The organism is Endozoicomonas sp. GU-1 (assembly GCF_027366395.1).
Lineage (GTDB): Bacteria > Pseudomonadota > Gammaproteobacteria > Pseudomonadales > Endozoicomonadaceae > Endozoicomonas.
In genome coordinates this window covers 2,306,855-2,537,540 of record NZ_CP114771.1, presented here as the reverse complement: position 1 = coordinate 2,537,540, position 230,686 = coordinate 2,306,855, and the positions used below count along the sequence as shown (strand labels likewise).

Below are 230,686 nucleotides of genomic sequence, written 5' to 3'. Positions count from 1 at the left end.
CTGAGACAGTCGTCACTGCCATTAAGGTTGAAATAAGTGTGGTTGGTCAGGTTAACCACGGTGGGGGCGTCTGTTGTTGCCCGATACTCAATACCCAGCTCATTGTGGTTATTCAGGGTGTAGATCACGTTGACACTCAGGTTACCGGGATAACCCTCTTCACCATCTTCTGATTCATAGTCAAGGGACAGTGTGCATATGTCGTCACTGGTATGGGACTCTGCCCGCCACAGGGAATGATCAAACCCAACCTTGCCACCATGCAGGTGATTCGGTGCATTGTTACAGGCCAGCTGAAACGGTTCACCCTCAAGTTCAAATTCTCCCCTGGCGATACGGTTGGCATAACGGCCAACAATGGCACCAAAATAAGCACTGGACCGCTCGTAATCCGCCACCGAATCACAGCCCAGGGTGACTTCGCCCATATTGCCTGCTTTATCCGGCACACGAATGCTCTGGATAATACCGCCCATGGTCAGGACGGTGACTTCCATGCCCTGCTGGTTACAGAGCCGGAAGGCATACACCGGTTTACCGGAGCGAGTGGCTCCAAACACTTCCTGAAAAATCTTCATAAATATGCCATTGCCCTGGAAAACAAATCGCCAACTTTCATAGTCCAGCTTGCAGAGAAAGTGGATTGAGGTCTGAGGAGTGTTCACATGGAAAATTGTGAACATCCCTGGTAGGTAAAGAAAAATTCACGCAGTCAGCGTTATCACCAAAGATAGCTAGTTCTCGTCCAAAAACACAACCAATTGAAAACTGTAGATTTTATTCTGAAAAATTAAGTGGAGCCCTACTGCTATCTGGCGACTAAACTTCCCAAGACCAAGAAACATAAGGGATTGCCAAAAACAGAGGGCTCCAAATGCGCAAAAAACGCAATTTGCAGTGTAGTATGGAACTCCATTACGTACCTCATGAAATCTGCTCCCAGCTTTCCGGTATCTCGCAATGGCTTGATGCCCATCCACAGTTCAATGACTGGATTTATGAGGACTTAAGTTCTGGTGATAAACAGAACACTGGGCGGAACGGACTATCAGCAGAATCCGTTCTTCGTGCGGCACTTCTGAAACAGTATTTGAATTGTGATTATGACTACTTGTCGTTTGTTTTGATGGACTCCATGCTCTTTCGAGACTTTTGTCGCCTCGAACCAAACCAGCGCCCCAGTCGCTCCAGTTTGCATGGGCTCATCAGCCTTCTTACTGCATCTACATGGGAGCGGATTAATAACTGTCAGCTAATGACCGCTAAAGATCAGGGTATTGAAAAAGGGCGTACTGTGGCTATTGACAGCACAGTCACCGAATCGGATATCAAACCTCCCTGCGACAGTGATCTTTTAGCCAGTTCCGTTAAAGAAATTTGTCGTCTGCTGGAACGGGGACAAACACTGACAGCGACACCGCTTTATGAATATACCCATCACAACCGAGCCGTAAAAGATGCGGCCAGAAAATGCATCTACTCTGGTAAAGAAGAGCGGCAACAGCATTATAAAAAACTGCTGCAGTTGACCCGAAAATCCCGGAAGGTGCTTATCGAAGCCACTGTCAAGCTTGCAGACGCCCGTCAGCAGGGGCAGTGTCTCCTGGCTGATGATGCCGACAAGTGGCAGGCCGATGTGGATCACCTGTTACCCCTGGTGGATGTAATAGTCTCCCAGACAGAGCGCAGGGTCTTTAAGGGTGAAAAGGTGCCAGCCCAGGAGAAAGTGGTTAGCCTGTATGAACCCCATACGGATATCATCGTAAAAGACAGGCGACAAGTGCAGTACGGCCATAAACTGAACCTGGTTCAGGGAAAAAGTCGATTGATCCTGGACCTGGTTATTGAGGAAGGTAACCCAGCGGATTCGGACCGATTCATTCCGATGATGGAAAGACAAAAAGAAATTTATGGTCGTGTACCTCGCCAGACAAGCGGTGACGGTGGATACGCGTGTCGAGTAAATTTGGAAAAAGCCAAGGCTATGGGAATCAGCGATGTGGCTTTTAATAAGAAGCGCGGACTTGAAGTCGAAGAGATGACTAAAAGTCAGTATGTGTATAAAACGCTCTTTCGCTTCCGGGCAGGTATTGAAGCGGGAATTTCGTGGCTAAAGAGATGTTTTGGGCTATCACGTTGCCACTGCAAGGGTTCTGAGCGTTTTGACTCTCATTGTTGGTTATCGGTGGTCTGTTACAACCTGGTGATTCTGGCCAGGCACCCGGCACCATCCTGATAGCCACCTCCACGCTACATCAAAGTACCTTTCCAGCATGGTGGGAGGATGTTTTCTGCCTGCTTTTTGCGTTTTTCTCCAATATCCGTCCCAGATTAGAGAAAAAAAAGGAGGTTTTTTTCTGGATCGCTGGAATTTCAGGAAATATTAAAACGTACGTATAGTCCGATTATGATTGGCTGATGCGTTTTTGGACGAGAACTAGCTATAGTATCCAAGGCTTGTATATCAATTCACTGATGGACGTCATGCCCGTGAGTATTTTTAGCACATTTTGTAACCGCTGACCGTATGCCAGGGCTGCTGGGCAATGACTACAGGCAGGGGAGCTGCGATTATGGCCCGGCCTGTTGCACCACCGGATCGCATTGGTACGTCATGGCGTGAACAGCGTAATGTAGCCACTGATGATCTCCAGCCATTGCGACATCGGCCTCTATGCTCTATAACTATTAACTCTGGGGGCGATTCGGATTCGACGACGGTATTGAACCCTGAGGTGCATGCCGAGGGCGTAGTGGTTCTCGTTAATCAAAACACTACAAACCTATTAGTTGCCAATGATAGCAACTTTGAAGCTGCAGCAGCCGCTGCTTAATCGTACTTAACACTACGAAGCTTCCAGTCTAACCGGTTCGTCTGCTGGCTGGTATTCAGACTGTCATCGTAAGCGGGCTCGCCACGATCAGCAGGTCTCTGGCTGACGGGTTAAAACCTGTGAGAATCGCACTGAAGAACCCCGACCACTGGGTCGCTACGGTGTAAAAACTAAAGGTGGATCTAAGCATGTAGAGCCAAAGGCTGAGAGCTGGCGGACGCGGGTTCAAATCCCGCCGCCTCCACCACATATAAACCTCGTAGGTTATCGATCTGCGAGGTTTTTTTATGACTGGGTAGAAGGTGTTTTTGTCTAATCGTCCAGAAAGTGTCCAACCGGATTTTTTTGGAGTGAGTTGGATTGGCTCAACACACACAAATAGAAATAATTTATACACACAGGTGATTCATGAGAACCAACAAATGATGATGGTGGAGTCATCGGGCTGGATTGACTATTTCAATGGCATGAAGCTGCCAGACAGAAAGTGCTGGGTATTCGGTGCCAGAGCCGACCACAGCGACAACCCCTATGGCATTGGGGATATTGAGACCATTACTGAGACAATTGTCGAATTGCAGCATCATAAAATCTGCATGCCCTGTCGTGTAAATATTTGCCAATTTCGTACATTTTGTACGGGCCAACACTGGCACCAAAAACAACTAAGGATAATACAAGTGATTGTTCATCAATTATTGAATCATCTTGCTTGAGTTCCAGATACTTAAGGTATGCTTCGGGAGTCGTACGCTTGGCAAAATAATTCTCGGCCGGTGTACTGTAAATAGCATTGATCTGATTACAAATAGCGACGGTTGCCACTCCAGTACACACTGAGAAGATGCCTTTTTTAATCAATTCAGCTGATGATATTGGTGATAATGCAGGAGGCATTTGCAGATTGGCTGAAATTGCAGAGTTGTTGACAGGTCCCATGGTATAACCTCGATTGAAATGCCAAATTATTGATTTTGTTATATGAGTGATCAGGCAAAGTAGCTGCATGTCCTGTTGTATATGGATTTAGCTAGGGACGTACCAAGGTTATACAAATCAGTCAGGCCTCCGCTGGCAGAAAATATGACTATCGGGATTAACACATCCTGGACAGTAATGCCAAAATCGTTGAGTTTAATGTATTTAAGACGTTGACCATGAGGCAGGTTATCGAAAGCAAAAATTTCTGGCAGGCAATTCATACTTCCAGCGAATTTCATCACAGGCAAAGGAGGTAACAAATCCAGCTTGAACTAAGAGATTGGCTTTTAATCCAATCTTCCCCAACTGTGAAAATATTGAGAGAGGCTCCGGATTCCGTGATGGTATAGTTGCCACGGAATTGTTGGGAGAAGAGAGCGTTAGCATTTATGAACCTCTAATCGAATCTAGGACTAAAACTATATGAACCCAAGTTTAAACCAAATAATGCAAAAACAAAGGATCGATCCAACAACTTTTTTATCAAGAATTAAAAAAGAAACAGTAACCCCTACTTCTTCTTTTTCAGATTTAAATACTTTACTTAATGAAAAGTTACGTGATGGAAAATTACTGGCAAAAATGCTTGTTAATTCTTCGACCCATATGGATTCTGTCAGATTAGAGCAGGAGTTTGTTCAGCTTACCTCGGAAGATAAGATCGTGAAGTGCGCTGCAACTTCACTTTTGGCTCCTTGCCCAAAACAAAAACTATATCGAAACATTGGTTTTCTCATTGATGCAGACAAAGCGAAACTTCATGTCATTGCTGACAGTGATGTTGGTTCAATACCTGTTGATAGTCAGGGTCATTTTCTGGAATGGGATTGTACAAAAAAAGCCTACAAAAACATATCTATTCGGAGAGGTAAAATTATTAATCTTGGCTGTGTTGGTAGCTTTGCTTTGAGTTGTAATATTGAAAATAAAAAACTATTTCAAACCACCAGGCAACTAAAAGATTATATGGTAGAAAATGCTCATTTAATTGAAAACAGGTTTAATCATAATGAAGTTGTTTGCGAATACACTACTGAGTCAGTAATGGCTATATTAATTACCTTTAATCGACATGACAAACTTTATGATGAAAAAAGTCAAATACTTCACGATGGGTTAGAATTTAAAAAAAAATCGGAGCAGATATTAGGCTTGAAACTTCCAATAGTCATATTTGATTGCGAAAGAGGCACTATCTGTCAACAGGAGGCATAACGTTCGGTTCAAGTGCGGCGCAGGCGTGACCTGGAACCACTTGATACGCCCGGCATGGTCATGAACTGATGGGGTGAAAGTCCCGGAGTCCGTCAGGTTAAGCAGTCCATCAGGGCCAGAGGCTTTGAGACCTCACCCCAAAGGCCGGTCTCTTTATTAAGAGAGTGGAAGCATTCCTCTTTAGTCATGATGGAAAACTTTTCCTTGTAAAGCGGGGTGAACCATATATGATACCGGTTTTTGGAATTTGAGGTATTGAGAGACAGCGGCATCACTGGCAGTGGGCTGTCCCAGTTTATGAAAGTGGTGCAGGCACTTTAAAGCGCCTTACTTACTATTCATGCTCAAGAATATGAGAGATGTGGTTTGATAGTGGAGTGTTATTATGAACTGTCTTTATTAGGTTCTCGACTTCCTGAAAAGTCCTCCCCGAATAAATGGCATCAACTCTTAAACCAGATGGATCTCCTTTAAATAAAACATTGTTGGGATTATTTGGATCTTCTACAATATTACAGGCTTTACGAGGTGCCATAAGAAATACATGCCCATTTTCAAATAACCCTGTGAACAAAGGGTATACTTTATCACTGTATTTAAGGGTTGTGTTACTCAGATTCATAACTGCATAGAGATTTTTTATATTTACTTGCTTTGGCTCATAATTAAGCTCTGAGCGGTGGTCATATTCATAACGTGTATAAGAATGTTCAAATATGCCTGAGTTGTAAATTGATATAAAATTCTTATATTTATCAGGATTTGCTATTGCTTCCATATTCTTGAATTGAATTGGACGCTGTAAATCTTCGATAGCCCTTTGATCAATAGATTTGTTGGTATTATGGCATGTCTGCTTCAGTTGGAGTTTGTCAGGCTGAGCGAGTTCATTTGCTTTAGGTTGAATCGCCTCAACTGGCACATAGTTGAAACTGCCAGGTTGTCGCTGCTGGTTTTCTGTTGAGTTTGCTGATTGCGGTGGAGCTTTGGGCAATAATTTTGTTTGATTATTTGAAATATTGGTTAGCATAAGATCTTCCTTAAATAATTTTACTTACCTAATATCTTGGATCCTAAGTTTACAAAAAAGTTTCATTTACGAAAATTTCCTGGCTGCTACACAGTTAATAGTCCAATTCCCTGTTCCCTCTTAACCATTCCTTCACAAACTGTTTTATTTCAGCCAGCTGATTTGACTCACTTATCTGACCGCATTCCAGTTGTCCGAAATCGCAGGTAACCCCATTGCCTTATATATGCAGTTACTCCCTTTTTCCTGATTAAAGCAGTCAAGAGCCAGTGGATTTCTCACCTTTACAGGGAAGGCCTGCCTCTGATCACTTCTGCCAACTACAAGATAATAGCCACCTGTCGGCTGGTCATGGAACAAGGCAATGACCATGCTTTTGATGTGCTCGGCCCTGGCTCTTTCAAAGCTGGTGGGTGGTCGTTTTGTGTTTGTCCCGGCTCCTTCAACGATCTGTTTCAGTGTGGATATAACCTCTGAGCCAAAAAGAGTCTCCAGAAATGTGTGTCTTTGCTGAGCCGTGAATAGTTCCAGCCGCTTGCAGTCTCTGTAATCAAATAAGGGCCTGCCAATGAAATCGTCGTACATCGCCTTTGCCATAAGCTCGAACTCCTGATCAGCAGGAGATGCTTTGCGCTCCTGGTCATACCCCCAGCCGAATGGATATTGCTTCAGCTTAAAGAGTCGTAATATATCATCAGCGTATTTCCGGACACATTGGCGCTGGCTCTCTGAGTGTCTGGAGGCTCCTTTGTCAAACTCAGCCAAAAATTCCCCGCGAGTCCATTTTGCCGGATCCCCCTTGACATCCCAGCTTTTTGGAAAGACCACTGATTGTTTCAGCAGGTGCAGCATTGTTCCATCAATATTGCCGCCGTTGCCAGGCACTTTTTTATTGTCTGCTATTTCAGAGAGTTTTCTTGCCGAGGGTGGAGCAATCTTTTCGGCAATCTGGCGGTAGCCTACGGTTTGTGAAAACTTGTGGACACATTCGCTGGGTTTCATGGCCTGCTGTTTGACCCGGTTAAGATCACTGACAATGGCTTTTGATTTTTCTGCACAGCGCTCTTCCAGAAATTGATCCAGCTCTTTTCTTTCAGGCTCGCTTTGACAGTTTTCTACAAACTTCAGCACCGCATCTGCAATAGCCATATCCCCCTTAAGCTTGCGGATGTCGGCGATTGATGGGTAGGTTTTGGTGACAGCGACAGGCTTTGCTGTTTCCCTGGCAACAGCTGGTTTGCTGGTGACAGGTTTTGCTGCAGGCTGTGGCGTAGATGGTTTCGACCTCACTGGTGCTGGCTTTGTCTCTTCTTTGTTCTTTTTGGACTGTTCAAGGAATTTCCGCCCCTCTTCAAGTGTTCTGTCTACCTCCTCCATTTCTTTATCTATGGCTTCGCGGCGCTTTCTTTCCACTTCTGACTCTTTTTGGCCATCATTGTTTGAGTCTGGCTCATTGACACCAGAATCAGGGCCCGGGTCTCTGCTCTCTGGAGCAGAAGGGATAGAAACTCCAGAGTCTCTTACCAGTGCGTTTACTTCATTGCTCATGAAGTTAAAAGCGGAAAGTGTCTGTAACCTGCGAAGAAGGGATTTATCAGTATCCGATTCAACTTTCTCCAGAGCATCTTTAAACGTGGGGTTACTGAAGGCTTCCGATATGCAGGCAGTTCTGACATCGTCCATCAGCATGCCCAATTTCTCGGTCATTTGTTCGATCGCATGCTTGATGATTTCGCCCTTTGCTTTCATTCCTGCTGGCATTTGTCTGTCGAGCTGATACACGCGTCGTACGAACTCAGTAAAATGATGTGCTGCTTTTTCCTTATCGGGAGAGACAAAGTCGTGAGCCCTGAAAGTAAATAGTTCTTTTATTTCCAGAATGGCTTTTTGTCCCTTCCCCTCTCTGATTTTTCTCAAATTCTGGGAAAGTTTAATTTCAAAGGTCTGATAATCCTGATCAGGTAATTCAGGAATAAAAGGGAGTGCTATATCTTCATCGAACAGTTCATCCAGCTCTGAGTCTGAAATTTCAATCTCATCGGCTTGCTTCCGGGAAGGTGGCGCTTTAGGCCTTTCCAGTTCTTTAGGCCTTTCCGGTTCTTTAGGCCTTGCCGGTTCTTTAGGCCTTTCCAGTCCTTTAGGCCTTTCCAGTCCTTTAGGCCTTTCCGGCTCTTTAGGCCCTTCCGGCTCTTTAGGCTCTTCCGGCTCTTTCCTCTTCTTTTTGGGGGCTGGTTTTTCCATCTCTGGCATCATCATGCCGAACAGTTTTTCATGTTCCAGGCAGGAAGCCTTGCCAGTGAGAAAAGTGTGTACTTGGCTGACAACCCCGAGGTCGTAATTGTCGAGGCTTTTCCAGGTGGGATTAGATGTTTGACCTGGATCTTTATCTCCCCGGTGGCAAGTCTGTTGCTCTGTATGGGCAGAGTCACTGCCACGGCGGGCAGCAGAAGAATGTGTGTCCAGTTTGTATAGAAAGAGCTGGTTATTAGTATCCACTTGATAATCCCTGACTTAAATAACTTGAGTTAATTAAAGTTGGAGTTTTGTAAGTCCAAAAAATTCAATTTCAGCTCAGGGAATTCATCATTAATTTATAAATTACTGAATAAAAAAGTTATTTTATACTCCTTTGAATGCGTTTAAATGACGGTTTATTTGGGATAATAGTACCTATTAGCTCTCCGCAGGGGGCAATTCTCAAAACTACCTATATAATAAACCGCTAGATTCAACCCTCTATCGAAGCAATAAATGATTTAAATAATGAAAATCCCGGTTGCTTCCGGCCAGCTTTGCCATTATGTTTTAACTGTTTTTTTATACAGTCTGGGTTTTCTGGTAAGCGCAGATGCACCGATTAGCCTGTCAGATTCATTACAACCAGCAAAGCATGGAGACTTCAGGGACTTGTTACACATCCGACAAGGTTTTGATTAATAACTTGCACAATAGCATGGCTCTGTTTGCCGAGGTTGCAGGGGAGCAAAAGATTCAGTGGCACAGTAATATTATCCCGGCCGATTTTATTGAGAGTGCTGTCAATCAATTGCAGGCGATTTATGTTGATGCAACCCCTATAATTCGTTACAACAGGGCAATTCTTAATCCACCTTATTTCAAGATCGGCAGTAAAAGCCGTCATCGAAAGTTACTCCAGCAGGTAGGCATTGAGACCGGCAACCTCTATTCCGCCTTTGTTGCACTTGCCATCAAACTTCTTGAGCCTGGTGGTGAACTGGTGGCCATCACCCCGCGCAGTTTCTGCAATGGCCCGTACTTTAAAGGATTCAGGGATATCCTGTTAGAGGATACTGCACTGAAGAAAATCCGGGTATTCAACAGCCGTACGAAAGCGTTTAAAGGCGACAAAGTCCTGCAGGAAAATGTGATTTTCCACCTGGTAAAGGGAGATCCACAGGGGGATGTGGAAATTTCATCCAGCAGTTGTGCTGAAGACCCAGAACCGATTATTCGAATCACCCCTTTCCATGAAGTGGTTAATTCAGATAATCCAGACCGTTTTATCCATATTGTGACCTCAGAGCAGGAAGCCGATATCGCCGTTAAGGTGGGCGGTTTGCCGTGCTCATTGTCTGATTTGGGTCTTGATGTCAGCACCGGAAAAGTGGTTGATTTCAGGACCAGGGATAACCTCAGAATGGAGCCCGAAGCGCAGACTGTGCCACTGATTTATCCCATGCATTTAAAAAATGGTTCTATCGTATGGCCAATAAGCAATGTAAAAAAACCGAATGCCCTGCTTAACAACAGTGAAACCGCCAAACTGATGGTTCCCAACGGCACTTATATATTGACCAAACGACTGACAGCAAAAGAAGAAAAACGCCGGATTGTTGCCTCTCTCTATGAACCGTCTGTTGCTGACGTAGACGTTGTAGGATTTGAGAATAAAACCAACTATTTTCATGCCTTGGGCAAACCGTTGCCGCAGGATCTTGCCAGAGGCTTATGGCTGTTTTTGAATAGCACTATTGTTGATCAATATTTTCGGCAGTTTAACGGGCACACCCAGGTCAACGCCACGGACCTGAGAAACTTGCGTTACCCGACAACAGAGCAGTTGCAAGCTTTAGGGCATGGAGCAAAAGGAAGCTCGCTGCCATCTCAGGAGGAGATCAATCGTCGGGTGTCGGTTATTTTTCAGCCAGTAATCCCTTCCTTCATGATCAAGCCTGGTATTCTGGCCTCTTTATAAAATACCAAATATTTGCTCCAACGTGAGCTGTAGCAGCGCCATCTTTGAATGCTGTACCAATAGATGCCGTACTGAACCATTTTTCCATATTAGGGATGGGATACCGTTTCTGAAATTAGTACCATTGTCTTCTAATCGTCTGCTGCGCTCAGCACAAGTGATATCAAAGGAGACGTTGCTATGGATCGTATCCATCTGGCACAGGTGCCACGAAACAACCAGGGCAAGATCAGTTACTCGTCTATCCCGTCCATGGCAGTGCGGGTGATGGTGGCTGAAGAGGAACTGTCGGTTCTGCAACGGCGGGTGAAGCGGCACCATGATGTTCGGGACCGGTTGCACATTTGTGAAGAGGAACTGGCTGGGCTGGAGGCGCATATTGCTGATTTGGAAGAGAAATTGGTTGAGTGGCGGGCGTTGCTGGCGGAGGCATAAAAGCCGTTGCTTTTACAGCCTGATGACTACAGCCGCCTGAGTCTCTTCACTGAACATGGCCAACTCATCATCAGTAATAAGTGTGTGATGATTACCATCAGTGTGGCTCTGCTTCTGCGAAGGTCATCAACAAAGCAGCTTATCGCTATTGATTTTAAAGCCTGCTGAACCGTGAACTCGCGTATTGCCATCTTTTGAAGTGGTAGTATGCTCAGGCAAGTCCAATGTTATATCGTGTTCAGGTGTTTGATGAGTGAGCAGGAACCTGCATTCTGGCAGGTAAAATCGTTAACCGAGATGACGCCCGAAGAGTGGGAGTCGCTCTGTGATGGCTGTGGTCGCTGCTGCCTCAATAAGATTATTGATGCGGATACGGATGAGATTCACACAACGGCGGTAGCCTGTCGGCTGCTGGATCTGGAGACCTGCCGCTGCAGGCATTATAAACACCGTCGCAAGTATGTGGATGACTGCATCAAGTTTACCCCGAAAACCCTGCATGAGCATTTGCCGTGGCTGCCGGACAGCTGCGCTTATCATCTGCTCTACCATGGTTATGACCTGCCGCAATGGCATCCTCTGAAAACCGGAAGCTCGGACTCTGTCCATGAATCCGGCTTCTCCATCAAGGGCAGGGACATCGCTTCAGAAGAAGATGTTCCGGACCCTTCGGACTGGTTTGATTATATTATCCGGGTGAAGTGAGGCGGTTTCTGAACAACTTTCAGATTACGGCCTCAGTGATTGGATGGTGTGTGTGGCACCCGCGCGGACGAAGTCAGCGTCACAGCCAGCGGTGACCAGGCTGAACCCTTTTTTTCGCATACGATCAGCGAACTGTGGCCCCATGCAATGGATGGCTGCTGGCACATTATGCTTTTTGCTGCGGGCAAGGATATGTTCGATGGCCTCCATAACGGGAGCCTCATAGTGGTCTGGTTGGGGCTGACAGCCCAGGGCGTAGGACAGGTCAAAGGGACCAATATAGATAGCTCCCAGTCCTTCGGTGCTGAGGATATCATCCAGGTTATCCAGAGCCTGACGGGTCTCTATCATGACCATGGGCAAAATGGTCTCTTCTGCTTTTTCCGGGTAATCACTGCCGGCATAGATCATCGCCCTGCTGGGGCCAAAGCTGCGGTTGCCTTTGGCGGGGTAACGGCAGGTGGCGACAAATTCCCGGGTCTGCTCTGCGGTTTCAATCATTGGGCAGATAATGCCATAAGCACCGGCATCCAGCATCTTCATAATGATGCCCGGATCAAGCCAGGGAACCCTGACCAGCGGAGTCACCGGGGTGGTGGATATGGCCTGCAGCATGGCCAGGGCCGATTCAAAGCCAATCATGCCGTGCTGCATATCGATGGTCATTGAGTCAAAACCCTGGTGGGCAATCAGCTCGGCCGTCATTGGGCTTGGATGGATAAGCCAGCAGTTGATGGCTGTCTGGTTCTGCTGGAAAAGGCTCAGTACCTGATTCGTTCTCATTGTTAGTCATTGTTATCTATTTGCTGTGGTCAAGACAGTATAGCCAACGGACGAACGGGTTAAGCGGCGGCTTTTCTGTATGATAATTGATCCCAAGGCTTGTCAGCGGAGTGGAAAACCTTACACTAGCCGTTTGTCTGTCCGGAGACAGGGTCGTCCTGACGGGCGCTATTTCCGGACCATCTCCGGGTTAAATTGAATATTGGCACAAAGAGTCTGTGATCGAATGACAGCCCATGGCACGCTTTACGGCCTGGTTCTGGCTGGTGGTCGTTCCTCCCGGATGGGGCAGGACAAGTCACGGCTGAACTGGTGTGGCAAACCGCTTTACCAACATATAGCTGCTCTGCTGGCCGGGGCCGGGATTGATCAGGTTCTGATCAGTGGGTCCGGTTTTGCCCCGGATGATTCTGTTATTGCCGATGTGGTTCCCGGAAGAGGCCCGCTCAGCGGCATTCATGCGGCTTTACAGCGACTGCAGGATGGCGACCGGCTGCTGGTGATTCCTGTGGATATGCCACTGGTTCCTGCCGATGCGATCCGGACACTTGGCGATCAACAGCAGGTGTGCTGTTTTGCGGGTTTTAATCTGCCGATGATATTGCCGGTCACTGCAACATTGCGGCAAGCCGTTGAGCGTGCCATAACCAGTGACAATCCGAAGGACTATGCCCTGTGGCGCCTGCATCAGCTTTCAGGTGGACAGACCCTGGCGCTGCCGTCATCCATGGCAGACCTTTTTGTCAACGTCAATACGCCAGAAGACTGGCATAATCTGGTTAATAAGGCGGTTGTTCAGACGTAATCTGTCGTCCACATTGCAGACCTGGTCATGAGCACCCCTGAATACGATTGAAAATAGACTGGAGCGAGAATAGCCATGGCTCATAATCAGTTTGATGAGTTTATTCCTGTAAATATTGCCGTGTTGACGGTGTCCGACACCCGTACCGAAGAAAACGACACATCCGGTCACTTACTGGTTGATAGCCTGACCGCCGCGGGTCACAAACTTGTTGACAAGGCCATTGTAAAAGACGACATCTACAAGATTCGCGAAGTCGTATCCCGCTGGATTGCCAGTGATGCAGGGTCTCCAGATTGCGTGCAGGCCGTGCTGGTTACAGGCGGTACCGGTTTCTCTGGCAGAGACAGCACACCAGAAGCACTGTTGCCTGTTTTTGACAAGCAGATTGATGGTTATGGTGAGCTGTTTCGCCAGCTTTCCTATGATCAGATCAAAACCTCTACCATCCAGTCCCGTACCGTGGCGGGCATGGCCAACGGCACTGTTATTTTTGTTATGCCCGGCTCCAATAATGCCTGTAAGACAGCCTGGGAAGGCATTATCAGGGATCAGCTGAACAGCCAGCATCGCCCATGTAACTTTGTTGAACAATTAAAAAAGGCAGGGTAATCATGTCGTCTGCCAATAGTGCCCTCAGCCATATTGATAGTGATGGTAAGGCCAGCATGGTTGATGTTGGTGAAAAAGACATCACACGTCGTGAAGCCAGGGCCGAAGGTTATATCTACATGGCACCTGAGACACTGGCACTGGTAAAAGACAATGGCCTTAAAAAAGGGGACGTACTTGCCGTGGCCAGAATTGCCGGCATTCAGGCGGCTAAACAGTGCAGCCAGCTGGTGCCGCTTTGCCACCCGTTGATGCTGAACTTTATCGGTGTTGAGTTTCAGCTTGAAGACGCGGCTTCAGAGAATGGCGAAGCCTGCATTCGAATTGAAACCTGTTGTCGTTTGAATGGCAAAACCGGCGTTGAGATTGAAGCGCTGACAGCGGCATCGGTCGCTGCCCTGACGATCTATGATATGTGCAAGGCAGTGGACAAAGAGATGCATATTGAAGGCATTCGTGTGCTGGAAAAGAGTGGTGGTCGCAGTGGTCACTATATTCATGGTTCAGCGACAGGTGGTGCAGCATGATTACAGTACGTTTCTTTGCCAGTTTTCGGGAAAAGCTGAACTGCGAACAGTTGACGCTGGAAGAAGGTGAGTATGCTCCCTTGCTGTCCGCATTAAAAAGTCAGTTGGCGGACCAAGGTGAAGACTGGCGTGAAGTCATGATGAGTGAGCGTACTCTGGTTGCCATCAATCAGACCATGACTCGTCAGGATGTCACATTGCAGTCTGGTGATGAGGTCGCCTTTTTTCCTCCGGTGACCGGCGGGTGATTTTTATTTGAACCACAAAGACACGAAGACACAAAGGGGTTATTTTGTTCTCGTTCCCACAGTCTGAGACTGTCGCGAAAGCCCCTAGAAACTTTGTGTCTTTGTGCCTTTGTGGTGAAAAGTGGTGCAAAAAGACAAACAGGATCAGAACCTTGATTGCCATTCAAACAGAAGACTTTAACCCCGGCCTGGAATATAAACGTCTGGAAGGGAATAAGTCGTCAGGAGCGATTGTCACTTTTACCGGTACGGTTCGCGATATGAACCTTGGGGATAAGGTGGGAGGCCTGTTTCTGGAACATTATCCGGGGATGACGGAAAAAGCCCTGCAGGAAATTATCGATGAGGCCATGGCACGTTGGGAGCTTCAAACTGTCCGGGTTATCCATCGCATGGGTCAGATGTACCCCGGGGACCGAATTGTTTTTGTGGGGGTCGCCAGCGCCCATCGCAAAGAAGCGTTTGCAGCCTGTGAGTTTATTATGGATTACCTGAAAACCCGTGCGCCGTTCTGGAAGAAAGAGACGACACCGGAAGGGGATCGCTGGGTGGACGAGCGTGAGTCTGATCAGGCAGCAGCGGATCGCTGGCTTTAACCTTCGAACTCATAAAGAACATCTGCTTCATGTTAAGAACAGTATTTTTAGCATTCTTGCTCTCTTGCCCGGGGGCATCGGTCTACGCAGAAGAACTGAAAGTCGCCGTTGCAGCAAACTTCAAACCATCGCTGGACGTTTTGGCAAAGGCATTTGAGGCAAACACCGGGCACCGGTTGTTGATCTCCTCGGCCTCGACCGGTGTGCTGTATAACCAGATTACCCACGGTGCGCCTTTCGATATCTTTCTGTCAGCAGATAGCCTCAGACCTGAGCTGCTGGAAAAAAAAGGACTGACGCTGAAGGGCAGCCGATCCCCCTATGCCCTGGGCGAACTGGTGCTATGGAGCCCCGGATTTTCCGCTAAAGAAGGGAAAACCATGACCCTGGAGGATCTGGCGGTTTATCAGGGACGCCTGGCCATCGCCAATCCGGCAACGGCCCCTTATGGTCTGGCGGCACAGCAGGTGCTGGAAAAGCTGGGTTTCTGGTCATCGTTCCGCTCCCGTCTGGTTCAGGGTGCCAGTGTCCAGCAGGCCTGGCAGTTTGTGGCCAGCGGTAATATTCCCGCAGGGCTGGTGGCGAAAGCGCAGCTGGTAGACAACGATGGTCACATTTTTTCGATTCCTGCAACGTTGTATGATCCGATTCAGCAGGATCTGGTTATCTTAAAGCGCACCAGGCAACCTGAGGCGGCCAGGGCATTTGTAGCGTTTATTTTGTCACCGTCTGCCCAGCGCACCATTGCCAGACAGGGTTACTTTCCTGTATCGACGACAATGGCCGATAAAACAACGTCCGAAAATCGAAGGGAAGCGCTCTGAATGCTGCTCACCGCTGTCTGGGTAACGCTGAAGCTGGCCACCATTACCACCGTGATTCTGATGCTGCTGGCGATTCCCATGGCCTGGGGGCTGGCTAATATGCAGAGTCGGCTAAGACCTCTGTTGGAAGCCCTGGTGGGGCTGCCAATGGTGTTACCGCCCACCGTCCTTGGCTTTTATATACTGTTGCTTTGCTCGCCAAACTACGCTCCCGGGCAGCTCTGGCTGTCCCTGACCGGCACCACCCTGGCGTTCAGTTTTACCGGGCTGGTGATCGCTTCTGTTATCTGCTCCATGCCCTTTGTCGTGCAACCTTTGCAACGGGCGTTTGAACAGCTGGATAAAGGCCTGCTTGAGGCGGCAGCCATGATGGGGGCCGGGCGCATGGACCGTTTCTTTAATGTGGTACTGCCCTGTACCCGCCGGGCGATGATTCTGGCGGCCTGCATGGGGTTTGCCCATACCGTTGGGGAGTTTGGTGTGGTGCTGATGATTGGCGGCAATATTCCCGGAGAGACGCAGGTGTTGTCCATTGCCCTGTTCGATGCCGTGGAATCTCAGCAGTTTACCGAAGCGCACCAGATTGCCGCGGGACTGATGGTGTTTGCCATGATTCTGCTGATTACCCTATACAGCCTTGATCGTCAGCCCGTGGCTCAATTACCCCTCAAATCACACCCTGGTCGTTATTAATGCTAAGAATTGATATTCAGCTGCCCCGGGACCGCTTTGTTCTTAGTGTTGATGAGTCACTGGATACCGATAACACCTGGGCCATGATGGGGCGTTCCGGGTGTGGTAAAACCTCATTGTTGAGAACCATCGCGGGTTTGGAAAGTCATGCCAGGGGGCGGCTTCAGTTTAATGATGAAATCTGGCAGGACTCGGAGCAGGGAATATGGGTTCCGCCGGAGCAACGGGGTATTGGCTATATATTTCAGGAAGCCCGGCTGTTTCCCCATCTGGACGTTATGGAAAACCTCCGGTTTGCCTTGCAGCGGGCCAGAGCCAATGTTGCCATGCCGTCATTGTCTGAGGTGGTTGAGCAGCTCGATATTGTGCATCTACTGGGGCGTAGGGTTGATAAACTGTCTGGCGGTGAGAAACAGCGTGTGGCCATTGCCCGCACCTTATTAAGTGCACCCCGTCTTCTATTAATGGATGAGCCGCTGGCGTCACTGGACTGGTCATCAAAAACAAGCATTCTGCCCTGTTTAAGAAATATCCATCAGCACTTTGGCATACCGGTTGTTATGGTGAGTCATGCCCGTGAAGAGGTGGCACGGCTGGCTGATAAACTGCTGCTTATTGACCAGGGGCAGGTGGTATCCCGGGGCGAGTGTCGTCAATTACTCAGTCGGCCAGGTTCTTTATTAACCCGCGATGACTGTGCACTGTCGATTCTGGAAGTGCAGGTGGGTAGCCACGATCACCAATATGGTTTCACTGAGCTGTTATTGGGTGACCAGAAATTGCTGGTCAATCAGGTTTCAGCGCTGCCGGGAACCGGCCTGAGAGTGATATTGCCGGCTCAGGAAGTCAGTATTGTGGTGGACGATATCCACTGCACAAGTGTTCAGAATCGAGTGGCAACAACGATTCAGGCTATTCAGGAACTGGATTCCAAAAATGTCATGCTGTTTATGGCGGCGGAAGGGCAGACATTGCTGGCACTGGTCACCAGAAGAGCGCTGGGGTTATTGAATTTGTCAGTGGGGCAACGTGTTTTTGCCCATTTTAAAGGGTCCTGTCTGGATGTTGTCTAATACTCAACGAAGGAGAGGTTTTGAATGGAAGTGTGTGCTAACTTTTGACAAAGGTTTCAAGTAGAAAAAGTAAAACGCTCCCATTTTGTTTTTCTTCTGTCGTTAGTATTGGATCAAATGAAACCGGATTTTGATTCCATTAGTCCGATCCTCATTGGATGGGAACTTCTGTGCGTCATTGTATCGTTTTGGAACTTTTTTCTACCAATGGGCTGTGCAGTGCTACTGGTTTGATTTCTTCAAGAGGGCTGGATTAACCCAAAAAAAAGAGCACCTGATGGTGCTCTTTTTCTGTTTTCCAGAAAAAGGAAAAGCTTATACTTTCTCTACGTTGGCAGCCTGAAGACCTTTCTGGCCCTGCTCAACGTCAAAGGTCACAGCCTGACCTTCAGCGAGAGTTTTGAAACCGTCACCAATGATGGCACGGAAGTGAACGAAAACGTCTGGACCGCCGTTATCTTGAGCGATAAAGCCAAAGCCTTTCTCTTCACTGAACCACTTTACCGTTCCGGTCGATTTAGACATGCAATGTCTCCTGAATATTTCTATAAAAATGCGTTATACACGCGTTAAGCCAATGTGTAGTCACATCTTCATATATCTATTTAAGAGTAAAGCAATCAAAGCAGCATAACTTAAACTAAGAAGTGGTGTGACGATCAGGAAGTACTCAAAAAGTAAAACGATTTTTCGTTCTTCTCAATAATGGCCAATAGGAACTCTAATAGCTGTCCGAAGGGATGTCAAAGATTTTATCAAGTTTGTGAAAAACAAATTTTCGGAGGAATTTTAACCACAAATCGGGGGTGGAAGACCCGCTTGGGTAAGAAATTAATGCTTTGATTTATATAGTGTTTGTTACTTTTTGTTGACTGTTTTTCGCACTCTTGATTGGCAGTAACAGTTCATGGGTAATTGGAATAAAGTGACTGGACGATTGAATCAGGGAAGATGCTGTCAGCGCCTCAACACTGTAGACCTCAGTTTGCCGACCAAAATCCTGCTGCACCTTTTGCAATAGCAGGTCAAAGTCACCATCACCGGAAGCGAGGGCAATGGTATCGACCTCGGGTGCCCAGCTCATAACATCCAGCGTTATCCCGACATCCCAGTCCCCCTTTGAGGTGCCATCGCTTCTTTGAATATAGGGTTTCAGCTTTACTTCAAAGCCAATGGCTCGAAGAATATCCTGGAATTGCCGCTGTTTTGGATCTCCGCGATCAATCGCGTAGGCGATGGCCTTGGTGATCTTTCTGTCTTTGCTGACAAGTGCCCAGAATGCGTTGTAATCAAAGTGACTGTTATAGCACTGTCGGGTGGTGTAATAGATGTTCTGCACATCAACAAACAGCGCAACACGCTTTTCAGTCATAGGTTTTGGTCTCCCCGCGTTTGTTTGCCGCCTGTCTTATGATGATGGTGGCTGATGCTTTCTGGGCAAGATAAAGCAGCCCGCCAATGGAAAGAATCGATGCTATCACCACGACGATAACGGACAGATTACCTTGCGTCGGGTTGTTCAGTAAAGAGATCAGGTCTCTTGCCTGCATGCCTGCCCAAAGGGCAAACAGCGTTCTGGGTAACATGCCAATAAAGCCAGCGATCAGGAATGCAGGAAGGCGGATACCAATCGCGGGTAACACCAGGTTCATTAATGAAAAGGGCAGCACCGGGGAAATCCGGGTCAGAATGACCAGCGGCCACTGATGATGTTTCAGCTCCTCAAGCATCAGATGTATTCGGGAGTTTGGCGGGAGTGTTCGCATCAGCTTCCCATGATCCAGTGATTTCCCGACCAGATAACCGAGGACAGACGCTGTCGGGTAGGAAATCAGGATATAGAAAAGCGCTGTCCACCCCAGAAAATAGCCACTGATCAGGGCAATCAGCGTAGACGGTGTCAGGGCCAGCGCCATGGTCAGGGCGCTGGCTGTAAAGAGCCAGGCCCACTGGCTGATGGATAGCGTGTCAAGCATGTCCTGCCAGGTGATCGCCTGTGTGGTGACCAGGGTGCTGCCAAAGAGGGAGGTAATACTGAGCAGGCCCATCAGTGAGAGTATCTGACGATTCTTTCTGAAAAAAGAGCCTCGCAAGAAAGCGCTACGAAACAATAAGCAATTCACTGGAAAAGACTGGCCGCTGCCTGTAAAACCCACAAGCATAATGGCTACGACAGAGAAGAGGCAATAATGCGTGGATAATTTCAGCGAGAGCCTGATCGTTTGTTGAGTTTTCGCTGCAGTGTCCTGCGGTGCATGCCCAGGCTTCGGGCGGCGGCAGAGATATTGCCATTGTGCTCCAGAAGGACTTTTTGCAGATACTCCCATTCCAGCTGGTAAACCGGCATTCTTGTTTCCGGGATGACAGGGCCGGGTTCATGAGGCCGCTGGCTGATATTGAGTGCCGAGAGTATCTGTAAGGTATCGACCGGCTTGCAGAGATAGTCTTTAGCCCCAAGCTTGATGGCGCTGACTGCGGTGGCAATGCTGGCATACCCGGTTAGTACGATAATCTCAATATCTGGATTGACGTTGCGTAACAGTGAAATAAGCCGGAGGCCACTCTCACTGCCGATTTTCAGATCAACAACCGCACTGGCCGGGCGGTGTTGTTGTTGCAGGGTGGTCGCCTTACTAATGGTGTCTGCCGTAATGGGGTTGAACCCCCTTTTTCTGAGAGAGGTGGCAAGGGTGTGTAACAGGATCTGGTCATCATCGGCAATCAAGATAGTCGATAACTCCAGAGCTTTTCCGGGGTTCATCGTCGCTTTACGGTTCCTGTTCTGGTTGGCTGAGGATGGGGAGTTGGACTTCAATCAAACTTCCCCCGCAGGTCAGGGGGCGCATCTGTATCAGACCTCCCAGCCGTTCAATACTGGCCTGGCTGAGTAGCAAACCAATCCCGAGGCCATCTTCTTTTAAGCTATAAGGTGTTCTTGACAGGGTGGTTAGGTTCCCTTCTATAGGGGCTGAGTTTTTTCCGGGTCTGCCTTCCGGGAAGCCCGCGCCTTTATCCAGAATCTGCAGGATCAGGTTTTGGCGGTTCTGCATCACGTGCAGTGACACCTGGCCCGGGCTGGCATCTTCTGCATTATCAAGTAATGACGTGATTGCCTGATACAGTGTCAGATCACAGGGAATAGAGACTGAAGCAGGCCATTGAGTGGCGTTGTAATGAAGCTCGGATTCAGGTCTGATCAGCTGCCATTTTTGGATGACCTTAGTCAGAAAATCCTGGCTATCGATACTCTCAATACCTTTATATTGGCTTTCCGATACCAACTGTTGCAGCCTTTTCTTGCATTCATCGATCTGATCCCGGAGAAATATCAAGCGCTCAGCCAGTGCGCTGCCCTGGTATTCCTCCTGCAGATCCCTGAGAACAATGGCCATTGTGGTGAGTGGCGTTCCCAGTTCATGGGCTGCACCCGCTGCCTGAAGGGCAATGGCAAGAATGCTTTCATCTCTCAGTTGACGTTCTCTGCTGATGGCAATATCCCTTTGTTGTTTTCTCAGGGCTGAGGCCATCAGTTCGACAAAGTAATTGATCAGAAAGGCACTCAGCACAAACGTTAGCCACATGCCAAGCAAATGAATGTCGATCATCAGCTGCTGTTCTGGCAAGTGAAGCATCGAATCGGGGCCGGATGGAACATACCATTTCATCAGCAGGGTATAGAGCAGGGTTGCAGTGAATGTCACGCCCCAGCTGTATTTGCCCGGCAGCAGTGCAGCGCCGATACAGACAGTGATCAAATAGGTCGATACCAGTGGGTTGGTATAACCACCACTAAAGAATAACAGCGTACTCTGGGAGAGAAGGTCCAGCAGCAGTTGAACAAAGAACTCCTGATCGCTGACATGGCTTTTGATCGCATGTAACCGAATGATAGTACCAATAATCATCAACAAGGCGATGAAACAGGCCAGAACAAGGCCGGTGATCTGGATGTCAAAATGGCGGCTGGCCAGGAAAAAGGCCATAACCTCAACTGCAATCAGGGTTCCACGGAGCCAGCACAGGCGCTTGAGGTTCTCTGCACCAATCGAGAGGTTGGGTATTGTGTTCGTCGTCATTAAGTAGCTAACCAAATGAAATCATATTGAATACCCTTAGACTCGAAAATTGGTTTTTTTATCCCTTTTCCACGTCATCCTCTGCATCTGCGCTCTCAATGGAAACCGAAATACTCTTTAGCTTTAATGAATGAATGGTCTTCCGATCAGAAAGCAGCTCATCTGTCTGGGTACAAAGAGTTTCTGCCTCTGCTTTCCGAGCAACGATTTTGTCTCGCAATGCATTTTCGCCCTGAGAGTTGCGATAACCCATTTCCATTAACAGGTCACCGAGTGACGTCATGATGAGCGAATGCATGTTGATCATTGGGAAATACGAGTCTTTTCCCGAAAGGATTTCTTCCTGCACCGCTTTCTTATGCCATTCCATCTCCTTATGGATAAACTGCTGACTGATTTCTTCCTGTTTAATTTTCAGTTCTTCCATAGTACTGGTATTTTCAAGCTGCATCAGTTCATCATACACAATGGCTTGCCTGACCAGGCCCGCACAATCAGTCATGTATTGTTCGGAGAATGCCAATCGACTGATTGCTTTATTAATGGCAACAGAGAGATTGGGGTGCTCTAGCGGGTAGGCATTCAACGTCTCGATGGCCGATTGACAAAACCTTATAGACTCTTGGTAAGGAGCCATAAAAAACTCCGCTTCCCGTAACGATTTGACCACCCCCTCATTTTTAATACTTGTTGGTTGGCCAGCGTTAACGGCCCGATCAATCATTGCCTGATACTTCGTTTCGATAAGCTCAGTCCCTTGCAGCATGGGTAGTTTGGTATCAGCAGGCCTGATGAGAAGCAGGTGATTATCGTTCGTCGGTGAATAAACGGAAGAGACATAAGCTGCCTGGGAAACCTGGCCAGTTTCGATGATGGGGTACTGCAATAAATCATGGCCGACTAAATGTTTGCATTCAGGATGTTTGTATTCAGGGAGCTGCTCGTTTGAGATTAAATGGTCGAAGCAATAAGATCTTACTCTGTAACCGTCAATACGATTGATATTGAAAACGGGATTGCTTTCTCCACTATATGCTCCATTTACATCATCCCCGGGCACAAGGAAAAATCCAAGTTTTGCTAATTCGGCTATACGTTCATCAGATAATTCAGGATGCCTGGGCGTATTGGAATGATAAAACGATTGACGCCTGTTCTGCTCACCAACCTCTCCGAGCGTTTGGTATTTATTGTCACTAACCAAAACAGCAACCCTCCTGTTCGCCAGTATTTTCAGGGGGATTGCTTCACAGCGGCTAAAAATCTCAGCGGGCATAAATCGGAGATCCGGATTGAGGCGGATCATTTCTGTGTGTACCACATTGAGCGTACACACAAAATTATAATATCCAGATAAATCCCTTTCATCATAAGGCTCATACACAAACCGATTGGCAAAGTAGGCTGTTTTGACTGGCACCGGAATCGATTTAATAAGACGACTTCGGTCATGCCGTATCTCCCTATGCCCTTCACCCTCCGTAAAATTGTGATGAGGTCTGCTACAGGTATAGGGCACGCCAAAAGTGGTGCCATTGGCAAACAGGTTGATATTCATTTTCTTCCCCATCTGTTGCTATTCATGTGGAGACTTGACAGGAGTTTTCCCGGGAGGCTGTTCTGTTTTCCGTCGTCTTGGACACTGGCTATCGTTAAATAGTTCTTGTCCAAAAACGCAATCCGCTCCTTTATCCAGAATCTGTAGGGTCAGGGATTTTCAACGTCATCCTCTGCATCTGTGCTCTCAATGGAAACCCAAATACTCTTTAGCTTTAATGAATGAAGGGTCTTCCGATCAGAAAGCAGCTCATCTGTCTGGGTACAAAAAGTTTCTGCCTCTGCTTTGTGAGCAACGATTTTGTCTCGCAATGCGTCTTCTCCCGGTGAGTTGCGATAACCTATTTCCATTAACAGGTCACCGAGTGACGTCACGATGAGCGAATGCATGTTGATCATTGGGAAATACGAGTCTTTTCCCGAAAGGATTTCTTCTTGCACCGCTGTCTTATGCCATTCCACCTCCTTATGGATAAACTGCTGACTGATTTCTTTCTATTTAATTTTCAGTTCTTCCATCGTACTGGTATTTTCAAGCTGCATCAGTTCATCATACACAATGGCTTGCCTGACCAGGCCCGCACAATCAGTCATGTATTGTTCGGAGAATGCCAATCGACTGATTGCTTTATTGATGGCAACAGAGAGATCGGGGTACTCTTGCGGGTAGGCATTCAACGTCTCGATGACCGATTGACAAAACCTTATAGACTCCTGGTAAGGAGCCACAAAAAACTTCGCTTCCCGTAACGATTTGTTCAACACCTCCTCATTTTTAATACTTGTTGGTTGGCCAGCGTTAACGGCCCGATCAATCATTGCCTGATACTTCGTTTCGATAAGCTCAGTCCCTTGCAGCATGGGTAGTTTGGTATCAGCAGGCCTGATGAGAAACAGGTGATTTTTGTTCGTCGGTGAATAAACGGAAGAGACATACGCTGCCTGGGAAATCTGGCCAGTTTCGATGATGGGATACTGCAATAAATCATGGCCGACTAAATGTTTGTATTCAGGGAGCTGCTCGTCTGAGATTAACAGGTCGAAGCAATGAAGTGATTCACCGAAAGTGCCGCTAAAATTGATATTGAAAACAGGCTGGCTTTCTTTCCTCAAAAATTTAAATGTACTCATTCTTTCCCCCTCCCAGGGCATAAGGAAAAATCCAGGTTTTGCCAATTCAGCTATACGTTCATCACATAATTCAGGATGCCTGGGCGTATTGGCATGATAATAAAACGATTGACGCCTGTTCTGCTCACCAACCTCTCCGAGCGTTTGGTATTTATTGTCACTAACCACGACAGCAACCTTTCTGTCCGCCAGTATTTTCAGGGGGATTGTTTCACAGCGGCTAAAAATCTCAGCGGGCATAAATCGGAGATCCGGATTGAGGTGGATCATTTCTGTGTCGACCATTTTGAGCATACGCTCAAAATCAAAATCTCCAATTGAATTCCTTGCCTCGCCACAAGGCATGGGCATAAACGGATTGGCAAAGTAGGCTGTTTTGTCTGGCACCGGAATCGATTTAATAAGACGACTTCGGTCATGCAGTTTCGCCCTACACCCTTGACCCTCCGTAAACCTGTCAGGAGGGACGCTGTAGGGCACGCCAAAAGTGGTGCCATTGGCAAACAGGTTGATATTCATTTCCATCCCCATCTGTTACTATTTTGTTGAAACTTGACAGGAGTTTTCCCGGGAGGCTGTCCTGTTTTCCGTCTTCCTGGACGGCTATCGTCAAATAGTTCTTGTTAAAAACGCGACTCGTAGTCTAGCCCGGATATTTCATAAACGTGCTCCCGATTTCGCTAATACTCGTACACCGCGTTCTGTTTCATGGGGTTAAGCCTGCAAAAAAAAACCTGCTGTGCAGCCAAGGCACAGCAGGTTTTTTTGCAGGAGGAATCTTGCCGATCACGCTGTCAGGAAAATAAGGACACCTGGCAGAATGAAGAAGGCAATGAACAGATAGGCAAACGCATACATTCTGTTTCTGGCTGCCAGATCAGACAGTTTGTCAGCCATATACAGCGGGATCTCTCTCAGCCACTTGATGCCGTAAATAACCACAACCGCACAGAGGTTAAAGAAGAAATGCACCATGGCGATGGTCAGTGCCGGCAGGGCCGCGGGACCGGTAATTGCCGTGGCAGCCAGCAGGGCGGTAATGGTTGTACCGATATTGGCACCCAGGGTGAAAGGGTACATCTGTCGTACAGTAAACAGACCATTGGCCACCATGGGAACCATCAGGCTGGTGGTGGTTGAGGAAGACTGAACCATCACGGTCATGGTCATACCGGACAGAATGCCACTGATCGGACCCCGGCCAATGGACTTGTGCAGGGCATCTTTGGCTTTACCCACCATGACTTTTTTGAGCAGCTTGCCCAGACGAACCACCGAGAAAAAGATCAGGACAATACCGATACCAATCATGGCGATACCTGCCAGTGTGTTGTCCGGCAGTACCGATACAAAACCTTTGACAATGTCTTCAGCCGGAGAGGTTAACGGGTCAATAAAGTTCAGGCCTTTCATTGACATATTCTGACCGCCAACCAGCATGCTGGCTACCGATGCAGAAAGCTTGCTCAAAAAGCCTGTGAACAGCTCCAGAGGCAAAAGAATGAGAACCGCCAGCCAGTTAAAGAAGTCATGAACGGTAGAGGCGGCAAACGCCTGCTTGAACTCTTTATGGCAGCGAATATGACCAAGACTTACGATGGTATTGGTAATGGTTGTGCCGATGTTGGCACCCATAATCATCGGGATGGCCATGTGAACCGGCAGGCCGCCAGCGACCAGGCCGACAATAACAGAGGTAACTGTGCTGGAAGATTGTACGAGCGCTGTCGCCAGTGTGCCTGCCAGCAGACCCATAACGGCATTGTTGGCAAAGCTGAACAGCTGTGCTGCCGCTTCACTGCCACCCACCGCCATTTTAAAGCCGGAGCCGATGACACTAACAGCTACCAGCAGAGCGTAAATCCATAGAACAACGCGCAGCCAGATACGACCGTAATGTCGCGTGGTCATGGTTTCGAAATCAGCGCCCTGTGAAGAAGCAGATGTCATTTCAGACATAGAGAGTGCACCCCGGTGCTTATAAAGTTGATGCTAAAAGTATCGAGTCTTTATTACAGTTTTATGACAACTTCTTCACAAACAATCAGCAGATTTTCTTTTTCGGGGGCTCGTAACAGTTTGAAGCGCTCTCTTGATCGACCTGTTTCTGCAAAAAGTCGATCATATACTTTCTATCTTCTTTCGGTTTTTCCCTGGCTCTGGCGATCTCTTTATCCAACAGTTCTTGCGGTTTTTCCGGTTGGGAATTGAAGGTGGTGAGCTGGTGTTTTAACAGCCATCCTGCGATATAGGGATCACTGAATTCCAGTGCTCTCTCCAGGATACGTGGCGCAAATGGTCGCAATTCCTCAAGGGATGCGCCTCCCACCTCTAATAACCAGTCAATTGGCTGGTGGGTGTAGATGGGCTCCACCACTTCTTCCCGGGAAAGATAGCCATCAAAATAACTGAGCAATGCTGAGGTGGCTTTACCGGAGTTCTGCTTGGCCTGGTGATTATCCATCAGCCATTGGGCTACCCGGGTATTATAATGGCTCATGGCCTGCTCAAATTGATGCTGGGCTTGCAGAGTGGCTCCCTTATCAATCAGCCATCGGGCGTTGGCAAGATACCCGCGGTAAAGGGAGGTATTCAGAGCCTGGTTGAGCGCAGCGGAGGCTTCGGGTGTCAGGCTTGCCCCATTGGCCAGCAGCCAGTCTGCCTGAATGGCCATATCGATATGAGTGTCAGCAATCACCTCCAGCAATGTTGTATTGATATCGTTGCTGAACGAGCCGATGCCCGGGGATCGCCTGTTGGTTGATGGGGCGGTTGCTGTGGTGGTCCGGTGTTCTGTTATGTTGCCGGGCTGATTATCTGACCGGGATTTCAGCTGGCGCAACGTTGTCATCGCTGTTTTGATGTTTGCCCCGTTTTCCAGGCACCATTGTGCAGTTCTCGTGTACCCCTGCAACATAGCGTGGGGCAACAGCTTATCCAGTCTTTCGGATTCTGTCAGTTTCCTGAGTTCTTTCCCCACCAGTGGTGTCAGCTTCAGATACTTCCCGAACCGCTCTGAATGCTCGGCTTTCTGCTGTTGGAGTTGCTGCAATTCACGACACTTTTTCAGCTGTGCGAACGCTGCATCCGGCAGATCACTGGTTTCCCTGAGCCTGCAGACTTCCCTGACTTTGAGGTTTATTGTAACAGTGAAGGCGGGATCCACCGGACCATCATCAAGTTCAGTCCAGAGTGTTTCTTTCATTGCCCAGTTAACCAGAGTTTCATCATGCTTCCATTGCTCACCGGTCCGGCTGATTTCAAACAATAACTGATCGTCCACCCACGGGTTGAGGATCCAGTCCTCAAGGGCCAGAAAATCCCTGTGAACCTCTGCTCTGAGGAGCGGGTCAGGTATATACCGATCATTGTAAGGTATGACCCGTCCATAAATGGGTCTAACGATAAATTCACTCTGTCGAACCCCGGCCTCTGGTGGATTATGGAGAGTTGCGGTTTGTGCCGGTGCTGGCAAATCCGTTTTGCGGGCTGACGGAGGAGGCAGTCGGGGCTGAGCGGGATGGTGGGTCAACGTGCGTGGACTATTCACGACGGGGGCAGGTAATCTCTGGCCTGGCGGTGTTTGCCTGACGTAACAGGCAGAAGCATGGCTTGGCTGTAAGCTAAACCCAAGGTACCCGGACATCCGGTTGGCTGGTACATGGCTCCCGATATTGCCAGCCCCCCTGCTGGAACTTGTGTTGACCTCTTCGGTCTGCCGCTGAGGATGACCACTGCTGTGATGTGGGCGAATACAGCCCTTGGCGGCCTGTCTGTAGTATTCTCTGGAGAAGGGAACCTTGAAATGGGCGTTATCCACGTTTCCACCAGTTCTTTTACGGAAGCATATAAAGTTGACCCGATATTTGAGAATAAGTTCCACATTGGTGGTCATCGAGTGAAGGACAAACGTTAGTTTAAATTACAAGGGAAATGGGAATAGCCTTGCGGATAAATGCGAAGGCTATTCTATTTGGTTTTATTTCAGCAGGTCATCAAACAGCTGCACGTTCACCAGCTCACCCGCTGGTTTATCACCGTCTTCTTCCGCCAGTACGATATAGCAGTCAGAATGACTCATGGTACTGAGAACTCCAGACCCCTGATGACCGGTTGACATAACCTGCAGTTCACCGGATTCCCGGTAAACCAGTTTTGCCCTCTGGAAATCCCTGCGTCCCTGGCGCTTCCTGAGCGGGCTTGCCGTCGCCAGTGTCAGCTCCACTTTTGGTTCCGGTTGCTGGTGCATCATATGGCGTAATGCTGGCGCGGCCAGCTGCTGGAAGGTGACGGTAGCCGATACCGGGTTACCGGGCAGGCCAAAGAAGACACTGTTCGGGAGCTGCCCAAAGGCAAACGGCTTGCCCGGTTTGATGGCCAGTTTCCAGAAGCCGGTTTCCCCCAGCTCATCAAGAATATCTTTGGTGTAATCTGCATCGCCCACAGAGACGCCTCCGGAGCTGATCACTGCATCAGCTTCCCGATCAGCTTGCAGAAAGGCTTCTCTTAACGCCGCTTTGTCATCAGGAATTCTGCCAAGGTCGATGATGTCGACGGTCATTTTTTTCAGCATGGCTTTGATAACAAAACGATTACTGTCGTAAATATCACCCTGTCTCAGTGGCTCACCGGGCAGCTTTAATTCATCACCTGTGGAAAACACTGCAACTTTGACTTTCCGGTAGACCGTGACATTGGCAATACCCAGCGAGGCCAGCAGCCCGATATCCTGAGGGCGAACTCTCCGACCCGGTGTGAACACCCGGGTGCCTTCCGGAATATCTTCCCCCGCTGTTCGGATATTGTTACCGGGCTGGTCCGGTTTCCAAAGAAATCGAATGCCTTGTGCTGTGGTTTCAGTCTGCTCCTGCATGACCACCACATCGGCACCTGATGGAAGGCTTGCCCCGGTCATAATGCGGATACAATGTCCGGCGGGAATCTCCCCGGAAAAAGGGTGGCCGGCCAGGGACTGGCCTGCCAGGGGTAAAGTATCACGGTTGTGCAAATCCTTCAGCACCAGGGCATAACCATCCATGGCCGAGTTGTCATGGGAAGGCACATTGATAGGCGATACAATAGGCTCTGCGAGTACCCTGCCAAGGCTGTCTTCCAGAGCAATGGTCTCGGTTCCGGATACTGGCGTTACACTGCTGATCAGTGTTGCCAGTGCTGTTTCCAGACTTATTAATCCATCAGTGGCACAGCAGTCGCTCATGATTGCCCTCGTTCATTGACCATAGCGGGTGGAAAAAATTAACTCTCTGTGATGCCAGGTGGTGATGCAAGCTATTTTTCATGACAATAGTTTTCAATAAAGCTGGCAATATGTTTGGGGCTGTTGATATCCAGTTCTGCCAGATGACCAGGAAGGTTGATGCCGGGATTGCCATCCCAGGCGATGGCGATGATATGGGGGTCCTCAGTAAACAGGAAGGGCTTGTCATAATCACTGCGATGAAGCTCGATTTTAGCGATGGGAGCCTCACGAAAACCTTCCACCAGGATTAAATCCAGCTGATCCTGATTGAGAAGTTGCAGTTGCTCCTGCAGCTGTCGTTCATATCCATTCGGGTACTCGGTATAGCAAAGGGAGCGACCAGGCATGCTCAACACCAGTTGACTGGCACCGGCATGGCGTAAACGATAACTGTCTTTTCCCGGTGGATCAGGTTCTATCCTGTGATGCGAGGCTTTGACCACACCGGTTCGAAGTCCCTGGCCAGCTAACAGTGGCAGTAGTTTCTCGATAAGCGTGGTTTTACCGGTACCACTAAAGGCGGCGATACCAATAACCGGGATGGTGGCACTGATCTTTGGGGGTATCATCATAGAAGACATCTTTCGTTTTTTGTAACCTGCTCGCATAAGGGGCAGCCCGGATATTTCATCAATCAAAAGGGGGCCATGGGCAGCAGGGTTGCCTGATAATCCAATAAAACAATAGTACCTGATAGCATGGTTTTTCGAGAAATAAGCAGGTAGGATTCACTGGGCTGTTGATAAAACGATCTCCCGGGAAATTTTATTAACAGTCGAATGGGGTTGTTTAACGTGGTGATTAAACTGAATTAACAAGCGAGCGCCGAGCTTCGGTACCTAATGGGTATGATCCTATGGACTGGAAGCCGCAGCCAGAGTGTGTATCACTGGCTGCCAGGGCTGTAGAAGAAACTTTGCAGCCTCCCGCGATTGGAAAGGTGTTCTATGCATTCTAATTTACCAGAGCTGCAGGACCGTCAGGGACGGAAATTCCCTTACTTGCGACTGTCAGTCACAGACCTGTGCAACTTTCGTTGCAATTACTGTTTGCCAGACGGCTGCCTTGACCATCATCACAGTGAAGCACTGACCATTGACGAAATACGTCGTCTGGTAACGGCTTTTGCTGCGGTCGGTGTGGAAAAAATTCGCCTGACCGGGGGGGAGCCTACCTTACGTCAGGACTTTTCAGACATTGTCAGAACCATCAAGCAGATCCCCGGCATAAAGAAGCTGGCCATGACCACCAACGGCTACAAAATGGATCAGCGGGTTATGGACTGGCTGGATGCGGGTATTGATGCCATCAATGTCAGTGTCGACAGTCTTGACCCCCGGGCCTTTGAGCTGATTACCGGTCACAACCGGCTGCGGGAAATTCTGGCCGGTATTCAACAGGCATTTGACCATGGTCTGCCATCCATCAAGGTGAATGCGGTGGCGATGAAAGGCATTAATGATGATGAACTTGATGCCTTTCTTGACTGGATCCGGGATTATCCCGTCTCTATTCGTTTTATCGAGCTGATGCAAACCGGGAACAATCAGGATTTTTTCCAGAAGCATCACTTCCCCGGAAAACAGATTCAGGAACTGCTCCTGGCGCGCGGCTGGGTGAGAAAAATGCGTCTGGCCGATGCCGGGCCTGCCCAGGAGTATTGCCACAGTGATTATGAAGGGACAGTTGGCTTGATTATGCCTTACAGCAAGGACTTCTGTAACGACTGTAATCGACTGAGGGTGACCAGTCTGGGGCAGCTCCAGCTTTGTCTGTTTGCTGAGTCCGGCATTGATCTGAGAGACCTTCTGCACAGCGATGATCAGCAGGAAGTGCTGGTGGCTCGAATTCGTGATTCCCTGCTGCTTAAAGACGACAGTCATTTCCTTGAGCAGGGCTGGACGGGTGGTACCGATAACCTTTCCCAGATGGGGGGGTAGTACACGGTTTCAATGAGTTTGACGGTGTGTCGTTATCATAAGCCTCTGCACTCCGTTCATCCTGAGCGGAGATTGTACACGTCAAACTCATCGAAACGATGACCAGTACACTACCAAATCAATTTATTGAATAAGGTCGAACATAACGTGTAGAGGGAACTTATTTTAATGAAACCCGACTAACTTGTGCCACGCAACAACTTAGTGATGGGTGCTTTAACATGAATCCAATAACGAGTTCTTCCGATCAGCTTCCGGTACATCCACAAACAAGTTCTCTCAATTCCGGGTCAGGTGATGACAGCAGAGTAGCGGATCTGCAAGCATCTCTCAGCCGCATGAGTATTCCTGATGATCCGCCAGGTGCAGGCAGCACACCAAACCCGGTTAACATCGCTGACAGATCGGCCAGTATTCCTGCCAGGCCGACAACCTACGACTATGTGTGCGCTACTGATGGTAAAACTTACAAGGTGCTACCTAAGCAATTTACCCATCGTGATGGTTCTTGCGGCCTTAGATTAAAGCTGGAAAATGGCGAAAGGTTTATGCAGTGCTCAATACGATTTTCCAGTTATTCTCAGCTGGTACGCAGCTATACCGATCCTGATTTTAATGAAGATCAACATATAAAAAAATTGGTGCTGATCAAGGACCTTGAAGGAAACAAAGGATGCCTGGATTTTCTGATAAAGAACGATATTGTAAAAGTAGTGGGCAAGGTGGATTCCGAGGGTGCTGACTGCACGATAGTTCAGTTAACTGCAGATAGAAAGTTAAGTAAAAAAAGTATTGGGTTGGGTTCGGCTGATGCTATATCAGCCCGAATTGATGCCTTTTCCGCAAGAGTTCTGGTTCCCCCATCGAAATCATTTCAGAAATTTCTTGCAAAAGGAATGAGAACCAAGGAAGCAATGCCCCCACCACAGTTGATAGTGCTCAGGAAATACGTTGCTGAAGGTGATCCGAAAATACTTGAACGCTCTTCTTTTAGACACATTGCTACCTTTATTGATCATGGTCAACAAACGGAAAGACTGCCCGTTGGCTGTAGTGATTTCGGCTACACGTTAGAAGAACTGAAACAGTTTCGTCTGGAAAAGAAAAGTTCAGTTGATGTTGCTAATGATGTGCTATCAAGGTAGTGGTTTTTCGACCTTGAATTATCTTCTTTTCATCTTCCGGGAGTGACGGGATATTCTTCAGTTGGCCTGACAGGGTATGGCCGCTTTTCTGTCTTCTAACTGCAACAATGATTTTTCTGAATCGATACTCAGAATTAGAATAAAGAGGCTGTAATGACTTACGGAACTATTGCTGATCGATACGCTTATGAATCACCCTGGTTAAGGAGCCGGGCGAAGGAAGCATGCCCTGATAATGACCAAAAGTCGTGCATGGGGGCTCGTTCTGCTGAATCCGTCGAGCCTGATAGTTATTTATCCCGGGCTAAGGATCTTATTTGTTCTGTCCCCGGAACCTGCTATTCAATTTTATCAAGATCTGCGGTTATCCTGACGCCTTTTCATTGGATGATTGAAAACCGGCTGGGGGTTGCCAAGGTTGTTGGTATTGCCCTGGTGCGATCACAAGTGTTTCCATGGCTTGGTAAGACTTTTCCTGACAAGTTTCCGTGTCTGGCGAAATTTCCGGGCTTACAGGAAAGTCGTGAGATTGTTAAGGAAGCCTGTGAGGCAAACAATACCCATGGCTTTTGGTTTGAGCCGCTCCCGATTAAACATGATTCGGGCATATTGCAGGGGGTGATTTGTTATCCTCCCGACTGGGACCCGAATAATAGTCAATGCATTCTTTATCACAATCCAAATGGTATGGTTCTTTCACAGCTGCTGGGTAGAGGTTGTCTTCATCCGGGGTCAGCACCCGGAAGAATACAGTCAGAAAAAAAATGCCCGGTCATTCTTTATGACTATAGGGGGACGGGGTTAAACCAGAGCGATGGGTTGTCGGGTTATCTGCCTTTCTCAACCTATGAAACCGTTGTTCAGGATGGTGCTGCTGCCCTGGGCTATGCGTTGGAAAATTTTGAGTATGTCTACGTCGCAGGCACTTCTCTGGGCGGAGGTGTGGCAACCGTCTCGCTTGCCAGACACCTTGAAGCCAGCGGAGGGCAGGATGATTCAAGGGTCGAGTTACTGTCCCATGACTCGTTCACCACAGCGCCAAGAGTTGTCATGCCGGACCGGCCCCGACTCGCCAATTTTCTGGGCTGGCTGGTAGGTGGGAATCTGGATGCTGAAGCCTCTATGCGTAAACTGATTGACCGTAAGGTTTACATCGTATCACTGAACCATCGTGATGATCCGGTTATCCCGAAAGGGGCTCGTATGTCAGAATTTATTAAGTCGCTTCATCATGGTGAGCTGGATCCCGGGCAGGTATTTGCCAAGGAATTTTCCGGCAATAGCCACGCAGTACTGACTTATGAAATGGTAAAGTACCTTTGAGTGAATCAATGTTACTATGTCTGCACCATATAATAAGTAACCCGATTGGGTTGGAGTCTTATGAATCGAATTCCCCTGACTATTTTCTTGCCTGAAGCCAGCAGAATCGCAGCAGGCTGTATGGGGTTGGGTGGAGGCTGGGATAATAACCCGGTTTCAAAAGATCATATGATGCAGGCGCACCAGTTTCTCGATAGTGCCCTGGAGAGCGGCATCAACTGCTTTGACCACGCCGATATCTATACCTTTGGTAAGGCTGAGCAGGTATTTGGTGGCGTACTGGGTGATCGGCCGGAGCTGAGGGAGAAGATATTCCTGCAAGGCAAGTGCGGCATTCGCTTCGCCGAAGGGAACACTCCCAATCGCTACGATTTCTCCCGGGACTGGATTCTGCACAGTGTGGAACAGAGTCTTGCCCGTTTAAACACCGACTATCTGGACCTTCTGCTGCTGCACAGACCGGATCCGCTGATGCAGCCAGAGGAGGTTGCCGGGGCGTTTCATCAGCTGCAGCAAGATGGCAAGGTCAAGCATTTTGGTGTGTCCAATATGAGTGGCCACCAGATCAAATACCTTCAGTCATTCCTTGATCAACCTATTGTGGTCAACCAGTTGCAGATGAGCCTGACCCATCTGGACTGGCTGGATGAAGGTGTGCTGGTCAATCACCCGGAAGGGCAGGCGGTCAGCTTTACCCCGGGCACGGTTGAATATTGTCGCAGCCACAATATTCAGCTGCAGGCCTGGGGCTGCCTGAGCAACGGTGTGTTCACCGGGAAAGATACTCATGGTGAGCCTGAGGCTATTCAGCAAACGGCTGGGCTGGTCAAAACGTTTGCAGAGCAGCTGGGTGTTTCCAGAGAGGCTATTGTGCTGGCCTGGCTGATGCGCCACCCCGCAGGTATCCAGCCGGTGATTGGCACAACAAATGCCGAGCGTATCAGGGCTTGTAGCGAGGCTGAGACTATTCAGTTAAGTCGTGAGCAGTGGTATCAGTTGTATGTGAGTGCCCGGGGCCGGGCGCTGCCGTAGCCTGACGATTGGAGAAATATCCCTGGATGTGATAATCCCCTAGTTCATTCAGGGATAAAAACAGTATTCACTGTCTAAAAAACACGCTAGACTAACATACCTTTTTCTATCCCCATGTGCAGTCCTTCTTATGGACACAGGGGTTTGTTGGGAAGTCCTGGCACTTCGTTTCCTGCATTTAATCCGGCTAACTGTCCGCTCTTTTGAAAGTCTATGACAATCAAGAGCTCAGCCACTGGAAGATCAATAGATCTTATTATCCTCTGCCAATGCAGGCCAAGCTTGTTCATCAAGCCTCTCCAAACGCAGTCGTGGACCTCACAGGCGATTCGGTAACGTCTTTCTGTATGCGATCAGAGGGGCGTTCCGGATAGCGGCACCAGGAAGTCCATGGCTGCAAATTTTCCGAATGCTACTGGAACAGCATCGGAAAAGTGCACTGCCATCCTATTTCTGTTTGCTTCAAACGTCGCCAGCACCAAGCATGAGCCGGTTTACCGGACGATCAAATGTCGTCTGATCCTGACAGCTTTTGACAGCAAAATGGCGGCATTTTTATGGCAAAGAATGAATTTACGGAGTATCAAATGACTGATACCAACAACGCAATGACTTTTGCGGACCTGCCCCTGTCGGAAGCGGTAATCAAGGCTGTTCAGGATGTCGGCTATGAGAGCCCGTCACCCATCCAGGCACAAAGTATTCCTCACCTGCTGGAAGGTCGTGACCTTCTGGGTCTGGCGCAGACCGGTACCGGTAAAACCGCCGCATTTGCATTGCCATTGCTGTCAGCCATTGATTTGAAGCAGCGCGATCCGCAGGTTCTGGTCTTAACGCCGACCCGTGAGCTGGCTATACAGGTGGCAGAAGCTTTTCAACGCTACGCCCGTCACATGAAAGGATTCCATGTGTTGCCTGTTTACGGTGGTCAGGATATGCGCGGCCAGTTGCGCAGCCTACAGCGTGGAGCCCATGTGATTGTGGGCACGCCGGGCCGGGTCATGGACCACCTGCGCCGTGAAAGCCTGAAGCTGGATAGCCTGAAAACCGTGGTTCTGGATGAAGCGGATGAAATGCTGCGCATGGGCTTCGTGGATGACATTGAATGGATCATGGAGCAAACACCCGCTGACCGTCAGGTGGCCCTGTTTTCTGCCACCATGCCTTACCAGATTCGCAAAATTGCAGATACTCACTTAAAAGAGCCTGCTACGGTGGAGATCAAAGCCAAAACGGCGACGGTTGACACCATTACCCAGAAGGTCTGCATGGTCAGCGGTTTCCACAAGCTGGATGCCCTGACTCGTATTCTGGAAGTGGAATCCTTTGATGCCATGATCATTTTCGTGCGCACCAAAACCGCCACGGTTGAGCTGGCGGAAAAACTGGAAGCCCGTGGTTTTGCTGCGGCGGCGCTGAATGGCGATATGAGTCAGGCACTGCGTGAGAAAGTGGTGGATCGCTTCAAGAAAAAATCCCTGGATATTCTGATTGCTACCGACGTAGCGGCCAGGGGCCTGGATGTTGAGCGTATGAGCCACGTAGTGAACTACGATATCCCGTACGATACAGAAGCCTACGTTCACCGTATTGGCCGTACCGGACGTGCTGGCCGTCAGGGCACTGCGATCCTGTTTGCTACCCATCGTGAGCGCAGGATGCTTCGTGCCATCGAAAGTGCTACACGACAGCGTATTGATACCATGCGTTTACCTTCCATGAGTGACGTGCGTGATATTCGTATCCGTCAGTTCAAGGAAGATGTCGTCAAAGCAATGGACATGGGCGAAGAGCTGGATGTATTCCGTGAGATTGTTGCCGAGCTTGAGCAGGAAAATGCCCTGAGCTATGAAGATATGGCAGCAGCGCTCTGCTTTATGGCCCAGAAAGAACGCCCGTTCCCGGATGCCAAAGAACCAGAGCAGCCCCGTCGTGAAGGCCGTGATCGTGGTGATCGTGGCGAAAGACGTCGTGATGGCGAAAGACGTGGTGAGCGTGGCCGTGAACGCAACAATGATGGCATGGTCCGTTACCGTGTCGAACTGGGTCGTGACCAGGGCATCAACCCCGGTGACCTGGTGGGCGCCATTGCCAATGAAGGCAAAATTTCCGGACAGAGTATTGGCCATATCCGACTGTTTGATAACTGCTCGTCAGTCTATCTGCCAGAAGGAATGGACAAGAGCGTTATTGAAGCCCTGAAAGGTGCCAGGATTCGCAACCGGCCAATGGAGTTGAAACTGTGGACCGGTGACGAGCCTCAAACAGAGCGCCGTGGCCGACGTGATGGTGGTCGTGGTCGCCATGAAGGTGGTCTTCGTGAAGGCGGTGCCCGTCGTGAAGGTGGCCGTGGCGGCGATCGCCGCCCACGTCGTGATAATAACGGCAATCGTTAATAGCATTCCGGGCTCCTGATAGCCCGGACTCCTAGCCCGGATATTTCATAAACGTGCTCCCGCTCTCGCTTGTCCTTTGCCGCTCTAAGGGAGTTTTGTTCAGTCGACCGTACTCCCCGGTACGGCGCTCCCTCACAAAATCCCTTAGAGCGACAAAGTCCTCGGCTTTGGCATCCTGCGTCACCCTATCTCCCACATCCATGTGGTCGTGCGCGAGATTCGGAGCAGTTTATGAAATATCCGGGCTAGGGTGGACATTAAGCTTACCCCTCCATTTTCAATGGCTTTTGAATGGAACCACGAAGGATACAAAGAGCACGAAGGAAAAGAAAATCTCTTCTTTGTGCTCTTCGTGATCTTCGTGGTTCGATCTTTGACTTACCCAAGCGGGGAGTAGGCGCTTAATGTCTACCCTAAGAGCCCGGACTTTCTGAAACCGGGAATTTATCAGTTTTCTATCCGCTGTTTCACCTGAATGGCGTCTTTATCCCAGGATGTCTTAAAAGCATCCCGGCTGATCTCAACTTCCCAACCGTGGTATGGGTCTCGAATAAGAACAGATGCGTCTGTAACCGCATCAACAATAATGTCATGCATTCCCCCTGCCAAACTACTTACTGTGACTATTGCAGACCCATCCCGATTAACTGCACTGGCCAGATCTTCAAGATTTGCATGCCGGGTTTTAAAGGGGGACAGGCCTGCCGTAGATAATGCTTGAAATATCAGCTTGTCACCGCCAAGGTTGGTTGACTCTAAGTCACTAACCGAAACAGTGCCGTGATGCTGATGTATCAGCATTGCTGCAACAGCGTAACTACAGCCTCTGGTTGCCTGTTGTTGAATGATGGGTCTGCCATTACAGGTGTATTTGACTTCAATCGGTTTAAACTTCCCAGACTCCTGTATATGTTCTTTTCTTATCGGTTGATGCACTGTCAAGATTTCATGGTCAAGGTATGTGAGCACATAACCATGCGCTCCAGAAAACGATATATTTTTGAGAACAGGGTCATACCGGAAAGCATACTGGACAACAATTTCCAAAAGAGAGGCCGGTCTATTCCACATGAAATGATTTTTATCAAACATCTCCTCTCTCAGGCGTTTCGCTGCCAGATATTTTTTAAAACCTCTATCCTCAAGTAACTTATAGGAGGCAATAATATCTTCAACCGTCTTTTGGGTTTGTTCATGGGTTGTATCGTCGCCCAAACAAACGGTGTCAACAGTGGCTACTGGTGGGTATTGTCTCTGATAAACGGAAGAGGGGATACCAGCCAATTTTAACAGTGTGGCCATAAGTTCCGGCGTTGGTTTATAAAAGGGGTTACTACTCTTGCCAGAAGGAGAATTAAGCGGCGTACGCCGACCGGGTGATGTCAGTTCTGGCATTTGTGAGGCAGGCTTGCCTGACAGCCCACTGGCCTTAATTTGAATAATGGGAAGCCTGGCTCTGTGTAGCCTTGTTTTTTCATGAAATGGTTTTCGGCCATTGGAGGACAATGACGGACCTTGTTTCAGGGGAGAAGATATTGGTGGAACCTGTTTGACCAGATGGCCACTGGAATCGGCTGTTTGCTTACATGGAGAAATGACTTCGTCTTTCAGAGCGGTGTCTGTTTTCGGAGCAGTATTGCTGGATGAGGGCTCATTCAACGGGATCATAAACCAGTATCTTCAAAAAGTGCTTTATTACCAGTACACGGTTTCGATGCAATTGACAGGTTCCTTCATAGGCCTCAAGGCTCCACTCACGCTGAGTGGAGTCGAAAGACGCTCAGGGTAAACAGAGATTGTACACATCAAACTCATCGATATGATGTGATGATTTTGATTGAGTAATCGCCAAATAGTTTCCAGGAAAGCTGAAAAAAATTATTTTTCTTCAGGCTGGCGGTAATACATGGAATAAAACCGAAAAGAAGTGACAGGCCGACCCACCTAATACAAAGAGATGCCAGATTGCGTGATTGAAAGGCAGCTTTTTCCATAAATAAAAGATCACGCCAACGGTATAAAGCAAGCCACCGGCAACCAGCCAGTATAAGCCATTGGTTGATAAGTTCTCTGCCAGCTCATTGGAGGCCGCCAGAACCAGCCAGCCCATCAGAATGTACGTGGTTAACGACAGTTTTTTGTACCTGGCCCCAAACACCGCCTTGAAGATAATGCCCAATGCGGCCAGGGTCCAGATGACAGCAAAAAGAATCCAGCCAGTCACACTTCTCATGCTAACCAGAAGAAAAGGCGTGTAGGTTCCGGCAATCAGCAGATAGATGGAGCAGTGATCCAGTATCTTGAAGACGCGCTTGGTTTTTGGATGTTGAAAACTGTGGTAAAGCGTAGAGGCCAGAAACAGCAGAATCAGGGTGCTGCCGTAGATGCTGAAACTGACCACCCGCCAGACATCAGCCTGATGGGCGGCATAGGTGACCAGTAGCGTCAGACCGGCGACACTGAGCAGAGCCCCCAGACCGTGAGTAATACTGTTGGCAATCTCTTCAGCCAGGCTGTAGCCACGGTTGATCAATTGGTTTCCTGCGGTAGATTTCGGAGCCATAAAGCGGTTTTTAATGGGAGCCAGTGCTGCTGATCATACTGAATCTTATGCCCTGATGCATGGGAATTATCAGGTCATCCTGAATGTAGTCCAGCCAGGTTCGGGTGGAAAATTAGAATGGCGGCAATGCCTGATGATCGACTACTTTAACACTATCAGTTTCTGCTTTGCTGGCTGATTAAAGGGTATTTTTGCCAAGGTCATCTGCCCCCGGCAGTCACCCTATACAGGCTATCGCTGATGGCTGTCCCGCAGGAGTCTCCTGAACTCAGACTTACCACCCATGCTTAAGTCCGACAGCCTGCAAGTTTATCTTTATTCCCGTTGCTGGAGTATGACATGAAAAGGTTGATCCACTCTTGTATTGTTTTGGTTGCAGGTGCTGCCCTGTTCGGGTGCAGCTCCCACAAGCTGACCAGTGTTGAGCCCCGGTTGGTTGAGAACAAAACCTGGGTATTGACGACAATGAACGGTCAGCCGGCATCGGGCCCGAGAGTCACCATGGAGCTTCGCCCTGCCACGGCCCTGGATGGACGCATTGGTGGCCAGGCACCCTGTAACCGCTACTTTGGCAACTACCAGGTTGCCAGCCATAAAATTCACTTTACCTCAATGGGGAGCAACCGAATGGCCTGCCCGCCACCATTAATGACCAGTGAAGCTGAGTATCTGGCAATGTTCCCAAAACTGGACAATATCACCATAAAAGAACATGGACTGGTATTGAACAGCGCAAGCGGTGACCAGGAACTGACCTACGTGACCGAATCAGCCAATGTCAGCGGTCAGATTACTGCCAGTGAAGGCACTTTTGCCCCGGGCTCTGAAATTATTGTGGTTCTGCAAGATAGCGCCATGCCCGATGACCCGGCTGGCATCATTGGCATTGAGCGAATCCGGGTCGGCAGGGCGGTGGATGTAGTCGATTATGTGGTCCACTATGCACCTGAACTGGTGAATCCGGGCAGCAACTATGAGCTGTTGGCGGAGGTGATCCAGAATGGTCAGGTGATGTTTGCCACTGCGGTGAAGCCCTCTGTTCAGCTTAAGACTGCTCCGGCAAATCACTGAATTGTTCGTGGGTAAAGTGCGCCCTGTTAAGGTGCGCACTTCACGGCATCAAGCCATTTCCGGAACTTCTGACTCCTTCTCTGCCTTGATATGGTGCGGAGTCGGATTACCCATTTCGTCAACACAGACAAACACAATACGATCAACGACGATAATCACCTGCCGGGTGACCTTATTGCGTACCACACAACAGATGGTCAGTGAGGTCTTACCGGTACTGACCACTTCAATACCGAACTCCAGAATATCACCGCAGGCGGCGGAGCTGACAAAGTCGATTTCTGACATATATTTGGTCACCAGCAATTTGCCCGGGCCCATTTTGCAGGCAGCATAGATAGCGGCTTCCTCATCAATCCAGGCCAGCAGTGTGCCACCAAACAGTCGGTATGCGGGGTTGAGGTCGCCGGGTTTTACCGCGCGGCGTGAAAAATACTTCATTCTGATGCTCCTTGCCTGGTTATTATGACAACAGATTTATTGTGAATCATTTATATGACATTAATAAGGCAATTCTCACGCCATAACGGACACTATTTTTGCTGCTGATAACAGCAGAGCCTTCACGGCAATGATATAATGCCCGCCCGCTTTTATTGCCGGACAGGCTCATGGTTAGAATAGGTCGCATGAACCACCTGAAGGTGGTCAATCTTCTGGATTTTGGTGCATTTCTTGAGGGGGGGGATGCTGGACGACATCCTGCTCCCCAAACGCTTTGTGCCACAAGGGTGCCAGGTAGGGGATGAACTGGATGTCTTTATCTATCTGGACTCTGATGATGTCCCCATTGCGACGACGCTCCGCCCCAAGGCTCAGGTAGGGCAATTCGCCTGCCTGAAAGTCACCGATACCAACCGTATTGGTGCTTTCCTTGACTGGAATATGCCAAAAGAGCTGCTGGTGCCTTTTAGTGAGCAGAAAGAGCGCATGGTCAAAGACCAGTTCTATGTCGTGTATATCTATCAGGAACAGCAGAGCTATCGGATTGTTGCGTCGTCAAAAATAAGCAAATTTCTGACGACCATCTCGTCCAAAACCCCCCATCGGTACAGTAATGGCCAAACGGTTTCTCTGATGGTTTGTGACCGTACGGATATTGGCTATACGGCAATTGTCGACAATAAATACCTGGGGGTTATTTTTGACCAGGATATCGACCAGCCAATCCGGATGGGTATGAAGTTTGACGGGTTTATCAAACGGGTCCGGCCCGATCAGAAACTGGATCTATGCCTGAAAAAGCCCGGCTTTGATCAGCAGGAAATGAGCGACCTGGGTACGGTGATTGTTGCCAGGCTAAAGGCTGAGAAGGGCTTTTTGCCGTTTAATGACCGTACTGACCCTGCGATTATCAAACGAGAATTTTCGGTCAGCAAACGGGTGTTCAAAATGGCGATTGGTGGGCTATACAAAGAACGCCTGATTAGCATTGATGAAGATGGCATTCGTCTTTTATAAGCTGTACCGGAAAAAATTGGTCGGTGGCTAATGACGGGCACTTCCAGTAAACTGCTCCGGTTTTGCATTTCCCTTTTGCTCTCGTTCCGAGAGGTCAACATTTTCCAGCTTAACAGGTGATCAAATGGGCAAATTTTATACCCAGACCAATCTTCAAATTGACGATAAACAGGCCTACCGGGTTTTCGACGGTAAAAAACAAGCCCGTCTCGGAACAGAAAAGAACCCTGCAGTTCTTACTGTGCAGACCGAAGAGCGCCGGGCTGAGCTGGAACAAGAGTTCCTGGAGAATGGCTGGTTTTGCCAGATTCACGTGGATGAAGAAGCCGCAGAGGATACCTCTGCCCTGCAACTGTTGAAGGATACGCCCAAAACTACAGTACTGGAAAAAGTGCCGGGGCGAAATGATCCTTGCCCTTGTGGTAGCGGGAAAAAATATAAAAAATGCTGCGCTTGATAGCCAGGGTCTATTAAGAGTTTACTGCGAGCAGGCAAAAAAACTCTATAGGCCCCGGGTCAAACTCCCTCCAGATTGCTGGCAAAAACATCTGATAAGTAGAAAAAATTCTAATTCAGTCCATTATTAGTACTGACAGGTTATTTGTAGAGCCATGTTGTCGATCTATTTTATATAAGTTTCCCACTTTCAAAAGCCACTTTTAGTGGCTTTTGTTTTATCAAACAGGTGGACCGAATATGAAAAGTCAGACGTTGGGTAGCAGCCTTCTGGTCGCCGGTACTTCCATTGGTGCAGGCATGCTGGCATTACCGCTGGTGTCCGCACTGACCGGTCTGGGCTGGGGCGTATTCCTGATGTTTTTGATGTGGGGGTTATCAACCTACGGCGGTCTGTTGATTGCCGAGGCCTGCCGGGCCTGCCCGGAAGCAGAGAATCTGCATGGCGTTATGGGGCGTTTGATGGGGCCGGTTGGCCAGGGTATTGCCGTGGTCGCCATGCTGTTTCTCTATTATTCCCTGTGCGCAGCTTACATTTCTGGTGGTGCCAACGTGCTGGGCAGCCTGCTGGCCAAAGAGGGCATTCATCTGCCTTTTCGCATCACGGCAACGGTGGTGGTGTTGCTGGTTGCCATTCTGGTGGTGACCGGTACCCGGGTGGTTGATGTGGTCAATCGGGTGATGTTCGCACTGATGCTGGCCCTGCTGCTGTATATCGTGGTGTCCCTGTTGCCCGAGGTCAGTTTGCGTAATCTTGGGCTGGAGAACAGCACCCCTGGCATTTTATTCGCGGCGCTGCCGGTGTTATACACCTCATTTGGCTATCACTGTGCGGTACCCACCGTGGTTCAGTATGTGCAGGGAAAACCCCGGCGGTTTCGCTATGCCCTGATCGGTGGCAGCGCCCTTCCGTTCAGCATTTATGTGATCTGGATGGCGGTGGTGATTGGTGTGGTTTCCTCTGCGGTGGTGGTGACCATGGCACACCGTCCGGACGGTGTCACCTCGCTGATGGATGCCATCGGCCGCCATTCCGGTGCGTCCGGTTTTGATTATATGATCAGTGCCTTTGCTGCCTTTGCCCTGGGTACGTCCTTCCTGGGGGTGGCTCTTGGGTTATTTGACTATCTGGCCGAAGTGTTTGGTCGCTCCCATGGTATTTTGGGGCGTATCGAAACCATTACGCTCACGCTATTGATTCCGTTGCTGGCGGCTATTTTTATGCCGGGGAGTTTTGTCACTGCCCTGGGTTACGCCGCTGTGGCTCTGGTGATTCTGGCGGTATTTATTCCCGTGGCCCTGGTCTGGAAGGTTCGCAAGCTCCATATGGAAGAACCTTATCAAGTGGCTGGCGGTATTCCGGCGCTGGCCATTGCCATCATTGTTGGACTTTTGGTGATTGTTGCCCAGTTTGGGGTGATCAGTGGTGTGTTGCCTTCTATTGGCTAAAAGGCTTTCTGAGAATAGACTGCCACTATTTCAGTGGCCCCGGACATCCCTCCTGCCGTGGTCAAATGGATCAAAAAACAACTCGGAATCGTTCAGGAAGAGCAAAGAATGTCGGATGGATGTTGGTCGGTTTACATAATTCTTGCCAGTGATAGCAGCCTTTATACCGGCATCACCACGGATATTGAACGGCGCTGGCGTCAACATTGCGGTACGGTCGGGGGAGCCAGGTATTTCAGGGGGCGGAAGCCACAGCAGCTGGTCTACCTGGAAGGTAATCATGACCGTTCTTCGGCCAGCCGACGGGAAGCGGCCATCAAAAAGCTGACTCGCCCACAAAAGCTGAGTTTGCTCGCCTCACCGGAAAATTGCTGTGAACTCTGGGCCGGGAAATTGCTTAATACCCATCGCTGACCCCTGATACATCATTTCGATGAGTTTGCAGGGTTCCCTCTATCAATGACGCCCAAACTCCGTTCGTCCTGAGCGGAGTCGAAGGGCGTAGACACCATGCCCTGAATAAAGACTGTGCCAATCACCCTTCGTCCATACATCCTGAGCTGAGCCAAAGGGCGCTCAGGGTGAGCGGAGACTGTACACCTCAAACGCATCGAAATGGTGTGCTGGCCCGAAAGCTTTGTAACACAAAAAGAAGCATAAATTATCATTTCTGGTTCAAGGTTGAACGTTTAGATAGTATGATCCTCAGAAATAGATGAAGCAAAAAGGATTTTTGTAAGACACCTGCCTCATAAAAAGCAGGCCAGGGAAATAACTGTTTCATCGCCTTCCGATAACAACAAAAAATAAGTATGAGGTGTTCATGGAAGCCAGTTTTTGGGATGGCAAACGCGCCCCAGGTATTGCAGACCAAATTGATCTTGAAAAGTTCAAAAACCTGGGCGAAGTCATTGAACATGCAGTCCATCGATACGGCGACCGGCCAGCCTATACCAGCATGGGCAAAACGGTGACCTACAACGAAATCGATCAGCTAAGCACCCGGTTTGCTGCCTATCTCCAGAACCATACGACACTGAAGCCCGGTGACAGTATCGCGATTCAGCTGCCAAACCTTATTCAGTACCCCATCGTCGCTTATGGCGCAATCAAGGCCGGTCTGGTTATTGTCAATACCAACCCGCTCTACACCGCCCGGGAGATGAAACATCAGTTTACCGACTCAGGAGCCAAGGCGCTGGTCTGCCTCAATGTGGTTGGCCACCTGGTGGAGGAAATCATTCAGGATACGCCCATCAAGCACCTGATTGTCACTGAGCTGGCCGACCTGCTGCCCTGGCCGAAGCGGTCACTGATTAATCTGGCGGTAAAGCATGTCAAGAAGATGGTTCCCTCATTCAAGCTGCCACAGGCGCTGAGTTTCCATCAGGCCATGAAACTTGGGGAAAAATCCCGGTACAGTAAACCGCTAGCGGCCAACCCTGATGATGTGGCGGTGTTGCAGTATACCGGTGGCACCACCGGCGTGGCCAAAGGCGCTATGCTGACTCAGCGTAGCCTGGTCAGTAATGTACTGCAGACTGCCGGTACGTTGTCTCAGACCGATGATCATGGTGTGCCCCTGTCCAAGCCCGAAGGCAATACCGCAGTGGCCCCCCTGCCTCTTTATCATATCTACGCGTTCACCGTGCATCTGATGGCGTTCTTCCATCAGGGTGGACACAGCATTTTGATCGCCAACCCACGGGATATGGATACGTTCGTCAAGTCCCTGAAGCCCCACAAGGTGAATATCTTCATCGGCCTGAACACACTGTTTGTTGGCTTGATGAATCACCCGGAATTTAAAAACCTGGACTTTTCCGAACTGCAGTCAACCATGTCCGGTGGTACTGCCTTGCAGGCGGCGGTTGCCAACCGCTGGCAAACTATCACGGGATGTTCGATTTCCGAGGGGTATGGCCTCTCTGAAACCTCGCCCGTGGTATCCCTGAACCCCGCAGGCAGTTACTCCAAACTGGGCACTGTCGGCTTGCCAATGTCCGGTACGGCACTGAAGACCATTGACGATCAGGGCAATGAGCTGCCATTGGGAGAGCGTGGGGAACTCTGTGTCAAAGGCCCGCAGGTGATGAAAGGCTATTGGCAGCGCCCGGAAGCCACGGCCGAAGTGATTGACAGCGAAGGCTGGTTTAAAACCGGAGACGTGGCCATTATCGATGAACAGGGTTATGTGCAAATCGTCGACCGGGTTAAGGATATGGTGCTGGTCTCAGGCTTTAACGTATACCCCAACGAAGTGGAAGATGTGGTTTCCAAGCATGAGAAAGTGCAGAACTGTGCCGTTATTGGTGTGCCCGATAAGAAAACCGGCGAGGCCGTCAAACTCTTTATTATTCCACAGGACAAAAGCTTAACGGCGGAAGAGGTCAAGGAGTACTGCCGACTGAACCTGACCGCGTATAAAGTACCAAAGCAGGTTGAATTCAGGGATGTTCTGCCAATGACGCCAGTGGGTAAAATTCTGCGGAAAGATCTTCGCGCCGAAGAAATGAAGAAGTACGAAACGGTTGCCTGATTTTAGGCATCAGCAAAGCCCCGGTAAGTGTTCCGGGGCTTTGTAATTAAACTGACTTTTAATATGCTTGAAACTTATTGCTTCAATCCATTGGTTCAGTTTCAGCCAGGGTTCCGGTTTTTTGGCGTATTTTTGAATATGAATTAAACTCAGTAACTAGGCTTTCATGAAATAAGCAAGCGGCCACTTTTTATTTTTTCCTGAAATGTGAGTAAATGATTGATCAGTATTCTGGCTTTAATTAATCTTTCCTGTTTCATGCTGCTGATTTCTACCTTAACTGTTATGACTCCCCAAACCATGTGATGAGGAACCTGATTCTTCGTATTATCCCTTAAGACTTATGGCTCCGTCGTAATGTAATTGGCCGTTACGCATAACGATGTCGGAAAACACATTTTTGCGAGGTAATGGGAAAATATGCTCATTTTTTTACCAACAATGCACGGGCTTTTGTCTATTTACAGGCAGAATTGTCAATGTTAAGTTTTTTACCAATTTTAAACCCTGCGTTTAATGGATCCTTTGATTTACCAGATTGGTTCAAACCATGAATATTTTTGATGAAGCTCTCGGTGTTCTGAAGTCTAAAGTTCAGGTGCGCAAGCTCTTTCACGATATGCACGCTGAAGACCTTCAGCGCGTCATCGGTCGCATTGAAGCCATTTACGAAGAAAAAGTGATGGCTCAAATGGAGGTGGAAGAGGAGCAGGCCCGCAAAAAAGAAGCGCTGGATGCGGTGGTTAAAAAGATTAAAGAGCTTGGTCTCTCCCTGGGTGATATCAAAGACCTGTCAGAAGAGAAAAGCAGCGGTGGCCGTAAAGGAAAAACACGCCAGCGTTATTTGTTTCGCTACGAAGCCATTGATGGTTCATCAGTGGATTGGGAAGGGGCAACAACCGGGCGTATTCCTGCGGATTTCTCAGACTATCTTGAGCGAACCGGTAAAGATCGCAAGGCCTGTATCGTTTCTGAAATCTGATGGTTGAAACCCTTGCTTAAAAAAGAGCTTCTTACCTTAGACAAAAAGCATCTTCTATTTAAGCGGCTCTGTGTTTGAACCACAAAGGCACAGAGGCACAAAGGAAAAGAAAAGCTTTTCTTCGTGTCTTTGTGCCTTTGTGGTTCCAATGCAAGACCAGCAATACCAATCAACCAACCGCCAGCACTCCTCGTCAGGCCCTGAAGAGGGGCAGGTTGGTTTCACTCCTGCCTATTTGATTTGACTGAGCCTTTTATCAATCATCTCCTTCAGAACATTTTCCTGGGTAAAACCACCCACCACCTCATCGGGAAACACCAGGGCCGGAGTACCGGTAATGCCCAGCCTCTGGGCCAGCATGATATTACGGTCCAGTTGTTTGTTAATGTCTTTATCATCTACCACGGCGGTTTTCAGTGCCTCCACATCCAGCCCCTGTTTTCTGATAATGCTGGCAATGGAAGCCGAGTCATGCCGGGCACGGTGAGACATCAATGCTTTATGCAGCGCCAGATAGGCATCATTACCTTCAGCCCTGGCGGCTAATAAGAGCGCCGCCGCCTCTCTTGAACTTGGCCCGAGGATGGGCATGTCTTTGTAGATAATTTTCAGGTCAGGGTAATTGTTGACCAGCACTTCCAGAACCGGGTCCTGTCGTTTGCAAAATCCACAGTTCACATCACCAAAGTAGGCAATGGTCAGTTTGGGGGTTGAGGAACCGGCAAAGGGATCATCACTGTGAAACAGCTCGGCCATATTGCCGGTAAGCACCGAGTTTTGCGCCTGTGATTTGGCTAACTGTTCCCGCTTTTTCAACTCATTGACAACATCGAGAAAAATTTCAGGGTTTTCCATCAGGGCTTCACGCACCAGCTCTTTGACCTGTTGTTGCTGTTCCCGGTCCAGCGGTGCGGCCTGACTGCTGATTGGCAGGATAAGTGCGGTAGCGGCAATGGCCAGCAGCTTTTTCATGATTAACGTCCAATGTAATGTTCAGGAGTGTTTTTCACCATCATACCGGTTTGACGGGCGGTAATGGAATGCAGTCGCCATTGGTTAAGGCAATAATCTTGTAAATATTGCTATTTTTATTCTGCTTATTTATTAATCGCTGCCTCTGCTGATTAAAAAAGCTGGGACTCCGGAAAAACTTGATCCAGGTCAAAGTACATCGGGTACAACCTGCGTATGGTTTTTATAGGGATAGCTTATAGAGACCACTTGAGAGCGTAGCGTCAAGACCGCTGGAGTACCCGGAAGAACAGATTATCGGTATCAGCCAATGAGATTGGAGAAGCCAAATATACTTCATTTCAGGTGTTGTATTGGCTCAGGCATTTGCCAGAAAAACCCATTAAGCGGCTAAATGATCGCAGCCGGGGCCGATAACAACAGTTCCTTAAAAACACACGTAAAGGACTGAAACAATGAAACTAATTGCTGTTGCTGTAGCGGGAATGTTATTGGCCGGTGCTGTTCAGGCTGCTGATAAAGCGGAAGATCTTCAGAAACAGGGTATGGTCTGTTACTCAATGGGCCAGGTCAATGCCGAAAGACAATCCGGTGGACGTGGCATGGCGCCGGACCTTACTGTCAATATTGCTCCGACTTTTTATATCACCAGTGACCGTGACTATAAAGCCTGCCGTAAGATGGCGGCGGAAAAGGGCGCTCATGTGATTGTTGATCCGAATGCTTGATTTTTTGGTTGAACTGCAAAGGCTTGAGGTGCTGAGTGAAAATGATTTCTTGGTATTTCAGGTCTGCGTTTAGGTTCTGACCTTGTTCCCACGGGGCTCCGTGGGAATGCCTGTCCAAGCTCCCTGCCAACTGTCTTCTACAAGAATATCTGCTAGCTTTCGTATGCATTTCCATGCAGAGCATGGGAACGATTGAAACAGACACTTAAGTGTGTTGTTTCGTAGTTGATTCTGATTTTGTTGAGGAGTTTTTCATCGGTGGGAGCTTCTTGGTAAGGGCATTTAGCGGGTATGCATTCCCACACCGGAGCGTGGGAAAGAGATCATGAATTGACCATTTTTGCCTTAACTACCCTGCTGTTGACCACCCTGCTGTTGAGCAGCCGCATCTTGGCAGCCATCAATAAAGTTACCACAATTTGAACCATTAACGCCCTCAATTGCCCACTGCATAACACCACCGACTGTGTTCGGTGTTAAAGTAACGTTGTCATTATTTCCATCACCAGTGAAATCACCAGCATTTACAGTGATAACACCATCTGCTACACCAGTTACCTGGCCAGCAACAACAGGGATCCCTGCGTTTCCTGCATCACAGTTATCCAGTCGACCGCTATTTGTCTGAGAACAAATTGCAATAGCTGTTCGATAGGCAGCAGCTTCTGCAATAGCAGAAGTGGCAGTCGCACCTCTTGTGTAATTCTGATACTGCGGAATAGCCACAGCCGCCAAAATACCAATGATCGCCACAACGATCATCAATTCAATCAGCGTAAAACCCTGTTGTTTTTTCATTTTTCTGTCCCCCGGGAACATCATTTATAGTTTTTTTAGCATGCATCTTCTTACAAGACATGCGTCTTTTAACCACCCTACCCTGGGTACATGGTCCTTTATCATTGTGTATTCCGCTAAAAGCTTATGGTTATCATCTTTATAACTCCGCAGAACACGAAAAAAGTAACATGGTTTGATATGTGTCACAACATTAAAACCAGAGATTTGCTAAACGCGGCTTTTGTGGATCTCTCTCCTTGCGAGCCGACACTTGCTCCAATCCCCCTAACTCCGCTCAGGGTGAACGGAGATTGTACCCATCAAACACATTGAAATAATGCACGGTTACACGGTTTCAATGTATTTGATGGGTTCTCTCGATCAATGACGCCCAGACTCCGTTCGTCCCAAGCCCACCGACAGCATGATCAGTTTCAGGTATTTCATAAATTATGAACAGCCCGATTTATGGAAGAAGGCTGTCAGGAAGCAGTTGCCGTCAGGCGATGCGCCCACTTGGTTTTTGCTGCCAGCTGCATATCCACCACTTCGTCACTTTCATCGACGATTTCGCGGCCAAGCAGTGTTTCAATCATATCTTCCAGTGTCACGATACCACGGATATCGCCATATTCGGTGACCACCATGGCGATATGGCTGCGTTTCCAGGAACGTTGCCATCAGTTTTGGCAGTGGCTCCTTTTCCAGCACGGCAATAATCGGACGTTTCAGGCTTTCCAGTCTGGTACTGCCGCCTTCCCGAAGATGGGAAAGCAGAATGTCATTTCTCATGACAAAGCCGTTGATATCATCCGGGTCTTCACCGTACACAGGAATACGCGAGAAGCTGGAACCGGTGAACTCCTTCATATAAGCGTCAGTGGTCGTAGATTCCGGTAATGAAAACAGCACTGAGCGAGGCGTCATGATTTCCACAATCTGGAGATCACGAAACTTCAGCATGTTTTTCATCAGCTCAGACTCGACACCCTGCAGTGCACCCACCTGAAAGCCAAGGTCGGCCATCGCCTGAATTTCATCACGCAGATAAGGGTTGGTTTTGTCCTTTGGGCTCAGCTTGCTGGTCAGTAACTCGGTGATCCAGATAATGGGCAGTAGCAGCTTAACCATAAAGCGCACACCAACGGCCATAACCGGAACCAGGGATTGCCACCAGGACGCACCAATGGTTTTTGGAATAATTTCAGACAACACCAGAATCAGTAAGGTCAGCACGGCGGAAAAAACACCAACAGCGGCATCACCAAAGACTTTCGCCGCCTGGGCACCCGCACTTGCCGCACCAATGGTATGAGCAATGGTATTCAGGGTAAGGATAGCGGCCAGAGGGCGGTCAATATGATCGTGCAGCTCACGGACAATCTTTGCCCATTTGCTGTTTTTCTGCTCAAGGCTAACCACATAGGCCGGGGAGATACTGAGTAGGACGGCTTCAAAAACCGAACAAACGAAGGACACCGCAATAGCGATGACAACATACGCAACAAGCGTAACCACGCATGGCTCCAAAGGTAATCAAGGGAATGCTATTCTAGCCTGAGAATTTAATCTTTGGCGATAGAAATTTCCGAATATTACAACGTGTAAAGATACGGAACATTCTTGCGAAATTTTGGTCAGTATGAATTGTGTGGATCATTTGGCCAACTTCCGACTGGGGAAGACTTGCGGATATGAATGTTTTCGAAAGAATTTCCGGTTTATTCCTGGGTGGCATCTTTCCCTCCAGTCCTCCGGCTGTTGGCAATCCATCATCAAGTGACGAGTTATTTGATGAATACACGCCATTTCTTCAGATGTCACCGGAAGATGATACTTCTTCCAGTGGCCCGGGCCGTGAAAGACGACCAATTCATAGCTTTGCTATTGCCGCAACGGAAAAAAAGCGAGCGGATACCACCAACCCGGTGAAGTTTGACTGTGTCATCATGCCGCCTGATGATGACGTAGATGCACTGTTGGACAGGCTGTCTACCTTCGAGTATCAACGTGCACAAAATGGCGAGGCCGGTGCTGAGATTCACCTGATACAAAGTTTTGAAGATTTATCCAGGGACAACCTGCGCCAGCGTATTCATCTGGAAGGTGGTGGCAAATGCCAGCGTTCCCCCGGCAAGTTATTTGACAACAGTCGCCCGATCCGGCTGGTGGTTGATTTACAGAGGATGCACCCCAGCGATACCGTGGCACTCAATGACCTGCTTGACCCGGAGAGCCCTGCGTTAAATAAAATCCGATTAGGCAGTCATGTGGAGATACTGGTCCTGGTGCAAAAAAAACAGCTTCATACCGGTAATACCTTTTCATTGGGCGCCGATACCTGTCGGCGCATAAACCGGGTAGACAATACCTGGGATTATCAGAAAAAGCTGGCATCCCTCACCAGCGTTCCTGAAGCACACCGTTCTATTCTTGATATCTCTCCCTGCGCCCCGGATGACAATAACCCGGCCCATGAACATGAAAAGTTCTCCATTAATTTGTGTCACGGCACGGTTCCCTGGCGGCAAACACTGCTCGGGAGCTACGGTGTTAAGGCCGATCATGGATTCGGCTGGGAGGCGGGAGCCATTGAGAGAGAGGCACCAAAAAAACTGTGGATAACCGATGCCCCCGAAGGGGATCCGGCATTTACCCAGGCGCTGCGGAATATAAAAATCACCCGGGAAATCGAAGCACAGGGAGAAAAACTGTCACTGCCTGAAGAGATGTTCTTTCGGGTCAGACAATCCGGGGGGGAAGACAGGTCCCGGCTCCTTGGCAGTATCAGGCTGGTAGCCAATATCCCTGACGGTCCGCTCATCACCATCAATTCCGCTAATGTTAAAAGCTGGCTGAGCACAGTGGGGATTAACGACAAAGGAGAGAGTTGCGAGCACCATCCTCTGGAAGAAGCCATTCAGGCAGGAGGGTCAATAGTGGTGACCTCGTCATTGCAGGAGGCGCAGTGGACACAATTACTCCATCGGCTCACAACGCTGATGGAAGCAAAAGAAACGAAAGTTCCGCTGACATTGCTCGAAACCAGACAACCAGAGTCTTTTTTTCCTGCCAGGCCTGACAGTTCGCCACCATTGGCGGGTGACGCATTTGAGCCAATGATCCGGATCCAGCGCAGTGAGGATCACGAAGCACTGGTGAATGATCTGTTCAACAGACACCCGGAGGCTGAGATTGTCCGTGTCAATCCTGAAACGACCCTGACACAGCTGGTTAATAACCCACACATAGCCTCTGAAGCCAGATACCGATACGGATTCCGCTGGTCCGGCTTGATGAAGGCTTTGCAGTCAAATAAACCGGTTATCTTGTGTGGCCTGGAGCAAAACCCCAGGTTGCAGCTTGAACTGGAAACCCTGCTTTTGAAACCGGGCCACTTCTTTGTCAACGGCAGTAAAGAGCCGATACCGGTGGATTCCAGAATTTACCTGGTATGGCCTGAAGGTGTCAGAACGGAATCGCCGGTATGGCACAGTGCAATTGCCCGGGAAGTGGCCGTGACGCCGCCGGTTCCTGAACACTCCCAAACCTGGAACGAGCTGAAAGAGGGGCTGGAAAAACTGCACAGTGCTTTAAGGACGCTGCCGGAAAGGTTTGCCACGATTAATTGGCCAGCGTTGTCGGATGCCCTGGTGCAATCGGTACTCAATGAAGCCAATGCCATCGTCACGGAGGAAGGCGGCACCGAAGTCCTTCCTGTCCACTACCGCAAAGCCGTTGCAACATTGGTGACACATGTCGCCAGAAAAGAAAAACAAGTCAGAGCGTTCGCAAAGTCAATTACCCGACAAATATGGCCCGACCCGAATGGCTATTGGGTGGATATTGATAAACTGACCGCTGTTCTTGGGGATGGTCACCTGATCAACAGTGCCTATATTACCAGCAACGGATGGGAGCTGGTTGATCTGTTCGGCGAGGGATTTTTTTCACACCCCGAGCCAATGGCGCTTGATTATAACCAGCCTGGCCACAGGAAAACACTGATCGCGCTGCTATGTCGCCACGCCCCCAGAGTGTATCAGCGAACGCTGAAAAAAAGACTTGGGTGTGATGATGAACTCTTGAATACACTGCCTGAGGCGACTTGCCGCTCATCCGTCATTACCCGGATTCTGAACAATGCCCTGTACGCCGGCTGGGATTTTCGGAAGCAACAGAGTATTCCGGTTCAGACGCGACTGGACAACCTCTCCACCCGGATTCTGAGAATTCAGCAAAATGCCTCCGCAAACCAGCAGCGGCATTTGATCCGCAGCCTGCTGGAACGGCAATTTATTAATATCAGTGATGATGATCCGTCGGTGCTGGAGCAAATACTCTCAAAACGCATATCCCAGCACAACAGGGGTCTCAGGAGACTGGCCCGACTCAAACGACGAATCCGGGGCAATAAATTGATCACCCTTGAGGGCACCACCGGTACGGGCAAAAGCTATCTCGCCCATCAGGCGGCAAAATTGTCAGGCCCTACGTTTACCCTGACCATTGGCCCCAGCGCAGAAGAGAGCCATCTCCTCAAACGGTGGGTCTGGCAACCTCAGGGTGATGACCGTGAGATGACAGAGCAGGCGGGAATTATCCTGAAATGGGCCAGAACAGAGCCCGAACCCGGTGAGATGGTGACCCTGGTGGTGGATGAAGCGAATCTTGCCGCCAATCTTCTGGATAACGTGCTGGCCGGTATCTGGTCGGCCAATCCCCATATCTTCTGTGGTTCCGAAAGAGTTGGCATTTCACCTCAACACCGGGTTGTGTTCACCTGTAATCCCGGTGCCTACTCCGGCCGCAGTCAGCAAACGGTCCTGCAGGATCGGGGTATTAGGGTTTACTATCCCGCTTTAAGCCCGGAGTTCCTGAAAGAGCAGGTGGTCTTGTCGGCACTGAACAGGCTATTTTATGGGGCCTCTTTCAAAGGGCTTGATGACACTGCGGCCCGACAGACTGCCGACACGGTGATGGAGCTGCAAAAGCAACTGAAACTGCTGCTGCCGGACCGGGTCTTCAGCCCCCGGGATCTCACCGATGTCTGTGGCTGGATGGCCTGTCAGCTCCATTACAGCGGCAAGCGTGTCACGCAAACCCAGCTCGATGATATGGTCTGGAACGGGTTTGACAGTGTCATCGCTCACTCACTGAATAATCAGACTCAGGCGTCTTACCAGATTTTAAAGCTGTGGTTTGAGCACCGCTATGAGGCCCACAAACTGCCAGCCACCGTGACAGGATATAACCTGCGTCTTGATCAGCTTTACGACACATTCTGTTGCTACGTTAACCAGGCAAAACCTGAATTTGATACATCATCACAGTCCGTTAAATCATTAATGCAGACGCTGGCCCAGGATCTTGATCGTCTCCGTCTTGAGCATGAAAGTGGCGTTCGCCATTCAGGGCGCAGGGCGACACTGGTTGAAGGCCCGGCCGGCAGAGGCAAGGACGCAACCTTGAAGTTGCTGCTGGATATGTGGGATGCCAGTGATGAAACGGGCAGGCCCACCGAAGTCCGTTACTTCAATGCCGGAGACTGTGACTGGGCTGAGCTGAAACAAGCCATCAGGGAAGCTCAGCAGGATGGGACGGTTCTGGTGGTTTCAGAGTTGAACATGATCAGCAGTGCCGACCTTGAAGGGGAACTCAATGATGTACTGACCGAGCCTTGCGCGCCCGGCTTCCACCTTTTTGCCACCACCAACCCACCGGAATACAGCGGGCGCAGCGCATTTTCACCGGCACTTAACGATCGTTTCCGGATTATCAGAATCGATGATTACAATGAGCAGGAGCTGTGCAGGATTGCCCGGCAATTACTACCCCCGGAAAACCCGGATCAAACTGCTGAGCGTATTGCCGCCCTGCATTGTTACGTTTACCAACGGTTAAAAAAATCCGGGCAGGCGCTGTTCCCGGTTTGCCGTGATCTGCAAAAGCTCGCGGCAGCAGTCACGCCACAATCGGATTTAACGGCATTATTTTGTCAGCATTACTTCCTCTATATGGCAGCCGGAAAAATCGCCAAAGAGGAGGTTGCTGGTTTCCTTCGGGATTCAATGCCAGAGCAACCAGCAACGGTAGATGGTCATCGTTACGATCACGGGTTATGCCGCTGGCTTTTTCAAACCATTCCCGACCTGGACAGACCATTATTTATCCAGCGCTCAACATCCGGTGGTTTTGGTGTCACGCAGACACGGGAACTCGTTATTGATGAGAAGCTGTCGGATAGCGATGCCAGGGCAGAAATTATCAAGCGGACTGCCCAGTGGTTATGGCGGCAAGAGACCGACCTGCCAGATGATCTGGGAGTCGGCGGTGATAAGCAAAGCAAGGCGCTCTATGTTATGCAGCAGCGACAGTGGTTTCGTGCACGCATAAAAGACAGCGACGTTCTCCCTTCGGAGGTATTTAAGCTCAGCGGCTGGAAGGCGGGTCCTGCCGAGTTGCAGGTTTCAGCCGGGCACATGGATGCTCTGATGTACCTGGGTGGGTTCCGACACATCTTTTCAGAAAGAGAGATCTGGGAACGCTTATTGGGCGGTGATCTGCAAGTGGACATCGACAGGCCCGTTTCAGTCTGGGAGGCTTATCTGAAGCCTGCCTGTCTGCCGGTTGCGGTGGTTTGCTGTCTTCCCGCTCTTGCCATTGCACGGTGTTTGCCTTACTTGCGGCGAACAGCTGGCAAGAAGCTTGACGGTAATGTGACGTCTCTTTTTGGAGAGCAGCCCCAGCAAAGTGTGGGTTGGAGAAACAGTGGGAATGGCTACCAATCCATAGAAACCAGAACGGTCATTGGATGTTGTGGATCTCAATCCGAGCCTGTCAGGAGGGAAAGAACATTCTACGGTGAGGACATCAGGAAATATCGGCTAGATGTCATTCGTTATCAAGTGACCGGTGAAGGCGATATTTACACGAAGGATTGGACACCCGGAAAGAGCGATTTAATCAGGGTCTTTCCTGAGGCAATGGCTGCAAATACGACTGCTCAACTGTATCCGTGGGAATCTTATGGGTGTCACACGATCAAGGTCGGACCAGGCCATAAATTGTTTCCTCTGCCCGGCAGGCAACCCAGGGAGGAGATAACTGAGCTTCGAACGGAGCCGGTGCGGGCTCACCAGGTATTCCTGGATAACTATACTGGCCAGCACTGGATTCGTTTTTCAGGTTTAATCATCAACTGCACTATTCATGTCCACTATAAACTGAGCAAAAAATGCGTTGGCGCAGGCCTGCTTGAAAAAGCCAATGTCAGAAAAGTGCATGATACTCAACCAGTAGAGACTCAGAAAAAAAACAAATGCTGTTGCCTTCCGGCAGAACTGTTCAAATCCCATGATCGTAATCAGCGTGATCTGATCTCTCCGCAGGGCAACCATTGTCCGGAACCGGTCAGGCATCGCGTTGATGTCCTGTTCAATAGGGTGCGGGCCGCTGCACAAGCCCCCATAATGCTGACTGATAAGCAGAAGTTGGTACTGGATATTATCAACGCAACGGATGATCAGGGGCGCATTGCCGCAGCAGCGAAATATTGTCGTCAGTTTGACAATCAAAGTCACCTTAAGATCAAAGATGATTTGGCACAGGTTCTGCTTTCTGAGGCTGTTGGCGCTTGCAGGCACCGTGCACCTGTTTTCAAATTTATTCTGCAATATTTTGGTATCACCTGCCGTGTTGTTAAAAGTGAGATCCATGTCTGGGCAGAAGTCTGGAATGGCCTTGATTGGGAAACCTATGATTTGGGCGGTGCTTATTCGGAAGAGGATATTCATGGCCACAACCCTTATTTTCCAAAAATTGATGTGCATGATTTCGCAGAGCGGGAGACTGACCAGTACTCCCTTACTGCTTTAGCCCCCGGGGTAGTAGAGCATTTCAAAAAAGCCAATCTGGAAGGCTTTAGTCAGGGATGTGAGCGCCTGTCAACCTGCAAACAATATGACAGCTCCTTCGTTGAAGAACAAAGGCAGGTTGAAGAGTCATTATTGGCTGGTTTGAATCAAATGGCTGAGTCGGGTGCAGATGATTGCAGGCAGGTTTTGGAACAGATTGAATATGCTCAACATCAACTTGATGCACCGTCTCGCTACAATCCTACGCAGAAAATGTGGGGGTTCCTCGAATCGGTACTGACTAAGCACTTGAAGCACTGCATTGCAAAAAAAGAGACCAGTATCGGATGGTGTTCGGTTTTGGCGGCTTTTATAGTCCAAAAAAAGTGGTTTAAACCCAGAGTAGACTATTCATTTAATCTCTTTCTAAATCTCAAACAGTGGCGCTGGATCGAAGCAAATGTTCCATCGTTGGGAGTGCTTGCCAACCAGAATATTGAAAACTGGTATGATCTCTGGAAGAACAATGAACTCCCTTTCTCTTTCTCGAGGAGTTATACCCAAGAGCTCAATGAGATGCTGACGGAGATAGATGAAGACACCCTGCCCACCGGGTGCTCGGAAACCTTTGAAACGTTGTTGGGCGCTTCTGCCAAAATGGAGCAGTGGACTGATCAGCCAGAAGATGGAATACCTGATATCAGTCGTCTTCTCCATGGGATCCCTGCCTACAGAAAAGTGACCTCAAGCCAGTCCCAGGTGGGTAAGCCTCTCTTCCTGATGACCAATGGCTTTATCGATACCCGCAACCAGCGGGAAGAGACTCAAACCCGTTTTGCCCACTATCTTTACAAGCGTGCCCAATCTTTGAAGGCACCCATGAGCATTGGTCTGGCCGGAAGAGAGAATCTCAGTTTCAGACCGTTCCATGTGGTTAAACCAACCAGCACGGTTGACGTTAAAAATCTGCTACTCAACTATGATAAGTTCTTTGTCCCAGGTAAGTACTACCGTGATCAATACATCTCTAAGTTTGTCGCCAAACAGAAAGACAATGCTGAAATGTTGGAAAACACCAGAATCAAAAAAATGATGGATAGCGAGGATCTGGTGGTTATCAGATCAGAAGATGTGCAGAAGATTTATGATGAATATATCGAAAGCCTGGGGGTACAAAGCTGAAGTGGGTGGGGGCTGTTCAGATTCTTACAGTAGACAATAAGCATCTATCCATTTAAGGAACTGTCCCGAAATAACTTCCACATGTCCGATGTGACCCTGTCAAGAAAAACCTTGCCACAGAGAAACGGAGGAAAAGATTTTTTTCTTTTCTCCGTGACTCCGTGTCTCTGTGGCAAAAAGAGGAAATTATTCCGCGACAAATCCTTTGTGCAATGCTTGCCAGCCAAAGACCAGCTTTAGTCCTGCGTCCCTTCAATTGCTGGTATTTACCTTTACTTTGTGAAATCGATTTCGTTTTTTGGCCTATAAGTGTGGTTTTTCATACTTTAAATGGGCTTTTCTTGTACTTCTTTTGCTTTTGATTGATAGAAACTCTAATACTACGAAAGTGCATAGATAATTATTTTGTGTGTGGGTAATTCAGTTCAACGTTGTTGGAGTAATTGAGAATGGGAAGGGCGCTTCCCTCGTCTGAATGCACACATTATAAAGAGAGTTTCTATGTGGAATAAACTGAACAAGTCGATGATGTTCTGCCAAATGATGTTTGGCTTATCCTTCTATGGTGTGATGGTCACTTTGACCCGATTCTTCCTTGAAGACCTGCAATACAGCGAAGCAGACACCATGATGATTGTTGGTGCCTTCTCTTCCATTGGTCCTCTTTTTGCCATTGCCGGTGGTTTCATTGCTGACAAATTTCTGGGGGCCAAACGCTCACTGACGCTGGCTTACATGGCATTCGCAGCAGGTTACGCACTGCTGGCATTTGGTGCTTCCATCACCAATGCTCCAATGGCTCTGCTGGGGATTGCTCTGGCCAGTTATGCCCGAGGTTTGATGTCTCCTTCTTACCCAAGCCTTTATAAGCGTACTTTCCAATCTCAGGAAGACTTTGAAAACTGCTACCCGATTAACTATTCGGTTAACAATGTAGGTGCCCTGCTGGGTCAATATCTGTACCCAATGCTGGTGCTGGTTATTGGCTTTAAAGGTGGTTTTGCGCTCTCTTCTATCATGGCGGCTCTGGCGGTTGCCATGCTGGTTATTTTCCACAAGCCACTGGTGGAGATTGGTGAAGATATCGACAAGCAGCCATTGAGCACTATGAACACGGTTATCTTCCTGGCGCTGTCTGTTGCCATGTTGGGTATGGTGTTCTTCATGTTCTCCGACATGGAAACCGGGAAGTACGTTGTCTACGCCATTGGTGGTACCGCACTGTTGTATTTCATCTCCCTGATGTTCAAAGCCAGTCGGTCGGATGCTCTGAAAATGGGTACCATCCTGATCATGGCATTTCTGGCGACTGCATTCTTTGTCTACTACGGCCAGATGATGACTTCCATGACCATGGTGACTATCAATACCATGCGTGGTGAGCTGCTTGGCTTTATCCCTCTGGCTCCAGAGGCATCCATGGCGATGAACCCTCTGTGGTGTATTGTTGCAGGTCCCGTCATTACCGCGAGTTTCACGGCTCTTGAGAAGCGTGGTATTAACCTGTCTACTGCCAGCAAAGTATCCATCTCTTTTGTACTGGTGACTATTGCGTTTGGTATTCTGACCATGGCGGTTAAAGGCATTGATACCGATGTTATCATCAGCCCGGATGTATTCCTGGTGATCCACGGTTTCCTGGCCTTTGGTGAAGTGATTGTAGGTTCTCTGGTGGTTGCCTTTATTCTTTCGGTAACACCCAGGAAGATTGAGGGTTTCTCCGTGTCCCTGTTCTACATTGCCATGGCTCTGTCTGGCATCATCGGTGCGGTGATCTCCGGCAGTATTGCCATGGAAAAAGGACAGGAAATCACCCAGCAGTTTGTTCAGGGTGTTTACGGTGACTACTTTGCCATGCTGACAGCCGCCGCGGTGGTGATGGTGCTTGTTGCCCAGGTGTTTTCTTTGGTTATTCGCAAGATGCTGGACAGTGCAGATCGGCCTGAAGAAGAGTTGACTTCTGCGTCCCGGACACCGCTCAGGCAATAACTGGTTATCCCCTGCACTCATCATGGAGCAGCACAAATTTCCAGTTTGGTACCATCGAACCACATTTCGAGACGTATCAGCTTATTTGTGCACATCTCCTGATCTCACACCTGACGCAGTCAAGCTGCGTCTTTTCTGTAACGCTCACCACAGTGGTTCTCTCTTTAAGGAATCTTCCTGACCATCAAACCCTGCCACTTGCTCTGTTGAAGATAAAACCTGAGCCAACTATCAGCGGCAAGAAACACCTTTTATTCTTCCTTTTTTATGAGTGAAATAAGCAATAGTTTGGAATTTATAGAACTTTTTGTGTCCAAGAAGGTCTAAAAAGAATGAGTATCTTATCAGGCATACGTTTTAACCTTATTCAACGCATTTCTCCTGTATCCTTACACGCCGACGTTGTGAAGGAGTGTTATGTTTGCCTGGACGATATAACCGGCTCCCGGAGAGTTTCTGTCAATATTTGCAATCATTATTATCATACATCGTGTATTAAGAAATGGCTGAAGACCAGTAAAGAACCAACTTGCCCATTCTGTCGTCGTAATATTTGTATTATTGCCGATACGGGGTTACCTCTCCACTATGCAGCTGCTCAAGGCCAGCAGAAAGCCATTGGTGCTCTGATTGACAGAGGTGCGTACGTCAACTCTCGAACCAAAGACGGGAGGACACCCCTCCACTATGCAGTCGATCAAGGCCAGCAGGTAGCCATTGGGGTTCTGATTGACAGAGGTGCAAATGTCAACTCTCGAACCAAAGACGGCAGGACGCCCCTTCACTGTGCAGTTGAGAAAGGCCAGCAGGTAGCCATTGGGGTTCTGATTGCCAGAGGTGCGAACGTCGACTCTCGAACCAAAGACGGGAGGACGCCCCTCCACTGTGCAGCCGAGACAGGCCAGCTGGAAGCCATTGATGCCCTGATTGCCGCAGGTGCGGACGTCAACGCTCGAACCAAAGACGGGAGAACACCCCTCCACTGTGCAGCCGAGAAAGGCCAGCAGGAAGCCATTGATGCCCTTATTGCCGCAGGTGCCAACGTCAACGCTCGAACCGTGAAAGGAGATACGGCCCTGAAAAGTGCGAGCGACTGTAAAGAGATAAATATCCCAATGATCAAGAGTTTTGCTGATGCTGGATTTGATGTTGATGCACCATGTAATCATTCAGGTTCAACCATGCTTGCTTATGCCGCTGAGGCGTGTGATTGGGAGTTTGTCGACGAATTGATCGGCAAAGGTGCTGATATTAATGCCCCCAGGAATATAAATACTCAATATACGCCCCTCCACCATGCAGCCGCTCAAGGCCAGCAGGAAGCCATTGATGCTCTGATTGCCAGAGGTGCGGACGTTAACGCTCGAACCGTGAATGGAGATACGGCCCTGCAAATGGCCAGCGACAATAACAAGATAAATATCCCAATGATCAAGAGTTTTGCTAATGCTGGGTTTGATGTTAATGCACCATGCAATTATTTAGGTTCAACCATGCTGGCGTATGCCGCTGAGGCTTGTGATTGGGGGTTTGTCGACGAATTGATGGCCAAAGGCGCTGATATTAATGGCCCCAAGCATATAAAGACTAACTATACGCCCCTCCACTATGCAGCCGAGAAAGGCCTGCTGGAAGCCATTGATACTCTGATTGCCAAAGGTGCGGATGTTAACGCTCAAACCAAAAGTGGGATTACGGCCCTCCACTATGCAGCCGCTCAAGGCCAGCCAAAAGCCATTGATGCCCTTATTGCCGCAGGTGCCAAGGTCAACGCTCGAACCAAAAACGGGTTTACGCCCCTCCACTTTGCAGCCGCTCAAGGCCAGCAGGAAGCCATTGATGCTCTGATTGCCAACGGTGCCAACGTCAACGCTCGAAGCGAGAAAGGAGATACGGCCCTGAAAAGTGCCAGCGACAATGAAAAGATAAATATCCCAATGATCAAGAGTTTTGCTCATGCTGGATTTGATGTTAATGCACCATGTAATAGTTCAGGTTCAACAATGCTGGCGTGTGCCGCTGCGGCTTGTGATTGGGTGTTCGTTGACAAATTGTTGGACAAAGGTGCTGATATTAATGGCCCCAAGAATATAAATACTCAATATACGCCCCTCCACTTTGCAGCCGAGAAAGGCCAGCCGGATGCCATTTATGAACTGATTGCCAGAAAAGCGGACGTCGATGCTCGAACCAAAAACGGGTTTACGCCCCTCCACTGTGCAGCCGCTCAAGGCCATCAGGAGGCCATTGATGCTCTGATTGACAAAGGTGCAGACGTCAGTGCTCGAACCAAAGACGGGGTTACGCCCCTAAAAAGGGCCTGCGACAATAAAAAGATAAATGTCCCAATGATCAAGAGTTTTGTTAATGCTGGATTTGATGTTAATGCACCATGTAATAATTTAGGTTCAACAGTGCTTGCGTGTGCCGCTGCGGCTTTTGATTGGGAGCTCGTCGACCAATTGGTGGCCAAAGGTACTGATATTAATGCCGGGAATATAAATAATTATACGCCCCTCCACTATGCAGCCGAGAAAGGCCAGCAAAAAGCCATTTATGCTCTGATTGCCAAAGGTGCGTACGTTGACGCTCGAACCAAAAAAGGGGCTACGCCCCTCCACTATGCAGCCGGGAAAGGCCAGTTGGATGCCATTTATGCCCTGATTGCCGAAGGAGCAGACGTCAGAGCTCGAACCAAAGACGGGTTTACGCCCCTCAAATATGCAACCCAGCAAGGTCAGCAGGCAGCCGTTGATGCCCTGATTGCCTACGCTGCAAAGCTCAAGAAGAGAACCACCGGTGCTCATGTCCGAAAAAAAACAGTAAGACAATGCTAAAAATCACCGCAAAAACAGCAGTAACGCAACCATTTAAGTAGTTGGCCAAATGGAATCGTATATTTCTGGCTAAGTGGGCAGTTGCTATGCAAGGCGCAACGTAGGGAGCATAGCCGTAGCTATGTGACCGGAGTTGCAACGCCGCAGAGTGACTGACAACTTAGTCAGAAATATATGATTTCATTTGGTTAACTACTTAATGGAAGCCCCTGATAACAGAGGCATTTTGAGGGGGGGGATCAGGAAGTCATATCGTCAAAGAACTTCTTTACGCCATCAAAGAAGGACTGCTTTTTAGGCGACTGGTGACCTGCACCTTCTTTTTTGAAGGTGTCATCCAGCTCCTTGAGCAACTCTTTCTGACGCTCCGTCAGTTTCACCGGAGTCTCAACCACAACCCGGCACATCAGATCTCCGGCACTGCCACCACGGACCGGGACAACACCCTTGCCACGCAGACGGAACAGTTTACCCGTCTGGGTTTCCGCTGGAATCTTCAGCTTCACCCGGCCTTCCAGGGTGGGGACTTCCAGTTCACCGCCCAGTGCTGCATCGACAAATGTGATGGGTACTTCGCAGTAGAGGTGTTTGCCGTCACGCTGGAAGATCGGATGATCAGCAACACTGACCTGAACGTACAGGTCTCCGGCTGGTCCACCATTGACACCCGCTTCGCCTTCACCGGCCAGACGGATACGGTCGCCGGTATCAACACCGGGAGGAATCTTGACGGAGAGGGTCTTGTATTCCTGAACGCGGCCTTCACCGTGGCAGACGTTACAGGGATCCTTGATCATCTTGCCCGTGCCGCGACAGTCAGGGCAGGTTTGCTGCACAGAGAAAAAGCCCTGCTGCATACGCACCTGACCAATACCACCACAGGTGGTACAGCTGACAGGCTGAGTGCCTTTTTTTGCGCCGGAGCCATCACACCCGGTACAGCTCACCAGTGTTGGAATACGGATTTTCTTAGTGACGCCGCGAACGGCTTCTTCAAGGCTGAGCTCCAGTTGATAGCGGAGATCAGCACCACGCTGGACGGAACTGCGGCTGCGACCACCGCCAGCACCGAAAATGTCACCAAAGACATCGCCAAAAATATCGCCGAAATTACCACCGGCAAAACCGCCGGCACCGCCCATGCCACCCATGTTCGGGTCGACACCGGCATGGCCGTACTGATCGTAGGCCGCTTTTTTCTGGCTGTCGGAAAGAATTTCAAAGGCTTCGTTGATTTCCTTGAAGCTATCTTCCGCTGCTTTATCACCCGGGTTACGGTCGGGGTGATATTTCATGGCCATACGACGATAGGCCTTTTTTATGTCCTTGTCTGAAGCGCTCCTTTCTACACCCAGCACTTCGTAGTAGTCGCGTTTTGACATCAGAAAAACCCTGAGCTACCTGCATTCACCAGTCGAGCATGAAAACACAGAGCTAACTGGATTCATGGTCAAGTCTGACAAAGCCATCATTTTGATATATACGACAACGCGGGAATGAATCCCGCGTTGTGACCTTATCATCAGTCATTGATGATCGAGTTGGTCTTACTTCTTGTCATCCTTTACTTCTTCAAACTCAGCGTCAACGGCGTCGTCAGCTGCATCCGCCTTTTGGCCAGCACCGGCATCAGCCTGGGCTTCGCCCTGCTGCTGAGCTTCAGCGTACATCTTCTGGGCCAGACCGGCAGAGGCTTCAGACAGCGCCTTGGTCTTGGCTTCGATCTCTTCCTTATCGTCACCTTTGACCGCGGCTTCAACGTCTTCGATCGCCTTGGTGATGGCCACCTTCTCTTCTTCAGTGGCCTTGTCACCGGCTTCTTCCAGCGTCTTGCGGGTTGCGTGCGCCAGACTGTCAGCCTGGTTACGGGCCGCCGCCAGCTCTTCGAACTTCTTGTCGTCTGCTGCGTTGGCTTCAGCATCCTTGACCATTTGATCGATCTCTTCGTCCGACAGACCGGAAGATGCCTTGATCACAATAGACTGTTCTTTGCCAGTTGCCTTGTCTTTTGCAGAAACATTCAGAATACCGTTGGCATCCAGGTCGAAACTGACTTCGATTTGTGGCATGCCACGAGGTGCGGGCGGAATGTCTGCCAGGTCGAAACGGCCCAGGGATTTGTTGTGAGTCGCCTGCTTGCGCTCACCTTGCAGCACGTGAATGGTGACTGCGCCCTGGTTGTCGTCGGCCGTAGAGAACACCTGGGACTTTTTGGTTGGGATGGTGGTGTTCTTTTCGATCAGTGGCGTCATTACGCCGCCCATGGTTTCGATACCCAGGGTCAGCGGAGTAACGTCCAGCAGCAGAACGTCTTTAACGTCACCGGCCAGAACCGCAGCCTGGATGGAAGCACCCATGGCTACCGCTTCGTCAGGGTTAACGTCCTTGCGCGGCTCTTTACCAAAGAACTCGGCCACTTTCTGCTGAACCAGTGGCATACGGGTCTGACCACCCACCAGGATAACTTCGTCGATGTCAGACAGATCCAGGTCAGAGTCCTTGACCGCGATGCGGCATGGCTCCAGAGAACGGGCAACCAGGTCTTCTACCAGGGATTCCAGCTTGGCACGGCTGACTTTAACGTTCAGGTGCTTGGGACCGGTGGCGTCGGCAGTGATGTACGGCAGGTTGACGTCTGTCTGCTGAGTAGAAGACAGTTCAATCTTGGCTTTCTCAGCGGCTTCTTTCAGACGCTGCATGGCCAGTGGGTCGCCTTTCAGGTCGATGCCCTGGTCTTTCTTGAATTCGTCGGCAAGGTATTCGATCAGGCGCAGGTCGAAGTCTTCACCACCCAGGAAGGTGTCACCGTTGGTGGCCAGTACTTCAAACTGGTGCTCGCCGTCTACGTCAGCGATCTCGATGATGGATACGTCGAAAGTACCGCCACCCAGGTCATAAACGGCGATGGTCTGGTCGCCTTTTTCTTGTCCATGCCGTAAGCCAGCGCCGCAGCGGTTGGCTCGTTGATGATCCGCTTGACCTCCAGACCCGCGATACGGCCTGCGTCTTTGGTAGCCTGACGCTGGGAATCGTTGAAGTAGGCAGGAACGGTAATAACCGCTTCAGTCACTGGTTCGCCCAGATAGTCTTCAGCGGTTTTCTTCATCTTCTTCAGGATTTCGGCAGAAATCTGTGGTGGTGCTTTCTTGTCGCCCTTAACTTCAACCCATGCATCGCCGTTTTCTGCTTCGACAATTTTGTACGGCACCATCTTGATGTCTTTCTGAACAACGTCGTCTTTGAAGCGACGGCCGATCAGACGCTTGATGGCAAACAGGGTATTGTCTGGGTTGGTAACCGCCTGGCGCTTGGCTGGCTGGCCTACCAGAATCTCGCCGTCGTCGGTGTAGGCGATGATGGAAGGCGTAGTACGTGCGCCTTCGGCGTTTTCGATGACTTTGGATTTATCGCCGTCCAGGATAGCCACACAGGAGTTGGTGGTACCCAGGTCAATACCAATAATTCTGCCTTTACTCATTTTGAGTCTCTCCATTGCCCGTAATCAGGGCGGAAAACTTTGAAATCTTTGTTCGCTGCCCAATGCTTTCAACCGATGTTGAGTCTGGTGAAACAGCGTTTAGGTGGTGATTACCACGATCTTGGTTTGCTATATGGGAGCGGTCTTTGCTTTTTCAAGGGGCTCTTGCAAGATTCTCGATCAGCCTCCCGGAGCCCCTCTTTGGTTAAGCCGCTTTGGAAACCACCACCATGGCCGGGCGGATAACTCGACCGTGCAATGTGTAGCCTTTTTGGAAGACATTCATCACGGTGTTGGGTTCCATATCCGGGTTGGGCACCATGGAGATGGCCTGATGGAAGTTCGGGTCGAACGGCTGGCCTTCAGGGTTGACCTGCTCAACACTGAATTTTGCCAGGGCATCCAGCAGCTGTTTGTGGGTTAGGCGCATGCCTTCGAGCATGGTCTCGTGCTGACCTTCACCCTGTTCTGCGCTTTCAATCCCTTTTTCCAGACTCTCGACCACAGGGATCAGTTCGTTGACGAACTTCTCCAGGGCAAATTTGTGCGCTTTTTCGACGTCCTGCTCGGCGCGGCGCTTGGTGTTCATGGCTTCGGCATGAGCGCGCAGCGCCTGGTCTTTAGCCTGGGCAAGCTGCTCTTCGAGCTCTTCAATGCGTTTGGCGCTATCGTCGTTGGCCTGCTCTTCGGCCTGATCTTCTGAATCAGCTGCTTCTTCCAGAATCGGGTCAACGGCTGCTTCAGCGTCAGCAGAAATTTCAGTTTCGTTGGCTTCAGGTTGCTCGGCCTGATCTTCTGCTTTGGTGTTTTCTACAGTCATTCCAACGTTTCTCCGGATGTCAATCCAGCCTGAAGTGCTGGCTGGAACGTGTCTTCGTGTTATGGGCCGTAGTGCTTCCGTAGGGCCCCGGCAAAAGTAAATATTAAGTGATAGCCTAATATGGGGTTCATGGCAGCTTATTCAAGGGGAAATTTGCTTTACCAATTCGGGTTTTAAGTTTACTGTATAAATAAACAGTAACCCGATATGCAATTGGGATCGTGAGAGCTGCCATGCTGAACCAAATTTCCATCAGCAACTATGCCATCGTTGACCACCTTAACCTGGACATCAATCCCGGGATGACCGCCATCACCGGGGAAACCGGTGCTGGTAAATCCATTATGCTGGATGCCCTCGGGCTGGCCCTGGGAGGCCGGGCGGGCAGCGACTGTGTGCGCGACGGTGCTGATCGGGCCGATATCCGCGCCTGCTTTGATCTTCAGCGCATACCTGCCGCAATAGAGTGGTTGCAGGAGCGAGATTATGACAGTGAGCATGCTGGCGGTTCCGAGTCCTCGGCGAGCGAATGTATTCTGCGCCGGGTGGTGACCCGTGAAGGTCGCTCTCGGGGCTATATCAATGGTATCCCGGTCACACTTGCCGAGTTGAAGGGGCTGGGGGAGCTGTTAATCGATATTCACAGTCAGCATGCCCACCAATCATTGTTGAAAAAGAGCAATCACGCTGAGCTGCTGGATGAGTTTTCCGGCTCGCTGGCTCTGTCCCGGGAAGTAGCGGATATGGCCGCAGATTACCGCCAGACCAGTGCACAATTGCACACTTTATTGTCCGATCAGCAGGACCGGGAAGAGCGGGTGCAATTGCTGAGTTATCAGTTGCATGAGTTGGAGCAGTTAAACCTTCAGCCCGGGGAGGTTGAGCAGTTAGAGCAGGAGCATCGCCAGCAATCCCAGGCCGGTGCAACCTTATCAGCCTGCCATCAGATCACCCGGGTTTGTACCAGTGATGATGGTGATAATTTGCTGCAGCAGCTCTCTTTCTGCCTGCACCGCCTCAGTGAACTGCAGGTTGAGCATGCCGCCATCAATAACTCTCTGGAGATGCTGTCATCCGCGCAGATTCAGGTGGAAGAAGCGGTTGGCGAGCTGAATCATTTTATTGATCACTTTGATGCCGATCCGCAAAGGGCCCGGGAAATCGAAGACCGGCTCAGTGCTATTTTTGATCTGGCCCGCAAACACCGTATCCAGCCAGAAGCGTTGCTGGAAAAACAACAGCAGATCAGCGAAGAGCTGGAAAAAGTTCAGTGTCATGATGAACAGGTCGCCGACCTGGAACTGTCTCTGGAACAGCTGCAGAAAAAACACAATCAGTTAGCCGAAAAACTGTCTGCCAGACGCAGGGCCGCTGCACGAAAACTGGAAAAACAGGTGTCTGAGCGCATTGCCTTGCTGGGTATGCCCAAGGGTAAGTTCTGTGTCGAACTGACAGACATTCCTGATCGCACGGTTGCCTCTCAGGGTTTTGAATTCATCGAGTTTCTGGTGACCACCAACCCGGGGCAACCTCCGCGCGCCCTGGCCAAAGTGGCTTCCGGTGGAGAGCTTTCCCGTATCAGTCTGGCCATTCAGGTAATTATTGCGCAAACCGCGTCAACGCCAACGCTGGTGTTTGATGAGGTGGATGTCGGTATTGGCGGCGGCACAGCAGAAATTGTGGGCAGTATGTTAAGAGAAGTGGGCAAAAAAGGGCAGGTGCTGTGTGTTACCCATCAGCCTCAGGTGGCATCCCAGGCCCATCAGCATCTGCACGTCAGTAAGAAAGTCAGTCGTAAGGCTTCCAGCACCCGTATTCTTGAGCTGGATGGTGAACATCGCGTACACGAAATTGCCCGAATGCTGGGGGGCGTTGAGCTGACTGCACCCACATTGAGTCATGCCCAGGAGATGCTGTTTCAGGCTCAGGTGCAAGCCGTATAAATGCTTCCGATAAAGTTGCTTTAAATGAATTAAAGCAACCTCACCGGTCTGGACGTGGCGGAGTTAATGAAAATTTTTACCTGGTTTGTCACCTTTTTTGTCTGCTTCATTATCTGATTCTGATTCTGGTTCTGGTTCTGGTTCTGTCTCTGCATCAGCCTTTGTCTTTGCTTCAGGGTCGAGCTGAACCTCAATATCAATTTCAAAATCACCTTCCACGGGCTCAAGGGCTACGATTGGAAAGGTTGAGTGTCTGAGTTTTTCATATTCGAACCACTCGCAGCAGTAACTATAAGTACCATCCTCCATCGGGTATTCATAGGTAACGCATAGTACCGGGCCACCGGCTCTCAGGCGGACGAGTTGACCGATTTTTGCTCTTATTTCCATATCTTTGAATCCTTATGCAAGTTTGATAGTTTTTTTAATAGACATTGTTTAATCATATTAGTTCCATCGTTTATTCTTGAATGAGTATTAGTGATAGTTTTTACCCTTATCGCCATCTTCTGTTTCTATTTCCGCTTCTGTTTCTACTTCTACTTCTACTTCTACTTCTTCCACTGCGGTGCCGGGCTGACCCTTAATACTGGCTTCAAACTCACCTTCCACCGGTTCAAGGGCTACGATTGGAAAGGTGTAATCTCTCAGTCTGTCATCTTCAAACCACTGGCAGGTATAGCTATAAGATCCATCAGCCATAGGGTATTCGCACGTAACACACAGTACGGGACCACCGGCTCGTAAGCGGACAAGTTGACCGATTTTGGCTCTTATTTCCATTTGTTTGATTCCTTTTGTTTGAAAGTCTCTTTATAGACATTTTTTTATTATGTTAGTTCCATCGTTTTGCTCTTGACGGAGTTTTTGATTGGATAGTTACGTTTAACTATCAGGTTTGGCACAAAAATTAAGGGATCGATTACGAAACGGATGTTGATCTATCCGTTCTGATTAATTTCACTAACCAATTGAAGAAAATAAAAAATAATGATCCCCCTCGACAGAAGCAGAGGGGGCAAGTGATCTCACAGGTTAGAGGTTAACTCTTGTTTTTTTCTTTTTAATGCTGCTTATTTTTTCTTCTTTGGACGTACATAGATCACCAGATTGTGATCCACAATTTCAAAGCCGTGCTTTTCAGCAATGGCGTACTGACGTTTCTCGATTTCTTCGTCAATAAACTCGATAACGTCTCCGCTCTCCATGCAAACCATATGATCATGGTGCCCCCCGCGGGCCAGCTCAAACACGGAATGACCGCCATCAAAGTTATGGCGAACCACTAAACCGGCACTCTCAAACTGGGTCAGTACCCGGTAGACGGTGGCCAAACCCACATCCTCTTCAGCTTCAAGCAGAGCCTTGTAGACATCTTCCGCCGACATATGCTTCTCTTCGGCACCTTCAAGGATCTGCAGAATCTTCACACGAGGCAGGGTGACTTTTAGTCCTGCTTTGCGTAACTCTTGATTTTCCAACACGTTTCCCTAACCCTTTGCAAGATAATCCTGCTATTATCACATTTTCGTGCAGCTTTTTCATTTTGCTCTGCGAGCAGGCTGCTAGTCATTTTTGAGCAAGATAGTGGAAGTCTGAAACCGATGCCAAAAACCACGATCGCCCTGGCCGCCGCACTTTTCTCAGCCACCCTTCTGACAGGGTGCGCCAGCTCCACGGACAGTGGTTCGAAGCTTATCAGTTTCCCCGGTGCCTATAAAATTGATATTCAGCAGGGAAATGTCATTACCCGGGAGATGGTTGACCAGCTCCGTCCTGGCATGACCCGAGCCCAGGTTCAGTATGTCATGGGTACGCCATTGATCGAGGATACGTTTAACAGCAATCGCTGGGATTACATCTACAGCTTGCAGCCCGGTGGTAAGAGCCGTGAGCAGAAGACGGTTACGCTGTTTTTCGTAAACGATCAACTCCATTCCATTCAAGGTGACCTGGTACCCGGTAGTAATCAGCAGTAATCACTGCTGATACCACTCCTGAAGAACATCATCCTCAGTTATTACTGTAAAGAATTCTTCTGTTTCGCCTGTTCAGCCCTGCGTTTGCGAACCTCTTTCGGGTCGGCAATCAAGGGGCGGTAAATCTCAACCCGTTCGCCTTCTTTTAGTAGCTGTTCTGCGGGCTTTAACACGGCCTTGCCAAAGATGCCCAGTTTCGCCTCGGCCAGATTAATCTCCGGAAAGTAATCAACAATGCCTGATTCCCTGGCCGCTTCCAGAACTGTAGTTCCCTCTTTGACCTTCAGTGCGATAATCTTCTGCTCATGGGCTCTTGCATAGGCCACTTCTACGTGGATAGTGGGTTCATCCATTAACATCTTAGCCATAAATCTGCTTCGCTCTTTTGCCAAAGGCATCGACCATGGCATTCATCATGTGGCCAATCAGACCACCCAGTGTTGCCTGAGTCAGCTTATTGCTCATCTCAAACTCCAGCTCAAGGGAAACCTTGCAGCCATCCTCAGCCAGGGGCTGAAATGTCCAGATACCGGATAAGTGTTTAAATGGCCCTTCCAGCAGTTGCATCTCAATAGACCTCCCGGGAATCATTTGGTTCCTTGTGGAAAAGCTATGATGCAATCCGGCCTTGCCAACTTCCAGGGTGGCTTCCAACTGTGCGCCTTCCTGACGGTCAATACGACCACCGGCACACCCCGGCAGAAATTCTGCATACGACTCAATATCGCTGACCAGATCATACATCTGTTCAGCGGAATACATGACCAGTGCGGAACGGGAAATCCTTGGCATACAAAGCGCCTTTCATAAAAAAAGGCCGGATAGAATAACCTATTCCGGCCCTCGGATTAATAGACAGTGTCAGGGGCTGTTGAGATCTAGAACAGCGCGGTAATCAACACCGTCAATACACACAGCGGCACGATCACACGGATCATGGCACGCCACAGGTTAAATACTCCCACGCTCAGGCCCAGCTCATGCATCAAGGTTGAACGCTTCATTATCCAGCCAGCGAAGATGGAGATCAGCAGACCGCCCACAGGCAGCAGGATATTACTGGTGAAGTAATCCAACAGGTCGAAGAAGTTCTTCCCAAACAGCGTGAAGGTCAGGTCACCACTCATGGAGAACACGGTGCCCAGGCCAACAAACCAGATGGCAGCACAGAGAATCACCGTGGCGACGGTACGGCTCAGCGGTGTGCGCTCGATCAGCCAGGCCAGTGCCGGTTCAACCAGAGAGATAGCCGAACTCAGCGCAGCAATACCCACCAGAACAAAGAACAGGAAGCCAAACAGCTCACCCATCGGCATGTGCACAAAGGCGGCCGTCAGGGAGACAAACAGCAGGCCAGGGCCGGCAGAGGGCTCCAGACCGTAGGCAAATACGATCGGGAAGACAATCAGGCCGGAGATAATTGCCATCAGGGTATCCAGAGCGGCAACGTTAATGGCGGTTCTTGGAATGGAGTTATTGGCAGGCATATAAGCGCCGTAAGCCATCAGGCAGCACATACCCAGACTCAGGGTAAAGAACGCCTGACCCAAAGCAGCAACAAACGCTTCACCGGTCACCTTGGAGAAATCCACGGAGAACATAAAGTCAAAGCCGCGCATAAACTGTCCGGTTTCCAGCATGCTGTAGCCCAGCATGATCAGCAGCAAGGCGAACAGGGCTGGCATCATCACCTGCAGGCCTTTCTCAAGACCTTTATGGATACCTCGGGCGGTAATCACCAGGGTGATCACCATAAAGACGGTGTGCCAGAAGATCTGACGTGGTGCCGATGACACCAGCCCACCAAAAGCATCACCCACCTGATCGGTGTTCATGCCGCTGAAGGCACCGGTCACAATGTCCCAGGCATAAGAAAGGGACCAGCCAGCAATAACACTGTAGAAAGAGAGAATCAGGAAGCCCGCCAGCATACCCATCCAGCCGATAATGCCCCACAGTTTGCTGGCCCCCAAGTCACTGGTCAGCTTGCGAATGGCATTCAGGGGGCTCAGGCGGGTATGACGGCCAATGGCCGTTTCTGCCATCAATAGAGGCACACCCATAACGGCAATGCACAGCAGATAAAGCATAACGAAGGCACCGCCGCCATATTGCCCGGCGATGTATGGAAATTTCCAGATATTACCCAGGCCGATGGCAGAGCCAGCGGCGGCCAGCAGGAAGGTCCAGCGATTAGCCCAGGTTTTTTTCGATGTCGTTGGATTTTGTCCGGACATGAGTTCCTCAATGAGTCGAATTATTTTACTCAGAGGCTGTTTGAAAGGCAGGTAAGGTCTAACAACACAGAATAATTCTTATGGATAAGATACAGCTGCGACCATCTTTATCGATAAGGCCAGTTGTCGAAAACCAGAACAGCAACGCTGCATTTCAGACGGCTTCTTGCTTCTTGAACAATTGCCACGCGAGATTTTCACGGGAACAACACAATCCCGGTAAACCTCCAAACCGAACAATCAGCGATAAAGACTACCTCAGATGAAACAGCATGCTGATGGAAGAGCGGAGAAGATCACACAGGTCGGTCGCTATTGTACCGGTCAGACACTTCATCTCAACCGTTTTTTCCGTCTAATTGGTTAAAATAGAGTTTTTTAAATATTAAGGTTATTAAATGCAGAAATATTCACTATGCTAAACCTTCGTTGATCCGGTGCTATTGTCGAAACCCGTCCGGATCCCGCAGAATTAGTGACTTTACATTTAGCTGCTCCTATAATCCGCGCCATGGCAAAAAGTTCAAAGAAAGGCAAACAGGGCGACTCATCCATCGTCGTCAACAAGAAAGCCCGTCACGATTTTCATATCGACGAGACTTTCGAAGCAGGCATTTCCCTCGCCGGTTGGGAAGTGAAAAGCCTCCGGCAGGGCAAAGTCCAGCTGGTGGACAGTTACGTCCTGCTCAAAGATGGCGAAGCCTGGTTGATTGGTGCCCAGATCACACCGCTGATCACCGCATCCACCCATGTTGTGGCAGACCCTCTGCGTGACCGTAAACTGCTGCTGCACCGCAGAGAACTGGCTAACCTGTTCTCGGTAACCCAGCAAAAAGGCCACGCCTGCATCGCCACCAAACTCTACTGGAAAGGCCATCTGATCAAATGCCAGATTGCCCTTGCCCGGGGTAAAAAAGAGTTTGACAAGCGTGCAGCCACCAAAGAGCGTGAGTGGAATATTGAAAAGCAGCGGGTTATGCACCGCGGCTGATCACCACCGGCACACGGTTTCACTGTGTGCCGCTTACTCCTTTTCCTTAATGCAATTCACCTGGCTATTGAATTCGGGACTTGTTCTTGAGCAGTGCCTGTGCAGTGAATAAAAACAGCTGGCGATCGGTTTCCCGGCTCAGTACTTCATACAGAAGGCGCTTATAGTCTTTCTTAGAAAAATTTAACGACAATGGTATTTTTTGCAGTATAAAAATACTTATGTACTAAACACAGTTGCATTTGCTATCCACTTTTGGCATAAATACGACAGAGTTTTGTTACTGGGGGCGATCAGGATTCGACGACGGTTACGAAACCCAAGGTGCATGTCGAGGGCGTAGCGGCTCTCGTAAATCAAAACGCTACAAACGTATAGTTGCTAACGATAATAGCTTCAACGGAGCAATGGCTGCCTAATAACAGCTTTCTCCCGATCACTCTGTCTTGTCTGTTGGGTGGAAATTGATCGTTACCGAAAATAGAATCGCCACATCGGTCTTCCTGGAGCCGGTGGGTTAAATCCACAGGATCGCGCAGTGTCACCCTGACCGTTGGGTCGTTCTGCGTTAACTTAATAACGGAAACTAAGCATGTAGAGCCGAAGGCGTAGAGCTGGCGGACGCGGGTTCAAGTCCCGCCGCCTCCACCAAACACCAAAACTGACTCAGGCCGACACAGGCAGAGTCAGGCAGACTAAAGGGCGTAAATTCAAAAGTTTACGCCCTTTTTCTGTTTGGGAATTTTTGTTTTTGGTGAAGAACTCGCATTACACGAATAGCTTTACCATCCACCCAGTATGAAACAATCATGGATACTTCCGGAATCATCAGCAATCTGCCACGGATGCCTTCACGCTGCCCCCCCCATAAGCGGTTGTTCTAATAAGTTTTCGACTTTCGTTTCTATGATCAGATCAGTCTTTTCTGCGGCTTCAGGATTAAAATCATAAAGAAACTCAAAGATCTTTTCCCGATCATTCAGAGACTCTTCTTCCCATAAAATCATCACTGGCTGCCTCTGTTGCGAATTTTCGCTTTGCGCTTAGCCATCTCGTCTTTGGCTTTATCGTGTTCAGCAAAATTCGTTGCTCCAGAGTCCAGTTTCTCAAATGCCTGGTTGACTTGTTGGGTTAGCCATTGATCGTGGGAGGATAACTTACGCTGTTGTTCAGCCAGTTGCTCAGTAAACTCCCGGCATGCATCACTGATAGTGCGCCCCTGACTTTCAGCCATTTTTTGAGCCAGGCGTTTTGTTTCCTCATCGACTCGAAATTGTATTCTTGTTTCCATCATGGTTTCCTTATTGCTGTGAGTACAAATGTTAGCACGGTATAGAGAGGCTCACAAAAAACGAGTTAGGTGATTTGGCTATATCAGCATGGAACACGGTAAATCCAATTAGCCCCTCAAATGCCCCTCGTTTGGAAATTCAAAAATTACATGCAGAAAAAATAAGGGCTTATTTAGTCGATGTATTCCTGATAGGGGTTGAAAGGAAGGGGAACTCTCTGTAAAACTCGCTGGTCTTCGACTTATGACTATATTGCTGGACAGGCGAAAAGCCTATGACCAGACGTCGGCATAAATGAAACAATGCTATGCAAAGAAACCCAACCACGGGCAGTGTTTGAGGCACCGGCAACCGGCCATCAATTTGTTCTGCCTTCGGGATCAAACACCCATAACTAAATCATGGTACTGACTACTGATGAATAACAGTAACTCCCCCGCCAAACCAACCATGGATTATGCCCAATTGCTGGAAGCCCTGAATCAGGCCAGCACCTTTGATCTGTTCCGGCTGAATGCCATGATTGATCGTGAGCTAGAGTCGTCAGAGCGTATTGGCCGGATCAAGGCGGCGCTGACCGTTGGACAGAAGCTGAGCTACTTTGACCGAAACAGCAACTCACTGCGTGACTGCGAGGTGTTGCAGCTTAGGCAAAAGCGGGCACTGGTACTGGATTTTACCGATGGCAAACGCTGGACGGTGCCCTACTATATGCTCAATCTTGAAGGTGCCGATGCCCGCGTTAATCATGAAGCTCAACAAGGCCTGAGTCGCCATGCCATTGCTGTGGGAGATCTGCTGGGTTTTAAAGATAAACATGGGGAAGAACATTTTGGTCATGTCCTTCGTCTGAATACTAAATCAGTCACCCTGCAGGTGGCTGAAAGACAATGGCGGGTCGCTTATTCTCTGCTCTACCGTGTTCTGGATGGGCAGGGTGATCAGGAAGGGGAGCTGTTGATTGACGGTGAGAGGGCAGATCAAAGCGGTGATACTGTCCAGGGTTCATTGCTTGAGCTCAAATAAAATGAAAATATGGTTTGCAAATGCATTCAGAATAATCTACCGGGTTTGTCCAGCCAGCTGATGAATTAACCGCGCTGCCAGCCGGGCCGTGTGAGCATTAATATCATGTTTCGGGCAGGTTTCAGCGATATCAAAGAGTTTCAGCTTGCTGCAATGTTTGATGATATCCAGCAAAGGTTCAACAACTTCCGGTGGAATGCCTCTGGCAGCGGGGGCGCTGACGCCAGGGGCCAGGGCGGCGGGGAAGGCATCAATGTCGATGGTCAGGTAAATATGATCCACCCGGTCGATAAATTGTTGGAGATCTTGCTGTAACGATGGCAGGTTCAGCAGTGTCATTTCTTTATCGAGTCGATAAGTGACACCCAGTTGATCAGCTCGATTGAAAAGCGCCTGAGTATTGCTGCTTGCACTGATGCCAAAACAAAAATAGTTAAACGGGATGCTGTGCTCCCGGCGTATTCAGAAGCCTGCCAGAATGGCGTTCCTGAGCTGGGACCCACTTCGGGTAAACGGAGGTCAAAGTGGGCATCAAAATTGATAATGCCGACATTGATCCGGTCTTTACCCTTCTCCTGTTTTTCCAGATGCATCATCAGTCCCTGGTAAGAAGCCCAGCCAATTTCATGGCCTCCTCCCAAGCCAATCACTAATTGACCATTGTCTAATAGTTGGCACATCTGCCCGGCATAGTCCTGTTGTGCCTGTTCAAGGTGGGTACCATGGCAGCGAATGTTGCCTGCATCCCAAACCGGGGCAGTGCGATTCCAGGGAAGGTTGGTCAGTGCCTGTCGGATATGGTCGGGCCCTTTGGCGGCCCCGGGTCGGCCCTGATTTCTCCGGACGCCTTCATCAGACTCAAACCCCAGTAAAGCAGCTCCTGGTTCGCCCCCCGGTGCATAAGGGCGAACTTTCTGGTGCCAGCGCTGTGCAGCCTGAGGATCAGTTTCCTGATCAATACGGCCAGACCAGGAGAATGATGGGTTTCTGGAGATGGTTGATTGCACAATTTGGCCACTTTTTATGATCAGGGAAGGGGAGATGCCCGTGAGTCCGGCCGCCAGAGAGGCAGGATGGCTGACAGGCCAGAGTAACAAGTCGGCATCCAGTCCTGCTCTGATTCGACCAGTTTTGTCCTGCAGACCCAGTGCCTGTGCCGCATGGCGGGTACAACCGGCCAGTGCCTCGGAAGGCGTCATACGAAACAGGGTGCAGGCCATATTCATCATCAGTCGTATGGAGGCGAAGGGGGAGGTGCCGGGGTTCAGGTCGGTAGCAATGGCGATAGGAACGCCAGCCTCTCTCAATGCTTCAATAGGTGGCAGCTTGGTTTCCCGAAGAAAGTAGAAGGCTCCCGGCAACAGAGTGGCTACCGTGTTGCTGTTTTTTAACGCTTCAATACCGGACTGGCTGAGGTATTCCAAGTGATCCACGGAAAGCGCCTGATATTTTACCGCCAGTTGGGTGCCGCCGCTGTCAGAGAGTTGCTCGCCATGGAGTTTGATGTTCATCCCATGGGCTTTGGCTGCCTTAAATACCCGTTCGGTCTGTGCCGGTGAGAAGGCAATGTTTTCACAGAACACATCCACGGCATCGGCCAACTGTTCTCTGGCCATTGCAGGCATCATCTCGGTGCATACGTGCTCAATGTAATCGTCAGCCTGGTTTTTGTATTCCGGCGGCAAAGCGTGGGCACCCAGAAAAGTACGAACGACAGTGACAGGGTACTCGCTGGCCAGCAGACTTGCGGCCCGAAGCATTTTTCTTTCGGTTTCCGTATCCAGGCCGTAGCCGGATTTGATTTCCAGTGTAGTCACCCCTTCAGCCAGTAATGCCTCAAGTCGAGGGCGGGATTCGTCAACCAGTTCTTCAACCGTGGCTGCCCGGGTGGCTTTGACGGTGGAGAGAATGCCGCCTCCCTGTTTGGCGATGGTTTCATAGCTGACGCCTTCAAGCCGCTGTTCAAACTCTCTGGAGCGGTCCCCGGCATAGACCAGGTGGGTGTGGCAGTCGATCAGGCCGGGTGTTAACCATTGTCCTTGTCCATCGATGGTCTCTTTGGCCTTGCTGCCTGGTGGTAAGTCGGATTCGGCCCCTGCCCATACAGTCTTTCCGCCCTGCACCAGAACGGCTCCCTGACGGATGCTGTTATAGGGGCAGGTTGACGTGTGAGCCGGATCCATGGTGGCCAGGTGAATATTCCGGATGAGGAGGTCACAGGAGGTCAATGATGCGTCAGCGTGACTATTGTTCATGGTGTCCGGCCGCTATTGGTTGACTGAGTGATGAACGATTGCTTCAAGAATAATCGGTATTTTTAGCAGAATCGCACAAATTGGATTATTATTGGATTGTATATACAACTATATACAATAAAACTATATGAGCAAGCTGCGGTTGCCCGGGATCCCCGGAATGTCTGAAAAGCTCCAAGTGGCACAAATAAATTATGAATCAGAGCCTGTTACCCCGTTATCAGCAGATTAAGCACTATATTCTTGACAAGATTGAGTGCGGGGAGTGGACAGAATCCCGCAAGGTGCCTTCTGAGAACGAGCTCTGCCAGCAATTTTCGGTGAGCCGGATGACCGCCAGGAAGGCGCTGCAGGAGCTGACGGCATCGGGCGTACTGATGCGCCAGCAAGGGTTGGGTACGTTTGTGGCTCCTATCGAGCCACAATCGTCAATACTGACAGTAAAAAATATTGCCGACGAGATCAGGGGGCGAGGGCATGGTTACAGCAACCGGGTATTGCTTCTGTCTGAAGAAAAGGCGACCGAGGCTATTGCGGTTTCCCTTGAGTTACCGGAGTCAGCGACCGTTTTTCATTCCATTATTATTCACTACGAAAATGGCCTGCCACTGCAGTGGGAAGAACGGCATATTAATCCGCGGTTTGCTCCGGATTACCTGAAACAGGATTTTTCAAGGGAAACGCCCAATGTTTATCTGACCGGGGTTGCAGCGCTTACAGAAGCGACACATGTCGTAGAAGCGGTTTTGCCTTCGAAAGAAGTGGCCGAAGCTCTGGCTATGGAAGCCGGTGCTCCCTGTTTGAGAATCACCAGAAGAAGCTGGTGTCGGCACGGTGTCGTCAGTCTGGCCAGGCTGATGCACCCCGGTGACCGATACCGCCTGGGAGATCACTTACAGTTTTCCTGATGACCTGCCGACAAGTCGGATCACAGGAGTAACACCGACAGCCTTCCGGGGCAATAACAACGATTGTGCAGGTGACAGTTCCACAATAAAGCAGCGTAACGTAGAGGACGGTGAATATGGCAAGTGAACAGGAGAAGATGCTTATAGCCGGTGGTAAAGAACCCGTTGGTAAAACCGGCAGTAAAGGCCATCAGCGATTTGATCCGGACCGAATCATTCGGGCTCCCAGAGGCTCTGAGCTGAATACCTGCAGCTGGCAGGTAGAAGCCCCCCTGCGTATGTTGATGAATAATCTGGATCCGGAGGTGGCAGAGCATCCTGAACAGCTGGTGGTTTACGGTGGTATTGGCCGAGCCGCCCGGGATTGGGCTTGCTACGACCAGATAGTGGCCACTCTGAAACGTTTGCAAATCGATGAAACATTGCTGGTCCAGTCCGGAAAGCCGGTCGGGGTATTCAAGACCCACCCCGGTGCTCCCCGGGTGTTGATTGCCAACTCTAACATTGTGCCTTACTGGGCAAACTGGGAGTACTTCCATGAGTTGGATAAACAAGGTCTGATGATGTATGGCCAGATGACCGCAGGCTCCTGGATCTACATTGGTTCCCAGGGCATTGTGCAGGGTACCTACGAAACCTTTGTGGCCATGGCCAAAACCCACTTCCAGGGCGATGCTTCGGGCAAGTGGATTCTCACCGGTGGTCTTGGCGGCATGGGGGGCGCGCAGCCTCTGGCGGCGACCATGGCCGGTTTTTCCATGCTGGCCTGTGAAGTGGATGAGTCCCGAATCGACTTTCGCCTGAAAACCCGTTACCTGGATAAAAAAGCAGCGACGCTGGATGAAGCGCTGGCGATGATTGAACAGGCCAAATCGGCAGGCAAGGCAATTTCAGTGGGCTTGCTGGCAAATGCGGCGGATATATTCCCCGAGCTGGTTGAACGCAATATTACGCCGGATGTGGTGACGGATCAGACATCAGCCCATGACCCATTGAACGGTTATTTGCCCAAAGGGTGGACATTGTCTCAGGCCTGCGAACGTCGTCAGGCGGATGAAGCGGCGGTTACCCGTGCTGCACGAGAATCTATGGCTGTGCAGGTGCAGGCCATGCTGGAGTTGCAGAAGCGGGGGGCGGCAACTGTCGATTACGGTAACAACATAAGACAGATGGCGAAAGAGGTCGGGGTTGAAAACGCGTTTGACTTCCCCGGTTTTGTGCCTGCTTATATTCGTCCACTCTTTTGCCAGGGTATTGGTCCTTTCCGCTGGGCAGCCCTGTCCGGTGACCCTGAAGATATCTACAAGACTGACCAGAAAGTCAAAGAGCTGATTCCCGACGATGCACACCTGCATAACTGGCTGGATATGGCCAGAGAGCGGATTGCGTTCCAGGGGCTGCCAGCCCGCATCTGCTGGGTTGGTTTGCAAGACCGGGCCCGCCTTGGGCAGGCCTTTAACGATATGGTGGCCAGTGGTGAGCTGAGTGCGCCAGTAGTGATTGGTCGTGATCATCTGGATTCCGGCTCGGTTGCCAGCCCTAACCGGGAAACCGAAGGGATGCAGGATGGCAGTGACGCCGTCTCTGACTGGCCGCTGCTGAATGCGCTGCTGAACACTGCCTCGGGGGCAACCTGGGTGAGTCTCCATCATGGTGGTGGTGTGGGGATTGGTTACAGCCAGCACTCCGGTGTGGTGATTGTCGCGGATGGTACCGATGAAGCCCGGGAAAAACTGGGCAGAGTGCTGTGGAATGACCCGGGAACCGGGGTCATGCGCCATGCCGATGCAGGGTATGACATTGCCCGTGAGTGTGCACGGGACAATAGTCTGGACCTGCCCATGCAGTCGGGAGGGCAAAGGTATGAATGAGTTAGTGATTTCCCCCGGAAAATTATCGCTGAGTGACCTGCACAGGGTTAGTCGTCACGAGGTTCAGATCAAGCTGGCCCCGGACTGTTATGAAGCTATCCATCAAAGTGTGGCCTGCGTGAATCATGCGCTGGCAGAAAATCGGGTTGTGTATGGTATCAATACCGGTTTTGGTCTGCTGGCCAATACCCGGATTCCGGATCAGGAGCTGGAGGATTTGCAAAGGAGCATTGTGCTTTCTCATTCGACAGGTGTTGGACAATTTATGGATGAAAGCACTGTCCGCCTGATGATGGTATTAAAAATCAACAGCCTTGCCCGGGGATTGTCGGGAGTGAGGCTGGAATTGATTGAAGCACTGATTCAACTGATTAACCTGGAGGTTTACCCCGTGTTCCCGAGAAGGGGTCCGTAGGGGCCAGTGGTGATCTTGCGCCGCTGGCTCATATGAGCTGTTTATTGCTGGGTGAGGGGCATGCCCTGGTGGATGGTCAGCAGTTGACGGCCATGGAAGCCCTGACCCATGCCGGTATGGAGCCCATGAAGCTGGCACCGAAGGAAGGGCTGGCACTGCTGAATGGTACTCAGGCCAGTACGGCCTTTGCCTTGCAGGGACTGTTTGGTGCGGAAGATTTAATGGCATCAGCCATCATCGCCGGGAGCCTCTCCATTGAAGCCGCCATGGCCAGCCGTCGTCCTTTTGATTCTCGCATTCACGAGGCGCGGGGGTTGCAAGGGCAAATTGATATTGCTCATGCCTACCGTACCATGCTGGATCACAGTGACATTGAGCAGGCACACATAGATTGTGACAAGGTTCAGGATCCCTACTCACTGAGATGCCAGCCCCAGGTGATGGGAGCCTGCCTGGAACAGATGCGTTATGCCGCGGGTCTGCTGGCAGTGGAAGCCAATGGTGTTACCGATAATCCCCTGGTCTTTGCTGAGCAGAATGAAATACTTTCCGGTGGCAACTTTCACGCCGAGCCAACCGGCATGGCTGCCGAAGCACTGGCTCTGGCCATTGCAGAAATCGGTGCCATCAGTGAACGCCGCATTGCGTTGCTGGTGGATCAACACCTGAGCGGATTGCCGCCATTTCTGGTGAAGAACAGTGGCGTCAATTCCGGGTTTATGATTGCCCATAACACGGCGGCTGCCCTGGCCAGTGAAAATCGTTGCCTCTGTCATCCTTCGGTTGCCGATAGTCTGCCCACTTCTGCCAATCAGGAAGACCATGTCTCCATGGCAACTTATGGTGCCCGCCGTTTACGGGAGATGAACAGTAATACTGCGTCTATTGTGGGTATCGAATTGCTGGCGGCGGCACAGGGAGTGGATATGAGGAAACCCTACAAAACCTCGGAAACGCTGCAACGGGTGATGAAAACAGTGAGAAAGGATATACCGTTCTATGATCAGGACCGGTATTTCTTTCCTGATATCCAGAAGGCATCGGAGCTGGTGGCCGGTGGTGAGTTGAGCGTTTATATGCCAGCAGAGCTGTTGCCAAGCCACTCTTAGTTTGTGCAGGCGGCTAAATGCTCAACATCTGGTTAGCTCATTCTCGAGCCGGCTCCCTTCGGGGATCGACCTGTGCACGAAACCAATGTGCGCTATCCATATCTATTTTAGAGTTTTTGTTCTGGAACTTGTCAAAACACATGAATAGTTAATTAATCCTTACCTGTCTCGCAACAAGCTTTGTTGATAACAGCCCCTTGAAGAGAAAAGTTTCTTCACTTACGCCATGCTCATACTCAACTTCATAAAGCAGCGTAAATGGTAGCCCGTCATTGCTGCCCAGCCAGTCGCTAAAACTGGAAAACCAGCCAACGTATTGATGATTTTTATAATTGCCCAGCTCTTTCGCTAATAGCGGCTTGTAGGTTTCCCGGTGCTGGCCGGTGGTGGTAATCCAGTGATCTTTGGTTCGGATAATCAAAGCTGACTTATCGGTTGAGAGACTGTTGATATCCAGGTTTGAGAAATAGCTGTCAACTTTCTGCTGATAAAAGAACTGCAGACTGATAAAGCCAGTGATAAAGGCTGACAGAGCAATGATGAATGCAATACCAATCCGTGCCAGCCATGAGCCTAATTGGTTATTTACCAGGGTTTTATTTTGCATAGCCATGCCTGCCTTTTTGAACCGTTCTTGAATAAGTAGCGTCATTACTTTGGCTATCGGACGAGTGGCAAAAAAAAGTAGCTGATCTGTCAAAAGAAGCGTGGCTGGGATTTCTGCACGATAAGCGGTATGGAAGGTTTCACTCTATAAAAAGCCGGGTTTAGTGGTTTTATTATTCTAATCAACGGGATATGTCGTATTTATGGTGAATTTGCCCTGTTGGCAAAACGACCAGCAGGGTTTTGCTGCCACCGGGTTTGTGAGTGGTCAGCCCTGCACCATTACTGAACTTAACTATCCTGTTTAAAGGGCTGCAGGACGGTGCCGACAGATTGAGCAATGGACTTCAGCGCGCTGTCAAAAAAACTCATTGGTCGAGGAAAAAATTATGAAAACAAGGATGTCGGAAATCCGTAAGATGTCGGGTTTTACCCTGATTGAATTGATGATCGTTGTGGCGATCATTGGTATTTTGGCATCGGTAGCGATTCCACAGTATCAAGCGTACACCAGGAACTCAACGGCTCAGGCAGCACTGAGCGAAGTGAAAGCATTTCAGACAGCTGTAGCGATTTGCGCTCAGACAGCGACCATTCAATCCTGTAAACCCGGTGCTCCTGGTAGCGGTGTACCCTCAGTGGACGGTACCAGAGTGTCCGTTGGTGCATATATAGACAATACTTATGCAGAGCTGATAGTGACGCCAGCGAGTTCATTTGGTGCTCAAACTCTGATCTTCCAATCGGATGCCACCGGTGGTAACTGGAAGATGTCTTGCCAGAATGGTGGAGATACAACAGCAAATAATCTTTGTGGTACAGATGCCGTCACGAAATCCAAGCAATGGAGCGGTAAATCTGATGGCACTTTTGGAGGTTAACGCTTGCCTCGTTGCTTCATTCCCGCGCTCTGCGTGGGAATGCCAACCGAAAACACCAGCAGTTTCCGCTATCAAGCAAGCCTCAAGGCTTGACTGCAATTCACCACAAACTCTATAAAAACAACGGCTGAACATTCGGCCAGCTCTGGTATGCATTCCCACGCAAAGCATGGGGACGAGACTCTTGGGGGTAGACTGTGCTTTTACCCGGTTTTCTGACTACCAGGCTCAACCAGAAACTCAATCAACTCTCTAACTTGCTTCCTGTTCACATAGTCCTGTAAATCTTCCATCCGTTTACTGCCAACCGTTGGGCACTGATCTGAAATCTGCCGGGATAACAATCCTCGTAAATCCGTTATACACCCAGCCAACTCGCGGGCATTGCTTTTCCCGATGCCTGGAATACTCAGCGCACGGATCTGTTGCTCCAGGCTTTTTGGTCGTCGAATGGATTCAAAGTATTGTTGGACTTCCTTTGGATGCATCCCTGCCGATTGCAGTGAATGGGGTGTCAGCTGCAGAATATCCACCAGTGTCTGGATGGTTCCCGTTTGACCCCATTGATGAATGGCTGGCTTGCTGATCGCGGCAAGATCAAGCCCCTGCTTACCGGTTAACCATATCAGGCGAGCAACAAACTGTTGTTCACAACCCGGTGCCATAGAGAGGCAGGTAAAGGGCGTATAACGGCTTGTATCCGGGAGTTTCGGGCTTATCCTGTTTGCCGGACGAAACAACACCTTACCAAAGACCGGTATGGCACTCCCCTTGAGCTTGACACTGATTTGATCCCCTACGGCAATCGCTTTCTTTTCCAGATTCTGAACAGTGCCCAGTGAAAGGGTTGAGAGGGTTCTGTTTTTGAACAGTACGGGCTTAATATGAACCACGGGTGTGATATTGCCGGTTCGCCCAATGGTAAATTCAATCGCATCCACTTTTGATGTGGTGGTTGCAGGTGGAAACTTCCATGCCATGGCCCAGGCTGGTGTATCACCTGTCCAGCCCAGCTGCTTTTTGAAAGTTTTGCTGTTGGCCTTAATCACAATTCCATCCATTAAAAATACGGGTTTGTTGATGGTTGCGTAGTGCTCAAGGCGCTGTTTGATTTCAGGGTAGGATGTTGTTTTGTGGGTATGCTCCAGGGTCAGAGGAAAGCCCATGTTCGCTAAAGCGGTTATTGACTGTAAACCGCTATTAAAAGGGCTGTTAACCCATTGCCATGGGAAAAAATCAAAAGCTTTTACGGCTTCCGTTTCTGGATCAGACCGATTGAGCTGACCAGCAACCAGGTGCCGGGCACTGGCATATTGCTTAAGAATTGATGGAGCAATTATATCAAGCCGTGCAAATAGCTCTCCATGAAGAATAAGTTGGTTTTTTTCATCATTACCCAGTGTTTTTGGGATCAATGGCATCTGCCGGATATGATGGAGGATATCGACTCCAGCTTCGCCATTTCCCCGGGTGGAAGCCTGGATTAACCGTCTGTTTTTATAGACCAGCTCCACCGCCACGCCATCAATCTTCGGCTGTACCAAAACACCACTGTCAGCTATTCGCTGTAAAAAGCGTTTTACTTCGTCGGCAGACTGCGCTTTCTTTAAGCTGCCCATGGGAGCCTGATGGTGAATTGTGTATTTATTGTGAGGCGTTCGGGTAAGGGATTTCTCTGTTGCGATGGAAGGGAAGCACGCTTGCCAGTATTTCAGCCTGGCAAGCAAGTCGTCGTATTCACCATCGCTGATAATCGGGGCGTTCTGGTTGAAGTACAGTTCATCATGGTAAGCCACTTCATCCGATAGCCTGCTGATCTGCTCAGTGGCTTCTCCTTGATCCCACTGAGGGCAGTCATCTGCCCAGGCTGGTAGAAGAAAGATTATCCACAGGAGCGATATTGTTTTTTTCATGCTTCGATTAAAACATGAAAAGGCCGGTGGCACCCCTCTTTTAGCTTTTCAGCAGCCCCAACGCTGGTTAACTGTGATAACCGTTTGGATTCGCCGACTGCCAGCGCCAGCTATCAGACACCATATCTTCCAACCCTTTTTCCGCTTTCCAGCCCAGTTCGCTCAGGGCTTTGTCTGGGTTGGCATAACAGGCGGCAATATCACCGTAGCGTCTTGGGGCGATCTGGTAAGGGACTGGCTGTTGTGATGCCTGTTCAAAAGCGGCGACCATTTCCAGCACGCTGTAACCTGTACCAACCCCCAGGTTCCAGGCATGGATTCCCTCAGTTTTCTGCAGTTTCTCAATAGCACGCACATGGCCAATAGCGAGGTCAACCACATGGATATAGTCCCTGACTCCGGTTCCGTCGTGGGTGGGGTAGTCGTTACCGTAGACACTGAGCTTGTCCAGCTTGCCAATGGCAACCTGAGAGATATAAGGCATCAGGTTGTTGGGAATATCATTCGGGTCTTCACCGATTCTACCGGAAGGGTGAGCACCAACCGGGTTAAAGTAACGCAGCAGGGCAATTCGCCAGCTATTGTCTGATACCTGAAGGTCCTGAAGGATTTCTTCTATCATCAACTTCGAACGACCATAAGGGTTGGTGGCCGAGGTCGGGAAGTTCTCGCTGATGGGGAGGCTGGCAGGGTCGCCATACACCGTGGCAGAAGAGCTGAACACCAGGGTTTTTACCTTGGCCTGTTTCATGGCTTCCAGTAACACCAGTGTCCCATGCACATTGTTATCGAAGTAAGCAAGGGGCATGGAGACGGATTCGCCAACGGCTTTCAGACCGGCAAAATGAATAACAGAGGATATCTCATGGTTGCTGAACAGTGAGTGCAACAGCTCATGGTCGCGAATATCCCCTTTGACAAACTCCAGTGTCTTACCAGTGATCTCCTGAACCCGCTTCAGAGATTCCTCACTGCTGTTACTGAGGTTATCCAGCACAATGATATCATAACCATCGTTGAGCAGTTCGACGCAAGTATGGCTGCCAATATAGCCAGCGCCCCCGGTTACCAGAATTTTTTTGTTCATAGTGTTGTTGCTCAAGGCTGCCTCCGTGTGTTTTAAAGCTGCTCGACGATCCGCATGGACAGATCCACAGACTGGCAGTCTTTGGTTAGTGTGCCAATAGAGATAAAGTCGACTCCGGTTTCGGCAATGGGCATCAGCATCTGATCATTAATACCGCCGGACGCTTCCAGTTTTGGGGCTTTTCCGGGAAGTTCCCGGTTCAACCGGACGGTTTCGACTAACTGGGCCAGCGGGAAGTTATCGAGCATGATGATATCGGCTCCAGCCTCTCGGGCAATATTGAATTCTTCCATGCTTTCCACTTCGATCTCTACCGGTTTGCCGGGGGCGATTTCGTGAGCTTTGCTGATCGCTTGGGTAATGCCACCACAGGCGGCAATATGATTTTCCTTAATTAAAAAGGCATCAAAAAGTCCGATTCGGTGGTTGTGGCAGCCTCCGGCAGCGACGGCATATTTCTGGGCAACCCGCAGGCCCGGCAGGGTCTTGCGGGTATCCAGCAATTTGACGCTGGTATTACTGACCAGGCTAGCATAGCGCTGGCAGCGGGTTGCGGTGCCGGAGAGGGTTTGCAGGAAATTCATCGCGGCCCTTTCGCCGGTCAGAAGGCTTTGGGCAGGACCTTTCAGAACTACCAGCACCTGGTTCGGCTCAACCCGTTCACCTTCTTCAATATGCCATTCCAGCTGGACATTGGGATCGATCTGACGGAAGACCTCGTCAAACCAGGGGCGTCCACAGATGATGGCAGGGTCTCGACAGATAATTCTGGCGACAGATTGTTGGGTTTTTGGAATCAGGGCAGCGGTAATGTCTCCGGAGCCTATATCTTCAGCCAATGCCTGACGAACATTGGCTTCTACGGCACCGTGAAGCTGGTCTCGCAGAACCGGGCTCAGGTTTTCAGGCAGTGTATAGGATACTTTCATGGTCATTCCGGGGGTTACTGGTGTTCTTTGGCGAGGATTATATACATAAAGGAGAAGCCGTTGCAGGCTGGCCTGTTTTGACGCCTGTAGCATTTAACTGGTCTATCAGTTGGTGATGGCTATTGACGTTGACTCCCAGGGAATTGGCCTGTTGGATCAGAAAACCGTTGATAAAGGCAAGTTCCGTGGCTCTTCCCTTACGTGCGTCCTGGCAGGTTGATGACAGATTGCTGGCAGTGATCTGGCAGACACCGTACACGCTGTCTTTGAGTGCGGTGGCCGGGATCCCCAGCGCAGCCAGAACGGCACTGGTCTCGGTAATTAATTGGTCCAGCCAGACCTGCTTTTCACCATTATCCAGCAGCTCGCCATTACGGCAGTCGAACAATGCCGTGAGGCCGTTGATACAACTGTTAATGGCCAGCTTTTCCCATAACTTCTGCTCAATGAAATCGCAGTGGTTGACCTTTAATCTGAAATTGTCGCAAAGGTCATGAAAGCCCTGTTCGGATCGTTGCTGATTGCTGAGGGGGCCAATCCAGGTCTGACCCTGGCCAGCGTGATGTACCTCAAAGGGGGCTGACAGATAAGCACCATCGGTACTGGAGCCTGCCCAAATCGCTTGTGTTGGTAGAGCGTCCCTGATGGTCCGCTGGCTCCCCATGCCATTTTGCAGCAACAGTATTTGGCAGTTATCCGCCAGATGAGGCTTTACGCTGTTCAGTGCGGACAGTGAATCCTGTGCCTTGGTGCAGACAATCAGCCGGTTGATGGTGCTGTCGATGGTTTCGGGCGAAACGATATCGACAGCAAATCGAGAGGTCTGGTCTGGCGTTGATAACTTAAGTGAAATGCGTCTCTTGTTGAATTGCTGATAACTGCTTTCTCTCAGGATCAGTCGGGGGCTTTCCCGCTTATGGCAAAGGCTGGCGGCCCAAAGGCAACCGATGCTGCCTGCGCCCAGAATATACCAGGGATCATTGTCCATTAATCTCTAAAGTCCATCAGCGAATGAAGATACGCCGAGTCTACCATTTGCTGCCTATACTCAAACAGCTGGTGTTTTACAGCTTTTCTAAACAAGAGTGGGAGATAGACAATGAGTCATACCTATAAAATGACTGAACTGGTAGGCAGCTCAACGGTCAGTAGTGATGATGCTATTCAAAATGCCATCGCCGCCGCTGGCATGACCCTGGAGCATATGGGCTGGTTTGAAGTGGTGGAGCAACGAGGCCATATCGAGGATGGCAAAATTGCCCATTGGCAGGTGACGGTAAAGATAGGCTTCAGGCTTAAGGATAAAGATCAGTAGTCGCCGTTAAAAGGCCCTGATCCTGCATATTCACCTGAACCTTGTCACTGGTGTATTGATTTTTCTCCATGGTCTTTCCAATACAATCATGGATACAATAGTTGTTAATTGTTTCTTTCGATTTCTCAAGGAGATCATTCGCTATGCCTTCATTTGACATTGTCTCTGAAGTGGATATGCATGAGCTGGCCAACGCTGTTGACCAGGCAAACCGTGAACTGACTACCCGCTTTGACTTTCGGGGCGTTGCTGCCAGCTTTGAGAAAAGTGGCGAAAAACAGATCGTTATGACCACCGATGCCGACTTTCAGCTGGTTCAAATGGTAGAAATGTTGAAAACCAAGATGGTCAAACGGGGTATTGATGTTAAATGCCTTGAAGTAAAAGACCACTACGGTTCTGGCAAACAGGTCAAGCAGGAAGTGGTGGTTCGGCAGGGGCTGGAAAAGGATATTGCCAAAAAGATCGTGAAAATGATCAAGGATGCCAAGCTGAAGGTTCAGGCCGCCATCCAGGGTGATCAGGTTCGGGTGACCGGCAAGAAAAGGGACGATTTGCAGACTGTGATTGCCTTTTTGCGGGAAGCCGATCTGGATATGCCGTTGCAGTACAATAATTTCAGAGATTAATTGACTGTTTGTGACACAGAAAACCGTTTTCATTGGATGGTGGAAACGGTTTTTTATGTCTCAGCTAAGCTGATATCTTCTTTTTTAAAATAAAACTTTTATTACAAGAAGCATGGCGCTGTAAAATTTCACATTTGCGATGGAGCATATTGCATGGGGCTGGCAGCAGATTCTTCGAAGAATTGGGGTGACGCCTGGAAAAGCTTTTTTAATCGTCGGGTGATTGCACTTCTTTTTCTTGGTTTTTCAGCAGGCCTGCCCATTCTGTTGATTTTCAGTAGTCTTTCCCTCTGGCTTCGTGAGGCTGGGGTAGAACGCAGTGCCGTCACTTTTTTCAGCTGGGCCGCGTTAGGCTATTCCTTCAAGTTTGTCTGGGCACCGCTGGTTGACCGCATTCCGCTGCCGGTTCTGCACGATTTGCTTGGGCGTCGTCGGTCATGGTTATTGTTATCCCAGGCCGCAGTTATTGCCGCGCTGTTGTTTATGGCAGCCCATAACCCTGCTGATGGTCTGTTCTGGATAGCCTGTGGTGCGGTAATGCTTGGCTTTTCCTCGGCCACACAGGATATCGTTATTGATGCCTATCGAATAGAAGCGGCGGATGATGACCTGCAGGCTATGATGTCCTCTGCTTACATTGCCGGGTATCGAGTGGGTATGCTGGTGGCCGGGGCTGGTACCCTGGCACTGGCCAGCTGGTTTACCATGACAGACGAAGGCAATTACGACTATCTGGCCTGGGCCTGGGCCTATCGCTGTATGGCCGTGTTTATGCTGATTGGGGTGGTTACCACGCTGATGGTTGCTGAGCCGGATGTTGATCGTACTTCCGAGTCGGTACACAGTACCGTTGATTATCTTCGCTTTCTGTTGCTTTTTGCCCTGGCGGCGACCGTATTTGTCATCTCTTTTACTCAGCTGGCTGATGCCTTTGGTGCTCTGAAAACCTTTTTGGTGGAGACCGGGCTGTCTACGCCCATCGCCGGTTTTCTGGCCGGTGCCGGTCGATTTGCAGGCAGTGTGGCTGCTGCTGGAGTTACTGCCTGGTTGCTGGTAAAAGTTCATCTGGCACCCAGAGCAATGGTGAAGGAAACTTATGTCGCTCCCTTTGCCGATTTCTTTGAGCGTTATGGCAAAGTAGCTATCTATATATTGTTATTGGTAGGCACCTACCGTATTGCTGATATTGTTATGGGCACCATATCCAATGTGTTCTACAACGATATGGGCTACACCAAAGAGCAAATCGCCACCATTACCAAAACCTTTGGCCTGGTCATGACCATTGCCGGTGGCTTTTTGGGCGGAGTGTTAGCCATTCGCTTCGGAGTGTTGCGAATTCTCTGGGTAGGTGCATTGCTGGCGGCATTGTCGAATGTGCTGTTTGCGTTTCTGGCCAATCTTGAGCCATCCAGCCTCTATTTAAGTCTGGTGATTGCGGCAGATAATCTCAGTGGTGGCATGTCGTCCGCCGCGTTTATTGCCTTTTTATCCAGCCTGACCAACCGCGCCTTTACGGCCATGCAGTACGCTATTTTCAGTTCGCTGATGACGTTGCTGCCCAAGCTGTTGGCCGGTTATTCAGGCACCTTTGTGGATTCCCTGGATTATCCGGTCTTCTTTATTGGCTCAGCGCTGCTGGGGCTGCCGGTTTTATGGTTAGTGTCGTATGTAGGGCGATTGATGGAACGTCATGAGGCGGGTAACTAAAGCTGCTGAGGGTCGTATCCTGAAGAGAATAGTTATTCCTGTGACAGAATTGAGAGTGTTTTGCAAAAGGCTATTCAGCCTTTTGCAACATCCTGTTAATGGGGTTCAGCCGGTGTGTCGTTTGATGAGTCCAGAAGTTCGGCAATCAGTCTCTGCCGCCAAAATTCCCGGGTTCCGTCGTTGGGCAGTTTGTTCAGTGTATCCTGACAGATATGAATCATCGCCTTGAGAATATTTTCTTCCGGGTAATTCAGGTTTTCCAGCTGGCGAATAATTTCGACGGCCAGGGCAATATCTTCCGACGCTCCATCCATGTATTTACTCTCCATGCCATTGATGCGCTTTCAGGTTGATTTTTCCGGATGAAATTGTCACTCCCTCCTGCTCCAAACGTTGTTTTTGCAGGCTGTATCGACTCGACCCATCAGGGAATGAAATCTGACCTTTGCCGTTAATCACCCGGTGCCAGGGAAGGTCGGTCCCGGCGGGCAGCTGTTTCAGGATATTGCCCACAACGCGCGCATAACCGGGGGCTCCTGCCATATCTGCCAGTTGGCCATAGGTTACCACACAGCCTTTCGGAATCCTGCTGATCAGATACCATATTTCCGAAGGGGTAAAGGGGGCGGTCAATGTTGGTTCTCCACGATACTTTCTATGATGATCGCCATGATACTCTTCATCATAAGTTCGACCAAAAATAATAGATGTCAGGATATTTGAAAAGTTTGGAATGGGAAAGGAAATTGTGGAGCCTGTCGTATTTATGAATTTTACAGGTGGATAACCTGTTCGGGAGAATTCCTTTTATGTTGCTCCAAAGGAGCCTTCGCTGTTTATCAAAGCTGCTGGGAATATTCTGTCTGTTTTCTATCAGTATGACATGGGCTGATACCGTCTGGATGAACAATGGCGATGTGTTGTCTGGCGACATTGTCAAGCTGGATTCTGGCAAGCTGAGTTTACAAACAAAGTATGCAGGTACTATTGAACTGGATTGGCGCTATGTCAGGGCCCTGGACTCGGATAAAACATTCTGGGTCAGCCTGATTGGTGAAGAGAAGGCCAGATTGCGGCGGTTTGAAGGCCAGCAGACAGGCGTTACGGTTATTGATGAGAGTGGTCGAAAACGTTCTTTTTCAGCAGTATGGCCGGTTGCCGCTATCCATATTGAAAAGCCGGTGATTGCCGATACCTGGGCGCTGGGAGGTAAGCTTGTTGCCACGCTGGACAGCAAATCTGGCAACGATGATGAGTTTTTGACTGGTGTTGAAGGCAAGCTCAATATTGATGACCAGTGGAATAAAAATGCTTTTTACTGGGATATTGAAGTGGAGGATGATGACGGCATTAAAAGCTCTGAGTGGCAGGTTGGCTACTCATACAGCCGTTACCTGGATGAACACTGGTTTGTGCAGGGAGCCGCAGAACAGGAATATGATTCGGAAGAGGATCTGAGAACCCGTACATCCGTGGGTGGTGCCTTGGGCTATCGTTTCTGGGAAACCGCTGAAAGGGCGCTGAAAACCAGTGGGGGTATCAGTCAGCTCTGGGAGGATTATATTGCCAATGAATCGCAGCGGGATTATGCCTTGACCTGGATCTTTAACTACCGAACACGACTCATGAATAACTGGGAATATTTTGCCAACAGCAGAACATTCTTCCGGCTAAAACAGTCTACGACACTGGTTAATGTCAATCAGGGGTTAAACATTGGGCTTACTGATCGCATTACCTGGAATCTGACGCATATTGTTGATTACGACAGTGACCCGGTTGATAAGGCCCGGAATGTCGACAGCCGAATCAAAATGGGGATTGGTTACCAATGGTGAGGTCCGGGGCGCTGCAGATGGGTGCAAACTGGCAGTCGTCTTCTTGTGGGCATAAAAAACCGGGTTCTTATCAGGCAGCGCCGGAACGGGTACTGCCTTGAGGGTGGGAAAGCCGGTTTCTGTTGCTCTGGCTGCTCAGCAAGTTGCCTCTCTTCACGCTGTTCCTGTAAAGCCCGCATAGTGGTTTCCAGCCAGTTGGCTGCACGATAGAGCAGCGAGTGTCTGGTTAAATTGTCAGAGTGTTGATGTTCAAGGGGAAAAATCAGGGTTTTTCTGACTTTCATTGCTACCGGGTACTTTTTCAGAATTACTTCTGTTAATAGCGGCAGCAGGGCGTTTTGATTGATGACAGATTACGGTTTTTTTACCCTCTCGCCTTTGGCAATGTACAGGTTACAAGCGGGCTCCCGGAAGTAAAGAGGTGCTGCCCCATACAGTAAGCAGACACTCCAGAACCTCGGGCTGGTAAAAGACAGGATCGTCAACCGGGTATAGTACGGGCTAATGGGGTCATAAACCAGAGACTGAGACGCTTTCAACCACTTCTTCACTGGGAGGCGTCATTTCAGCGTAGGCTTTTCTATCCCGTTGTGATGTCGGGCAGGGTTGATTTCCGTGTGAACAGAAAACACAGCAATCACCTTCCTGTGGGGTAATCAGTTTCTGGCAGTTTCTGCATTCGTAAAGGTAAACACAGGCATCCTGAGGCATGGTTTCAACCGCATGGTGCAGACAGTCCGGGCAGGTGATGATGGACGTAGATACAAGAGTTTTTGCGCTTAAGGTATAGTTTTTACTGGACATACTCTTTCTCCTGGCACTTCCTGTGCCGTTCGTTGCATTTTTCTCTTTGGGCATAGGATAGAGTTATCGGCCTCCGTGTTGGTTTATTGACAATGAATACTTAAATCAAGGCACTGTCGTTTTTTGACGCACAAATTCGTAACAAACGCACGTCTTTTCAAACTACCCTATCTGACTTTTTATAAAAAGAGCAGCATGAATCAGGCCAGTTATGATGCAAGTATAAAAGGGGAATATGACCGTTTACTGACAGCCTTAAAAAAACCGGACATTTCTGTCCGGTTTTTATGGGATCAATTAAACGAACTTAGTCGTTTTCAGCCTGAATCGCCGTCAGGGCAATGGTGTAAACGATATCGTCAACCAGTGCACCACGGGAAAGGTCATTAACTGGCTTGTTAAGACCCTGAAGCATTGGACCGACACTGATAACGTCCGCACTGCGTTGTACCGCTTTGTAGGTAGTGTTACCTGTGTTGAGATCCGGGAAGATAAACACGGTCGCACGACCCGCGACGTTACTGCCGGGAGCCTTGCTCTGGGCTACCGACTCAACGGAGGCGGCATCGTATTGCAGAGGGCCATCGATAATCAGGTCTGGACGTTTGGCTTTAACGATTTCAGTGGCCTCGCGCACCTTCTCGACATCGGCACCGATGCCAGAGGTTCCGGTGCTGTAGCTGATCATCGCAATACGTGGCTCAATACCGAACGCCGTGGCTGAGTCGGCGCTCTGAATGGCGATATTGGCCAGCTGTTCTGCATCCGGGTTTGGATTAACGGCACAGTCGCCGTATACCAGAACCTGGTCAGGCAGCAGCATGAAGAAGACGGAGGAAACCAGGCCGCCAGCATCTTTTTTCGTCTTGACCAGCTGGAACGCCGGACGGATGGTGTTGGCGGTGGTGTGTACTGCACCGGAAACCAGACCATCTACCTCGTTAAGCGCCAGCATCATGGTACCGAGTACTACGGTATCTTCCAGCTGAGCTTCCGCCATCGGGGCGGTAAGGCCTTTGTTCTTGCGCAGCTCAACCATCGGGTCAACATAACGGGCGCGGATGCTCTCAGGTTCCATGATGATCAGGCCATCCGGCAGTGTGATGCCGTTGTCTTTAGCGACCTGTTTAATAACGCTGCGCTGCCCGAGAAGGATACACTGGGCGATACCTCGCTCCTGACAGATAACGGCAGCCTGAATGGTGCGTGGCTCATCGCCTTCTGGCAGAACAATACGCTTATTGGCACCCTGGGCTCTCTGAACCAGCTGGTAACGGAAGGCCGGAGGGGAGAGTCTGCGCTCTGCCAGGGCAGAGCATTGTTGCTTCAGCCACTCGGTGTTCAGTTTGGCAGCGATGGTATCCATAACCAGTTCAACACGAGCAGCGTCGTCAACCGGCAATTCATTATGGCGACGATCCAACAGGGTTGCCGTGGTGTAAGAGTCTTCCCCGGTGAGCATGACAGGAAGACCAGTACCGATGGCCTTGCTGCACAGCTCCATGATGGGTTTGGATGGTGTGATACCACTGGTCAGCAGAAGACCCGCCAGGGGAACACCGTTCAGGGCCGCCATACAGGTGGCCAGATGATGTCATCACGGTCGCCCGGAGTAATCACCAGATTACCTGGCTTCAGGTGATGAATCATATTGGTGGGCGTTCTGGCGCTCAGGGTGTAAGAAGTCACCCGACGGGTATCCATCTCACCGGCATTGATGATGTCTGCTTTCAGGTGCTCGGCAATATCCATGGTTCTTGGGGAAGCCAGGTTATTGTCAAACGGAATATAGCCCAGCGGCTGGAATGGCTTGCGGGCAAATTCTGGCAGGCTCTGGAAATGACCGTCTTTATTCAGGCTGGCAACCACGTCCGGCGTCAGTTTATTCAGGGCGTAGCCGACAACATTCGGGTTCTTGATGCCACCAAAGCTGTCGGCGGCGATTTCCAGTTTGTCGGCCAGGTCAGCCAGAGAGTCATTACCGGGCTCAGACACCAGAATGATGTCAGCATTAATGGTTTTGGCAATGTTGCTGTTCAGGCGATTGGCGTAGGGCATTTCCCGGGTCGGAACCAGACCTTCTACCACCATTACGTCACAGTCCCGAGAAGCCTGTTCAAACAGGGCTACGATCTCTTCCATCAGGACATCGCCCTTGTTGTCACCCAGCAGGTCTTCAGCACGATGTGAAGTAATGGGGGTAGGCGGCTCATGGTCCATGATGCGCTGAACCAGTTTGGTGGAACGCTCTGGTCCAGTGTCGCCTACATGCAACTGGGCAATCGGCTTGAAGAACTTGACTCTGAGACCGAGATTATCGAGTGCTCGAACCAGGCCCAGGGTAACGGAGGTCAGGCCAACACCATAACGTGTTGGTGCCAGGAAAAATGTACGCATATCCGGACGAATCCTTCTCATGAAATACTGATATAAAAACAGGAGGTGAAACCTCCTGTTGCTTACATCATTTAGATAACCAGTTTAGCCAGCAATCAGCGCTTCGGTATCACGGGCAATCATCAGTTCTTCGTTGGTCGCGACAACCATGGCTACGGTTGAGCCGGGCTTGGTGATAACACCGCTCTTGCCACGGAAGGTCTCTTCGTTGGCTTGCTCATCAACGTCAAAGCCGAAGATGGACAGACGCTCCATGACATTCTTACGGATCGTGCTGGAGTTCTCACCGATACCACCAGTGAAGACCAGTGCATCAATGCGGCCCAGTTCAGCAGCAAAACCGGCCAGTTTTTTGGCCAGAACGTGGCAGAAGATGTCCAGAGTGAGCTGGGCACGTTCATGACCTTCTGCTGCGGCATTTTCAAGAACACGGCAATCGTTGTCCAATCCGGACAGACCCAGCATGCCGGATTTTTTGTTCAGGAGGTCGATGATCTCGTCCAGGGAGTAGCCGCACTGCTTGTTCAGGAAGCTGAAGACGTTCGGGTCAATATCACCGGAACGAGTACCCATTACCAGCCCTTCCAGCGGCGTCAGGCCCATGGTGGTATCAACGGATTCGCCGTTTTTGATCGCACAGGCACTGGCACCATTACCCAGGTGCGCAACCAGGATAGCACTGTTGTCCAGATCCAGACCCAGCATGTCGGCAGCGGTTTTGCTGACATAACGGTAGCTGGTGCCGTGCATGCCATAACGACGCAGACCGTGCTCTTCGTACAGGTTGTAAGGAACCGCGTACAGGTAGCTTTCTGCCGGCATGGTCTGGTGGAATGCTGTGTCAAATACTACGGACTGTGGCAGCTCCGGGAAGTATTTGATGCAGGCACGGATACCCAGCAGGTGAGCAGAGTTGTGCAGAGGTGCCAGGTGGCTGCAGTCTTCGATGCCCTGAATTACTTCATCAGTGATCAGGGTGGATTGGGTGAACTTCTCTCCACCGTGAACAATACGGTGACCGATGGCTTCGATGTGTTCCATCAGGTTGTTCTCACGGAGAACGCCCACCAGTGCTTCGATAGCACCTTCGTGGCCAGCAGCGCCAAGATCCAGGGTTTGCTTCTCGCCGTTCAGTTTCCAGGTGATGGAGGCTTCGTTGCCCACGAGGCATTCAGCAATGCCGCTGATGCTTTCCTCTTCGGTTTTCGGGTTGATGACTGCGAACTTCAGGGAAGAACTGCCACAGTTGATAACCAGAACGCTGTCTTTGCTCATAGAATCTATTACCAGTGAAAATGACCGCACAGTTTCCGAAAATGCCCGTTTAATGCTTTTAATGTAAGCGAATTGTCACGAATATCATCAAACACCGCGGCCGGAACCAATCACAAGGAGGCTGTCCGGAAATAATGTCCATAACGGAGATGGCAGAACATTGAGGAGGAAACATCGTTTTCGTGCGGTGAATAGTGGTGCTATTTACCGAAAAAACGAATGTTTGAACCCAAGTGCTGTCACAGCAGCAGGACGGTCTATTCCAGGGCAACCTCCCGGATGATCATGGCTTGTATAAAGTGGAGAAGCGGTATGAAAATATTATAACCATTGACCTGTGTCGGTGGACTGCGTATTGATGCGTATATCGTAACAAGGCTGTGGTTAATTATTCTCCAATGTGTCAGAGGTTTTGTTCCAGTGCCGGAAGAACCAGCTGGTCGATCATTTCCGGAACATTGGCAGCCAGCTGCAACAGCTCATTCTGGTAAAGCCAGCCGTAGGATCCTGCAACAATCAGGGCCAGTAATGGAATCCACAGGCCAAAAACTTGGGCAATTTTTCCGGCGGAATAGGGGGTTGGCCCAAACCGGTTGGTCTTTGCAGTACCCGAAGAAAAGATCAGCCATAACAGAAACAGAAGGTTGATGCCCGGGATCACTAACAGCAGGCTCTTCCAGCCACTGCGGTCAAAATCATGAAGCCTTCTGGCTGCCATGGCCAGCATAAGGAGGCAGGCAATAGTGATCAGGCCCAGTGTCAGGTGCAGTGACTCCAGAGGTGGGTAGAAGGGTGTCAGGTGAGGGGTTAAAAGTCCCGGAACCCAGCAGGCGCAGACGACCAGCAGGGCAATTACCCAGAGGGAGGCGATAAATCGTACTCTTCCCATTCTGGGGAGCAGTTGAAACTTCCCGGATGGTTCGGCCGGTTGTTTCTGCTCCTGCTGCTGGATGGTTTCCGGCGGCGTTTGGGGCAGTTCTTCATTACTGGTCATAGAGAGAATCCGGCAATGGGCCCCAGCCTTCATCATGGCTCTTTCATAAGGACGGATGTCACTGGCGGTCAGATTCTTGCGAATAATAACCGGCTTTCCGGAGAACAGATGTTTCAGTTCTGTCTTGTCGGCATTCAGGATCTCTTTCAGGTTTTTTCGAACCTTTCTTTCCTTAAAACCCGGCAGTATTTCTCCTTCGAAAACCAGTTTATAGAATGAGTCATCCATGGCGACCTGTCCTGAAATATGTCCTGAGACAGGTTATCGGCGGGCATAGTGGAGACTGAGGCTTTTTTGTGGTTTACCCCGGAGAGCATAAAAATCGTAAATGATGAAGTGAGCTTCACTTTTTAAGATAAATAATTTTTTATCATAAAAGCATCACTTGATCTCTATCAAAATAAGGCGTCAAGACCAGGCGTATAAAGTGAACCTTTATGTTTACTGTGTATTCCATTGGAATTGATATGGCTAATTCTTCTGAAAAGGGGAAAGTTGGCATTGGCGCTTATATTTCGTTATTTATTGCCATTGTCTTTTTCTCAGGTTTTATGAAAACCACTGAGTGGTGAGGAGTTCTCGATTTCACCACCCTGAATGGTTCATTTGGGAAAATAATGGGGAATACTTTCCGGGGAGCTGGTGGCAGCGGTGCAGCAGATGGTTTTATCTTTGCCCTTACACTTGTACCGACCTGTATGTTTGCCTTGGGCATGGTAGGTATTTTTGAACACTTTGGTGCCCTGGAAGCGGCCCGCAAGCTGCTGACACCCATTCTTCGTCGTTTGATGGGTATTCCTGGTGTTTCTGGTCTTACGTTAATTGCCAGTTTGCAAAACACCGACAATGACCATTAACTGGAAAACACTGTTTGCTGACCACATTGAGCAGTTGAATACCCGCTATGCCTGTGCATTGGCAGCTCTTGGAATGGATGCTGTTATTATTCACTCCGGTGTAGAAAAAAACCGTTATCTTGACAATAAGGTCTACCCATTTTGGGCACATACGCACTTCCGTCAGTGGGTTTCCGGTCATCAAAATGCTCATTGCCTTCTGGTTATCAGGCCGGGTAATAAGCCGGTTTTGGGTTGGTATCAGCCCCGGGACTACTGGCATGCACCTGCGCAGATTCCTGATGAATATTGGGTGGATTTTTTTGATATTGAAATCATTCGTACCCCGGATCAACTGCAAAATCTGGTGCCGGAAAAGAGTCTTAAGGTAGCGGCGCTGGCGGAAGACGAAACCCTGATGAACAGCTGGGGCATTTCGACAGTTAACCCGGATAAACTGATGCATGCCATCAACTGGCACCGCGCTTACAAGACAACTTATGAACAGCAATTAATCCGCGAAGCTAATGAAGTTGCGGCAAAAGCTCATATTGCCGCGGAAAAGGTGTTTCGTAATGGCGATACAGAGCTGCAGATTTTATTGAAATACCTGCAGGCTGCCGATCATCGTGAATGTGAACTGCCCTTTACGGCAACTGTTGTGTTAAACGAGCGAGCTGCAACTCTTCATTGCAGTGGTTATCAGAGGGTAGCCGATAAAGAGCCTCGCTCCTTTCTGATTGATGCAGGCACTACACATCGCCATTATGTGGCGGATATCACCCGTACCTACGCTGCCAAACCCGGTATCTTTGCTGATCTCGTTGCTCGGATGGATAAGGAACTGCTGGATATTATTTCCACGCTTAAGCCCGGTGTTCACTACACCGATCTTCATATCGATATGCATCGTCGTATTGCCGGCATGTTAAGCGACTTTGGTATCGTTAAAGGCTCTCCTGAAGAAATTTTTGAGAAAAAGTATACCCATACCTTCTTCCCTCATGGACTGGGTCATTTCATTGGTATCAATTGCCATGATGTTGCCGACTGGCAGCTGGATATAAAGGGTACTGATGCAGGCAAGCACCCTGAGCACCCATTTTTACGCCTGCAGCGGGTGCTGGAGCCAGGTATGACGTTTACCGTAGAACCGGGGCTCTATTTTATTGAAACCCTGCTGGAAGAACAGGAAGGCAACGGGGACTTTAACTGGGAATTGATCGATCAACTGCGACCCTACGGTGGCATTCGTATAGAAGACAATATCCTGATTACTGAGCATGGGAATGAAAACCTGACCCGCCCGGCATTTGCCAAATTCGTGTGTTTATTGAAATAGCCATTGTCGGCATGACCTTAAAGCAATCTTTATTGTCTCGTCTGATGTGTCAGCACCTGAATATTACCCTTGGACGTACTTATGGTATTTATCGTGATTTTGTCATTACCCGGGTTTGTGGCATTCAAAGAAGTAGCCTTAGGGAAATAGCGGGTGATATTCTGGCCTACCTTTCATTTCAATTGCCTCTTTATATTGCTCGACTTTAGACTTTGCATAACACGAAAGACTGGCCAGGTTTCAATAAAATAACAAGCCGACATCAGCGAACAATTTTTTCAGGTTCGCTTTTATTGCCGGTTTTTCTCTAAATGGCTGTATTTATGCAGCCTCTGCTTTATCTATCTTCAACTGGCCGGACAGTTCATCGAAATTGCACTCATATTTTTGATGATATCTATCCCAGCCCTTACGAATGGGGAACCTTGGAATAATTCGTGACAGGGCAATTCTCATCATGCCTGCGGTTGTTGTATCCGGAGATCTCCAGGGTATCCGGGAAATCTTCAGGCATGACTGATTTTTGCAGACGGTCAACAACTGTAATAATGCATAACCTGCCATTTTCAAATGCATCCAGCGCAGAAGTGTTCTCAATTTTTGCTGCCACAGATGACAGCAGCCAAATGCATGTTTGAGCTGGTGAAACATAGGCTCAACTGGCCACCGCTTTGCATAACCACGAAGTACATCAAGCCCTTCGTGTTCTGTATTGGTTGAGATGAAAATTCTTTTTTCAGTCAGCCCCTTATCATTCTCAAAACAGCTCCAGACAACCCGAATTTCTCGCCCTTTGAGGAATTTTGCCCGACAAATCAGAGTACGATATCGCACGGTGCGAAACTTGCTATACATCCATACTATGGCTTTGTGCTCAGGGAGTTTTTCTACCTTCTCAGCTGTCATCCTGGTGCCGTATTTTCTGGGACGTCCCGGTTTTTTGACTGCGGGTAATGTCGGTAATGCATAAAGGGCCCGGTTTGATGGTATTTGACCAATGACTTCAATACCCATTTCCAGTGTTGGCTGCATCAGCGTCCGATTCATGTGCCAGCAGTCCGCCACCAGCCGTAATGCGCGGTCCCGTACTTCCTTGCGTACAACCTTGAGCATGGCAACAGCGATTTTGAGTTTGCTGGCGTTACCTGAAGCAGGGGCCGGAAATGAAATAATAGGGATGCCGGTGAAAACCTCGTCTGCTACCCGTTCGAATATAACGGCCAGTGACACCCAGCATTGCCCCCAAATGTACTGAGGTCGATTAGTCTTCTTGCTGTGTTGATGGTGGGTACGACAAGCAGGGGCATTGTCAGAAAACCGTTCTATCACCCAGTCATCAAGAGCAAGAGTAATCGGTTCATCTGGCGGTGCCTTTGAACAGACCAGTCGGATCAAGCGACACGCCAGGTGCTTCCATCGCCATTTACCCTGTGAGATCCAGTGGTGGTAACTGCTCCATACACAATGAAAATCAATGGATAAAAGTGCCTGTGTAACGAAACCATCGGTTGAAAGCATACAGCCGAAAAGTAGCTCGCAGAACGTTGGTACCGCAACTGGTGATAGCGCTCTGGCAAGAAAGGTTGTATATAAAGCGAGCTCCTGAAGGATTACTCGGTGATCTGATGTGAGCATGGCAACCATCTCGGATTTCATCGTTGGGGATGGTTGCTATTAGCAGTTTATTCACTTTTTGCTGAACTATTGTGCTTTGGGAACTCTAAAGTCGAGTATATTGGTGTTCTTATTATTCTTGGCATGGGATTAGGAGAGATCATTACCGCCTCTATCAGCCAGACGGTCGCCCTGGTTATTCTGGGTGCACCTTATGGACAGTGGCTAGGTTTTGTACGGAAAAAGCTGATAACAGAATCCGTACAAGACATTCCACAGTTTTGACCAGAAAACCGCTTTTTGACCTGTCCTGATAGCCTCAAAGCGAGGGAGCGAGGATGAGCTAAAAGGGCTTAACCACCACCAGAATGACAATACCCACAAGGAAGACCACAGGAATTTCATTGAAAACTCTGAAAAATGTGTGGCTGTGGGTACTGGTGCCGTTGGCCAGTTGTTTCATATAGCGGGCGCACATGTGGTGATAGCCCACGGTCAGAGCTACCAGGGTCAGTTTTGCATGCATCCAGGGGGCGCTCAGGTAGCTGGGGATGTAGTGTAACAGCCACAAGCCAAGCGTCAGGGTGACAATCATGGAGGGGGTGGCGATGCCGCGCATCAGCTTTCTTTCCATGATGACAAAGCGATCTCTACTGACCTGGTCTTCACTCATGGTGTGATAGACGAACAGCCTCGGCAGGTAAAAGAGAGCTGCAAACCAGCAGGTCATGGCGATAATGTGGAAAGCTGTTACCCAAAGCATGGTTAAACCCGATTGTTATTGAATTTGTAAGCATTCTTACAGGTTAGAAAAGTAAATCAAGTTGCATGCTTTAAATTTCTTGATTCAACGCTTTGGGGACTTTGGACTTATAGCCGTTACTGCTTTTTCCTCACTGCTTGCTTTCATATAATCAGCGTACAGGTATGGCCAGTTTTTTGACCACCATGGAGGGTTTGGGATATCTCGAAGAGCTGCCCGCAAACCGTGATAACATGAGATGACGAAGTCATTTGTTGCCAGTAAGTCTTTATTCCGAATTCTATCGCCCAGAAATGTTTCTGATTCTGTTTTGAGTTTGACCAGTTTTTTTCTGATATCTTTCCTGCTGCTCATTAATTCTGGTCTGCTGATCAGCAACTCGGAGATTTTGTCGCAGAGAAGCCTGAGATCTTCCCGGAGCCCCTGAGGTCTGCCGATGATGTTTTGCAGTAATGCGCGTTCGGTTTTTTGTTCTTCCAGGACACAGCGGCCTCGGGCCAGTTTGGCTTCTTCTCTGTATTTATCCTGACGGGTGGTAAGCCAGGAGTGAGAGGTCCTGTTGTTCAGGCTTTCTTCCATAAAGTGGTCGCATATCAGTGCTGCCAGCTGTGTTATCGCCTGTTTCTGAGGTTTAACTTTTTGTAACGGGTTGATCAATTGAATGTCGTCAGATTCCCAGACACAACAGGCGAAAAAAAAGCGCCTGCACTCTTCCCTGGAAAACCCTTTTGGGCGCACTCTGCCCCCCGTTAAAATCCTGGTTTCGCACTCGTTCATTAACTGTGTCAGCTCAGAGGTGATTGTTTGATAGGTATTTGGATGCTCAAGTAACTGAAGGGTAAGCTCCGGGCTGCTCAACAGTTTAAAGCATGGGGAATCGGGTACTTCCGGACTGTCTTCTTCACGTTGCTCATCAAATGATGGCCACCAACCTGAATCACGTTGAATTGGCGAATCTGCTTCTTCTGGTAAAGAGTCATGGATGGTTTTTATTTCATGAAAGATTTGATGGATTGATTCTAAAATGACCTTTTGTTTTTCGTCGATGTCTGGCATTTTCTTAGGTATGTTGAGCAGTTCTTCAAAGTCCTGAACGCTTTTTTCTTCTGCTTGTCCGTGTAAAAGCGCAAGCTTGTCTTGTGAGAGGCTGGTTGCATCAGGTAACTGCATTAATTTTGCCAGCTGTTTTTTTATTTTGTCGAAATTAGTGTAAAGCTGCCGGGGAAACGGCGGTTCTCTGCTCAGGCTCATACCATGACATGAAATCAGTAACGGTTATCTGGCCAGTAGCCAACGCTTTAACTTTAGCCCTGATCTGTGCTTCAGCTGAAATGCCCTGTACATCAATAGAGAGTGCTGAATAAAGGTCCGGTGGACTTCTTTTTCTGCCTGAGGCGAACGTTGATGTCGCTATGGAAATATCGGGCGCTTTTAGGGTTCGCCTGAAAGAGTGGCGGATGCCCTTGACTGCACGCCCCATGAAACCCGGCCTGGCAGAAGGCTCAGCGGTATTATCCTGACTTGGCGTTTCTGGCAGAGCGCTAATGTTTGAGGTTGCTCCCAACTGGTTGACTTCCATCGGTTACACCTTTTTATTGATCTTCTCGTTTTCTAATCGTTTATAAAATAGCTACAGGGGCTCACTTGCCCCCGATAGACGTGAATCTATCAAATATTCTTGCTGGCTGAATGTCTCAAGCCTCATCATTAATTCAACTACTGTGCGTTACTGAGAAAACGCTCAATTGATTGCAGGGTGATAACACCAACAGCGTTGCATATTTCTAAATTTTTCCGCCCGTTATTTTCCATGACCAGCAATACATCGAGACCTTTATCCAGCATGGTTTCACGAGCTTCATATAAGGTAGACTGCAAATCAATGGGCAGTGTCTGTATAACAGCGTTGTCTCTTATCTGACTGATCCCTTGCTTTTGACATTCAAGCAAGTCTTTAGTTCTGATAATTTGCCCGGGTTGTCGATCGCCCAGGACGACCCAATGACTGTTTGTGCTGCTTATCTTCCTGAGTTCATTTGGTTCAGACTCTGACGATAATGTCACCAACTGTCTATCCATCAAACCCGCAACCCCTGTTCGATTCAACAACTGAGCCATCGGGGAAAGCTGAATACTCTGTCCACGTGCCAGGAACTGCATGGCAAAAATACTCTGTTGGCCACAGATCTGGCTGGAGGTCAGACAGGCGATCACGATAGCCAGCATGGCTGGCAGAATAATCTGGGAACTATGGGTCAGCTCCAGCACGGTAATCAGGGCCGTCAACGGAGCCTGAAAGATCGCCGCCATCATGGCGATCATCCCGGTGATGACATGAAAGGTGATATTGGTAGAAACCCCCGGTAACTGATCAGCCAACATAGCACAGCAGGCACCGGCTGCGGCTCCAATCATCAACGATGGTCCGATCATTCCGCCGGGAACGCCCAGACCGATGACCAGCGGTGTAATCACCAGCTTGGCCGCCAGCAGGATAAAGAGAAACTGCAGATTTACCTCGTCGCCGTTCAGCAGGGCTTCAATGGAGTCATAGCCAATGCCCATGGTTGCAGGGACCAGAACGGCAACTATGCCCATTAGAAGCCCAGCGATTAACAGTGGCAATACGACCTTATTCTGGCGCTTTTGCATGGCAAAGATATTAATTTGAATAAACGCTGCGGCAAGAAGACCAATAATGACCGCAGTGATCGCCGTCACCACCAGGTCTTCGGGTACGGCAGAAGGAATGATCGGGATCTGAAAAGCCGGGTTAGGGCCGTAAACCGTCTGGGTCAGAACGGAAGCCACCACAGCGGATGCCATGACCGGAATAAAGCTTTCCAGTGAATACTCTTTCATAACCACCTCCATGGCGAAGATCACCCCGGCCATGGGCGTATTAAACAGTGCGGCAATGGCTGCGGCAGTACCACAACCCGCCAGTACTCCCAGAGTGTTGGCAGGCAGTTTCAGCATCTGGCCCAGAAAGCTGCCTGCCCCTGCGCCCAAATGTACCGCAGGCCCTTCACGCCCCACCGAGAAGCCACTGACCAGGGCAATCAGTGCCGCCAAAAACTGGGTGATGGTGCCGGTAATGGGTAACCAGCCCCTGTTCAGGGTCAAGCGCTCGATCACATGGGCAATGCCAAAGCTTCTTTGCCCGGGGGGACAGCGCTTGATTAACAGAATCAGGGCAATGGCTCCCCCGACAGGTGACAGGAAACGAACCAGGGGAGGGATAGCTTCATAACCACTTTCCACCGATGCCAGCGTTGCAAATACCTGTTCAGGTATCAGGGCACGCTGAGAAACAACGCCAAAGTAAAACAGCAAATCCTCAAAGGCGATAAGAAAGCCTCCGGCCAGCAATCCGGTCATCAGTGCCATCAGGGTCAGTTGTGGCAGCGCTTCTGATTGCGCCAGACGCAGCCTTAAATTCTGTATCGAGGGGTTGTTGAGCATAGACGCCGCCTGGGTAAAGTTGTTCCGTTGCTGAGCGGTTATCGGGTGGTTTCGTTTCCTGGCATGGGGGGTGAAGATATGACTTTTCAGAGTTATGGGCTTCAGTAATCGCTTATGCCGGAATTAAACAACGTCGGTTGACGTATGTAGTTTGCAGTTTATCGGATTGTCATTGCGCCTCTCTACCTGTTAAAACAGTGTTTTTACTTTTCAGGTATGATTGAACGGTTTTTGCACATTATTTCGATGATTTGATGTGTACAATCTCCGTTCACCCTGAGCGGAGTCGAAGGGTGATTGGCACAGTCTTTATTCAGGGTATGGTGTTTACGCACTTCTTCCGTGCATCCTGAGCCGAGTCGGGGGGCTCAGGACGAACCAGGAGTCATTGTCAATTACATTGAAACCATGTACTAGTGCGCAGCATAGCTGCTTCAGGAGAGATCGAACGATGTCATCAGGAACGCTGTCAGGCATTGTCATTTTGCTGTTTTTTACCTTGCTGGGTGATGTATTAAGCGACGCATTCAGTCTTGCGGTTCCGGGCTCTGTGATGGGGTTGATACTTCTGGTTATTTATCTTCAGTTGTCTGGCGGTGTCAGTGAGTCACTGGATAAGGTGAGCCAGTTCTGTATCCGTTACCTGGCCGTGCTGTTTATCCCGGGTTGTGTTGGTATTTTCTTCCTGAGTGACCTGCTCTTGCAGCAATGGCTGCCGATCGCTCTGGCAATGTTGGTGGCGACTCCTGTTTCCCTGGTGTTAACGGCTGTTCTTCTGCAATGGCTGCTGAAACGCTTTGCCAGTGGCAGCGGAGAGAATCATCATGGATGAGGTGATCAGTTTCGCTTATGGACTATTACAGCGGCAAATGAACAACCCGGCTGCCATTTTGTTGATCAATCTGGGCGCTTACCTGCTGGCGGAAAAGTTGTTTAATCGTATGGGGCGCAAAGGGTGGTTTCACCCGCTGTTTACCACCAGTCTGCTGGTTTTTCTGGTGATTCGCTGTTCTCCACTTGAGCCCGATGTGTATACCAGGCACAGCGAGTTGCTGAAGATGTTGCTGGCACCCTTTACGGTAGCACTGGCGGTTCCTCTGTCACGACAGCTGCACACTCTTCGCCAGTTAGCGGGTCCTCTTCTGTGTACATTACTGATCGGTGGATTGCTGGCGGCGCTTATGGGGATGGGGATGGCTCTGGCAGCCGGCGGCTCAAGAGACGTGGTGTTATCCATTTCTACCAAAGCCGTAACCACAGCGGTTGCCTTGGTGATGGGCGAACAGTATGGCGCTATTATTCCCCTGGTGGCGGCGGTAGTCATTATTTCCGGCGTTTATGGATCGCTGGTGGGGCCAGCACTGTGTCGCAAGTTTGGCGTGACTGATCCAAGGGCCATTGGCTTTGCCATGGGCGTAAACGCTCATGCAGGTGGCACGGCCCGGGCTTTTGAACTGGATCTGACCATGGGAGTCTATTCCAGCCTGGGAATGTGTCTGTGTGCTGTCTACATGCCGCTTCTTGTGCCATGGCTGATCCGCCTATTATTGTAATTAGCCTGAGAAAACCCGATGTTCGATAAAGAAGACCTGATCAAAATCGCCAACCAGACCATGCCTTTCGGGAAGTATCAGGGAAGAAGGCTGATCGACCTGCCAGAGCCCTATCTTCTCTGGTTTGCTGGCAAAGGGTTTCCGGAGGGTGAGCTGGGTAAACTGCTGGCATTGACTCTGGAGATTCAGGTCAATGGGTTGAATGATCTGATTACGCCATTGAAACACTAAGTCGTCTCCTTCAGAAATGGAGCGACGATATCCCGGAGAGTTCTGGTAAGATCGCCGGTAAGTAGTTAACCAAATGAAATCATATTTTCTGACTAAGTGGTCAGTCACTCTGCGGCGTTGCAACTCCGGTCACATAGCTACGGCTATGCTCCCTACGTTGCGCCTTGCATAGTAACTGCCCACTTAGCCAGAAATATACGATTCCATTTGGCCAACTACTTACAAACAATAATCCAGACGTAACGGAAGCAGCAGATGATTAAAGTGGGGATTGTCGGTGGAACGGGCTATACCGGAGCGGAGCTGTTGCGGTTGCTATCGGTTCATCCAAATGTTGAGTTGCGTATGATCACCTCCCGTTCTGAAGCGGGAAAGCCGGTCAGTGAACTTTTTTCCGGGCTACGGGGAAAGCTTGATCTGAACTTTTCGCTTCCGGATAACCAGCAGCTGACCTCATGTGACCTGGTGTTCTTTGCCACACCCAATGGTATTGCTATGGAGTCTGTGCCGGAATTACTGTCTGGCGGTGTTCGGGTGATTGATCTGGCGGCTGACTTTCGTTTGCGCGATACAGCGCTGTGGCAGCAGTGGTATGGTCTTGAGCATGCCTGTCCGGAGGTGTTGGCAGAAGCGGTCTATGGCCTGCCAGAGATGAACCGTGCCGATATTGCCAGCGCCCGGCTGGTGGCCAATCCCGGCTGCTACCCAACGGCAACGCAGCTGGGGTTATTACCCCTGGTGAGAGCAGGGCTGGTCAGTGGCAATATCATTGTCGATGCCAAATCGGGAGTCAGCGGCGCTGGCCGTGGTGCCAATGTGGGCACTCTGCTCTGCGAAGCCTCCGAGTCTTTCAAGGCCTATGGTGTTGCCGGTCATCGTCATTTGCCGGAAATTCGCCAGGGTCTTGAGCGCATGCCAGAAACGGGGGTATCACCATTTACCGGCGACCTGGTATTTGTTCCCCATTTGACCCCAATGATCCGCGGTATCCACTCCACGCTGTATTGCACCGTCAAAGATCATAGTATTGACCTTCAAGGGTTGTATGAGAGTACCTTTGCCGATGAGCCCTTTGTTGATGTTATGCCTGTGGGCAGCCACCCGGAAACCCGGTCAGTTCGTGGATGTAACCAGTGTCGTATAGCCATCCATCGTCCACAGGGCGGTGACACGGTGGTGATATTGTCTGCTATTGATAACCTGGTCAAAGGGGCAGCAGGCCAGGCCGTTCAGAATATGAACATAATGTTTGGACTGGATGAAATAACCGGCCTGGACTTCCCTGCTGCTATGCCTTGATAAGAGACGGTATCATTGTAGTCATAAAAAAGCGCTGCCCCTCTCTGGTTTAGTAATCAGAGGGGGGCGTTGGGTTTTGTCTGATTTCAAGTTAATGGTAAATTTTTTATTTTCTTTAACAGAAATTTTATTCTCTTATTTTTTTGTCTATTTTTGATGGCCTAAAGAAAAAATAATATACAGAGGTTTTAGCTATGGACACGAAAGGTCATCAAGCAAATCCTGTTAATAACCAGCAGGTAACCTATCCACAATCACAAGCGCCTCTTTCCTCATCCGACGCATGTCGATTACCCGCTGGTTCTGGTCATCGAGAAACAGTGAATTACTTTGGATACTCCTTAAATTCACAAGATCCCAATAGACAACATTTGGCACATGCTCCCAATGACCGTCCCAATACCAACCCGGGTCAGGTGAGAAACGTTGATTATCTGGCGCAAGGCGTTGTATCAACAGCCACTGTTCACCCGCAACTATACCCGGATCTTCCTCCATACCCGGATCTTCCTCCATACTCGGATCCTCCGCCTCCATATCCGGGAACCGATGACCAACAGTCCGGGGTTGGCTCTCAACCATCAATAACCACCTCGTTTCCCTCGCCCATAGAAAAGTTTCAACGAGCATTTACACCTGAGCAGCAATATGCGATCCAGCAGGTGCTGGGTGGTTCAATCAACGGATCAACCTGGCTGGCCTATCGACTGGCCGCCCTGAAAAATTATGAACTGCATTTTATAATTGATAACAGCATGTCAATGGATACCCAGGATGGCATGGTACATCCTGAGGTCGGAGTAAAAATGTCCAGGTTTGAAGAGGCGGTCTATCGGTTGAGTCATGTTGCCGATTTATTAGCCCATATTCCGGTGATGGGAATAAAAATTCAAAGTTTCACTCAGGAATTCCCACCAATTGATACCGGTGGCACGCCAGCCCAGGTTGCGATGCAGATGAAGAGTTGTCTGGACACTATTTTCATGGCTGAGAGACTCCCTTCAACCCCGCTCTATCCAGCTATGTTAAAAAGCATAGAAGAGTCTGAACGTTCGCCGAAATCTCCCCCCCCGTATTATCTATGTATTTAATGATGGTGAGCCCAATAACGGAGGCTCTAAAGAGCATATTTTTGAATTACTGAAACACCGAAAGGCTGAGAGGAGTCCGGTGTGCCTGGTTGCCTGTACTGATCTAGAGTCATCAGTCAAGTGGATGAACGAGGCAGATGAGCAGCCAAACGTTCATGTTGTTGACGATTTCCAATCAGAAATGAGAGAAGTGCAGGAGCACCAGGGAGCAGCTTTTCCCTTTACAGAAGGCTTCTACCTTATGTCCACTTTGCTTGGTCCTATTGACCCACTGTTTGATAAAGCGGATGAAAATCACATCTTTGATCATGCGGATTATCAGGAGATCTGTGGCTATAGCGTATCGCCAGCGGAGTATAACTTATATCGAAATGAAGCTTACCGACTGCAAAATGAGCCTTATCGACAGCAAAACAGGCAGGCTGGAAATGTACCTTATCGACAGCAAAACTGGCAGGCTGGGAATGAGTCTTATCGACAGCAAAACAGACAGGCTGGAAATGCACCTTATCGACAGCAAAACTGGCAGGCTGGAAATGAGCCTTATCGACAGCAAAACAGGCAGGCTGGAAATGCACCTTATCGACAGCAAAACTGGCAGGCTGGAAATGCACCTTATCGACAGCAGAACTTGCAGGCTGGAAATGAGCCTTATCGACAACAATACCGGCAGGCCGAAAATGAAGCTTACCGATTACGAGACAGGCATAATGAAAATAATGACAGTTCTGATTACTGTTTAATTTCATAGCGTTACTGGCTGTCTGCAGGAATATGTATTCTCTGTCGCTTAACGGCTTGACCAATTCAAACAGCAGATGGAAGTAGCGCAGCAGCCAGGCAATAGCGACTTGCCATCAACTGCCCCTGAATAAAAGCCAGATAGTTACTGTTGACCCATATCCAGGAGGCTATCCGAGAATAGACTGCCCTACTGCGGTGCTTACCTGTTTCTCAACCTTTACCAAAAATTACTTGTAATGGCATCATAGAGTACCTTCCCAAACCATTGGTACCCCTCAGCTTCACTTGTCACCACGCCCTGGATCATGCGCTTTAACGGCACGACTTTATCTTCATGGCCGTGATCTTTTGCCCATCTCAGCTCATTAACCAGAGTGCTCCGGGCTTTATCCGTAAGCGTTGACCTGGCACCCGCAATGATGCGTTGTAACCGCTCTGCAGTTTTGTAATCTCTGATTTCTATTGCCTGTATCAGATGTTCATTCAGTGTCTCCCGGGCTCCGTCCGTCAACGTTGATTCAGCGCCCGCAATGATGCGTTGTAACCGCTCTGCAGTTTTGTAATCTCTGTTTTTTATTGCCAGTATCAGATAACTGCTCAGTGTGTCCCGGGTTTCGTCCGTCAGCGTTGTCCTGGTGCCCTTAATGAGCCGCTGTAACTGCTCTGCGGTATTGTAATCCCCGTGTTCTATTGCCCGTTTCAGATATCTACTCAGTGCGTCCCTGGTTTCATCCGTCGGCGTTGTCCCGGTGCCCGCAAAGATGCCCATTAATCGCTTTGCAGCCTTGTAATTCCTATACTCTATTGCCCATTTAAGTTCTTTGCTCAATGCGCTCCGGGCTTCGTCCGTCGGCGTTGTTTCGGTAGCCACAATGATGCGCTGTAACCGCTCTGCAGTTTTGTAATCCCTGTGCTCTATTGCCCGTTTCAGATCTTTACCCAATGCGCTCCGGGCTTCGTCCGTAAGCGTTGTTCCGGTGCGCTCAATGATGCATTTTAACCGTTCTGCGGTATCGTACTTCTGGTGCTCTATTGCCCGTTTCAGACCTTCACTCAGCGCGCACCGGGCTTCTTCCGTCAGCGTTACCCCGGTGTCTTCAATGGTGGTTAGTAACTGCTCTGCGGTATCGTAATGCCCGTGCTCTATTGCCATTTTCAGATCATTACTCAGCTTGTTCCGGTGCTCTTCCGTCGTCATTGCCCCGGAGCCCTGAACGGTCTGTTGTTTTTGCAGTTCCCGGGAAGGCAGGGTATTAGTCTGTATTTCCTGGTTTGTTGTTCCCTCTGCCGCTGCTACGATAACCCATGATTTCATTAAATCTGACAGGCCACCATTGAAAAATGGGTAGGATTTTCTTTTTTCTATTTGATGAGTATTTAAAAGCGTCGGCTTTTTACAATTTGTGTCATCGGGATTCGTTGTGTCAATGTGATTCGCACAGCTGGTATCGGCAGTTACATGCCTGAAAGATACTTTGCCATATATAGGGCAATCCTTACCGGCTTCAGCAGATTTGGTTTTTCGGGAATTATTAACTTAGTCAATTAAGATTGGTAAATTCATTATTGATTTTTCTCTTGATCATTTTTTTCGTTAGATAGCAGCCAACTAATTTCGTTCCATCTTTTTACGGATAATTATCTTCCCGGAAACAAACTAACAAAGATCAGCTCTTTAGTTGCACATTAACCCCTGCATAAAAAATCTGAAGCCCACCTGCTCTTGACTTGCTTTCTGGTTATGGCAAACCTTGTTCCCTACCTGTTGAAAAACACAAACTCACCCACTGATACTGATAATAATCATGAAGAGTACAAAAAATAATGACCATATAATCAAGTCAACAATTTTATTAGTTGGAATCGCGATTATGATGACACTGATCTTGCACTTCTGGCACTGAACACAGGAAAAATCTAAAAATTGTTTAACCAAAAATTCCACTAAATCTGACCACCACCACTTTGCCGAATTTGGCCGAACTTGCTGCCTGGTGTTCTAAGGCGGTTCATTTTCCGATGAAATATCTTCTATTGAGAAATCACCATATGATAACCCTCCTGAGGAATCATCATCACTTTTTGACAAATAACGAAGGTTAACGATGACCTAGGTTTTTGTTTTTGTTCCTGATGATGGATAGACCCCCATAAGCCTGGCAAAAACCTCTTCTGCCTGTTTAATTTCTTCTTTTTTAAAGCCCTGGGTCATAGAGGGATTAAGATCGTAAAACCAGCGTCTCAGGCTGGTTCTCAGAGATGTCAGATTCTTCCAGTGATTGCCTCGACTAAATATACTATTGATGGTAAATTCAATATCTTTTTTTGAGGTTGGCTCTTGCAGGCAGGCATTAATAGTGTCTTTAACCGCATCTAATCTTGCTTTAGTGCTTTTAGGGTGATTTTTAGAAGATTTTTTTTGGCAGGTTACCTTTCTTTTCTTAATTGGCCGGGAGTTCACTTCTTCTTCTGAGTGTGATTTACCCTGGCTTCTGACTGGAAATGTTGTTGCCGCTAAGGGATCTTTCCGGAATCTGCGAGTTACTGTTTGAACTGAACTTTGGCATTTCAGGAGGCCTGTTTCAGAGTTTGCTGCACGGGGAGCTGCTTTTACTTTATCAGGGATAGCATTTCGTGCTGCGTTAATACCACTGATATCATCGTATTTTTCTAAATAAATTAATTCTTTCAGAGTTTCTTGGGTATTTTCTTTATTATCATAGGTGACGCCAATCGTATCGGTGATTTCACGAAAAAGCCTTTCGTGAGTGTGGCTGAACAATCGCATTACACTGCAAAAGCTTGTTACTACATTTTCAGCATCCTCATGGTATGGTTTATCCAGAAATTTGCTACTTCTACTGTCGTCAGTTGAATGAAAATCGCTTGAGCAAAATTTTGAAAACTCAATTACGGTTCTCTCTTGAGGTGATATATATCTGGGCTTTGACTGCTCTACATCTTGTTGTGGCTCTGAACCTTCTTTAAGCATGAATGTACAGGGTTTTGCTGGTTTTATCCGGCCATTTGTCATGGCTTGTCCGTGGAGCTTTTTTGCAGCTTGTCCGTGGAACATTTTTGCAAGAGGTCGTTGGGTGTTGGCATCGGGGGTAATTGGTGTGGTGGAAATATCCATAATAACTGCCTTTAGCAAAGTTTATTTTAATAATGATATAAATTAGTTATTTTTTTTGATGAAAAGTTCCATAACTGGTGAAATTTAATTTTGTTTGTAGGTATTTAAGAGAGTTTTTTAGAGCAAGATGGTGTAAGTGGTTAGCTAAAAGGAATCATATACTTCTGACTTAATGGGCAGTCACTCTCGGCAGCTACGCCATACTGGGCAACTGCTCCATAAAATTATTGATAATGGCGAACCCTGATTGAATAGAATGATGGAACCAAACTATATTTTTCTTGTCTGAACTCTATTGGTCGAATCATTTTAGAGGATTGAAGGTGTTTTCCAGGGTCAAGTGCTTAGCCATAACCTCATTAACTGTATGTATTTACTTGCTTTCCTGTGTTTCCAGCGCTCATGGGAATCAAGAGGTTCATACATTAAGCAGAAACGATGTTATCAATAATCTCCATCGAGTTGTTGACAGAAGCCTGCTGGAAGAGTTTGAAAACAATGGCCTTGCATCGGTTGCCAGTGGCATTGTTGGTACAATGATCGGCGTCAGTTGGGCTGGCCTTGCATCGGCAATCACAAAAAACAGTGCCAACCCGTTTTTTATTGATTTTACGGTCAGGGCATTCCTGACCGGGGCTGCGCTTGGGACACTTTCCGTGGTATCCCGAACGTATTTAAAGACCCCTTTCGATTACCTTCACCTGCCACTTGGCTGGGGGTTTTACAAATTAGCACAATTGCAGGACTGGGTTCTGCGTGAAGAGACATCCCGCGAGCTGGAACAGAAATACTCCGAATTTCTCGATCCGGTAGCCAAACGTTTAAAGGCCGTTGCTGAGCAGGTTTTTGATATCCCTGCCGATTACTGGACAATCTCAACCATGAATAGTGGTGTCCCCAATGCTTTTGCAACCAGTGGCTATAATATTGCGGTTTATCATTCGTCTTTTCCTCTGGTGAAAAATCAGGCTGGCATGGCCTGTTTTCTGGGACATGAAATGGGCCATATATTGGCAAGGCACATGGGGCAGGGTTTAAGTGATGTCTTTTTTCTGAATCAGCTGGCCCTGGCCAGTATTCCCTTTGCCAACTCAATTTTGCAGAATCGTGAAACTCAGGCTGACGAAATAGGCATCTACCTGACAGCCTTGGCTGGATATGACCCTTCAGAATGCTCCAGAGTCTGGGGCAGGGCTATCGCTTATAGTGGAAGTCTGCGAGAAGTGGTCAATATATTCCTTTCAGCACACCCGACCAGCAAGACCCGAATGAATGCCTTGAAACACCATGGCGATGTTTTACAGGCCTATTACTTGAACACGCCAGAGGTGCTTGGGCTGGGGCTCGAATATGAACTTTAATGGCTGTTTGCTCAGTCTCCCGGGAGTAACTCAGTTGCCGTTGCCGAAAGTGACCGATCATCTGGTTAAAACTTATACCTGATTATGCTGGCTTTATAGCATTCAGGGTTGCAAAACAGGTTTCTCTGGCTGAGGCAATAAAGCTGGCAATATAGGGTTGCTCCTTTTGTTCCGCTCTGATCGCTGCATACAGTGTTGACCACAACCCCTCTTTACCAAGTCGAACTGCTGCAACGTGCCCTTTATCAAGATATTCCGCCAGTGCCCAGCATGGCAGTGCAGAAACACCTCTCTGGCTGGCAACCAGCTGCAGCATCATCAATGTCAACTCAGCAGTACGGATATCAGCAGGCTCAATATCTGCCGGGTCGAGAAAATCGTAGAAGACCGCCAGACGACCTTGTTCAACAGGGTAGGTGATCAGTACTTCCTGTTGCAGGTCAAGAGGTGTGACAAATTCTTGTTCTGTTAATGGGTGTGTCCTGGCAATGGCCAGTAGCATCTCATAACGAAAAAGGGAGATGTACTCGATGCCATCAATGGGCACTGGGTCAGACGTGACCACAAGATCAAGTTCACCCCGGGAAAGAGCCGGTAAGGGGGCAAAATTAAAGGCGGTGGAGAAATCCATTTCTACTTCTGCCCAGTGTTGCCGGTACTCTGTGATGGTTGGCATTAGCCACTGGTAACAACTGTGACACTCAATGGCAATATGCAACCGTCCGGCTTTGCCGCCCGCCAATCTCATCAGGCGTTGTTCTGTAGCCTTGAATCTTGGCAGTACTTCTTCAGCCAGCTCCAGAAGATTTAACCCGGCAGTGGTAAATCGGGGTGGCCGGGATTTACGGATAAATACTTCCATCCCAATACGATGCTCCAGCTCTTTCAACTGATGGGACAAAGCGGATTGGGTGAGATGTAAACGGCTGGCGGCTTCTACCAGGCTGCCGCTTTGGTGAATGGCTTTCAGTGTTTTAAGGTAACGTAACTCAAGACCCAGGTTTTGCATTGTCATTATTTGCCTTTCTTCTGTCGTCAGTTCACAAGAGTATCATTATTAGTTTTTTTCATTTTTATTATTAGAAAAATGAGTTTGATTCAATTCTAACTCTCCAACAGAATCGTGACTACTCTTTGATCAATCCTGAAAACAATAAGTCTGACGATCAGCCCGGAGTTATTTCATGATCACTACCCATAACCTTGGATTTCCCCGAATAGGTGCTAACCGTGAGCTGAAGAAGGCTCAGGAAAGTTACTGGCGCGGTGACCTGTCCAGGGCAGAGCTTTTGGAAGAAGGCCGTCGCCTGCGTAAACGACACTGGCAGTTGCAGAAAGAATCAGGTCTTCATCTGATTCCGACGGGTGATTTTGCCTGGTATGACCAGGTGCTGAGCCACTCTTTGATGCTGGGTGCGGTACCGGAGCGATTTTCGGAAGCGGACCCTGGTGATATTGATACCCTTTTTCGTATGGCCCGAGGTCGAGCACCTACCGGAGAACCTGCAGCAGCCTGTGAAATGACGAAATGGTTTGATACTAACTACCATTACATAGTGCCGGAGTTGCACAAAGGCCAGAAGTTCCAACTGTCTAACACCGCTATTCTGGATGAAACCGCTGAGGTTATTGAACAGGGCCTCAGGGCAAAACCGGTATTGATTGGCCCGCTGTCCTGGCTGTGGCTTGGTAAAGTCAAGGGTGAGTCTTTTGACCGATTGGAGCTGCTTGACAGTGTTGTCGAGGTGTATGGCAAAGTTCTGGCCAGACTGGCTGAAATGAATGTGGAGTGGGTACAGATTGATGAACCCATTCTGGCTCTGGATCTTCCCCTTAAATGGCATCAGGCGTTTGAATCGGTATATAACCGGTTGCAGAGTTGCCATGTAAAAATTCTGTTGGCCAGCTACTTTGGCGGTCTCAATGGTACTACGACCACGGTCGTTAATCTGCCGGTGGATGGTCTGCATATTGATCTGGTAAGGGATCCGGATCAGTTACCGGCACTGCTTGATCGCCTGCCTGCCTACAAGGTTTTATCAGCGGGTGTTGTTAATGGTCGGAATATATGGCGCTCAGACTTGCAGCAGATAGTGCGGCAATTGAAGGAGGCAGAAGAGCGGCTGGGTGATCGGCTGTGGGTAGCGCCAAGCTGCTCATTACTGCATGTTCCGGTTGATCTGGAGCAGGAAACAGAGCTTGATGACGAGTTGAAATCCTGGTTTGCCTTCGCCAGGCAGAAGTGTGAAGAGGTATCCGTGATTGGTCGGGTTTTATCCGGAGGGCATCAGGCACAGGACCCGGTGGTGTTGAAATTAATTTCCGAGGCCGAAAAAGCGGTATCTGCCAGGCAACACTCCCAACGGGTTCATAATACAGCGGTAGAACAACGGTTGACGTCATTAAATGATGACAGGGAGATTGATCATCGTCGCTCACCTTATGCGGTAAGGGCAACGCTACAGCACAAAAAACTGAACCAGCCTGAATTTCCTACAACCACCATTGGCTCTTTTCCCCAGACACGGGAGATACGACAGAAGCGCTTACAGTTTCGCAAAGGGGAGCTGGATGAGCAGTCTTATATCGAAGCGATGCAAGCGGAAATACGCAAGACCATTAAGAGGCAAGAGTCGCTTGGTTTGGATGTTCTGGTCCATGGCGAAGCAGAACGTAATGATATGGTTGAGTACTTTGGCCAGCAGCTGGAAGGGTTTGCCTTCACTGCCAATGGCTGGGTACAGAGTTATGGCAGTCGCTGTGTAAAACCCCCCATTATTATTGGTGACATCAGCCGCCCTGAGCCGATGACCATTGCATGGAGCCGCTATGCCCAGGAGCAGACCAGCCAGCCGGTTAAAGGCATGTTAACCGGGCCGGTAACTATTCTTTGCTGGTCATTTCCGAGAGATGATGTAAGCAGGGAAGCGTCCTGTCTGCAGTTGGCGTTGGCCTTAAGAGATGAAGTTGTTGATCTGGAGAATGCGGGTATTGGCATTATTCAGATTGATGAGCCAGCCATTCGGGAAGGTTTGCCGTTGAGAAAAGCAGACTGGCCTGCTTACCTGGAGTGGGCGGTGAAGAGCTTTCGCATTGCTGCCAGTGGCGTCAAGGATGAAACCCAAATCCATACCCATATGTGTTACAGCGAGTTTAATGACATTATTGAATATATTGCCGCCATGGATGCGGATGTTATCACTATAGAAACTTCCCGCTCCGATATGGAACTGCTGGATGCTTTTGAAGCGTTTGAATACCCGAATGAGATTGGACCCGGAGTTTATGATATTCATTCGCCAAATGTGCCCAGTATTCAGTGGATTCAACAGCTGATGACTAAAGCGGCACAAAAAATACCCAAACAGCGTTTATGGGTAAATCCGGACTGTGGCTTAAAGACCAGAGACTGGCCGGAGGTAGAAGACGCTTTAAGAAATATGGTTGCAGCTGCGAAAATATTAAGATCCGGTTAAGTGAGGTTGCCACTACCTGAAAAAAAGCTGGCTGAAGAAAAAAAAGTTGGGTTATGAGTAGTAAATCTGAAAAAGTGCCCAGCTTTTTACACTGGCTTAAGTAATATAGGGAAAGTACCGTATTTTTTTATTTTATAGTCTCAGGCTTTTATAAATTTTTTGCTCTGTCTTTTTTGTTCTGGGCTGATTATTTTTCAGGGATTTTTTTAACTGGGATTTTTCTTTATCTGATTTTTTTATTTTATCAATCATCAGCTGTCGTTCGGCCTGTAAAGAGTTGAGTTTTTGTTCAAGGTCAGCCACCTTTTTTTGTTCATCATGGAAAGCAAATTTCACCAGGCTTTCAGATAGTTGATCTTTTTTCTGGAGTAGTGCAAATTCTTTTTTAAGTATTTCCAGATCCTGCTCAAGTTTTAATGATTTACTTGATAATTGCAGGTTTTTGTCTAGTGCTTCATCTAGAAGATTTTGAGTTTGTATTTGTTGTTGCTTCAGGCGTGTATGGTTCCTCTGCAGGTTGGCAAACTTTTGTTGTTCCTCTTGACGAGAAATTTTTATCAGGCTTTCTAACAGTTGTTCTTTGTGTTGAAGTTGTGAGTTCTCTGTTCGTAGAATCTCAAGTTCCTTTTCAAAATTAAATACTTTGCTCGATAGTTGCAGGTTTTCGTTTATGACTTCATTTGAGAAGTTTTTAGTTTGCATGTCTTGATATTCCAGGTCTGCCTGGCTCATCTTCAGATTGACAATGTGATTTTTTAAAGACGTTATCAGTGAGGTATTTTGGGGAGCTACCTGAAATAGCTCTGATGTTGATGCTAATGGTAAAGTTTCAGTCATATCATACAGTGCAGCCTCTATCCCTTCAGGTTGTGGGTGTTGAAAGCCAAAGGGGGTTGCTGAAGCTGGAACAACACCCTGGGGATCACTCGGAATATCTCTGCTCCCTTCAGAGCTGTGTTGTTGAAAGCCAAAGAGTGTTCTCTCTTGTTCTGAAGCTGGAACACTCCAGGCCGCATCCGGTACAGCCCCTCTCCCTCCCGGACTGTATTGCTGGAAGACAAAAAAGTTGGTAGCTTCATCTTCTGAAAACGGTTCTTCCCCAGTATGTGATTGTAAAGTGCAGGATGATCCTGAAGAAGAGTGGTCATCCTGCATTTGTTGAGAGGGTGTCCATGGGAAAATTTCCTGAGGAGCAACGGCTTGCATTATAGATACGTCACCTGTTGGATGCGGTTCTTCACTGGTGCCGGTTTGTGGTTTGTATATGCTGATATCAGGATGAGATGGTGGTGATAGAATCCAGGTATGGGATTGCTCCTGTTCGTTTTGCTCCTTTGGACTTGGAATAGCGGAGCAGGGTGGAGTAACAAGAGAGTGGGTATCTTTAGTCGCCTTCGGACTGCGCCATGAACATTCATCAACGGTTTTGTACGGCTCTTTTTCATGGCATACCAAATCCTGCTCAAGAAACTGTAAATCAGGGACTGAAAACCAGGGTTGCTCAGAATGCTCGAGTGTTTTTCCTGTTTCCCCTGGTTTTTGCAACGTTTTCTGTATCAATATGGAGTTAACCTGGCTATTACTGTTTGCAGGCTCTTTAATGGCATGTAATGAGTCAAAAGTAGCTGTCTTTATATAAGGTGAATCAGGTTCTGTTATACTATCGGGCCCTTCTAAGGGGTTTGTTGCTGAAACTTCTGCTGTTTTAAGATTTATTGATTTATCTGTTTTTTTACTGTTTGTTAGGCTTGCTTTTGTATCTGTGTCTAAATCTATTTCTGAATCTGTTTCTGTTTCTGAATATGTTTCTGTTTCTGAATCAGTTTCTATTTCTGTTTCTGGATCAGTTTCTGTTTCTGAATTAATTTCTATTTCTGAATTATTTTCTATTTTTGGAATCATTTTGGGCTCTGTGGTTTTTTCTTTTCTTGTGGCTGCTTCTTTGTTTGTGTCTGTTTTGGCAGTTTTTTTCATTTTTGTATTAAAGTATATTATTTTATCTATATTGTCTTCTGATCTTAAGCTGGATTCTGGTTTTGATCTTAATTCTGGTCTTAATCTTGGTTTTGGTCTCGGTTTTAATCTTGGTCTTAATTCCTTGTTTATCATTGAACATAAGTTTTGATTTACTTGGGTTTTTGATGTTTTTAATTCTGGGTTGTTGGTAATAAATGACAGAAATTTCTTGAGCGTGCCACGTTCACTGTTTTTTTTATGGTGAGTCCCTGGAATGGATTGGTAAAGTTCATCAATTAGCTCTCGAATTTCTTTTCGACGAGCGGCTTCATTAAAATTTTTTATAAATTTCTTTATTTTTGGTTTAGTGTTGGCTGGATAAGATATTATAGTTCTGTTTTGACGATTAGGATGGGTATAGTTGGGATTACTTTCCTTTTTTACAATCCCGATGCAGGTTAGTAGTAAATTTTTTTTTGTTGGTTTACTGCTTATAGTTGTTATATCTCTAAGAGCGTGATTGATGTCAGCATATAACTTGGTCAGTCTTTTTCTTCTTTTGCATTCAGCAATGGCATTAGCTATTCTACCTGTCTTATTGTTATTCATTTGATCATTTTGGATGCACTCTTTATCCTCTTTGTCCCTGTTATGGCATTTAAGCGATGAATATTTATTGTCCGGTTTTACTATTTTTTGTTCATGTGCCTTCAATCTTTTGACTGAGGTTTCGTTTGAGGTATTTAATGGTTCCTTGTTACATTGTTCATTTCTTTTGTTTTCTGAATAATCAGAGTTTGCTCTTTTGCGATTTATGCTGGCTGTATTATCTGAAGTTTTAATAGATGCCAGTATTGGAGAGTCAGCTGCGCTATCATTGTCAGTTGTTGAGTATGAGATTTCCTGGTGTGGCATACCAACAGATTGATGATCGAATGACCTGAAAAATGAGATTTCAGCCTGTGCGCCCGGTAAATATCTGGTTGGGTCAATACTAATGACTGAAGGCTTTGATGGTCCCGCTTCCTGAAGGGGTTTTGTTAACAGTTTAATCAAGGGGGAGGTCTGTTGATAGTTTTTAGAGAGAATGCCGTCCATTTTACTACCCTTAATGGTTTTAATTGTTTGATGAAATAAGAATATCCGGTGGCGAGTCAGCCAGTATTTAGCATGTCTGTCTTGATGATCTCTTTACCTATAAATGGTTAGTCATGTTTTTTTGAAACAATCAGGAATTAAAGTAGTCTGGAATTGTATAAAAGTGTAAATCTTAATTATTTTTATTATGTCCGTTATCAATGGCACGGGTGAATTGTGCAATAACTTGCTATTAAATACCGAGATAGCCGTGCTTACCGGTAGTGATTTTGGTTTAATGGCAGTCATAACGTTGTGAAGAAACAGGTATTGGGGATGAAGTGGTTAAAAGTTCTGGTCGTGAGCCTGAGTATTTTTCTGGCAGGGTGTCAGACGGTGTCAACAACCAACTCAGGGACTATTGGTGTTCAGCGTGAGCAGAAAATGTTCTCTTTGCTCTCTGAAAGCCAGGTGAATGCCATGTCTGCCAGGGCTTATCAGGAAGCTCTGAATCAAGCTCGGGAAAAAGAAGTGCTGAACCGCATGCCAGCAGATGTTAAACGCCTGCGCAGGATTGCTGACCGGCTGGTGTCCCATGTTGGTGTGTTCAGGCAGGATGCCCGAAGCTGGCAGTGGGAAGTTAATCTGATGACGGATAAACAGCTGAATGCCTACTGCATGCCCGGGGGCAAGATTATGTTTTACACCGGCATTATTGACACTCTGAAGCTGACGGATGATGAAATTGCCGCCATTATGGGACACGAAATGGCTCATGCACTCAGGGAACATGGGCGGGAGTCTATGTCTCAGGCCTATGCCGTGCAGTTGGGGCAGGATACCCTGGGGATTCTGCTGGGGGTCAGCCCTGAGTTAATGAGTGTTGGCAGTACCGTGGTAAATTATGCGCTTACCTTGCCTAATAGTCGTACCAATGAGGCCGAGGCTGACCTTATCGGTTTAGAGCTGATGGCCAGGGCTGGATATAACCCGGAGGCTGCTGTCAGCCTGTGGAAAAAGATGTCAGCGCAAAGTGGTGGCAGTGTGCCGGAATTTATGAGCACACATCCGTCCCACGATGCCCGTATAAACGGGCTGAATGCCAATATCAGGAAAGTGGATCATCTCTACAGGCAGGCGATTAGCAAAAGCAATTAATCCATAGTTCAAATTATAAGTTAGAACGGGGATATTTAAGTGTGAATACCTTCTCATTCAACGATTGTAATCGGATACCACCAGCAGCCCCGTTAGTCTCTGAACGAGAGGGTAAAGAAACTGAAAAATGCGTTATCTGCCTTGATGGTCTGGATAAAAGTCCCATTGCAGCAATGTTTCCCTGCACCCATATCCACCACAAGTCGTGCATTGCTAAGTGGCTAAGCGGTCCAGGTCATGCCGATATTGGTTGCCCAATGTGTAAACGTAAAATTACTCATTGTTTGTACCCTGAGAAGACGCCACTCCACGTGGCAGCCGCCGGAGGTCGCTCTGATATTGTCAATGGCTTGCTTGAACACGGTGCCAATGCCAATGCCAGCACCAAGGACGGGATAACTGCCCTCCACTGCGCCGCTGGCAAAGGTGATGAGGCGACTATCAGGCATCTTGTCAAACAGGGTGCCGACGTCAATGCGCTCACAACAGCGGATTACCCTGAGACTCCGCTTCAGCTTGCGGTATTTAATGGTCATGAAGCGGCCATAACAGCTCTTATTGACTACGGTGCTGACATTAATGGCCACGCCCCGGATATAAGACGCCCACTTCACTTTGCAGCTGCAAATGGTTTCCTCAATATCATTGATGTTCTGCTTAACAAAGGTGCTGATATCAACATCGGCAGCAGGACCCCTCTGCATTTTGCGGTGGAACATGGAAAACATGATGCCATCCGGCTGTTGCTTGGCAGGGGTGCCAATATCAATGCCCAATCCTCACGGTTGTCAAAACAGTTTGGGTTTGAAATGGTAAGACACCTGCTTATGAAAGTGGAAATGAGGGAGAGAACCGACAAATCGACGGCAAGTAACGGTGAAAGGGAAGGCCGCCAGAAACTGTACGGAAAAACACCGCTTCACATTGCTATTGACACCGGCCAGGCAGAGATCGTTGATCTCCTGCTGAGCGCTGGTGCAGCCACCGATGTACTTATTGGCAGTGGTGAGACGCTATGGAGCTGGATAAACAATGTAAACAAACTGACTGTACCCATAATCAGGTCGTTAACCTTTGCCATATGTAACTCTGAGGCACCCTGTGACGATATGCGTGCAGGATTACTTGGCGCATTAATTAAAATCAATGACTGGAAGTTATTCGACCAATTGTTCGCCAATACCCCGAATGCTGACATTAACAAACTTCATTACCCGGGTTCCGGTCAATCAGCCTTTTACGAGGTGGTTAAAGAGGGGCAAAAAGACAAAATCCAGGCCATGATAACCCGGCGTGCCGATGTTAATGCCCGTGACCACCGTGGATGGACGCCCCTGCACTGTGCAGTCTACAGTCGCCATCCGCAAGACGCCACTGAGCTACTGATTGGTTCTGACGTTAATGCCACAAACAACGAGGGACAAACGCCTCTGCATCTTGCGGCTAAATCAGGTAAGTCAGAGGTTATTGATCAACTGATTGACCGTGGTGCTTCTGTCAATGCTACCACTGGCAGAAGGGGCTGTGTTACAGGGCGGGCGGAGGAGTATAAGGGGTATCAGTCAACCGGGGCAGCACTGAGGCTGAAGTGTTTTAAACAGGAGGTTTGCCTGAGAGGCTTACTATTAAATGGCCAACCGGTCAGATCGGATGCGATGGTTAGAATAGACAACACCGGCATCATGACCCCCCTTCATTATGCAGTCCAGGGAGGTCATGTAAAAGCAGTTCAGCACCTGCTGGTCAGAGGTGCTTCCATCAACGAAATAACCCAGAACGGAATGACACCACTGAAACTTGCAGAATCTGAGCTGATGAAAGCTAAAAAGATTAAAGTGTTAGGCCCCGCCTCATTCCTTGGGGGACAACAGGAACCAGGCTTTAACGCCGCAGAAGCAGTTAAATCCTACTCAGACATCATCAGCCTTCTAAAGGCTCAGTCATCACTAACCTCCGTACCTTCGGTAGCTATCTGAGGACCTTCAATGTTGTCATTCAATCGGGGTGTAGGATAACGCAGCCCAATGGTAAAACGAGGGCGTATAATTTCTGACATTGGTGTAGCCTGCCGCCTTCAGCACCATCACCATGTGTGCGGACCGGATACCGGCAGTACAGTAGACGACAATCGGGCTATTTTTTTGAATATCCTGATCCGATAACATTCTGCTAATGTCGTCAAAGGACTTCAAGGTGCCACTGGCTGTGAACAGCTGTTGAAATGGTAAGCTCACTGCTCCGGGAAGATGCCCTTTGCGCTGTTCACCCAAGTCCATTTTGCCGTGGAACTCTTCCGGTGATCGCGAGTCAATAACGCGAAACTGAGAGTAGTCCCGGTAAAGGGCTTTGGTATGAATGGTGGCTGAAGAATCCCGTTGGGTTATCGTGTAATCACTTTTGGTATTGAAGAAAGTTGGGATGATGGTGGTTTTCAGCCCTTTTTCTTTCCAGTGAGAGTACCCGCCATTAAGAATGCGGACATTCTTTAACCCTGCCACGTGCAAACTCCAGGCAATTCGGCCATCTTCACCCCACCCCCGTTGAGCATCGGCATAAACGACAATATTATCTGTTGGGGTCAGGCCCAGCTTCTGTATCTGGTATTCCAGCTCCTTATTGTCAAGAACTGTTGCCCAGTTCTCGCTACCGGCTGCCCCATTCATATCAGAAAGAGATTGCCACTGAACTGAGCGGGCTCCCGGGATATGTCCCTTGAGATACTCAGAGTATGCCCGGGCATCGATCAGCAGGTAATGGTCGGGATTGCTGGCAACCGTTTCTGCACTGATAAAATAATCCTCCGGTACTGCATAGGCGAACCTGAAGGGCAGAATCAGTAGCAGGAAGAAGAAAATACATCTTTTGAGGTATTGGGATAATACTGGTTTCTTATTCATTGCCAACAGGCCTCGATTCACGGGAATAGACAGACTTCAGGAAAAAGTCATCGACCTGATCAAGGGCAAAGTGACTGGTCAGCCTGGCCACCCCCTCACGCCCAAACCAGCGGGAGATAAAGAAACAGAGTGTAGCCGCGATCATGGCGCTGCTCCAGGATAGCAGTGCCCCCTGCCACCAGCCAAAAATGGCGGCGTTGGCAAAGGTAAGAATAAAAGCAGGCAGCGGCGCTGCTACTGCCTGGATAACCATCAGTAGTCCTGAAACCAGAGGGGCCCATAGTCCGAAACTGAGAATGTAGGTGCGTACCATGTCGATATCCAGCGATGAAAGAATCCGGATCATCTCAAATAGCCACTCACGGGCTGGCGGGGTAGCCAGAATAGCAGCAGTTATCAGCAGAACGATCAGTGGTTTGGTAATAGATTGAATAGTCATTAATCAGGTGTAAATGCAGTTCTTTCAGGAACCCTTCCATGCCTGGTTGAAGTTTCCCAACTGCCAAAAGATGTGAGCGTTGAAATTGGGTCGTTGGCCACTGTGAAATCAGCAGCTGTGGGTTTTTTGCAGTTTGAACATAAAGTATTCGGTTTTTATATTTAAACTCCGACGTTTACTTCAAACATTGATTCCAAGGAGTTAATCGGTCCTCAAAGCGCGAGAGAGGGTACTCGTGCATGAGCCCTGTGTCAAACCGGGGCCGAGTGATCGGCGGTGAACTTTATTCTTCAGCAGTTGTCAGAATGTCGGTCATATTCAGGATTTTGCCCAACTTTCACTCGTTCTGTGAAGATAAGAGGAAAGGTATGTCAAACCCATCTTCGCAACCGGCAATCTCTGGTGCAGTGAACTCTGGCTGGAATTTCCCTCCCTCTGATGATCCGTCGGCAAGTTCCGCCGCCACCCACTTGCCGGATACCCATAAAGCTACGGCGTTTTGTCGGCGAAATACGACGTTGGCTTCTCATGAAGAGCAGCACCTGAAGATTCATGGCTATTCCACCGAGGAAATCGCCAGGTCGGAAAAAGCCCTGGTCCAGCGCAATATCACCCCAAGCCACAGTGAGATCATTGGTCATCTTCAGTCAGACAACGGTGATACACTGGGCACCATTAAACAGTGCATTGAAAACGGGTTGAGTTCAACAGCAGGGGTTCAGGGCAAACTGCGATTGTTGATCGAACTGCAAAGCTACACCAAATCATGTGTAAAAACCGCCGCTGAGAATCTCAATCATCAATACTCTTCCTTCTGGCCAGATCGCCAGAGCATCGTAACTATGGTCAATAAATGGCCCAGCACATTGCAACGACAGGGCGCTGTTATTTGCCAAAGCTGGCCAGAGCTTATGGTTGACAACGCTGTACAAGTGGATTTCAGCTCCAGCATAAGTATCTGTTCCAATGTACTTAACTTTCAGTTAGAGCCACTGGATTGCCTGTCATTTTTACGACTTGTCAAGGATATCTGGTTTGATGCCCTGGGTTGTGGAAATATCTGTGCCATCGACAGAGTCAGTCACCTGCTGGTTACGTTTGCCTGGGAAATGTCTTTCAATCTCTATTATTTGCACGGTAGCTCTCCCAAGCACGACCGTCACGAGCGATTTGAGCAAGTGGTTCAGCAAATGCTGGAACAAGGTATTCACTGCATTGATGATATTGACGCGTTTGCATTTATGCTGGTAACCAAGCCCCACATCTGGCGCAATCATCAAAGTGATGTTCTGCAACTGATGGTCTGCAGGGCGTTCAAAGGCCGGGACCAGCAACTGTCTCCACTCTGTGCCCAGTGGCGGGAGGATGCAAAGAGCCACGAACAAATCGCTAAAACAGTAGAGACAGAGATCATCCCTGACACAGCCTCCGCCATGCATTACCTTAACGACATACACGGTTATCTGATGCAATACAGGGCCCCTAACTGCAGCGACAGCAGCCAAATACATAACGCGACATACTTTGATCCTGTCACCCTGCAATTAATGTCACCAATCCTGGCCCCTGACCTGACAACCACACCCGCTCTTGAGGTGACAGGTGCGACTCTATCGGCCTATTTCAATTTCTGCCTGGACCATCAGGCGTTGTCATCAAATAAAACATTTGAGGATTTCCTGACGAACAAAGTCGTACCGGATATCAGCAAGCCGGGATATTTTGGACTTCTGGAAAGTACGGACAACGCCGAAAGCATGGCATCGAGACCAGGCACCAGCGCAGAGTTGAGTACCATCCGTAGTCACGGTGAAATGCCCAAACGCAGGAAGAAGTTGGCCAAATCACCCGTGATGGCAAGAAGCTTCATTAGGGATTGATGATCCTGTCGGGTTTATTGGTGCTAGGAGGCTGTCCGAGAATAGACTGCCCTACTGCGGTGGCAGCAAATTGGTCTAAAAAGTCGGAAATTTTTAGTAAATAGAACCACTATTCACTAAAAATTTCCGACTTTTTATCCTCAATTTTCTGCCATCCTCGCTACGGGCGCTATTCTCGGACAGGCTCCTAGCACTTGCAGGAAATATTCATTTCTTCGGAATTTTGCAGAAACCTTCTGCCGGCACATCCAGGGCAGCGTTGAATTTGCTGGACATGTTCTGAAACGCGATCAGGCCAGTCAGTTCAATAACAGCGTCATTATTGAAATGCTCTTTTAGCTGCTTCATCAGCTCAGGGGTTACCTGTCGGTCGCTGTAGGTAACAGCCTCGGTATATTCCAGGGCAATACGCTCCTGAGCATTGAAAAGGTCAGAGTCTTGCCAGTTATCCAGTGCTTCGACTTTATCCATGCTGCCTGCACACTTTGCCAGGGTCATGGCATTGATGTCAACACAGAAGGCACACCAGTTGACCTGAGATACTCTGACGGTAACCAGCGAGCGCAGCTCCGGTGACAGGGGTGACTTTTTTCGATCCAGCACGCCGTAGAGTGTGGCTACAGCGGCAAATAACCGGGGGAACTCTTGCCCATAACAAGCCCGGCTTAAGGACTTTTCCATAGCGACGCTTCTGGCTCCAGAAAAAAGGCATTAGCCACCAAGGATAAGAGCGAAGGGGTTTATCCGGTACATACATGGCTGATTCCTAACTTGCAGTTCCATAGTAGGTCAGCCGATGGTGGCAGGAAAGTTGGATGTCTACAATCCTGTTGTTGGTTTTTTCTATTCGACTATATGTAATAACATATGGTGACAGTCAGGTATTTTCTTTAAAATATCCTGCTTTATGATTCCAATGAAGAAGAGGTCGTCTCATGGACGTAATGGAGCAAATAAAAGAACAGGTTGAATCCCATACTATTCTGCTGTACATGAAGGGCTCTCCCAAGTTGCCCCAGTGTGGTTTCTCTGCCAAGGCGGTTCAGGCGTTAATGGCCTGTGGCGAACAGTTCGCTTTTGTGGATGTTCTGGCTAACCCGGAGATTCGTGCCAATCTTCCCAAGTATGCTAACTGGCCGACCTTCCCACAACTGTGGATTAAGGGTGAGCTGATTGGTGGCAGTGACATCATTATTGATATGTTTAACAGTGGTGACTTGCAGCAGTTGATTGCTGAAGCGACTGGTTCTGCTGAAGGTGCAGAAGACTGATTTTCAATCGTTTTTATCCTTCCCTTCCGGTGTGATAAAACCGGAAGGTTATCTTCTTCCGGGTCAGTTCACTACCTGACTCATTGAGTTCCTGTCAGTTTCTCCTTTCTGCTGTAATTACTCCAAAGGCTCCTCTTTCGGGGCAAAGTCATAAGGTAAGGAGTGAAAACCAGGTAAGCCTGACTGTTCAGCCATCGGAGTATCCTGAGGCTCTTGCCAGTTTGTGGCAGCATTTACCGGTGGTGCTGAGTTGCATAGCTTTTTAGGCGAAGGTTCAGCATTTGTATCGCCTGGGCTGAACTTTGTTGCATCTGTTGTTACAAAGGCTATGGGTAAAGTTGCTGCGGATATTATCTGCTGCCCTGAAGTACCGGGATAAGAGTGGAGCCTTACTGGTTTTGGAGGGGCATTTTTTTTCTTGAACGATAGCTTTGATTTGGCTTTTAACATGACCCTTTCATTTAAAGGTTCAGGTTTGTGCCCGGGGCGTTGATCTTTATCGATATTAGTGTGATCTGGGATTGATATGCCAGCAAATGCTTCCAGTATTTCCTGATCACACTCTGAATCGCTTTCTGATTCACTTTGCGGCGTTTTTGTTGTCTGTTCAGATTTCCTGGCAAGGGGAGCAAATGCAGAGTCTTCTCCAGACAGGACGTAGTTTGATGGCGGATGTGGGGTAACCTTCAGCCCTCCGCTGGTATGTCCGATATCTGGTTTTCTTGTGGGATTTGGTTTTTTGACACCATCATCGGGTGCTACATCCCAGAAAAGCACCGTACTTGCAGGAACGCCAGTATTTTGCATAGACACACGCCAGAAGAAGTTGTTTCTACACATACTTCGATATTTTAATTCCCAATTAGTTCATTTTCTTTATGCGAAAAATGAAAGCTGTCTGATCCCTGTCTTCGTTCGGGGTTAGCTACCTCAATAAACTGAGCTTTGGGAGTGTTGGGAAGGAACAGAGTGGGTTCCGGGTGAACCAGTCTTTAGTAAAGGGGGGCACAGGCTCCGGGTTGTATTTTTCTTCTTGCTCCTTTATCAATATGCGGCTTGTGATAAAAAAGTAGTCATTTGTTTCTACTGCGGTAGGCGAAAACCGTGGTCATGTGTATCATTGTATGCGCAGTTTTTGTGATGCGTGATTCAATGTGAGATGACATATTACTTGCACTCTCGTATTAATACGCACAACTTTGTAAATGATAGCTTTTTATATGACAGCTTTTTAAATGACAGTTTCATAAAGCGTAGGAGAAATACTTATGGGCGTTTTAGTAGGCAAAAAGGCTCCTGACTTCACAGTCCCTGCTGTACTGGGTGACGGCTCTATTGTTGATGCTTTTACCCTGTCCGAAGCCATTCGTGGCAAGTACGGTCTGCTGTTTTTCTACCCTCTGGACTTCACTTTCGTATGCCCTTCTGAACTGATTGCCCTGGATCACCGTATGAGTGCTTTCCAGGAGCGAGGTGTTGAAGTGATCGGTGTATCTATTGATTCTCACTTTACGCACAATGCGTGGCGTAACACGCCTGTGGACCAGGGTGGTATTGGTCAGGTGAAATATACTCTGGCTGCTGATATGACACACGACATCTGTAAGTCTTATGACGTTGAATCAGAAGGTGGTGTGGCATTCCGTGGTGCTTTCCTGATCGACAAGGAAGGTCTGGTTCGCTCCCAGATCGTCAATGACCTGCCGCTGGGCCGTAATATGGATGAACTGATTCGTCTGGTTGACGCCTTGCAGTTCCACGAACAGCACGGTGAAGTTTGCCCGGCTGGCTGGAACAAGGGCGACAAGGGCATGACAGCGTCCCCAGACGGCGTGGCCCAATACCTCTCAGAGAGTGCGGATGGTCTCTAGGAGCCTGTCGGACTTAAGACTGTCCTACTGCGGTTACGATAAATTGGTCTAAAAATTCCTGCTTCTTCGTCAAATAGCCCCGCTATTCTCCTCAGAAGCAGAAATTTTTATCCTCAATTTCTCGCAATCCTCGCTACGGACGCTTAAGTCCGACAGCCTCCTAGCCCCTTATAACGGTTGGAAAATGCCATATATACAGTCTTTTTAAAAAGTTTTTTGCAGTGGAATACTTGACTCACGGCAAAATAACCTTATCATTCGCTGCCGTTGGTTGGTGACGAGATGTCGCTGCCAAAAATAGTTCCCTGATAGCTCAGTTGGTAGAGCAAATGACTGTTAATCATTGGGTCGCTGGTTCGAGTCCAGCTCGGGGAGCCACTTAATTCTGTATATTAGCCTGTGGCTGGTGTAAGAATGGGTCGTTAGCTCAGTCGGTAGAGCAGTTGGCTTTTAACCAATTGGTCGTAGGTTCGAATCCTACACGACCCACCATACAGCATTGAGATTTGTAAAAAGTCCCTTGTTGAAGAAACTGTTGTCAGTACAGTAAAACTGTCGATTAGTTCCCTGATAGCTCAGTTGGTAGAGCAAATGACTGTTAATCATTGGGTCGCTGGTTCGAGTCCAGCTCGGGGAGCCACTTATTCTGTCTGTCAGCCTGTGGCTGGTGTAAGAATGGGTCGTTAGCTCAGTCGGTAGAGCAGTTGGCTTTTAACCAATTGGTCGTAGGTTCGAATCCTACACGACCCACCATACAGCATTGAGATTTGTAAAAAGTCTCTTGTTGAAGAAACTGTTGTCAGTACAGTAAAACTGTCGATTAGTTCCCTGATAGCTCAGTTGGTAGAGCAAATGACTGTTAATCATTGGGTCGCTGGTTCGAGTCCAGCTCGGGGAGCCACTTTTCTTAGCTATGAAGCGCTGTTGTTGGTGTTTTCAAATCCTGTCATCTTTTCTTGAGACAGTTCCCGGTTTGTTTTCAAGCCCCTTCCTCTTCTGAATGTTCCCCCATAGACATGGTATTTATTCTCCGGCCGTACCATCGGGACCTCAAGGCAGGCATAGAGCAGGCCATACTTTATTACGCAGCTTTCGGTTTTAATCAGCGCATTAAAGAGCGGAGTAAATCACCCCGCATAGTGGTCAACCGTCGATTATATCAGTTTTATAACAGGCAACCTGGTGACGCTGATTCAATCCGGACGTGGAGCAATCAACAAGGTCTGGTTTTTTCTGTGAGCACTGTTCGTCCGCGTAGAGGCAGCGAGTCCTGAAGACGCAGCCTGATGGTGGATCAATCGGTGAAGGTAAATCGCCTTTCAATACTACCCGCTTCTTTCTCACAGCAGGGTCCGGAGCCGGAACTGCGGAAATCAAAGCCTGTGTATAAGGATGTTTTGGCGAGTTATAGAGATCATCTTTATCGGCAATCTCCATAACATTACCCAAATACAAAACCATTACCCGATGACTGATGTGACGGACAATGGAAAGATCATGACTGATAAACAGCAGTGACAGACCAAACTTCTGTTGCAACTCTCCCAGCAGATTAATGATCTGCGCCTGAATAGAGACATCCAGTGCGGACACAGGCTCATCACAGACGATCACCCTGGGTTGAAGAATCATTGCCCGGGCAATACCGATTCGCTGACACTGTCCACCTGAGAACTCATGGGGGTAACGGTTGATCATGTGTGGCAACAGGCCAACAATATCCATCATCTCACGAACACGGTCCCTGACCGCCTCACCGGCAAGCTCTGGATGATGGGTGATCAGTGGTTCAGCAATAATCTCGCCGATGGTCATGCGTGGATCAAGGCTGGCCAGCGGATCCTGAAAAATGATCTGCATCTGTTTGCGCAAAGGGCGCATCTCTTTTACGGAATGCCCGGTGATGCTCTGCCCCATCCAGACAACCTGTCCATCAGTATTGTGCAGTAATTGCAGAACTGCTCTGCCGAGCGTGGATTTCCCGCAGCCAGACTCACCAACGACAGAAAGGGTTTCACCTTCATGAAGTTGGAAACTGACACCATCGACGGCTTTCAAAGTCTTTTTTTTCGTGAAGAATGTGCCTGTATCGACGGGGAAGTGCACCTTAAGGTTTTCTACTGTAAGGATTGGCGCTTGCTCAGTAACAGTCATAAAACACCTTCCACGACATTAACAGGATTATTTTTAACAGGGCTGCTGGCGTGAAAAGCTGAACTCAGTTGATGACAAGAGGCCGTTCGACCAGCATCAAACTCAGTGGTTTGAGGGCGCTCCTGTTGACAGAGATTGGTCGCATATTGGCATCGGGGCTGAAATGCACAACCTTGTGGCAGTGCCTGAAGATTGGGAGGCTGTCCGGGAATTGCGTAGAGATCTTCATTATGATCACCATCAATTCTAGGCATGGATTGCAAAAGACCCCGGGTGTATGGGTGTTTTGCATCACTGAAGAGCGCTTGTACGGATCCGGTTTCAACCACACGACCACCATACATCACCATCACATGATCGCACATACTGGCAATGACACCCAGGTCATGGGTAATCATCACAATGGACATACCCAGCTTGTCTTTCAGGTCATGGAGGAGGTCCAGAATCTGAGCCTGAATGGTAACATCGAGCGCAGTGGTTGGCTCATCAGCAATTAACAGGTCCGGCTCACAGAGCAGTGCAATAGCGATCATAACTCGCTGACGCATGCCACCAGAGAACTCATGGGGGTACATATGAACCCGCTTGCGGGCCTCTGGTATGCCTACCAGTTCCAGCATTTCAATGGATCGCTCCAGGGCTTTCTTTTGGCTCATACCCTGATGTTCAATCAGAACTTCAGTCATCTGTCGTGAGACTTTCAGATAGGGGTTCAGGGATGTCATTGGGTCCTGAAAAATCATGGACAGAGAAACGCCGCGCACCTTATTCAGTTCTTTAACGGGCAGTCCAAGAATGTTTTGGCCTTTAAAGATAGCTTCACCCGTGGTTTTGCCATTCTTTGCCAATAAACCCATCAAGGCCATAAATATCTGGGTTTTTCCGGAACCGGATTCGCCCACGACACCCAGGCTTTCACCTTTCTTCAGGGTGAAACTGATCTCATTGGCGGCGGCTACTTCACCATCCGGCGTATCGAAGCGGGTATTGAGGTTTTTGACCTCAAGAATGATGCTGTTCTCGTTCATAGTTATCGATCCTTTGGGTCCAGTGCGTCGCGCAGACCATCACCAATGAAGTTGAAACAGAAAAGTGTGATGGCCAGGAAAGTGGCCGGGAATGCCAGCATCCAGGGCGCGGATTCCATGACTTTTGCCCCCTCGGAAATCAAAACGCCCCAGCTGGTCAAAGGCTCCTGAACCCCGAGGCCCAGGAATGAGAGAAAACTTTCCGTCAGAATGACCTGGGGAATTGTCAGTGTCATATAGACGATCACCGGCCCAAGAATATTGGGAATGATATGGCGGAAGATAATTTTTGTCGTTGACACGCCACTGGCATGGGCTGCTTCAACAAACTCTTTCTTTTTAACCGCCAGGGTCTGGCCTCGCACAATACGGGCCATGGTAAGCCATTCAACAGCACCTAATGCGACAAAAATCAGATAAATGTTGCGACCAAAGATCACCATCAGAATAATCACAAAGAACATGAAAGGCAGGGAGTAAAGAATGTCCACAAAACGCATCATGATGTTATCGATACGTCCACCCATATAGCCAGCTACAGCGCCATAAACGACACCGATGACCAATGACACGGTTGTGGCTACCAGCCCAACCATGAGCGAAACTCTTGCTCCATAGAGCGTGCGGACAAACAGATCTCGACCATTCTCATCGGTACCAAACCAGAAGCCTTCAGCAGCGTTGGGAGGCACTTGAATAAAGTCCCAATAGACCTCATCAAAAGGGTGAGATGACAGCCAGGGAGCAAAAAATAGCCATCAATGTAATGATGGATAGAATGATCATTGAAACCACAGCAGCCTTGTTTCGCATCAGGCGAATACGGGCATCCTGCCAGAGAGAGCGGCCAGCAACTTCAGTTAAATCGTCTGAATCTGAAAAGTTGTCGTTAAACGTGGCCAGTTTATCGTTCACATTCATGATGTTGCTCATCCGCTAACCCTCAGTTTTGGATCCAGAAAGCTGTACACCACATCCACAATCAGGTTCATGATGAGAATCAGGGTTGCGTAGAAAATCACCACACCCATTACCAATGGATAGTCACGGTTCAGTGCGGCATTGACAAAGTAACGGCCAACGCCGGGAATATCATAAATAGACTCAATCACTACCGAGCCGGTAGTCACAGCGGCAACCGCTGGCCCCAAATAGGAAACCACAGGCAACAAAGCACCTTTGATGGCATGGCGAATGACCACCAGGCGTTCACGAATTCCTTTAGCTCTTGCCGTTCTGATGTAGTTAGAGTGCAGAACCTCAATCATTGAACCCCGGGTCAGTCGGGCAATATAAGCGATCTGTGGCAGAGCCAGAGAGATTACTGGTAAAACCAGGTTTCTGGCAGCGCCACCGCCCCAGCCTGCAACCGGTAACCAGGCCAGGTAGACACCAAATACCAGGGAAAGAATTGGGGCCGCAACAAAGTTAGGAACCGCTATGCCGGTCATCGCCACGCCCATAATGGCGTAATCGGTTTTCTGGTTCTGATAAAGTGCTGCAAGTGTTCCTAAACCAATGCCAATAAACGTCGCCAGCAATATAGCAAGTCCGCCAATCTGGAAGCTGGCTGGTAAGCCGGACAAAATCAGCTCAGTAACGGAAAAGTCTCTGAATTTATAAGAAGGACCAAAATCAAACTGAAGCAGCTTGCCAAGGTAAATGAAATACTGTTCATGGACTGGTTTGTCCAGATCGTAGGCTTTGAGAATGTTGGCTTCAATTTCCGGGGGTAACTGTCGTTCTTGATCGAACGGCCCGCCGGGGGCAATACGCATCATAAAAAATGCGATGGTAATGATGATGAGCAGCGTCGGAATCGCCGTCAGCAACCGCTTGAGAATATAGGAGAACATGGAACAATTCGCTCTTTCCTCTGGAGTTCCCTCTTCGTTTTGTTATTCATGGCCATCCGTGGCGCACGACAACTTTTGAGCGCACTCCTGCTGTACAACAGCAGGAGGCTGTCCAGTTACTTAATAGAAAGGTATCGGGCCCGATGGATATCGGAGGCATTATCAATCCAGCCATCAACCTTCGGACTTACCAGGTTTTTGGATACATAGTGGTAAATAGGTATATTTGGCAGTTCGTTCAGCGCAATAACTTCAGCCTGTCGCATATAGTCATTACGCTTGACAGGGTCAGCTTCCAGCTCCGCTTTTCTCATCAGATCGTTGTAGGTGCTGTCATTAAAGTTAGCGTAGTTCTGAGAAGTGTTACGGCTTTCCATCAGATTCAGGAAGTTCTGGGGATCGTTGTAGTCAGCGATCCAGCCAGCGCGGGCAGCCTGAAAATCCCGGGTTTTCAGGTTGTCGTAGTGAACCTTGACTTCAGTGTTGAACAGTTCGGTTTTCACACCCAGTGCTTTTTTCCACATGGCAGCAACAGCAATCGCAACCTTCTTATGGTTCTCTGACGTGTTGTAACTCAGCCGGATGGTAGGTGCATTCGACTTATCATAACCCGCTTGTTTCATCAGCTTTTGCGCTTCGGCGACACGCTCGGCCTGATTCATTCCTTTCCAGCTGACTTCAGGAGATGAGCCGTAGTCGCCAGTACCGGGTGGTACAAAGCTATATGCCGCCACTTCACCCGTTCTCAACACTTTTTCAGTGAGAATTTTGCGATCAATGGTCATCGCCAGCGCTCTCCGGACACGCAGGTCTTTCAGCACATCATCATCAAGGTTAAGAGGGTAGTAATAAACGCCGAGGTACGGTGCGATACGCACGTAGTCCGGCATGTTTTTCTCCAGCCATTTCAGGTCTGAAGAAGCAAAGTCTGTTTGAATATCAACCTCGCCAGCCCGAACTCGCTTCAGCACAGCTGAACGGTCTTCCTGTGGGTAGTAAACCAGTTCATCCAGCGATACATTTCGCAGCGTCGTAGAACTGCGGGTTTTTTTCCAGGCGAATCTGAGCGTTAGGTGTCCACTCACTCAGAGTGAATGCGCCATTACTGACCATGTTGCTATCTTTTGCCCAGTTTTTACCCAGCTCTTCGATTTTGTGACTCGGAACAGGGTAGGCGGTGTAATGGGCCAGCTGTGCAATAAAGTAAGGGGCCGGGCCGGAAAGTGTAATTTCGAGTGTACTATCATCAATGGCTTTTACTGCAAGCGCTTCAGGACCTGCCTTGCCGGTGTTGTAATCTTCAGCACCTTTGATGGTATAAAGAAGGGAGGCATAACCAGCAGCAGTTTCAGGCTTCAGGATACGTTCCAGTGCCATTTTGAAATCCTGTGCGGTCACTGGCTTGCCATCAGACCAGGTGTGGTCTCTGAGTGTGAATGTATATACAAGACCATCGTTGGACACTGTCCAGCTTTTGGCAGCTCCGGGAATGATAGTGCCATCGGCTGCTTCTGTGGTCAGGCCAAGAAACATATTGCCAACCTGTTTGATAAGACACCGCCAGCTGACCCTCTGGATGGTACCTCGCCATATTACGCGGAAACTTATGATAATCCAGTAGGTAGGGCATACTACCTTGAGGCCAGTTACAAGTTCTGAATTGTAACTGATTGCATTCCCACGCTCCGCGTGGGAATGCATATCTAAACCCGAATTGGATGCTCCGACATGGAAAGGACGCCAACACTATCGCTCATACCTTTCAGAGGAAATTGTTCAGCTTTCCTCTGAAAGATAAACAACAAAAACATCATGGGAAATGGCAGTCCATGTACAAAAACAAAACAACCCATAAGGTGAAGAGCCTGTGCAGCACGCTGGTACTCAGCACTGCGTTGTCCGCTTCAATAGTCATTCCAACCGCATTTGCCCAGGACCCTTTGAGCAGTGCACTCACAACACAGCAGAAAACCGATAAAGCATCCCAGCGCTCCCAGGCGAAGGTGAATACCCTTTCTGACCAGACCCAGGAACTGCTGGCTGATTACAAAAGCACCATTCGTCAGGTTGAGGCGTTAACCGTTTATAACCGCCAGCTGCAAAAAGTCGTCAATGCCCAGCAAGCAGAAATTGAATCCATGCTGGCCCAGATCGAAACACTGGATCAGACCAATATCGAAATCACACCACTGATGTTGAAAATGGTGGATGGTCTGGAAGACTTTATTGCCCTGGATGTGCCCTTCCAGCTGGAAGAACGGACTGACCGTGTCGCCCGACTCCGTGAAACCATGGATAGCCCGAACGTCACTACCTCGGAAAAATACCGCAAAATTCTTGAAGCCTATCAGATTGAAAACGACTTCGGTCGTACCATCGAGGCCTATGAAGCCAGCCTCGGTGAAGGTGACGATACCCGCACCTACAACTTTCTCCGTATAGGTCGCCTGGCGCTGCTTTACCAATCTCTGGACGGCGAAGAAACCGGTCAGTGGAACAGCGACACCCGCAGTTGGGAAGTACTTCCGGATAACTACCGTGCCGGTGTTAACCAGGGCCTGAAGATTGCCCGCAAACAGGCACCCCATAACCTGATCAAACTGCCGGTACGCGCTGCGGAGGATGCATAATGAAGTACATTACCGCTATTACAAAAGCCGTGGTAAAACCACTGGTGGTATCCCTGGGGCTTGGCCTGACATTCTCGGCCGGTGCCAGCGAAGGTGCTGCTGCGCTGCAGGATCTTTTGAATAAAATCAAGGCAGACAGCGTTACCGAAAGCCGTGACAACAAAGCCCGTGAAGCACGCTTCTTAAGTGATAAAAACTCACAACAGCGTTTGCTGGCAGAAGCTAAAGCGGAGCTTAAGGCCCAGGAAACCCTGAGTGATCAGTTGCTCAAACAGTCGGACGACAATGAAAAAGTTCTTAAGGAAACTCAGAATACGCTGGATATTCGCTCTGGAGAGCTGAAAGAACTGTTCGGTGTTGTGCGTCAGTTTGCCGGTGATAACAAAGGTATCTTTGAAGCCTCCATGATCACCGCACAATATCCTGAAAGAACCGCTTTTATGGCGGAAATGGCCGAAAGTAAAAAACTGCCAACAACCGCCAAACTGGAGCAGTTCTGGCACGAAGTACTCCGTGAAATGGTGGAATCCGGTCGTGTGGTTAACATGCCGGCCACGGTTGTTTACGGAGAAGGCGATGAGGCTCAGAAAGACATCATTCGTGTCGGTAGCTTTAATGCCATCGCCGATGGTAAATACCTGACTTACTCTCCAGCCGTTGGCAAGTTCCAGGAGCTGTCCCGCCAGCCACAGTCTGGCATTCTCTCTGCCGTTTCTGAACTGGAAGCCTCTGCCACCGGTTATACGCCGTTCTATCTAGATCCATCTCGTGGCCAGATTCTCTCACTGCTGGTGCAAAGCCCAAGTATTGGGGAGCGAATTGATCAGGGGGGAGTTGTCGGCTATGTCATCCTTGGTCTGGGTGCCTTTGGTCTGCTGCTGGCGGCTGCCTGCTTTATTAACCTGACACGAATTGGTCAGGGTGTTCGCAAACAGCAGAAAACCGATCAGGTCATCAAAGGTAATCCTCTGGGTGACATCATGCAGGCTTATCAGGATAACCGTGATGCCGACCTTGAAACCCTCGAGTTGAAACTTGATGAAATCATCATGCGTGCAGCGCCTTCCATTGAACGCGGTGTGGGTGGTATTAAACTGATCGCTTCAGTAGCACCACTGTTGGGCCTGCTGGGAACAGTGGTTGGTATGATCGCTACCTTCCAGGCCATTACCCTGTTTGGTACGGGTGATCCGAAGCTGATGGCTAACGGTATTTCCGAAGCACTGGTTACCACTATGCTGGGCCTGGTTGTCGCCATTCCGACCCTGTTTACCCACAGCCTGGTGAATAGCAAGAGTCGTCGTCTGATTCAGGTACTTGAAGAGCAGAGCGCCGGTTTTATTGCCCGTCATCAGGAGCAGGACCTGAATACTGGCGCACGTAATGCTCGTACTACGGTGTCCGTCAACGCTGCTGAACCGGCGTAAGGAGTAATCCATGCTCTGGTTACTGGAAGAAATTGACTCCATTCGCCGCTTTTTAGGCATGGGCGGCGATGTACTGATGATGCTCTTTGTGCTGACCCTGATGCTCTGGGTGCTGGTAATTGAGCGTTATCTGTTCTTTTTTCTCGAAAGCCCGAAGCTGGTTAAGGGAACCATTGAGAAGTGGCAGAACCGGTCAGACAAGTTGTCCTGGCAGGCCCGGCATATTCGTACCGCCATGATCTCCAAGGTCTCCCTGAGTGCAAAGCAGGGGCTGCCCATGATCAAAACCCTGATCGCCCTTTGTCCATTATTAGGACTGCTGGGAACAGTAGTGGGCATGGTTCAGGTATTTGATGTACTGGCCGTCACCGGTACCGGCAGCCCAAGGGCCATGGCCTCGGGTATTTCCAAGGCCACGATTCCTACCATGGCAGGAATGGTGGCCGCACTGTCCGGTCTTTATTTCAGCGCATTGCTTGAGAAGCGTGCCGTCCGGGTGAGCCATAAAGTCGCCGATTCCATGCAGCATTGATTGAATTGCCATTGCACTGCCCCCGGCAGTGCAACGGGTGAGAGGAAAGAATAATGAGAAGACGCTATAGCAACGGCGCACAGGAAGATGCGGGGATTGATATGACACCGATGCTGGACATCGTGTTTATCATGCTCATCTTTTTCATTGTAACAACGTCGTTTATTAAAGAAGCCGGTATTGATGTTAACCGGCCTACGGCCAATTCCGCCCAGGTGGTGAAAAAAGGCAATATCATGATCGCCGTGAGCGACACCGGTGCGGTGTGGATTGACAAACGCCGGGTAGAAGTGGGTGCGGTTCGTGCCAACGTTGAACGCCTGAAGGCAGAAAACCCGGAAGGTGCGGTGGTAATCCAGGCGGATAAGAAATCCGAATCTGGCATTGTCGTAGAAGTCATGGACCAGGTGAGACTGGCGGGTGTTTACAGCATCTCCGTGTCTGCACGGGAACCATAAAGCTGTTGGATCGGTGTAGTGAGAGGTGCGTATGCGTTATTTAGCAGCACTCGGTCTGGGTTTTGTGGTGGTACTGGGGTTGTTTGCGGTGATGAATGCCCTGGTCAACAACAACCGCCATGAACTGGTCGAGGCCGATGATAACCGGATCAGCGAGTTTATTCGCTTGCAGCGTCCGGAAACCATCAAAGAGAAAAAGCGGGAAATCCCAAAGCCCCAGCCTAAACGGCCACCGCCACCGCCAGAGATGAAAATCTCCCAGCAGGTGGATAAGCCGGTGATCGAGCAGGTGAAGATGGACGTGCCCCAGGTGGATGTGGATCTGGACCTGGCCGTAGGCGACGGTGCTGGCCTGTATGCCTCAGGTGGTGTTTCTGCTGGTGGTGGTCCGGTTCCTCTGAATAAGTTCAGCCCCATGTATCCCCGTAAAGCACTGCAAAGTGGTGTGGGCGGTTCAGTGGTCTTTCAGTACACGGTTAATGCCGATGGCCGGGTATCGGACGTAAAAATTGTCAAAGAAAAGCCCCGTGGTAAAGGATTCGGCAAGGCGATTAAAAAGGCTGCTCTGAAATGGAAGTTTAAACCGGCAATGGAAGACGGTGTTGCGGTGGCACGTACACAGCAGCAGGAATATGAGTTCGTCTTGGAATAACGAGTGGAGTAAACCATGGACAGTATAAGGTTAAGTCTAAAAAAGACGGCTATGGTTTCTGTGCTGCTGGCGGGCATAAGTGCTCCGCTGGCCATGGCCGCTCCCAAAAAAGCGCCAGAGCTGCGGCAGATTACCTATAAGTACATTCTCAAAGCCCAGGAACAAATGGCTGAAGATGATTATGCCTCGGCTCGTCAAAGCCTTGAGCATGTGCTTGGCAAAGTAAAAAACAGCAAATTCGATAAGGCAGCGGTTAACCAGATGCTGGGCGTCGTATTTGCCAACCAGGAGCAATACGACAAAGCCATCGGTTATTTTCGATCAGCCCTGGCTGATGATGCACTGCATTTACCCGCAGCTCAGCAGGTTCGCTATAACCTTGCACAGCTGTTGATGATGAAAGGTCAGTACCGGGAAGGGATCGACCAGCTGAAAGTCTGGATGGCTAATCTGGATGAGAAAGTTGCGATACCGGCCAGTGCCTGGATTATGCTGGCCAACGGCTATTCCAGAATGCAGGAATGGAAAAATGTGGTAGATCCGGCGAAGAAGGCAATTGCGGCGTCGGAAGCACCTCCGGAATCCTGGTATACCCTGTTGCTGGCCGCCCATTATGAGTTGAAAGAGATTCCCAAAGCCATTGATGTTCTGGAAATACTGGTCACTCTGGCACCGCAGAAAAAACAGTACTGGCTGCAGCTTTCAGGCATGAATATGTCCATCAAGCGGGATGCAGCGGCACTGGCAGCACTGCGAGCAGCCTATCGCAATGGCCTGTTTGATAAGGAAAGTGACTACACACAGCTGGCAAACTTCCTGACTTATCAACAAGTGCCTTATCAGGCTGGCGTTGTTTATTCACAGGGAATGGAAGCTGGGCTGGTCGACAGTAATTTTGAAAACCTGAAGAAGCTTGCCAATTTCTGGTCCCATGCCCGGGAGAATAGCAAGGCTATTGATGCTTTTAATCGAGCGCTGGAACTTGAGCAAGATCCTGATCTGCAGGTTAAATTGGCCAGAATGTTGGCTCGTTCCGAGCGTTATCAGGAGTTACTGACGCTGGTTGCCAATCCTTTTGACGGGATTAGCGAGAAGCAGCAGGGAGAGGTGCTTTTTCTAACAGGAATGGCCCACTATCAGCTGGGAGATAGTCGAAAATCACTGGGTTATATGGAGAAAGCGGCGTCTATTCAGAGCAGTAGAGGGCAGGCCAACTCCTGGATTGGCTTTTTGCAACAGGACCTGAATAACCAGTAATCGGCAAATAAATTCCTCCCTCCCTAACTGCCATCGTGGTTAAATCCACGGGGAGGGAGGGATTTTTTTTATGTGAAGGAAATTATAAAGCTGTATTTGGCAGTTAAAAACAAGAGGGGATACATGTCTATTTTCTGGAACCTGGGATGGTTCTTTAAGCAACACTGGCTGCGTTACAGCTGTTGTGTACTTTTTCTGATTCTGGTGTCTCTGGCAGAGTTATTGCCGCCCTGGATTATTGGTGATCTCGTCGATGAGGTGCAGCAGGGCAGTATTACTTTTGCCAGTGTTTTGCAGTCATCGCTGCTTATTGCCTTTATTGGTCTTGCCATATACGCCCTGCGAAATGGCTGGCGGATTATGCTGTTTGGTGGAGCGATTGAGCTAGGCAGAGTCATGCGTCTGCGTTTATTTCATCACCTTACCCGGATGTCGCCGGAGTTCTATCAACGACACAATACCGGTGACTTGATGGCTCACGGGACCAATGACGTAAGAGCCATTGAAATGACAGCGGCAGAGGGCGTGCTTACTCTGGTGGACTCCATGATTGCCGGTTCTGCGGTGATTATTGCCATGGTTCTGGTGTGCGGCTGGGAGATGACCGTGGCTGCGCTGCTGCCTTTCCCGGTCATGGCCTGGCTGATGTTCAGGTATGCGGGCTTACTGCATGCCCGATTCAAGCTGGCCCAGGAGGCGTTTTCCGATCTCAATAACCGGGTTCAGGAAGCGGTTTCCGGAGTGCGGGCGATCAGGGCCCATGATTTGAACCGTTCACAGATGCAGAAGTTCGCAGCTCAATCAGAAACTACCGTCGCTGCCAATATGCAAGTGGCCCGGATTGATGCGATGTTTGATCCGACGATTTCCATTTGTGTGGGTGTTTCTATCCTGGGAAGTCTGGGTTTCGGTGCATGGCGCATTGACAGTGGCCTGATGACGCTCGGCGAACTGACGACATTTACCATATATCTGGGTTTACTGGTCTGGCCAATGTTTGCCTTTGGCTGGCTGTTCAATATTGTGGAAAGGGGGAATGCCTCGCTCAACCGCCTTCAGTCATTGATGGGTGAAAAGCCCGGTGTGGTTGATAGTGAATTCGAGACTGTTAAAAGCCTGGATGGACTTTGACATTAAAAGCTTTACTTACCCGGGTGCCGATAAAGCGGCTTTGGGGCAGTTGGCACTGACTCTGACGAAAGGGCAGTTTGTGGGTATTTGTGGCAGAACTGGCAGTGGGAAGTCCACCTTGCTGAGGCTGCTGTTACGACAGTACGACGATGCTGCCGTAAGTATTCAGTTAAATGGTGTTGATCATCAACAGTTCTCGCTGGATCAGCTCAGAAGCCGCTTCGCCCTGGTGGCTCAGGAGCCGTTTTTGTTTTCTGCGACCATTGCACAAAACATTGCGTTTGGAAAACCGTTGGCCAGCCGTGCAGAGATTGAACAGGTTGCCAGGCTGGCCTGTGTCCATGACGACATCGTGCAGTTTCAAGATGGTTATGAAACCATGCTAGGTGAGAAAGGAGTCAACCTGTCCGGTGGCCAGAAGCAAAGGCTGACCATTGCCCGGGCATTACTGCTGGATGCGGATGTTCTGCTGTTTGATGATGCTTTTTGCTCTCTGGATATGCAGACTGAGGCGAGAATTCTCGACAACTTAATAACATCAGGTCAACAGAAAACCATTGTTCTGATTACCCAACGACTGACTAACTTGAACAAGGCGGACCAGATTGTGGTGCTTGATCAAGGCAGGATCAGCGAATCAGGGGCACACAGGGAGTTGATCGCCGGGAATGGCTGGTACGCCAGAATATTTAAACGTCAGTCTCTGGAAATAAAAACATCAGGGTGACTTTTGCCGGACCTTGGGAACTGGGTGGGAACGTGTTGGAAAGGAATAAGAACAATAAGCAGCAGTTTATACGGCTGTTGAATTATGGAAGACCCTACCGGCGGCAGCTGGTGCTCAGTCTTTTGCTTATGTTGCTGGGTACCGGTGCCACGCTCTATGCGCCGGTTTTAATGAAAACGTTTATTGATGACCATGTGGTTCCCCGTGACTGGGATCAGAATGCCCTGATCCTGTTAGCGGTTGGTTTTATGGGAATGTACCTGATGGCCGCCGTGATGAGCTGGTTTGAAGCCATGCTGTTTCAAAAGGTGGCGCTGTCGGTAGTACACGATATTCGTCGTCAAGTGTTTAATCACCTGTTCCGGCTACCGATGGCTTTTTTTGACCGGGAGCCGGTGGGCAAGCTGGTGTCAAGGGTGACTAACGATACAGAAACTGTTCGGGATCTGTTCGTTCAGGCACTGCCCGATACCATCAAAGGTGTTGTCACCATTATTGGCGTCATCATCGCCATGTTTTTGCTGGATGTTCGGCTGGCACTGTTCTGTCTGGGTATTCTGCCCATTATTGTTGGCTGTATTTATCTTTATCAGAAATACAGCCATCCGGTGTTTCATGCATCCCGCACTGTGCTCAGTGATATCAATACCCGGATTAATGAATCCATACAGGGGATGTCGGTTATTCAGGTATTGCGTCAGCAGAAGCGGGTCAGTCAGCAGTTTGAAGATACGTGTGAAGAGTATCAGCGGATTCAGAATCGTCTGGTGATCATTAATGGCGTGCTCCTGAGGCCAATGGTCCATTTTGCTGCCATGTTGGCGCTTGCATTAATGGTCGGTGGCTTTACTGGTCAGGCATTGAGCGGGCCGGTAGAGATCGGGTTGCTTTATGCGTTTATCAACTATCTCGATCGTATGTTTGAGCCATTGACCCATATCACCATGCAGATGCAGGTTTGGCAGCAGTCAGTGGTTTCTGCTGAGCGGGTTTTCCAGTTGATGGATGAACCGGTTGAGGATAGACCGGAGCGTAAGAATGGTGTGGTTATTCAGCGTGGTCGTATAGAGTTTCGTGATGTTGAGCTGTCTTATGATGGGGTTAACAAGGCGTTGGATGGTATCAGTTTTACCGTTGAGCCCGGGCAATTTGTCGCACTGGTTGGCCATACTGGCAGTGGTAAAAGTTCCATTGTTAACCTGTTAATGCGGTTTTATGAATACCAGAAAGGTTCAGTGCTGATAGATGACCAGCCCCTGGCCTTATTCTCCGAACAGGCCTTGAGAGACAGCCTTGGCCTGGTGTTTCAGGAGCCTTTTGTTTTTCAGGGCAGTATTGCTGAGAACATCCACTTGGGAAAGGCTGACATCTCTGATCAGGGAGTAAAAGAAGCTGCTAACCGGGTTCAGGCATCTGGTTTTATAGAGCAGCTTCATGATGGCTATGAAGAGAAAATGGGGGAGCGTGGGCAGTCACTGTCAAGTGGTGAGAAACAGTTGTTGTCGTTTGCCAGAACGCTGGCTCAGGACCCAGCGATTCTGATCATGGATGAAGCCACTGCCAATATCGATAGTGAAACCGAGCTGGCTATCAAACAGTCGTTGTTTACCCTGAGGCAGGGCAGAACGACGTTAGCGATTGCCCACAGATTGAACACTATTGAAGACGCAGATCTGATTCTGGTGATGGAGCGAGGCAAAATAGTTCAGCGTGGAACTCATCAGTCACTGCTGAAAGAGCCGGGGTTGTATCGGGATATGTTTAAGGCACAGCAGGATGTTGTAGTGCAGGAGTCTGACAGGTTGTCGCTGGTTAGTTAAAGTCTATCAGGCCTTTTGCAACCGTATTTTTGCAAACAGACAGATATCGTCGTTTAAAATGAACCGAAATTATACACTGATTGTTTAAACCATATGGATCAGGAAACGAAGAGTTAAGCCTATGAAGTTGAAACTCCTGACAGTTGCTGTTGTCGGTACCGCGTTAATAACAGGCTGTGCAGTTAGCTCCCATCATTCTCTTGAGAAGCACGAGAAAGTAGCTCAGGCCCCTGAGATTTCTGGTATTGAGTATGACAATATGGATTCGTCCGTGCGTCCGCAGGATGATTTCTATCGTTATGTGAATGGTCAATGGCTTGATAAAACAGAGATACCGGAAGACAAATCACGCTATGGTGCCTTCAGCAAACTTTATGACGAGTCTCAGGAAGCCCTTCGGAAAGTATTGGAAGCAGCGGCAGAAAACAGACAATCGGCGGCTGATGAGGATGCACGGAAGCTGGGGGATTTTTATGCCAGCTATATGGATGAGGAGCGTATCAATAAGCTTGGGGTAACGCCTTTAGCAGCTGAGTTCTCCCGAATCGCTGGTATAAAGACACATCAGGATTTGCCCGGGCTACTGGCTGACCTGGGGACCAGGGGCATCACCACCCCATTAGGCTGGTACGTCAATAATGATGCACGACAATCTGAAGTGAATGCACTCTATGTGAGTCAATCCGGGTTGGGGCTTCCTGATCGGGACTACTACCTGGAAGAGGGGGAGCGATATAAGGCTATCCGGCAACAATACCAGGATTACATGACCGAGCTTTTGGTCTTGGCGGGTCAACCAGAGCCGGAACAAGTGGCAACGGGGATTATGGCGCTGGAAACAAGGCTGGCTGAAGTTCAGTGGTCTCGCGTGGAGCGACGTGATCCGATCAAAGCCTACAACAAAATGACAGTAGCTGATGCCAATCAATTAATGGGGGATTTTGATTTTTCCCGGTATCTCCGGCAGGCCGGTGTTGATGTTGACCAGGTCATTGTGCGTCAGCCGGGCTACTTTGAAAAACTGTCGTCCATTATCAGTGGTACTGATATCGCGACATGGAAAAACTACCTGACATTCCATACGTTAAACAGTTATGCGTCGTCCTTAAGTGAACCCTTTGCCCAGGTACGTTTTGATTTTTACGGCAGAACGTTAAGAGGCATTGAGGAGCCTGCACCACGCTGGAAGCGGGGTGTTGACGCAGCGGATGATGTACTTGGCGAACTGTTGGGTAAGGAGTACGTGAAAACGTACTTTCCACCGGAAGCAAAAGCCAGAATGTCAGTGTTGGTTGATAACGTTATTGAGGGATTTGAAGCTTCCATTGACGATCTTCCCTGGATGAGTACGCCAACCAAATTTGCCGCCAGGATCAAACTGAGTAAATTTACGCCAAAGATTGGTTATCCCGATCAATGGCGTGATTACTCAACGCTGGACATTAAGCCGGATGACCTGGTTGGCAACCTTGTGCGCTCCAGTCAGTGGCAGTACGCAACGATGGCCGGGAAGGCGGGTAAACCGGTGGATCGCAGTGAGTGGTTTATGACACCACAGACCGTGAACGCCTATTACAATCCGGTGAACAACGAAATTGTTTTTCCAGCCGCCATACTGCAACCACCGTTTTTTAATCTGGCCGCCGATGATGCGGTGAATTACGGATCCATTGGTGCGGTTATTGGTCACGAGCTGGGTCATGGGTTTGATGACCAGGGCGCAAAGTATGATGGTGATGGCAACCTGAGAAACTGGTGGGGTGAGGAAGACCTTGAGCAGTTTAAGGCCCGTGGTGCCAGGCTGGTGGATCAATACAACGCCTTTAAACCGTTCGATGATATCAGCATTAATGGCCAGTTGACCCTGGGTGAGAACATTGGCGATCTTGGTGGTTTGAGTGTTGCCTTGAAAGCCTATCAGTTGTCGCTTAATGGCGAAGAGTCACCAGTGATTGATGGTTTTACCGGAGAGCAGCGTTTCTTTTTGGGCTGGTCGCAGATCTGGCGAATTAAATCCCGTGAGGAGGCTTTGCGCCAGCAGTTAGTGGTGGGTCCCCATTCCCCGGGTGAATATCGGGCGAGAGTGTTATCCAACCTTGATGAATTCTATAAAGCCTTTGAGGTGGAAGAAGGTGATGGTATGTACCGCAAACCAGAAGACCGGGTAAAGATCTGGTAATATCAGTCGTGCTTTCGCCTCCTGTCAGGTACAGGAGGCCATTTAAAAAGGAGTTTGCTCAATGGCTGAAATTATTATCAGATCCGTAGAAATGAACGATGCGGATCATCTCAGAAAACTCTACGAGGGAGAGCGGGCTTATTCCGGTACACTGCAGCTCCCACGACCATCTCAGCAGCTCTGGGAAAACCGCCTGGAGAAGAGCAATCGGGAAAGTGTCCACCAATACGTGGCAGAAATAGATTCAAAAGTGGTTGGTCATCTGTTTCTGGATAACCCTCCCAACCCGCGACGACGCCACGTAGGTTATCTCGGAATGGCCGTTCGTGATGACAGTCAAGGGCAGGGTGTTGGCAGTGCCTTGATGGCAGCCATGGTGGATCTGGCAGATAACTGGCTGAACTTGCGAAGAATGGAGTTGACGGTGTTTGTGGATAATGAACCTGCAATTAAGCTCTATAAAAAATTTGGTTTTCAGATAGAAGGCGAGTCACCGGATTATGCTTTTCGAAACGGTGAGTATGTTGGTGTTTACCATATGGGCAGGATTAACAAACGGTAATTGAGCTTGTATGACTTTTGCCAGAAATCAAAGAGCAGATGACTCGCCTGGTTAGAGAATTGTTAATCGAATGAAGGAACTGAACGTGTAGCTGGTTGATCTCAGTATGGGGAGACAACAGAAAGACTATCACCTTTATATGTAGATTTTTTGAGATAAAAACAAGAACTAAAGTAATATGAACCTGACCCGCTTCTCCATTCACAACCCGGCCGTGATTGCTATTGCGGTTGCGCTCACTTTCCTGTTTGGCCTGTTGAGTATACGTCAGCTGCCCATTCAGTTGTTTCCTGATATTGACCGTCCTCACTTATCGGTAGAGGTGTTCTGGAGGGCAGCGGCGCCGGAGGAGATAGAGTCCGAAATCACCGACCCACTGGAACAGGCGCTTAAAGGTCTGCCAGGGTTGAAGATGATGGAAAGTGATTCCGGCAGTGGACGTGTTGACATTGATATGGAATTTGCCCTGGGCACGGACATGCAGGAAACCTTGCTTGAGGTGATCAATCGCCTGAATCGGGTTTCTGGCCTGCCAGACAATATCCGTGGACCGTTTGTCAATAATAGTGGCTCCAATGACAGCCTGACCTGGTTTTTTCTTCAGCAGTTACCGGGCAATGATCGTTCCATTAAAAGCTATCAGGGGCTGATTGATTCCCGGGTGAAACCGGTGCTGGAAAGTATTCCCGGAGTTGCAGGGGTCGCTGTCCGTGGCGAAGGTGAGCAGCAGCTGGATATTGTTTTTGACCCATGGCGTGCTGCAGAGCTTGGGGTCACTATTCCTGAACTGGCAGCTCGTGTAGCCACCGGTTTTGATGTCTCCGGCGGTACCCTGAATATCGGGCGTCGCGAATATAAACTGCGGCTGGCGGGTAAATATGAGATTGACCAGCTGGGTGACATGGTGGTGTCCTGGCGTGACGGTTTGCCAGTGTACCTTCGTGATCTGGCAGATATTTCCATAAGCCGGGGTAAGGAGCGAACGCTCCGCATTCAGAATGGCAATCCGGCCATTGGTATGCAGATTTTCAAAGAGTCTGGTGCCAATGCCCTGGATGCATTACTGGGCATCAAGTCAGCAGTTAAAAAACTGAATGACGATGTGTTGGAGCCTGAAGGGGTGAAGATGGTTCAGTCCTTTGATGCTTCGGTATTTATTCAGCGCGCCCTGGATATGGTCAGTACCAACCTGCTCTTTGGGATTTTGCTGGCCATCGCCGTTCTCTGGTGTTTTTTGCGGCGCTGGCGGGCAACCTTGATCATTGCCATGTCGATCCCTGTTTGCCTGATGATTACTCTGGGTATTCTGTTTTTCACTGGCCGTACCTTAAATGTTATCTCCCTGGCCGGGTTGGCATTTTCTGTTGGTATGGTACTGGATGCGGCCATTGTGATGCTGGAAAGCATCGTGCGACAGAGAGAGAACAGTAATATTGAACCAGTTAAAGCGGTGGAAGTGGCGTCGTCCAGGGTATGGGGCGCACTGCTGGCATCAACGCTGACGACGATCGCCATCTTTCTTCCCGTTATGCTTCTGAATGATGTGGAGGGGCAGCTGTTTGCTGACCTTGCCCTGACTATTGCGGTTTCTGTGGCTGTTTCACTGTTGATTGCCATGACGGTGCTGCCCACCGCTGCCGCACGGTGGTTACACAACAGGAATTTAAAGACCACTACCGCCATATCTGGCAGGGAATAAGTGACTGGATTGTTCGCCTGACCTCAACCAGCCGTCGCCGCTGGCTGATTATTGTTGTGCTGATGGGGCTGCCAATCGTATTAACCCGTGTTGCTATGCCCCGAATGGATTATCTGCCGGAAGTTAAACGGGATGCTGTCGACGTCTGGTTTAATTTTTCTCCGGGAACCAGTGTCTCATCGGTTAAGGAGGAGGTAGTTCCACTCCTGATTGAACGGCTTAAACCGTATATGGAAGGTACTGCTGAGCCAGCATTGAAAAATTACTATTTTATTCTGTGGCCCGGTGGCGCAACCATGGGGATTCGAGCGAAAGACCAGAGCCAGGTGAAAGTGCTGGAAAGGTTGGTCAGACAGGACATTGTCAATGATATTCCCGATGCAACGGCTTTTGCCCGCCAGGGCAACTTGTTTGGCAATTATGGCAATGGTAATGGCGTTAACCTGGACCTTCAGTCAGATAACCTTCCCGGGCTTTATACCGTAGCAAAGCGGGTGATTGGGCTAATACAGGAGGAGTTGCCCGGTGCTGATGTACGGCCTTTTCCCGGGCTGGATTTTACTGCACCGGAACTAAGACTTTTGCCGGATGATCGTCGCCTTTCTGAAGTGGGTTGGTACCGGGGCAGTCTGCCAGTGATCATACAGAGTCTGGGAGAAGGCATTCATTTGGGAGAATATTTTGATGGCCAGGAGAGCTTGGACATTATTATGCGCGGCAATGAAATCCGCTCCCCCCAGGTGTTGGAAATGACGCCGTTGATGACCCCTGCCGGGTTTGTTGTTCCTCTTGGTGAGCTGTTGTCGGTCGAGTCCAGACTGGGGCCGGAAAGTATTCGCCGGGTCGATCAGCGACGGACGCTGACCCTGTCAATTTCACCAACCGATGATATGACCTTGGAAGACACACTGGATTTTGTCGAGCAGACCATTGTCCCGAAAGCTTCTCAATTGATTAAAGACGGGATTAAAGACGGAGGCCAGATAAAAATTTCCGGTAATGCTGATAGCCTCAAGCAAGCGATTAACAACTTACTGAATATTTTTATCTTTGCACTGTTGATTTTAATGATCCTGCTTTGGGGGTTATTCAGGTCCTTCAGAGACACGCTGCTGGTCATCCTGACGCTGCCACTGGCCACGGTGGGTGGTTTGCTGGCGATGGTTTTATTGAATGGTATTACTGCTCAACCTATGGATCTTTTGACCATGGTCGGCTTTATTATTCTGCTGGGGCTGGTGGTGAATAATGCCATTCTATTGGTTCATCAGGCTCGAAGTGGTGAACGTTCAGGAATGAACAGAAAACAGGCGGTCCAGCAGGCACTGGTTACCCGGATGCGCCCGATATTTATGACCACATTGACCAGTATCTTTGGCATGTTGCCGCTGTTATTAAGTCCTGCAACGGGCAGTGAAATATATCGTGGGTTGGCAGCCGTGATTATTGGCGGCATGACTATCAGTACGGTCTTTACATTAGTGCTGCTTCCGAGCCTGTTACGGGTCGGGGAAAAAGAGGTGGCTGATACCGAAATGGAGCCAAGCGCATGAAACTATTACGTCTGAACGGTATGTTGATCCTGCTGATGCTGGTTGCTCCCGTTAGCTTCAGTTCTACCGCCGTGACCACGGCTGTGGTGGAAACTCATTATTCAGCCCCTGTTCATTGGTTGAACGGCTCTGTGATCAGCCGGGAGAGTGCCAGGATCAGTGCAGAAGTGAGTGGTCGTATTGTCTGGCTGGCAGATTTTGGACAACCATTGCAAGCAGGTGATCTGCTGGCCAGAGTGGATGATGCAGCGCTAACACTGGAAGTGGACAGTCAAGAGCTGGAAATGCTCAGGGCCCGTGAGAAGTTTGAGTATTTGAATAAAGAGCTTGAGCGTCTTCAGGCATTGCATAAGAAGAAAAGTATTTCAAAAAGTGTGTTGGATACAGCGGAACATGATTATCGTATTGCCAAACTGGATTGGCAGCTGGCTGCTGTGAATCATAAGAAGGCGCTTGATCAGTTGCAAAGAACCAAGATACGAGCGCCGTTCGCCGGAGTGATTAATGATCGAATGTCGGCCTCTGGTGAATTTGTCTCTATTGGTGACCCCCTTGTTCAACTGATTAATACCGGACAGATTGAGGTGAAGGTTCAGGTGCCCATTGAGCTGTCAGGCTATCTGGATGAGCAAAACTTACTGGATATCCGCGACGGTGAAAAAACTTACCAGTCACAGTTGATTAACCGGGCGGGGCGGCAGATTCAAAATCCAGGTTAATGGAGGTGCGGCTGAGCCCGATTGACGTTAACTGGGCTCCCGGCGCTCCGGTGAAGGTTGCCATACCACTGAAAAAACCGCTGAAAGCATTGAGGGTTCCCAGGGATGCGGTGGTCATGGACGGTGATGGGCATAAGGTTGTTAAGGTCATCCGGGAAAGCGAGGTTTATCAAGCGCAGCCTGTGGCTATTGAAGTGCTGTCTGGCAGTGAGCTGTATGTAAAGATACGTGGGGATGTGTATCCCGGTGATCGGGTGGTCGTACGAGGTGCCGTTGGTTTAAAGGCTGATGATGTGGTGACGCTGGTTGATGGCGAGTTAAAGAACGCTGGATGATTTCAGGATTTCTACCGTGCAGTGGACTGCTCCACAATTATGGCAGATCACTTTATTATGGGGCGGATTGCGGGAATTACTGAGTGATACTTTCGTCCTCTGGGCTTTACAAGCTCTATGGGGATGGGTAATATCGTCGCCTCTCTGGTTCGCAGTCAGTTGTGAACAAGGAGTTTTTATTCTGTCTATCAGCCTGTGGCTGGTGCAGACATGGGTCGTTAGCTCAGTCGGTAGAGCAGTTGGCTTTTAACCAATTGGTCGTAGGTTCGAATCCTACACGACCCACCATTTTCCAGTTTTTATAGCCGTTGGTGAACTTTTTGCCAGCGGCTTTTTTGTTAGTGAAGTTTAAGCTGTGGTCGGGTTGTCCTGCTGATCAGGTCCTTCAGAATCAATGTTCCGGTTCTCAGCTTGCCAAAGAGTGTCATCTGGTGCATTCGGTACAGGCTGATGTAAAACCATTTGGCCAGTGTTCCCTCAATCATCATATCGCCAGTAATGGCACCCATCAGATTGCCCACGGCACTGAAACGGCTCAGGGAGATCAGGGAGCCGTAATCCTGGTAATTGAATTCCAGCGCTGTGGAACCATTGACTTGGGCTATCAGGCTTTTGGCTAGCAGGGATGCCTGTTGATGGGCCGCTTGAGCACGGGGAGGAATGGTAATATGTTCATTTTTACTATCGGCCAGGGTGCAGCTTGCGCAGTCGCCCATGGCGTAGATTTGATCGTCCAGCGTCGTTTGTAAGGTGGAACGAACAACCAGCTGATTGATCCGGTTGGTTTCCAAGCCGTCTATATTGGACAGAAACTCAGGTGCTTTGATCCCCGCTGCCCAGATTCTCAGGTCGGATTCAATAAACTCACCATCACGGGTGGTTACCCCGTCAGCCTTGATTTCGCTCACCATCTGCCGGGTCATCACCCGAATCCCCATTTTGCTTAACTGCTTTTGAACACTGTTGCTGATTCGAACCGGCAGTGCTGGCAGGATTCTTTCTCCGCCCTCAATGATGGTCACTTCCAGGTCTTCCGGCTTGATGGCATCCAGTCCATAGTGGGCCAGTTCAATGGCGGCAAAATGGAGTTCTGCGGCCAGCTCCACGCCAGTGGCACCGGCGCCAATAATGGCAATGCGAAGCCTGGTGCTTTCGTTATTGCTTGCCTGGGCGTGAAGATAGTGGTTAATCAGGGTGGTGTGGATTTTCTCTGCCTGTTGACGGTTATCCAGGAACAGGCAGTGATCTCTGGCACCGGGTGTATTGAAGTCGTTGGCGGTGCTGCCTACGGCAATAACCAGCTGGTCGTAGGCCAGGGTGCGGGCAGGCACCACCTCGTGACCATTGGCATCCTTAACAGGGCTGAGTCCGATGGACTTTTCAGCGCGGTTCAGGCTTGCCATCTTGCCGGGAATAAATTTGAAGTGGTTCCATTTGGCCTGTGCCAGATAGCTTAATTCATCCTCAAAGGCATTAAGGGAGCCAGCGGCCACTTCGTGCAGGAGCGGTTTCCAGAAATGGGTATTGTTGGCATCAATCAGGATGATTTCAGCGCGCTGTTTTTTGCCGAGTTCCTGCCCAGGCCGGTGGCCAGTTCAAGTCCCCCGGCTCCACCACCAACGATCACGATTCTATGGAGTTTGTTCTTCACATTGATTCCAGTTTTTTCTATTAATTATGTATGGCTGTTGTAGGGGCTGTTATTGTTTTACCGGAGAGCCGAATTTACTGTTCATGGCTATTTTTTTGCCTGCGTTCTGGTTGCAGGTCATCCTCTCAGTCAGGTAAAACCAGGTAGCCGATAATCCGGCTTAAAACACCAAGCACAACAATAACAACGGTTAGCCAGGCCATCAGGCGCAGAGGCTTGAATGGCGAGCGCTCGACTTCATTAACCCCTTCTTTTAAATACTGATCAACCCGCTGCTGGTCTTCAGGGTACAGCCGTTTGGGTTGTTGGGCGGAACTGGCAATGGGCTTTTTATCGGCAACAGGCGCTGAAGTATCTTGGCTCATGGTCATAACTCCCTTTCTTCAGCCCAAACATAGTACATTCTGAGATCGGCGGAAAGGTGATGGGATGGTTTTTGACCGATTTATCAATTTGCCCGGCGGCATCGGGTATTTTGCCTTCCGGGCAATGGCTGGTATTAATATAAGGACAGGGCACTTTCGAAATCACTTTTGGTCAGAGGCAAAGGCATGGCATTTAACAGGGAATTGTTAATACTGGCTTTCCGGCAATGGCGTTATCAGTGGCGACAGAGTTTCAGGGAGCTGAAGCGCTATGGCAGAAACCCACGGTTTGTTTTTCCATGGTTATGGTTGAAGCTCAGTTATCTGCTGGACAGTCCGTACGCGGTCAGTCGTCGTTACCAGCGCCGTATCAAGGCAGAGAACATTTATGTCTACGGTGAAACACCCTTGACCAGCCTGGAGTTAATTGCGGAAAGATCAGGCGTGAGCTCGGACGATCATGTGTTTGAGCTTGGTGCCGGGAGTGGTTTTACCAGTATCTGGTTGCAGGGGGTTAAGGGGTGTCAGGTTACCGCTATTGAGCAGATTCCACTGTTCTGCTGGCGTTTGCAGCGTACCAGTCAGCGTATGCGGTTGCATGGCATTGATGTTCGCTGTGAAGACTATCTGACGTCGCCACTGGATAGCGCATCAATTATCTACCTGTATGGCTCAAATCTTGATGATCATGTCATTACCGGGCTGGCAGAGCGCCTGTCTGAGTTGCCTGCTGGCATCAGGATTATCACCGTCAGCTATGCGCTGCAGCCATTTTTGCACCAGCAGGCGTTTAAGGTGACTGATCAGTTCACGGTGCCTTTTGAGTGGGGAGAGGCGGAGGTGTTTCTGCAGGAAAGGATGTCGGCAACTGAAGTGCTGTCGATTATGGCACCGGGGAGTCATGAGTCAGAAAGCTATTCTTGTATCGTTCCCAAGAGCGGGATGGTAGAGAATGAAGAATGATGCTTTTGTACGTGATAAGCCGTGGCTGAAAAGCGCTTTTTTAGAGCATGCGCTGGACGGAAGAAAGCCTGCGAACAATCCGTTTGCCATAACGCACAATCAGATCGGGTATCTTCCGTTCCGGAAACCGCTCAAAACTGCTGTGAATAAACGACCAAGCGGCGTTTGCCTGTTTGACGGGTACCATGGCGTGGGGATGATCACCTAACTCATTATTAAAAGCCGTCATTCGCTGATGGAACCGGTTGGCCTGTGCTTTCAGTTGCATTTGGCTGGTATTGGTGATCTCGGTATTTTGTTCTGAAACCAGCAGGTTCAGGTAGTCTCTGGTCATGTATTGCATCAATAGCGCTTGCTCCAGAAAGCGCAGATTGGCCTTGTCTCCAGCCAGGATATTGGTGACTTTTTGCCTCAGCAGCAACAGCTGGCGATCCATTTTGGCCAGTACCCGCAGTAATGAGGTTCCAGAGGGGGGGGGCAGAACTGGCTGGAATGGTGCTCAGCCAGGTAATGTGTTTGTTGACCACCGGCCAAAGGGATACGACGGTGACCAGCAGTTTATTGGCTTCAGGATCATCAAGGCTTTCTGGCAGGGTATTGATGGTGATGTTGACTGATTGCTGTGCCAGCTGCAGCGCGTTTCTGGCATCCTGATCGAGAAAATCCAGCTGCAGGCGGTGAATGCTGATCAGTATGTCGTTGAGCATTATTTGCTGCTGGATAATGGTGGCAGGAGATAGGGCAGGAGGTTCTTTTTCGCTCGCTTTTACACCGAATGCCAGCAGGATTGTGGACAAGGTGATGACCGTCGTTGCACGAAAAGTTGCACGAAAAGCTGCACGAAAAGCTGCACGAAAAAACATAGTGGCTTCCGGGTTGTTTTTCATCAGGTGTTTATCGGCAAGCGGGATGCTCGCTGTAGGAAGCAGACCTGAATACCCTCTGCGAATAAAAGCGTGTGCAGTGTGATGCAGGCACCCATCCCTGGGCGTCAGATCAATCCCTTGTGTTTATTTGTAGCAAATTTGTTCTGGTATGGATACTGCTTAATTCTGCTTCAGCTGTGCTTTCAGTTTGTCAGGAACCCCGGTGATGATCAGTTGATCGTTGGTTTCATCGTAGCGAATCTGCCCGCCCAGCAGCTCGGCATCAAAAGAGAGGCTGAGTCCCTTGCTTCGCCCGGTATAGCGTACCAGCTGGGTCAACTTGCGGCGTTCAGGGGACATGGGGGTGCTCATGTCATAATCCCGGGTGTTGACAAAGCGGGCAAAGTCATCCGGGCCAGCTTCGCTGAGGTGGCCTGTCAGCTCCTGCATTGACAGACTTTCTCCTTCATCCAGTTTGTTCTGGCAGTAATCATAAACCTGTCGTTTCACAATCGTGCGGTTTTCTTCTACCGGTTCTTCCTGGCAATAGGCCTCCACAGCCTTGAGAAGGGTGTCCGCTTCTTGCTTGCTGCTGCTGGTTTCACTGCAGCCAATCACCTCCTGGAATACGGTACTGAGACGCTTGCCCCCTTTTGGCCGAAGAAAGGAAAGATAGCGCCCCGCTTCCGGGTTTTTCTGCCAGTCGGTAATGTTGATGCGACAGGCCAGGGACATACGAGCAGTGTCCAGATAGGACGTGTCCTGAATGGTCAGCTCATCAGTAATGGTGACACTGTTCTGGCTGCTGAGCATGCAAAGCAGCAGATAACGAGTCAGGCCCTGTTGATAGTCTGCGAACATCACGTAGCCACCATTGATGGCTCCGGCCTCACTGAGGTTTTGCCCAAGGCGGGTCAGTGTTTCTGTGGTGAACTGGGTAAAACCGGCGGCCTGTTCATCGGAGCTTTGATTCATATATTGCTTCAGGCGTTCGGGAAAACTGTCCTCTGCCAGATCGGAGAACTGGCCATAACACTTGTCGGGTTTTTTATTATAGGTTTGCAGCAAGTCATCCAGTACCAGCTCCAGAGAGGGGGAGGAGACCAGGCTCTGGGAAGCTGGAGTGGGTTGTAACTGCTCTGAACCATGGGCAAGGTCCAGTTTGTGCACAATAATCTGTTTGATGGTCATGACTTGATGCTGGAAAGTCCGAATTGATAGCTCGATATGGTACAGGGATTCTGCGTGTTTTGCTCGACAGACTCCCGGCATGGCCTGAATATGGGTAATGGATTGAATTCATTATGGCAGGCGTTAAGTAGCTAACCATATGAAATCATATATTTCTGACTCCTTGTGCTGGCACTCCCGGCAACTGCTCCTGCGTTGCTCTAGCTCCTGCATCCATGCAGTCGTGCTTCGTTACAACTCCGGTCACATAGCTACGGCTATGCTCCCTCCGTTGTGCCTCGCATAGTACCAGCCCAAGTAGCCAGAAATATTCGATTCCATATGGCCAGCTACTTACTGGTGCGGGATGGAAGTAAAGAGGTTATTCAGGCTCTGTCTGACCTGTTTGTCCAGGGCATGCTGATTCGGGTTTACTTTGGCCATCAGCTGAATGCTCAGATACAGGTTCAGAAGCTCGCTGGCGATGACTTCGTGGTCAATAGTAACGCTGCTGTTTTTTTTCGGTTCTGTATATTTCTCAATAAAATCAATAAAGCCTGTCCGCAGCATCTGGATGCCTTTCTGCACCCGTTCTGATGCATCGGACGGCAGTAGATGGAGCTCATTGCTGGTGGTCACCAGGAAACAACAGTTGCGGTAGCTGGCCTCCTGACCATGACGATAACCGGAGGTAAAAAAGCGTCGGAGATCCAATAGCGTGGGGCTGTAGGCCAGGTACTTATCGATTCTTGGTTGCAGCTGCCATTCAAGGTAGTGATCAAGAGCACAGAGAAATAATTGCTCTTTATTCTGGAAATGATAATAAAGGCTACCCGGATGCATATCGGTAACCTCTTCCAGTTGCTTCAATGAGCAGGCATAAAACCCCCTGGACCAGAAAAGCTCAAGGGCATCGCTTAACACCTGTTGTCGATTGAACGAGGATGATCTTCCCATAGGCTTACTATTGATTATTGTCACCCTAAGTTAGCAGAGTTTTGACCACTGTAAACAGCCCTGTGGTGCCAGGGCATGGCTTATGCCATGATTCCGTTGAATTGCAGAAATATCCGGGACCACCATATCCACTATGGTTAAACAGGTTAAATAACAAAGGTGATACATCATGGCGCTCACACCCTCTTCTATGGTTGAACTTGGTTTTCAGGCTCCGGATTTCAGTTTGCCGGATGTTTTTTCCGGGACCGAAAAAACTGTGGCTGAGGTGGCCGGAAGTAAAGGGCTTCTGGTGATGTTTATCTGTAACCATTGTCCTTATGTTGTGCATATTGACGAGGCGCTGGTGGCATTGGGTAAAGAGTTTCATGGCACGGATCTGGGCATTGTCGCGATCAGCGCCAATGACGTGACCGATTACCCCCAGGATCGCCCAGAGTTAATGGCCCAAAAGTCCTATGGCTTTCCGTATCTTTATGATGAAACTCAACAGGTGGCTAAAGCCTATCAAGCGGAATGTACGCCAGACTTTTTTCTTTTTGATGGAGATTTGAAGTGCGTTTATCGCGGGCAGTTTGATGGCTCAAGGCCGGGGAATGGTAAACCGGTGACAGGAGATGATCTTCGCACTGCCATGACTGCTTTGCTAAAGGGCTTGCCAGTCAGTGAAGATCAAAAGCCCAGTGTCGGTTGCAACATCAAGTGGCGTAAATAGTGGGTCAACCATTTCTCTGTGGATAATTTTTCTTGAAAATCTCCTGCCCCATGGCGTTGATTTGCTGGTCAATCATCAGGCTGAATGTGTCCAGAAGCTGCTGATGTGCCTGGCTATCCCGGCTGGCCTGACGCAGCAGGGTAACCGCTGCTTCTACCGTTGATAAAGCACCTTCTCCCGGTGCTTTGCGAATGCGATAGTCGGATATGGCAAGATCGGTGAGTTCAATACTGGGGAGTTGTTGCAGTTGTGGGTTGCGGTAATAGATCTTTTTGGCCTTTCGCCAGGTTCCATCCAGGATGATCAGTGCTTCCGGCATCGCTGTTCGCAGGATATCCTGGCTGGCGTGGGCATTAGCCCCGGGAAATAGCAGATAACAGTCCTTTTCTGCCAGCGTTGTTTGGAGGTGTGTATGATCGGAAAAATCTTCCCCCACCCATACCTGGCAATTACCGATGCCCAGTTCCAGAATGCGAGCCGTATTCAATGGGTGCCTGGACTCCCGGGGATGCTGCAGAATAATTATATCCATGCAGGCGGTTTCTTCTTTCAGCGCTGAACAGTAACACTGCGTTTCCGGGCGTTGGCATCGAGGGCATAGGGGTCTGGGCATGAGTTAATGTCTGGCTTATTTTTTTGGGAGGGCTGGCAAGGACTGCGAGGTGGATAGCCAGCGAACAGTTTATACCATTCGCCCGGTGACTGTCTTTTTGGCTGGAGAATCAGGCGTTTTTCATCTGAAAAATCAGTTTTTCAGCGGTGCAGTCAAACTCAAACATGGCACGAATCACGGTCTGACCGTGTTCATCAATGGTTTCAGCAGAGATTTTGCAGTTACCGGAACCGATTTTTACTGCCTCTTCTTTCAGGGCATCAAATCGTGATTCAGCATTGACGCCAGAAAGATCGATGGTCAACACGGTATCGTCTTCTTTAATAATGGTGCCAACTTCTACGCAGTTACAGGCAAGGCTTTCAAATGGATCTTTCTCATTCATGGTAACTACCTTCACAAATATAAAGTCATCCAGACAAAAAAAGCCGGGGAAGTCCCCAGCTTTTTTATTGTTGAACCCGGATCATAGCGTTGAATAAAGATTCACACCAGCAGATTCATGACAAACATGGCCATCAGGGAGTTCAGGATACAGATGCCAAACAGGATAGGGTAACGGCGACCCTCCGTCCCGATAACACCAAGAATACGGCCAGCGTATTGAATGGTGGAACCCATCAGGTAGATAGCAGGTGCCAGAATGGCAATGTCGCGGGCGTGCAGAGCGCCTTCATTCAACAGGCCAACGGCAACACCAACGGCACCACCCATGGACATAACCGCTGCCATCAGTACGGCAGCCCCTTCACCGGGTACTCCAAACAGCGCCATGATCGGGCCAAACACGGTGGCCAGAACATTCAGAAAACCGGTCAGAGACAGAATCTTGATGATCACGAAGGCCATCATGATATTTGGGATAATGCTCCCGATACCAATGCCCCAACCCTTACGGGCGCCTTCAACAAAGACGTCAGTGATCATCTTTTTACTTTCAGGTGCAGCACTCATGATCAGTTAGCCTCCGCAGTGATGGCTTTTTCGCCGGATTTCTTGTCAATGGCCTTGAGGTAGAAACGCATAATGTTGGCACCGACGATTTTAAAGATAAACATCACCGCCAGGGCCAGACCAATAGAACCGGGAACGGCAGCGCCCGTGGTGTCAGACAGGGTGAACAGTATCGCACCGGAACCGAAGAAGTTGACAATCAGTGCACCTCCGGAGAACTGGAATGCGGTAAAGACATCTTTTTCTGTGTCAGTCAGTTCGCCTTCATCCGCCAGGGATTTGGTCAGGCCCGCACCCACGTCGGTGGACTGCAGACTGCCGATAATGGCCAGACCCGTTGAACCGGGAATGCCCATCAGAGGACGAAGCAGAGGTGTCAGCATTTTACGGGCAGCTTTCAGCGCGCCATAGTGCTCAAGCACGGCAATCATACCCAGGGCGAACATGGCCGTTGGTACCAGACCCAGGGCAAACAAAAAACCATCGGCTGCACCGCTACCACCCACACCACGGAAAGCGGCCATGCCACCCGTGGCGTCTTTCATCAGCCTGCCAAAGCTGCCGTTAAGGGTGGTGAAGTCAAAGACACCGTACCACTCATTAGACTTCAGGAGTCCGGAAAAGAACACGACAGCAAATGCCAGTGTTATATAGGCTCCAATGGAGACCTTCTCCTGGTCATCAGTTTTCATTGTTTCCCCCTGGGATATTCACAAGCGTTGTAGAAATCAGAGTTAAAACTTACATTGCCTGAGAGCTTATAAGTCTGCTGTGCAAGATAGAATCAGGGTTAGACGCAGTATTTCGTACTTCGGTTTCGGTTCTTACGACACCGTATTTCCATATCAGTCGACTTGCGCTTTGCTGATAAAAACGACGGTGTTTTACTGTGTTGAACATTGGAGAAATTGAAAAGGAGCAGGGTGCTTTACTGTGAGGGTGTGGGTTTTTTTGTGAGTAGGTGATTTCCCTTTTTTCTTACGTGTATCTGGTATAGGCTGCGCTTTGTTGTACTCATTTAACAAGTAAATTGTCGTGGGTTAATACGAGTCAGGCTTACCAAGACTTACAGAGGCAAAGTGGGCCGGAATAACATCGAAAGGCAAAGAGCTATGTCAGAAAAGCCAACAGAGAACCCATCGTCGCTGCGTCAAAATGTCAATATGCTGGGTACCTTGCTGGGTGACGTCATCCGGGACCACAAGGGAGAGGACTTCTTCAATAAAATCGAGTCTATTCGTCAACTGTCCAAAGCGGCCCGCAGTGATGCCGAGAGTGATGACGGTCTGAGTGAACAGCAGGCGCTGTTAGACCTGCTGCACAGCCTGCCTGATGATGAGCTGGTACCTGTGGTAAGGTCTTTCAGCCATTTCCTGAATCTCACCAATATTGCCGAGCAGTTCCACCTGGTATCCAGGGACTGTGAAACCAGCCACTGTGTTCCTGATCACTTCAGTGAATTGCTCAAGGCGCTGAAGCAGAAAGGTCTCAGCGATCAGCAGATTGCCGAGAAAGCATCGGAGCTGGATGTTGAGGTGGTACTGACTGCACACCCGACCGAAGTAACCCGTCGTACATTAATCCAGAAATATGAGCAGATATTCCAGTGCCTGAGTGACCTGGAAAACCAGTCGCTCAGTGATAACGAACAGCAGCGCATTGAACAGCGCATTCGCCAGCTGATTACTCAGGCCTGGCATACCTATGAGTTTCGCAGTAAACGACCAACACCGGTTGACGAGGCCAAAGGTGGCTTTGCTACCATTGAGCACTCCCTGTGGCATGCGGTGCCACAGTTTGTCCGTCAGATGGATGACCGCCTGCAAGCGTTCACCGGTCACCGGTTGGCAATTGAGGCGGCACCCGTGCATTTTTCCTCCTGGATGGGGGGCGACCGGGATGGTAATCCGTTTGTCACATCTGAAGTGACCCGTGAAGTATTGCTGCTCAGTCGCTGGATGGCGGCAGACCTGTTTTTAAGGGATCTGAAACCATTGATCAGTGAGCTTTCCATGAACGATTGCAGTGATGAACTGCGGGCGCTTGTGGGGGACTCCCGGGAACCTTACTGGTCTGTGTTAAAAGAGTTGCGGGAAAAACTGAGACATACCCGTCAGTGGTGTGAGCGAGGTCTGGCCAGACCCGGGGATGCACCGGTAACACCGACGGCGGGTGTCATGCTTGATAATGAAGATCTGATCAAGCCATTAAGATTGTGTTACGACTCTCTCCATGCTTGTGGCCTGGGGGTTATTGCCGATGGTCCTCTGCTGGACACTCTGAGAAGGGCATACTGCTTTGGTCTGACGCTGATTAAACTGGATATTCGTCAGGAGTCTGGCCGTCATACCCAGGTGCTTAGCGAGCTGACCAAGGCCCTGGGTCTGGGGGATTATGAGCACTGGGAAGAACTGGAAAGGCAGAGCTTCCTGCTGAAAGAGCTGCAAAACCCAAGACCTCTCTTGCCGAATACCAAAGGGCCACTGAAGTGGTCGCCATCACCGGACGTGCAGGAGGTTTTAAACACCTGCCGTGTCATAGCTGCCGAGGGCTCCAGGGCACTGAACTGCTATGTGATTTCCATGGCTAAACAGCCATCGGATGTACTGGCGGTGGCTTTGCTGCTGAAAGAGTGTGGTGTGGATTTCGACATGCCCATCGCACCACTGTTTGAAACACTGGACGACCTTGACAACGCGGCGGAGTGTATTCGTCACCTGTTGTCATTACCCTGGTATCGCGGTTATTGCCACGGTGGCCAGATGGTGATGATTGGTTATTCTGATTCTGCCAAGGATGCGGGCTGGATGGCGGCTGGCTGGGCTCAGTACCGCGCCATGGAAGAGGTGACGGCGGTATGCGCTGAGGCCGATGTCCGGTTGACCTTGTTCCATGGCCGTGGTGGTACCATTGGCCGTGGTGGTGGCCCGGCCCATGCGGCGATTCTTTCCCAGCCTCCGGGGTCGGTCAATAACCGCCTGCGGGTGACTGAGCAGGGGGAAATGATCCGCTTTAAGTTTGGCTTCCCACAAGTAGCCGTCCAGAGTCTGATGCTCTATGCCAGCGCCACACTGGAAGCAACCCTGTTGCCGCCGCCAGTGCCAAAGCAGGAGTGGCGTGAGGTAATGGATCAGTTGTCAGCGGATTCCGTGAAGGTGTACCGGGGCATTGTTCGTGAAGAGCCTGACTTCGTACCTTACTTCCGGGCGGTAACGCCGGAAATGGAGCTGGGTAAATTGCCGCTTGGCTCCCGTCCCGCCAAGAGGAAACCCAACGGTGGCGTGGAAAGTCTGCGGGCTATTCCCTGGATTTTTGCCTGGACACAGATTCGCCTGATGCTGCCAACCTGGCTGGGCTGTGGCGAAGCGCTGGAGAATGCGGTCAACAATGGCAACCGGGATGTGTTGGAAGCAATGATGACCGACTGGCCGTTCTTTAAGGCACGTCTGGAAATGCTGGAGATGGTCTTCACCAAGACCGATGCCCAGCTGGCCCGGTATTATGAAGATCAGCTGGTGCCCGATCATCTGCGCTACCTGGGTGAAAAACTCAGACGCATGCTGTCGTCTGCCATTGAAGTGCTGCTGGATCTTAAAGAGGGAGATGAGCTGATGTCATCACACCCGCAGAACAAAGAAGCCATTGGTCTGCGTAACCCTTACACGGATCCTCTGAACTTCCTTCAGGCGGAGTTGCTGCAGCGGGTTCGCTCCCATGAAAAGATGGCGGGAGAAGATGCGGAAGTGGGTGAGGAGCTGGAACAGGCATTGATGATCACCATTGCCGGTATTGCGGCAGGTATGCGGAATACTGGCTAGTACAAAAGCACAAGCGGCCTGTCTTTTTCGGGCAGCGGGTGGCGGGAAGCGGGCAGCGCTTACTGAGTCTCGAAGTTATTTCAGGAATGTTCCTTAACGGTAGCAGGCGTCATGGTTAACTCACCGTGCCGCCTCTTTTTGTTGCCGCTGGTCGTTTGGCTTCATCCGATAGACGAACCTTCCGTCATATTCATCAGAGACCACCGCTAGCCCTCGTTCATTCAGTATTTGGGCACCGGCGCAGTCCGGCTGTTGGAATATTTTTTCAAGCTCAGACTGCGGCGGCGTACCAATGGCGGGCAGGATACCCTTCTGCTGCAACCGCTCAATCTCTGACTGCATACCGTGGCGGGTGGCAGGCGATAGCAAGGACATTGTGTGGTTCAATTCATCCGCTGCCACGATAATTTTTTCTGTCAGGGTCATGTTTTCAGGTAATTCAATCTGTCTTAGTTCCTGCTCACTGTGCAGCTTTCGGTAGGCACCGGCTGAGCCGGTTTTCGGGTCCCAGCAATCGGGGAGGGGCAGGTGGTCCGAGCGTTTGGGGTGATCGGTCAGGCAGGGTTTGATGCCCGCTTTCGCTGCCATCACCAGCCGGACCAGATCATCCAGGCTGTCGCGCATGCACTGCTGAGGATCAGATGCCTGTTCAATCATCAATCGCCGTTTGGTGTTATCCACCGGCAACCGGTATTTCGTGGTGAACGGGTTGGCGTTTTTGTGGTGCCAGCCCCCGGTAATGCAGGCCAGATGCCTGAAGCTCACCAGTGCTGCCCGGATCAGCCGGGTAAACTCTGGTTTATTGACCACGCGCAGTAGCTCAATGGCTTCCGGGTTAAAGTAGCGGTTCTCTCCGGGCTCTGCAGAACCCGGCGTCAGTCGGATCGCGGGAAAATCCTCCCGGCAGGGGATGACCCGGACGATATCGACGATATCACCAAAGCGCAGCACCTGACGAAGCAGTAATTCGTCTGCGGAGCATTGCTGGTCACTGGTGAAAGGAGCCCTGACCGGCTGCATCTTATTGCTGTTTTTATTTTTCAGGGCACTGGATACTAACCTGATCAGTTCATCCGGGTAGTGATGCAAACTCTGCATATCACGCTGGAACAGTTCAGCGGCACGACGCTCTTCCACATCTTTATGCTCATCTTCAGCAACTGCGTCGTGGTATAGCTCGGCAATGGGCAGTAATTCCTGCAGCAGGGGCTGGTTTTTCAGCAGTTCCTTAAATGGTGCATGAATGTCAGGCAATACCTCCACAAGAAACTCGGTCGCCAACTGGGTTCGCAGGGCGTGATCCAGGCCGTGAACTTTGCGGGAACCGGGTTTGCCCCCTTCCAGTATGATTTTTGCTACGGTGGGATGGAGATTCTGGTAGTAATGCCAACCCGCTACCCGGGTGATGGCAGGATAGTGGTCAATACGGTCAAGCTCACTTTGCACAAAGTTCGGTGGGGCGGTCAGAAATTTGTTGAGCCATTCGCTCTGGCCGGTTTTCTTATCAGGCAACCGGATAACGCAGAAATTATTTACCTTGGGTTCTTGGTGAAAAATCTTTAAGCAGCTGAATAATATATTATCTGACTTCGGGATAGTGGTCATGTAGCGAAAATGCTCGATTAACTGCTCATCATTAAACCGCTGCGGCGATAAGCCATTTTGCAGGTAATCCAGCAATTTTTGCCCATCAGCATTTTTATTCAGATAAAAGTGTTGGTATATTTTTTTGCCGATCAGTTTCCGGCACAGATTTTCAACCCAGTCGGCTCCGGTGGATACCGATTGACGGGCCAAAACTTTTTTCAGATTGTCTATAAACGTAGCCAGAGTATTCGGGATTCCCTCAGGGGGTGCCATGTTCCCCGGCTGAATCTCTGTGATGAAGCCATTCGTATAAACCATCTTGTTGCAGCTAATCTGCCAAAGAATCTCGTGGCGGATAATCCTGAATTCATCAAGGGTCAACAAATTCTCCAGACAGAAATACCTGGCTGCCAGTAACAGCCACAGGCTATCGGCTACGTCAACATTGCGCTTTTGAAAGTCAATCCTGGTCCCATGGGCAATCAGAAGACAGACGACTAATGGGTTGTGCGTAGAGTAATAATCACAATGACCTTGCAACAATATTGGGACAAATAACCTGTTAATCAGTGCCTTCCTGCAAATCTGCGCTTGCTTGCCAAGCGTCAGTTTTGTCTCCTGCCAACGATCCCTGTATAAATCCCTATCCAGGAAAATGCAGTTTCCCTGACTTTTGAAGTCTCTTAAATCACTTGCAGGAAAAAGGGACGTATTAATTAATCTTTCCAATACCTGCACAGGTAGATTGATATTAAGCAACCGGGCATTTTCTATCGCTTCCAGTAATTCGGGTAAGCTACTTAATATGTCCTCGGTAGATAGTACTTTTATCAGGTTCGGATTTTTTTCTGCCTCTGCCAGGGGTTTGATACTTTCCGGAATATTGATCAGCAGCTGCAAAAAACGATCAACACCGCACTGCACCAGTACGTTAAACAGCGTGATAGCCTGGCCCATGGTTTGAGCATATTTCGAGAATGTTCTGGCGTTTGTCGAAATCGCCTCTATTTCATGGCGCTGCAGTTTTACCGGTGGGAATAGCACACCCCCGCTCGCTATCGTATACCGACAGCCGTAAAGGTTGGCGAAATTCCCCAGCGGCACTGGCGTCATCGCCCAGTTCCAGCCGTAAAATGTTTTGCATCATATCTGCGACCCGGTCAAACGTAGCTTCCCGGTTAAAGTCGAGAAGATATCCGCAGTGCATCAGACCCAAATTAATGCGGCAAATAATTTCCGGGTAGGTTTTTTCGATGTTTTGCCTGCTGGATAACTGATGCAGCAGGTAACCTGTGCTGTCAATACGCCCGGAGGTTATGGTTTCAGGGAAGATGGTTTTGCTCTGCCAATATTTTTCTTCCATCTTGATGTTCAGCGTTACGTAATCCGTGATTTTTTTTATCGGTTTGGAATGTGTTTTGTCCGGCTGAAAATCTCCTTGGGCATCGGTAAAGGCATCATGTTTATAGGCCCATGCCAGCTCAACCTCATTCCTCTCTATTATTGGTCCCAACATGGTCACTACCCATGATTTCCCACTGAATACCTGCTCTTCACCATGTTCAGTTAAGGGGTTGTTGCATTGGGGACTTAACCGGGTAACCGGCTTTGTTTCCCAGCCGAGCCATTTGCCCTTGCGTGCATCAACAGCCCGAACCATTAATCTGCCATCCTTGAATAAGCTGACAATATCATCTGCCCGGCGAGAACCGGGCGCAGGAGTCTGATCAATTGAAGATAGAGTCATAAGGTGATTATTAATTTATGTTTATTGACTATTGTTGGATTGAATAACTATCAAATAGTTCCTCTATTCCTTTTTCAGCCTGTCCCATCGGTACATTTGGCGAAGTGTGCTTCCTGAACCTGGTCCGGAGCTGTTATGTCGCAATTTAATATCCTTAATCTACCCAAACCTTTTTACCTGATCTTTTTTATCAAGTTATGGGGGCGCTTTGGTTACGGCCTTCAGGCTCTGTTATTACTGTACCAGGTGCGTCAGCTGGGAATGGAGGATGACCACGCATTTATTACCTTTGGTGCTTTCAGTGCCTGTGGTGAAAATGAGCTAATCTGTGAGGGTCGGTATTTATTGTGAGGTGAGTGCTTATGCCGTTTGTCTCTGTGAAAACGGTCAAGGGGCTGTTTAATGAAATCCAGAAGCAGGAAGTGATGGATGGAATCTCTAAGCTGCTGGTGGAGGTTGCAGCAGGTGGTGAAGATCGTTTTCAGCAGGCGGTCTGGGTGGTCATTGAAGAGGAGGAGCCCGGAAACTGGAGTCTTGGGGGTAATAGCCCGGAGCTGGAGGCATCAAGACAAAAGCGGGGAACCGGCAAGCCCTGACGCCAGAAACGATAATTTCATAAGGTTGGTTACTTATTGGTTCCCTTGGTAATTACCCTGCTATAAGATGCGAAAAATAAAAGACAATAAGCATGTGATGGAGTGATTGTGCCGGAAGTCGTGATCAGTGGTACCGGGTTATATACCCCACCGGGGGCCATCAGTAATGATGAGCTGGTCAATGCATTCAATGCCTGGGTCGACCAGCAGAATGAAAACAACAAAGAGGCCATAGCCGCCGGTGAATTGGAACCGCTGGCCCGAAGCAGTAGTGAGTTTATTGAAAAAGCCTCCGGAATTGTTAGCCGCTACGTGGTTAACCGGGAAGGCGTTCTTGATCCGCAGAGAATGGTTCCACGAATTCCCGAGCGTGGCAATGAGGACATCTCTGTCCAGTGCGAAATGGCACTCCATGCTGCCAGAGGGGCGCTTGCCCAGGCCCGGGTAGAGCCATCCGGCGTGGATATGATTATTGTCGCCTGTTCCAATATGCAGCGCCCTTACCCGGCCATTGCCGTTGAGATCCAGCAGTTTCTCGGTGGCGGTGGTTATGGTTATGACATGAATGTCGCCTGTTCTTCGGCTACCTTTGGTATCCAGGCTGGCGTCGACGCTATTCGCAGCGGGTCGGCAAAACGGGTATTGATGGTGAACCCGGAAATTTGTTCAGGTCATCTGAACTTCCGTGACCGGGACAGTCACTTTATTTTTGGTGATGCCTGTACTGCCGTATTGCTGGAGAGTGAAGACATTGCCAGGCGGAAAGATGGCTACCGGGTACTCGGTTGTCACCTGTGGACTCAGTTCTCCAATAATATCCGTAACAACTTTGGCTTTCTGAATCGTGCGGATGAAACCGGTGTCGGCAAGCCCGACAAACTGTTTGTCCAGAATGGCCGGAAAGTCTTTAAAGAAGTTTGCCCCCAGGTGGTGAAGCATATTTCTGACCACCTTGAGTCTCTTGCACTGACCCCCGGTGATTTGAGCCGTTTATGGCTGCATCAGGCAAACTTGAATATGAACCAACTGGTGGTGCGCAAGCTGCTGGGCCGTGAGCCGAAGCCCCGGGAAGCGCCGGTGATTCTTAATGAGTACGCTAATACCAGTTCAGCCGGTTCGATCATTGCCTTTCATAAACACTCGCTGGATCTGACATCGGGGGATAAAGGTGTTATTTGCTCTTTCGGGGCAGGCTACTCCATTGGTAGTGTGGTGGTTGAAAAGCAGTAATTTTCATATTGAAACCATGTACCAGACTCCGGTGATAAGTCCAAACTTGTCACCGGGCTTCCGGCTGTATATGCTTGTCCGCTTTTTATTGAATACGTCAATAAATTTGTCACATTCCAAGCCAGACGATGTCTCTATAATACGATCTCTTGCCGCAGAGAACGGATGGCTGGCAACAGGAGCTTTTCATGCGCGTTATTCTGCTGGGTGCACCGGGCGCCGGTAAAGGGACTCAGGCTCAATTTATCATGGAAGAGTATGGTATTCCCCAGATCTCTACCGGGGATATGCTGCGGGCTGCGATCAAAAACGGTACTGAATTGGGCAACAGGGTCAAGGCCGTCATGGATTCCGGGGCGCTGGTTTCTGACGACATCATCATTGCCCTGGTCAAAGAGCGTATTGCTGAGAGTGATTGCGCCAACGGTTTCCTGTTTGATGGCTTCCCGCGGACCATTCCCCAGGCAGAAGCCCTGCGTGATGCCGGTGTTGCCATTGACCACGTTGTGGAAATCGCGGTTGATGATGAAGAAATCGTCAAGCGCATGAGTGGCCGTCGCGTGCACCCGGAAAGTGGCCGTACTTACCATGTAGTCTTTAATCCCCCCAGAGAAGAGGGTAAGGATGATGTGACCGGTGAAGCCTTGGTGCAGCGCGCAGACGACGAAGAAGAGACGGTTCGCAAGCGTCTGGGGGTCTACCATGATCAGACCGCGCCATTGGTTGAGTTCTATCAGCAAGTGGGTGGCGATACCCGTTACAGCCGCATTGAAGGTGTCGGCTCTGTTGATGAAATCAAACAGCAGGTGCTGGACGCGCTGAAGCCTGTTCTCGCCTGAGTGAGATAGTTGCCTGATGTTGTTACGCGGGCAATGACTGTTGATCAAAACAAAAGTCGGGGGTGTGAGAAAGCGCCACCGGCTTTTTTGTAATGGCTGAAAATACGGTTGTAATGAACTGCCGGTCTTATCAAAATAGCCCCCTGGCCATGTTGCTGACGCTCACCAAAACAGTAAAGACTCCCCATGAAACTGCTTGCTCTTGATACCGCAACGGAAGCCTGTTCTGTTGCCCTTAACCTTGATGGCGAAGTGATTGAACGCTTTGAGCTGACTCCCCGCCGACACAGCCGTGATTTGCTGCCAATGGTTGAAGACGTTCTGGCTCAGGCCGGCTTAAGCCTTAAGCAGCTGGATGCCCTGGCCTTTGGCCGGGGGCCAGGGGCATTTACCGGCCTCAGGGTGGCAACCGCCATGGTTCAGGGGTTGGCGTTTGCGGTTGATCTGCCGGTGGTTCCGGTTTCGACGCTGGCGGCTCTGGCTCAGCAGGGGCTCAGGGAGCACAAGGCAACAAAAGTGTTGAGTGCCATTGATGCCAGAATGGATGAGGTCTACTGGGGGGCGTTTTCCGAGTCGGATGGCTTAATGGTACCGGTTGCTGCGGAAATAGTGACCCTGCCAGAAAATGTTGTAGTACCGGTTATGGATGGGTACTGGTTCGGGATGGGCACTGGCTGGGCATTCAGGCATCGATTGTCGGCCACCGTGGTTGATTGTCAGATTGAAGCCTGGCCCAGGGCCCATGATATAGCCTTGCTGGCTGCTGCCGACTTTAAACGGGGTAAAGGGCTGCCTGCAGAGCAGGCCATGCCGGTTTATCTTCGGGATAAGGTAGCTCTGAAAAAATCAGAACGTTAAGACAAGGACGGACCGTTATGGACACTCTACAGACCATTATCCTGGCGCTGATCCAGGGCATTACCGAATTTCTTCCTATCTCCAGCTCGGGCCACCTGATTTTGCCCGCCCAGCTGCTTGGCTGGACAGACCAGGGGCTGGCATTTGATGTCGCTGTGCACATTGGTACGCTGGCTGCCGTCATTGCCTATTTCTGGAAAGACCTCTTTGCCATTGCCCGTGACTGGCTGGGTTCTCTGGTGGGGAAGGGCGCTACCGTTAACAGCCGTCTTGGCTGGTATCTGATTTTTGCCACATTACCCGCCGTGGTATTTGGTCTGGCCCTGAAAAAAATGGGTCTGGATGAGGCGATGCGGACCGTTGCGGTTATTGCCGGTACCACCCTGATTTTTGGTGCCCTGCTGGGCTGGGCAGATCTGCAAGGCAAACGTATTCAACCCCTGGAACAGATGTCTTTCAGACAGGCGATGCTGATTGGCCTTGCCCAGGCACTGGCGCTGATCCCGGGCACATCCCGTTCTGGTATTACCATGACGACCGCGTTAATGATGGGCTTTACCCGTGATGCGGCTGCCCGGTTCTCGTTCCTGCTGTCAATTCCCGTGATTCTGGGGGCGGGTAGCCTGTTGATGCTGGATCTGGCAGAAAGCACGGTGCCGGTGGACTGGCAGACACTGTCCCTTGGAACCCTGGTGTCGGCTGTCAGTGCCTGGCTCTGTGTGCATTTCTTCCTGGCATTTATCAACCGTATCGGGCTTATGCCATTTGTCATCTATCGGATGGTTCTGGGTGTGGTGCTGCTTGGGTTTGTATTCTTCTAGAAGGGAATAATGATCGGCTGAGAATCAGCCGATCATTTAACTGCCGGTTTCAGACACCTTTGATTCTATCGTAAGTCTTGTAGAGAATCGCTTCTTCCTTGGTGATTCGCTTGCTCAATGCCTTGATGATGTTGTTGCAGTCCTGTTGAAAGTTTTCGTTGGTATTATCACCATTTTCATACAGGGCGAAAAAAACCATCACGTCGGCAGAAATCTTATCCATATCCAGCGCATAGTCAGTCAGGGTAGACTTCAGGCTGTCATCGCTCTGAGCGGCTTCCCGCAATACCGGATACAGGTACTTATCCTCTTTGTTTAAGTGGGCCAGCAGCATTTTTTTTGCGGAAAGTATCAAATTTCGACCTTGCTGGTTGTCAACACCCACTTCACGTGCCTGTAAAAGCAGGTCACTGATTTGCACGTGTTCACTTTTGAATTCCCGGATTAACTGAGACATTTGTGTTCATTCCCTGAACATAACGGTTTCTAATATTTTAGGACGCTATTACTACATTCGTCTCAAACCGTTAATTATTAACCGTTTTGAGTGGCTGGCTCACCTTCAGGCTCTGCTTCGACCGCTATTGCCCGGGCAGCCCCCCTGGCCATTGATAAACAAAGGCATTGTTTATTTTTTGTCTTTTCGGGCAGTTTTTACCCTGCAAAATCCCCCTTTGTGTCAAAAATCCTCTGCTATTCTTGTTTGGTGTGAAAAATCATTGGGGCTCAAATGAGTACGATCTTTTTAGAAATTACCACCTTCATTTGGGAATATTTACTGATCTATCTGCTGCTGAGTGCTGGTGTTTACTTCACTGTCAGAAGCCGCTTTGTCCAGTTTCGTTATTTTTTTCACGCATGGAAGCTGATGCTGGGGTCTCGAAAGACATCGGCTAATGAAATATCTTCTTTTCAGGCCCTTTGTACCAGCCTGGCTGCACACGTAGGTACTGGTAACCTGGCCGGGGTTGCCATAGCTATCTTTATCGGTGGCCCCGGTGCGGTGTTCTGGATGTGGATCGTTGCCCTGCTGGGGATGGCCTCCAGTTTTGTAGAGAACACGCTGGCGCAGCTCTATAAAACCAACAATAAAGATGGAACCTTTCGTGGTGGCCCTGCTTACTATATAGAGAAGGCACTTGGCCTGCGCTGGCTGGGTATTCTGTTTTCAGTTCTATTGCTAACGACCTTCGGGTTTGTCTTCAATGCGGTCCATGCTAACTCGGTATCCCAGGCGGTTTCCGGTCATATGGCGATCAGTCCGGTATTGGTCGGCCTGGTGATTGCCGGCGTGACCGCTGTGATTATTTTCAGAGGGATCCACTCGATTGTTCATTTTGCAGAGTTAGTGGTTCCGGTAATGGCCTTGGCCTATCTGCTGATTGCTTTTGGTGTTGTCGCTTTTCATTTGAAGGAAATGCCTGCCGTTATCACGTTGATTTTTGACAGTGCATTTGGTCTGCATTCAGCCACAGGTGGTGCTATTGGTTATTCCGTGGCACAGGCCATGATGCAGGGAATCAAGCGAGGCCTGTTTTCCAATGAAGCTGGTATGGGCAGTGGTCCCAATGCTGCTGCGACAGCGACACCCAAACCAAACCATCCGGCGGCTCAGGGCATTGTGTCGATGATCAGCGTGTTTGTCGATACCATTGTGATCTGTACAGCGACTGCAGCCATTGTGTTGCTGTCCGGCCAGCTGGAGTCAGGCAGTACCGTCAATGGTATCCAGCTGACTCAGGCTGCGCTCGCTGGTATTGTCGGTGGCTGGGGGCAGTGGTTTATTTCCATTGCTGTCATTTTTTTTGGTTTTACATCGGTGATTGCCAATTATTACTACGGTGAGTCAAACCTTCTGTTTATTCGAAACAGTCCCCGGTTATTGCAGGTTTATCGATCTGTTGTCGTATTTCTGGTCTTTCTTGGTTCAATCGCATCCCTCGAGATGGTATGGATGGTTGCCGACCTGGCCATGGGGCTGATGGCACTGATTAATCTTGTGATCATCCTGTTGCTCAGCGGCCCGGTTATGCAGGTATTGAGGGATTACGATTTACAGTCAGGATCTGGCCGATCCCCTGAGTTTAACCGCGGTCGTTTTCCTTTTCTGGATCGAACAATTGATAGGGATGTCTGGGTTTATAAACCTGAGTCTGAGGACTCTCTTGAACGCATTGGTAATGCCAATTTTCAGGAGACGAAGTCCTGTTAGCAAAAGTTGAAACGTTGATGTTGGTTGATCTTTATCAGGAATTGCTTATTTGAGGAATGTTGTTGACAAGGTAGTCTTTTGCATTACCTCGTGTTATCTGAAATTAAACAATGAAAGAGTATTGTCAATAGTGTCATTTAATTGATAATTGGTGTGTTCATTATTAGATTCCTGATGAAAAAGCCTGTTTTGTAGTTTGCTATTTTGAAATGGTAGGGCTTCCTGATTGTTTAAGAAATGTTTTATTTTACCGTAAGGGTATTCTAAATTTTTGTTCAGGCTTTCAATTGCATCAGTTGTTATTTGTACGTGCTGGTGAGCGTTTTATGCGTATTTCTGTGGTTTGTTATTTGGCCTGAATTGGGTATAGGATGTGTTGTTTTTAAAGGGTTCCAGGAAGTTTTTAAAGGATTTCTATTGTTTGTTTGATGGGTGTTTATACTTATCACTCAAGGTTTATTCCCTAATGTTATAAATCTTAATTTGAAATAAAAATCGAGAATACACAATGCGCCGGGAATTTTATGAATAACTTAATAGACTCCATCAATGGTCTGCTATGGGGCAGCATTCTTATGTACCTGCTTATGGGGGCAGGTCTGCTTTTCACGGTAAAAACCCGCTTTGTTCAGATTCGCCGGTTTACTCTGGCAATGAAAACCATGCTGGGCAGCCGTGCGACTGATTGTTCTACTCATGTCTCTCCGTTTCAGGCGTTTTGTACCAGTCTTGCTGCACGGATAGGTACTGGCAACATCGCGGGTGTCGCGGTTGCCATTACTATGGGTGGGCCTGGTGCTGTTTTCTGGATGTGGCTGATCGCGGTTCTGGGTATGTCCACCAGTCTTGCCGAGAATATTCTTGCTCAGCTTTATAAGACCAATAACGGTGATGGTACTTATCGAGGCGGCCCGGCTTATTACATTGAGAAAGCCCTTGGGCAGCGCTGGCTGGGTATTATCTTCTCCATCTCCCTGATTATTGCGTTTGGCTTTGCCTTTAACAGTGTGCAGTCTAACTCCATTGCCGCAGCATTCAGTGGCTACGAAATTCCAACGGAAGCTATTGGTATGGGGCTGGCAATGGTGAGCGCCCTGATCATCTTCGGTGGTATTCGTTCCATTGCCAAAGTGGCAGAGATGGTCGTCCCGATCATGGCCTTTGGCTATCTGGGTGTGGCCCTGGTGGTGGTATTTATGAATATCACAGAGCTGCCGGCGGTCTTCAGCCTGATTATCAAGAGCGCTTTTGGTCTTGACAGTGCTGTCGGTGGTGGCGCGGGTTACGCGGTGTCCCAGGCGATGCAGCAGGGCATCAAGCGTGGTTTGTTCTCCAATGAAGCGGGCATGGGTAGTGCTCCTAACGCAGCAGCAACCGCACACTCGAATCATCCTGCCAACCAGGGCATGATGGGGATGCTGGGTGTATTTATGGATACGATCATTGTCTGTACTGCGACCGCTTCTATTATCCTGATGTCCGGCGTAATGGACGGTTCTGGCGTAACAGGTATCGAGTTGACGCAGCTGGCTCTGGAAAGCCAGGTGGGACCGGTCGGTAAGCACATGGTAGCTGGGGCTATTCTGTTGTTTGCTTTCAGTTCGATCATTGCCAATTACTACTATGGTGAATCAAACCTGCGCTTTATCATGGACAAGAATTGGCTGGTAAACGTTTATCGTATTGCCGTACTGGGTATGGTGATCTGGGGGGCAAGCAGCAGCTTGCCAACCGTGTGGGCTTTTGCAGATGCCTCCATGGGGATCATGGCACTGATTAACCTGACGGCTATTCTGATGCTTTCTGGTATTGTTGTTCAGGTTCTGAAGGACTTTGATGATCAGGTGGCATCCGGTGTAACACCGGTATTCAATCGTCGCAAGTTCCCATTCCTTGATAAAACCATGGACGCAGACGTATGGACCGAGCACAGCTCAGGTCCGGTTGAAAACTCTCATAAGGCAAAAGTTAAACGCACTGCAGCACCAGACGTTTAATTCTGACTTGGATGAAATCAGTGAAGGCCACTTTTTCAGTGGCCTTTTTTTATCGACAGTTGTTGACGATAATTACGCAGTGCGGCTCAAAACCGTGAGCCGACAAAGAGATGGCGTTCCTTACTCAGGATGCAGCAGCGCAAGCAGTGCTTTGATAAATTCCTTTCTCTTGATCTCGAAATCATTAACATGCGCAGTGGTCGATAGCCAGTTGTTCACTCTGAGTTCAAAATCATTGCGGCAAATATGGTTGGTCAATTTGATTTTAAGATTCTCGGTAAGAGCATGGAGGCGTTGTTGTTCGCGAAATTGTTCGGTCTGACAGTCAGGTTTTACGGGGTTGCCGTCAACCTGCAAAGCGATAAACTGGCTGGCTTTGTGCAAGGTGAGCAAGGCGCGCATCAGCAAACCGTAAATACGTTCATCGGCGTTTTGAGGTGAATTAAAAAGAATGGTTCGTGGTATACGAAATACCGTTTCTTTTTGCAATTGCCCGGTCAAAGAGTCAAGGTTTTCAGTGAGGTATTCCAGGGTATCGTTCAGTAACCGGATTTCTTCAGCAAACGACAAACACATTACCGGCCTTTCAACGCCAGGCACGTGGATGGCCAATTCTGCGGTATTTCTACGGGCTGCCCTGGCATCAATATTGACCTGAAGTCCCATTGCTTTCATCCCCAAATCACCCTCTTTAAGCTGAATATTGTAAGCGCCTGGCAGTTTAATCGCCTGACAGCCCGGGATAAGCCCGATGGTGACGCTTTTGGGGATGTCTGAGTCCATGTCGCTGTTAAGAGTCTGCAGCTTTTTAACGAGTCTTCTGGCCGACTCTTTGTCCGTGCAGATAATGTCAATATCATTGAATGATGAGCAGAGGTTCTGTAAAAAACGGGCGTATGAGCCGGTAATCAGAATTTGAGGATTGCTATAAAGACCATTGATTTCCTGAATAACCTCCAGTGCTTCCAACGTTAATGCACTTAACCGCGTGACTGGACTGTTCAAACCCGGCCTGCTTGACCATTGCTTCACCGTTTGCACTACATAGGCGGTAGCTGTCTGAGTGGTGGACGTATTGTCTGTTTTATCCCGGGATTCACTGCCCGAACTGACGACGGATGCCGTAGCCGATGTTATTCTTCGGCGAGAACTCTCTACACCGGGGGGGAGTTGTTCTTTATGGTCATGCCCATCGGTATTTGCACGATTGGCTGAATGTCTGTTGCCATCACCGGGAACGGTACTTTCCGGTTGAAACAGTAACTCATCCATTATGTTGGCTTCGCAGCTGTGATGTTCAAACCAGCAGCCCAGGGCGCGGCGCAGCTTGCTTCCTTCCGGAAAACTCTGAAGACTCTCCAGAACCTGATACCTGTGGATTTGTCGTCCATGAACAGATTGGCGGGCAATATGGCATTGTGCCAGGAAGAAGAAATGCAGTCGTGAGTTCTTAAATGAGCGCCTCAGTCTTTTGATGGACTGCAATACCTGTTCTGCTGATACTCTCTGATGATTTATTGGCAGCCCATGCTGCATCGCCATGCACTGCAACATACATTGCAACTGATGTTGCTCATCATCTTTGGTCGGCACATGGTTTAAGATTTGCCAGGCTTCTTGCAGTAAGTCCTGCGCGTCGTTGGTTTCATCGTAACACTGAGACCGTTTCAGCCTTTGCATCAGATACCTGGCTTTCCTTGAAGAGTGATCCCCGGATGCTTCATTAAACGCGGCTAATACGTCCTTGTTATCCAGATAGTTGCCATTCAATTCTGTTGCATTCAATGCCAGCTTGGAGTAAAAAATCGCTTTTTCGAGCAGCCAGCCACCTTGTTCATAACCCTTAATGACTGCATCCGGTTTGACCTGCTGGCCATTCAGCACCAGGCCCCTCAGACAGCATTCCGCTTTGAAGCGTGCTATCCCCAGTTTTCCTTTCGGGCTCTCCGGGAAATCCTTGACCACCGCCTCCGGTGTGACCTGTTGACCATTCAATGGCAGGCCTTTCAGGCAGCATTGCTCCTGAAAACGTGCTATACCCAGTTTGCCATGCTGGCTATCCGGGAACTCCTTAACTACCTCATCCGGTGTGATTTGCAGGCCATTTAACAGCAGGCCTTTCAGGCAGCATTCCGATTTGAAGTGTGCTCTGCCCAGTCTGCCTTCTGAATTATCCGGGAAATCCCTGACCACCATATCCGGTATGATTTGCTGGCCATTCAACGCCAAGCCCTTCAGGCAGCATTCCGCTTTGAAGCGTGCTGCCGCCACTCTGCCCTCTGGGCTTTCCGGGAAATCCTTAACCACCGCGCCCGATGTGACCAGCTGGCCATTCAACGGCAGCCCCCTCAGGCAACATTGCGCTTTAAAGTGTCCCAGCTCCAGTGTTGCTTTAGCTGCCTGATAATCCGCCACCACCTTATCCGGTGTGATCTGCTGACAGTTTAACGGTAGGCCCCTCAGGCAGTATTCTGCTTTGAATCGCACTATCCCCAGTCGGCCTTCCGGACTGTCCGGAAAAGCCTTTAGCACCGCCTCCGGTGTGACCCGCCGACCTTGCAACGTGAAGCCTTTCAGGCAACATTCCGCTTTGAAGCGTGCTATCGCCAGTCTGGCTTCCGGACTGTCCGGAAAAGCCTTTAGCACCGCTTCCGGTGTGACCCGCTTGCCATTCAACGTCAGGCCTTTCAGCCAACATTGTTCCTTAAAGCGCGCCAACTCGATTGTTGCGTTGGCGGTCTGAAAACCCCTGACCACCACATCCGGTGTGACCAGCTGGCCGTTCAACGGCAAATCTCTCAGGCAACATTCCGCTTTGAAACGCATTGGCTCAAGTGTTGCTCTGGCTACCTGATACCCCTTAACCACCGCATCCGGTGTAACCTGCTGGTCATTCAACGAGAGGCCCCGCAGGCAACATTGTTCGTTAAAGCGGGCTATTCCCAGTATGCCCTCTTGATTATCCGGGTAAGCCTTAATTACTTCATCTGGTGTGATCAGTCGGCCATTCAACGTCAGGCCCCTGAGACAACATTCTGCTTTGAAGCGCGCTATCCCCAGTTGTCCTTCCGGACTGTTCGGGAAATCATTAACCACCGCACCCGGTGTGACCAGCTGGCCTTTTAACCGCAGACCTCTCAGGCAACATTGTTCCTTAAAGCGCGCTACCCCCAGTTTGTCTTTCGGGCTCGAGGCAAAATGCCTGACTACTTCGTCCGGCGTGACCTGCCTGCCATTCAACAGCAGGCCCTTAAGGCAACATTCTGCTTTGAAACGCGCCAGCTCCAGTGTTGCCCCGGTGGCCTGAAAGCCCTTAACCACTTCCTCCGGTGCGACCTGCTGGCCATGCAGCGGCATACTCTTCAGGCAGCATTCTTCCTTAAAGCGTAGGATTGCTAAATGGTATTTTTTATTTCGATATGGCTTCCGATTGAATTCTTGAATGACCTGATCCGGGGGCACTTTTCTATGGTTATGAAGAATGTTTTGTAAGCAGAGCTTTTGCAGGAAGAAGCCGCTGCGCAGAGACGATGTGTCCATCCCATAGGCTCTCAGTACATCAGCTGATGTGACTTGACGTCCATGTAATGGTTTTTTTTCCCAAAAGGCATCCTCAACACATTTACCATTATTCATGGGGCGAGCGGTACCTTTAAACGACGGACGGTTTGAAACTCTTTTACCGCTGAATGTACTGCCACAGTGCGGAGAACTCACGCTTGAAGCAGGTTGTTGGTCAACCTGGCCAGCAGGCTTTGGGTGGGAGTAGGCGGATGTTATTGCTTTCAGAATAAAACCCTGCACACATGGAATATAAATACCGCCGTTTGACCCCCAAATGATTATCAGGTTCAAAATTTCAGGAACAAGACTGAACGATGCTGATCGTGAAGAAGACACGGCAGAAGTTGGAAACTGTCGTTTAATAAAATTATGCAAGATGATTGTTGTTCAACTGACTTTTCTTCCACTTCAGTCGAATATAAAAATCGTCCCTTTCAGCCAACCAGCCGCCACGTTCATAGTCCCTGCCAACCTCATCGGCTGAGATCGCCTGGCGATTTAATGGCAGGCCGTTCAGGCAGCATTCCGCTTTGAAACGCACCAGCGCCAGTATTGCTTTCGCTGCCGTATAATCCCTGACCACATCATCCGGTGTGATCTCTTGGCCAGTCAACGGCGGTTGCCTCAGGCAGCATGCTGCTTTGAAGTGCGCCATCGCAAGTTTGCCTTTCGCGCTATTCGGAAAAGCGCTAAGCACATCACCCGTTCTGAGCTGTTGGCCTCTGAACGGGATACGCCTCAGGCAACATTGCCCTATGAAGCGCGCTATCTCCAGTTGGCTTGCCGGACTATTCCGGAAAGCCCAGGTCACCATGTGTGGTAAGACCCGATTACCCAATGGCAGGCCTCTTAAGCAGCATCCCTGCTTAAAGAACGCTAACTCCAGTTTGCCTTCCGGAGTATCCGGGAAAGTCTCAAGCACCGCTTTCAGTGAAGGCCGCCAACCATGAGGCGGCGGTTCCCTCAGGTAACACTGTGCCTTGAAGATGGCCTTCTCAAGTTTGCCTTCCGGACTATCCGGGAAAGCCTCGATCACCGCTTCCGGTGAAACCTGCCGGCCATGCAGCAGCAGTTCTTTCAGGCAACATTGAGCTTTGAAGAGCGCCATCTCAAGTTTGCCTTTCGGAGTATTCGGGAAAGCTTCGACCACAGCTTCCGTTGAGACCTCCTGGCCATGCAGCGGCATTTTTTTCAGGCAACAATGCGCTTTGAAGAGCGCTAACCTCTCTTTGCCTTCCGTGCTATCCGGGAACGCCTCGACCACAGCTTCCGTTGAGACCTTCTGGCCATTCAACGGCGTGCCCCTGATGCAACAATTCGCTTTGAAGCGCGCTATCCCCAGTTTGCTTTTTGGACTGTCCGGGAAAGCATTAACCACTTCATCCGGTGTGAGCTGAAGGTCATTCCACAGCAGGCCCCTCAGGTAACATTCCACTTTGTTGTCCGTTCTTTCAAAAAGCAACAATGACATGTTTTTATCGCTGACCAACATTTTTTTAATGACATGGTCTGATCTAAGACACGACACATGACGAGTATGAGTCGCACTGAAATGAACAAAATCAAAAAAAGACAATTTACTGGCAATGAGAACCAGCAGTTCATCAGGAAGTTTGTCCAGATAACAGCTATTAGACTGGCAATGTACTTCTTTTACGGTTCTGATACCAAAAAACGCAAATGGAATTGACGAGTCAGGGGTTTGGGGATCAAGAATATACGACCGTACTCGTGGTGACACAGCAGGGGCTGGAAACATAATATAGATCCTTGTTCACCTTTTTTTCTATGAGCCCGGAGTCTGAAAAAAGTTCCACTCATGACCGGCTTGCTTTGAGTAAAAATTATTATGCTGGTCGATGACATATCAGGGCTCTTTAAAAGTTGCGCAGCCCTGAAACATTTCAAGGCAGGGCTGGATCAAGCCGGTTGTGGATGGTTCGGATAAATAACCTGGCATCAGTAAGCTCAAGATCTGCAAGGGACAACGCCAGGTGGTTTTTGCTGCCATCGGTTATCAATCGCAGGCCGTCAAAGTTCAGCTCACCAAGCGTGCTTGGGATACGCAATCGAATCAGGCCATTGTGCCTGAATTCAATCGTTGACAAATCAGGGTTGAATTCAAGAGTGTCAGCGGAGCCTGCTATCAGGAGAGGCTTGAGCAGTGTTTCCAGCCTGCTATCAACCGGCTCAGCATGTTCTTTCGCAAGCAGTGGATAAACCGGAGTGAGCAGAGCCATTGACAGGGAGGCGGATAAACGCAGCTGGCTCTGGCTGGAAAGTGCCCTGCGCAGTTGCCATCGTGACAGCATGCGCTGTTCTATCAGGTACTCTCCAAGCAGCTGCTCATGGCTTGCTGACTGATGAATGGCGGTATCAAGCTGCTCTGGAGAGATATATCCTTTTTTTATCAGGATCTGGCCCAGCCTTGAGTTGTGATAAACTGCCTGCCGTTTTTGTTCTTCCATCATTAAAGTCCATGATCTTGTCGGGGCATTGCTTTCAATATCGGCCAACGGGATAATGGTTTGATCATTGCGGATGGTCGAAAGCGGTTGGTCAAACCAGTGCGAAAATCGTTTTCGCCAACTATTCTCGTCATGGAACGTTGATAACGTGCCATGAATGTTTTCTTCAACAGGCTCATTCATGTCAAAAAATACGGTGGATACTGAGAGCTTTGCCTTTGAGCAGTCTTTGGCGGAGCTGGAGACATTGGTCCAGAAAATGGAGTCCGGCGACTTGAGCCTGGAGGAATCTCTGAAAGCCTTTGAACAGGGCATTAAACTGACCCGTGGCTGCCAGAAAGCATTGACCGATGCTGAGCAAAAAGTTCAACAGCTGCTTGTGCAAAATGGTGAACTGACCACAGAGCCATTTGCTGCTGACGGTGCAGAGCCTTCAGCAGATAGAGGGCTGTGAAGATGGCAAGCCCTGTGCCGCTTTCCAAATTTATCGAGCAGTGTCGTTTACAGGTGGATCAAGCACTCACTGAAGTCCTGCCTGATGACAGTAAGGTCAGCCCCCTGCTGCTGGAAGCGATGCGATACAGTGTTTTTAATGGTGGCAAAAGAGTGCGTCCAACGCTGGTCTATGCTGCCTGTCAGGCTTTGGGTGGGGATGTTAAGCAGGCCAACCCTGCTGCCTGCGCTGTGGAATTAATCCATGCCTACTCACTGGTTCATGATGATTTGCCGGCAATGGATGATGATGATCTGCGCAGGGGCAAGCCAACCTGTCACAAGGCATACGATGAGGCAACTGCGATTCTGGTGGGCGATACGCTGCAGAGTCAGGCCTTTGAGGTGTTGGGCAATGCCCGTTTATGTCCTGATTCAACCCTGACTGACAGTGTTCGATTGCAGCTGGTGACGATCCTCAGCCAGGCGTCAGGACTGGCTGGCATGGCGGGTGGTCAGGCGATGGACCAGTGTGCCGCCGGGACGGAGCTGAACCAGCAGCAGCTTGAGTTGATGCATACCCATAAAACCGGTGCTCTGATTCGGGCCAGTGTCCGTATGGGAGCATTGTGTGCCAGGCCGTTGCAGGGCGAGGAGTTGCAGTCACTGGATCATTATGCAAGAGCCATCGGTCTTGCCTTCCAGGTTCGGGACGATATTCTGGACGTTATTGCAGATACGGAGACGCTGGGCAAGCTTCAGGGAGCAGATATGGCTCTGGACAAACCAACTTATGTTTCCCTGATGGGGCTGGAGGCAGCGAAAGCTTATGCCAGAGAGCTTCACCATACTGCCATCAGCGCCCTTTCCGGATTCGACCATCGTGCTGATTTTCTTCGCCAGATCGCCGATTACATCATTCGAAGAAGCTATTAGTGTTGTAGGTGGCTTCAGGAATCCAACCTATCTGATTTGTCAATTCTACAGGCTAGGCTGCACAATAAGATTGTGCGATGCTATTCCAGTCAGGTTGGGTGTACAATGCCAGCCAGCGGATCATCCCAGACGTTATTACGAGCACATGTTTCACGAGATACCCAAGACACTGCCTGATACTCCTTTGCTGGACCAGGTAAATAATCCGGAACAACTCCGCGCACTTGAAGAATCCCGTCTGCCACAACTGGCCCGGGAGCTGCGGGAGTTTTTATTGTATTCCGTTGGGCGGACAGGGGGGCATTTTGGTGCCGGGCTTGGTGTAGTGGAGCTGACCATTGCGCTGCACTATATGTTTAACACTCCGGAAGACCGTTTGGTCTGGGATGTGGGTCACCAGGCATATCCGCATAAAATTCTGACGGGGCGCAGGGACAGAATGTCATCCCTGAGACAAAAGGATGGCCTCGCCGCTTTCCCGAAAAGAGATGAAAGTGAGTTCGATACGTTTGGTGTCGGGCATTCCAGTACGTCTATCAGTGCGGCGCTTGGCATGGCCATTGCAGCCCGGGCTAAAGGTGAAAAGAGGCGTGCTGTTGCAGTGATTGGCGATGGCTCCATGACGGCGGGTATGGCCTATGAAGCCATGAATCACGCAGCGGATGTAAAGGCCAATATGCTGGTGATTCTTAATGATAACGATATGTCCATTTCCAGAAGTGTTGGCGGGCTCTCCAACTATCTGGCCAAAATACTTGCCAGCCGGACTTACCACCATATTCGTGAAGGCAGTAAAAAGGTTCTGAATGTTATTCCCCGTGCCTGGGAGCTGGCAAGACGAACCGAAGAACACGTCAAGGGAATGGTGGTTCCGGGAACGTTGTTTGAAGAGATGGGGTTCAACTATATCGGCCCTATTGATGGTCATGACCTGCCCATGCTGGTTCATACCCTGAGAAATATGAGAGACCTGGAAGGCCCTCAGTTTTTGCATGTGGTGACTCAGAAGGGGAAAGGGTTTAATCCGGCCGAGCAGGATCCGATTGGTTACCATGCTATTACCAAGCTGGAGCCACAGGCAACAGAGAATCCGAAGACGGTTGCCCCCAGAAAGCCCAAATACGCCAATGTTTTTGGACAGTGGTTGTATGATATGGCCGCAGCGGATGAGCGGTTGATGGGTATTACGCCGGCAATGAAAGAAGGCTCTGACCTGATTCGTTTTGCGGATCACTTTCCGGAGCGTTACTTCGATGCGGCGATTGCTGAACAGCACTGTGTCACCCTGGCGGCAGGCATGGCCTGTGAAGGCCTCAAGCCCGTTGTTGCGATCTACTCGACATTCCTGCAGCGTGCTTATGATCAGCTGATTCATGATGTCGCAGTGCAGAATCTGGATGTGCTGTTTGCCATCGATCGTGCCGGTATGGTGGGGGAAGATGGCCCAACCCACGGTGGCTGCTACGACATCGCCTATCTGCGTTGTATCCCCGATATGCTGGTGATGACGCCGGGTGATGAAAATGAAACCAGACAGCTGTTGTCTACAGGTTTTCTTTATAAAGGCCCGGCATCGGTTCGTTATCCCCGGGGAACAGGACCAGGTGCTGAGATTTGCCTTGATCTTGCCCCTTTGCCTGTTGGTAAGGGGGAAATTCGTCGTAAAGGAAGCCGGGTAGCGCTGCTGGTGTTTGGCACCTTACTGGGGAATGCCCTGGCAGCTGCTGAGTCGCTGGATGCAACAGTTGCCAATATGAGGTTTGTTAAACCTCTGGATGAAGCGCTGGTCAAAGAGCTTGTTGCTAACCATGAGTTGTTGGTGACTCTGGAAGAAGGGTGTATTGCCGGTGGTGCAGGCTCAGGCGTGATGGAATATCTGCAGAAGCAGGAAATTACTGTGCCGGTGCTGAACCTTGGTATTCCCGATACTTACATTGAAGCGGCGAGCCATCAGGAGCAGTTGGCTCAGTGCGGGCTGGATCAGGAGGGTATTATTCGTTCGGTTCGTGACCGGATGGAGCGGATAGAGCGGAAGTCATTTCATCTTGGCAAAGCTGCTACTCCCGCTTAAGGAGTTTGCCCTGGACAACTGTCTTTCACACGACAACGTTGAGATGAAAAAAAGGGAGCTAACTGGCTCCCTTTTTGATGTTATTGGATTTGTTCAGGCCATGTTGTACATGTGCCCCAGCTTCCACACTTTGGTGGCCAGATAACGCTCGTTGTGAGGGTTTTGACCAGTCTGGTGCGGGATTCTTTCGGCAACCTGAATGCCCAGGTTGGTAAGGGATTCAACTTTGCGTGGATTGTTGGTCATCAGTTTCAGGCTGGAAACGCCAAGATGATCCAACATGGTTTTGCACATATCATACTTGCGCATATCCGGCTCAAAACCCAGTTCTTCATTTGCCTGAACCGTATCCATGCCGCTGTCCTGAAGGTGATAGGCGCGAACCTTGTTCAGCAGGCCAATGCCTCGGCCTTCCTGGCGGAGATAAAGCAATACTCCCCGGCCTTCTTCAGCAATGCGCTCCAGAGCTGCCTGAAGCTGCGGGCCGCAATCGCAGCGCATGCTGAACAGTGCATCACCCGTCAGACATTCGGAATGAACCCTGGCAAGTACCGGTCCCCCCTGACTGACATACCCCATGGTTAATGCCAGATGCTCCTTGCCCGTACCACTGTCTTCGAAGCCATACATGATGAATTCGCCATAGGGCGTGGGTAAGCGAGACTCTGCAACAAAACTAACAGACACTCACTGCTCCTTATGTAGTTCGTGACCGGATTGTATCAGTCTGTGAGGCGTCAGGCGAGTATGGTAATAAGGCAGAAAAATAGAGAGAACTACCGGCTGACCCGGAACAATGGGTTAGTAATTTGCCTCAATCTGCATGACTCCACGATGCTCTGACAGTTTGACGTGTTTCAGAAAGCTCATGCCTAATAATACGATGTCAGGGTAGGAGCCTTCGATAACGGTTGCTTCTACGTGATTTACCCGAATGTTGCCCAGAATCACGCTTGATAAATTTACCTGATAACCATCAACAAGATCGCTGGCAGTTGCTACTTTAATTGGGTTTCCTGCCTGATAATCGATGCCCAGACGTTTGGCGTCCAGTGAGTTAATGGCCAGAACATTAGCACCAGTGTCCACCAGAACATCAATAGCGCGGTCATTAATCCGTCCCCGGGTGATGTATTGTCCCCGGTTATTTCGGGATATTTTGATGATGGCTTGCTCAGGCTGTTGAATGCCACCGTTCATATCCCGGCTAATCAGGTAGGTTGCAGCTTTGCCATTGACTTCCAGGGTGGCACTGGTGCTGGTCGCTTTCAGCAGTTTTACGCCTGCCACCGATTTTCCATCTGTAGCCAGTAAATGCCGCTGACCGTCAATGATAACCAGTGCTTTATTGGAAAAAAGACCAACAACGTTGATATTGCTGGCATAGCTGTGGGTGCTTATGGCCAGGGCCAGAAGAAAGGTTGACGCTCTCATGATGTATTCTTTTTTCTTATACTTATTGCTTTTGATGATATCAGAGGCTTAAGCCAGATTAACAATCTCTATGTGAGAACTATCCTTCAGATAGACATAGTGAATGGCCTGCAGGCATAAAAATGCAAAGACGCCTGCCACCAGGTCATCAACCATAATGCCAATACCGCCGTGAACTTTTTTATCCAGCCAGCTGATCGGCCAGGGCTTCCAGATATCAAACAGCCTGAACAGGACAAAGCCCAGAAGAATCCAGGGCCATCCTGCCGGGGCAGCAATCATGGTTATCCAGAAGCCGCAGAATTCATCCCAGACGATCGCTGGGTGGTCATGCACCCCCAGATCTTTTGCGGTCCGCCCGCAGAGCCAGAAACCCACCACGGAAGCGACAACTATAACCCCAAGGTATGTCCAGAGACTTAATCCCTGCAGGAGCAGGTAAAAGAACGCGGCGGCAATGGTGCCGAAGGTACCGGGCGCTTTAGGAGCCAGCCCACTGCCGCAGCCAAAGGCGAGAAAGTGGACAGGATTTTTCCAGCAGGTTTCTCTTGGTGCTATGCCTTGTCTGGTAGAGAGCGTCATGGGCTTTATATTCTTTCAGAAATCAAAAATGAGTGTAGGCTTTTTTGCTGAGCAGGTTGCCCTGTGGGTCTCTGATTATTCCAGACTCATCATTAATCTGGCCAATACAGGTAATGCGGCAGCCATCTGAGAGTTTCGCTGGCAGCGTCTGAGCCAGGTGGCGGGGAATCGTGAAACAGAGTTCGTAATCGTCACCACCGGTCATGGCCAGGGTGAGGGCGGTATCCTGATCATGGCAACGGCCAAGGGCAGCAGACCTGGGAACCAGATCGGGCTCGATTTCTGCGCCCACGTTGCTGGCTTCGAGGATATGGCCAAGATCACCCAGCAGCCCATCGGAAATATCCAGGGCCGAGGTAGCACCTGCCTGGCGCAGCCATTGCCCGGCGAACAGACGGGGAGAGGGGTACCAATAGCGATGTAACAGGTATTTCAGGCTTTCATCACCGCAGGTTTCCGGTGTCTCGCCGCCCAACACAGAAGGCAGCGCCCCGGCGGCATCACCCAGGGTGCCGGTAATACAGATAAGATCACCAGGCCGGGCACCACTGCGTAACAGGGCCTCTCCTTTTGGGACCAGCCCCTGGACCTGTAACGAGAGGGTCAGTGGTCCTTTTGTGGTATCTCCACCAATCAGCGGGATTTTAAATCGCTGGGCAAGCTGGGCAAGACCTTCAGAGAACTCTTTCAGCCAGAGCTCGGAAACCCTGGGCAGGGTCAGGCCGAGGTTAAAACTGTGCGGTTCTGCCCCCATGGCAGCAAGATCACTGAGGCTGACGGCCAGGGCGCGGTAACCAAGGGCGAAAGGATCGCACTCACCGGGAAAGTGAACCCCTTCCACCAGGGTGTCCAGTGACTGGGCAAGCTGCATATCCGCCGGGATGTCAAAGAGCGCACAGTCATCACCAATGCCAAGAATGCTGCTGGTATATTGCCCTTGAATCTGTGCGATCTCAGGGCGAGCAAAATAGCGTTTGATCAGCTCGAATTCACCCATTACACCAGTGGCCATAAATCCCCGTTAAATGGTCAAGTCGTCTTCTGTGCCTGACATCCGTCATGGCGTAAGCAGCTTATAATCAGCCTATTTTTTCCGGTAGGCTTGCACTTCCTCAGAACGCAGGCGTGGTGCCAGCTTGTCGAGGATGCCGTTAATATAGCGATGGGAGTCTTGGGCACCAAAGCGCTTGACCAGTTCAATGGCTTCATTGATCACTACCCGGTAAGGAACATCCTTTCGGTTGATCAGTTCAAAGCAGCCAATGCGCAGGGCTGACAGCTCCACCGGGTCAAGCTGGCTCAATGGACGATCCAGTACGGCGGTCATCGCTTCATCAAGCTGGTTGGTTTGATTGGGCACACCATGAATGATGGCACTGAAATAGCCGGCATCCACTTTGCTGAAATCATTGTCCATGCGGAATTGCGCTTCAATCTGGTTCAGTGGTGATTTGGCAATTTGCCACTGATACAGTGCCTGAAGGGCCAGCTGTCGTGCTCTTCTGCGAGCCGACGGGTTGAGCCGGTCTGCGCTCTTCTTTTGAACGGGGTTGCCTTGTGGGTTATTCATTGGCGAGGTGCTCACCTCAAGCCTCCAGATTCTATAAAAGGGATATCATTTGAAAGGCACAGGCCTTTCCACCCTTGCTGCCAGATTTTGTCGGACCAGGTGTGTTACCGTCAGAGCATCAAGGGGAAGCACTTCATCTTCCAGATTAACCTGAGACGGCTTTTAAACACATTCGTTAGCAACGCAATCAAAGTGCGGTGTACCACCAGAAGGTGAACCAACCAAATAGTAATAGCAAAGGCAACTTCTGTATTAAATACAGATGAACGATATCCGATCAGTTTACATGATCGGGTAACGTTCATTGTGATTTTTTTACGCTATTGAGGGGCTATTTCCATCGGATGAGTTACTCACCAAATGGCAGATACTCCACAACTTCCAGGTCAAACCCGGAAAGAGCCGCAAAGCGGATGGGCGAGCTTAACAGGCGCATCTTGCCAACGCCCAGGTCCCGCAAAATCTGTGAGCCGGTGCCAATGGCCTGGTAGGCTCTGGACATCCCATCGGAAGACGAACGCTCATTGGCATCAACAAAGCGCTCCAGGGCCATTCCCAGGTCCTGGTGGCTGCCGGAATCCAGCAGTACCACAACCCCGCAGCCTTCTTCGGCGACCCTGGCCATGGCTTTATGCAGAGACCAGCTGGTGCGGGTAGCGTCACTGTGGGCTGCCAGCAGGTCACGGAACGGTTCCATGGCGTGAACACGAACCACGGTTGGTGAGTCCGGCGTGATATAGCCTTTGCTGAGTGCCAGGTGTTTGCAGTCGCTGATGCTGTCCTGGTAAACCGAAAGATCAAACTGGCCAAAGTCGGTATTAATGACCCGTTGCTCAACCTTTTCTACGGTTTTTTCATGGACAATCCGGTAGTGGATCAGGTCGGCAATAGTACCAATTTTCAGGTCGTGCTTTTCTGCAAACGCTTCCAGGTCAGGGCGACGGGCCATTGAGCCATCTTCATTCATGATCTCGATAATGGCGGCTGCCGGTGTCAGCCCTGCCAGACGGGCAAGATCACAACCGGCTTCGGTGTGGCCAGCGCGGCTCAATACCCCGCCGGGTCTGGCACGAAGTGGGAAAATATGACCTGGCTGGACAATGTCGGCCGGGCGTGAAAGTGGGTCAACCGCCGTTAAAATGGTTCTGGCCCGGTCCTGAGCGGAAATACCCGTGGTCACCCCTTCTGCCGCTTCAATGGATACGGTGAATGGTGTGCCATAGCCAGACTGGTTGTCCGAAGCCCCCACCATTGGCGGAAGGCCAAGGAAATCACAACGATCGCCGGTCAGTGTCAGGCACAGCAGCCCCCTGGCCTCACGGGTCATAAAGTTAACAATTTCCGGGGTGATTTTCTCCGCAGCGATGATCAGATCACCTTCGTTCTCACGGTCTTCATCATCCATCAGTATGACCGGCTTACCGAGGCGAATGTCCTCTAGAAGTTCTTCGATGGAGTTCAGCTGCATAATGTCCCTCTGATAACCGGTGGTTTCCGGTACGATTTCTTATCAGCTATAAGCGAAAAAATGTGTGGCGGCTATTTTACTCTTTTCGTCAGGGGTTAAAAGCGGTTTATGGGGAATCTGTGCTTTGTTGTGATTTGCCTGTAATGTTTTAGGCTAAGCATATTGTTGCTGTTTATCGGGCTGGTCACTATTCAATGGAATGATAAAGGGACTAATTATAATGTTTGGAAATGCATCGGATGTATTAAAGTCTTCTGCTGACGTTCTTGAAAATTGGAACAGTGCAGGCAACCACAGCCGCTGGCGCTCCCTGGATATGCAAAAGGTGAATACGTCAGATGGACGGCTGGTTTATAAGCTGGAGGTCAAGGAAGGTTTTTTTCTTATCTGGTCAATCATGTCAAATGTTTCCTCCTCGCATCCCATTACAGGAAAACCATGGAGGAAGCGCTCCAGGCACCGACCATAGAGAAAAGCATAAAGGAGCGGTATGTTGCAGGGGTTAACAAGGGGGTTGTGCCCTTTGTGAGTCACATACCATATCAGGAATCATTGCCAGCAATCGAGGGTGGCCAGAATGCAAATCGTCAGACAACCGGATCGACAGAGTCAGACGATGATTCAGGTTATGAAACGGCCAGTAAACTGAGTGACATTCCTGACCCATGGGATGTAGATGACATGGAACGTGTATATAGGTTTCCTGATGAAGCGCAGGATGAAGGTTATTCTGAGAGCCCTGTGAGCCATAACCATGCTGACACGTTTAATGATGAACTCCAGCAAGCATTAGCGGACAGCAGGGTGACCGAGGTCACGGATCAGTTGAGACGTGCTGACCGGGAGGCAGTTGAGCTGGCAGAAGCTTTAAGTCACAGCCTGGCTACCGCAAATGATGAGAATGATCCCGCTTTGGCCCGGGCGTTAGCGCTCAGTAGAGAAACGCAGCAACTGGATGAGCAACTGCGCAGTGCCAGAGAACGGGCAGATGTGGCAAAGGCCACTCAGCGTAGCCTGGACTCAGGCACTTCAAAGATTACTGAAAGTGATCCCGCTATGACGCAGGGTCTCGCTTCAAGTAAAGAGTCGGACGCCGTTCGACGAGCAAAAGCTATCCGGAAAGAGCGAAAGGCGGCAGCCATACTCGAGAAATACCACCGGAAGTTTGTTAAGACGGTTCGCGATGGCAATTGTTTTTATGATGGTATGTCCAAAATTAGACGTGATGCCAGCATCACGGAATTAAGACAAAAATCCTACGATGAGGGAAAAAGGTGCCTGGATGGTAATGGTAAGCTGAAGTTTCACCCGGCACTCACTTCTTTATTTGAAAAACAAATTGACAAGTTAATGGAGTCTTATAATTATGCCCAACAGATTGATCTTCGTCTGATGGCATACACTGAAAATTGCTGGATCATTGTTTGCGATCTTGATGAAAAGGTAGTCAACGTTGCAGGCCCTGAAGGTGAGCTTGAAGAGTATCCAAAAAAAACATTGTCTGAAATCATGGGGCAATACCCTGAGGCAGAATTATTTGTATTCGATAAAGAGGGTAGACACTACATGACAGGCAAGAAAAAGTAGTACTTAACGCACCAGGATAGAAAAAATCGAAAGCGCGCTAACAATTGTCTACTAGCGAGATCCTCACTCGTTGGAGCGTGCTATTCTCAGGCCCGCAACGGATCGGAAAATTTTTCAGGCTTGGGCAGTATTTCTAATTGAGTGGTTAAGCTTTCCAGGATATTTTCTATCTGGCCTGAATCAAGACGTGCGTTTAAAAGGTCTGAGATGATTTTCTCCTGCTCATTACTAAGTTCTTGTTTCAATCTTTTCAAGCTTTTGTTAGGGCCTTCTCTACAAATTCTTATTTCATGCTGAAGGCAATCAGAGCAATGTTTGTGTCCGGGCGGGACTCCCACACAGTCGTGACCCATCATGTCGAGCAGGGATAGCAAAAGCTCACCTATTTTTTTCTGTTGTCTGCGATTCCAAATGAGGGGATCATTAGAATTATTCGGTCGGCCGAAATCAGAAATTTTCAGCCTGTTCTCCCGGGCAACATACAGGACATTTTTCTTGCCAATATCTGCACTGATAATCCTGCCTTTTTGCAGTATGTGAAGATACCCTCTTAATAATTCGGCTATAAAAAAGTTCAGCTGTTTGCTATTCAACTTTGTTTTGTCTTGCCCCCATAAACCAATGAGTTGATATACGTTGCAGTCTGCCAGCTCCATGGCAATGGTAGAACTATCCAGAGAGTGGTCCAACATGGTTACAATATTTGCATGTGGGTTTAATGCTTTGAAAGCATTGATTTCAATTTCACCGTAATGGCTGGTTTTTTTCAGTGCGACATATTTGTTTTCTGTATTTCCTGTTATTTTTTCAGCAAGAAACACTTTCGAGAAACAACCTTCGCCAATCTGATGTTTTTTTATATATCTTCCAGACATGAGCGCTACAGTTTCATTGTTTTCGTCAAAATGTGCTTGTGGTGGATGTGGATGAGTTGATTCAGATGGATTAACAGATTGCATTTACTAACCTCAATTTTCGATTAAGTTATCGTTAGTGGTTGTAAGTAGTTCTTCCTTTGCTTTCACATAAATCGCTAACCGTTATATTAGTAATAACAACACCTTGTTTCTTCCAATAAAATGGAGCATTTTTAAGCAGAAAATCCCCATCTTTTGTTGGGAGCAACTTATCAAGACAATGGTCGCGCTGTGATTTTCCAGTCATTACCTATTGCCCGGATATCTTTGATAACCAGCTCTTTTTTTCAGACATGCTTTGCAGTGGTAAGTTCAATAGGGGCCTTGCTGCTGAGCCCATCAGAATCGGAGCCATGAATACCACCAGCTCATCAATCAGGTTTTCAGCCATCATACTGCCAGCCAGTTGAGCGCCGGTTTCCAGTAGCACCTCGTTACACTCCCTGCGTCCCAGTTCTGCTAATAGTGCCGGGAGGTTAACTCTGCCAGCCGTTTGTTCTTCGGCATGATCTAAAACCAGAACTTCAGCGCCCGCCTGCTCCAGCTGTGCTTTTTTCTCGGGGCAGCATGGTGAGGTGGTAACGATCAGGCAATGCCCGGGGCCTGAAATCACTTTGGCATCAATGGGCGTTTGCAGTGTGGAGTCCAGAACCACCCGCAGAGGCTGACGTTTGCAGATTGCTTCGGCATTGGCCAAACCCAGTTCATCGGGGCGAACCGTCAGTGACGAGTTGTCGTGAAGAATCGAACCTACCCCGGTGATAATGGCACAACTCTGTGCCCTGAGTTTTTGCACTTCACTGCGTGCCTTGGGGCCGGTAATCCATTGGGATTCACCGCTGGCCATGGCGGTTCTGCCATCCAGGCTCATGGCCAGTTTTGCTCTGACCAGTGGCATGCCCGTCGACATACGCTTGAAAAAACCTTCATTCAGGGCCCGGGCTTCATCGGCAAGAACGCCGGATTGGATTTCTATCCCTGCTTGCTGAAGCAGGGCCATGCCTTTACCGGATACGGCCGGGTTGTCATCCTTTATTGCCGCAACCACCCGTGCGACACCGGCAGCCTTGAGGGCTTCTGCACAGGGCGGTGTTCTGCCAAAATGGCTGCAAGGCTCCAGGGTTACATAGGCTGTGGCACCTTTGGCCTTTGTGCCAGCCATGCGTAGTGCATGCACTTCGGCGTGAGGCTCTCCTGCCTTTTCGTGCCAGCCTTCGCCAACAATATGACCGTTGACGTCTACAATTAAACAGCCAACTCTCGGGTTGGGCATGGTTGTATACCAACCTGAGCGAGCCAGCTCGATAGCCTTAGCCATAAAGCCACTGTCTATCGCTTCTTGGGTCATTGGAACCTCGGTTATTACTTTTTCTTATCGATAACAATATGGCTGAACGAGCCATCCGCATTGATTTTGAAAGCTTTGCCAAAACCAACGGTATACTGGCCGTTTTCAGGCGTCAGGGCAAAGAGGTGAAAGTCCGGGAGATTGCGCAAGACTTCCACCGTATTGCCAAATTTTTCCTGAATCAGATCCAGCCAGTGGTCACAGCGTTCGGTGCCTCTTGCCAGCTCATCGGCCTGACAGTGGAAAAAGGCGCGCTCACGGGCAAACAGGTTTTTGGTTTCTGACTCAGGGGCGGCAAACAGGATTGAGCACACAGGGTTAGCCAGCAGATTGGGAGTGTGGTGAGCCAGTTCGCTGACGAATATATAAAAAGTACCGTCTTCCCCCCGCAGGTAAGGAGTATAGCTGATTTCCGGTCTACCTTGTGGAGAAAGCGTGGAAAGCGTTAACGTTTGATGGCTGTTCACCAGCTTCTCGCAGCGTTCAGCGATGGCCGCAAGTTCTTCACCTTCTATAACTGCTACTTTCTTGCTCATGACTACCTTGGGTGAGAATCAGCATCATTAGCGGAGTAATATAACCTATTGCGAGCTTTATTGTCTCTTCGTATAGATGGCGCGCCCAAAGGAGTAGGATGATGGCATCATTGATGCCGGGTTATCGATTCAAACAGGTTTTTCCGTTGGGACGTGACTAACCGATGTGTCCCAGTAGGCTACTTTCTCTTTATTCTGATTGGTTGCTACAACGAATTCTGGTGATTTGACCAGTTCGGGCAAATACTTTTCAAGAAAAATCTTATCATAGAGGAAAAAGCATTGGTCTATAAGGTCATCATAGGAGAGGAAGGTATTAGAATGCGGTAATTTTGAGTCTGGGTTTAGAATATTTGTGTAAATCCGCCGGGAAGCTTGAAGACAGCTTTCCATAACGTATTTTGGCATTTTTATTTGAATATCTGCTTCTGTCCTTGCACAACAGGCTCTGGAGGGAAGTGTTTTATAGCCATGAAGCCATAATAGCAGCTGTGATGCAGGTTTTTTTATATGAGTGTGGCCGTTTAAATAGCCCGGTTTTACGAACTTGCTGTATACATTAACTTTAACCCTGATGCCTTTTGTCGGATCCTCTGGATCTATCGGTTCATAAGCATATTTTGTATAGCCTTGGTTAACGCAGCCGCTAAATTTTTTATGCTCAGGCAAGTTGGGGTAGGCGGGCTGTTGAAAACTTGTAATCTGACCCGTATTCATAATCATTATTTCCAAGGTTTTATGAATTAAATTTAATGGATTTGGAGTCAATCCATTTTCAGGAATCAGAACTTAGAATATCCGTAAGGTTAAAAAGTTCAGTTTTAAAGTATCTGTGCCTCCCGAATCATCACAGAGAGGGTTTTCACAATGACCATGGCCATAAACAGCCTTGGAGCCCAATGCATCTCCCGAACGTCTTGCACAAACTGTCTGATCATCATTGCACCTGTAACTTTCACGAAGTGGGGGGGGGGACAGGTTATCGTTTTTTCCTTAAAAAATAAAAGCCGGATTGCTGTTTTTCCTGCCCTGCTTGCTGTTTGTGGGTAGTCCGATAGACTACGAAGGATTTTTGCAACCGATTAAAATGCCAGAGGGAGTATGACGTGACCAGAGTTGCTATTGTAGGTGCCGGCGGAAGAATGGGGCGAATGCTGGTGGAAGCCGTTGCCGCTGATCAGCAGTGCCAGCTGGGAGCAGCAATTATCAAGCCTGGCGACACTCTGTTGGGGGTCGATGCGGGAGACCTGGCAGGGGTTGGCTCACTGGGTGTGCCATTAACAGATAGCCTGGTGGCAGCTGTTAATGACTTTGATGTTTTGATTGATTTTACCACCCCGGAATTGACCATGCAGAATGTTGCCCTGTGCCAGCAGTATGGGAAAGGCATTGTGATTGGCACCACTGGCTTAAGCAATGATCAGAAGGCAGAGTTCGCCAAAGCGGCAGAGGATACCGCCATCGTTTTTGCGCCTAATATGAGTATCGGGGTCAATCTGGTGTTCAAGCTGCTGGAGATGGCTGCCAGGGTACTGGGTGATGACGCAGATATTGAAGTTATTGAAGCGCACCATCGTCATAAGGTGGACTCACCCTCCGGAACGGCACTGAAAATGGGTGAAGTGGTGGCAGATATCCTGGGGCGTGATCTGCAAAAGTGCGCTGTTTACGGTCGCGAAGGGTATACCGGGCCAAGAGACCGGGAAACCATTGGCTTTGCCACTGTTCGAGCCGGTGATGTGATTGGTGACCATACGGTGCTGTTTGCCTGTGAAGGTGAGCGTGTGGAGGTAACCCATAAAGCCAGCAGCCGGGTGATCTATGCCCGGGGCTCATTGCGGGCAGTTCGATTTATTTCTGATAAAAAGTCCGGCCTGTTCGATATGCAGGATGTTTTGGGTCTGAAAACCTGAATTCACTGGATAACAATACCCTTCGTTTTTGCACTGATGGCGTTGTAGTAACTGATTAAACAGTTAGTGATTTATCTGGAATCAACGGTCTGGCTGCATGGTTGATTACTGAAGAGAACTTAAATCACTGCCCGGTGTGCTGATAATGCGGAAAATGGGTGAAAAAGGAGGTTGATAGTGATGATAGTATCCGGCGTTGTTCCCCCTCAGGGGTGGCGGGATTGGTTAGCAAATCAGAGTCTTGATACCATTCTTGATGGCATTGAAGGTTTCCCGAGGACCGCTGAAGGACAGGAAAAAATGCTTCCGGGCAGTAATACAGCTTGCGACAGAACTGCCCGCAGCCTTTGTTCCCGTCATATTGCGGCTTATAATGGCTCTGTTCCGGGAAGCATGGGTAAATCGATGAAAAGGCCGTTGCCTGCAAGCACGGACCTTGAAGTGGTGCCTCAGAAATTAGCAAGAAATGAGCTATCCACTTTTAGTAAAAACAACCCGCCCGGGTCAGCAAATAACCACAGGGAGAGCCGTAACTCTGATTTATTCAGGATGCGCTTTGAGCATCGGATGGAGGGAATCATCAAAAAAAACAGATTACAGCTCTTGATCGAAACACAGAAAAAAAAGAGTGAGCTGAAAAGCAAAGAAAACAAGGCGAAGAGAGTTTTGGAAAATCTAGGTTTCAGCAGACGCAGTCTGGGTCATTTAATGCATCCTATGGAATATGCATTCAAGGTACTTTTACACGATGAATCTTCAAGAAAACTGATTGAATTGGAAATAGAGATTCAACAACTGACATTTGAGCTTAAGCAGAAGGAGTTGCAGAAGAAGTTTAGGGCGCGTGTGTATAGTCAGGCGATTCGGGCGATGTCCAATTGTCCAGAGTTGGTCGGAGGAGCGAGAAGAGCGGTTGAAGAATATATGAATAAACAAGGCTGGGTTGAGTTGCTGCCTCTTGATGCCCTGAATCAAAAATCACCTGGCGACCAAAAAAAGTAGTGGAAAAGTTAGTTGATTTATAGTGTAATGCATTAAATTTGCCTTGAATTTATGATGTGCGCGACAGGGTGCAAGATCAAAAGCGAGATGGTTTTTTAAAACATCTCGCTTTTTTTGGGTCTTCAAACTGGAGGACTTAAAGCATCATAGCGTTCGGGCATAAGGCGCTCAGGTTCAAGTTCGGGAGGATCCTTTGACTAAGACGGCTGTTTTAGCTCTGGAAGATGGCAGTATTTTCCGGGGAATTGCCATCGGTATTGATGGTGAGACCAGTGGTGAGGTGGTTTTCAACACGGCAATGACCGGTTATCAGGAAATTCTCACCGACCCTTCCTATTCCCGCCAAATCGTTACGCTCACCTATCCCCATATTGGTAATACCGGTATTACTCCGGAAGACGAAGAATCCCCACAAATCCAGGCCGCCGGTCTGATCATCAAGGACCTGCCACTGCTGGCCAGCAACTGGCGCAGTAAAATGTCTCTGGATGACTATCTGAAATCCCGCAATATTGTCGCCATCGCTGGTATCGATACCCGCCGCCTGACTCGAATTCTCCGGGAAAAAGGTGCGCAGAACGGCTGTATCCTGGCGGGAGACGCCCTGGCCGGAAAAGCGGCTGAAGCCAAAGCACTGGCCAGGGCCCGTGAGTTTCCGGGCCTGAAAGGGATGGACCTGGCAAAAGAAGTCACCACTGACCAGCCTTACACCTGGACAGAAGGTGTCTGGAATCTGGAGACCGACAGCCATGCCGACGTGACGGACCTGCCGTTTCACGTCGTGGCTTACGATTTTGGTGTAAAAAGAAACATTCTGCGCATGCTGGCTCAGCGAGGCTGTCGGCTTACCGTTGTACCAGCCAAAACACCCGCCGAAGAGGTTCTGGCCCTGAATCCGGATGGTATTTTCCTCTCTAACGGCCCCGGTGATCCAGAGCCCTGTGATTACGCCATCGCCGCCATTAAGGACATTCTGGATACTTCTCTGCCGGTGTTTGGTATCTGTCTGGGGCATCAGCTGCTGGCTCTGGCCAGTGGTGCCAGGACCGAGAAGATGAAGTTTGGTCACCACGGTGGCAATCACCCGGTTCAGGATCTCAAGACCGGTCAGGTCATGATTACCAGCCAGAACCACGGTTTTGCCGTAGCGGAAGACTCGTTACCAGAGCACCTGCAGGCAACCCATAAGTCACTGTTTGATGGCAGCCTTCAGGGTATTGAGCGGACTGATCGTCCTGCTTTCAGCTTCCAGGGGCACCCTGAAGCAAGCCCGGGCCCACACGATGTGGCCGGGCTGTTTGACCGTTTTGTTGAGATGCTGAAGGCAGCAAAGTAACCAACCCCGTTTTGATGTGAGAACAAGATGCCAAAACGTACTGATATTGAAAGTATTCTGATACTCGGGGCTGGTCCAATTATTATCGGCCAGGCCTGTGAGTTTGACTATTCTGGAGCGCAGCCTGTAAGGCGCTGAAGGAAGAGGGGTTTCGGGTCATCCTGGTAAACTCCAATCCGGCGACCATTATGACCGACCCGGCCATGGCGGACTCAACCTATATTGAGCCAATCCGCTGGGAGACCGTCGAGAAGATTATCGAAAAAGAGCGCCCGGATGCGATTCTTCCCACCATGGGCGGTCAGACCGCGCTTAACTGTGCCCTGGATCTGTTCCATAAAGGTGTGCTGGAAAAGTACGGCGTGGCCATGATTGGTGCCAACCAGCAGGCCATCGACAAAGCCGAAGATCGCCAGCTGTTTGACCAGGCCATGAAAAATATCGGTTTGGCAACGCCGCGCTCCGGTATTGCCCATACCATGGAAGAAGCCCGCGCCGTTCTCGATCAGGTTGGCTTCCCCTGTATTATTCGTCCGTCGTTTACCATGGGCGGCACCGGGGGTGGGATTGCCTATAACAAAGAAGAGTTTGAGGAGATCTGCTTCCGTGGCCTCGACCTATCGCCCACCAATGAGCTGTTGATTGATGAGTCGCTGATTGGCTGGAAAGAGTACGAGATGGAAGTGGTTCGTGACCGCAATGATAACTGCATCATTGTCTGTGCCATCGAAAACTTTGACCCCATGGGGGTTCACACCGGAGACTCCATTACCGTCGCGCCAGCCCAGACGCTGACCGATAAGGAGTACCAGATCATGCGTAACGCCTCCATTGCGGTACTGCGTGAGATTGGTGTGGAAACCGGTGGTTCCAACGTACAGTTTGGTATCTGCCCGGACACCGGCCGCATGGTGGTCATTGAGATGAACCCCCGGGTATCCCGTTCTTCTGCCCTGGCTTCCAAGGCTACCGGTTTCCCCATTGCCCGTGTTGCCGCCAAGCTGGCGGTGGGTTACACCCTGGATGAACTGAGCAATGAGATCACCGGTGGTGTGGTTCCTGCCTCTTTTGAACCATCCATTGATTACGTGGTGACCAAAATCCCCCGCTTTGCCTTTGAGAAGTTCCCTCAGGCAGATGACCGTCTGACCACTCAGATGAAATCGGTGGGTGAGGTAATGGCCATTGGTCGTTCATTCCAGGAGTCTGTGCAGAAAGCACTGCGTGGCCTGGAAACTGGTGCCACGGGCTTTAACTCCATGTTTGATATCAAACTGGATGCCTGCTCTGATGCAGAACGTGAAGATGCACTGGCCAGAATCCGTCGTGAACTGGTGACACCGAAAGCCGATCGTATCTACTACGTTGCGGATGCCTTCCGTGCCGGTATGACCCTGGAAGCGATCTTTGCTGAGTGCATGATTGATCCATGGTTCCTGGTGCAGATTCAGGACCTGGTGAATGAAGAAGCGTTACTGGCTAACGACGCGGTTAATGGCAAAGGTCTGACCTCTCTATCAAAAGAGCGCCTGTTCCGCCTGAAGCAGAAAGGCTTCAGCGATGCCCGTATGGCGGAGCTGCTGGGTATTCAAGAAGCCGAAGTACGCAACTATCGTCGTAAACAACAGGTCAAGCCCGTCTACAAACGCGTGGATACCTGTGCAGCTGAATTCCAGTCTACGACAGCGTACATGTACTCTTCCTATGACGAAGAGTGCGAAGCCGAGCCTTCTGGCCGTGAAAAAATCATGGTGATTGGCGGTGGGCCAAACCGTATCGGTCAGGGGATTGAGTTTGACTACTGCTGTGTCCATGCGGCACTGGCGGCGCGGGAAGATGGCTACGAAACCATTATGGTTAACTGTAATCCGGAGACCGTTTCTACCGATTACGACACCTCTGACCGACTCTACTTTGAACCGGTAACCCTGGAAGATGTACTGGCCATCATCGATGTTGAGCAACCCACCGGGGTTATTGTTCAGTACGGTGGCCAGACGCCGCTGAAACTGGCCCGTGCCCTGGAAGCCGAAGGTGTGCCGATTATCGGTACCAGCCCTGAAGCCATTGACCGTGCCGAAGACCGTGAGCGCTTCCAGCAGATGATCCAGAAACTGGGTCTGTTGCAGCCCGCTAACGCCACGGTTCGCAGTGAGCAGGAAGCGGTGGCCAAAGCGGCGGAGATTGGCTATCCACTGGTGGTTCGTCCCTCCTATGTTCTGGGTGGCCGTGCCATGGAAATTGTCGCCGGCGAAGATGAGCTGGTGCGTTATATGAAAGACGCTGTTCAGGTATCGAACGACAGCCCGGTGCTATTGGACTACTTCCTGAACCGTGCAGTAGAAGTGGACGTCGATGCGGTGTGTGATGGCGAACGTGTGGTGATTGGCGCGATCATGCAGCACATCGAGCAGGCGGGTATTCACTCCGGCGACTCCAGCTGCTCGCTGCCGCCTTACAGCCTGAACCGTCGTCATCAGGATGAAATCCGTGAGCAGGTTCGTGCCATGGCGTTGGAATTGGGCGTTGTGGGCCTGATGAATGTGCAGCTGGCCATTCAGGATGACCAGATCTACGTGATTGAGGTGAACCCCAGGGCTTCCCGTACCGTGCCATTTGTCTCCAAGTGCATTGGCCACTCCCTGGCCAAGATTGCGGCACGGGTGATGATGGGCAAAACCCTGGAAGAGCTGAACTTTACTGCTGAGATTGTGCCACCATACTACAGTGTCAAAGAAGCGGTTTTCCCATTTAATAAGTTCCCCGGCGTGGATCCGATTCTTGGCCCGGAGATGAAATCCACCGGCGAAGTGATGGGCGTTGGGGCTACCTTCCCGGAAGCCTTCCACAAGGCGCAGCTGGCTGAGAATATGCAGCTGCCACAGGGGGGTAAGGTCATTCTCTCCGTCCGGGATTTTGACAAACCGGAGTTGCCGATGGTGGCTCGTCTGCTGATGGATATCGGCTTCGAGCTGCTGGCCACCTCCGGCACGGCAAAAGTGATTGAAGAAGCCGGTTTGCCGGTCACCACCATCAACAAAGTGCATCAGGGAAGACCGCATTTGGTGGACATGATCGTCAATGGTGATATAGCCTTCGTCATCAATACGACTGAAGGTCGTCAGGCCATTGCTGATTCTTACCTGATCCGTCGCTCTGCATTGACCAATAAGGTGCTATATACAACCACCATGGCGGGAGCAGAAGCGATTGCGCGTTCGATCGCCTTTGGATCTGAAAGATTGGTCAGACGGCTTCAGGATCTACACGAAGGTAACGTTGGATGAAAAGAATTCCCATGACGGTGGAGGGGGGAAAAAGCCCTCCGTGAGGAACTGGCTCATTTGAAGGGGGTGGAACGTCCTCGTATTTCTGCGGCTATTGCTGAAGCACGTGAGCTCGGAGACCTTAAGGAGAATGCTGAATACCATGCCGCCCGTGAGCAGCAGAGCTTTGCCGAAGGTCGCATCAACGAGATTGAAGCCAAGCTCTCCAATGCCCAGGTCATTGATATTACCACCATCACCAAGACCGGCAAGGTGCTGTTCGGTACCACGATTGTACTGATCAACCTGGATGATGACCGGGAAGTCACCTACAAGATTGTCGGTGATGATGAAGCAGATATCAAAGTGAACAAGATCTCTGTCAACTCACCCATTGCCCGAGCCCTGATTGGCAAGGAAGAAGGGGATGTGGTTGTGGTTAACACACCTTCTGGCGGTGTTGAATATGAGATTGATGAAGTGCAGCATATTTGATTAATGCATCACTGAGCGGGTATTTTTTTCCATACTTATTGAAGCCCTGTGTTGTCTGAAGCAGCACAGGGCTTTATTTTGGCCAGATGTGCTGCACTCTTTTTGCGCTTTAAGTAAGCAGAATTTCTGTGGCGTTGTCTGTCAAGCGCCTTTTCGCGCTCAGAGTATGCGGGGTCTTTACGGAGCTCCCTCTGGCGCAGCCTGTGATTCTTCAGGTAAACGGGATCTTGGCGACGCCTCCTTTGATACTCCCTTTGATATTTCTTACGGCGCTCTGCGAAAGCGGGATCATTTTTGTAACGCATTTTTTTGCACATAGATTGGCGCACTTTGTACAGGCTGCGGCGCTCTGCATATGAAGAATCATTCTTATGGGACTTCCTTTGGAGCCCCCTTTGGTTCCCCGGGAAAGCAGGATTATTGTGAAGCTCCTTGTTGTGCATAACGATTGGCGAGTAATCAACTATTCCCTGTATTTTGCTTGTTTGGTTCAGGCTCAGTGGGTTAACTACAGCAGTTGGTCGTAAATCCTCTGGGTTGTCGACAGGAAAATGAGTTAACCTGTTTTCTGGATTCAAATAGCTTACTGATGTTGGCCCCATGATCTCAGGTTCGCTTCCTGATAAGCATACCTGCTGAATAAAGGGAATATCTGATGTTGATGGCAACGTATAATGAAATCGTTGATCATCAGAATTCCAGGGTACATATTGATCCAGGGCTGATTGAGGTATCTCGGGAATATCATTGATGAAATTGTTTGCTGAAGCGGCAGGGTCTGGAGAATTAATAGTATATTTATTCAATGAATTAAAAGAGTCAGCAAAATTTTCATGTGTATCTGACTGATTATGGTAAACCGGAAAAGGAGCGTTCAGTGTCTGAACAGACAGGCCCAGGTATTCAGGCTGTTGCCCACTGACACCAGATTTATACGTTTGCCCCGGTAAATCTGACACGCCGCAATGAAGGTCGGTAAAATAAGAATCGAATGAAGGTATGTTGTTAAGGTGATTCATTGAATTGTAGCATTACTGACTTACAGCTTGAGATCACTCTTTCTTATAAAAGTTCCTTCGTGGCACGGTTTCAATGTAATTGATGGGTTCCTTCTATCATGCAATTCGTTTAATTGCTCATTCCAAGAGGTTGTTACTATGCAGGCTTCAGGTGTAAACCAGGTTCAACAAGGTGCCCACGATGCAGTTGACAATCTGCCATCGGCTGGTGTTTCACGCCATATAAGGAAAAAAGCAACAGATTTTGGCCGATGCGTTGCCATTATTACTGCGGCAGTACCTTTTTGTGTAGGTTGTATCGGACATCATTACCTGTTTACCAGTACCGATCTAGGACGTCGGTTAATAGCACGTGAATCAGACACTGCGATGAAGGTGGTAGCTGTTCTAGAGGCAATTTGTATATATCCTGTGATTGTGATCGTTACGAAAATTGCCGAACATGTATGTATGCGCCCTGGAGGCTCTATTTTCGAGCGAGTCTGTACTTTGTTGGATGCCTATGAGCGACAAGCAGCCGGGGATGACGTTCCAGATCGACCAGAATGAAGTAGATAGGGATGCTCTTCTCAATAGGTGCAGATTTGGCTTCTTTTCTGCACCTTAAGATAGTCGCGTGTCAAGCAAGCATCGGTTTCAGAAAGCGGCCGGTATGAGACTCTGGAACATCCGATACGGCTTCCGGGGTGCCAGCGGCAATAATCTGCCCACCGCCATCACCACCCTCCGGGCCCAGGTCAATAATCCAGTCTGCCGTTTTAATCACGTCCAGGTTGTGCTCAATGACGACCACGCTGTTGCCATGATCTCGCAAACGATGAAGGACAGTGAGTAGCTGTTCAATGTCGTGAAAATGGAGCCCGGTGGTGGGCTCGTCCAGTATATAGAGTGTTTTACCGGTATCCCGTTTGGACAGCTCTTTCGCCAGTTTCACCCGCTGGGCTTCACCACCCGACAAGGTGGTGGCGTTCTGCCCGAGATGAATATAGGAAAGCCCTACATCCATCAGGGTTTGCAGTTTGCGCTTGATCGCGGGTATTGGATCGAAGTATTGCAGGGCTTCTTCCACGGTCATTTCAAGTACTTCGTGGATGTTCTTGCCTTTGTATTTTACTTCCAGGGTTTCGCGGTTATAACGTTTACCCTTACAGACATCGCAGGCAACGTAGATATCTGGCAGAAAGTGCATCTCTACCTTGATAACACCGTCTCCCTGGCAGGCCTCGCATCGGCCACCCTTGACATTGAAGCTGAATCGGCCGGGTTTATAGCCCCGGGAACGAGCCTCCTGGGTGCCGGCGAAGAGTTCACGAATGGCGGTAAAAATACCGGTGTAGGTGGCCGGGTTAGAGCGTGGTGTCCGGCCAATGGGACTCTGGTCAATATCAATGCATTTATCAAAATGCTGAATGCCGGTCAGCTTTTTATAGGGAGCAGCGGTTAATGTTGTTGCTTTATTGAGCGCTGTGGCGGCCAGCGGATACAGTGTGCCATTGATTAAGGTGGACTTGCCGGAGCCCGACACGCCGGTGACACAGGTCATTAGACCCACTGGAATTTCCAGAGTGACATGTTTCAGGTTATTGCCGCTGCAACCACTGAGTTTCAGAGTTTTCTTGGGGTCTGCGGGTGTTCTGTTGGATGGCACATGGATCTTGCGAATACCTGAGAGGTATTGACCTGTTAAAGAATCCGGCGAGTCCATGATCTGTCCGGGGGTTCCCTGGGCGACGATGGCACCACCATGAACACCGGCTCCGGGGCCAATATCGATAACATGATCAGCGCTGCGAATGGCATCTTCATCATGTTCCACGACGATCACCGTATTACCCAGGTCTCGCAAACGGGTCAGCGTATTCAGAAGACGTTCATTGTCCCGTTGATGCAGCCCGATACTGGGTTCATCAAGAATATACATAACCCCCACAAGACCTGCACCAATCTGGCTGGCCAGTCGTATTCTCTGGGCCTCACCACCGGAAAGGGTATCCGCACTGCGCTCCAGGGTAAGATAGTTCAGGCCGACATTGACCAGAAAGCTCAGGCGATCACAGATTTCCTTAAGTACTTTTCTGGCAATCTCGCCACGGCGGCCGGGCAGGTCAAGATCCTGAAAATAGACCAGTGCTTTTTCAACGGGCAATTTAACCAGGTCCGGCAGGGTTTCATCCTGGATAAATACATTCCGGGCTTCTTTGCGTAAACGGGTACCTTTACAGGATGGGCATGGCTGGGTGCTGAGGTACTTGGCCAGCTCTTCCCGGACGGACTGGGAGTCGGTGTCCCTGAAACGTCGCTCAAAGTTGGGAATAATGCCTTCAAAAATATGCCGTTTTTTATAGACATCTCCCCGGTCATTGACGTAACTGAAATTGACCTCTTCATCACCGGACCCATGAAGAATAATATTCTGCTGTTCCGGGCTTAAGTCATCAAACGGGGTGTCAATGCTGAAACCGTAGTGAGCGGCCAGTGATTTCAGCAGGTGAAAGTAGTAAACGCTGCGCCGGTCCCAGCCACGGATTGCGCCTTCTGCCAAGGTCAATTCAGGGTGCTGTACTATACGATCCTGGTCGAAGAACTGTTTAACGCCCAGCCCATCACAAGTGGCGCATGCTCCGGCCGGATTGTTAAAGGAAAAAAGCCGTGGTTCCAGCTCATTGAGGCTGTAACCACATTCCGGGCAGGCGAACCGGGAAGAAAAGACAATGTCGTCTTTAGCGTCATCATCCATGTAGCTGACAGTGGCAAGACCATCGGTCAACTCAAGGGCCGTTTCAAACGACTCGGAGAGGCGCAGTTGTAAATCATCACGCACCTTGAAGCGGTCTATGACCACTTCGATGGTGTGCTTCTTCTTTTTATCCAGCTTTGGTGGTGTATCAAGATCCGTAACAATCCCGTTGATTCTGGCACGGATAAAACCGTTGCTTCTCAGTTCGTTGAATACATGGAGGTGTTCACCTTTGCGCCCCCTGACTACCGGGGCCAGCAGCATCAGTTTGGTGCCTTCAGGCAGTGCCAGAACCTGGTCTACCATCTGACTGACGGTTTGAGCTTCCAGATGCAGGTGGTGTGTCGGGCAGTGTGGAATGCCGACGCGGGCAAACAGCAACCGGAGATAGTCATAGATTTCTGTGATCGTACCGACGGTGGAGCGCGGGTTATGGCTGGTGGATTTCTGCTCAATGGAGATGGCCGGTGAGAGTCCTTCGATATGGTCTACATCGGGCTTTTCCATCATGGATAGAAACTGGCGGGCATAGGCTGACAGGGACTCAACATAACGACGCTGACCTTCTGCATACAGCGTGTCAAAGGCCAGGGAAGATTTACCGGAACCCGATAGGCCGGTGATTACTATCAGGCTGTCACGGGGCATCTCCAGGTTGATGTTTTTCAGATTGTGTGTACGCGCGCCCTGTACGGTAATCTTTTCCACAGCCTTTTCTCCGTGCCAGTGAGAGAGCCTGTTGGTGGCCTTTCTGCAAGCTGAAAAAGGTCACCAACAGGCTCTGAGAGCAAACGGAGTATTATAAGTAGTCGATCGCCAAGTCTGTAGTAAAAATTGCGACATTCAGCAAAAGCATCCAGAGGTGGCCGTTGAAGTAAAGGCCACCTTTGCTGTTGGTAAAATAGCCGGGGCATCGACAGTCCCATTTCAGTGCGGCTGAATCCAGAGCCAAGGTCAGAATTTGACCGGCATAAGGATACTCTGAAACTCTGGATATGACGTTGTTCAGTGTGTCGGACCATGCAGTTGCATCATTCTTGAATTCAGATGCTTGGTTGCCAGGGGCTGCGGCACCGGGATTTATGTAGGACTGAATATAACGCCAGCCATGATATCCGAGGCTCAGGAGGTAGTAGCTAAAAAAGAAACCTTTGGTCATTAACCGGTCCGGTTTATTGCTGATATCCATTAATTTCCCGCTGCAGGGGCAGGCTTCCTGTTGAGTCCAGAGGATATTACCCGAGTCCAGGAGTTTGTAGACGTGCACTGCCATATAGGACCACATCAGCAGGTTGCGAGTAGTAAGTAATATCTGCCTGGTTTCATGGTAGGGGCTATGGGAGATCAGAATGACTGACTGATCATTAGGGGCAGTTGACATGGGGAGCTTACAGTCTGTGCTTTTCAACGCTTGCAATTTTTCAATGTGGTCGTTACTTGAGATTGTGCAAAGGGTTTCTTTTCCGTGTTCGTTAATTGTCGTGTAGTTGGCTGACATCGAGAAGCCTGTGGTTTCTTCTTTGATAGTGTCGGACAGGCATGGGAGAGAAATGGTAAGCAGTATGGCCGGGATGCATTGAAACCAAAAATTAAACAAATGCCGTGTTATTTTGATAGTTTTATTATTCTTGGCAAAGGTGTAGGTGCTTTTTGACATGGATAACGTTTATCCCTCTGGTTTACTCTCCAACCAACGTGCTGGTTTTGAATGGCTCTCTAAAAGGGTACCAACCAAAAGATTAATTTATTCGATTTTGCAGGCTCCTACGTCAGTCAGGCACTTTATTGGAAATGCCTTGTCCGGTTTATATTGCCATATCAAGGACAAAGTGTAATAAATCCAAACCGAGCATCAGACTGTTTATGTTAAAGCCAAAGTCAGGGGCCTCCAGCCACCACATAATAAGATCTGCGCTGATGACCAGGATGTGGCCTCCAAGGCCAAGGCTTTCAGGTTCATCGTTATTTCTGTTATCCCGGCCATCAGGATAAAAGTAAGATGAGAGGTGTTTACCAAGGAATGGGTAGAGTGTCTGGTTGGCATTACGGGACAAGCCGACATTATATAGTGCTGAAAAAACCAGGTATTTCAGTGCTTCACCAGGATGAAAAACCACCAGATTGAGGACAGCAAAAGGTAAGGTGCGAGAGATATTGACGGCATGGAGGCCGCTGTTTAACCACATTAAATAGTATTTGGAGGTCATCAGGATCGATCTGGGACCAGTGTTTGTTTTTAATGTAACCTCAACATCAATATCAGGGTTATTTCGCAGTGTTTCCAGAGTACAGCCAGCTTTGTGCAGCCTTTCCCGTTCTTCTTGAGTTTCATTCCCGGTCACTATGCAGCTGATTTCTGTGCCATCACTATTTTGCTTTTTGTAGTGTGCCGAAATAGGGGGGGCGGATACTGATGTATCAGCAGGAAATGCCGTAGATGCAGCCAGTAAGGGAAAACAAATGACCAATATAAGAAAGATGTTTTTTTTTAAAATATCACTCATGAATTAATCTACTCACGTGAGGATAGCGTACTAATTCCTGATAAGCTTCGATGTCAGGCTGCTGCCGCCAGCGTTAAACCAGATCCTGATACGTGTGCTCGGCTGTTGTTTTTGGTGATTTTGATGTTTTTGATAGGCTCACAACGAATTTTCAAGAGGCTTCGTCTTGTATATATAGTCAGCATGTTATGGTCGCAACAGTGACATTTTGTCGCAGGCGCAAGAGGGTGTTTTTGCCTGACCACATGACCTGGCGACGATTGCCTGAGTGCCGGGTAAAACATCAACGGGTCTCATCATCACTGATGATGATTCCCCCTGGGCTATAATCCGTGAGCATGCTTTCTGCATGGCATCCGGGATCCGAATCCTGATAGACTAGGTGGCTGTCCGAGAATAGACTGCCCTACTGCGGTGGCAGCAAATTGGTCTAAAAAGTCGGAAATTTTTAGTAAATAGAACCACTATTCACTAAAAATTTCCGACTTTTTATCCTCAATTTTCTGCCATCCTCGCTACGGGCGCTATTCTCGGACAGCCTCCTAGCGGCGACACTGTTTATCAGTAATTTTATCAGTTATAACCACCAAAAAAATTCAGGACTTTGCTGTTATCCCATGTCATTTGTTGAATTAAAAGCGGCTGTATCCCTTACCCTGGTCTTTGTCTTTCGGATGCTTGGACTGTTTATGGTACTGCCTGTTCTGGCTCTTTTTGCTGACGATCTTCAGGGAGCTTCGCCCAGTTTGATCGGGGTGGCCATTGGTGCCTATGGGTTCAGCCAGGCCATATTACAGATTCCGTTTGGCTGGCTTTCTGATCGCTGGGGCAGGAAGCCCGTTATTCTGCTGGGACTGTTGATTTTTCTACTGGGAAGCCTGCTGGCGGCACAGGCTACCACCATCGAGGGAGTGATTGCCGGGCGTATTTTACAGGGGTGTGGTGCCATTGCCGGTGCGGTGACAGCGTTGATGGCTGACCTTACCCGGGATCAGCATCGAACCAAGGCCATGGCCATGATTGGCATGGGCATTGGCCTTGCCTTCGCCATTGCCATGGTGCTGGGGCCCGTGGTCAGTGATATCTGGGGGCTGTCCGGACTCTTTATCGCTAATGCCCTGATGGCGGTGGCAGCGATGCTGGTGATTATCCTGCTGGTGCCAACGCCGGTCATTAAACGGCGGGACTTAAACAGTTCTGTTGATCGTCAGGTGTTGCATCAGGTCTTCACTAACCCGGAGTTGCTGAGGCACATTATTGGCATTTTTACCCTCCATTTTGTGTTGATGGCTTTATTTATTTTTATTCCCGAGCTGTTGAGCAAAGATTTTGACCGCTCTGCTCATGGCGGTATTTATCTGGCCGTCCTGGGCCTGTCATTTTTTATGATGATCCCCCTTATCATTTTCAGTGAGCGTCAGCGACTGCTGAAGCAGTGTTACAGCTTCAGCATTGTCATTCTGTTCGTGGCTTTTGCGCTGTTTTACCAAGGCATGCACAGTGCCACGATGTTGTTGGCGGGCTTATTGATTTTCTTTTTTGGTTTTAATTTTCTGGAAGCCACGCTGCCATCCCTGGTCAGCAAACTCGCGCCAGTGGGAACCCGTGGTACTGTCATGGGAGGCTACTCAACCAGTCAGTTTATGGGGGCTGCCCTGGGCGGCAGCCTTGGGGGCGTTGCCATGGAGTATGGCGGTGTTCCCGCTGTCATAATGCTTTGTACAATTCCCACTGCCCTGTGGTGCTGGTTGTCTGTTACTATGAAGCAACCACCTTATGTGAGTACTATGGTAATGGCCCTGAATCCTGAGCTTGGTGATGTCAGTTCGGTGGGAGAACGGCTAGCTGGTATTGACGGTGTTCAGGAAGTGACTGTGCTTGCCGCTGAGAAAACAGCTTATCTGAAAGTTGATAAGCAGGCACTGAACTGGTCCGAGTTAAGGCAGTTTGGGCAGTGCTAGGAGGCTGACCGAGAATAGCGCCCGTAGCGTGGATGGCAGAAAATTGAGGATAAAAATTTCGTTTTGTGAGGTGAATAGCGGGGCTATTTGCCGAACAAAACGGAATTTTTAGACCAATTTGCTGCCACCGCAGTAGGGCAGTCTATTCTCGGACAGCCTCCTAGTTGCAATATATGTGGTTCAGCTATTAAACCTGCGGGTTGATACAGAATAAAAACGGGTAACCAGATACAGGGCCTTTGTTTTAATAGAGCATTTTTAATATGGAGTGGTCCTGTAAGGTCACTCCATGGTGTCTTCAATGAATGGACTCTGTTCTTGGAGGCTATTTGAGTTTGAGTGAATATGGCGGAGAAGCTAAATGGCTCGAGGCGTTAATAAAGTAATACTGATTGGTAATCTGGGTAACGATCCGGATGTACGTTTTACTCCCAATGGCAGTGCCGTTGCCAACCTGAGTCTGGCAACCAGTGAGTCCTGGAAAGATCGTAATACCGGTCAGCAACAGGAGAAAACGGAGTGGCACCGGGTGGTTATTTTCGGCAAGCTGGCTGAGATCGCTCAACAGTACCTTCGTAAAGGATCAAAAGTCTATATCGAAGGTAAGCTGCAGACACGCAAGTGGCAGGGTCAGGACGGTCAGGATCGGTATACTACCGAGATTGTGGTTGATGGATTCAGCGGCCAGCTGCAGATGCTGGATGGCCGCCAGGAAGGCGCTATGGGTGCTCCGATGGGAGGTGGCTACCAGCAGCAGGCACCGCAACAGCAGCAGTCTTATGCTCCGCAGCAGCCTCAGCAATACGGATCACCATCACAACAACAGCAACAGCATCAACCAGCGCAGTCGCAGCAACCGCAATCGGCTCCCCAGCCACAGCCTGCTGGTGGTTTTGACGATTTTGATGATGATATCCCGTTTTGAGTTAAGAACCTCTCTCCGCGAACGCCGCCGGGCATTAAGCGCTGACCAGCAGGTCAGCGCTGGTGTAATGTTGTGTGATATTCTCAGTGCCCGGCCTGAGCTTGCAGATAGCCAGCACATTGCAATTTATATAGCCAGTGATGGCGAAATAAATCCGGACGTTCTCCGTGATTTTCTCTGGAGTTCTGGCAAACAATGTTATCTGCCAGTGATTGGGAGGAATAACAACCTTCTGTTTATTGAATACCTGCCCAACACTCATCTGGTTTTGAATCGTTTTGGAATCCCTGAGCCTTCCTTGCAGGAGGTAGAACCGATTTCACCGGAAAAGCTGGATGTTGTCCTTGTACCTTTAACCGGTTTTGATGAAGCTGGCAGAAGGCTAGGTATGGGAGGAGGCTTCTATGACAGAACATTTGCTTTTACCCGGACTGCGAAAAAGCCAATACTTATTGGTCTGGCCCATGAGTGTCAGAAAGTTGAATCGATCCCTGTAGAACATTGGGATATAGATATGTCTGGTATTGCAACGGACAGTCGCTATTATCCGGTATAATTTGTTCAGGTAAAAACCACCCTGTTTTACTCAGAGGGTGGTGCTGTTTGGATAATGTCAGAGATTAACATTAATCATTCAGAATACCGGACTAATAGCTTTCGCAAGCTTCCCCGGGAATACGCATAAGAGCTGGCTTACCGTAGGCAGATGTTAGCGCAGTAATCGTTGATACTTTTGAGTCGGTTCCAGAATTTGTCAGACAGAAAGATACATCATCACCCTTTATGATAGAGGCTTGAGCTTTTCCATAACTGTACAATGTGCATGAGCTTTTCTGGACATTGATAGTAGACGTTTGTCGACCATCAGAAACAGTGACGAATAAGTCAATTGGGTTTTCAGTGATGTATGCGCTTCCTGCCGTTGACCACCCGGTCATCTGCTTAACTAATAACAGGTTGGTGATACCTCTGTTTTTTGGCACAAAAAGATTGTCGCCAATATGCTCAAACTGTGAGTCGTTCTGTATTGATCCCTGATTTACCAGAACGCTGTCAATATAATAGCCATCCTCGGTCGTCAGTGTCATCATGCCACAGACATAGTCGTTGGCAACGGGCAGTAATCTTAATAGCTGGCTCAGGAAGACGTTGTGGGCAACACGGTTGGAAAGAACGTTGGTAGCACCGAAGTCATAAACCTTTTGTGGGATGTATGACAATACTTTTGTAAAGGGGCTTTCCGGAGCATAGTTTCCGCCACCTATAAGAATGGTCGCATGAGCAGCCAGTTCAAGGAAAGAGAAAGTACCGCTACTGAGAATGGCTGACAAAGAACTCCCGCCTGAATACCCATCCTCAACCCCGACTCTGGTATCGGAAGGGGCTCCCCATGTTGCCGATGTGATTGATAACAATAAAACGATGAATAAACACTTTCCTCTAAACATGCTAACCCCTTATCCGGATGGCTGTTTTTAATTAAGAAAAACGGTTCTCTCTAAATAAAGATCAGAACCGAACGGTTGGACAGCAAGCGAGCCTTATTATTCCTAGCTTTAAATATATTTTTTTGAAATATTTCATGACTGTTTATTAATTTAAGCTCGGTAATGGAACTCGCTTACTGCGTGGAGAGATACTAAGAGGGATTCTAGAGTAATATTTTATTTCCGCAAAATGGTATGGCTATATAAAAAAATAGATAAATGTTTTTTTTTCATATAAGGGGATTTTCATAATCAATATATATAAAGCAGTAGTTGTTATATTTCTTGTCAGGTTGTTTTAATTAGTACTATGGTTTTTATCTTGTGGTTAATAAAATGGTTTTTCTGTGAATCGTTATATAATTTTGCAAATAATCTTTGAGTGATTTTTAATTTATACGATTTAACCATTATGCAAAAGCAGGCGTGCTTTCTGTTGATTTCTGTTGATGTGGCAAGGCATGCGTTCATGGATCGTCTCGGTCTGTTGGCATTGATTCGCCCTGTGGCTGGTGGCTTCCTTTATTTCATGGATGAAATTGTCCTGACGGAACACCAGATTAAAGATGCAGCCATGGCAGGTGCCGATGCTAAGGAAACGTCAGCTCTGTGAAGGTTGGTCAGATGAAGTCTAAGTAGTTGGCCAAATGGAATCGTATATTTCTGGCTAAGTGGGCAGTTGCTATGCAAGGCGCAACGTAGGGAGCATAGCCGTAGCTATGTGACCGGAGTTGCAACGCCGCAGAGTGACTGACAACTTAGTCAGAAATATATGATTTCATTTGGTTAACTACTTATGATGGCACCAACATAAGATCTACCCCTGTTCTTAATCGCTAACCTTCGTTATCTTAAAGATATTGTCAGGGTGATCGTTTGTTCTTTGGGGCAATTCAGGAGTTGTTGCATTTGAAGAACCGTTGGTTTTGGGATTGCCCTCTGTTCGCATGGCCGGTCGATGCGTGCGACAGTGGATGTTAAAACTCATACAGGGAAGCTAATGATGAAATGGATGACCATCATTGTTTTTATGGTGTTGTTTCTTGTTCCCACAGGAAGGTCAGGAGCGAATTACCCGGCCAAGTTTACCCAGGTTTCACCACGAGAGGCCTTGAGTGGTAGAGCAAACGATGCGGTTATCGTCAATAGTCAAAATAGCTGGCTAACCGGGATATTGGTTGGCATCCCTGGCTCCAGAGAATGGGTTAATGGGGTTTTGTGGAGTTCCGGGGAGTTGGCGGTGCATGCAAGTAAAGCGTCGCAGCTTTCGCAGTACCCTTCATTTAAATATTCACTTTCTGTAGAAGCATCGGGCCGGGAGCTATGGAAGGATCTGGTTGCTACACCAGATGCAGATGCGCTCATTTTTTTCTTTAGAAGTAAAGCTTTCTGGAGCAGCCCTTTCAGTTCCGAAAGTGACTTCATTCTTACGGATATTTCCTCTCTGGCAGAGGATTTTTCCGTTTCTCACTCTTTTAAAGCATTTCCGGAAGGGGCTGAAGTTGATTGGGATTATCACAGCAACTGGTTTTATCGTGAGAAAGTCGACAGTGGACTGGTCACCAGAGTTCAGCGGATAAATAGACGTTTGTTCAGTGATCTTTGTATTATTGATATTCATTTAGGCGGCAATCGACGTGTTGTCAGTTACCGGGATGAATGGATACCCGAACAGAGCTTCCACCATGAATCGGGTGAGAAAACAGTAAGTCGGCCTGTAAAAAAACGTGGGGCAGGTAACGACCATCCGTTTGTCCCTGATGTTGGAAAGTTTACCACTTATCAGGAAAGCCTTTGCCGCTATGCAGAAGATGCTGCTGCTGCGAATCAGGAGGTGAATATTCTCTATTCGGATTTTTGGGATTCCAGTGAGCGCCTGGTCGAAGCAGAGGTATATAAAATATGGGTTAAAGCGACAGAGTAGCTGTTTCGATACCGCCTGTTCAAAGCATAACGTCAGACTGTCAATTTATGCGGGTTTTGCAGCAACAAGCTGAGATTATAAGTTCATTGCTCGCGGGGCTTGTTCAGCCAGATCAATTTAACCCGGGTTAAGTTATCAATTATACATTTGAACCTTTTTGAGGAATGAGTGTCATAGGGAATAAAAAAGATTTCATGCAGCATGCAGAAGCAATCCGATGCAAAGCCGTTTCAGTCATGGCACAGGCAGTGACACTAGTCCAATTACCAATACTCCGGCAGTCGACCGTGGCAGTGATGGTCAGAGAAATCGCGCCGATCCTGATTCTGGTGAGCGCAGCACCCAGCGACAGGAGCGTACTGAAAACCGTTGTCGTTTAAACGTGTGGCTGGTCGACAGAGTCGCTAACACCCGTCATGAGGTTGCCTCGGCGTCGATTTGTCTGGATGGGGCTGCTGCTGATCAGATTCGCACCCGTGGTATCAGGATTGTTGCAAGAGTGGTGAATTATTCTGAGCCATCCGGTACTGAAAATGCAGCAACTGCAACAGCCACGCCACAAGAACCACAGACCGATGTCGTGCAGGCGGCAACAAATCAGGGTAGTGATGGCAATGCTGGGCTTGAATACTGGCTTGACCGCTTTCTGGATATTCCCCTGGATCGGTTTGCGGTACCCGGTGACGACGTTTTGGACATGTTTGCCAACATTAACCTGCCGGTAGATGGTAGCAGGTTGACCGCTGAGGAATTGCGGTCTGCTGGTTTGAAGCGGGTGCTGAACAGGCATGTGGCTGCCTGGCTGGAGAAGAAGCAAGATCGGACACAGACAACAGGAAAACTGCTGGGCTTGCAAAAACTGATGCATGAGGATATGGCCACCTATTTCCGAAACTGGGTGCTGCTGAAGTGCTACAGCGACATGCTTCGGGGTAAGCCGGTGTCTGAAACTGACCGTCAGCATCTGATACAGGCCCTGAATCAAAGTGTGTTGAATGATTTTGCTGAGTTGACCAGTCAAGCCAGCATGATGATGGATTTTTATTCATTAAGTCTGCTCTATTTTATGGGCGGGTTGCCGTTCTTTGAGGATGGTGTTAACTACCACAAGGGCATTACCTTGCTCGCCTATTGCCCGACAATCATCAAAGAAATGTTCTTTTATTTGTCCCCGGTCAGCTTCTCTCCCTACGATTATGTGCGTTTTGCCCCGGTGAGCTTCACGTCATTGTTTGTCGGTCAGCCTAATGTGCCACCAGAAACCAAGCTGGGTGCTGCAATGCAGATTATGGTGATGTCTTATTTACAGCAGGTGAACGCTCACTTTATGGTAGCCAAACGCTATAAATGCTCACGCTGGTTCTCTGACTCAGAGTTAAACTCTGAACTCTTTCTGATCGTCAGGGACCTGATTGCAGAATGTCTGTTGTATACCGGAGGTATGAACGGAAAAAAAAAGCCATGCAGGCGTAAAATATTAGAGGTTGACAGGCGGTTTCAATTAGCCGTCGCTCGTGCCCGAAAAGACTACATTCAAGGGGAGGGCGACATTCATGCTTTAGTCACCTGTCTTCTGGCAAGCATCCATCAGCGTGCACATTCTGCTTCACCAATGTATAGCTGGAAAGTAGCCAACTTATATCGCAAAGCCGCACAAATGTCCCCTAATCACTGGTCAAGTGCCTATATTTTTTTCCTTAAAGCCCGTAAGTGGGAGTTGGCTGCCGATGCAGCAACTGAATATGCCAGGTATTATCAGAAGAAAAGCCCTCTGCTGGCTGAGTATTGGAGGGATACCAGTGAGCGGACCATGGAGTTGTCTGCCTTTTCGGAATCACCAACAGGGCGGGCAGCGGCTTCAGATAAAGACTACGATTTTGACGCAGTTCTACGACAGTTTTCTGAAGAGGTACCAAAGTTTGCCAATCTGCCGGTGGGTCTGGCCCGAAATAAAGGCAGGAAGCGCAATGGTCAAAAAAATGAGTCTGTTAACAAGTCAGAGCATGATGTCAGTGAATCCCCGAAGGTGAGTGGCGCTGAGGGGCGCGAGCCTGAGGTGAACAAGCCAGATCACCAGGAGGTTGCGCCAGTGATCAGGGTGGTTCGATCCGGCAGACATCATGCTGCCTGTCCATCGGCTGATTCTCAGGGGTTCCAGGTACAGTCGGCCAGGGGGGCCATAAAGCCATTTGAAAAACTGCTCTCCCGACACTGGAATCCGGTTATTCTGCAAACACTCCGGTGTATCCGGGCGGCCAGGGCCCGTTCGGATATAATCGGCGAGCGGCAGATATACCAGAAGTTGTTGAATCAGCCTCTTTTAAAAACCTGTATTGGTATTGAGCGAATCTGGGAGGAGTGTGCCTGGACGGAATTGCATCAGTTTGATGATTTTTTCCGCTCGGCTATCATTCCCGATGCACCGATGAGACAGAAGGCCAGGCAATGGGTGCTGGATGCCAGAAATAAATTTATTTTGCCGTCACTGATGCATTGTCTGGAATTGGATCAGATTGACCCTGACATCAACCCTGAAGTCATCTGGCATGCGGTACAGGCAATGCTGAAACAACCGGAAATTGCCGACGACCCTCAGGTCGACGCTGAAATCAGATTCAGACTGCGTTGTCTGTTCAGTTCCATGGGGCATACTTTCAGTCTCTGGGCTATGACTGATTTATCCAAGGCTAACCAACACCGGCAAAGGGCGCAGACATGGTATGGATACAAAAGAATTGATCCGGGTTATGTATGGGCCTAGGAGCCTGTCGGACTTAAGCGTCCGTAGCGAGGTTTTTAGAGCATTGGGTGAAGGTCAAGCGCAGCATTATCCGCTTTATAAGACAGTGGATCTGCCAACTGACTCTTTGTTTTTTGTTTATGACATCCACAAAGTCATAAGTGTTTAAAACATCACCACCTCTGACATCACCAATCACATTTTCCATTAACGAACCGGGGATACTATCACCGGAAAAAGGGAGTTTTAGATAACCCGTTAGAATCTTCCGCAAGTTGCTCTTGAGAAAGCTTCCGATCTTTACGTAATGATTGTTGATGGCATTGATACCCGCTCAGCCCATTACCACAAGCGTTATGTAAATCTTGATATATCAGCCAGCAAACATCCTGAATAGTGTCTACAGTCAAACGCTATGACTCTTTTGGAAAAAGCACCTGTGCCTGCCACTCAGCTTTCTCACCTGCAACTGCTCCAGCGGTTGCAGGGGTTGTTGCAGGAACAGAGTCCTGTCGCTGAATTCCTGAAACAGAAAAACGCATCTCTTAAACATCAGCTGGACTGGTTTAAACAACAGTTGTTTGATGAAAAGTCTGAAAAACGGTTGATCAACTATCCGAATCAATTAGCACTTGGCGAGATCCTCCAGGGCGTTGGATCTGTGCAGCCACCAGAAATGGACACCATTACCTGCGAGTGCAAAAAGAAACATCGATCTGATGATTGTGTCACTGGTAAGTTTTATTGCGGGCCTGCTGCTGGTTGAGAAATATCGTTACCATCAGGCTCATCGAAAAGACTTTGCAGGTGTATTACCTGGCAACTTTATGAGAGATAACATGGATATTCTTCGGACAGGTTTGAATACTATGTCACCGGGCGATCATCCGCCTGTAAACTCTCCCCAAAGTGATAAGGGCTCAAATGCAGGCGGGGGTATATCTATTCCGGGGATGCAACAAAATGCAGAGTTGCCTTTTCTGAAGTCTCGCACAATTGTTAGCGTAAATTGTGAAAATAAAGTTGAACAGCCATTAAAAATGATGGCTGAAGGCAGCCGCAAAGAGGAAGATGCTCTAGAGAGGGTACACTCACTCGCTTCATATTATCCGTTAGCCTCCTGCCCTTATCCATTTATCAAAGAGAATGCCATATCTGGATATTGTTTTGACATAGATGGTGTTCAGTATGAAAGCTTAGAGCAAGAAAAAGCTTTTCCCCTTTTAACTGAATCAGCGATCATTGGTGACATTCCTAAAAAGAATAAGTCTCTGTATCAACAATGTTTTGAGTCCAGAATTGTGCAAATATTGCAAAAAGGTGTTGCAGGTTGTATCTCATACAGGCAAACGGAAGAAAGACGTAATAATAGGTGGGGATCTGGTGAGGAGGTAACCCTTGGAGCGAGTTGTCATATGCTAGCTAATTATTTGGCATTCGGGATAAATTTTTACGACGATATCGATCGCTCCCATGCACAATGGGAGGACTGGTATATGTCTTTGCCAGAGGCAAAAATACTCCCCTTCGACCCGGCAAGCCTCCTAAAGGGCGATATTGTCCAGTTTTGTGAAACCTCTGATGATGACGTTGTTAAACCAATACACTCTCAATTTTATCTCGGGAACTCGTTGTATATATCTGCATTTGGTTATCTGTCAAATATAGCGATTCATAAGCTGGAGGAAAGTATCAGTAGATATAGTGAACTATTCAACGCGATTCGCATTGTCAGAAGAGATAAAACAGAGATCGATCCAGTCCCTGAGTGGATTAATTGTCCTCAATCTGACGCATTTTTTCCTTTGATAGCCAAGTTTGTCGAAAGATAGAGTCATAGAGTAAAAGCCTCAAGTCGTTTCTACAGCTACAAAGCAACAGAAGCAGGGAACCTTGCCCTTCACTTCTGCTTATGGCGGCTAAGTAGCTGGCCATATGGAATTGAATATTTCTGGCTACTTATACTCCGATAGACTTGTAAAGCGCATCCAGCCCCATTTTACCCGCCATTTTTTTGGTTTCCCGGCGGGATGATTCATCAAAGCCGGTATACACCAGGTCTTCCTGTGGCAACTCATCCAGGAAGCGGCTGGGCAGCGTATCAATGATCTCGCCAAACTGCTTTCTTTGCCCGGCCAGTGTCATGGTCAGTGATTTCCGGGCCCGGGTAATGCCGACATAAGTAAGACGACGCTCTTCCTCAATATTATCTTCTTCAATACTGGTTCGGTGCGGCAGCAGCTCTTCCTCCATTCCCATCATAAAGACGTGGGGGTACTCAAGACCTTTGGAGGCATGGAGAGTCAGTAACTGAACACGGTCGGCATCTTCCTCTTCCTCATTGCGCTCCAGCATATCCCGCAGAATCAGCCGGGCAATGGCATCGGCAACCGTTCTGTCTTCATCACCCCGTTCCAGGGTTTGCTGCAGGGCATCCACCAGAAACCAGACATTGGCCATGCGCTTTTCAGCCTGGGCTGGCGTTGAGGAGTGCTGCATCAGCCAATTTTCATAATCGCTATCAGCAATCATTTCACGAACCACCTGCATAGGGTCTTCGCTGATTTGCAGCCGTCGTGAAACGTCGTCCATCCACCCGGTAAAGCGTCGCAGCCTGTCGACATACTGAGGGGCCAGGTCCTCGGCAAGGGCCGCTTCTTCACAGGCTTTGTACATACTGATGTGGTGTTTGTTGGCGTAGTTGCCCAGTTTCTCCAGTGTCGATGGCCCAATCTCCCGCTTGGGGGTATTCACCACCCGTAGAAAGGCGTTGTCATCATCCTGATTAATCAGCAGGCGGAGGTAGGCCATGATATCTTTCACTTCTGCCCGGGCAAAGAACGAGGTGCCGCCATTAATGTGGTAAGGAATACCATGGTGCTGAAGTTTCAGCTCCAGCAGCCGCGACTGAAAATTTCCCCGATAGAGAACGGCATAATCTTTATAGCTGTTATCGTGGCGAAGTTTGTGGGCGATGATCTCTGTGGCAATCCGCTCACACTCCATTTCGTCGTTTCGGCATTTAATCACGCGAATTTCATCCCCGACCCCCATTTCACTCCATAATGTTTTTTCAAACACATGTGGGTTATTGGCAATCAGGGTATTTGCTGCTTTCAGGATACGGCTGGTGGAACGGTAATTCTGTTCCAGCTTGATCACCTTTAAGCTGGGATAGTCTTCTTTCAGTTGCGCCAGATTTTCTGGTTTGGCTCCGCGCCAGGCATAAATGGACTGGTCATCATCACCCACGACGGTCAACTTACGACGGTCGCCCACCAGTCGCCTGACCAGCTCATACTGGGCACCATTGGTGTCCTGGTACTCATCCACCAGCATATAGTGAACTTTGTCCTGCCAGCGTTGCTGGACCTCCGGATAATGTCTGAATAACTCCACCGGCTTCATGATCAGGTCATCAAAGTCCACTGAGTTATAGGCTTTCAGCATGCGATTGTAGTGTTCATAAACAATCGCTGCCGTCTGCTCCCAGGGCTGTCTGGCCATCTGTAACGCCTGGGCCGGGGAGATCAGATCATTCTTCCAGTTGGAGATACAGTGCTGGATCTGATCCACACCATTATCATCTGCAGACGTGTCCCGCTGCATCAGGTCGGTAATCAGTGATCGGGCATCCTGCTGATCAAAAATCGAAAACCCTGGTTTATAGCCAAGAATCTGGTACTCACGACGGATAATATTCAGGCCGAGATTATGGAACGTAGACACCGTCAGTCCGGAAGAGGCCTTGCCTTTCACCAGCTTGCCAACCCGCTCTTTCATTTCCCGGGCGGCTTTGTTGGTAAAGGTCACGGCCACAATGTTTTTGGCGCTGATACCGCACTGTTGAATCAGGTAGGCAATTTTGGTGGTAATAACACTGGTTTTACCACTACCGGCACCGGCCAGTACCAGCAGGGGAGTATCGATGTATTTTACGGCCTCAGCCTGTCGATCATTGAGTCTTTGCACGCGTTCTGTTTCAGGCAAGTCATGGGAATTAAGCGTCTCAGTATAACAAGGTTAGGGGAGTGGGCGATATGTCTGGTCTTCAGGCCAATGCATAGAGGGATATATTTAGGCCGACTCCCAATCGTCTTTTGATTGACCTTCTTATGATCGCTTTTCGGTGGCAGTATCCCACAACGTATTTTTCAGAGTTTTAACCCACCATCCAGCTCTAAAACCCGCCCGTTGTAATAGTCATTTTCAAAAATAAAACCAACGGTCCGGGCAATCTCTTCCGGGTACCCATGCGTCCAACAGGAATGCCCGCGGTTAACCGGGCTTTGGCTTCTGGCTTCATGCCGCCGGTCATTGCGGTTTCAATAACGCCCGGAGCGACAGCTGCACAACGGATGCCGTATTTGGCCAGCTCTTTGGACCAGGTCACGGTCATGGCGGAGACACCGGCCTTGGCTGCGGAGTAGTTGCTTTGTCCAAAGTTCCCTTCACGGGCAATGCTGGCGATATTGACGATGACGCCCTCTGAGCCACTGTCGATCATGCTGGCGGCCACTTCACGGCCGCAGAGGAAGACACCGGTCAGGTTAACATTGATTACGGACTGCCATTTGTCGAAGGAGAGTTTGTCGGTCACTTTGCCATCTTTGGCTTTGATCAGCAGGCCATCTCTGAGAATACCGGCGTTGTTGACCAGGCCATTCAATGGGCCGAGTTCTGCAGAGGCTTTCTGAACAGCCGCTTCCACCTGAGCTTCTTCAGCAACATTGGCTGGCAGTGCTATCGCTTTAACCCCTTTTGAACGACAGAGTTCCTCTGCCTGATAAAGTTCGGGAGTATCAAGGTCCATAAGACCCATATTGGCACCACGTTCTGCGAACCAGTTGGCCATTGCCAGACCAAGTCCTCTGGCGGCACCGGTGATCAGGATATTTTTATTTTTGATGTTCATTGTTCTTATGTTTTATTGGTAGAAGGTACACTGATTATCCTGAAACGGATGTGAATAAAAGACAATAATTTATAATAAAAGAATCCTTTCTTTGGAGAGCAGGCGGGCTGTACAGAGACCGACTTGCCGGTTGTTTTTGATTTATTTGCGAGGCTGGTGTACCCGGGTAAGAAGTTTTTTTCATTAAGGGGCGAGTACAACCTTCCTGCTTCCTGACAACCCTTGAAAAAAAACGACACTGCCTTTATATAGGAGGCTCCAATGATTAACGGGGCCTCTTATGCGCTTCCTCTTTGTGCTATTTATCCTTTTACCCATTCTGGAAATGGTGGTGCTGATTAAAGTAGGCAGTATCATCGGAGCCTGGAATGCGGTTGCCCTGGTTATTCTGTCGGTATTTATTGGCATCGAAGTGATTCGCCGCCAGGGCTTCAGAACCACATTAAGAGCCCGGCAGAAGATGGCGGCAGGCGAACTGCCCGCTATGGAAATGCTGGAAAACCTGGCTATTGCCCTGGGTGGCCTGCTGCTGTTGATCCCCGGTTTTATCACTGATTTTCTGGGGGTATTCCTGTTGATTCCACCGGTTCGTCAGCTGCTGATCCGGCGCTGGCTGAAAGTGAGCGGGGTCAATGTGCAGCACACCAATATTTATGAGGCTGAGTATCGTCGTGAGCCATCATGGCGTCATGATCAAACCCATCTCAACCACACCATTGATGGGGACTATACCCGGGAAAATGATGATGGTCGTTCCGGAAGCCAAAAGCACCATTAATTGATAAGCCTTGATTTGCGAGCATATAACGAATTTTTCACTCTTTCTTGAGTTTAGAACCTCAGTTTTGTGGAAAAGTCAGTTTTTTTTCCATCTGCCTCTTGAAAACTGCGCCAGCTACCCATACTAAGGGGAACACCTGATAAGACTTCGGCAAGGCCTTGAGCTGTTAGTAAAGGCCTGTGCCAAAGTAAACTTCATCCCGGGTGCATACCAGGGAGGTTCGGGTAAACCGGGCCATAGTGAAGCGATAGTACATCGTTTTACTGCCATTACGTTGATAGCGAGCAGCCTGTAAAAGGTTGCACGGCATAAGCAAACTGTTGGAGAAAGAATCGATGAAAATCCGTCCGTTGCGTGATCGCGTGGTCGTTCGTCGTGTCGAAGAAGAAACTACCTCTGCTGGTGGCATCGTACTGCCAGGTTCTGCCGCTGAAAAGCCTAACCAGGGCATTGTGGTTGCAGTCGGCGATGGCGTGTTTCTGGACAATGGTGAAAAGCGTCCTGTTGGCGTTAACGTTGGTGACAAGGTTATCTTCGGCAAGTATGCAGACTCAAACACCGTGAAGATTGATGGTGAAGAGCTGATCATTCTGTCTGAAAGTGACATTTCCGCCGTTCTGGAAGGCTGATTGTCAGGCAATCACACGGTATTTTTCCGATTTCACAAAATAGTGCACAGGGTCACCAACCATGGCAGCTAAACAAGTTAAATTTGGCGACGAAGCTCGCAAAGAAATGCTCAAGGGCGTCAACATCCTGGCTGACGCTGTAAAAGCTACTCTGGGTCCCAAGGGCCGTAACGTTCTGCTGGAGAAGTCTTTTGGCGCGCCTACCATCACTAAAGATGGTGTGTCTGTGGCCAAGGAAATCGAGCTGAAAGACAAGTTCCAGAACATGGGCGCCCAGCTGGTTAAGGAAGTGGCTTCCCAGGCTAACGATCAGGCCGGTGACGGTACCACTACGGCGACCGTTCTGGCTCAGTCTATCCTGAACGAAGGCCTTAAGTACGTTGCGGCCGGCATGAATCCAATGGATCTCAAGCGCGGTATCGACAAGGCGGTCATTGCTGTCGTTGAGCAGCTGAAGGCTATGTCTACTCCTTGTGCCGACAGCAAATCCATCGCACAGGTTGGTACTATCTCTGCCAACTCCGATGAACTGGTTGGCCAGATCATCGCCGAAGCCATGGAAAAAGTTGGCAAAGAAGGCGTTATCACTGTTGAAGAAGGCAGCGGCCTGGAAAACGAACTGGAAGTGGTTGAAGGCATGCAGTTCGACCGTGGCTACCTGTCTCCATACTTCATCAACAACCAGGAAAGAATGTCCGCTGAACTGGAAAGCCCATTCATCCTGCTGGTTGACAAGAAAATCTCCAACATCCGCGAACTGCTGCCGGTTCTGGAATCCGTTGCCAAAGCTGGCAAGCCACTGATGATCATTGCTGAAGACGTTGAAGGCGAAGCCCTGGCGACTCTGGTGGTGAACAACATGCGCGGTATCGTGAAAGTCACTGCTGTCAAAGCACCGGGCTTTGGTGACCGTCGCAAGGCCATGCTGCAGGACATCGCTATCCTGACTGGCGCTACGGTTATCTCTGAAGAGGTAGGCCTGTCTCTGGAAACG

Annotated in this window: 200 protein-coding genes, 6 tRNA genes, 2 other RNA genes, 7 pseudogenes and 1 riboswitch (2 of these 216 cut by a window edge); of the genes and pseudogenes, 115 read left to right on the top strand and 100 right to left on the bottom strand. The window is 49.2% G+C overall.

Going from position 1 to position 230,686, the window contains the following annotated elements; translation table 11 throughout:
* Positions 1-665, bottom strand: the 5' portion of a protein-coding gene (locus O3276_RS10445) for an aldose epimerase family protein (protein ID WP_269675571.1). 481 nt of this gene lie to the left of the window's left edge; 665 of the gene's 1,146 nt are visible here — the first part of the coding sequence; the start codon lies at positions 663-665; the stop codon falls past the left edge of the window.
* A gap of 209 nt (positions 666-874) precedes the next feature.
* Between O3276_RS10445 and O3276_RS10440 the strand changes: the two genes are divergently transcribed.
* Together O3276_RS10440 and ssrA (O3276_RS10435) are read left to right on the top strand one after the other, a co-directional pair.
* Positions 875-2,236, top strand: coding sequence for an ISNCY family transposase (locus O3276_RS10440; RefSeq protein ID WP_269673722.1), 1,362 nt, complete (start codon positions 875-877; stop codon positions 2,234-2,236).
* A 460-nt stretch (positions 2,237-2,696) separates the two neighbouring features.
* Positions 2,697-3,081: a transfer-messenger RNA gene (gene ssrA, locus O3276_RS10435) on the top strand.
* Positions 3,082-3,389: 308 nt separating this feature from the next.
* Here the strand turns inward: ssrA (O3276_RS10435) and O3276_RS10430 are convergent.
* Complete coding sequence (locus tag O3276_RS10430) at positions 3,390-3,773, bottom strand: hypothetical protein (protein ID WP_269675570.1); 384 nt, start codon at positions 3,771-3,773, stop codon at positions 3,390-3,392.
* A gap of 465 nt (positions 3,774-4,238) precedes the next feature.
* Between O3276_RS10430 and O3276_RS10425 the strand changes: the two genes are divergently transcribed.
* On the top strand, positions 4,239-5,030 hold the full coding sequence (locus O3276_RS10425; RefSeq protein ID WP_269675569.1) for a hypothetical protein: 792 nt from the start codon (positions 4,239-4,241) through the stop codon (positions 5,028-5,030).
* A 334-nt stretch (positions 5,031-5,364) separates the two neighbouring features.
* Here O3276_RS10425 and O3276_RS10420 read toward each other — a convergent pair whose 3' ends face one another.
* Together O3276_RS10420 and O3276_RS10415 are read right to left on the bottom strand one after the other, a co-directional pair.
* A complete protein-coding gene (locus O3276_RS10420) occupies positions 5,365-6,060 on the bottom strand; it encodes a hypothetical protein (RefSeq protein WP_269675568.1) in 696 nt (231 codons plus the stop codon).
* Between the two features lie 171 nt (positions 6,061-6,231).
* The gene (locus O3276_RS10415; protein WP_269675567.1) at positions 6,232-8,556 is read right to left on the bottom strand and encodes an SPOR domain-containing protein; all 2,325 of its coding nucleotides are present in this window, start codon (positions 8,554-8,556) and stop codon (positions 6,232-6,234) included.
* Positions 8,557-9,013: 457 nt separating this feature from the next.
* Between O3276_RS10415 and O3276_RS10410 the strand changes: the two genes are divergently transcribed.
* The 3 genes from O3276_RS10410 to O3276_RS10400 all read left to right on the top strand — a co-directional run bounded on the left by O3276_RS10410 (position 9,014) and on the right by O3276_RS10400 (position 11,416).
* Positions 9,014-10,276, top strand: a complete 1,263-nt coding sequence (locus O3276_RS10410) for an Eco57I restriction-modification methylase domain-containing protein (RefSeq protein ID WP_269675566.1) — start codon at positions 9,014-9,016, stop codon at positions 10,274-10,276.
* 180 nt (positions 10,277-10,456) lie between these two features.
* Positions 10,457-10,711 (top strand): hypothetical protein, encoded by a 255-nt coding sequence (locus tag O3276_RS10405; protein ID WP_269675565.1) that lies wholly within the window; start codon positions 10,457-10,459, stop codon positions 10,709-10,711.
* 249 nt (positions 10,712-10,960) lie between these two features.
* Positions 10,961-11,416, top strand: coding sequence for a YcgN family cysteine cluster protein (locus tag O3276_RS10400; RefSeq protein WP_269675564.1), 456 nt, complete (start codon positions 10,961-10,963; stop codon positions 11,414-11,416).
* A 24-nt stretch (positions 11,417-11,440) separates the two neighbouring features.
* On the opposite strand, the gene O3276_RS10395 is transcribed toward O3276_RS10400, so the two are convergent.
* Positions 11,441-12,199: an HpcH/HpaI aldolase family protein gene (locus O3276_RS10395; protein WP_269675563.1), complete on the bottom strand. Its 759-nt coding sequence runs from the start codon at positions 12,197-12,199 to the stop codon at positions 11,441-11,443.
* Between the two features lie 226 nt (positions 12,200-12,425).
* Here O3276_RS10395 and O3276_RS10390 point away from each other — a divergent pair, with 226 nt between their 5' ends.
* The 8 genes from O3276_RS10390 to modC all read left to right on the top strand — a co-directional run bounded on the left by O3276_RS10390 (position 12,426) and on the right by modC (position 17,577).
* The gene (locus O3276_RS10390) at positions 12,426-13,004 is read left to right on the top strand and encodes a molybdenum cofactor guanylyltransferase (RefSeq protein ID WP_269675562.1); all 579 of its coding nucleotides are present in this window, start codon (positions 12,426-12,428) and stop codon (positions 13,002-13,004) included.
* A 75-nt stretch (positions 13,005-13,079) separates the two neighbouring features.
* On the top strand, positions 13,080-13,616 hold the full coding sequence (gene moaB, locus O3276_RS10385; protein WP_269675561.1) for a molybdenum cofactor biosynthesis protein B: 537 nt from the start codon (positions 13,080-13,082) through the stop codon (positions 13,614-13,616).
* Positions 13,617-13,618: 2 nt separating this feature from the next.
* Positions 13,619-14,143 (top strand): cyclic pyranopterin monophosphate synthase MoaC, encoded by a 525-nt coding sequence (gene moaC / locus O3276_RS10380; RefSeq protein ID WP_269675560.1) that lies wholly within the window; start codon positions 13,619-13,621, stop codon positions 14,141-14,143.
* Positions 14,140-14,391, top strand: coding sequence for a MoaD/ThiS family protein (locus O3276_RS10375; protein ID WP_269675559.1), 252 nt, complete (start codon positions 14,140-14,142; stop codon positions 14,389-14,391). The genes moaC and O3276_RS10375 overlap by 4 nt, the downstream gene beginning before the upstream one ends.
* Before the next feature lie 152 nt (positions 14,392-14,543).
* Positions 14,544-14,987, top strand: coding sequence for a molybdopterin synthase catalytic subunit MoaE (gene moaE, locus O3276_RS10370; protein ID WP_269675558.1), 444 nt, complete (start codon positions 14,544-14,546; stop codon positions 14,985-14,987).
* A 29-nt stretch (positions 14,988-15,016) separates the two neighbouring features.
* Complete coding sequence (gene modA / locus O3276_RS10365; protein ID WP_269675557.1) at positions 15,017-15,811, top strand: molybdate ABC transporter substrate-binding protein; 795 nt, start codon at positions 15,017-15,019, stop codon at positions 15,809-15,811.
* A complete protein-coding gene (gene modB, locus O3276_RS10360) occupies positions 15,812-16,504 on the top strand; it encodes a molybdate ABC transporter permease subunit (protein WP_101745063.1) in 693 nt (230 codons plus the stop codon). It begins immediately after the preceding gene.
* On the top strand, positions 16,504-17,577 hold the full coding sequence (modC, locus tag O3276_RS10355; protein ID WP_269675556.1) for a molybdenum ABC transporter ATP-binding protein: 1,074 nt from the start codon (positions 16,504-16,506) through the stop codon (positions 17,575-17,577). The genes modB and modC overlap by 1 nt, the downstream gene beginning before the upstream one ends.
* A 315-nt stretch (positions 17,578-17,892) precedes the next feature.
* Here modC and O3276_RS10350 read toward each other — a convergent pair whose 3' ends face one another.
* The 12 genes from O3276_RS10350 to mobB form a co-directional block, all read right to left on the bottom strand.
* The gene (locus tag O3276_RS10350) at positions 17,893-18,102 is read right to left on the bottom strand and encodes a cold-shock protein (protein ID WP_101745061.1); all 210 of its coding nucleotides are present in this window, start codon (positions 18,100-18,102) and stop codon (positions 17,893-17,895) included.
* A gap of 319 nt (positions 18,103-18,421) precedes the next feature.
* Positions 18,422-18,949, bottom strand: coding sequence for a LabA-like NYN domain-containing protein (locus O3276_RS10345; protein ID WP_269675555.1), 528 nt, complete (start codon positions 18,947-18,949; stop codon positions 18,422-18,424).
* Entirely contained in the window at positions 18,942-19,625 is a 684-nt protein-coding gene (locus tag O3276_RS10340) for a TVP38/TMEM64 family protein (protein WP_269675554.1), read from the bottom strand. Before O3276_RS10340 ends, O3276_RS10345 begins: the two co-directional genes overlap by 8 nt.
* Positions 19,626-19,780: 155 nt before the next feature.
* Entirely contained in the window at positions 19,781-20,392 is a 612-nt protein-coding gene (locus tag O3276_RS10335; RefSeq protein ID WP_269675553.1) for a response regulator transcription factor, read from the bottom strand.
* On the bottom strand, positions 20,346-21,653 hold the full coding sequence (locus O3276_RS10330) for an ATP-binding protein (RefSeq protein WP_269675552.1): 1,308 nt from the start codon (positions 21,651-21,653) through the stop codon (positions 20,346-20,348). Before O3276_RS10330 ends, O3276_RS10335 begins: the two co-directional genes overlap by 47 nt.
* Before the next feature lie 58 nt (positions 21,654-21,711).
* Positions 21,712-23,211: a hypothetical protein gene (locus O3276_RS10325; RefSeq protein ID WP_269675551.1), complete on the bottom strand. Its 1,500-nt coding sequence runs from the start codon at positions 23,209-23,211 to the stop codon at positions 21,712-21,714.
* A 149-nt stretch (positions 23,212-23,360) separates the two neighbouring features.
* Positions 23,361-23,672 (bottom strand): hypothetical protein, encoded by a 312-nt coding sequence (locus O3276_RS10320; RefSeq protein ID WP_269675550.1) that lies wholly within the window; start codon positions 23,670-23,672, stop codon positions 23,361-23,363.
* Between the two features lie 33 nt (positions 23,673-23,705).
* Positions 23,706-24,728 carry a hypothetical protein gene (locus O3276_RS10315; protein WP_269675549.1) on the bottom strand — a complete coding sequence of 341 codons (1,023 nt, stop codon included), beginning with the start codon at positions 24,726-24,728 and terminating at the stop codon, positions 23,706-23,708.
* Positions 24,729-25,127: 399 nt separating this feature from the next.
* Positions 25,128-26,300, bottom strand: a complete 1,173-nt coding sequence (locus O3276_RS10310; protein ID WP_269675548.1) for a Na/Pi symporter — start codon at positions 26,298-26,300, stop codon at positions 25,128-25,130.
* Between the two features lie 85 nt (positions 26,301-26,385).
* On the bottom strand, positions 26,386-28,161 hold the full coding sequence (locus tag O3276_RS10305) for an ankyrin repeat domain-containing protein (RefSeq protein ID WP_269675547.1): 1,776 nt from the start codon (positions 28,159-28,161) through the stop codon (positions 26,386-26,388).
* Between the two features lie 159 nt (positions 28,162-28,320).
* Positions 28,321-29,559: a molybdopterin molybdotransferase MoeA gene (moeA, locus tag O3276_RS10300; RefSeq protein ID WP_269675546.1), complete on the bottom strand. Its 1,239-nt coding sequence runs from the start codon at positions 29,557-29,559 to the stop codon at positions 28,321-28,323.
* A 71-nt stretch (positions 29,560-29,630) separates the two neighbouring features.
* Positions 29,631-30,173, bottom strand: a complete 543-nt coding sequence (gene mobB, locus O3276_RS10295) for a molybdopterin-guanine dinucleotide biosynthesis protein B (protein ID WP_269675545.1) — start codon at positions 30,171-30,173, stop codon at positions 29,631-29,633.
* Positions 30,174-30,412: 239 nt separating this feature from the next.
* Positions 30,413-30,560: riboswitch (molybdenum cofactor riboswitch) on the top strand.
* Between mobB and moaA the strand changes: the two genes are divergently transcribed.
* From moaA to O3276_RS10270, 5 genes are all read left to right on the top strand, one after another.
* Positions 30,549-31,541 carry a GTP 3',8-cyclase MoaA gene (gene moaA, locus O3276_RS10290; protein WP_269675544.1) on the top strand — a complete coding sequence of 331 codons (993 nt, stop codon included), beginning with the start codon at positions 30,549-30,551 and terminating at the stop codon, positions 31,539-31,541. (Overlaps the previous riboswitch by 12 nt.)
* 338 nt (positions 31,542-31,879) lie before the next feature.
* On the top strand, positions 31,880-32,686 hold the full coding sequence (locus O3276_RS10285; protein ID WP_269675543.1) for a hypothetical protein: 807 nt from the start codon (positions 31,880-31,882) through the stop codon (positions 32,684-32,686).
* A gap of 153 nt (positions 32,687-32,839) precedes the next feature.
* Complete coding sequence (locus O3276_RS10280) at positions 32,840-34,009, top strand: alpha/beta fold hydrolase domain-containing protein (RefSeq protein ID WP_269675542.1); 1,170 nt, start codon at positions 32,840-32,842, stop codon at positions 34,007-34,009.
* A gap of 60 nt (positions 34,010-34,069) precedes the next feature.
* Complete coding sequence (locus O3276_RS10275; RefSeq protein WP_269675541.1) at positions 34,070-35,041, top strand: aldo/keto reductase; 972 nt, start codon at positions 34,070-34,072, stop codon at positions 35,039-35,041.
* Between the two features lie 587 nt (positions 35,042-35,628).
* Complete coding sequence (locus O3276_RS10270) at positions 35,629-37,437, top strand: DEAD/DEAH box helicase (protein ID WP_269675540.1); 1,809 nt, start codon at positions 35,629-35,631, stop codon at positions 37,435-37,437.
* A gap of 447 nt (positions 37,438-37,884) precedes the next feature.
* Here O3276_RS10270 and O3276_RS10265 read toward each other — a convergent pair whose 3' ends face one another.
* Positions 37,885-38,739, bottom strand: coding sequence for a cysteine peptidase family C39 domain-containing protein (locus O3276_RS10265; protein ID WP_269675539.1), 855 nt, complete (start codon positions 38,737-38,739; stop codon positions 37,885-37,887).
* A gap of 586 nt (positions 38,740-39,325) precedes the next feature.
* Positions 39,326-40,000: a PAQR family membrane homeostasis protein TrhA gene (gene trhA, locus O3276_RS10260; protein WP_269675538.1), complete on the bottom strand. Its 675-nt coding sequence runs from the start codon at positions 39,998-40,000 to the stop codon at positions 39,326-39,328.
* A 13-nt stretch (positions 40,001-40,013) separates the two neighbouring features.
* Between trhA and O3276_RS10255 the strand changes: the two genes are divergently transcribed.
* Both O3276_RS10255 and O3276_RS10250 read left to right on the top strand, forming a co-directional pair.
* On the top strand, positions 40,014-40,178 hold the full coding sequence (locus tag O3276_RS10255; protein ID WP_269675537.1) for a hypothetical protein: 165 nt from the start codon (positions 40,014-40,016) through the stop codon (positions 40,176-40,178).
* Positions 40,179-40,339: 161 nt separating this feature from the next.
* Positions 40,340-41,071, top strand: a complete 732-nt coding sequence (locus tag O3276_RS10250; protein ID WP_269675536.1) for an META domain-containing protein — start codon at positions 40,340-40,342, stop codon at positions 41,069-41,071.
* A 48-nt stretch (positions 41,072-41,119) separates the two neighbouring features.
* On the opposite strand, the gene O3276_RS10245 is transcribed toward O3276_RS10250, so the two are convergent.
* Positions 41,120-41,512 (bottom strand): acyl-CoA thioesterase, encoded by a 393-nt coding sequence (locus O3276_RS10245; RefSeq protein ID WP_269675535.1) that lies wholly within the window; start codon positions 41,510-41,512, stop codon positions 41,120-41,122.
* Positions 41,513-41,758: 246 nt separating this feature from the next.
* Between O3276_RS10245 and O3276_RS10240 the strand changes: the two genes are divergently transcribed.
* The 6 genes from O3276_RS10240 to O3276_RS10215 all read left to right on the top strand — a co-directional run bounded on the left by O3276_RS10240 (position 41,759) and on the right by O3276_RS10215 (position 47,958).
* Positions 41,759-42,532 (top strand): CvfB family protein, encoded by a 774-nt coding sequence (locus O3276_RS10240; RefSeq protein ID WP_269675534.1) that lies wholly within the window; start codon positions 41,759-41,761, stop codon positions 42,530-42,532.
* A gap of 124 nt (positions 42,533-42,656) precedes the next feature.
* Positions 42,657-42,989: a PBPRA1643 family SWIM/SEC-C metal-binding motif protein gene (locus O3276_RS10235; RefSeq protein ID WP_101745038.1), complete on the top strand. Its 333-nt coding sequence runs from the start codon at positions 42,657-42,659 to the stop codon at positions 42,987-42,989.
* Positions 42,990-43,228: 239 nt separating this feature from the next.
* Positions 43,229-44,437, top strand: coding sequence for an aromatic amino acid transport family protein (locus O3276_RS10230; RefSeq protein ID WP_269675533.1), 1,209 nt, complete (start codon positions 43,229-43,231; stop codon positions 44,435-44,437).
* Between the two features lie 108 nt (positions 44,438-44,545).
* Positions 44,546-44,851: a GIY-YIG nuclease family protein gene (locus tag O3276_RS10225; protein WP_269675532.1), complete on the top strand. Its 306-nt coding sequence runs from the start codon at positions 44,546-44,548 to the stop codon at positions 44,849-44,851.
* Positions 44,852-45,260: 409 nt separating this feature from the next.
* Positions 45,261-46,976, top strand: a complete 1,716-nt coding sequence (locus tag O3276_RS10220; RefSeq protein WP_269675531.1) for an AMP-binding protein — start codon at positions 45,261-45,263, stop codon at positions 46,974-46,976.
* A 550-nt stretch (positions 46,977-47,526) separates the two neighbouring features.
* The gene (locus O3276_RS10215; protein ID WP_269675530.1) at positions 47,527-47,958 is read left to right on the top strand and encodes an H-NS family histone-like protein; all 432 of its coding nucleotides are present in this window, start codon (positions 47,527-47,529) and stop codon (positions 47,956-47,958) included.
* Positions 47,959-48,189: 231 nt separating this feature from the next.
* On the opposite strand, the gene O3276_RS10210 is transcribed toward O3276_RS10215, so the two are convergent.
* Entirely contained in the window at positions 48,190-48,930 is a 741-nt protein-coding gene (locus O3276_RS10210; RefSeq protein ID WP_269675529.1) for a DsbA family protein, read from the bottom strand.
* 455 nt (positions 48,931-49,385) lie between these two features.
* Between O3276_RS10210 and O3276_RS10205 the strand changes: the two genes are divergently transcribed.
* Positions 49,386-49,658, top strand: a complete 273-nt coding sequence (locus tag O3276_RS10205; RefSeq protein WP_269675528.1) for a hypothetical protein — start codon at positions 49,386-49,388, stop codon at positions 49,656-49,658.
* Between the two features lie 345 nt (positions 49,659-50,003).
* On the opposite strand, the gene O3276_RS25735 is transcribed toward O3276_RS10205, so the two are convergent.
* Positions 50,004-50,456: a pilin gene (locus O3276_RS25735; protein WP_442876580.1), complete on the bottom strand. Its 453-nt coding sequence runs from the start codon at positions 50,454-50,456 to the stop codon at positions 50,004-50,006.
* A 570-nt stretch (positions 50,457-51,026) separates the two neighbouring features.
* Positions 51,027-51,956 (bottom strand): CNNM domain-containing protein, encoded by a 930-nt coding sequence (locus O3276_RS10195; RefSeq protein ID WP_269675527.1) that lies wholly within the window; start codon positions 51,954-51,956, stop codon positions 51,027-51,029.
* Positions 51,957-52,132: 176 nt separating this feature from the next.
* Between O3276_RS10195 and O3276_RS10190 the strand changes: the two genes are divergently transcribed.
* From O3276_RS10190 to O3276_RS10180, 3 genes are all read left to right on the top strand, one after another.
* Complete coding sequence (locus tag O3276_RS10190) at positions 52,133-59,476, top strand: transglutaminase domain-containing protein (RefSeq protein ID WP_269675526.1); 7,344 nt, start codon at positions 52,133-52,135, stop codon at positions 59,474-59,476.
* 501 nt (positions 59,477-59,977) lie between these two features.
* A complete protein-coding gene (locus O3276_RS10185; protein ID WP_269675525.1) occupies positions 59,978-61,465 on the top strand; it encodes a peptide MFS transporter in 1,488 nt (495 codons plus the stop codon).
* A gap of 332 nt (positions 61,466-61,797) precedes the next feature.
* Complete coding sequence (locus O3276_RS10180; RefSeq protein ID WP_269675524.1) at positions 61,798-64,302, top strand: ankyrin repeat domain-containing protein; 2,505 nt, start codon at positions 61,798-61,800, stop codon at positions 64,300-64,302.
* A gap of 239 nt (positions 64,303-64,541) precedes the next feature.
* On the opposite strand, the gene dnaJ is transcribed toward O3276_RS10180, so the two are convergent.
* The 3 genes and pseudogenes from dnaJ to grpE form a co-directional block, all read right to left on the bottom strand.
* On the bottom strand, positions 64,542-65,684 hold the full coding sequence (gene dnaJ, locus O3276_RS10175; RefSeq protein ID WP_269675523.1) for a molecular chaperone DnaJ: 1,143 nt from the start codon (positions 65,682-65,684) through the stop codon (positions 64,542-64,544).
* A 165-nt stretch (positions 65,685-65,849) separates the two neighbouring features.
* Positions 65,850-67,780, bottom strand: a pseudogene (gene dnaK, locus O3276_RS10170) (molecular chaperone DnaK).
* Positions 67,781-67,985: 205 nt separating this feature from the next.
* Positions 67,986-68,600: a nucleotide exchange factor GrpE gene (gene grpE / locus O3276_RS10165; protein ID WP_269675522.1), complete on the bottom strand. Its 615-nt coding sequence runs from the start codon at positions 68,598-68,600 to the stop codon at positions 67,986-67,988.
* 233 nt (positions 68,601-68,833) lie between these two features.
* Here grpE and recN point away from each other — a divergent pair, with 233 nt between their 5' ends.
* Positions 68,834-70,543 (top strand): DNA repair protein RecN, encoded by a 1,710-nt coding sequence (gene recN / locus O3276_RS10160; RefSeq protein WP_269675521.1) that lies wholly within the window; start codon positions 68,834-68,836, stop codon positions 70,541-70,543.
* Positions 70,544-70,606: 63 nt separating this feature from the next.
* Here the strand turns inward: recN and O3276_RS10155 are convergent, their stop codons facing one another.
* The 3 genes from O3276_RS10155 to fur all read right to left on the bottom strand — a co-directional run bounded on the left by O3276_RS10155 (position 70,607) and on the right by fur (position 72,024).
* A complete protein-coding gene (locus O3276_RS10155; RefSeq protein WP_269675520.1) occupies positions 70,607-70,933 on the bottom strand; it encodes a DUF2158 domain-containing protein in 327 nt (108 codons plus the stop codon).
* Between the two features lie 87 nt (positions 70,934-71,020).
* Positions 71,021-71,326, bottom strand: coding sequence for a DUF2158 domain-containing protein (locus O3276_RS10150; protein ID WP_269675519.1), 306 nt, complete (start codon positions 71,324-71,326; stop codon positions 71,021-71,023).
* Between the two features lie 290 nt (positions 71,327-71,616).
* A complete protein-coding gene (gene fur, locus O3276_RS10145) occupies positions 71,617-72,024 on the bottom strand; it encodes a ferric iron uptake transcriptional regulator (RefSeq protein ID WP_219622117.1) in 408 nt (135 codons plus the stop codon).
* 123 nt (positions 72,025-72,147) lie between these two features.
* Here fur and O3276_RS10140 point away from each other — a divergent pair, with 123 nt between their 5' ends.
* Positions 72,148-72,522 carry an outer membrane protein assembly factor BamE gene (locus O3276_RS10140; RefSeq protein ID WP_101745082.1) on the top strand — a complete coding sequence of 125 codons (375 nt, stop codon included), beginning with the start codon at positions 72,148-72,150 and terminating at the stop codon, positions 72,520-72,522.
* A 41-nt stretch (positions 72,523-72,563) separates the two neighbouring features.
* Here O3276_RS10140 and O3276_RS10135 read toward each other — a convergent pair whose 3' ends face one another.
* The 3 genes from O3276_RS10135 to O3276_RS10125 all read right to left on the bottom strand — a co-directional run bounded on the left by O3276_RS10135 (position 72,564) and on the right by O3276_RS10125 (position 74,759).
* Positions 72,564-72,890, bottom strand: a complete 327-nt coding sequence (locus tag O3276_RS10135) for an RnfH family protein (protein WP_269675518.1) — start codon at positions 72,888-72,890, stop codon at positions 72,564-72,566.
* Positions 72,883-73,314, bottom strand: a complete 432-nt coding sequence (locus tag O3276_RS10130) for a type II toxin-antitoxin system RatA family toxin (protein ID WP_269675517.1) — start codon at positions 73,312-73,314, stop codon at positions 72,883-72,885. The genes O3276_RS10135 and O3276_RS10130 overlap by 8 nt, the downstream gene beginning before the upstream one ends.
* Before the next feature lie 86 nt (positions 73,315-73,400).
* Positions 73,401-74,759: a sodium-dependent transporter gene (locus tag O3276_RS10125; RefSeq protein WP_101745080.1), complete on the bottom strand. Its 1,359-nt coding sequence runs from the start codon at positions 74,757-74,759 to the stop codon at positions 73,401-73,403.
* A 511-nt stretch (positions 74,760-75,270) separates the two neighbouring features.
* Here O3276_RS10125 and smpB point away from each other — a divergent pair.
* Positions 75,271-75,750 (top strand): SsrA-binding protein SmpB, encoded by a 480-nt coding sequence (gene smpB, locus O3276_RS10120; RefSeq protein WP_101745079.1) that lies wholly within the window; start codon positions 75,271-75,273, stop codon positions 75,748-75,750.
* A gap of 285 nt (positions 75,751-76,035) precedes the next feature.
* Positions 76,036-76,401: a transfer-messenger RNA gene (gene ssrA / locus O3276_RS10115) on the top strand.
* A gap of 200 nt (positions 76,402-76,601) precedes the next feature.
* Here ssrA (O3276_RS10115) and O3276_RS10110 read toward each other — a convergent pair.
* Both O3276_RS10110 and O3276_RS10105 read right to left on the bottom strand, forming a co-directional pair.
* Positions 76,602-76,757, bottom strand: coding sequence for a type II toxin-antitoxin system RelE/ParE family toxin (locus tag O3276_RS10110; RefSeq protein WP_269675516.1), 156 nt, complete (start codon positions 76,755-76,757; stop codon positions 76,602-76,604).
* Positions 76,757-77,044 (bottom strand): type II toxin-antitoxin system RelB/DinJ family antitoxin, encoded by a 288-nt coding sequence (locus O3276_RS10105; protein ID WP_442876579.1) that lies wholly within the window; start codon positions 77,042-77,044, stop codon positions 76,757-76,759. The genes O3276_RS10110 and O3276_RS10105 overlap by 1 nt, the downstream gene beginning before the upstream one ends.
* Before the next feature lie 415 nt (positions 77,045-77,459).
* Between O3276_RS10105 and O3276_RS10100 the strand changes: the two genes are divergently transcribed.
* Complete coding sequence (locus tag O3276_RS10100; RefSeq protein ID WP_269675515.1) at positions 77,460-78,068, top strand: hypothetical protein; 609 nt, start codon at positions 77,460-77,462, stop codon at positions 78,066-78,068.
* Positions 78,069-78,104: 36 nt separating this feature from the next.
* Here O3276_RS10100 and O3276_RS10095 read toward each other — a convergent pair whose 3' ends face one another.
* The gene (locus tag O3276_RS10095; RefSeq protein ID WP_269675961.1) at positions 78,105-78,485 is read right to left on the bottom strand and encodes an arginase family protein; all 381 of its coding nucleotides are present in this window, start codon (positions 78,483-78,485) and stop codon (positions 78,105-78,107) included.
* On the bottom strand, positions 78,404-80,323 hold the full coding sequence (hutI, locus tag O3276_RS10090) for an imidazolonepropionase (protein ID WP_269675514.1): 1,920 nt from the start codon (positions 80,321-80,323) through the stop codon (positions 78,404-78,406). Before hutI ends, O3276_RS10095 begins: the two co-directional genes overlap by 82 nt.
* Before the next feature lie 194 nt (positions 80,324-80,517).
* Between hutI and hutC the strand changes: the two genes are divergently transcribed.
* The 3 genes and pseudogenes from hutC (at position 80,518) to hutH (ending at position 84,626) form a co-directional block, all read left to right on the top strand.
* Positions 80,518-81,231 carry a histidine utilization transcriptional repressor HutC gene (hutC, locus tag O3276_RS10085; protein WP_269675513.1) on the top strand — a complete coding sequence of 238 codons (714 nt, stop codon included), beginning with the start codon at positions 80,518-80,520 and terminating at the stop codon, positions 81,229-81,231.
* 137 nt (positions 81,232-81,368) lie between these two features.
* The gene (gene hutU, locus O3276_RS10080) at positions 81,369-83,102 is read left to right on the top strand and encodes a urocanate hydratase (protein WP_269675960.1); all 1,734 of its coding nucleotides are present in this window, start codon (positions 81,369-81,371) and stop codon (positions 83,100-83,102) included.
* Positions 83,095-84,626 (top strand): annotated as a pseudogene (hutH, locus tag O3276_RS10075) (histidine ammonia-lyase). The gene hutU and the pseudogene hutH overlap by 8 nt, the downstream one beginning before the upstream one ends.
* Before the next feature lie 148 nt (positions 84,627-84,774).
* Here hutH and O3276_RS10070 read toward each other — a convergent pair.
* Positions 84,775-85,233 carry a hypothetical protein gene (locus O3276_RS10070; RefSeq protein WP_269675512.1) on the bottom strand — a complete coding sequence of 153 codons (459 nt, stop codon included), beginning with the start codon at positions 85,231-85,233 and terminating at the stop codon, positions 84,775-84,777.
* Positions 85,234-85,621: 388 nt separating this feature from the next.
* Between O3276_RS10070 and O3276_RS10065 the strand changes: the two genes are divergently transcribed.
* Positions 85,622-86,113 (top strand): pilin, encoded by a 492-nt coding sequence (locus O3276_RS10065; RefSeq protein WP_269675511.1) that lies wholly within the window; start codon positions 85,622-85,624, stop codon positions 86,111-86,113.
* 203 nt (positions 86,114-86,316) lie between these two features.
* On the opposite strand, the gene O3276_RS10060 is transcribed toward O3276_RS10065, so the two are convergent.
* The 4 genes from O3276_RS10060 to O3276_RS10045 all read right to left on the bottom strand — a co-directional run bounded on the left by O3276_RS10060 (position 86,317) and on the right by O3276_RS10045 (position 91,030).
* Entirely contained in the window at positions 86,317-88,026 is a 1,710-nt protein-coding gene (locus O3276_RS10060) for a DNA ligase LigA-related protein (RefSeq protein WP_269675510.1), read from the bottom strand.
* 67 nt (positions 88,027-88,093) lie between these two features.
* On the bottom strand, positions 88,094-89,113 hold the full coding sequence (gene galE, locus O3276_RS10055) for a UDP-glucose 4-epimerase GalE (protein WP_269675509.1): 1,020 nt from the start codon (positions 89,111-89,113) through the stop codon (positions 88,094-88,096).
* Positions 89,114-89,145: 32 nt separating this feature from the next.
* On the bottom strand, positions 89,146-90,042 hold the full coding sequence (gene nadC, locus O3276_RS10050; RefSeq protein WP_269675508.1) for a carboxylating nicotinate-nucleotide diphosphorylase: 897 nt from the start codon (positions 90,040-90,042) through the stop codon (positions 89,146-89,148).
* Positions 90,043-90,079: 37 nt separating this feature from the next.
* Positions 90,080-91,030 (bottom strand): ketopantoate reductase family protein, encoded by a 951-nt coding sequence (locus O3276_RS10045; RefSeq protein ID WP_269675507.1) that lies wholly within the window; start codon positions 91,028-91,030, stop codon positions 90,080-90,082.
* 111 nt (positions 91,031-91,141) lie between these two features.
* Between O3276_RS10045 and O3276_RS10040 the strand changes: the two genes are divergently transcribed.
* The 3 genes from O3276_RS10040 (at position 91,142) to O3276_RS10030 (ending at position 93,696) form a co-directional block, all read left to right on the top strand.
* Positions 91,142-91,357, top strand: coding sequence for a dodecin (locus tag O3276_RS10040; protein WP_269675506.1), 216 nt, complete (start codon positions 91,142-91,144; stop codon positions 91,355-91,357).
* A gap of 143 nt (positions 91,358-91,500) precedes the next feature.
* Entirely contained in the window at positions 91,501-91,986 is a 486-nt protein-coding gene (locus tag O3276_RS10035) for a YajQ family cyclic di-GMP-binding protein (RefSeq protein WP_101748418.1), read from the top strand.
* 153 nt (positions 91,987-92,139) lie between these two features.
* Complete coding sequence (locus O3276_RS10030; RefSeq protein WP_269675505.1) at positions 92,140-93,696, top strand: AmpG family muropeptide MFS transporter; 1,557 nt, start codon at positions 92,140-92,142, stop codon at positions 93,694-93,696.
* Between the two features lie 95 nt (positions 93,697-93,791).
* On the opposite strand, the gene O3276_RS10025 is transcribed toward O3276_RS10030, so the two are convergent.
* Both O3276_RS10025 and O3276_RS10020 read right to left on the bottom strand, forming a co-directional pair.
* On the bottom strand, positions 93,792-94,010 hold the full coding sequence (locus O3276_RS10025) for a hypothetical protein (protein ID WP_269675504.1): 219 nt from the start codon (positions 94,008-94,010) through the stop codon (positions 93,792-93,794).
* 4 nt (positions 94,011-94,014) lie between these two features.
* A complete protein-coding gene (locus O3276_RS10020) occupies positions 94,015-94,329 on the bottom strand; it encodes an MGMT family protein (protein WP_101748421.1) in 315 nt (104 codons plus the stop codon).
* A gap of 245 nt (positions 94,330-94,574) precedes the next feature.
* On the opposite strand from O3276_RS10020, the gene O3276_RS10015 reads away from it, so the two are divergent.
* Positions 94,575-95,534, top strand: coding sequence for a DUF481 domain-containing protein (locus O3276_RS10015; protein ID WP_269675503.1), 960 nt, complete (start codon positions 94,575-94,577; stop codon positions 95,532-95,534).
* Here the strand turns inward: O3276_RS10015 and O3276_RS10010 are convergent.
* The 5 genes and pseudogenes from O3276_RS10010 to O3276_RS09990 form a co-directional block, all read right to left on the bottom strand.
* On the bottom strand, positions 95,522-95,818 hold the full coding sequence (locus tag O3276_RS10010; RefSeq protein WP_269675502.1) for a hypothetical protein: 297 nt from the start codon (positions 95,816-95,818) through the stop codon (positions 95,522-95,524). The genes O3276_RS10015 and O3276_RS10010 overlap by 13 nt on opposite strands.
* A gap of 226 nt (positions 95,819-96,044) precedes the next feature.
* Entirely contained in the window at positions 96,045-96,338 is a 294-nt protein-coding gene (locus tag O3276_RS10005) for a GDCCVxC domain-containing (seleno)protein (RefSeq protein ID WP_269675501.1), read from the bottom strand.
* Between the two features lie 307 nt (positions 96,339-96,645).
* A pseudogene (pta, locus tag O3276_RS10000) lies at positions 96,646-98,735 on the bottom strand (phosphate acetyltransferase).
* An 84-nt stretch (positions 98,736-98,819) separates the two neighbouring features.
* Positions 98,820-100,010, bottom strand: a complete 1,191-nt coding sequence (locus O3276_RS09995) for an acetate kinase (protein ID WP_269675500.1) — start codon at positions 100,008-100,010, stop codon at positions 98,820-98,822.
* Between the two features lie 403 nt (positions 100,011-100,413).
* On the bottom strand, positions 100,414-101,232 hold the full coding sequence (locus O3276_RS09990) for a DUF805 domain-containing protein (protein WP_269675499.1): 819 nt from the start codon (positions 101,230-101,232) through the stop codon (positions 100,414-100,416).
* A gap of 389 nt (positions 101,233-101,621) precedes the next feature.
* Between O3276_RS09990 and O3276_RS09985 the strand changes: the two genes are divergently transcribed.
* Genes O3276_RS09985 through alaE (O3276_RS25730) form a run of 3 tightly spaced genes read left to right on the top strand, consistent with a single transcriptional unit; the run spans position 101,622 to position 103,391 of the window.
* Positions 101,622-101,861 (top strand): nucleoside recognition domain-containing protein, encoded by a 240-nt coding sequence (locus O3276_RS09985; protein WP_269675498.1) that lies wholly within the window; start codon positions 101,622-101,624, stop codon positions 101,859-101,861.
* A complete protein-coding gene (gene pepQ, locus O3276_RS09980; RefSeq protein WP_269675497.1) occupies positions 101,851-103,182 on the top strand; it encodes a Xaa-Pro dipeptidase in 1,332 nt (443 codons plus the stop codon). Before O3276_RS09985 ends, pepQ begins: the two co-directional genes overlap by 11 nt.
* 11 nt (positions 103,183-103,193) lie before the next feature.
* Positions 103,194-103,391 (top strand): L-alanine exporter AlaE, encoded by a 198-nt coding sequence (alaE, locus tag O3276_RS25730; protein ID WP_269676494.1) that lies wholly within the window; start codon positions 103,194-103,196, stop codon positions 103,389-103,391.
* Between the two features lie 112 nt (positions 103,392-103,503).
* On the opposite strand, the gene O3276_RS09975 is transcribed toward alaE (O3276_RS25730), so the two are convergent.
* Positions 103,504-104,817: an IS701 family transposase gene (locus O3276_RS09975; RefSeq protein ID WP_442876595.1), complete on the bottom strand. Its 1,314-nt coding sequence runs from the start codon at positions 104,815-104,817 to the stop codon at positions 103,504-103,506.
* A 33-nt stretch (positions 104,818-104,850) separates the two neighbouring features.
* On the opposite strand from O3276_RS09975, the gene alaE (O3276_RS25725) reads away from it, so the two are divergent.
* Positions 104,851-105,081 (top strand): L-alanine exporter AlaE, encoded by a 231-nt coding sequence (gene alaE, locus O3276_RS25725; RefSeq protein WP_442876578.1) that lies wholly within the window; start codon positions 104,851-104,853, stop codon positions 105,079-105,081.
* A gap of 58 nt (positions 105,082-105,139) precedes the next feature.
* On the opposite strand, the gene hemJ is transcribed toward alaE (O3276_RS25725), so the two are convergent.
* The 4 genes from hemJ to O3276_RS09955 form a co-directional block, all read right to left on the bottom strand.
* Positions 105,140-105,559 carry a protoporphyrinogen oxidase HemJ gene (gene hemJ, locus O3276_RS09970; RefSeq protein ID WP_269675495.1) on the bottom strand — a complete coding sequence of 140 codons (420 nt, stop codon included), beginning with the start codon at positions 105,557-105,559 and terminating at the stop codon, positions 105,140-105,142.
* An 84-nt stretch (positions 105,560-105,643) separates the two neighbouring features.
* Positions 105,644-106,729, bottom strand: coding sequence for a hypothetical protein (locus tag O3276_RS09965; RefSeq protein ID WP_269675494.1), 1,086 nt, complete (start codon positions 106,727-106,729; stop codon positions 105,644-105,646).
* A gap of 34 nt (positions 106,730-106,763) precedes the next feature.
* On the bottom strand, positions 106,764-107,138 hold the full coding sequence (locus O3276_RS09960) for a hypothetical protein (protein WP_269675493.1): 375 nt from the start codon (positions 107,136-107,138) through the stop codon (positions 106,764-106,766).
* A gap of 137 nt (positions 107,139-107,275) precedes the next feature.
* Complete coding sequence (locus O3276_RS09955) at positions 107,276-109,024, bottom strand: chloride channel protein (protein WP_269675492.1); 1,749 nt, start codon at positions 109,022-109,024, stop codon at positions 107,276-107,278.
* Positions 109,025-109,475: 451 nt separating this feature from the next.
* Here O3276_RS09955 and O3276_RS09950 point away from each other — a divergent pair, with 451 nt between their 5' ends.
* The 6 genes from O3276_RS09950 (at position 109,476) to O3276_RS09925 (ending at position 113,949) form a co-directional block, all read left to right on the top strand.
* A complete protein-coding gene (locus tag O3276_RS09950; RefSeq protein WP_269675491.1) occupies positions 109,476-109,856 on the top strand; it encodes a CidA/LrgA family protein in 381 nt (126 codons plus the stop codon).
* The gene (locus O3276_RS09945) at positions 109,849-110,577 is read left to right on the top strand and encodes an LrgB family protein (RefSeq protein WP_269675490.1); all 729 of its coding nucleotides are present in this window, start codon (positions 109,849-109,851) and stop codon (positions 110,575-110,577) included. Before O3276_RS09950 ends, O3276_RS09945 begins: the two co-directional genes overlap by 8 nt.
* Before the next feature lie 18 nt (positions 110,578-110,595).
* Positions 110,596-110,808, top strand: coding sequence for a DUF3820 family protein (locus O3276_RS09940; protein ID WP_269675489.1), 213 nt, complete (start codon positions 110,596-110,598; stop codon positions 110,806-110,808).
* Between the two features lie 255 nt (positions 110,809-111,063).
* Positions 111,064-112,107, top strand: a complete 1,044-nt coding sequence (argC, locus tag O3276_RS09935; protein WP_269675488.1) for an N-acetyl-gamma-glutamyl-phosphate reductase — start codon at positions 111,064-111,066, stop codon at positions 112,105-112,107.
* A 194-nt stretch (positions 112,108-112,301) separates the two neighbouring features.
* Complete coding sequence (locus tag O3276_RS09930; RefSeq protein ID WP_269675487.1) at positions 112,302-113,198, top strand: hypothetical protein; 897 nt, start codon at positions 112,302-112,304, stop codon at positions 113,196-113,198.
* Between the two features lie 124 nt (positions 113,199-113,322).
* Positions 113,323-113,949 carry a hypothetical protein gene (locus O3276_RS09925; protein WP_269675486.1) on the top strand — a complete coding sequence of 209 codons (627 nt, stop codon included), beginning with the start codon at positions 113,323-113,325 and terminating at the stop codon, positions 113,947-113,949.
* 210 nt (positions 113,950-114,159) lie between these two features.
* On the opposite strand, the gene O3276_RS09920 is transcribed toward O3276_RS09925, so the two are convergent.
* Both O3276_RS09920 and O3276_RS09915 read right to left on the bottom strand, forming a co-directional pair.
* Positions 114,160-115,257 (bottom strand): hypothetical protein, encoded by a 1,098-nt coding sequence (locus O3276_RS09920; RefSeq protein ID WP_269675485.1) that lies wholly within the window; start codon positions 115,255-115,257, stop codon positions 114,160-114,162.
* Between the two features lie 795 nt (positions 115,258-116,052).
* Positions 116,053-117,078, bottom strand: coding sequence for a hypothetical protein (locus tag O3276_RS09915; RefSeq protein ID WP_269675484.1), 1,026 nt, complete (start codon positions 117,076-117,078; stop codon positions 116,053-116,055).
* A 377-nt stretch (positions 117,079-117,455) separates the two neighbouring features.
* On the opposite strand from O3276_RS09915, the gene O3276_RS09910 reads away from it, so the two are divergent.
* The gene (locus tag O3276_RS09910) at positions 117,456-118,439 is read left to right on the top strand and encodes a M48 family metalloprotease (RefSeq protein ID WP_269675483.1); all 984 of its coding nucleotides are present in this window, start codon (positions 117,456-117,458) and stop codon (positions 118,437-118,439) included.
* Between the two features lie 82 nt (positions 118,440-118,521).
* On the opposite strand, the gene O3276_RS09905 is transcribed toward O3276_RS09910, so the two are convergent.
* Complete coding sequence (locus tag O3276_RS09905; protein WP_269675482.1) at positions 118,522-119,454, bottom strand: LysR family transcriptional regulator; 933 nt, start codon at positions 119,452-119,454, stop codon at positions 118,522-118,524.
* A 169-nt stretch (positions 119,455-119,623) separates the two neighbouring features.
* Between O3276_RS09905 and metE the strand changes: the two genes are divergently transcribed.
* Positions 119,624-121,915 carry a 5-methyltetrahydropteroyltriglutamate--homocysteine S-methyltransferase gene (metE, locus tag O3276_RS09900; protein WP_269675481.1) on the top strand — a complete coding sequence of 764 codons (2,292 nt, stop codon included), beginning with the start codon at positions 119,624-119,626 and terminating at the stop codon, positions 121,913-121,915.
* A 132-nt stretch (positions 121,916-122,047) separates the two neighbouring features.
* Here the strand turns inward: metE and O3276_RS09895 are convergent, their stop codons facing one another.
* Positions 122,048-124,969, bottom strand: coding sequence for a hypothetical protein (locus O3276_RS09895; RefSeq protein ID WP_269675480.1), 2,922 nt, complete (start codon positions 124,967-124,969; stop codon positions 122,048-122,050).
* Between the two features lie 315 nt (positions 124,970-125,284).
* Between O3276_RS09895 and O3276_RS09890 the strand changes: the two genes are divergently transcribed.
* Entirely contained in the window at positions 125,285-126,106 is an 822-nt protein-coding gene (locus tag O3276_RS09890) for a M48 family metallopeptidase (protein WP_269675479.1), read from the top strand.
* Positions 126,107-126,147: 41 nt separating this feature from the next.
* On the top strand, positions 126,148-128,082 hold the full coding sequence (locus O3276_RS09885; RefSeq protein ID WP_269675478.1) for an ankyrin repeat domain-containing protein: 1,935 nt from the start codon (positions 126,148-126,150) through the stop codon (positions 128,080-128,082).
* Between the two features lie 15 nt (positions 128,083-128,097).
* Here O3276_RS09885 and O3276_RS09880 read toward each other — a convergent pair whose 3' ends face one another.
* Positions 128,098-129,003 carry a sulfurtransferase gene (locus tag O3276_RS09880; RefSeq protein WP_269675477.1) on the bottom strand — a complete coding sequence of 302 codons (906 nt, stop codon included), beginning with the start codon at positions 129,001-129,003 and terminating at the stop codon, positions 128,098-128,100.
* On the bottom strand, positions 128,996-129,442 hold the full coding sequence (locus tag O3276_RS09875) for a TVP38/TMEM64 family protein (protein ID WP_269675476.1): 447 nt from the start codon (positions 129,440-129,442) through the stop codon (positions 128,996-128,998). Before O3276_RS09875 ends, O3276_RS09880 begins: the two co-directional genes overlap by 8 nt.
* A 368-nt stretch (positions 129,443-129,810) precedes the next feature.
* On the opposite strand from O3276_RS09875, the gene O3276_RS09870 reads away from it, so the two are divergent.
* Positions 129,811-131,322 carry a hypothetical protein gene (locus O3276_RS09870; protein ID WP_269675475.1) on the top strand — a complete coding sequence of 504 codons (1,512 nt, stop codon included), beginning with the start codon at positions 129,811-129,813 and terminating at the stop codon, positions 131,320-131,322.
* Between the two features lie 207 nt (positions 131,323-131,529).
* Here O3276_RS09870 and O3276_RS09865 read toward each other — a convergent pair whose 3' ends face one another.
* Positions 131,530-132,003, bottom strand: coding sequence for a carboxymuconolactone decarboxylase family protein (locus O3276_RS09865; protein WP_269675474.1), 474 nt, complete (start codon positions 132,001-132,003; stop codon positions 131,530-131,532).
* Between the two features lie 254 nt (positions 132,004-132,257).
* Between O3276_RS09865 and grxD the strand changes: the two genes are divergently transcribed.
* Positions 132,258-132,593 carry a Grx4 family monothiol glutaredoxin gene (gene grxD / locus O3276_RS09860; RefSeq protein ID WP_269675473.1) on the top strand — a complete coding sequence of 112 codons (336 nt, stop codon included), beginning with the start codon at positions 132,258-132,260 and terminating at the stop codon, positions 132,591-132,593.
* A 117-nt stretch (positions 132,594-132,710) separates the two neighbouring features.
* Here the strand turns inward: grxD and O3276_RS09855 are convergent, their stop codons facing one another.
* Positions 132,711-133,433, bottom strand: a complete 723-nt coding sequence (locus O3276_RS09855; RefSeq protein ID WP_269675472.1) for a hypothetical protein — start codon at positions 133,431-133,433, stop codon at positions 132,711-132,713.
* A 428-nt stretch (positions 133,434-133,861) separates the two neighbouring features.
* Between O3276_RS09855 and O3276_RS09850 the strand changes: the two genes are divergently transcribed.
* The 6 genes from O3276_RS09850 to O3276_RS09825 all read left to right on the top strand — a co-directional run bounded on the left by O3276_RS09850 (position 133,862) and on the right by O3276_RS09825 (position 135,365).
* Positions 133,862-134,464, top strand: a complete 603-nt coding sequence (locus O3276_RS09850) for a peroxiredoxin (RefSeq protein ID WP_101746706.1) — start codon at positions 133,862-133,864, stop codon at positions 134,462-134,464.
* A gap of 302 nt (positions 134,465-134,766) precedes the next feature.
* Positions 134,767-134,842: transfer RNA gene (locus tag O3276_RS09845), tRNA-Asn, on the top strand.
* A gap of 38 nt (positions 134,843-134,880) precedes the next feature.
* A tRNA-Lys gene (locus O3276_RS09840) sits at positions 134,881-134,956 on the top strand.
* 72 nt (positions 134,957-135,028) lie between these two features.
* Positions 135,029-135,104: transfer RNA gene (locus O3276_RS09835), tRNA-Asn, on the top strand.
* Between the two features lie 37 nt (positions 135,105-135,141).
* A tRNA-Lys gene (locus O3276_RS09830) sits at positions 135,142-135,217 on the top strand.
* A gap of 72 nt (positions 135,218-135,289) precedes the next feature.
* Positions 135,290-135,365 (top strand) — tRNA-Asn (locus O3276_RS09825).
* 242 nt (positions 135,366-135,607) lie between these two features.
* Here O3276_RS09825 and O3276_RS09820 read toward each other — a convergent pair.
* From O3276_RS09820 to O3276_RS09795, 6 genes and pseudogenes are all read right to left on the bottom strand, one after another.
* Positions 135,608-136,618 carry an ABC transporter ATP-binding protein gene (locus tag O3276_RS09820; RefSeq protein ID WP_269675471.1) on the bottom strand — a complete coding sequence of 337 codons (1,011 nt, stop codon included), beginning with the start codon at positions 136,616-136,618 and terminating at the stop codon, positions 135,608-135,610.
* A complete protein-coding gene (locus O3276_RS09815; RefSeq protein ID WP_101746708.1) occupies positions 136,615-137,649 on the bottom strand; it encodes an ABC transporter ATP-binding protein in 1,035 nt (344 codons plus the stop codon). The genes O3276_RS09820 and O3276_RS09815 overlap by 4 nt, the downstream gene beginning before the upstream one ends.
* A 2-nt stretch (positions 137,650-137,651) precedes the next feature.
* A pseudogene (locus O3276_RS09810) lies at positions 137,652-138,570 on the bottom strand (ABC transporter permease subunit).
* Positions 138,571-138,578: 8 nt separating this feature from the next.
* The gene (oppB, locus tag O3276_RS09805) at positions 138,579-139,505 is read right to left on the bottom strand and encodes an oligopeptide ABC transporter permease OppB (RefSeq protein WP_269675470.1); all 927 of its coding nucleotides are present in this window, start codon (positions 139,503-139,505) and stop codon (positions 138,579-138,581) included.
* Positions 139,506-139,621: 116 nt separating this feature from the next.
* Positions 139,622-140,590: a peptide ABC transporter substrate-binding protein gene (locus tag O3276_RS09800; RefSeq protein WP_269675469.1), complete on the bottom strand. Its 969-nt coding sequence runs from the start codon at positions 140,588-140,590 to the stop codon at positions 139,622-139,624.
* A complete protein-coding gene (locus tag O3276_RS09795) occupies positions 140,511-141,038 on the bottom strand; it encodes an ABC transporter substrate-binding protein (RefSeq protein ID WP_269675468.1) in 528 nt (175 codons plus the stop codon). The genes O3276_RS09800 and O3276_RS09795 overlap by 80 nt, the downstream gene beginning before the upstream one ends.
* A 296-nt stretch (positions 141,039-141,334) precedes the next feature.
* Here O3276_RS09795 and O3276_RS09790 point away from each other — a divergent pair, with 296 nt between their 5' ends.
* From O3276_RS09790 to O3276_RS09715, 16 genes are all read left to right on the top strand, one after another.
* A complete protein-coding gene (locus O3276_RS09790) occupies positions 141,335-142,135 on the top strand; it encodes a DUF3450 domain-containing protein (protein WP_269675467.1) in 801 nt (266 codons plus the stop codon).
* On the top strand, positions 142,135-143,562 hold the full coding sequence (locus O3276_RS09785) for a MotA/TolQ/ExbB proton channel family protein (RefSeq protein WP_269675466.1): 1,428 nt from the start codon (positions 142,135-142,137) through the stop codon (positions 143,560-143,562). The genes O3276_RS09790 and O3276_RS09785 overlap by 1 nt, the downstream gene beginning before the upstream one ends.
* Positions 143,563-143,572: 10 nt before the next feature.
* Positions 143,573-144,094, top strand: coding sequence for a MotA/TolQ/ExbB proton channel family protein (locus O3276_RS09780; RefSeq protein WP_269675465.1), 522 nt, complete (start codon positions 143,573-143,575; stop codon positions 144,092-144,094).
* 53 nt (positions 144,095-144,147) lie between these two features.
* Entirely contained in the window at positions 144,148-144,552 is a 405-nt protein-coding gene (locus tag O3276_RS09775) for an ExbD/TolR family protein (protein WP_101746723.1), read from the top strand.
* Positions 144,553-144,583: 31 nt separating this feature from the next.
* Complete coding sequence (locus O3276_RS09770) at positions 144,584-145,204, top strand: energy transducer TonB (RefSeq protein WP_269675464.1); 621 nt, start codon at positions 144,584-144,586, stop codon at positions 145,202-145,204.
* Positions 145,205-145,219: 15 nt separating this feature from the next.
* Complete coding sequence (locus O3276_RS09765) at positions 145,220-146,461, top strand: tetratricopeptide repeat protein (RefSeq protein ID WP_269675463.1); 1,242 nt, start codon at positions 145,220-145,222, stop codon at positions 146,459-146,461.
* 123 nt (positions 146,462-146,584) lie between these two features.
* The gene (locus tag O3276_RS09760) at positions 146,585-147,592 is read left to right on the top strand and encodes an ABC transporter transmembrane domain-containing protein (RefSeq protein WP_269675462.1); all 1,008 of its coding nucleotides are present in this window, start codon (positions 146,585-146,587) and stop codon (positions 147,590-147,592) included.
* The gene (locus tag O3276_RS09755; protein WP_269675461.1) at positions 147,555-148,319 is read left to right on the top strand and encodes an ATP-binding cassette domain-containing protein; all 765 of its coding nucleotides are present in this window, start codon (positions 147,555-147,557) and stop codon (positions 148,317-148,319) included. Before O3276_RS09760 ends, O3276_RS09755 begins: the two co-directional genes overlap by 38 nt.
* A gap of 35 nt (positions 148,320-148,354) precedes the next feature.
* The gene (locus O3276_RS09750; protein WP_269675460.1) at positions 148,355-150,139 is read left to right on the top strand and encodes an ABC transporter ATP-binding protein; all 1,785 of its coding nucleotides are present in this window, start codon (positions 148,355-148,357) and stop codon (positions 150,137-150,139) included.
* A gap of 121 nt (positions 150,140-150,260) precedes the next feature.
* Positions 150,261-152,318, top strand: a complete 2,058-nt coding sequence (locus O3276_RS09745; RefSeq protein ID WP_269675459.1) for a M13 family metallopeptidase — start codon at positions 150,261-150,263, stop codon at positions 152,316-152,318.
* A 61-nt stretch (positions 152,319-152,379) separates the two neighbouring features.
* Complete coding sequence (locus O3276_RS09740; protein ID WP_269675458.1) at positions 152,380-152,880, top strand: GNAT family N-acetyltransferase; 501 nt, start codon at positions 152,380-152,382, stop codon at positions 152,878-152,880.
* Positions 152,881-153,058: 178 nt separating this feature from the next.
* Positions 153,059-154,579, top strand: a complete 1,521-nt coding sequence (locus O3276_RS09735) for an efflux RND transporter permease subunit (RefSeq protein WP_269675457.1) — start codon at positions 153,059-153,061, stop codon at positions 154,577-154,579.
* Entirely contained in the window at positions 154,525-156,132 is a 1,608-nt protein-coding gene (locus O3276_RS09730) for an efflux RND transporter permease subunit (protein ID WP_269675456.1), read from the top strand. The genes O3276_RS09735 and O3276_RS09730 overlap by 55 nt, the downstream gene beginning before the upstream one ends.
* On the top strand, positions 156,129-156,851 hold the full coding sequence (locus O3276_RS09725) for an efflux RND transporter periplasmic adaptor subunit (protein ID WP_269675455.1): 723 nt from the start codon (positions 156,129-156,131) through the stop codon (positions 156,849-156,851). Before O3276_RS09730 ends, O3276_RS09725 begins: the two co-directional genes overlap by 4 nt.
* 5 nt (positions 156,852-156,856) lie before the next feature.
* Entirely contained in the window at positions 156,857-157,186 is a 330-nt protein-coding gene (locus tag O3276_RS09720) for an efflux RND transporter periplasmic adaptor subunit (RefSeq protein ID WP_269675454.1), read from the top strand.
* A 212-nt stretch (positions 157,187-157,398) separates the two neighbouring features.
* Positions 157,399-157,474: transfer RNA gene (locus O3276_RS09715), tRNA-Lys, on the top strand.
* Between the two features lie 50 nt (positions 157,475-157,524).
* Here the strand turns inward: O3276_RS09715 and O3276_RS09710 are convergent.
* Together O3276_RS09710 and O3276_RS09705 are read right to left on the bottom strand one after the other, a co-directional pair.
* Positions 157,525-158,724, bottom strand: a complete 1,200-nt coding sequence (locus O3276_RS09710) for an NAD(P)/FAD-dependent oxidoreductase (protein ID WP_332328252.1) — start codon at positions 158,722-158,724, stop codon at positions 157,525-157,527.
* Positions 158,725-158,962: 238 nt separating this feature from the next.
* Positions 158,963-159,202 (bottom strand): DUF3094 family protein, encoded by a 240-nt coding sequence (locus tag O3276_RS09705; RefSeq protein WP_269675453.1) that lies wholly within the window; start codon positions 159,200-159,202, stop codon positions 158,963-158,965.
* A 186-nt stretch (positions 159,203-159,388) separates the two neighbouring features.
* Between O3276_RS09705 and O3276_RS09700 the strand changes: the two genes are divergently transcribed.
* Complete coding sequence (locus tag O3276_RS09700) at positions 159,389-160,165, top strand: SAM-dependent methyltransferase (RefSeq protein ID WP_269675452.1); 777 nt, start codon at positions 159,389-159,391, stop codon at positions 160,163-160,165.
* 40 nt (positions 160,166-160,205) lie between these two features.
* Here the strand turns inward: O3276_RS09700 and O3276_RS09695 are convergent, their stop codons facing one another.
* On the bottom strand, positions 160,206-160,601 hold the full coding sequence (locus O3276_RS09695; protein ID WP_269675451.1) for a hypothetical protein: 396 nt from the start codon (positions 160,599-160,601) through the stop codon (positions 160,206-160,208).
* 1 nt (position 160,602) lies between these two features.
* Here O3276_RS09695 and O3276_RS09690 point away from each other — a divergent pair, with 1 nt between their 5' ends.
* The gene (locus O3276_RS09690; RefSeq protein ID WP_269675450.1) at positions 160,603-160,782 is read left to right on the top strand and encodes a hypothetical protein; all 180 of its coding nucleotides are present in this window, start codon (positions 160,603-160,605) and stop codon (positions 160,780-160,782) included.
* Positions 160,783-161,211: 429 nt separating this feature from the next.
* Here O3276_RS09690 and O3276_RS09685 read toward each other — a convergent pair whose 3' ends face one another.
* Both O3276_RS09685 and O3276_RS09680 read right to left on the bottom strand, forming a co-directional pair.
* The gene (locus O3276_RS09685; RefSeq protein ID WP_269675449.1) at positions 161,212-162,222 is read right to left on the bottom strand and encodes a nucleoid-associated protein; all 1,011 of its coding nucleotides are present in this window, start codon (positions 162,220-162,222) and stop codon (positions 161,212-161,214) included.
* Positions 162,223-162,555: 333 nt separating this feature from the next.
* A complete protein-coding gene (locus O3276_RS09680) occupies positions 162,556-163,158 on the bottom strand; it encodes a TetR/AcrR family transcriptional regulator (protein ID WP_269675448.1) in 603 nt (200 codons plus the stop codon).
* A 169-nt stretch (positions 163,159-163,327) separates the two neighbouring features.
* On the opposite strand from O3276_RS09680, the gene O3276_RS09675 reads away from it, so the two are divergent.
* Positions 163,328-163,873: a thioredoxin family protein gene (locus O3276_RS09675; RefSeq protein ID WP_269675447.1), complete on the top strand. Its 546-nt coding sequence runs from the start codon at positions 163,328-163,330 to the stop codon at positions 163,871-163,873.
* A 4-nt stretch (positions 163,874-163,877) separates the two neighbouring features.
* On the opposite strand, the gene O3276_RS09670 is transcribed toward O3276_RS09675, so the two are convergent.
* The 4 genes from O3276_RS09670 to O3276_RS09655 form a co-directional block, all read right to left on the bottom strand.
* On the bottom strand, positions 163,878-164,486 hold the full coding sequence (locus O3276_RS09670) for a tRNA-uridine aminocarboxypropyltransferase (protein WP_269675446.1): 609 nt from the start codon (positions 164,484-164,486) through the stop codon (positions 163,878-163,880).
* 109 nt (positions 164,487-164,595) lie between these two features.
* Positions 164,596-164,871 (bottom strand): DUF406 family protein, encoded by a 276-nt coding sequence (locus tag O3276_RS09665; RefSeq protein ID WP_269675445.1) that lies wholly within the window; start codon positions 164,869-164,871, stop codon positions 164,596-164,598.
* Between the two features lie 101 nt (positions 164,872-164,972).
* The gene (locus tag O3276_RS09660; RefSeq protein WP_269675444.1) at positions 164,973-165,440 is read right to left on the bottom strand and encodes a YjiG family protein; all 468 of its coding nucleotides are present in this window, start codon (positions 165,438-165,440) and stop codon (positions 164,973-164,975) included.
* Positions 165,441-165,442: 2 nt separating this feature from the next.
* Positions 165,443-166,132 (bottom strand): nucleoside recognition domain-containing protein, encoded by a 690-nt coding sequence (locus O3276_RS09655; protein WP_269675443.1) that lies wholly within the window; start codon positions 166,130-166,132, stop codon positions 165,443-165,445.
* Between the two features lie 420 nt (positions 166,133-166,552).
* Here O3276_RS09655 and ppc point away from each other — a divergent pair, with 420 nt between their 5' ends.
* Positions 166,553-169,258, top strand: a complete 2,706-nt coding sequence (ppc, locus tag O3276_RS09650; protein WP_269675442.1) for a phosphoenolpyruvate carboxylase — start codon at positions 166,553-166,555, stop codon at positions 169,256-169,258.
* Between the two features lie 120 nt (positions 169,259-169,378).
* On the opposite strand, the gene O3276_RS09645 is transcribed toward ppc, so the two are convergent.
* Both O3276_RS09645 and O3276_RS09640 read right to left on the bottom strand, forming a co-directional pair.
* Positions 169,379-171,802 (bottom strand): hypothetical protein, encoded by a 2,424-nt coding sequence (locus tag O3276_RS09645; protein ID WP_269675441.1) that lies wholly within the window; start codon positions 171,800-171,802, stop codon positions 169,379-169,381.
* 52 nt (positions 171,803-171,854) lie between these two features.
* Complete coding sequence (locus tag O3276_RS09640; RefSeq protein WP_269675440.1) at positions 171,855-172,592, bottom strand: hypothetical protein; 738 nt, start codon at positions 172,590-172,592, stop codon at positions 171,855-171,857.
* A gap of 135 nt (positions 172,593-172,727) precedes the next feature.
* Between O3276_RS09640 and O3276_RS09635 the strand changes: the two genes are divergently transcribed.
* The 6 genes from O3276_RS09635 to O3276_RS09610 all read left to right on the top strand — a co-directional run bounded on the left by O3276_RS09635 (position 172,728) and on the right by O3276_RS09610 (position 176,936).
* Positions 172,728-172,943 carry a hypothetical protein gene (locus tag O3276_RS09635; protein ID WP_269675439.1) on the top strand — a complete coding sequence of 72 codons (216 nt, stop codon included), beginning with the start codon at positions 172,728-172,730 and terminating at the stop codon, positions 172,941-172,943.
* Positions 172,944-172,954: 11 nt separating this feature from the next.
* A complete protein-coding gene (locus O3276_RS09630; RefSeq protein WP_163373103.1) occupies positions 172,955-173,188 on the top strand; it encodes a tautomerase family protein in 234 nt (77 codons plus the stop codon).
* A gap of 108 nt (positions 173,189-173,296) precedes the next feature.
* Complete coding sequence (locus O3276_RS09625) at positions 173,297-174,418, top strand: beta-ketoacyl-ACP synthase III (RefSeq protein WP_269675438.1); 1,122 nt, start codon at positions 173,297-173,299, stop codon at positions 174,416-174,418.
* A 188-nt stretch (positions 174,419-174,606) separates the two neighbouring features.
* Entirely contained in the window at positions 174,607-175,257 is a 651-nt protein-coding gene (gene adk / locus O3276_RS09620) for an adenylate kinase (protein ID WP_269675437.1), read from the top strand.
* Between the two features lie 186 nt (positions 175,258-175,443).
* Entirely contained in the window at positions 175,444-176,115 is a 672-nt protein-coding gene (gene tsaB, locus O3276_RS09615) for a tRNA (adenosine(37)-N6)-threonylcarbamoyltransferase complex dimerization subunit type 1 TsaB (protein WP_269675436.1), read from the top strand.
* A 17-nt stretch (positions 176,116-176,132) separates the two neighbouring features.
* A complete protein-coding gene (locus O3276_RS09610; RefSeq protein WP_269675435.1) occupies positions 176,133-176,936 on the top strand; it encodes an undecaprenyl-diphosphate phosphatase in 804 nt (267 codons plus the stop codon).
* Between the two features lie 49 nt (positions 176,937-176,985).
* Here the strand turns inward: O3276_RS09610 and O3276_RS09605 are convergent, their stop codons facing one another.
* Positions 176,986-177,393, bottom strand: coding sequence for a hemerythrin domain-containing protein (locus O3276_RS09605; protein WP_269675434.1), 408 nt, complete (start codon positions 177,391-177,393; stop codon positions 176,986-176,988).
* A 273-nt stretch (positions 177,394-177,666) separates the two neighbouring features.
* Here O3276_RS09605 and O3276_RS09600 point away from each other — a divergent pair, with 273 nt between their 5' ends.
* Positions 177,667-179,148 (top strand): alanine/glycine:cation symporter family protein, encoded by a 1,482-nt coding sequence (locus tag O3276_RS09600; protein WP_269675433.1) that lies wholly within the window; start codon positions 177,667-177,669, stop codon positions 179,146-179,148.
* A gap of 524 nt (positions 179,149-179,672) precedes the next feature.
* A complete protein-coding gene (locus tag O3276_RS09595; protein WP_269675432.1) occupies positions 179,673-181,145 on the top strand; it encodes an alanine/glycine:cation symporter family protein in 1,473 nt (490 codons plus the stop codon).
* A 120-nt stretch (positions 181,146-181,265) separates the two neighbouring features.
* Here the strand turns inward: O3276_RS09595 and O3276_RS09590 are convergent, their stop codons facing one another.
* The 3 genes from O3276_RS09590 to O3276_RS09580 all read right to left on the bottom strand — a co-directional run bounded on the left by O3276_RS09590 (position 181,266) and on the right by O3276_RS09580 (position 187,360).
* Positions 181,266-184,685 (bottom strand): hypothetical protein, encoded by a 3,420-nt coding sequence (locus O3276_RS09590; protein ID WP_269675431.1) that lies wholly within the window; start codon positions 184,683-184,685, stop codon positions 181,266-181,268.
* Between the two features lie 391 nt (positions 184,686-185,076).
* Complete coding sequence (locus O3276_RS09585; protein ID WP_269675430.1) at positions 185,077-186,180, bottom strand: hypothetical protein; 1,104 nt, start codon at positions 186,178-186,180, stop codon at positions 185,077-185,079.
* A 433-nt stretch (positions 186,181-186,613) separates the two neighbouring features.
* Entirely contained in the window at positions 186,614-187,360 is a 747-nt protein-coding gene (locus O3276_RS09580; protein WP_269675429.1) for a cyclic di-GMP-binding domain-containing protein, MshE-related, read from the bottom strand.
* Between O3276_RS09580 and O3276_RS09575 the strand changes: the two genes are divergently transcribed.
* From O3276_RS09575 to dxs, 3 genes are all read left to right on the top strand, one after another.
* Entirely contained in the window at positions 187,359-187,631 is a 273-nt protein-coding gene (locus O3276_RS09575; RefSeq protein WP_269675428.1) for an exodeoxyribonuclease VII small subunit, read from the top strand. The two genes, O3276_RS09580 and O3276_RS09575, sit on opposite strands and share 2 nt — an antisense overlap.
* Positions 187,632-187,633: 2 nt before the next feature.
* Positions 187,634-188,545, top strand: a complete 912-nt coding sequence (locus O3276_RS09570; protein WP_269675427.1) for a polyprenyl synthetase family protein — start codon at positions 187,634-187,636, stop codon at positions 188,543-188,545.
* Positions 188,546-188,690: 145 nt separating this feature from the next.
* Positions 188,691-190,616 carry a 1-deoxy-D-xylulose-5-phosphate synthase gene (gene dxs / locus O3276_RS09565; RefSeq protein ID WP_269675426.1) on the top strand — a complete coding sequence of 642 codons (1,926 nt, stop codon included), beginning with the start codon at positions 188,691-188,693 and terminating at the stop codon, positions 190,614-190,616.
* Between the two features lie 93 nt (positions 190,617-190,709).
* Here the strand turns inward: dxs and ribA are convergent, their stop codons facing one another.
* The 6 genes from ribA to ribBA all read right to left on the bottom strand — a co-directional run bounded on the left by ribA (position 190,710) and on the right by ribBA (position 195,670).
* Complete coding sequence (gene ribA, locus O3276_RS09560) at positions 190,710-191,303, bottom strand: GTP cyclohydrolase II (protein ID WP_269675425.1); 594 nt, start codon at positions 191,301-191,303, stop codon at positions 190,710-190,712.
* A 114-nt stretch (positions 191,304-191,417) separates the two neighbouring features.
* The gene (locus tag O3276_RS09555) at positions 191,418-192,050 is read right to left on the bottom strand and encodes a retropepsin-like aspartic protease family protein (RefSeq protein WP_269675424.1); all 633 of its coding nucleotides are present in this window, start codon (positions 192,048-192,050) and stop codon (positions 191,418-191,420) included.
* A 48-nt stretch (positions 192,051-192,098) separates the two neighbouring features.
* Complete coding sequence (locus O3276_RS09550) at positions 192,099-192,632, bottom strand: phosphatidylglycerophosphatase A family protein (RefSeq protein WP_269675423.1); 534 nt, start codon at positions 192,630-192,632, stop codon at positions 192,099-192,101.
* Between the two features lie 22 nt (positions 192,633-192,654).
* The gene (gene thiL / locus O3276_RS09545; RefSeq protein WP_269675422.1) at positions 192,655-193,644 is read right to left on the bottom strand and encodes a thiamine-phosphate kinase; all 990 of its coding nucleotides are present in this window, start codon (positions 193,642-193,644) and stop codon (positions 192,655-192,657) included.
* Between the two features lie 72 nt (positions 193,645-193,716).
* Positions 193,717-194,202 (bottom strand): transcription antitermination factor NusB, encoded by a 486-nt coding sequence (gene nusB / locus O3276_RS09540; RefSeq protein ID WP_269675959.1) that lies wholly within the window; start codon positions 194,200-194,202, stop codon positions 193,717-193,719.
* 349 nt (positions 194,203-194,551) lie between these two features.
* Positions 194,552-195,670: a bifunctional 3,4-dihydroxy-2-butanone-4-phosphate synthase/GTP cyclohydrolase II gene (gene ribBA, locus O3276_RS09535; RefSeq protein ID WP_269675421.1), complete on the bottom strand. Its 1,119-nt coding sequence runs from the start codon at positions 195,668-195,670 to the stop codon at positions 194,552-194,554.
* A gap of 438 nt (positions 195,671-196,108) precedes the next feature.
* Between ribBA and O3276_RS09530 the strand changes: the two genes are divergently transcribed.
* The gene (locus O3276_RS09530; protein WP_269675420.1) at positions 196,109-197,257 is read left to right on the top strand and encodes a hypothetical protein; all 1,149 of its coding nucleotides are present in this window, start codon (positions 196,109-196,111) and stop codon (positions 197,255-197,257) included.
* Positions 197,258-197,343: 86 nt separating this feature from the next.
* Here O3276_RS09530 and O3276_RS09525 read toward each other — a convergent pair whose 3' ends face one another.
* The 4 genes from O3276_RS09525 to O3276_RS09510 form a co-directional block, all read right to left on the bottom strand.
* Positions 197,344-198,216 carry a protein kinase domain-containing protein gene (locus O3276_RS09525; protein ID WP_269675419.1) on the bottom strand — a complete coding sequence of 291 codons (873 nt, stop codon included), beginning with the start codon at positions 198,214-198,216 and terminating at the stop codon, positions 197,344-197,346.
* A gap of 208 nt (positions 198,217-198,424) precedes the next feature.
* A complete protein-coding gene (ribD, locus tag O3276_RS09520; protein ID WP_332328207.1) occupies positions 198,425-199,522 on the bottom strand; it encodes a bifunctional diaminohydroxyphosphoribosylaminopyrimidine deaminase/5-amino-6-(5-phosphoribosylamino)uracil reductase RibD in 1,098 nt (365 codons plus the stop codon).
* Between the two features lie 14 nt (positions 199,523-199,536).
* Entirely contained in the window at positions 199,537-200,058 is a 522-nt protein-coding gene (locus O3276_RS09515) for a HugZ family pyridoxamine 5'-phosphate oxidase (RefSeq protein WP_269675418.1), read from the bottom strand.
* Between the two features lie 129 nt (positions 200,059-200,187).
* Positions 200,188-200,775: a hypothetical protein gene (locus O3276_RS09510; protein WP_269675417.1), complete on the bottom strand. Its 588-nt coding sequence runs from the start codon at positions 200,773-200,775 to the stop codon at positions 200,188-200,190.
* A 389-nt stretch (positions 200,776-201,164) separates the two neighbouring features.
* On the opposite strand from O3276_RS09510, the gene dapB reads away from it, so the two are divergent.
* The 5 genes and pseudogenes from dapB to greA all read left to right on the top strand — a co-directional run bounded on the left by dapB (position 201,165) and on the right by greA (position 208,070).
* Positions 201,165-201,971 (top strand): 4-hydroxy-tetrahydrodipicolinate reductase, encoded by an 807-nt coding sequence (dapB, locus tag O3276_RS09505; protein WP_269675416.1) that lies wholly within the window; start codon positions 201,165-201,167, stop codon positions 201,969-201,971.
* Positions 201,972-202,148: 177 nt separating this feature from the next.
* The gene (locus O3276_RS09500; protein ID WP_269675415.1) at positions 202,149-202,973 is read left to right on the top strand and encodes a hypothetical protein; all 825 of its coding nucleotides are present in this window, start codon (positions 202,149-202,151) and stop codon (positions 202,971-202,973) included.
* A 193-nt stretch (positions 202,974-203,166) separates the two neighbouring features.
* Positions 203,167-204,309 carry a glutamine-hydrolyzing carbamoyl-phosphate synthase small subunit gene (gene carA, locus O3276_RS09495; protein WP_269675414.1) on the top strand — a complete coding sequence of 381 codons (1,143 nt, stop codon included), beginning with the start codon at positions 203,167-203,169 and terminating at the stop codon, positions 204,307-204,309.
* 27 nt (positions 204,310-204,336) lie between these two features.
* Positions 204,337-207,596: pseudogene (gene carB / locus O3276_RS09490) on the top strand (carbamoyl-phosphate synthase large subunit).
* Positions 207,593-208,070: pseudogene (greA, locus tag O3276_RS09485) on the top strand (transcription elongation factor GreA). Before carB ends, greA begins: the two co-directional pseudogenes overlap by 4 nt.
* 35 nt (positions 208,071-208,105) lie before the next feature.
* On the opposite strand, the gene O3276_RS09480 reads toward greA, so the two are convergent.
* On the bottom strand, positions 208,106-209,089 hold the full coding sequence (locus tag O3276_RS09480) for a hypothetical protein (protein WP_269675413.1): 984 nt from the start codon (positions 209,087-209,089) through the stop codon (positions 208,106-208,108).
* Positions 209,090-209,227: 138 nt separating this feature from the next.
* Here O3276_RS09480 and O3276_RS09475 point away from each other — a divergent pair, with 138 nt between their 5' ends.
* Positions 209,228-209,638 (top strand): hypothetical protein, encoded by a 411-nt coding sequence (locus O3276_RS09475; RefSeq protein ID WP_269675412.1) that lies wholly within the window; start codon positions 209,228-209,230, stop codon positions 209,636-209,638.
* Positions 209,639-209,708: 70 nt separating this feature from the next.
* Here the strand turns inward: O3276_RS09475 and uvrA are convergent, their stop codons facing one another.
* The 3 genes from uvrA to O3276_RS09460 all read right to left on the bottom strand — a co-directional run bounded on the left by uvrA (position 209,709) and on the right by O3276_RS09460 (position 214,330).
* Positions 209,709-212,534, bottom strand: coding sequence for an excinuclease ABC subunit UvrA (gene uvrA, locus O3276_RS09470; protein ID WP_269675411.1), 2,826 nt, complete (start codon positions 212,532-212,534; stop codon positions 209,709-209,711).
* Between the two features lie 91 nt (positions 212,535-212,625).
* Positions 212,626-213,015 carry a hypothetical protein gene (locus tag O3276_RS09465; RefSeq protein WP_269675410.1) on the bottom strand — a complete coding sequence of 130 codons (390 nt, stop codon included), beginning with the start codon at positions 213,013-213,015 and terminating at the stop codon, positions 212,626-212,628.
* Positions 213,016-213,631: 616 nt separating this feature from the next.
* Positions 213,632-214,330, bottom strand: a complete 699-nt coding sequence (locus tag O3276_RS09460) for a hypothetical protein (RefSeq protein WP_269675409.1) — start codon at positions 214,328-214,330, stop codon at positions 213,632-213,634.
* A gap of 617 nt (positions 214,331-214,947) precedes the next feature.
* Here O3276_RS09460 and O3276_RS09455 point away from each other — a divergent pair.
* The 3 genes from O3276_RS09455 (at position 214,948) to O3276_RS09445 (ending at position 217,772) form a co-directional block, all read left to right on the top strand.
* Complete coding sequence (locus tag O3276_RS09455) at positions 214,948-216,291, top strand: MFS transporter (RefSeq protein ID WP_332328206.1); 1,344 nt, start codon at positions 214,948-214,950, stop codon at positions 216,289-216,291.
* Positions 216,292-216,652: 361 nt separating this feature from the next.
* The gene (gene ssb / locus O3276_RS09450) at positions 216,653-217,216 is read left to right on the top strand and encodes a single-stranded DNA-binding protein (protein ID WP_269675408.1); all 564 of its coding nucleotides are present in this window, start codon (positions 216,653-216,655) and stop codon (positions 217,214-217,216) included.
* Positions 217,197-217,772 (top strand): 5-formyltetrahydrofolate cyclo-ligase, encoded by a 576-nt coding sequence (locus O3276_RS09445; protein ID WP_269675407.1) that lies wholly within the window; start codon positions 217,197-217,199, stop codon positions 217,770-217,772. Before ssb ends, O3276_RS09445 begins: the two co-directional genes overlap by 20 nt.
* 91 nt (positions 217,773-217,863) lie before the next feature.
* Here O3276_RS09445 and O3276_RS09440 read toward each other — a convergent pair whose 3' ends face one another.
* The gene (locus tag O3276_RS09440; RefSeq protein ID WP_269675406.1) at positions 217,864-218,664 is read right to left on the bottom strand and encodes a hypothetical protein; all 801 of its coding nucleotides are present in this window, start codon (positions 218,662-218,664) and stop codon (positions 217,864-217,866) included.
* A 508-nt stretch (positions 218,665-219,172) separates the two neighbouring features.
* Here O3276_RS09440 and O3276_RS09435 point away from each other — a divergent pair.
* The 5 genes from O3276_RS09435 to O3276_RS09415 all read left to right on the top strand — a co-directional run bounded on the left by O3276_RS09435 (position 219,173) and on the right by O3276_RS09415 (position 225,199).
* Positions 219,173-219,316 (top strand): hypothetical protein, encoded by a 144-nt coding sequence (locus tag O3276_RS09435; RefSeq protein WP_269675405.1) that lies wholly within the window; start codon positions 219,173-219,175, stop codon positions 219,314-219,316.
* Between the two features lie 399 nt (positions 219,317-219,715).
* Positions 219,716-220,627, top strand: a complete 912-nt coding sequence (locus tag O3276_RS09430) for a hypothetical protein (RefSeq protein WP_269675404.1) — start codon at positions 219,716-219,718, stop codon at positions 220,625-220,627.
* Between the two features lie 217 nt (positions 220,628-220,844).
* Positions 220,845-223,388 carry a hypothetical protein gene (locus tag O3276_RS09425; protein ID WP_269675403.1) on the top strand — a complete coding sequence of 848 codons (2,544 nt, stop codon included), beginning with the start codon at positions 220,845-220,847 and terminating at the stop codon, positions 223,386-223,388.
* A 418-nt stretch (positions 223,389-223,806) separates the two neighbouring features.
* Positions 223,807-224,133 carry a transposase gene (locus O3276_RS09420; RefSeq protein ID WP_269675402.1) on the top strand — a complete coding sequence of 109 codons (327 nt, stop codon included), beginning with the start codon at positions 223,807-223,809 and terminating at the stop codon, positions 224,131-224,133.
* Positions 224,087-225,199 carry a hypothetical protein gene (locus O3276_RS09415; RefSeq protein ID WP_269675401.1) on the top strand — a complete coding sequence of 371 codons (1,113 nt, stop codon included), beginning with the start codon at positions 224,087-224,089 and terminating at the stop codon, positions 225,197-225,199. The genes O3276_RS09420 and O3276_RS09415 overlap by 47 nt, the downstream gene beginning before the upstream one ends.
* Before the next feature lie 127 nt (positions 225,200-225,326).
* Here O3276_RS09415 and rep read toward each other — a convergent pair whose 3' ends face one another.
* Complete coding sequence (gene rep, locus O3276_RS09410; RefSeq protein ID WP_269675400.1) at positions 225,327-227,339, bottom strand: DNA helicase Rep; 2,013 nt, start codon at positions 227,337-227,339, stop codon at positions 225,327-225,329.
* Between the two features lie 182 nt (positions 227,340-227,521).
* Positions 227,522-228,282 (bottom strand): annotated as a pseudogene (locus O3276_RS09405) (SDR family oxidoreductase).
* Positions 228,283-228,562: 280 nt separating this feature from the next.
* On the opposite strand from O3276_RS09405, the gene O3276_RS09400 reads away from it, so the two are divergent.
* Entirely contained in the window at positions 228,563-229,060 is a 498-nt protein-coding gene (locus O3276_RS09400) for an FxsA family protein (RefSeq protein ID WP_269675399.1), read from the top strand.
* A 169-nt stretch (positions 229,061-229,229) separates the two neighbouring features.
* Here O3276_RS09400 and O3276_RS09395 read toward each other — a convergent pair whose 3' ends face one another.
* On the bottom strand, positions 229,230-229,373 hold the full coding sequence (locus tag O3276_RS09395) for a hypothetical protein (RefSeq protein ID WP_269675398.1): 144 nt from the start codon (positions 229,371-229,373) through the stop codon (positions 229,230-229,232).
* A gap of 25 nt (positions 229,374-229,398) precedes the next feature.
* Between O3276_RS09395 and O3276_RS09390 the strand changes: the two genes are divergently transcribed.
* Positions 229,399-229,692: a co-chaperone GroES gene (locus tag O3276_RS09390; protein ID WP_101744992.1), complete on the top strand. Its 294-nt coding sequence runs from the start codon at positions 229,399-229,401 to the stop codon at positions 229,690-229,692.
* 61 nt (positions 229,693-229,753) lie between these two features.
* On the top strand, positions 229,754-230,686 hold the 5' portion of the coding sequence (gene groL / locus O3276_RS09385; protein WP_101744973.1) for a chaperonin GroEL. It continues 711 nt past the right edge of the window; 933 of the gene's 1,644 nt are visible here — the first part of the coding sequence; it begins with the start codon at positions 229,754-229,756; the stop codon falls past the right edge of the window.

Coding starts and splice junctions, on each gene's coding strand:
- O3276_RS10405 (WP_269675565.1), top strand. CDS start 10,457: ATGGATCGTATCCATCTGGCACAGGTGCCACGAAACAACCAGGGCAAG.
- O3276_RS10410 (WP_269675566.1), top strand. CDS start 9,014: ATGGCTCTGTTTGCCGAGGTTGCAGGGGAGCAAAAGATTCAGTGGCAC.
- O3276_RS09770 (WP_269675464.1), top strand. CDS start 144,584: ATGCGTTATTTAGCAGCACTCGGTCTGGGTTTTGTGGTGGTACTGGGG.
- O3276_RS10375 (WP_269675559.1), top strand. CDS start 14,140: ATGATTACAGTACGTTTCTTTGCCAGTTTTCGGGAAAAGCTGAACTGC.
- moaA (WP_269675544.1), top strand. CDS start 30,549: ATGCATTCTAATTTACCAGAGCTGCAGGACCGTCAGGGACGGAAATTC.
- O3276_RS09655 (WP_269675443.1), bottom strand. CDS start 166,132: ATGAAAACTGATGACCAGGAGAAGGTCTCCATTGGAGCCTATATAACA.
- O3276_RS09640 (WP_269675440.1), bottom strand. CDS start 172,592: ATGACTCTATCTTCAATTGATCAGACTCCTGCGCCCGGTTCTCGCCGG.
- O3276_RS09400 (WP_269675399.1), top strand. CDS start 228,563: ATGCGCTTCCTCTTTGTGCTATTTATCCTTTTACCCATTCTGGAAATG.
- O3276_RS10390 (WP_269675562.1), top strand. CDS start 12,426: ATGACAGCCCATGGCACGCTTTACGGCCTGGTTCTGGCTGGTGGTCGT.
- moaC (WP_269675560.1), top strand. CDS start 13,619: ATGTCGTCTGCCAATAGTGCCCTCAGCCATATTGATAGTGATGGTAAG.
- O3276_RS10420 (WP_269675568.1), bottom strand. CDS start 6,060: ATGCTAACCAATATTTCAAATAATCAAACAAAATTATTGCCCAAAGCT.
- ppc (WP_269675442.1), top strand. CDS start 166,553: ATGTCAGAAAAGCCAACAGAGAACCCATCGTCGCTGCGTCAAAATGTC.
- O3276_RS09735 (WP_269675457.1), top strand. CDS start 153,059: ATGAACCTGACCCGCTTCTCCATTCACAACCCGGCCGTGATTGCTATT.
- O3276_RS09480 (WP_269675413.1), bottom strand. CDS start 209,089: ATGAATCACCTTAACAACATACCTTCATTCGATTCTTATTTTACCGAC.
- O3276_RS10235 (WP_101745038.1), top strand. CDS start 42,657: ATGGGCAAATTTTATACCCAGACCAATCTTCAAATTGACGATAAACAG.
- O3276_RS10005 (WP_269675501.1), bottom strand. CDS start 96,338: ATGTCCAGTAAAAACTATACCTTAAGCGCAAAAACTCTTGTATCTACG.
- dnaJ (WP_269675523.1), bottom strand. CDS start 65,684: ATGTCAAAACGCGACTACTACGAAGTGCTGGGTGTAGAAAGGAGCGCT.
- O3276_RS09945 (WP_269675490.1), top strand. CDS start 109,849: ATGGATGAGGTGATCAGTTTCGCTTATGGACTATTACAGCGGCAAATG.
- O3276_RS10285 (WP_269675543.1), top strand. CDS start 31,880: ATGAGTATTCCTGATGATCCGCCAGGTGCAGGCAGCACACCAAACCCG.
- O3276_RS09955 (WP_269675492.1), bottom strand. CDS start 109,024: ATGCTCAACAACCCCTCGATACAGAATTTAAGGCTGCGTCTGGCGCAA.
- O3276_RS09635 (WP_269675439.1), top strand. CDS start 172,728: ATGTCGCAATTTAATATCCTTAATCTACCCAAACCTTTTTACCTGATC.
- O3276_RS09515 (WP_269675418.1), bottom strand. CDS start 200,058: ATGAGCAAGAAAGTAGCAGTTATAGAAGGTGAAGAACTTGCGGCCATC.
- O3276_RS09765 (WP_269675463.1), top strand. CDS start 145,220: ATGGACAGTATAAGGTTAAGTCTAAAAAAGACGGCTATGGTTTCTGTG.
- O3276_RS10210 (WP_269675529.1), bottom strand. CDS start 48,930: ATGAAAAAGCTGCTGGCCATTGCCGCTACCGCACTTATCCTGCCAATC.
- O3276_RS10070 (WP_269675512.1), bottom strand. CDS start 85,233: ATGCAAAATAAAACCCTGGTAAATAACCAATTAGGCTCATGGCTGGCA.
- grxD (WP_269675473.1), top strand. CDS start 132,258: ATGGACGTAATGGAGCAAATAAAAGAACAGGTTGAATCCCATACTATT.
- dxs (WP_269675426.1), top strand. CDS start 188,691: ATGTTTCACGAGATACCCAAGACACTGCCTGATACTCCTTTGCTGGAC.
- O3276_RS09995 (WP_269675500.1), bottom strand. CDS start 100,010: ATGAGCAAAGACAGCGTTCTGGTTATCAACTGTGGCAGTTCTTCCCTG.
- O3276_RS25735 (WP_442876580.1), bottom strand. CDS start 50,456: ATGAAAAAACAACAGGGTTTTACGCTGATTGAATTGATGATCGTTGTG.
- O3276_RS09630 (WP_163373103.1), top strand. CDS start 172,955: ATGCCGTTTGTCTCTGTGAAAACGGTCAAGGGGCTGTTTAATGAAATC.
- O3276_RS10060 (WP_269675510.1), bottom strand. CDS start 88,026: ATGAAAAAAACAATATCGCTCCTGTGGATAATCTTTCTTCTACCAGCC.
- O3276_RS10280 (WP_269675542.1), top strand. CDS start 32,840: ATGACTTACGGAACTATTGCTGATCGATACGCTTATGAATCACCCTGG.
- O3276_RS09590 (WP_269675431.1), bottom strand. CDS start 184,685: ATGGACACATCGTCTCTGCGCAGCGGCTTCTTCCTGCAAAAGCTCTGC.
- O3276_RS09975 (WP_442876595.1), bottom strand. CDS start 104,817: ATGCTCACATCAGATCACCGAGTAATCCTTCAGGAGCTCGCTTTATAT.
- O3276_RS09475 (WP_269675412.1), top strand. CDS start 209,228: ATGCAGGCTTCAGGTGTAAACCAGGTTCAACAAGGTGCCCACGATGCA.
- O3276_RS10155 (WP_269675520.1), bottom strand. CDS start 70,933: ATGGAAATAAGAGCAAAAATCGGTCAACTCGTCCGCCTGAGAGCCGGT.
- O3276_RS09550 (WP_269675423.1), bottom strand. CDS start 192,632: ATGACGCTCTCTACCAGACAAGGCATAGCACCAAGAGAAACCTGCTGG.
- O3276_RS09605 (WP_269675434.1), bottom strand. CDS start 177,393: ATGTCTCAGTTAATCCGGGAATTCAAAAGTGAACACGTGCAAATCAGT.
- O3276_RS09555 (WP_269675424.1), bottom strand. CDS start 192,050: ATGAGAGCGTCAACCTTTCTTCTGGCCCTGGCCATAAGCACCCACAGC.
- O3276_RS09530 (WP_269675420.1), top strand. CDS start 196,109: ATGGAGGAAGCGCTCCAGGCACCGACCATAGAGAAAAGCATAAAGGAG.
- moeA (WP_269675546.1), bottom strand. CDS start 29,559: ATGAGCGACTGCTGTGCCACTGATGGATTAATAAGTCTGGAAACAGCA.
- O3276_RS10440 (WP_269673722.1), top strand. CDS start 875: ATGCGCAAAAAACGCAATTTGCAGTGTAGTATGGAACTCCATTACGTA.
- O3276_RS09570 (WP_269675427.1), top strand. CDS start 187,634: ATGGCAAGCCCTGTGCCGCTTTCCAAATTTATCGAGCAGTGTCGTTTA.
- hutU (WP_269675960.1), top strand. CDS start 81,369: ATGCTTATAGCCGGTGGTAAAGAACCCGTTGGTAAAACCGGCAGTAAA.
- O3276_RS09865 (WP_269675474.1), bottom strand. CDS start 132,003: ATGGAAAAGTCCTTAAGCCGGGCTTGTTATGGGCAAGAGTTCCCCCGG.
- O3276_RS09425 (WP_269675403.1), top strand. CDS start 220,845: ATGCAAAGCCGTTTCAGTCATGGCACAGGCAGTGACACTAGTCCAATT.
- O3276_RS09435 (WP_269675405.1), top strand. CDS start 219,173: ATGGATCGTCTCGGTCTGTTGGCATTGATTCGCCCTGTGGCTGGTGGC.
- grpE (WP_269675522.1), bottom strand. CDS start 68,600: ATGACTGTAGAAAACACCAAAGCAGAAGATCAGGCCGAGCAACCTGAA.
- alaE (WP_269676494.1), top strand. CDS start 103,194: ATGACCTTAAAGCAATCTTTATTGTCTCGTCTGATGTGTCAGCACCTG.
- O3276_RS10330 (WP_269675552.1), bottom strand. CDS start 21,653: ATGACGACGAACACAATACCCAACCTCTCGATTGGTGCAGAGAACCTC.
- modC (WP_269675556.1), top strand. CDS start 16,504: ATGCTAAGAATTGATATTCAGCTGCCCCGGGACCGCTTTGTTCTTAGT.
- O3276_RS09680 (WP_269675448.1), bottom strand. CDS start 163,158: ATGGGAAGATCATCCTCGTTCAATCGACAACAGGTGTTAAGCGATGCC.
- O3276_RS09985 (WP_269675498.1), top strand. CDS start 101,622: ATGGGGAATACTTTCCGGGGAGCTGGTGGCAGCGGTGCAGCAGATGGT.
- O3276_RS09440 (WP_269675406.1), bottom strand. CDS start 218,664: ATGTTTAGAGGAAAGTGTTTATTCATCGTTTTATTGTTATCAATCACA.
- O3276_RS09930 (WP_269675487.1), top strand. CDS start 112,302: ATGGACACGAAAGGTCATCAAGCAAATCCTGTTAATAACCAGCAGGTA.
- O3276_RS10190 (WP_269675526.1), top strand. CDS start 52,133: ATGAATGTTTTCGAAAGAATTTCCGGTTTATTCCTGGGTGGCATCTTT.
- hemJ (WP_269675495.1), bottom strand. CDS start 105,559: ATGCTTTGGGTAACAGCTTTCCACATTATCGCCATGACCTGCTGGTTT.
- O3276_RS09780 (WP_269675465.1), top strand. CDS start 143,573: ATGCTCTGGTTACTGGAAGAAATTGACTCCATTCGCCGCTTTTTAGGC.
- O3276_RS09795 (WP_269675468.1), bottom strand. CDS start 141,038: ATGTTTCTTGGCCTGACCACAGAAGCAGCCGATGGCACTATCATTCCC.
- O3276_RS10215 (WP_269675530.1), top strand. CDS start 47,527: ATGAATATTTTTGATGAAGCTCTCGGTGTTCTGAAGTCTAAAGTTCAG.
- O3276_RS10030 (WP_269675505.1), top strand. CDS start 92,140: ATGGGGCTGGCAGCAGATTCTTCGAAGAATTGGGGTGACGCCTGGAAA.
- O3276_RS09700 (WP_269675452.1), top strand. CDS start 159,389: ATGGCATTTAACAGGGAATTGTTAATACTGGCTTTCCGGCAATGGCGT.
- O3276_RS10265 (WP_269675539.1), bottom strand. CDS start 38,739: ATGGCCACACTGTTAAAATTGGCTGGTATCCCCTCTTCCGTTTATCAG.
- smpB (WP_101745079.1), top strand. CDS start 75,271: ATGGCAAAAAGTTCAAAGAAAGGCAAACAGGGCGACTCATCCATCGTC.
- O3276_RS09775 (WP_101746723.1), top strand. CDS start 144,148: ATGAGAAGACGCTATAGCAACGGCGCACAGGAAGATGCGGGGATTGAT.
- O3276_RS10430 (WP_269675570.1), bottom strand. CDS start 3,773: ATGGGACCTGTCAACAACTCTGCAATTTCAGCCAATCTGCAAATGCCT.
- O3276_RS09670 (WP_269675446.1), bottom strand. CDS start 164,486: ATGCCCAGACCCCTATGCCCTCGATGCCAACGCCCGGAAACGCAGTGT.
- O3276_RS10150 (WP_269675519.1), bottom strand. CDS start 71,326: ATGGAAATAAGAGCCAAAATCGGTCAACTTGTCCGCTTACGAGCCGGT.
- O3276_RS09740 (WP_269675458.1), top strand. CDS start 152,380: ATGGCTGAAATTATTATCAGATCCGTAGAAATGAACGATGCGGATCAT.
- O3276_RS09415 (WP_269675401.1), top strand. CDS start 224,087: ATGATTGTGTCACTGGTAAGTTTTATTGCGGGCCTGCTGCTGGTTGAG.
- O3276_RS10395 (WP_269675563.1), bottom strand. CDS start 12,199: ATGAGAACGAATCAGGTACTGAGCCTTTTCCAGCAGAACCAGACAGCC.
- O3276_RS10135 (WP_269675518.1), bottom strand. CDS start 72,890: ATGGCTAAGATGTTAATGGATGAACCCACTATCCACGTAGAAGTGGCC.
- O3276_RS09445 (WP_269675407.1), top strand. CDS start 217,197: ATGATGATATCCCGTTTTGAGTTAAGAACCTCTCTCCGCGAACGCCGC.
- O3276_RS09875 (WP_269675476.1), bottom strand. CDS start 129,442: ATGACTATTCAATCTATTACCAAACCACTGATCGTTCTGCTGATAACT.
- O3276_RS09455 (WP_332328206.1), top strand. CDS start 214,948: ATGTCATTTGTTGAATTAAAAGCGGCTGTATCCCTTACCCTGGTCTTT.
- pepQ (WP_269675497.1), top strand. CDS start 101,851: ATGACCATTAACTGGAAAACACTGTTTGCTGACCACATTGAGCAGTTG.
- O3276_RS10045 (WP_269675507.1), bottom strand. CDS start 91,030: ATGGACAATGATCCCTGGTATATTCTGGGCGCAGGCAGCATCGGTTGC.
- O3276_RS10255 (WP_269675537.1), top strand. CDS start 40,014: ATGGGAGCCAGTGCTGCTGATCATACTGAATCTTATGCCCTGATGCAT.
- O3276_RS09940 (WP_269675489.1), top strand. CDS start 110,596: ATGTTCGATAAAGAAGACCTGATCAAAATCGCCAACCAGACCATGCCT.
- O3276_RS10105 (WP_442876579.1), bottom strand. CDS start 77,044: ATGATGGAAACAAGAATACAATTTCGAGTCGATGAGGAAACAAAACGC.
- nusB (WP_269675959.1), bottom strand. CDS start 194,202: ATGAATAACCCACAAGGCAACCCCGTTCAAAAGAAGAGCGCAGACCGG.
- O3276_RS10180 (WP_269675524.1), top strand. CDS start 61,798: ATGAGTATCTTATCAGGCATACGTTTTAACCTTATTCAACGCATTTCT.
- O3276_RS10250 (WP_269675536.1), top strand. CDS start 40,340: ATGAAAAGGTTGATCCACTCTTGTATTGTTTTGGTTGCAGGTGCTGCC.
- O3276_RS09965 (WP_269675494.1), bottom strand. CDS start 106,729: ATGCAGTTACCTGATGCAACCAGCCTCTCACAAGACAAGCTTGCGCTT.
- O3276_RS09915 (WP_269675484.1), bottom strand. CDS start 117,078: ATGGATATTTCCACCACACCAATTACCCCCGATGCCAACACCCAACGA.
- O3276_RS09580 (WP_269675429.1), bottom strand. CDS start 187,360: ATGAATGAGCCTGTTGAAGAAAACATTCATGGCACGTTATCAACGTTC.
- O3276_RS09525 (WP_269675419.1), bottom strand. CDS start 198,216: ATGCAATCTGTTAATCCATCTGAATCAACTCATCCACATCCACCACAA.
- O3276_RS09575 (WP_269675428.1), top strand. CDS start 187,359: ATGTCAAAAAATACGGTGGATACTGAGAGCTTTGCCTTTGAGCAGTCT.
- O3276_RS10185 (WP_269675525.1), top strand. CDS start 59,978: ATGTGGAATAAACTGAACAAGTCGATGATGTTCTGCCAAATGATGTTT.
- O3276_RS09950 (WP_269675491.1), top strand. CDS start 109,476: ATGTCATCAGGAACGCTGTCAGGCATTGTCATTTTGCTGTTTTTTACC.
- O3276_RS10325 (WP_269675551.1), bottom strand. CDS start 23,211: ATGAATATCAACCTGTTTGCCAATGGCACCACTTTTGGCGTGCCCTAT.
- O3276_RS09850 (WP_101746706.1), top strand. CDS start 133,862: ATGGGCGTTTTAGTAGGCAAAAAGGCTCCTGACTTCACAGTCCCTGCT.
- galE (WP_269675509.1), bottom strand. CDS start 89,113: ATGAACAAAAAAATTCTGGTAACCGGGGGCGCTGGCTATATTGGCAGC.
- O3276_RS10340 (WP_269675554.1), bottom strand. CDS start 19,625: ATGGGCCTGCTCAGTATTACCTCCCTCTTTGGCAGCACCCTGGTCACC.
- O3276_RS09390 (WP_101744992.1), top strand. CDS start 229,399: ATGAAAATCCGTCCGTTGCGTGATCGCGTGGTCGTTCGTCGTGTCGAA.
- O3276_RS10220 (WP_269675531.1), top strand. CDS start 45,261: ATGGAAGCCAGTTTTTGGGATGGCAAACGCGCCCCAGGTATTGCAGAC.
- O3276_RS10205 (WP_269675528.1), top strand. CDS start 49,386: ATGAAACTAATTGCTGTTGCTGTAGCGGGAATGTTATTGGCCGGTGCT.
- O3276_RS09685 (WP_269675449.1), bottom strand. CDS start 162,222: ATGACCATCAAACAGATTATTGTGCACAAACTGGACCTTGCCCATGGT.
- modA (WP_269675557.1), top strand. CDS start 15,017: ATGTTAAGAACAGTATTTTTAGCATTCTTGCTCTCTTGCCCGGGGGCA.
- O3276_RS09960 (WP_269675493.1), bottom strand. CDS start 107,138: ATGGAAGTCAACCAGTTGGGAGCAACCTCAAACATTAGCGCTCTGCCA.
- O3276_RS10010 (WP_269675502.1), bottom strand. CDS start 95,818: ATGAAAGTCAGAAAAACCCTGATTTTTCCCCTTGAACATCAACACTCT.
- O3276_RS10275 (WP_269675541.1), top strand. CDS start 34,070: ATGAATCGAATTCCCCTGACTATTTTCTTGCCTGAAGCCAGCAGAATC.
- O3276_RS09925 (WP_269675486.1), top strand. CDS start 113,323: ATGAACGAGGCAGATGAGCAGCCAAACGTTCATGTTGTTGACGATTTC.
- thiL (WP_269675422.1), bottom strand. CDS start 193,644: ATGGCCACTGGTGTAATGGGTGAATTCGAGCTGATCAAACGCTATTTT.
- argC (WP_269675488.1), top strand. CDS start 111,064: ATGATTAAAGTGGGGATTGTCGGTGGAACGGGCTATACCGGAGCGGAG.
- O3276_RS10100 (WP_269675515.1), top strand. CDS start 77,460: ATGAATAACAGTAACTCCCCCGCCAAACCAACCATGGATTATGCCCAA.
- modB (WP_101745063.1), top strand. CDS start 15,812: ATGCTGCTCACCGCTGTCTGGGTAACGCTGAAGCTGGCCACCATTACC.
- hutI (WP_269675514.1), bottom strand. CDS start 80,323: ATGAACAATAGTCACGCTGACGCATCATTGACCTCCTGTGACCTCCTC.
- O3276_RS09905 (WP_269675482.1), bottom strand. CDS start 119,454: ATGACAATGCAAAACCTGGGTCTTGAGTTACGTTACCTTAAAACACTG.
- O3276_RS09745 (WP_269675459.1), top strand. CDS start 150,261: ATGAAGTTGAAACTCCTGACAGTTGCTGTTGTCGGTACCGCGTTAATA.
- O3276_RS09595 (WP_269675432.1), top strand. CDS start 179,673: ATGAATAACTTAATAGACTCCATCAATGGTCTGCTATGGGGCAGCATT.
- O3276_RS10065 (WP_269675511.1), top strand. CDS start 85,622: ATGAAAACAAGGATGTCGGAAATCCGTAAGATGTCGGGTTTTACCCTG.
- O3276_RS10035 (WP_101748418.1), top strand. CDS start 91,501: ATGCCTTCATTTGACATTGTCTCTGAAGTGGATATGCATGAGCTGGCC.
- mobB (WP_269675545.1), bottom strand. CDS start 30,173: ATGATGATACCCCCAAAGATCAGTGCCACCATCCCGGTTATTGGTATC.
- O3276_RS10350 (WP_101745061.1), bottom strand. CDS start 18,102: ATGTCTAAATCGACCGGAACGGTAAAGTGGTTCAGTGAAGAGAAAGGC.
- adk (WP_269675437.1), top strand. CDS start 174,607: ATGCGCGTTATTCTGCTGGGTGCACCGGGCGCCGGTAAAGGGACTCAG.
- O3276_RS10400 (WP_269675564.1), top strand. CDS start 10,961: ATGAGTGAGCAGGAACCTGCATTCTGGCAGGTAAAATCGTTAACCGAG.
- O3276_RS09880 (WP_269675477.1), bottom strand. CDS start 129,003: ATGAATAAGAAACCAGTATTATCCCAATACCTCAAAAGATGTATTTTC.
- O3276_RS10025 (WP_269675504.1), bottom strand. CDS start 94,010: ATGGATGGAGCGTCGGAAGATATTGCCCTGGCCGTCGAAATTATTCGC.
- recN (WP_269675521.1), top strand. CDS start 68,834: ATGCTGAACCAAATTTCCATCAGCAACTATGCCATCGTTGACCACCTT.
- O3276_RS09870 (WP_269675475.1), top strand. CDS start 129,811: ATGTCAAACCCATCTTCGCAACCGGCAATCTCTGGTGCAGTGAACTCT.
- ssb (WP_269675408.1), top strand. CDS start 216,653: ATGGCTCGAGGCGTTAATAAAGTAATACTGATTGGTAATCTGGGTAAC.
- oppB (WP_269675470.1), bottom strand. CDS start 139,505: ATGTTCTCCTATATTCTCAAGCGGTTGCTGACGGCGATTCCGACGCTG.
- O3276_RS10015 (WP_269675503.1), top strand. CDS start 94,575: ATGACATGGGCTGATACCGTCTGGATGAACAATGGCGATGTGTTGTCT.
- ribD (WP_332328207.1), bottom strand. CDS start 199,522: ATGACCCAAGAAGCGATAGACAGTGGCTTTATGGCTAAGGCTATCGAG.
- hutC (WP_269675513.1), top strand. CDS start 80,518: ATGAATCAGAGCCTGTTACCCCGTTATCAGCAGATTAAGCACTATATT.
- tsaB (WP_269675436.1), top strand. CDS start 175,444: ATGAAACTGCTTGCTCTTGATACCGCAACGGAAGCCTGTTCTGTTGCC.
- O3276_RS09460 (WP_269675409.1), bottom strand. CDS start 214,330: ATGAGTGATATTTTAAAAAAAAACATCTTTCTTATATTGGTCATTTGT.
- O3276_RS10270 (WP_269675540.1), top strand. CDS start 35,629: ATGACTGATACCAACAACGCAATGACTTTTGCGGACCTGCCCCTGTCG.
- O3276_RS09695 (WP_269675451.1), bottom strand. CDS start 160,601: ATGGATCGCCAGCTGTTGCTGCTGAGGCAAAAAGTCACCAATATCCTG.
- O3276_RS09645 (WP_269675441.1), bottom strand. CDS start 171,802: ATGGGCCAGGCTATCACGCTGTTTAACGTACTGGTGCAGTGCGGTGTT.
- O3276_RS10240 (WP_269675534.1), top strand. CDS start 41,759: ATGCTGGACGACATCCTGCTCCCCAAACGCTTTGTGCCACAAGGGTGC.
- O3276_RS09855 (WP_269675472.1), bottom strand. CDS start 133,433: ATGTGTAGAAACAACTTCTTCTGGCGTGTGTCTATGCAAAATACTGGC.
- O3276_RS10040 (WP_269675506.1), top strand. CDS start 91,142: ATGAGTCATACCTATAAAATGACTGAACTGGTAGGCAGCTCAACGGTC.
- nadC (WP_269675508.1), bottom strand. CDS start 90,042: ATGAAAGTATCCTATACACTGCCTGAAAACCTGAGCCCGGTTCTGCGA.
- O3276_RS09725 (WP_269675455.1), top strand. CDS start 156,129: ATGAAACTATTACGTCTGAACGGTATGTTGATCCTGCTGATGCTGGTT.
- O3276_RS09815 (WP_101746708.1), bottom strand. CDS start 137,649: ATGAACGAGAACAGCATCATTCTTGAGGTCAAAAACCTCAATACCCGC.
- O3276_RS10140 (WP_101745082.1), top strand. CDS start 72,148: ATGCCAAAAACCACGATCGCCCTGGCCGCCGCACTTTTCTCAGCCACC.
- ribBA (WP_269675421.1), bottom strand. CDS start 195,670: ATGCAGCTGAACTCCATCGAAGAACTTCTAGAGGACATTCGCCTCGGT.
- metE (WP_269675481.1), top strand. CDS start 119,624: ATGATCACTACCCATAACCTTGGATTTCCCCGAATAGGTGCTAACCGT.
- O3276_RS10230 (WP_269675533.1), top strand. CDS start 43,229: ATGAAAAGTCAGACGTTGGGTAGCAGCCTTCTGGTCGCCGGTACTTCC.
- moaB (WP_269675561.1), top strand. CDS start 13,080: ATGGCTCATAATCAGTTTGATGAGTTTATTCCTGTAAATATTGCCGTG.
- O3276_RS09820 (WP_269675471.1), bottom strand. CDS start 136,618: ATGACTGTTACTGAGCAAGCGCCAATCCTTACAGTAGAAAACCTTAAG.
- O3276_RS09610 (WP_269675435.1), top strand. CDS start 176,133: ATGGACACTCTACAGACCATTATCCTGGCGCTGATCCAGGGCATTACC.
- O3276_RS10225 (WP_269675532.1), top strand. CDS start 44,546: ATGTCGGATGGATGTTGGTCGGTTTACATAATTCTTGCCAGTGATAGC.
- O3276_RS09675 (WP_269675447.1), top strand. CDS start 163,328: ATGGCGCTCACACCCTCTTCTATGGTTGAACTTGGTTTTCAGGCTCCG.
- O3276_RS09510 (WP_269675417.1), bottom strand. CDS start 200,775: ATGAATACGGGTCAGATTACAAGTTTTCAACAGCCCGCCTACCCCAAC.
- O3276_RS09395 (WP_269675398.1), bottom strand. CDS start 229,373: ATGCCGTGCAACCTTTTACAGGCTGCTCGCTATCAACGTAATGGCAGT.
- O3276_RS10245 (WP_269675535.1), bottom strand. CDS start 41,512: ATGAAGTATTTTTCACGCCGCGCGGTAAAACCCGGCGACCTCAACCCC.
- O3276_RS09585 (WP_269675430.1), bottom strand. CDS start 186,180: ATGTCATTGTTGCTTTTTGAAAGAACGGACAACAAAGTGGAATGTTAC.
- O3276_RS10310 (WP_269675548.1), bottom strand. CDS start 26,300: ATGTCTGAAATGACATCTGCTTCTTCACAGGGCGCTGATTTCGAAACC.
- O3276_RS09920 (WP_269675485.1), bottom strand. CDS start 115,257: ATGAAATCATGGGTTATCGTAGCAGCGGCAGAGGGAACAACAAACCAG.
- O3276_RS10130 (WP_269675517.1), bottom strand. CDS start 73,314: ATGCCAAGGATTTCCCGTTCCGCACTGGTCATGTATTCCGCTGAACAG.
- O3276_RS10125 (WP_101745080.1), bottom strand. CDS start 74,759: ATGTCCGGACAAAATCCAACGACATCGAAAAAAACCTGGGCTAATCGC.
- O3276_RS09600 (WP_269675433.1), top strand. CDS start 177,667: ATGAGTACGATCTTTTTAGAAATTACCACCTTCATTTGGGAATATTTA.
- O3276_RS09990 (WP_269675499.1), bottom strand. CDS start 101,232: ATGGATGACTCATTCTATAAACTGGTTTTCGAAGGAGAAATACTGCCG.
- O3276_RS10425 (WP_269675569.1), top strand. CDS start 4,239: ATGAACCCAAGTTTAAACCAAATAATGCAAAAACAAAGGATCGATCCA.
- O3276_RS09760 (WP_269675462.1), top strand. CDS start 146,585: ATGTCTATTTTCTGGAACCTGGGATGGTTCTTTAAGCAACACTGGCTG.
- O3276_RS10345 (WP_269675555.1), bottom strand. CDS start 18,949: ATGACTGAAAAGCGTGTTGCGCTGTTTGTTGATGTGCAGAACATCTAT.
- O3276_RS09890 (WP_269675479.1), top strand. CDS start 125,285: ATGAAGTGGTTAAAAGTTCTGGTCGTGAGCCTGAGTATTTTTCTGGCA.
- O3276_RS09895 (WP_269675480.1), bottom strand. CDS start 124,969: ATGGACGGCATTCTCTCTAAAAACTATCAACAGACCTCCCCCTTGATT.
- O3276_RS09790 (WP_269675467.1), top strand. CDS start 141,335: ATGTACAAAAACAAAACAACCCATAAGGTGAAGAGCCTGTGCAGCACG.
- O3276_RS09430 (WP_269675404.1), top strand. CDS start 219,716: ATGACCATCATTGTTTTTATGGTGTTGTTTCTTGTTCCCACAGGAAGG.
- O3276_RS09785 (WP_269675466.1), top strand. CDS start 142,135: ATGAAGTACATTACCGCTATTACAAAAGCCGTGGTAAAACCACTGGTG.
- O3276_RS09665 (WP_269675445.1), bottom strand. CDS start 164,871: ATGAATGAGAAAGATCCATTTGAAAGCCTTGCCTGTAACTGCGTAGAA.
- O3276_RS09465 (WP_269675410.1), bottom strand. CDS start 213,015: ATGGATATCAGCAATAAACCGGACCGGTTAATGACCAAAGGTTTCTTT.
- O3276_RS09660 (WP_269675444.1), bottom strand. CDS start 165,440: ATGAGTGCTGCACCTGAAAGTAAAAAGATGATCACTGACGTCTTTGTT.
- O3276_RS09705 (WP_269675453.1), bottom strand. CDS start 159,202: ATGAGCCAAGATACTTCAGCGCCTGTTGCCGATAAAAAGCCCATTGCC.
- O3276_RS10110 (WP_269675516.1), bottom strand. CDS start 76,757: ATGATTTTATGGGAAGAAGAGTCTCTGAATGATCGGGAAAAGATCTTT.
- trhA (WP_269675538.1), bottom strand. CDS start 40,000: ATGGCTCCGAAATCTACCGCAGGAAACCAATTGATCAACCGTGGCTAC.